Source organism: Streptomyces sp. BBFR102 (genome assembly GCF_051397025.1).
Classification (GTDB): Bacteria; Actinomycetota; Actinomycetes; order Streptomycetales; family Streptomycetaceae; genus Streptomyces.
This window is the reverse complement of the sequence record NZ_CP195757.1, coordinates 2,026,708-2,249,103: the sequence shown is the minus strand read 5'-3', so window position 1 is coordinate 2,249,103 and position 222,396 is coordinate 2,026,708. Positions and strand designations below refer to the sequence as shown.

The 222,396-nt window shown below is 72.1% G+C and carries 216 protein-coding genes, 4 tRNA genes, 5 pseudogenes and 1 riboswitch (2 of these 226 cut by a window edge); of the genes and pseudogenes, 142 read left to right on the top strand and 83 right to left on the bottom strand.

Annotated elements, in window-relative coordinates; genetic code table 11:
• From ACSLIC_RS10155 to recQ, 12 genes are all read left to right on the top strand, one after another.
• Window positions 1-1,283, top strand: the 3' portion of a protein-coding gene (locus ACSLIC_RS10155) for an NADH-quinone oxidoreductase subunit D (protein WP_436737354.1). It extends 97 nt beyond the left edge of the window; only the last 1,283 of its 1,380 coding nucleotides appear in the window; its start codon lies off the left edge, out of view; its stop codon occupies window positions 1,281-1,283.
• Window positions 1,284-1,318: 35 nt separating this feature from the next.
• Complete coding sequence (gene nuoE / locus ACSLIC_RS10150; RefSeq protein WP_436740327.1) at window positions 1,319-2,161, top strand: NADH-quinone oxidoreductase subunit NuoE; 843 nt, start codon at window positions 1,319-1,321, stop codon at window positions 2,159-2,161.
• Window positions 2,161-3,510, top strand: a complete 1,350-nt coding sequence (nuoF, locus tag ACSLIC_RS10145) for an NADH-quinone oxidoreductase subunit NuoF (RefSeq protein ID WP_436737353.1) — start codon at window positions 2,161-2,163, stop codon at window positions 3,508-3,510. The genes nuoE and nuoF overlap by 1 nt, the downstream gene beginning before the upstream one ends.
• Entirely contained in the window at window positions 3,507-6,035 is a 2,529-nt protein-coding gene (locus tag ACSLIC_RS10140; protein ID WP_436737352.1) for an NADH-quinone oxidoreductase subunit G, read from the top strand. Before nuoF ends, ACSLIC_RS10140 begins: the two co-directional genes overlap by 4 nt.
• 88 nt (window positions 6,036-6,123) lie before the next feature.
• A complete protein-coding gene (gene nuoH / locus ACSLIC_RS10135) occupies window positions 6,124-7,500 on the top strand; it encodes an NADH-quinone oxidoreductase subunit NuoH (RefSeq protein ID WP_436737351.1) in 1,377 nt (458 codons plus the stop codon).
• Window positions 7,493-8,191, top strand: a complete 699-nt coding sequence (gene nuoI / locus ACSLIC_RS10130; RefSeq protein WP_436737350.1) for an NADH-quinone oxidoreductase subunit NuoI — start codon at window positions 7,493-7,495, stop codon at window positions 8,189-8,191. The genes nuoH and nuoI overlap by 8 nt, the downstream gene beginning before the upstream one ends.
• A complete protein-coding gene (locus ACSLIC_RS10125) occupies window positions 8,188-9,003 on the top strand; it encodes an NADH-quinone oxidoreductase subunit J (RefSeq protein ID WP_436737349.1) in 816 nt (271 codons plus the stop codon). Before nuoI ends, ACSLIC_RS10125 begins: the two co-directional genes overlap by 4 nt.
• Window positions 9,000-9,299, top strand: coding sequence for an NADH-quinone oxidoreductase subunit NuoK (gene nuoK / locus ACSLIC_RS10120; RefSeq protein WP_436737348.1), 300 nt, complete (start codon window positions 9,000-9,002; stop codon window positions 9,297-9,299). Before ACSLIC_RS10125 ends, nuoK (ACSLIC_RS10120) begins: the two co-directional genes overlap by 4 nt.
• 14 nt (window positions 9,300-9,313) lie before the next feature.
• The gene (gene nuoL, locus ACSLIC_RS10115; RefSeq protein ID WP_436737347.1) at window positions 9,314-11,233 is read left to right on the top strand and encodes an NADH-quinone oxidoreductase subunit L; all 1,920 of its coding nucleotides are present in this window, start codon (window positions 9,314-9,316) and stop codon (window positions 11,231-11,233) included.
• A gap of 5 nt (window positions 11,234-11,238) precedes the next feature.
• Window positions 11,239-12,840 carry an NADH-quinone oxidoreductase subunit M gene (locus tag ACSLIC_RS10110; protein WP_436737346.1) on the top strand — a complete coding sequence of 534 codons (1,602 nt, stop codon included), beginning with the start codon at window positions 11,239-11,241 and terminating at the stop codon, window positions 12,838-12,840.
• Entirely contained in the window at window positions 12,837-14,486 is a 1,650-nt protein-coding gene (nuoN, locus tag ACSLIC_RS10105) for an NADH-quinone oxidoreductase subunit NuoN (RefSeq protein WP_436737345.1), read from the top strand. The genes ACSLIC_RS10110 and nuoN overlap by 4 nt, the downstream gene beginning before the upstream one ends.
• A gap of 325 nt (window positions 14,487-14,811) precedes the next feature.
• Window positions 14,812-16,893 carry a DNA helicase RecQ gene (gene recQ, locus ACSLIC_RS10100; RefSeq protein WP_436740326.1) on the top strand — a complete coding sequence of 694 codons (2,082 nt, stop codon included), beginning with the start codon at window positions 14,812-14,814 and terminating at the stop codon, window positions 16,891-16,893.
• 228 nt (window positions 16,894-17,121) lie between these two features.
• Here the strand turns inward: recQ and fahA are convergent, their stop codons facing one another.
• Complete coding sequence (gene fahA / locus ACSLIC_RS10095; RefSeq protein ID WP_436737344.1) at window positions 17,122-18,348, bottom strand: fumarylacetoacetase; 1,227 nt, start codon at window positions 18,346-18,348, stop codon at window positions 17,122-17,124.
• Between the two features lie 288 nt (window positions 18,349-18,636).
• Window positions 18,637-18,795, bottom strand: coding sequence for a hypothetical protein (locus ACSLIC_RS10090; RefSeq protein WP_436737343.1), 159 nt, complete (start codon window positions 18,793-18,795; stop codon window positions 18,637-18,639).
• A gap of 251 nt (window positions 18,796-19,046) precedes the next feature.
• Between ACSLIC_RS10090 and ACSLIC_RS10085 the strand changes: the two genes are divergently transcribed.
• Window positions 19,047-20,018, top strand: coding sequence for an HAD family hydrolase (locus ACSLIC_RS10085; RefSeq protein ID WP_436737342.1), 972 nt, complete (start codon window positions 19,047-19,049; stop codon window positions 20,016-20,018).
• Between the two features lie 26 nt (window positions 20,019-20,044).
• On the opposite strand, the gene ACSLIC_RS10080 is transcribed toward ACSLIC_RS10085, so the two are convergent.
• The 3 genes from ACSLIC_RS10080 to ACSLIC_RS10070 all read right to left on the bottom strand — a co-directional run bounded on the left by ACSLIC_RS10080 (window position 20,045) and on the right by ACSLIC_RS10070 (window position 23,198).
• Window positions 20,045-20,494, bottom strand: coding sequence for a hypothetical protein (locus tag ACSLIC_RS10080; RefSeq protein WP_436737341.1), 450 nt, complete (start codon window positions 20,492-20,494; stop codon window positions 20,045-20,047).
• Between the two features lie 427 nt (window positions 20,495-20,921).
• Window positions 20,922-22,964: a CocE/NonD family hydrolase gene (locus ACSLIC_RS10075; protein ID WP_436737340.1), complete on the bottom strand. Its 2,043-nt coding sequence runs from the start codon at window positions 22,962-22,964 to the stop codon at window positions 20,922-20,924.
• A 90-nt stretch (window positions 22,965-23,054) separates the two neighbouring features.
• Complete coding sequence (locus ACSLIC_RS10070) at window positions 23,055-23,198, bottom strand: hypothetical protein (protein WP_436737339.1); 144 nt, start codon at window positions 23,196-23,198, stop codon at window positions 23,055-23,057.
• A gap of 696 nt (window positions 23,199-23,894) precedes the next feature.
• Between ACSLIC_RS10070 and ACSLIC_RS10065 the strand changes: the two genes are divergently transcribed.
• The gene (locus tag ACSLIC_RS10065) at window positions 23,895-24,905 is read left to right on the top strand and encodes a polyprenyl synthetase family protein (RefSeq protein ID WP_436737338.1); all 1,011 of its coding nucleotides are present in this window, start codon (window positions 23,895-23,897) and stop codon (window positions 24,903-24,905) included.
• Between the two features lie 228 nt (window positions 24,906-25,133).
• Window positions 25,134-26,408 carry a LolA family protein gene (locus ACSLIC_RS10060; protein WP_436737337.1) on the top strand — a complete coding sequence of 425 codons (1,275 nt, stop codon included), beginning with the start codon at window positions 25,134-25,136 and terminating at the stop codon, window positions 26,406-26,408.
• A 219-nt stretch (window positions 26,409-26,627) separates the two neighbouring features.
• Here the strand turns inward: ACSLIC_RS10060 and ACSLIC_RS10055 are convergent, their stop codons facing one another.
• The 9 genes from ACSLIC_RS10055 to ACSLIC_RS10015 all read right to left on the bottom strand — a co-directional run bounded on the left by ACSLIC_RS10055 (window position 26,628) and on the right by ACSLIC_RS10015 (window position 38,797).
• Window positions 26,628-27,110, bottom strand: a complete 483-nt coding sequence (locus ACSLIC_RS10055; protein WP_436737336.1) for a VOC family protein — start codon at window positions 27,108-27,110, stop codon at window positions 26,628-26,630.
• Between the two features lie 81 nt (window positions 27,111-27,191).
• Window positions 27,192-28,880, bottom strand: coding sequence for a ribosomal protection-like ABC-F family protein (gene abc-f / locus ACSLIC_RS10050; RefSeq protein WP_436737335.1), 1,689 nt, complete (start codon window positions 28,878-28,880; stop codon window positions 27,192-27,194).
• A gap of 217 nt (window positions 28,881-29,097) precedes the next feature.
• Window positions 29,098-30,177 (bottom strand): EamA family transporter RarD, encoded by a 1,080-nt coding sequence (gene rarD / locus ACSLIC_RS10045; RefSeq protein WP_436737334.1) that lies wholly within the window; start codon window positions 30,175-30,177, stop codon window positions 29,098-29,100.
• Window positions 30,178-30,600: 423 nt separating this feature from the next.
• Window positions 30,601-30,846 carry a hypothetical protein gene (locus tag ACSLIC_RS10040; protein WP_436737333.1) on the bottom strand — a complete coding sequence of 82 codons (246 nt, stop codon included), beginning with the start codon at window positions 30,844-30,846 and terminating at the stop codon, window positions 30,601-30,603.
• 632 nt (window positions 30,847-31,478) lie between these two features.
• Window positions 31,479-32,564 (bottom strand): 2-oxoacid:ferredoxin oxidoreductase subunit beta, encoded by a 1,086-nt coding sequence (locus tag ACSLIC_RS10035; RefSeq protein ID WP_436737332.1) that lies wholly within the window; start codon window positions 32,562-32,564, stop codon window positions 31,479-31,481.
• Window positions 32,557-34,545: a 2-oxoacid:acceptor oxidoreductase subunit alpha gene (locus ACSLIC_RS10030; RefSeq protein ID WP_436737331.1), complete on the bottom strand. Its 1,989-nt coding sequence runs from the start codon at window positions 34,543-34,545 to the stop codon at window positions 32,557-32,559. The genes ACSLIC_RS10035 and ACSLIC_RS10030 overlap by 8 nt, the downstream gene beginning before the upstream one ends.
• A 323-nt stretch (window positions 34,546-34,868) precedes the next feature.
• The gene (locus tag ACSLIC_RS10025) at window positions 34,869-35,540 is read right to left on the bottom strand and encodes a LuxR C-terminal-related transcriptional regulator (protein ID WP_436740325.1); all 672 of its coding nucleotides are present in this window, start codon (window positions 35,538-35,540) and stop codon (window positions 34,869-34,871) included.
• A gap of 401 nt (window positions 35,541-35,941) precedes the next feature.
• A complete protein-coding gene (locus tag ACSLIC_RS10020; protein ID WP_436737330.1) occupies window positions 35,942-37,288 on the bottom strand; it encodes a sensor histidine kinase in 1,347 nt (448 codons plus the stop codon).
• Between the two features lie 306 nt (window positions 37,289-37,594).
• Window positions 37,595-38,797, bottom strand: coding sequence for a sensor histidine kinase (locus ACSLIC_RS10015; protein ID WP_436737329.1), 1,203 nt, complete (start codon window positions 38,795-38,797; stop codon window positions 37,595-37,597).
• Between the two features lie 220 nt (window positions 38,798-39,017).
• Here ACSLIC_RS10015 and ACSLIC_RS10010 point away from each other — a divergent pair, with 220 nt between their 5' ends.
• The 14 genes and pseudogenes from ACSLIC_RS10010 (at window position 39,018) to ACSLIC_RS09945 (ending at window position 50,991) form a co-directional block, all read left to right on the top strand.
• A complete protein-coding gene (locus ACSLIC_RS10010; protein WP_436737328.1) occupies window positions 39,018-39,401 on the top strand; it encodes an NADH-quinone oxidoreductase subunit A in 384 nt (127 codons plus the stop codon).
• Window positions 39,392-40,042 carry an NADH-quinone oxidoreductase subunit B gene (locus tag ACSLIC_RS10005; RefSeq protein ID WP_436737327.1) on the top strand — a complete coding sequence of 217 codons (651 nt, stop codon included), beginning with the start codon at window positions 39,392-39,394 and terminating at the stop codon, window positions 40,040-40,042. Before ACSLIC_RS10010 ends, ACSLIC_RS10005 begins: the two co-directional genes overlap by 10 nt.
• A complete protein-coding gene (locus tag ACSLIC_RS10000; RefSeq protein WP_436737326.1) occupies window positions 40,039-41,373 on the top strand; it encodes an NADH-quinone oxidoreductase subunit C in 1,335 nt (444 codons plus the stop codon). The genes ACSLIC_RS10005 and ACSLIC_RS10000 overlap by 4 nt, the downstream gene beginning before the upstream one ends.
• Complete coding sequence (locus ACSLIC_RS09995; RefSeq protein ID WP_436737325.1) at window positions 41,370-42,338, top strand: complex I subunit 1/NuoH family protein; 969 nt, start codon at window positions 41,370-41,372, stop codon at window positions 42,336-42,338. Before ACSLIC_RS10000 ends, ACSLIC_RS09995 begins: the two co-directional genes overlap by 4 nt.
• Window positions 42,339-42,962, top strand: a complete 624-nt coding sequence (locus ACSLIC_RS09990) for a NuoI/complex I 23 kDa subunit family protein (RefSeq protein ID WP_436737324.1) — start codon at window positions 42,339-42,341, stop codon at window positions 42,960-42,962. It begins immediately after the preceding gene.
• Window positions 42,959-43,600: an NADH-quinone oxidoreductase subunit J family protein gene (locus ACSLIC_RS09985; RefSeq protein ID WP_436737323.1), complete on the top strand. Its 642-nt coding sequence runs from the start codon at window positions 42,959-42,961 to the stop codon at window positions 43,598-43,600. The genes ACSLIC_RS09990 and ACSLIC_RS09985 overlap by 4 nt, the downstream gene beginning before the upstream one ends.
• Window positions 43,600-44,022, top strand: coding sequence for an NADH-quinone oxidoreductase subunit NuoK (gene nuoK, locus ACSLIC_RS09980; protein WP_436737322.1), 423 nt, complete (start codon window positions 43,600-43,602; stop codon window positions 44,020-44,022). The genes ACSLIC_RS09985 and nuoK (ACSLIC_RS09980) overlap by 1 nt, the downstream gene beginning before the upstream one ends.
• Window positions 44,019-45,594, top strand: a pseudogene (locus tag ACSLIC_RS09975) (NADH-quinone oxidoreductase subunit 5 family protein); the annotation flags it as partial. The gene nuoK (ACSLIC_RS09980) and the pseudogene ACSLIC_RS09975, both read left to right, overlap by 4 nt.
• A 71-nt stretch (window positions 45,595-45,665) precedes the next feature.
• Window positions 45,666-46,019: pseudogene (locus ACSLIC_RS09970) on the top strand (NADH-quinone oxidoreductase subunit L); the annotation flags it as partial.
• A gap of 5 nt (window positions 46,020-46,024) precedes the next feature.
• Window positions 46,025-47,599, top strand: coding sequence for a complex I subunit 4 family protein (locus tag ACSLIC_RS09965; protein ID WP_436737321.1), 1,575 nt, complete (start codon window positions 46,025-46,027; stop codon window positions 47,597-47,599).
• Window positions 47,596-49,134 carry an NADH-quinone oxidoreductase subunit N gene (locus ACSLIC_RS09960; RefSeq protein ID WP_436737320.1) on the top strand — a complete coding sequence of 513 codons (1,539 nt, stop codon included), beginning with the start codon at window positions 47,596-47,598 and terminating at the stop codon, window positions 49,132-49,134. Before ACSLIC_RS09965 ends, ACSLIC_RS09960 begins: the two co-directional genes overlap by 4 nt.
• Before the next feature lie 161 nt (window positions 49,135-49,295).
• Window positions 49,296-50,156: a zinc metalloprotease HtpX gene (gene htpX, locus ACSLIC_RS09955; protein WP_436737319.1), complete on the top strand. Its 861-nt coding sequence runs from the start codon at window positions 49,296-49,298 to the stop codon at window positions 50,154-50,156.
• Window positions 50,153-50,545, top strand: a complete 393-nt coding sequence (locus tag ACSLIC_RS09950; protein ID WP_436737318.1) for a YccF domain-containing protein — start codon at window positions 50,153-50,155, stop codon at window positions 50,543-50,545. Before htpX ends, ACSLIC_RS09950 begins: the two co-directional genes overlap by 4 nt.
• A 179-nt stretch (window positions 50,546-50,724) precedes the next feature.
• Entirely contained in the window at window positions 50,725-50,991 is a 267-nt protein-coding gene (locus tag ACSLIC_RS09945) for a GlsB/YeaQ/YmgE family stress response membrane protein (protein WP_436737317.1), read from the top strand.
• 66 nt (window positions 50,992-51,057) lie between these two features.
• On the opposite strand, the gene ACSLIC_RS09940 is transcribed toward ACSLIC_RS09945, so the two are convergent.
• Window positions 51,058-51,546, bottom strand: a complete 489-nt coding sequence (locus tag ACSLIC_RS09940) for a YajQ family cyclic di-GMP-binding protein (RefSeq protein ID WP_003948676.1) — start codon at window positions 51,544-51,546, stop codon at window positions 51,058-51,060.
• A gap of 211 nt (window positions 51,547-51,757) precedes the next feature.
• Here ACSLIC_RS09940 and ACSLIC_RS09935 point away from each other — a divergent pair.
• Window positions 51,758-51,839: transfer RNA gene (locus tag ACSLIC_RS09935), tRNA-Tyr, on the top strand.
• Window positions 51,840-51,992: 153 nt separating this feature from the next.
• On the opposite strand, the gene ACSLIC_RS09930 is transcribed toward ACSLIC_RS09935, so the two are convergent.
• From ACSLIC_RS09930 to ACSLIC_RS09900, 7 genes are all read right to left on the bottom strand, one after another.
• A complete protein-coding gene (locus ACSLIC_RS09930; RefSeq protein ID WP_436737316.1) occupies window positions 51,993-53,381 on the bottom strand; it encodes a tyrosine-type recombinase/integrase in 1,389 nt (462 codons plus the stop codon).
• Window positions 53,382-53,435: 54 nt separating this feature from the next.
• Window positions 53,436-53,630, bottom strand: coding sequence for a helix-turn-helix transcriptional regulator (locus ACSLIC_RS09925; RefSeq protein ID WP_129828726.1), 195 nt, complete (start codon window positions 53,628-53,630; stop codon window positions 53,436-53,438).
• Between the two features lie 203 nt (window positions 53,631-53,833).
• Complete coding sequence (locus ACSLIC_RS09920; protein ID WP_436737315.1) at window positions 53,834-55,009, bottom strand: DUF3631 domain-containing protein; 1,176 nt, start codon at window positions 55,007-55,009, stop codon at window positions 53,834-53,836.
• Window positions 55,006-55,356, bottom strand: coding sequence for a hypothetical protein (locus ACSLIC_RS09915; RefSeq protein ID WP_436737314.1), 351 nt, complete (start codon window positions 55,354-55,356; stop codon window positions 55,006-55,008). Before ACSLIC_RS09915 ends, ACSLIC_RS09920 begins: the two co-directional genes overlap by 4 nt.
• Window positions 55,353-56,240 (bottom strand): bifunctional DNA primase/polymerase, encoded by an 888-nt coding sequence (locus ACSLIC_RS09910; protein WP_436737313.1) that lies wholly within the window; start codon window positions 56,238-56,240, stop codon window positions 55,353-55,355. Before ACSLIC_RS09910 ends, ACSLIC_RS09915 begins: the two co-directional genes overlap by 4 nt.
• Entirely contained in the window at window positions 56,237-56,893 is a 657-nt protein-coding gene (locus ACSLIC_RS09905; protein ID WP_436737312.1) for a DNA cytosine methyltransferase, read from the bottom strand. The genes ACSLIC_RS09910 and ACSLIC_RS09905 overlap by 4 nt, the downstream gene beginning before the upstream one ends.
• On the bottom strand, window positions 56,890-57,582 hold the full coding sequence (locus ACSLIC_RS09900; protein ID WP_436737311.1) for an SAM-dependent methyltransferase: 693 nt from the start codon (window positions 57,580-57,582) through the stop codon (window positions 56,890-56,892). Before ACSLIC_RS09900 ends, ACSLIC_RS09905 begins: the two co-directional genes overlap by 4 nt.
• A 104-nt stretch (window positions 57,583-57,686) precedes the next feature.
• Between ACSLIC_RS09900 and ACSLIC_RS09895 the strand changes: the two genes are divergently transcribed.
• Window positions 57,687-58,718, top strand: a complete 1,032-nt coding sequence (locus tag ACSLIC_RS09895) for an HNH endonuclease (RefSeq protein WP_436737310.1) — start codon at window positions 57,687-57,689, stop codon at window positions 58,716-58,718.
• On the opposite strand, the gene ACSLIC_RS09890 is transcribed toward ACSLIC_RS09895, so the two are convergent.
• The 13 genes from ACSLIC_RS09890 to ACSLIC_RS09830 form a co-directional block, all read right to left on the bottom strand.
• Window positions 58,708-59,160, bottom strand: a complete 453-nt coding sequence (locus tag ACSLIC_RS09890) for a pRL2-23 (RefSeq protein ID WP_436737309.1) — start codon at window positions 59,158-59,160, stop codon at window positions 58,708-58,710. The genes ACSLIC_RS09895 and ACSLIC_RS09890 overlap by 11 nt on opposite strands.
• Window positions 59,161-59,173: 13 nt before the next feature.
• Complete coding sequence (locus ACSLIC_RS09885; RefSeq protein ID WP_436737308.1) at window positions 59,174-59,359, bottom strand: hypothetical protein; 186 nt, start codon at window positions 59,357-59,359, stop codon at window positions 59,174-59,176.
• A 16-nt stretch (window positions 59,360-59,375) separates the two neighbouring features.
• Window positions 59,376-59,873, bottom strand: a complete 498-nt coding sequence (locus ACSLIC_RS09880) for a hypothetical protein (RefSeq protein WP_436737307.1) — start codon at window positions 59,871-59,873, stop codon at window positions 59,376-59,378.
• Window positions 59,874-60,086: 213 nt separating this feature from the next.
• Window positions 60,087-62,198 (bottom strand): hypothetical protein, encoded by a 2,112-nt coding sequence (locus tag ACSLIC_RS09875; RefSeq protein ID WP_436737306.1) that lies wholly within the window; start codon window positions 62,196-62,198, stop codon window positions 60,087-60,089.
• Entirely contained in the window at window positions 62,198-63,775 is a 1,578-nt protein-coding gene (locus ACSLIC_RS09870; protein ID WP_436737305.1) for a hypothetical protein, read from the bottom strand. The genes ACSLIC_RS09875 and ACSLIC_RS09870 overlap by 1 nt, the downstream gene beginning before the upstream one ends.
• Window positions 63,776-63,865: 90 nt before the next feature.
• Window positions 63,866-64,081: a hypothetical protein gene (locus ACSLIC_RS09865; protein WP_365008324.1), complete on the bottom strand. Its 216-nt coding sequence runs from the start codon at window positions 64,079-64,081 to the stop codon at window positions 63,866-63,868.
• Window positions 64,082-64,190: 109 nt separating this feature from the next.
• Window positions 64,191-64,487, bottom strand: coding sequence for a hypothetical protein (locus tag ACSLIC_RS09860; RefSeq protein ID WP_436737304.1), 297 nt, complete (start codon window positions 64,485-64,487; stop codon window positions 64,191-64,193).
• The gene (locus ACSLIC_RS09855; protein ID WP_436737303.1) at window positions 64,484-64,822 is read right to left on the bottom strand and encodes an RRQRL motif-containing zinc-binding protein; all 339 of its coding nucleotides are present in this window, start codon (window positions 64,820-64,822) and stop codon (window positions 64,484-64,486) included. The genes ACSLIC_RS09860 and ACSLIC_RS09855 overlap by 4 nt, the downstream gene beginning before the upstream one ends.
• Window positions 64,819-65,850 (bottom strand): hypothetical protein, encoded by a 1,032-nt coding sequence (locus ACSLIC_RS09850; protein WP_436737302.1) that lies wholly within the window; start codon window positions 65,848-65,850, stop codon window positions 64,819-64,821. The genes ACSLIC_RS09855 and ACSLIC_RS09850 overlap by 4 nt, the downstream gene beginning before the upstream one ends.
• Window positions 65,847-66,344 (bottom strand): hypothetical protein, encoded by a 498-nt coding sequence (locus ACSLIC_RS09845; RefSeq protein WP_436737301.1) that lies wholly within the window; start codon window positions 66,342-66,344, stop codon window positions 65,847-65,849. Before ACSLIC_RS09845 ends, ACSLIC_RS09850 begins: the two co-directional genes overlap by 4 nt.
• Window positions 66,341-66,652, bottom strand: a complete 312-nt coding sequence (locus ACSLIC_RS09840) for a hypothetical protein (protein WP_436737300.1) — start codon at window positions 66,650-66,652, stop codon at window positions 66,341-66,343. Before ACSLIC_RS09840 ends, ACSLIC_RS09845 begins: the two co-directional genes overlap by 4 nt.
• Window positions 66,649-66,897: a DUF6284 family protein gene (locus ACSLIC_RS09835; protein ID WP_436737299.1), complete on the bottom strand. Its 249-nt coding sequence runs from the start codon at window positions 66,895-66,897 to the stop codon at window positions 66,649-66,651. Before ACSLIC_RS09835 ends, ACSLIC_RS09840 begins: the two co-directional genes overlap by 4 nt.
• Before the next feature lie 89 nt (window positions 66,898-66,986).
• The gene (locus ACSLIC_RS09830) at window positions 66,987-67,166 is read right to left on the bottom strand and encodes a hypothetical protein (protein ID WP_436737298.1); all 180 of its coding nucleotides are present in this window, start codon (window positions 67,164-67,166) and stop codon (window positions 66,987-66,989) included.
• A gap of 536 nt (window positions 67,167-67,702) precedes the next feature.
• On the opposite strand from ACSLIC_RS09830, the gene ACSLIC_RS09825 reads away from it, so the two are divergent.
• On the top strand, window positions 67,703-68,470 hold the full coding sequence (locus tag ACSLIC_RS09825; protein WP_129810772.1) for a helix-turn-helix domain-containing protein: 768 nt from the start codon (window positions 67,703-67,705) through the stop codon (window positions 68,468-68,470).
• On the top strand, window positions 68,467-68,937 hold the full coding sequence (locus tag ACSLIC_RS09820) for an NUDIX domain-containing protein (protein WP_436737297.1): 471 nt from the start codon (window positions 68,467-68,469) through the stop codon (window positions 68,935-68,937). The genes ACSLIC_RS09825 and ACSLIC_RS09820 overlap by 4 nt, the downstream gene beginning before the upstream one ends.
• Here the strand turns inward: ACSLIC_RS09820 and ACSLIC_RS09815 are convergent.
• From ACSLIC_RS09815 to ACSLIC_RS09795, 5 genes are all read right to left on the bottom strand, one after another.
• On the bottom strand, window positions 68,925-69,500 hold the full coding sequence (locus tag ACSLIC_RS09815) for an HD domain-containing protein (protein ID WP_191855776.1): 576 nt from the start codon (window positions 69,498-69,500) through the stop codon (window positions 68,925-68,927). The two genes, ACSLIC_RS09820 and ACSLIC_RS09815, sit on opposite strands and share 13 nt — an antisense overlap.
• A gap of 13 nt (window positions 69,501-69,513) precedes the next feature.
• The gene (locus tag ACSLIC_RS09810) at window positions 69,514-69,948 is read right to left on the bottom strand and encodes a GntR family transcriptional regulator (protein WP_191855777.1); all 435 of its coding nucleotides are present in this window, start codon (window positions 69,946-69,948) and stop codon (window positions 69,514-69,516) included.
• Between the two features lie 316 nt (window positions 69,949-70,264).
• Window positions 70,265-71,737, bottom strand: a complete 1,473-nt coding sequence (locus ACSLIC_RS09805; RefSeq protein ID WP_436737296.1) for a P-loop ATPase, Sll1717 family — start codon at window positions 71,735-71,737, stop codon at window positions 70,265-70,267.
• Window positions 71,738-72,151: 414 nt separating this feature from the next.
• Window positions 72,152-72,808, bottom strand: a complete 657-nt coding sequence (locus tag ACSLIC_RS09800; protein ID WP_436737295.1) for an SDR family oxidoreductase — start codon at window positions 72,806-72,808, stop codon at window positions 72,152-72,154.
• 61 nt (window positions 72,809-72,869) lie between these two features.
• Window positions 72,870-74,132 carry a hydrolase gene (locus ACSLIC_RS09795; RefSeq protein WP_436737294.1) on the bottom strand — a complete coding sequence of 421 codons (1,263 nt, stop codon included), beginning with the start codon at window positions 74,130-74,132 and terminating at the stop codon, window positions 72,870-72,872.
• A gap of 354 nt (window positions 74,133-74,486) precedes the next feature.
• Between ACSLIC_RS09795 and ACSLIC_RS09790 the strand changes: the two genes are divergently transcribed.
• From ACSLIC_RS09790 to ACSLIC_RS09765, 6 genes are all read left to right on the top strand, one after another.
• Window positions 74,487-74,559 (top strand) — tRNA-Thr (locus ACSLIC_RS09790).
• Window positions 74,560-74,609: 50 nt separating this feature from the next.
• A tRNA-Met gene (locus ACSLIC_RS09785) sits at window positions 74,610-74,682 on the top strand.
• Between the two features lie 90 nt (window positions 74,683-74,772).
• Window positions 74,773-74,937, top strand: a complete 165-nt coding sequence (gene rpmG, locus ACSLIC_RS09780) for a 50S ribosomal protein L33 (RefSeq protein WP_004571794.1) — start codon at window positions 74,773-74,775, stop codon at window positions 74,935-74,937.
• A gap of 158 nt (window positions 74,938-75,095) precedes the next feature.
• Complete coding sequence (locus ACSLIC_RS09775) at window positions 75,096-75,548, top strand: FAS1-like dehydratase domain-containing protein (RefSeq protein ID WP_436737293.1); 453 nt, start codon at window positions 75,096-75,098, stop codon at window positions 75,546-75,548.
• A gap of 5 nt (window positions 75,549-75,553) precedes the next feature.
• Window positions 75,554-75,982 (top strand): MaoC family dehydratase, encoded by a 429-nt coding sequence (locus ACSLIC_RS09770; RefSeq protein ID WP_436740324.1) that lies wholly within the window; start codon window positions 75,554-75,556, stop codon window positions 75,980-75,982.
• 58 nt (window positions 75,983-76,040) lie between these two features.
• Entirely contained in the window at window positions 76,041-77,096 is a 1,056-nt protein-coding gene (locus ACSLIC_RS09765) for a UDP-N-acetylmuramate dehydrogenase (RefSeq protein WP_436737292.1), read from the top strand.
• A 156-nt stretch (window positions 77,097-77,252) separates the two neighbouring features.
• Here ACSLIC_RS09765 and ACSLIC_RS09760 read toward each other — a convergent pair whose 3' ends face one another.
• From ACSLIC_RS09760 to ACSLIC_RS09750, 3 genes are all read right to left on the bottom strand, one after another.
• Window positions 77,253-77,399 (bottom strand): hypothetical protein, encoded by a 147-nt coding sequence (locus ACSLIC_RS09760; protein ID WP_436737291.1) that lies wholly within the window; start codon window positions 77,397-77,399, stop codon window positions 77,253-77,255.
• 346 nt (window positions 77,400-77,745) lie between these two features.
• Window positions 77,746-78,861 (bottom strand): adenosine deaminase, encoded by a 1,116-nt coding sequence (locus ACSLIC_RS09755; protein WP_436737290.1) that lies wholly within the window; start codon window positions 78,859-78,861, stop codon window positions 77,746-77,748.
• Between the two features lie 138 nt (window positions 78,862-78,999).
• Window positions 79,000-80,226 (bottom strand): pyridoxal phosphate-dependent aminotransferase, encoded by a 1,227-nt coding sequence (locus ACSLIC_RS09750; RefSeq protein ID WP_436737289.1) that lies wholly within the window; start codon window positions 80,224-80,226, stop codon window positions 79,000-79,002.
• Between the two features lie 203 nt (window positions 80,227-80,429).
• On the opposite strand from ACSLIC_RS09750, the gene ACSLIC_RS09745 reads away from it, so the two are divergent.
• From ACSLIC_RS09745 to ACSLIC_RS09700, 10 genes are all read left to right on the top strand, one after another.
• A tRNA-Trp gene (locus tag ACSLIC_RS09745) sits at window positions 80,430-80,502 on the top strand.
• Between the two features lie 109 nt (window positions 80,503-80,611).
• The gene (secE, locus tag ACSLIC_RS09740) at window positions 80,612-80,893 is read left to right on the top strand and encodes a preprotein translocase subunit SecE (RefSeq protein ID WP_436737288.1); all 282 of its coding nucleotides are present in this window, start codon (window positions 80,612-80,614) and stop codon (window positions 80,891-80,893) included.
• Window positions 80,894-80,969: 76 nt separating this feature from the next.
• Window positions 80,970-81,821, top strand: coding sequence for a transcription termination/antitermination protein NusG (gene nusG, locus ACSLIC_RS09735; protein ID WP_436737287.1), 852 nt, complete (start codon window positions 80,970-80,972; stop codon window positions 81,819-81,821).
• A gap of 190 nt (window positions 81,822-82,011) precedes the next feature.
• Window positions 82,012-82,446, top strand: a complete 435-nt coding sequence (rplK, locus tag ACSLIC_RS09730; protein ID WP_436737286.1) for a 50S ribosomal protein L11 — start codon at window positions 82,012-82,014, stop codon at window positions 82,444-82,446.
• A 100-nt stretch (window positions 82,447-82,546) separates the two neighbouring features.
• The gene (gene rplA, locus ACSLIC_RS09725; protein ID WP_436737285.1) at window positions 82,547-83,275 is read left to right on the top strand and encodes a 50S ribosomal protein L1; all 729 of its coding nucleotides are present in this window, start codon (window positions 82,547-82,549) and stop codon (window positions 83,273-83,275) included.
• 183 nt (window positions 83,276-83,458) lie between these two features.
• Entirely contained in the window at window positions 83,459-84,415 is a 957-nt protein-coding gene (locus tag ACSLIC_RS09720) for a hypothetical protein (protein ID WP_436737284.1), read from the top strand.
• 382 nt (window positions 84,416-84,797) lie between these two features.
• The gene (rplJ, locus tag ACSLIC_RS09715) at window positions 84,798-85,325 is read left to right on the top strand and encodes a 50S ribosomal protein L10 (protein WP_436737283.1); all 528 of its coding nucleotides are present in this window, start codon (window positions 84,798-84,800) and stop codon (window positions 85,323-85,325) included.
• A 111-nt stretch (window positions 85,326-85,436) separates the two neighbouring features.
• Window positions 85,437-85,820 (top strand): 50S ribosomal protein L7/L12, encoded by a 384-nt coding sequence (gene rplL / locus ACSLIC_RS09710; protein ID WP_436737282.1) that lies wholly within the window; start codon window positions 85,437-85,439, stop codon window positions 85,818-85,820.
• 616 nt (window positions 85,821-86,436) lie between these two features.
• Window positions 86,437-89,919: a DNA-directed RNA polymerase subunit beta gene (gene rpoB / locus ACSLIC_RS09705; protein ID WP_436737281.1), complete on the top strand. Its 3,483-nt coding sequence runs from the start codon at window positions 86,437-86,439 to the stop codon at window positions 89,917-89,919.
• Window positions 89,920-90,046: 127 nt separating this feature from the next.
• Window positions 90,047-93,946 (top strand): DNA-directed RNA polymerase subunit beta', encoded by a 3,900-nt coding sequence (locus ACSLIC_RS09700; protein ID WP_436737280.1) that lies wholly within the window; start codon window positions 90,047-90,049, stop codon window positions 93,944-93,946.
• Window positions 93,947-94,016: 70 nt separating this feature from the next.
• On the opposite strand, the gene ACSLIC_RS09695 is transcribed toward ACSLIC_RS09700, so the two are convergent.
• From ACSLIC_RS09695 to ACSLIC_RS09670, 6 genes are all read right to left on the bottom strand, one after another.
• Window positions 94,017-95,234: a M48 family metalloprotease gene (locus ACSLIC_RS09695; protein WP_436737279.1), complete on the bottom strand. Its 1,218-nt coding sequence runs from the start codon at window positions 95,232-95,234 to the stop codon at window positions 94,017-94,019.
• Between the two features lie 38 nt (window positions 95,235-95,272).
• Window positions 95,273-95,890 (bottom strand): Pycsar system effector family protein, encoded by a 618-nt coding sequence (locus tag ACSLIC_RS09690; RefSeq protein ID WP_436737278.1) that lies wholly within the window; start codon window positions 95,888-95,890, stop codon window positions 95,273-95,275.
• Complete coding sequence (locus tag ACSLIC_RS09685; protein ID WP_436737277.1) at window positions 95,887-97,380, bottom strand: hypothetical protein; 1,494 nt, start codon at window positions 97,378-97,380, stop codon at window positions 95,887-95,889. Before ACSLIC_RS09685 ends, ACSLIC_RS09690 begins: the two co-directional genes overlap by 4 nt.
• Before the next feature lie 32 nt (window positions 97,381-97,412).
• A complete protein-coding gene (locus ACSLIC_RS09680; protein ID WP_436737276.1) occupies window positions 97,413-99,794 on the bottom strand; it encodes a hypothetical protein in 2,382 nt (793 codons plus the stop codon).
• Complete coding sequence (locus ACSLIC_RS09675; RefSeq protein WP_436737275.1) at window positions 99,791-100,792, bottom strand: hypothetical protein; 1,002 nt, start codon at window positions 100,790-100,792, stop codon at window positions 99,791-99,793. The genes ACSLIC_RS09680 and ACSLIC_RS09675 overlap by 4 nt, the downstream gene beginning before the upstream one ends.
• Window positions 100,793-101,090: 298 nt before the next feature.
• Entirely contained in the window at window positions 101,091-101,786 is a 696-nt protein-coding gene (locus ACSLIC_RS09670) for a Crp/Fnr family transcriptional regulator (RefSeq protein ID WP_436737274.1), read from the bottom strand.
• Between the two features lie 693 nt (window positions 101,787-102,479).
• On the opposite strand from ACSLIC_RS09670, the gene rpsL reads away from it, so the two are divergent.
• From rpsL to panD, 6 genes are all read left to right on the top strand, one after another.
• Entirely contained in the window at window positions 102,480-102,851 is a 372-nt protein-coding gene (gene rpsL, locus ACSLIC_RS09665; protein ID WP_003948652.1) for a 30S ribosomal protein S12, read from the top strand.
• Between the two features lie 2 nt (window positions 102,852-102,853).
• Window positions 102,854-103,324 (top strand): 30S ribosomal protein S7, encoded by a 471-nt coding sequence (gene rpsG, locus ACSLIC_RS09660; protein ID WP_003948651.1) that lies wholly within the window; start codon window positions 102,854-102,856, stop codon window positions 103,322-103,324.
• Between the two features lie 39 nt (window positions 103,325-103,363).
• Window positions 103,364-105,490: an elongation factor G gene (gene fusA / locus ACSLIC_RS09655; RefSeq protein ID WP_436737273.1), complete on the top strand. Its 2,127-nt coding sequence runs from the start codon at window positions 103,364-103,366 to the stop codon at window positions 105,488-105,490.
• Window positions 105,491-105,643: 153 nt separating this feature from the next.
• A complete protein-coding gene (gene tuf / locus ACSLIC_RS09650) occupies window positions 105,644-106,837 on the top strand; it encodes an elongation factor Tu (protein WP_436737272.1) in 1,194 nt (397 codons plus the stop codon).
• 267 nt (window positions 106,838-107,104) lie between these two features.
• Window positions 107,105-109,426 carry a SpoIIE family protein phosphatase gene (locus tag ACSLIC_RS09645; RefSeq protein ID WP_436740323.1) on the top strand — a complete coding sequence of 774 codons (2,322 nt, stop codon included), beginning with the start codon at window positions 107,105-107,107 and terminating at the stop codon, window positions 109,424-109,426.
• A gap of 142 nt (window positions 109,427-109,568) precedes the next feature.
• Window positions 109,569-109,982 (top strand): aspartate 1-decarboxylase, encoded by a 414-nt coding sequence (gene panD, locus ACSLIC_RS09640; RefSeq protein WP_436737271.1) that lies wholly within the window; start codon window positions 109,569-109,571, stop codon window positions 109,980-109,982.
• A gap of 133 nt (window positions 109,983-110,115) precedes the next feature.
• On the opposite strand, the gene ACSLIC_RS09635 is transcribed toward panD, so the two are convergent.
• Window positions 110,116-110,274, bottom strand: a complete 159-nt coding sequence (locus ACSLIC_RS09635; RefSeq protein ID WP_436737270.1) for a hypothetical protein — start codon at window positions 110,272-110,274, stop codon at window positions 110,116-110,118.
• Window positions 110,275-110,339: 65 nt separating this feature from the next.
• Window positions 110,340-110,525, bottom strand: a complete 186-nt coding sequence (locus ACSLIC_RS09630) for a hypothetical protein (protein WP_436737269.1) — start codon at window positions 110,523-110,525, stop codon at window positions 110,340-110,342.
• A gap of 613 nt (window positions 110,526-111,138) precedes the next feature.
• On the opposite strand from ACSLIC_RS09630, the gene rpsJ reads away from it, so the two are divergent.
• From rpsJ to truA, 31 genes are all read left to right on the top strand, one after another.
• The gene (gene rpsJ / locus ACSLIC_RS09625; RefSeq protein WP_003948644.1) at window positions 111,139-111,447 is read left to right on the top strand and encodes a 30S ribosomal protein S10; all 309 of its coding nucleotides are present in this window, start codon (window positions 111,139-111,141) and stop codon (window positions 111,445-111,447) included.
• Between the two features lie 14 nt (window positions 111,448-111,461).
• On the top strand, window positions 111,462-112,106 hold the full coding sequence (gene rplC / locus ACSLIC_RS09620; protein ID WP_436737268.1) for a 50S ribosomal protein L3: 645 nt from the start codon (window positions 111,462-111,464) through the stop codon (window positions 112,104-112,106).
• A 7-nt stretch (window positions 112,107-112,113) separates the two neighbouring features.
• On the top strand, window positions 112,114-112,767 hold the full coding sequence (gene rplD / locus ACSLIC_RS09615; RefSeq protein ID WP_436737267.1) for a 50S ribosomal protein L4: 654 nt from the start codon (window positions 112,114-112,116) through the stop codon (window positions 112,765-112,767).
• Window positions 112,767-113,183, top strand: coding sequence for a 50S ribosomal protein L23 (rplW, locus tag ACSLIC_RS09610; RefSeq protein WP_436737266.1), 417 nt, complete (start codon window positions 112,767-112,769; stop codon window positions 113,181-113,183). Before rplD ends, rplW begins: the two co-directional genes overlap by 1 nt.
• Window positions 113,184-113,221: 38 nt before the next feature.
• Window positions 113,222-114,058 (top strand): 50S ribosomal protein L2, encoded by an 837-nt coding sequence (gene rplB / locus ACSLIC_RS09605; RefSeq protein ID WP_436737265.1) that lies wholly within the window; start codon window positions 113,222-113,224, stop codon window positions 114,056-114,058.
• A 12-nt stretch (window positions 114,059-114,070) separates the two neighbouring features.
• Complete coding sequence (gene rpsS / locus ACSLIC_RS09600; RefSeq protein WP_003948639.1) at window positions 114,071-114,352, top strand: 30S ribosomal protein S19; 282 nt, start codon at window positions 114,071-114,073, stop codon at window positions 114,350-114,352.
• Window positions 114,353-114,399: 47 nt separating this feature from the next.
• On the top strand, window positions 114,400-114,747 hold the full coding sequence (rplV, locus tag ACSLIC_RS09595; protein WP_004571827.1) for a 50S ribosomal protein L22: 348 nt from the start codon (window positions 114,400-114,402) through the stop codon (window positions 114,745-114,747).
• Window positions 114,747-115,577, top strand: a complete 831-nt coding sequence (gene rpsC / locus ACSLIC_RS09590; protein ID WP_003948637.1) for a 30S ribosomal protein S3 — start codon at window positions 114,747-114,749, stop codon at window positions 115,575-115,577. The genes rplV and rpsC overlap by 1 nt, the downstream gene beginning before the upstream one ends.
• Before the next feature lie 5 nt (window positions 115,578-115,582).
• On the top strand, window positions 115,583-116,002 hold the full coding sequence (rplP, locus tag ACSLIC_RS09585; RefSeq protein ID WP_003948636.1) for a 50S ribosomal protein L16: 420 nt from the start codon (window positions 115,583-115,585) through the stop codon (window positions 116,000-116,002).
• Window positions 116,002-116,226 carry a 50S ribosomal protein L29 gene (gene rpmC, locus ACSLIC_RS09580; RefSeq protein WP_003948635.1) on the top strand — a complete coding sequence of 75 codons (225 nt, stop codon included), beginning with the start codon at window positions 116,002-116,004 and terminating at the stop codon, window positions 116,224-116,226. The genes rplP and rpmC overlap by 1 nt, the downstream gene beginning before the upstream one ends.
• Complete coding sequence (rpsQ, locus tag ACSLIC_RS09575; RefSeq protein ID WP_003948634.1) at window positions 116,226-116,513, top strand: 30S ribosomal protein S17; 288 nt, start codon at window positions 116,226-116,228, stop codon at window positions 116,511-116,513. Before rpmC ends, rpsQ begins: the two co-directional genes overlap by 1 nt.
• Window positions 116,514-116,646: 133 nt before the next feature.
• Window positions 116,647-117,015, top strand: a complete 369-nt coding sequence (gene rplN / locus ACSLIC_RS09570; RefSeq protein WP_003948633.1) for a 50S ribosomal protein L14 — start codon at window positions 116,647-116,649, stop codon at window positions 117,013-117,015.
• Window positions 117,016-117,017: 2 nt separating this feature from the next.
• The gene (rplX, locus tag ACSLIC_RS09565; protein WP_003948632.1) at window positions 117,018-117,341 is read left to right on the top strand and encodes a 50S ribosomal protein L24; all 324 of its coding nucleotides are present in this window, start codon (window positions 117,018-117,020) and stop codon (window positions 117,339-117,341) included.
• Window positions 117,341-117,898 (top strand): 50S ribosomal protein L5, encoded by a 558-nt coding sequence (gene rplE, locus ACSLIC_RS09560; protein ID WP_436737264.1) that lies wholly within the window; start codon window positions 117,341-117,343, stop codon window positions 117,896-117,898. The genes rplX and rplE overlap by 1 nt, the downstream gene beginning before the upstream one ends.
• A 3-nt stretch (window positions 117,899-117,901) precedes the next feature.
• Window positions 117,902-118,087 (top strand): type Z 30S ribosomal protein S14, encoded by a 186-nt coding sequence (locus ACSLIC_RS09555; protein ID WP_003948630.1) that lies wholly within the window; start codon window positions 117,902-117,904, stop codon window positions 118,085-118,087.
• A 246-nt stretch (window positions 118,088-118,333) separates the two neighbouring features.
• Window positions 118,334-118,732 (top strand): 30S ribosomal protein S8, encoded by a 399-nt coding sequence (gene rpsH, locus ACSLIC_RS09550; RefSeq protein ID WP_003948629.1) that lies wholly within the window; start codon window positions 118,334-118,336, stop codon window positions 118,730-118,732.
• A 21-nt stretch (window positions 118,733-118,753) separates the two neighbouring features.
• On the top strand, window positions 118,754-119,293 hold the full coding sequence (rplF, locus tag ACSLIC_RS09545) for a 50S ribosomal protein L6 (RefSeq protein WP_436737263.1): 540 nt from the start codon (window positions 118,754-118,756) through the stop codon (window positions 119,291-119,293).
• A gap of 3 nt (window positions 119,294-119,296) precedes the next feature.
• The gene (gene rplR / locus ACSLIC_RS09540; RefSeq protein WP_003948627.1) at window positions 119,297-119,680 is read left to right on the top strand and encodes a 50S ribosomal protein L18; all 384 of its coding nucleotides are present in this window, start codon (window positions 119,297-119,299) and stop codon (window positions 119,678-119,680) included.
• A gap of 66 nt (window positions 119,681-119,746) precedes the next feature.
• Complete coding sequence (gene rpsE / locus ACSLIC_RS09535) at window positions 119,747-120,349, top strand: 30S ribosomal protein S5 (RefSeq protein ID WP_436737262.1); 603 nt, start codon at window positions 119,747-119,749, stop codon at window positions 120,347-120,349.
• Window positions 120,349-120,531, top strand: coding sequence for a 50S ribosomal protein L30 (gene rpmD, locus ACSLIC_RS09530; RefSeq protein WP_436737261.1), 183 nt, complete (start codon window positions 120,349-120,351; stop codon window positions 120,529-120,531). Before rpsE ends, rpmD begins: the two co-directional genes overlap by 1 nt.
• Window position 120,532: 1 nt before the next feature.
• A complete protein-coding gene (rplO, locus tag ACSLIC_RS09525) occupies window positions 120,533-120,988 on the top strand; it encodes a 50S ribosomal protein L15 (RefSeq protein WP_353773548.1) in 456 nt (151 codons plus the stop codon).
• Between the two features lie 234 nt (window positions 120,989-121,222).
• Window positions 121,223-122,536, top strand: coding sequence for a preprotein translocase subunit SecY (gene secY / locus ACSLIC_RS09520; protein ID WP_436737260.1), 1,314 nt, complete (start codon window positions 121,223-121,225; stop codon window positions 122,534-122,536).
• Entirely contained in the window at window positions 122,536-123,192 is a 657-nt protein-coding gene (locus ACSLIC_RS09515; protein WP_436737259.1) for an adenylate kinase, read from the top strand. The genes secY and ACSLIC_RS09515 overlap by 1 nt, the downstream gene beginning before the upstream one ends.
• 254 nt (window positions 123,193-123,446) lie before the next feature.
• Window positions 123,447-124,283, top strand: a complete 837-nt coding sequence (gene map / locus ACSLIC_RS09510; RefSeq protein WP_436737258.1) for a type I methionyl aminopeptidase — start codon at window positions 123,447-123,449, stop codon at window positions 124,281-124,283.
• Between the two features lie 246 nt (window positions 124,284-124,529).
• Window positions 124,530-124,751 carry a translation initiation factor IF-1 gene (gene infA / locus ACSLIC_RS09505; RefSeq protein WP_003948620.1) on the top strand — a complete coding sequence of 74 codons (222 nt, stop codon included), beginning with the start codon at window positions 124,530-124,532 and terminating at the stop codon, window positions 124,749-124,751.
• 64 nt (window positions 124,752-124,815) lie between these two features.
• Window positions 124,816-124,929, top strand: a complete 114-nt coding sequence (rpmJ, locus tag ACSLIC_RS09500) for a 50S ribosomal protein L36 (RefSeq protein WP_003948619.1) — start codon at window positions 124,816-124,818, stop codon at window positions 124,927-124,929.
• A 219-nt stretch (window positions 124,930-125,148) separates the two neighbouring features.
• Entirely contained in the window at window positions 125,149-125,529 is a 381-nt protein-coding gene (gene rpsM, locus ACSLIC_RS09495) for a 30S ribosomal protein S13 (RefSeq protein ID WP_436737257.1), read from the top strand.
• 65 nt (window positions 125,530-125,594) lie between these two features.
• Window positions 125,595-125,999: a 30S ribosomal protein S11 gene (gene rpsK, locus ACSLIC_RS09490; protein WP_003948617.1), complete on the top strand. Its 405-nt coding sequence runs from the start codon at window positions 125,595-125,597 to the stop codon at window positions 125,997-125,999.
• Window positions 126,000-126,159: 160 nt separating this feature from the next.
• Window positions 126,160-127,182: a DNA-directed RNA polymerase subunit alpha gene (locus ACSLIC_RS09485; RefSeq protein WP_100452315.1), complete on the top strand. Its 1,023-nt coding sequence runs from the start codon at window positions 126,160-126,162 to the stop codon at window positions 127,180-127,182.
• A 401-nt stretch (window positions 127,183-127,583) separates the two neighbouring features.
• Window positions 127,584-128,084, top strand: coding sequence for a 50S ribosomal protein L17 (gene rplQ / locus ACSLIC_RS09480; protein ID WP_436737256.1), 501 nt, complete (start codon window positions 127,584-127,586; stop codon window positions 128,082-128,084).
• A gap of 87 nt (window positions 128,085-128,171) precedes the next feature.
• Window positions 128,172-129,059 carry a tRNA pseudouridine(38-40) synthase TruA gene (truA, locus tag ACSLIC_RS09475; protein WP_436737255.1) on the top strand — a complete coding sequence of 296 codons (888 nt, stop codon included), beginning with the start codon at window positions 128,172-128,174 and terminating at the stop codon, window positions 129,057-129,059.
• A 19-nt stretch (window positions 129,060-129,078) separates the two neighbouring features.
• On the opposite strand, the gene ACSLIC_RS09470 is transcribed toward truA, so the two are convergent.
• On the bottom strand, window positions 129,079-129,957 hold the full coding sequence (locus tag ACSLIC_RS09470; protein ID WP_436737254.1) for a hypothetical protein: 879 nt from the start codon (window positions 129,955-129,957) through the stop codon (window positions 129,079-129,081).
• 310 nt (window positions 129,958-130,267) lie between these two features.
• On the opposite strand from ACSLIC_RS09470, the gene rplM reads away from it, so the two are divergent.
• From rplM to ACSLIC_RS09450, 4 genes are all read left to right on the top strand, one after another.
• On the top strand, window positions 130,268-130,711 hold the full coding sequence (gene rplM / locus ACSLIC_RS09465) for a 50S ribosomal protein L13 (protein ID WP_003948612.1): 444 nt from the start codon (window positions 130,268-130,270) through the stop codon (window positions 130,709-130,711).
• A gap of 43 nt (window positions 130,712-130,754) precedes the next feature.
• On the top strand, window positions 130,755-131,258 hold the full coding sequence (gene rpsI, locus ACSLIC_RS09460) for a 30S ribosomal protein S9 (protein WP_008407256.1): 504 nt from the start codon (window positions 130,755-130,757) through the stop codon (window positions 131,256-131,258).
• Between the two features lie 283 nt (window positions 131,259-131,541).
• Entirely contained in the window at window positions 131,542-132,903 is a 1,362-nt protein-coding gene (gene glmM / locus ACSLIC_RS09455) for a phosphoglucosamine mutase (protein ID WP_436737253.1), read from the top strand.
• A 257-nt stretch (window positions 132,904-133,160) separates the two neighbouring features.
• Window positions 133,161-133,868: a C39 family peptidase gene (locus tag ACSLIC_RS09450; RefSeq protein WP_436737252.1), complete on the top strand. Its 708-nt coding sequence runs from the start codon at window positions 133,161-133,163 to the stop codon at window positions 133,866-133,868.
• Between the two features lie 22 nt (window positions 133,869-133,890).
• Here the strand turns inward: ACSLIC_RS09450 and coaA are convergent, their stop codons facing one another.
• Window positions 133,891-134,868 carry a type I pantothenate kinase gene (gene coaA, locus ACSLIC_RS09445; protein ID WP_436737251.1) on the bottom strand — a complete coding sequence of 326 codons (978 nt, stop codon included), beginning with the start codon at window positions 134,866-134,868 and terminating at the stop codon, window positions 133,891-133,893.
• A gap of 86 nt (window positions 134,869-134,954) precedes the next feature.
• Here coaA and ACSLIC_RS09440 point away from each other — a divergent pair, with 86 nt between their 5' ends.
• From ACSLIC_RS09440 to ACSLIC_RS09415, 6 genes are all read left to right on the top strand, one after another.
• Window positions 134,955-135,290 carry a hypothetical protein gene (locus ACSLIC_RS09440; RefSeq protein ID WP_436737250.1) on the top strand — a complete coding sequence of 112 codons (336 nt, stop codon included), beginning with the start codon at window positions 134,955-134,957 and terminating at the stop codon, window positions 135,288-135,290.
• A gap of 284 nt (window positions 135,291-135,574) precedes the next feature.
• Window positions 135,575-137,476 (top strand): glutamine--fructose-6-phosphate transaminase (isomerizing), encoded by a 1,902-nt coding sequence (gene glmS, locus ACSLIC_RS09435; protein ID WP_436737249.1) that lies wholly within the window; start codon window positions 135,575-135,577, stop codon window positions 137,474-137,476.
• A gap of 65 nt (window positions 137,477-137,541) precedes the next feature.
• On the top strand, window positions 137,542-138,498 hold the full coding sequence (locus tag ACSLIC_RS09430; RefSeq protein WP_436737248.1) for a GlxA family transcriptional regulator: 957 nt from the start codon (window positions 137,542-137,544) through the stop codon (window positions 138,496-138,498).
• 117 nt (window positions 138,499-138,615) lie between these two features.
• A complete protein-coding gene (gap, locus tag ACSLIC_RS09425) occupies window positions 138,616-139,617 on the top strand; it encodes a type I glyceraldehyde-3-phosphate dehydrogenase (protein ID WP_436737247.1) in 1,002 nt (333 codons plus the stop codon).
• 634 nt (window positions 139,618-140,251) lie between these two features.
• On the top strand, window positions 140,252-140,620 hold the full coding sequence (locus tag ACSLIC_RS09420) for a holo-ACP synthase (RefSeq protein ID WP_436737246.1): 369 nt from the start codon (window positions 140,252-140,254) through the stop codon (window positions 140,618-140,620).
• Window positions 140,621-140,624: 4 nt separating this feature from the next.
• Window positions 140,625-142,154 carry an NAD(P)H-hydrate dehydratase gene (locus tag ACSLIC_RS09415; protein ID WP_436737245.1) on the top strand — a complete coding sequence of 510 codons (1,530 nt, stop codon included), beginning with the start codon at window positions 140,625-140,627 and terminating at the stop codon, window positions 142,152-142,154.
• A gap of 234 nt (window positions 142,155-142,388) precedes the next feature.
• On the opposite strand, the gene ACSLIC_RS09410 is transcribed toward ACSLIC_RS09415, so the two are convergent.
• Window positions 142,389-142,580 carry a hypothetical protein gene (locus ACSLIC_RS09410; RefSeq protein ID WP_436737244.1) on the bottom strand — a complete coding sequence of 64 codons (192 nt, stop codon included), beginning with the start codon at window positions 142,578-142,580 and terminating at the stop codon, window positions 142,389-142,391.
• A 197-nt stretch (window positions 142,581-142,777) separates the two neighbouring features.
• On the opposite strand from ACSLIC_RS09410, the gene ACSLIC_RS09405 reads away from it, so the two are divergent.
• Entirely contained in the window at window positions 142,778-143,542 is a 765-nt protein-coding gene (locus tag ACSLIC_RS09405; protein ID WP_436737243.1) for a DUF4097 family beta strand repeat-containing protein, read from the top strand.
• Here ACSLIC_RS09405 and ACSLIC_RS09400 read toward each other — a convergent pair.
• A complete protein-coding gene (locus tag ACSLIC_RS09400; protein WP_436737242.1) occupies window positions 143,523-143,732 on the bottom strand; it encodes a hypothetical protein in 210 nt (69 codons plus the stop codon). The genes ACSLIC_RS09405 and ACSLIC_RS09400 overlap by 20 nt on opposite strands.
• A gap of 55 nt (window positions 143,733-143,787) precedes the next feature.
• The gene (locus tag ACSLIC_RS09395) at window positions 143,788-144,159 is read right to left on the bottom strand and encodes a hypothetical protein (protein WP_436737241.1); all 372 of its coding nucleotides are present in this window, start codon (window positions 144,157-144,159) and stop codon (window positions 143,788-143,790) included.
• Window positions 144,160-144,279: 120 nt separating this feature from the next.
• On the opposite strand from ACSLIC_RS09395, the gene ACSLIC_RS09390 reads away from it, so the two are divergent.
• The 3 genes from ACSLIC_RS09390 (at window position 144,280) to ACSLIC_RS09380 (ending at window position 145,593) form a co-directional block, all read left to right on the top strand.
• Window positions 144,280-145,128 carry a Scr1 family TA system antitoxin-like transcriptional regulator gene (locus ACSLIC_RS09390; RefSeq protein ID WP_436737240.1) on the top strand — a complete coding sequence of 283 codons (849 nt, stop codon included), beginning with the start codon at window positions 144,280-144,282 and terminating at the stop codon, window positions 145,126-145,128.
• Window positions 145,125-145,319: a DUF397 domain-containing protein gene (locus ACSLIC_RS09385; protein WP_436737239.1), complete on the top strand. Its 195-nt coding sequence runs from the start codon at window positions 145,125-145,127 to the stop codon at window positions 145,317-145,319. The genes ACSLIC_RS09390 and ACSLIC_RS09385 overlap by 4 nt, the downstream gene beginning before the upstream one ends.
• A 64-nt stretch (window positions 145,320-145,383) precedes the next feature.
• Window positions 145,384-145,593 (top strand): DUF397 domain-containing protein, encoded by a 210-nt coding sequence (locus ACSLIC_RS09380; protein ID WP_436737238.1) that lies wholly within the window; start codon window positions 145,384-145,386, stop codon window positions 145,591-145,593.
• 42 nt (window positions 145,594-145,635) lie between these two features.
• Here the strand turns inward: ACSLIC_RS09380 and ACSLIC_RS09375 are convergent, their stop codons facing one another.
• Window positions 145,636-146,106 (bottom strand): hypothetical protein, encoded by a 471-nt coding sequence (locus tag ACSLIC_RS09375; RefSeq protein WP_436737237.1) that lies wholly within the window; start codon window positions 146,104-146,106, stop codon window positions 145,636-145,638.
• Window positions 146,107-146,232: 126 nt separating this feature from the next.
• Between ACSLIC_RS09375 and ACSLIC_RS09370 the strand changes: the two genes are divergently transcribed.
• From ACSLIC_RS09370 to ACSLIC_RS09360, 3 genes are all read left to right on the top strand, one after another.
• Window positions 146,233-147,054 (top strand): MerR family transcriptional regulator, encoded by an 822-nt coding sequence (locus tag ACSLIC_RS09370; protein WP_436737236.1) that lies wholly within the window; start codon window positions 146,233-146,235, stop codon window positions 147,052-147,054.
• A gap of 328 nt (window positions 147,055-147,382) precedes the next feature.
• Window positions 147,383-148,123, top strand: a complete 741-nt coding sequence (locus ACSLIC_RS09365) for an HAD family hydrolase (RefSeq protein ID WP_436737235.1) — start codon at window positions 147,383-147,385, stop codon at window positions 148,121-148,123.
• Window positions 148,120-150,498 (top strand): glycoside hydrolase family 65 protein, encoded by a 2,379-nt coding sequence (locus ACSLIC_RS09360; RefSeq protein WP_436737234.1) that lies wholly within the window; start codon window positions 148,120-148,122, stop codon window positions 150,496-150,498. Before ACSLIC_RS09365 ends, ACSLIC_RS09360 begins: the two co-directional genes overlap by 4 nt.
• A gap of 72 nt (window positions 150,499-150,570) precedes the next feature.
• On the opposite strand, the gene ACSLIC_RS09355 is transcribed toward ACSLIC_RS09360, so the two are convergent.
• Window positions 150,571-151,626 carry a M23 family metallopeptidase gene (locus ACSLIC_RS09355; RefSeq protein ID WP_436737233.1) on the bottom strand — a complete coding sequence of 352 codons (1,056 nt, stop codon included), beginning with the start codon at window positions 151,624-151,626 and terminating at the stop codon, window positions 150,571-150,573.
• A gap of 337 nt (window positions 151,627-151,963) precedes the next feature.
• On the opposite strand from ACSLIC_RS09355, the gene alr reads away from it, so the two are divergent.
• From alr to ACSLIC_RS09335, 4 genes are all read left to right on the top strand, one after another.
• Window positions 151,964-153,130, top strand: coding sequence for an alanine racemase (gene alr / locus ACSLIC_RS09350; RefSeq protein WP_436737232.1), 1,167 nt, complete (start codon window positions 151,964-151,966; stop codon window positions 153,128-153,130).
• 68 nt (window positions 153,131-153,198) lie between these two features.
• Entirely contained in the window at window positions 153,199-154,458 is a 1,260-nt protein-coding gene (locus ACSLIC_RS09345) for an alpha/beta fold hydrolase (RefSeq protein WP_436737231.1), read from the top strand.
• The gene (gene tsaE / locus ACSLIC_RS09340) at window positions 154,415-154,999 is read left to right on the top strand and encodes a tRNA (adenosine(37)-N6)-threonylcarbamoyltransferase complex ATPase subunit type 1 TsaE (protein WP_436737230.1); all 585 of its coding nucleotides are present in this window, start codon (window positions 154,415-154,417) and stop codon (window positions 154,997-154,999) included. Before ACSLIC_RS09345 ends, tsaE begins: the two co-directional genes overlap by 44 nt.
• 196 nt (window positions 155,000-155,195) lie before the next feature.
• The gene (locus tag ACSLIC_RS09335) at window positions 155,196-155,399 is read left to right on the top strand and encodes a hypothetical protein (protein ID WP_436737229.1); all 204 of its coding nucleotides are present in this window, start codon (window positions 155,196-155,198) and stop codon (window positions 155,397-155,399) included.
• Between the two features lie 82 nt (window positions 155,400-155,481).
• Here the strand turns inward: ACSLIC_RS09335 and ACSLIC_RS09330 are convergent, their stop codons facing one another.
• Window positions 155,482-156,039, bottom strand: a complete 558-nt coding sequence (locus tag ACSLIC_RS09330) for a hypothetical protein (protein WP_436737228.1) — start codon at window positions 156,037-156,039, stop codon at window positions 155,482-155,484.
• Window positions 156,040-156,166: 127 nt separating this feature from the next.
• Here ACSLIC_RS09330 and tsaB point away from each other — a divergent pair, with 127 nt between their 5' ends.
• The 5 genes from tsaB to ACSLIC_RS09305 all read left to right on the top strand — a co-directional run bounded on the left by tsaB (window position 156,167) and on the right by ACSLIC_RS09305 (window position 159,665).
• Window positions 156,167-156,829, top strand: a complete 663-nt coding sequence (gene tsaB / locus ACSLIC_RS09325; RefSeq protein ID WP_436737227.1) for a tRNA (adenosine(37)-N6)-threonylcarbamoyltransferase complex dimerization subunit type 1 TsaB — start codon at window positions 156,167-156,169, stop codon at window positions 156,827-156,829.
• Entirely contained in the window at window positions 156,826-157,395 is a 570-nt protein-coding gene (rimI, locus tag ACSLIC_RS09320; RefSeq protein WP_436737226.1) for a ribosomal protein S18-alanine N-acetyltransferase, read from the top strand. The genes tsaB and rimI overlap by 4 nt, the downstream gene beginning before the upstream one ends.
• Window positions 157,388-158,524, top strand: a complete 1,137-nt coding sequence (gene tsaD, locus ACSLIC_RS09315) for a tRNA (adenosine(37)-N6)-threonylcarbamoyltransferase complex transferase subunit TsaD (protein WP_436737225.1) — start codon at window positions 157,388-157,390, stop codon at window positions 158,522-158,524. Before rimI ends, tsaD begins: the two co-directional genes overlap by 8 nt.
• On the top strand, window positions 158,521-158,841 hold the full coding sequence (locus ACSLIC_RS09310) for a hypothetical protein (protein ID WP_436737224.1): 321 nt from the start codon (window positions 158,521-158,523) through the stop codon (window positions 158,839-158,841). The genes tsaD and ACSLIC_RS09310 overlap by 4 nt, the downstream gene beginning before the upstream one ends.
• 407 nt (window positions 158,842-159,248) lie before the next feature.
• Complete coding sequence (locus ACSLIC_RS09305; protein ID WP_436737223.1) at window positions 159,249-159,665, top strand: CBS domain-containing protein; 417 nt, start codon at window positions 159,249-159,251, stop codon at window positions 159,663-159,665.
• Window positions 159,666-159,736: 71 nt separating this feature from the next.
• Here ACSLIC_RS09305 and ACSLIC_RS09300 read toward each other — a convergent pair whose 3' ends face one another.
• The 4 genes from ACSLIC_RS09300 to ACSLIC_RS09285 all read right to left on the bottom strand — a co-directional run bounded on the left by ACSLIC_RS09300 (window position 159,737) and on the right by ACSLIC_RS09285 (window position 163,585).
• Complete coding sequence (locus tag ACSLIC_RS09300) at window positions 159,737-160,216, bottom strand: DUF5709 domain-containing protein (protein WP_436737222.1); 480 nt, start codon at window positions 160,214-160,216, stop codon at window positions 159,737-159,739.
• Between the two features lie 30 nt (window positions 160,217-160,246).
• Window positions 160,247-161,611 (bottom strand): MFS transporter, encoded by a 1,365-nt coding sequence (locus ACSLIC_RS09295; RefSeq protein WP_436737221.1) that lies wholly within the window; start codon window positions 161,609-161,611, stop codon window positions 160,247-160,249.
• Window positions 161,608-162,255, bottom strand: coding sequence for a helix-turn-helix domain-containing protein (locus ACSLIC_RS09290; protein ID WP_436737220.1), 648 nt, complete (start codon window positions 162,253-162,255; stop codon window positions 161,608-161,610). Before ACSLIC_RS09290 ends, ACSLIC_RS09295 begins: the two co-directional genes overlap by 4 nt.
• A 124-nt stretch (window positions 162,256-162,379) precedes the next feature.
• Entirely contained in the window at window positions 162,380-163,585 is a 1,206-nt protein-coding gene (locus tag ACSLIC_RS09285) for a class I SAM-dependent methyltransferase (protein WP_436737219.1), read from the bottom strand.
• 102 nt (window positions 163,586-163,687) lie between these two features.
• On the opposite strand from ACSLIC_RS09285, the gene ACSLIC_RS09280 reads away from it, so the two are divergent.
• The 3 genes from ACSLIC_RS09280 to groL all read left to right on the top strand — a co-directional run bounded on the left by ACSLIC_RS09280 (window position 163,688) and on the right by groL (window position 167,166).
• On the top strand, window positions 163,688-164,626 hold the full coding sequence (locus ACSLIC_RS09280) for a polysaccharide deacetylase family protein (protein WP_436737218.1): 939 nt from the start codon (window positions 163,688-163,690) through the stop codon (window positions 164,624-164,626).
• A gap of 451 nt (window positions 164,627-165,077) precedes the next feature.
• Window positions 165,078-165,386, top strand: a complete 309-nt coding sequence (gene groES, locus ACSLIC_RS09275) for a co-chaperone GroES (RefSeq protein ID WP_003948573.1) — start codon at window positions 165,078-165,080, stop codon at window positions 165,384-165,386.
• 157 nt (window positions 165,387-165,543) lie between these two features.
• On the top strand, window positions 165,544-167,166 hold the full coding sequence (groL, locus tag ACSLIC_RS09270; RefSeq protein ID WP_003948572.1) for a chaperonin GroEL: 1,623 nt from the start codon (window positions 165,544-165,546) through the stop codon (window positions 167,164-167,166).
• A gap of 79 nt (window positions 167,167-167,245) precedes the next feature.
• Here the strand turns inward: groL and ACSLIC_RS09265 are convergent, their stop codons facing one another.
• Complete coding sequence (locus ACSLIC_RS09265) at window positions 167,246-168,058, bottom strand: SDR family NAD(P)-dependent oxidoreductase (protein ID WP_436737217.1); 813 nt, start codon at window positions 168,056-168,058, stop codon at window positions 167,246-167,248.
• Between the two features lie 138 nt (window positions 168,059-168,196).
• Between ACSLIC_RS09265 and ACSLIC_RS09260 the strand changes: the two genes are divergently transcribed.
• Entirely contained in the window at window positions 168,197-169,093 is an 897-nt protein-coding gene (locus tag ACSLIC_RS09260; RefSeq protein WP_436737216.1) for a LysR family transcriptional regulator, read from the top strand.
• 670 nt (window positions 169,094-169,763) lie between these two features.
• Here the strand turns inward: ACSLIC_RS09260 and ACSLIC_RS09255 are convergent.
• Entirely contained in the window at window positions 169,764-170,108 is a 345-nt protein-coding gene (locus tag ACSLIC_RS09255) for a WhiB family transcriptional regulator (RefSeq protein ID WP_436737215.1), read from the bottom strand.
• A 443-nt stretch (window positions 170,109-170,551) separates the two neighbouring features.
• On the opposite strand from ACSLIC_RS09255, the gene ACSLIC_RS09250 reads away from it, so the two are divergent.
• The 4 genes from ACSLIC_RS09250 to ACSLIC_RS09235 all read left to right on the top strand — a co-directional run bounded on the left by ACSLIC_RS09250 (window position 170,552) and on the right by ACSLIC_RS09235 (window position 174,866).
• Complete coding sequence (locus tag ACSLIC_RS09250; RefSeq protein ID WP_003948568.1) at window positions 170,552-171,163, top strand: response regulator transcription factor; 612 nt, start codon at window positions 170,552-170,554, stop codon at window positions 171,161-171,163.
• 252 nt (window positions 171,164-171,415) lie between these two features.
• Complete coding sequence (locus ACSLIC_RS09245; RefSeq protein ID WP_436737214.1) at window positions 171,416-171,991, top strand: sigma-70 family RNA polymerase sigma factor; 576 nt, start codon at window positions 171,416-171,418, stop codon at window positions 171,989-171,991.
• 136 nt (window positions 171,992-172,127) lie between these two features.
• Window positions 172,128-173,636, top strand: a complete 1,509-nt coding sequence (gene guaB, locus ACSLIC_RS09240) for an IMP dehydrogenase (protein ID WP_436737213.1) — start codon at window positions 172,128-172,130, stop codon at window positions 173,634-173,636.
• 102 nt (window positions 173,637-173,738) lie between these two features.
• Entirely contained in the window at window positions 173,739-174,866 is a 1,128-nt protein-coding gene (locus ACSLIC_RS09235; protein WP_436737212.1) for a GuaB3 family IMP dehydrogenase-related protein, read from the top strand.
• Window positions 174,867-174,941: 75 nt separating this feature from the next.
• Here ACSLIC_RS09235 and ACSLIC_RS09230 read toward each other — a convergent pair whose 3' ends face one another.
• Window positions 174,942-176,207 (bottom strand): nucleotide sugar dehydrogenase, encoded by a 1,266-nt coding sequence (locus ACSLIC_RS09230; RefSeq protein WP_436737211.1) that lies wholly within the window; start codon window positions 176,205-176,207, stop codon window positions 174,942-174,944.
• A 403-nt stretch (window positions 176,208-176,610) separates the two neighbouring features.
• Between ACSLIC_RS09230 and ACSLIC_RS09225 the strand changes: the two genes are divergently transcribed.
• The 5 genes from ACSLIC_RS09225 to ACSLIC_RS09205 all read left to right on the top strand — a co-directional run bounded on the left by ACSLIC_RS09225 (window position 176,611) and on the right by ACSLIC_RS09205 (window position 187,095).
• Complete coding sequence (locus ACSLIC_RS09225) at window positions 176,611-178,317, top strand: glycerol-3-phosphate dehydrogenase/oxidase (RefSeq protein WP_436737210.1); 1,707 nt, start codon at window positions 176,611-176,613, stop codon at window positions 178,315-178,317.
• Window positions 178,318-178,552: 235 nt separating this feature from the next.
• A complete protein-coding gene (locus ACSLIC_RS09220) occupies window positions 178,553-180,487 on the top strand; it encodes a serine/threonine-protein kinase (protein WP_436737209.1) in 1,935 nt (644 codons plus the stop codon).
• Window positions 180,488-180,633: 146 nt separating this feature from the next.
• Window positions 180,634-183,231 carry a protein kinase gene (locus ACSLIC_RS09215; protein ID WP_436737208.1) on the top strand — a complete coding sequence of 866 codons (2,598 nt, stop codon included), beginning with the start codon at window positions 180,634-180,636 and terminating at the stop codon, window positions 183,229-183,231.
• A gap of 237 nt (window positions 183,232-183,468) precedes the next feature.
• Window positions 183,469-185,085 (top strand): succinic semialdehyde dehydrogenase, encoded by a 1,617-nt coding sequence (locus ACSLIC_RS09210; RefSeq protein ID WP_436737207.1) that lies wholly within the window; start codon window positions 183,469-183,471, stop codon window positions 185,083-185,085.
• Between the two features lie 135 nt (window positions 185,086-185,220).
• Window positions 185,221-187,095: a GMC oxidoreductase gene (locus tag ACSLIC_RS09205; protein ID WP_436737206.1), complete on the top strand. Its 1,875-nt coding sequence runs from the start codon at window positions 185,221-185,223 to the stop codon at window positions 187,093-187,095.
• A gap of 133 nt (window positions 187,096-187,228) precedes the next feature.
• Here ACSLIC_RS09205 and ACSLIC_RS09200 read toward each other — a convergent pair whose 3' ends face one another.
• Window positions 187,229-188,287, bottom strand: a complete 1,059-nt coding sequence (locus tag ACSLIC_RS09200) for a hypothetical protein (protein ID WP_436737205.1) — start codon at window positions 188,285-188,287, stop codon at window positions 187,229-187,231.
• 682 nt (window positions 188,288-188,969) lie between these two features.
• Window positions 188,970-189,284: a chorismate mutase gene (locus ACSLIC_RS09195; protein ID WP_436737204.1), complete on the bottom strand. Its 315-nt coding sequence runs from the start codon at window positions 189,282-189,284 to the stop codon at window positions 188,970-188,972.
• A gap of 458 nt (window positions 189,285-189,742) precedes the next feature.
• Here ACSLIC_RS09195 and guaA point away from each other — a divergent pair, with 458 nt between their 5' ends.
• A complete protein-coding gene (guaA, locus tag ACSLIC_RS09190) occupies window positions 189,743-191,335 on the top strand; it encodes a glutamine-hydrolyzing GMP synthase (RefSeq protein WP_436740322.1) in 1,593 nt (530 codons plus the stop codon).
• A 474-nt stretch (window positions 191,336-191,809) separates the two neighbouring features.
• Here the strand turns inward: guaA and ACSLIC_RS09185 are convergent, their stop codons facing one another.
• Window positions 191,810-192,313: a pyridoxamine 5'-phosphate oxidase family protein gene (locus ACSLIC_RS09185; protein WP_436737203.1), complete on the bottom strand. Its 504-nt coding sequence runs from the start codon at window positions 192,311-192,313 to the stop codon at window positions 191,810-191,812.
• A gap of 320 nt (window positions 192,314-192,633) precedes the next feature.
• Between ACSLIC_RS09185 and ACSLIC_RS09180 the strand changes: the two genes are divergently transcribed.
• The 3 genes from ACSLIC_RS09180 to ACSLIC_RS09170 all read left to right on the top strand — a co-directional run bounded on the left by ACSLIC_RS09180 (window position 192,634) and on the right by ACSLIC_RS09170 (window position 195,498).
• Window positions 192,634-194,043 (top strand): hypothetical protein, encoded by a 1,410-nt coding sequence (locus ACSLIC_RS09180; RefSeq protein ID WP_436737202.1) that lies wholly within the window; start codon window positions 192,634-192,636, stop codon window positions 194,041-194,043.
• A gap of 77 nt (window positions 194,044-194,120) precedes the next feature.
• Entirely contained in the window at window positions 194,121-194,870 is a 750-nt protein-coding gene (locus ACSLIC_RS09175; RefSeq protein ID WP_436737201.1) for an SDR family NAD(P)-dependent oxidoreductase, read from the top strand.
• 88 nt (window positions 194,871-194,958) lie between these two features.
• Window positions 194,959-195,498 (top strand): DoxX family membrane protein, encoded by a 540-nt coding sequence (locus tag ACSLIC_RS09170; RefSeq protein WP_436737200.1) that lies wholly within the window; start codon window positions 194,959-194,961, stop codon window positions 195,496-195,498.
• A gap of 46 nt (window positions 195,499-195,544) precedes the next feature.
• On the opposite strand, the pseudogene ACSLIC_RS09165 reads toward ACSLIC_RS09170, so the two are convergent.
• From ACSLIC_RS09165 to ACSLIC_RS09155, 3 genes and pseudogenes are all read right to left on the bottom strand, one after another.
• Window positions 195,545-195,778: pseudogene (locus tag ACSLIC_RS09165) on the bottom strand (NUDIX domain-containing protein); the annotation flags it as partial.
• A 7-nt stretch (window positions 195,779-195,785) separates the two neighbouring features.
• The gene (locus tag ACSLIC_RS09160; protein ID WP_436737199.1) at window positions 195,786-196,013 is read right to left on the bottom strand and encodes a hypothetical protein; all 228 of its coding nucleotides are present in this window, start codon (window positions 196,011-196,013) and stop codon (window positions 195,786-195,788) included.
• Window positions 196,000-197,289, bottom strand: a complete 1,290-nt coding sequence (locus ACSLIC_RS09155) for a PspC domain-containing protein (RefSeq protein WP_436737198.1) — start codon at window positions 197,287-197,289, stop codon at window positions 196,000-196,002. The genes ACSLIC_RS09160 and ACSLIC_RS09155 overlap by 14 nt, the downstream gene beginning before the upstream one ends.
• A 145-nt stretch (window positions 197,290-197,434) precedes the next feature.
• Here ACSLIC_RS09155 and ACSLIC_RS09150 point away from each other — a divergent pair, with 145 nt between their 5' ends.
• From ACSLIC_RS09150 to ACSLIC_RS09140, 3 genes and pseudogenes are all read left to right on the top strand, one after another.
• Window positions 197,435-198,679 carry a PspC domain-containing protein gene (locus tag ACSLIC_RS09150; protein ID WP_436737197.1) on the top strand — a complete coding sequence of 415 codons (1,245 nt, stop codon included), beginning with the start codon at window positions 197,435-197,437 and terminating at the stop codon, window positions 198,677-198,679.
• 58 nt (window positions 198,680-198,737) lie between these two features.
• Complete coding sequence (locus ACSLIC_RS09145; protein ID WP_436737196.1) at window positions 198,738-199,439, top strand: LuxR C-terminal-related transcriptional regulator; 702 nt, start codon at window positions 198,738-198,740, stop codon at window positions 199,437-199,439.
• 192 nt (window positions 199,440-199,631) lie between these two features.
• Window positions 199,632-200,176: pseudogene (locus tag ACSLIC_RS09140) on the top strand (AAA family ATPase).
• A 132-nt stretch (window positions 200,177-200,308) separates the two neighbouring features.
• On the opposite strand, the gene ACSLIC_RS09135 reads toward ACSLIC_RS09140, so the two are convergent.
• Both ACSLIC_RS09135 and ACSLIC_RS09130 read right to left on the bottom strand, forming a co-directional pair.
• Complete coding sequence (locus tag ACSLIC_RS09135) at window positions 200,309-201,541, bottom strand: outer membrane protein assembly factor BamB family protein (RefSeq protein WP_436737195.1); 1,233 nt, start codon at window positions 201,539-201,541, stop codon at window positions 200,309-200,311.
• A gap of 516 nt (window positions 201,542-202,057) precedes the next feature.
• A complete protein-coding gene (locus ACSLIC_RS09130) occupies window positions 202,058-202,990 on the bottom strand; it encodes a DUF3626 domain-containing protein (RefSeq protein WP_436737194.1) in 933 nt (310 codons plus the stop codon).
• A gap of 157 nt (window positions 202,991-203,147) precedes the next feature.
• Here ACSLIC_RS09130 and ACSLIC_RS09125 point away from each other — a divergent pair, with 157 nt between their 5' ends.
• Together ACSLIC_RS09125 and ACSLIC_RS09120 are read left to right on the top strand one after the other, a co-directional pair.
• The gene (locus ACSLIC_RS09125) at window positions 203,148-204,122 is read left to right on the top strand and encodes an alpha/beta hydrolase (protein ID WP_436737193.1); all 975 of its coding nucleotides are present in this window, start codon (window positions 203,148-203,150) and stop codon (window positions 204,120-204,122) included.
• Window positions 204,123-204,283: 161 nt separating this feature from the next.
• Window positions 204,284-204,922: a DUF4232 domain-containing protein gene (locus ACSLIC_RS09120; protein ID WP_436737192.1), complete on the top strand. Its 639-nt coding sequence runs from the start codon at window positions 204,284-204,286 to the stop codon at window positions 204,920-204,922.
• A gap of 78 nt (window positions 204,923-205,000) precedes the next feature.
• Here the strand turns inward: ACSLIC_RS09120 and ACSLIC_RS09115 are convergent, their stop codons facing one another.
• Window positions 205,001-205,264 carry a GlsB/YeaQ/YmgE family stress response membrane protein gene (locus ACSLIC_RS09115; RefSeq protein ID WP_436737191.1) on the bottom strand — a complete coding sequence of 88 codons (264 nt, stop codon included), beginning with the start codon at window positions 205,262-205,264 and terminating at the stop codon, window positions 205,001-205,003.
• Between the two features lie 303 nt (window positions 205,265-205,567).
• Window positions 205,568-206,941, bottom strand: coding sequence for an amidohydrolase family protein (locus ACSLIC_RS09110; protein WP_436737190.1), 1,374 nt, complete (start codon window positions 206,939-206,941; stop codon window positions 205,568-205,570).
• A 433-nt stretch (window positions 206,942-207,374) separates the two neighbouring features.
• On the opposite strand from ACSLIC_RS09110, the pseudogene ACSLIC_RS09105 reads away from it, so the two are divergent.
• Window positions 207,375-207,609, top strand: a pseudogene (locus ACSLIC_RS09105) (IS5/IS1182 family transposase); the annotation flags it as partial.
• Here ACSLIC_RS09105 and ACSLIC_RS09100 read toward each other — a convergent pair.
• Together ACSLIC_RS09100 and ACSLIC_RS09095 are read right to left on the bottom strand one after the other, a co-directional pair.
• A complete protein-coding gene (locus ACSLIC_RS09100; RefSeq protein ID WP_436737189.1) occupies window positions 207,609-208,973 on the bottom strand; it encodes an eCIS core domain-containing protein in 1,365 nt (454 codons plus the stop codon). The pseudogene ACSLIC_RS09105 and the gene ACSLIC_RS09100 sit on opposite strands and share 1 nt — an antisense overlap.
• A gap of 390 nt (window positions 208,974-209,363) precedes the next feature.
• Window positions 209,364-209,501, bottom strand: a complete 138-nt coding sequence (locus ACSLIC_RS09095; RefSeq protein WP_436737188.1) for a hypothetical protein — start codon at window positions 209,499-209,501, stop codon at window positions 209,364-209,366.
• 105 nt (window positions 209,502-209,606) lie between these two features.
• On the opposite strand from ACSLIC_RS09095, the gene ACSLIC_RS09090 reads away from it, so the two are divergent.
• Together ACSLIC_RS09090 and ACSLIC_RS09085 are read left to right on the top strand one after the other, a co-directional pair.
• A complete protein-coding gene (locus ACSLIC_RS09090; protein WP_436737187.1) occupies window positions 209,607-210,569 on the top strand; it encodes a PI-PLC domain-containing protein in 963 nt (320 codons plus the stop codon).
• A 92-nt stretch (window positions 210,570-210,661) separates the two neighbouring features.
• A complete protein-coding gene (locus ACSLIC_RS09085) occupies window positions 210,662-210,994 on the top strand; it encodes an SCO4225 family membrane protein (protein WP_436737186.1) in 333 nt (110 codons plus the stop codon).
• Between the two features lie 12 nt (window positions 210,995-211,006).
• Here ACSLIC_RS09085 and ACSLIC_RS09080 read toward each other — a convergent pair whose 3' ends face one another.
• Complete coding sequence (locus tag ACSLIC_RS09080) at window positions 211,007-212,101, bottom strand: NlpC/P60 family protein (protein WP_436737185.1); 1,095 nt, start codon at window positions 212,099-212,101, stop codon at window positions 211,007-211,009.
• A 270-nt stretch (window positions 212,102-212,371) separates the two neighbouring features.
• On the opposite strand from ACSLIC_RS09080, the gene ACSLIC_RS09075 reads away from it, so the two are divergent.
• Both ACSLIC_RS09075 and ACSLIC_RS09070 read left to right on the top strand, forming a co-directional pair.
• Window positions 212,372-212,506, top strand: coding sequence for a hypothetical protein (locus ACSLIC_RS09075; protein WP_436737184.1), 135 nt, complete (start codon window positions 212,372-212,374; stop codon window positions 212,504-212,506).
• Between the two features lie 47 nt (window positions 212,507-212,553).
• The gene (locus ACSLIC_RS09070) at window positions 212,554-212,907 is read left to right on the top strand and encodes a hypothetical protein (protein ID WP_436737183.1); all 354 of its coding nucleotides are present in this window, start codon (window positions 212,554-212,556) and stop codon (window positions 212,905-212,907) included.
• Between the two features lie 110 nt (window positions 212,908-213,017).
• Here ACSLIC_RS09070 and ACSLIC_RS09065 read toward each other — a convergent pair whose 3' ends face one another.
• Window positions 213,018-214,193, bottom strand: a complete 1,176-nt coding sequence (locus tag ACSLIC_RS09065; RefSeq protein ID WP_436737182.1) for an NlpC/P60 family protein — start codon at window positions 214,191-214,193, stop codon at window positions 213,018-213,020.
• Between the two features lie 8 nt (window positions 214,194-214,201).
• Window positions 214,202-214,381: riboswitch (cyclic di-AMP (ydaO/yuaA leader) on the bottom strand.
• A 294-nt stretch (window positions 214,382-214,675) separates the two neighbouring features.
• On the opposite strand from ACSLIC_RS09065, the gene pcrA reads away from it, so the two are divergent.
• Window positions 214,676-217,198 carry a DNA helicase PcrA gene (gene pcrA, locus ACSLIC_RS09060; protein WP_436737181.1) on the top strand — a complete coding sequence of 841 codons (2,523 nt, stop codon included), beginning with the start codon at window positions 214,676-214,678 and terminating at the stop codon, window positions 217,196-217,198.
• A gap of 25 nt (window positions 217,199-217,223) precedes the next feature.
• On the opposite strand, the gene ACSLIC_RS09055 is transcribed toward pcrA, so the two are convergent.
• A complete protein-coding gene (locus ACSLIC_RS09055) occupies window positions 217,224-217,820 on the bottom strand; it encodes a dihydrofolate reductase family protein (RefSeq protein ID WP_436737180.1) in 597 nt (198 codons plus the stop codon).
• A gap of 184 nt (window positions 217,821-218,004) precedes the next feature.
• Here ACSLIC_RS09055 and ACSLIC_RS09050 point away from each other — a divergent pair, with 184 nt between their 5' ends.
• Entirely contained in the window at window positions 218,005-219,297 is a 1,293-nt protein-coding gene (locus ACSLIC_RS09050) for a glutaminase (protein ID WP_436737179.1), read from the top strand.
• 17 nt (window positions 219,298-219,314) lie between these two features.
• Here ACSLIC_RS09050 and ACSLIC_RS09045 read toward each other — a convergent pair whose 3' ends face one another.
• Window positions 219,315-220,928, bottom strand: coding sequence for a peptidoglycan DD-metalloendopeptidase family protein (locus tag ACSLIC_RS09045; protein ID WP_436737178.1), 1,614 nt, complete (start codon window positions 220,926-220,928; stop codon window positions 219,315-219,317).
• A gap of 832 nt (window positions 220,929-221,760) precedes the next feature.
• Here ACSLIC_RS09045 and ACSLIC_RS09040 point away from each other — a divergent pair.
• Window positions 221,761-222,171 (top strand): cobalamin B12-binding domain-containing protein, encoded by a 411-nt coding sequence (locus ACSLIC_RS09040; RefSeq protein ID WP_436737177.1) that lies wholly within the window; start codon window positions 221,761-221,763, stop codon window positions 222,169-222,171.
• Window positions 222,172-222,258: 87 nt separating this feature from the next.
• On the opposite strand, the gene ACSLIC_RS09035 is transcribed toward ACSLIC_RS09040, so the two are convergent.
• On the bottom strand, window positions 222,259-222,396 hold the end of the coding sequence (locus ACSLIC_RS09035; RefSeq protein WP_436737176.1) for a DUF5691 domain-containing protein. Its footprint extends 1,632 nt past the window's final position; the window shows 138 of its 1,770 coding nt (coding positions 1,633-1,770); its start codon lies beyond the right edge, outside the window; the stop codon is at window positions 222,259-222,261.

Below are 222,396 nucleotides of genomic sequence, written 5' to 3'. Positions count from 1 at the left end.
CCGTCTACACGGTGACCGGCGGCGACTGGGACGAGATCGCCGAGGCCGCGGCCACGTCCGACGACGAGCGCATCATCGTCAACATGGGCCCCCAGCACCCGTCCACCCACGGCGTGCTGCGGCTGATCCTGGAGATCGACGGCGAGACCGTCACCGAGGCCCGCTGCGGAATCGGCTACCTGCACACCGGCATCGAGAAGAACCTCGAATACCGGACCTGGACGCAGGGCACCACCTTCGTCACCCGCATGGACTACCTGACCCCCTTCTACAACGAGGCCGCCTACTGCCTCGGCGTGGAGAAACTCCTAGGCATCGAGGACCAGGTACCCGACCGCGCCTCGGTGATCCGCGTCCTGCTGATGGAGCTGAACCGCCTCTCCTCGCACCTGGTGGCCATCGCCACCGGCGGCATGGAGCTGGGCGCCACCACCATCATGATCTACGGCTTCCGCGACCGCGAAGTGGTCCTGGACCTCTTCGAGTTGATCACCGGCCTGCGGATGAACCACGCGTTCATCCGCCCCGGCGGCCTCGCCCAGGACCTCCCGCCCGGCGCCCTCGACCAGGTCCGCGAGGGGGTGAAGACGCTCCGAGAGAACATCGACGAGTACGACAAACTCGCCACCGGGAACCCGCTGTTCCAGGGCCGCATGAAGGGCATCGGGTACCTGGACCTGGCCGGCTGCATGGCGCTCGGCATCACCGGGCCCGTCCTGCGCTCCACCGGGCTCCCGCACGACCTGCGCAAGACCGACCCGTACTGCGGCTACGAGACGTACGACTTCGAGGTGCCGACCGCCGACACCTGCGACTCCTACGGGCGGTTCCTCATCCGGCTCGCCGAGATGCGCGAGTCGCTGAAGATCGTCGAGCAGTGCCTCGACCGGCTCCGTGAGCCCGGCCAGGTGATGGTCTCCGACAAGAAGATCGCCTGGCCCGCACAGCTCGCGCTCGGTCCGGACGGCCTCGGCAACTCCCTCGACCACATCAAGAAGATCATGGGCACCTCGATGGAGTCCCTGATCCACCACTTCAAGCTGGTCACCGAGGGCTTCCGGGTCCCGCCGGGACAGGCGTACGCCGCCGTCGAGTCCCCCAAGGGCGAACTGGGCGCGCACGTCGTCTCCGACGGCACCACCCGCCCCTACCGGGTCCACTTCCGCGACCCGTCCTTCACCAACCTCCAGGCCGTGGCGGCCATGTGCGAAGGCGGCCAGGTCGCCGACGTCATCGTCGCCGTCGCGTCCATCGACCCCGTGATGGGAGGCGTCGACCGGTGACCGCCACACCGCCCAGCCCCTCGGTGGCCCTGGGCATGCCCCAGCTCCCCGCCCCCGCGTACCCGGCCGAGACCCGCGCCCGGCTCAAGGCCGACGCCGAGGCGATCATCGCCCGCTACCCGGACTCCCGCTCCGCGCTGCTGCCGATGCTCCACCTCGTGCAGTCCGAGGAGGGGTACGTCACCCGGACCGGCATGGCCTTCTGCGCCGAACTCCTCGGCCTGACCACCGCCGAGGTCACCGCCGTCGCCACCTTCTACACGATGTACCGGCGCAAGCCCTCGGGCGACTACCAGGTCGGGGTCTGCACCAACACGCTCTGCGCCGTCATGGGCGGCGACGCCATCTTCGACGAGCTGAAGGAGCACCTCGGCGTCGGCAACGACGAGACCACCGAGGACGGCAAGATCACCCTGGAGCACATCGAGTGCAACGCGGCGTGCGACTACGCCCCCGTGGTGATGGTGAACTGGGAGTTCTTCGACAACCAGACGCCCGACTCCGCCAAGCGCCTCGTCGACGACCTCCGCGAGGGCCGCACCGTCGAGCCCACCCGGGGCGCGCCGCTGTGCACCTACAAGGAGACCGCGCGCATCCTCGCCGGCTTCCCCGACGAGCGGCCCGGCGCGGTCGAGGCCACCGGCGGCGCCGGACCCGCCTCGCTGATCGGCCTCAAGCTCGCCAAGGGCGAACTGCCGCAGCAGCGCGTCGTCCACCCGCGCGGCCAGGACGGCGCCCCCGACGCCACCGGCCACGCCCCCTCGCCCGCCGAACACCCCAGCTCGCACGACGCGCCGCAGCAGACCGCGCCCGCCGACCCCGACAACCCGGCGGGTCCGGTCACCGGCGGCGGCGACGGCGCCGAGGAGGGGAAGTGATGACCGTGGCCGCCGAGATGAACCAGACCAGCCCCGACAAGCTGCTCGCACCGGTCCTGTCGGCCTTCTGGGACCAGCCCGAATCGTGGACCCTGGAGACCTACCGCCGCCACGAGGGGTACGAGGGCCTGCGCAAGGCCCTCGCGATGAGCCCCGACGACCTCATCGCGTACGTCAAGGACGCCGGACTGCGCGGACGCGGCGGCGCCGGCTTCCCCACCGGGATGAAGTGGCAGTTCATCCCGCAGGGCGACGGCAAGCCGCACTACCTCGTCGTCAACGCCGACGAGTCCGAGCCCGGCACCTGCAAGGACATCCCGCTCCTCTTCGCCAACCCGCACGCCCTCGTCGAAGGCATCGTGATCGCCTGCTACGCGATCCGCTCCAGCCATGCCTTCATCTACCTGCGCGGCGAGGTCGTCCCCGTCCTGCGCCGGCTCCACGAGGCGGTCCGCGAGGCGTACGAGGCCGGATACCTCGGCAAGGACGTCCTCGGCAGCGGCCTCGACCTCGACCTCACCGTGCACGCGGGCGCCGGCGCCTACATCTGCGGCGAGGAGACCGCCCTCCTCGACTCGCTCGAAGGCCGTCGCGGCCAGCCCCGCCTGCGGCCCCCCTTCCCTGCTGTGGCCGGCCTCTACGCCTGCCCCACCGTGGTGAACAACGTCGAGTCGATCGCCTCGGTTCCCGCCATCCTCCGGCAGGGCAAGGAGTGGTTCCGCTCGATGGGCAGCGAGAAGTCCCCGGGCTTCACGCTCTACTCGCTCAGCGGCCACGTCGCCGGCCCCGGCCAGTACGAGGCGCCGCTCGGCATCACCCTGCGCCAGCTCCTCGACATGAGCGGCGGCATGCGCCCCGGCCACCGCCTCAAGTTCTGGACGCCCGGCGGCTCCTCCACTCCGATGTTCACCGAGGAGCACCTCGACGTCCCCCTCGACTACGAGGGCGTCGGCGCCGCCGGGTCCATGCTCGGAACCAAGGCGCTCCAGTGCTTCGACGAGACGACCTGCGTGGTCCGCGCCGTCACCCGCTGGACGGAGTTCTACGCCCACGAGTCCTGCGGCAAGTGCACCCCCTGCCGCGAAGGCACGTACTGGCTCGTCCAGTTGCTCCGCGACATCGAGGCCGGCAAGGGCAGGATGTCCGACCTCGACAAGCTGAACGACATCGCCGACAACATCAACGGCAAGTCCTTCTGCGCGCTCGGCGACGGCGCGGCGTCCCCCATCTTCTCCTCGCTCAAGTACTTCCGCGACGAGTACGAACAGCACATCACCGGCAAGGGCTGCCCCTTCGACCCCGCCAGGTCGACGCTCTGGGCGGACCAGCACCTGGAGGCCAAGGCATGACCGTGACGACCGGCGCCGCGCCCGGCACCCCGGCCGGGGTGCCGCCCGAGGACCTGGTGACGCTCACCATCGACGGAGCCGAGATCTCCGTGCCCAAGGGCACCCTGGTGATCCGCGCCGCCGAACTCCTCGGCATCGAGATCCCGCGCTTCTGCGACCACCCGCTCCTCGACCCGGCCGGCGCCTGCCGCCAGTGCATCGTCGAGGTGGAGGGCCAGCGCAAGCCGATGGCCTCCTGCACCATCACCTGCACCGAGGGGATGGAGGTCCGCACCCAGCTCACCTCCCCGGTCGCCGAGAAGGCCCAGCGCGGCGTGATGGAGCTGCTGCTCATCAACCACCCGCTGGACTGCCCCGTCTGCGACAAGGGCGGCGAGTGCCCGCTCCAGAACCAGGCGATGCAGGTCGGCGACGCCGACTCCCGCTTCGAGGGCAGGAAGCGGACCTACGAGAAGCCCGTCCCGATCTCCACCCAGGTCCTGCTGGACCGGGAGCGGTGCGTGCTCTGCGCCCGCTGCACCCGCTTCTCGAACCAGATCGCCGGCGACCCGATGATCGAGCTGATCGAGCGCGGCGCGCTCCAGCAGGTCGGCACCGGCGACGGCGACCCCTTCGAGTCGTACTTCTCCGGCAACACCATCCAGATCTGCCCGGTCGGCGCGCTCACCTCGGCCGCCTACCGGTTCCGCTCGCGCCCTTTCGACCTGGTCTCCTCACCCAGCGTCTGCGAGCACTGCGCGGGTGGCTGCGCCACCCGCACCGACCACCGCCGGGGCAAGGTCATGCGGCGGCTCGCCGCCGACGACCCCGAGGTCAACGAGGAGTGGATGTGCGACAAGGGGCGGTTCGGCTTCCGCTACGCCCAGTCGCCCGAGCGCCTCACCCAGCCCCTGGTCCGCTCCGAGGGCGGGCGGCTGGAGCCGGCCAGCTGGCCGGAGGCGCTGCAGGCGGCGGCGCGCGGGCTCAACGCGGCGCGCGGTCGCGCCGGAGTGCTCACCGGTGGCCGCCTCACCGTCGAGGACGCCTACGCGTACAGCAAGTTCGCCCGGGTCGCGCTCGACACCAACGACATCGACTTCCGGGCCCGCCCGCACAGCGGTGAGGAGGCCGACTTCCTCGCCTCCCAGATCGCCGGACGCGGCCGTGACCTCGACGGCGGCGGCCTCACCTACGCCGACCTGGAGCAGGCACCCGCCGTGCTGCTCGCCGGGATCGAGGCCGAGGAGGAGGCACCCGGCGTCTTCCTCCGGCTCCGCAAGGCGTGGCGCAAGCACGGCCAGCGCACCTTCGCACTGGCCACCCACACCACCCGCGGCCTCACCAAGGCCGGCGGCACCCTGCTGCCGGCCGCCCCCGGCACCGAGACCGAGTGGCTCAAGGCGCTCGGCACCGGCTTCGGCCTGGAGGGCGTGGGCCAGGAGGCGGGCGAGGCGCTGCGCGCCGAGGGCTCCGTCATCGTCGTCGGCGAACGCCTCGCCACCGTCGAGGGCGGTCTGACCGCCGCCGTCCGCGCCGCCGCCGCACTCGGCGCCCGGCTAGTGTGGATTCCGCGCCGGGCCGGGGAGCGCGGCGCCGTCGAGGCCGGGGCGCTGCCCTCGCTGCTGCCCGGCGGCCGCCCGGCCACCGATCCGCGTGCCCGCGACGAGGTCGCCGCCGCCTGGGGCGTCGCCGAACTCCCGCCCCGGTACGGCCGCGACACCGGCCAGATCGTCGAGGCCGCCGCCTCCGGCGAGCTGACCGCGCTGCTGGTCGGCGGCGTCGAGGTGGCCGACCTGCCCGATCCCGCCCGCGCCCGGCAGGCTCTGGACCGGGCGCAGTTCGTGGTCTCGCTGGAGCAGCGGCCCTCGGAGGTGACCGAGCGCGCCGACGTGGTGCTGCCGGTCGCCGCCGTCGCCGAGAAGTCCGGCACCTTCCTCAACTGGGAAGGCCGAGCGCGGATGTTCGAGGCGGCGCTCAAGCCCGAGCAGATGACCCGCCGCCTCGCCCCCGGCGACCTGCGCGTCCTGCACATGCTGGCCGACGCGGTCGCCGAGGCGGACGAGGTGGGCCGCGGCGAGCTGGGGCTGCCCGACATCCGCGCCGCCCGCCGCGAACTGGACCGGCTCGGCGGCTGGGACGCCCGCCCCTCCCGCCCGGCCGTGCCGCCGGAGGCCCCGACCGCCAGCGCGCTGCCCAGGCCCGCCGTCGGCGAGGCCGTCCTCGCCGGGCACCGGATGCTGCTCGACCAGGGACTGCTCCAGCGCGGCGACGAGGCGCTGGCCGGGACCCGGCACGCCGCACCGGCCCGGCTCTCCGCCGCGACCGCCGCCGAGATCGGGGCCGCCGACGGCACCGTCCTCACCGTGACGGGCCCGGTCGGGAGCGTCGGACTGCCGCTGCTGGTCACCGACATGCCCGACCGGGTGGTCTGGCTGCCGCTCGACTCCACCGGTACCGGGGTGGCCTCGGACACCGGCGCCGTCCCCGGCCAGCTGGTGCGGATCGCGCCGGCCGCCGCGGCCCCGGCGGAAGTGGAGGAGCCGTGAACCCCGAGCGCACCGGAGGTGCCGCCGTGCCCGCAACCCCCGTCCACCGCGCCCGCCGCGCGAGCGCCCGAGCCCGGGGGGTGGCGGCGTGAGTCCGATCCTGCTGGCGGCCGAGGACCTCTCGATGTTCGGCCGCGACCCGTGGTGGCTGGTCCTGGTCAAGGCCGTCTTCTGCTTCGCCTTCCTGCTGCTGACGGTGCTCTTCGCGATCGTCTGGGAACGCAAGGTCGTCGCCTGGATGCAGCGTCGCATCGGCCCCAACCGGGCCGGGCCGTGGGGCATGCTCCAGTCGCTGGCCGACGGCGCCAAGCTGATGCTGAAGGAAGACGTCATCGTCAAGCGTGCCGACAAGGTCGTGTACGTGCTGGCGCCGGTCGTCGCCGCCATCCCCGCCTTCATGGCGTTCGCGGTGATCCCCTTCGGCCCCGCCGACAACCAGGTCTCGATCTTCGGCCAGCGCACCACGATGCAGCTGACCGACCTGCCGATCGCGCTCCTCTACATCCTCGCGGTCGCCTCGATCGGCATCTACGGCATCGTGCTGGCCGGCTGGTCCTCCGGCTCGACCTACCCGCTCCTGGGCGGCCTGCGCTCCTGCGCCCAGATGATCTCGTACGAGATCGCCATGGGCGCCGCCTTCGCCTCGGTCTTCCTCTACTCCGGCTCGATGTCGACCTCGACCATCGTGGAGGCGCAGGCCGACCGCTGGTACATCGTGCTGCTGCCGGTCTCCTTCCTCATCTACATCGTGACGATGGTCGGCGAGGTCAACCGCGCCCCCTTCGACATGCCGGAGTCCGAGGGCGACCTGGTCGGCGGCTTCAACACCGAGTACTCGTCGATCAAGTTCGCGATGTTCATGCTCGCCGAGTACATCAACATGGTGACCGTCTCGGCGGTGGCGGTGACGCTCTTCCTCGGCGGCTGGCGGGCCCCCTTCCCCGTCACCGCCTTCTGGGAAGGGGCCAACCAGGGCTGGTGGCCCATGCTCTGGTTCACCCTCAAGCTGCAACTGCTGCTCTTCCTCTTCATCTGGCTGCGCGGCACCCTGCCCCGGGTCCGCTACGACCAGCTGATGAAGCTCGGCTGGAAGGTGCTCATCCCGGTCTCCGTGGTCTGGCTGATGCTGGTCGCCACCGTGCGGACGCTGCGGAACGAGAACATGCCGTTCGCCGACATCGCCCTGTACGTCTTCGGCGGGCTGATCTTCCTGTTGCTGCTCTCCTTCGTCATCGACTTCTACCGCGACCGCCGCGATCAGGAGCGCGGCGCTGAACAGCGCGCGGAGGACACCGCGTTCGACCCGATGGCCGGGGGCTATCCGGTGCCCCCGCTGCCCGGCCAGGCTCTGCCACCGGTGCCCAGGCGGCCCGCGCGCGGCGAGCGGGAGCTGGTTGCCAGTGGGGCGCCGGACACTGTGAGTGACCGTGGTGACACGGAAGGAAAGGAGGCGTCCGATGACTGAGGGAGCCAATCAGTCGGACCAGGGGTTCCAGAACCCCGTCGCGGGCTTCGGCGTGACCTTCAAGGCCATGTTCAAGAAGCGGCTGACCGAGCAGTATCCGGAGCAGCCCAAGACGACGGCGCCCCGCTTCCACGGCCGTCACCAGCTCAACCGCCACCCGGACGGGCTGGAGAAGTGCGTCGGCTGCGAGCTGTGCGCCTGGGCCTGCCCGGCCGACGCCATCTACGTCGAGGGTGCGGACAACACCGACGAGGAGCGCTACTCGCCCGGCGAGCGGTACGGCCGCGTCTACCAGATCAACTACGCCCGCTGCATCCTCTGCGGCCTGTGCATCGAGGCGTGCCCCACCCGGGCGCTCACGATGACCAACGAGTTCGAACTGGCCGACTCCACGCGGGAGAACCTGATCTACACCAAGGACCAGCTCCTCGCCGGGCTGACCGAGGGCATGGTCGACTCCCCGCACGCGATCTTCCCCGGCACCGACGAGCAGGACTACTACCGGGGCCTGGTCACCGAGGCCGCCCCCGGCACGGTCCGCCAGCCGGCCCTCTCCCAGGGCGAGCCCGCGGTGGTCGACAGCGAGCCGGTCGCCCCGGCCGAGGGCGCTCCGGCCGCCCCGGCCCCGGCCTCCTCGCCCGCCGCCTCGGCCGGCTCGGCCGCCAAGTCCGGGCAGGGGGGACAGGGATGAGCCTGCTCGCCGCCTCCGTCACCTCCACCGGTGAGGCCGTCCAGTTCTGGATTCTCGGCACGGTCGCCGTCCTCGGCGCCCTGTCGACGGTCCTGATGAAGCGGGCCGTGCACAGCGCGCTGTGCCTTGCCGCCACCATGATCGTCCTGGCCGTCTTCTACCTGGCCAACGGCGCGTACTTCCTCGGCATCGTGCAGATCGTCGTCTACACCGGCGCGATCATGATGCTCTTCCTCTTCGTGGTCATGCTGGTCGGTGTCACGGCCGCCGACTCGCTGAAGGAGACCCTGAAGGGCCAGCGCTGGCTGGCCGCCTTCGCCGCCCTCGGCTTCGGCATCCTGCTGATCTCCGGGATCGGCCAGGTGGGCATCAGCCAGTTCAACGGCCTGGCCGCCGCCAACGCGGGAGGCAACGTCCAGGGCCTCGCCGCCCTGATCTTCACCAAGTACGTCTTCGCCTTCGAGATCACCGGCGCCCTGCTCATCACCGCCACGGTCGGCGCGATGCTGCTCACCCACCGCGAGCGCACCGAGCGCGCCTCCACCCAGCGCGAGCTGGCCGAGAAGCGCGTCCGGGAGAACACCCACGTGCCGCCGCTGCCGGCCCCCGGTGTCTACGCCCGGCACAACGCCGTGGACATCCCCGGCCTGCTCCCCGACGGCACCCCGTCCGAGCTGACCGTCAACCAGACGCTGCGCGAGCGCGGCCAGATCCGGGACGTCTCCCAGGAGGCCCTCGACGACCTCAAGGCGCTGGAGCAGCGCTCCGCGACGCGTCTGGGTCGTGACCGGGAGGAGGAGAACGCCCAGTGAGCCCCGTCAACTACCTCTATCTCGCGGCGCTGTTGTTCACCATCGGCGCCACCGGCGTGGTGATCCGCAAGAACGCCATCGTCGTCTTCATGTCCGTCGAGCTGATGCTCAACGCCTGCAATCTTTCGCTCGTCGCCTTCTCCCGTATGCACGGCAACCTCGACGGCCAGATCCTCGCGTTCTTCACGATGGTCGTCGCCGCCGCGGAGGTCGTGGTCGGGCTCGCGATCATCGTGTCGCTGTTCCGTGCCCGCCATTCGGCCTCGGTCGACGACGCCAGCCTGATGAAGCTGTAAGGGGTCGCTGAATCGTGGAGAACCTGATCGCGCTGCTCGTCGCGGCGCCCCTGCTCGGAGCCGCCGTGCTCCTCCTCGGCGGTCGGCGCCTGGACCGCGCCGGCCACCTGCTCGGCACCGTGATGGCGGGCGCCTCGTTCGGCCTCGCCGTGGTGCTGTTCACCGACATGCTGGGCCGCGCGGGCGACGACCGCGCGCTGCACCAGCACCTGTTCAGCTGGATTCCGGTGGGCGGCTTCCAGGCCGACATCGCCTTCCAGCTCGACCAGCTGTCGATGACCTTCGTCCTGCTGATCACCGGCGTCGGCACTCTGATCCACATCTACTCCATCGGCTACATGGAGCACGACGAAGCCCGCCGCCGCTTCTTCGCCTATCTGAACCTCTTCCTCGCGGCGATGCTCCTGCTGGTCCTCGCCGACAACTACCTCCTGCTGTACGTCGGCTGGGAGGGCGTCGGTGTCGCCTCGTACCTGCTGATCGGGTTCTGGCAGCACAAGCCGAGCGCGGCGACGGCGGCGAAGAAGGCGTTCCTGGTCAACCGCGTCGGCGACGTGGGCCTCTCCATCGCGATCATGCTGATGTTCACCACCTTCGGCACCTTCGCGTTCGGCCCGGTCCTCGCCTCCACCGGCGAGAGCGGCGAGGGCAAGCTCACCGCCATCGCCCTGATGCTGCTCCTGGCGGCCTGCGGCAAGTCGGCCCAGGTGCCGCTCCAGTCCTGGCTGGGCGACGCGATGGAGGGCCCGACCCCGGTCTCCGCCCTGATCCACGCGGCCACCATGGTCACCGCCGGCGTCTACCTCATCACCCGCTCCGGCGCGATCTTCAACGCCGCCCCCGACGCCCAGACGGCGGTCGTGGTGGTCGGCGCGGTGACGCTCCTCTTCGGTGCGATCGTCGGTTGCGCCAAGGACGACATCAAGAAGGCGCTCGCCGGATCGACCATGTCGCAGATCGGCTACATGGTCCTCGCGGCCGGGCTCGGCCCGATCGGGTACGTCTTCGCGATCATGCACCTGGTGACGCACGGCTTCTTCAAGGCCGGGCTCTTCCTCGGTGCCGGCTCGGTCATGCACGGCATGAACGACGAGGTCGACATGAGGAAGTACGGCGGCCTGCGGAAGCACATGCCGGTCACCTTCGTCACCTTCGGCCTCGGGTACCTGGCGATCATCGGCTTCCCCGGCCTCTCCGGCTTCTGGTCCAAGGACAAGATCATCGAGGCGGCCTTCGCCAAGGGCGGAGCCGAGGGCTGGATTCTCGGCGCGGTCACCCTGCTGGGCGCCGCCCTCACCGCGTACTACATGACGCGCGTGATGCTGATGACCTTCTTCGGCGAGAAGCGGTGGCAGTCGACAGGGTCCGACAGCGGCTCCGCCGCGGGCTCGGGCAACGAGCCGCACCCGCACGAGTCCCCGAAGTCCATGACGATCCCCATGATCGTGCTCGCCTTCGGCTCGGTCTTCGCGGGCGGACTCTTCAGCCTCGGTGATTCCTTCATCAAGTGGCTGGAGCCGGTCACCGCCTTCGAGCACGGCCACTCGCCGCTCAGCGCCGCCGTCGTCACCTCGGCCACCGTGGTGGTCCTGCTGATCGGCGTCGGGCTGGCCTGGCTCCAGTACGGCCGCAAGCCGGTTCCCGTGGTCGCGCCGCGCGGTTCGCTGCTCACCCGGGCGGCCCGCCGAGACCTCGGCCAGGACGACTTCAACCACGTCGTCCTCGTCCGCGGCGGCGAGCACCTGACCCGCTCCCTGGTCTACGTCGACCACACCCTGGTCGACGGCGTGGTCAACGGCACCGCCGCCTCGGTCGGCGGCCTCTCCGGCCGGCTGCGCAGACTCCAGACGGGTTACGCCCGTACGTACGCGGTCTCCATGTTCGGGGGTACGGCGGTGCTCATCGCCGCGACCCTGCTGATGAGGGCGGTCTGATACCGATGTCGTTTCCCCTGCTGACAGCGACGGCCGCGCTCCCGGCGATCGGCGCGATCGTGACGGCCGCCGTCCCGGCGGCCCGCAGCCGCCCCGGCGGCGACGGACCACGGGGCTCGGGCGCGGCCAAGGCCGTGGCGCTGCTCTTCTCCCTGGCCACCTTCGTCCTCGCGATGACGGTCCTGGTCCGCTTCGAGCCGGGCGGCGCCCGCTACCAGCTCACCGAGTCGTACGACTGGATTCCCGCCTTCGGCGTCCGCTACGAACTGGGCGTCGACGGCATCGGGGTGGCGCTGATCGCGCTGACCGCCCTGCTGATCCCGTTCGTCATCCTCGCGGGCTGGCACGACGCGGACGGCCTGGAGAACAGCTCCCGGCGGTGGCGCCCCACCCAGGGCTTCTTCGCGCTGATCCTCATGGTCGAGGCGATGGTGATCCTCTCCTTCGAGGCCACCGACGTCTTCCTCTTCTACCTCTTCTTCGAAGCCATGCTGATCCCGATGTACTTCCTCATCGGCGGCTTCGGGGACCGGGCGAGCGGCACCGACGAGGTGCAGGCCGCCACCCAGCGGTCGTACGCGGCGGTCAAGTTCCTCCTCTACAACCTGGCCGGCGGCCTGATCATGCTGGCCGCCGTCATCGGGCTCTACTCGGTGGCGGGCAGCTTCTCGCTCAGCGAGATCGCCCAGGCCCGGGCGGACGGCACGCTGGATATGGCCACCTCCACCGAGCGGTGGCTCTTCCTCGGCTTCTTCTTCGCCTTCGCGGTCAAGGCGCCGCTCTGGCCGCTGCACACCTGGCTGCCCAACGCCATGGGCGAGGCCACCGCCCCCGTCGCGGTCCTCATCACGGCCGTGGTCGACAAGGTCGGCACCTTCGCGATGCTCCGCTTCTGCCTCGGTCTCTTCCCCGAGGCCAGCAAGTGGGCGACGCCGGTGGTGCTGGTCCTCGCCCTGGTCTCGGTCCTCTACGGCGCGCTGCTCGCCGTCGGCCAGCGCGACATCAAGCGGCTGGTGGCGTACGCCTCGATCTCGCACTTCGGCTTCATCATCCTCGGCATCTTCGCCATGACCAGCCAGGGCCAGTCCGGCGCCACCCTCTACATGGTCAACCACGGCCTGTCGACGGCGGCCCTGATGCTGGTCGCGGGCTTCCTGATCTCGCGCCGCGGCTCGCGCCTCATCGCCGACTACGGCGGGGTCCAGAAGGTCGCCCCGGTCCTCGCCGGGACCTTCCTGGTCGGCTCGCTGGCGACGCTCTCGCTGCCCGGACTCGCCCCGTTCGTCAGCGAGTTCCTGGTCCTGGTCGGCACCTTCGCCCGGTATCCGGTGATCGGCGTCATCGCCACCGTCGGCATCGTGCTGGGCGCGCTCTACACCCTGGTGCTCTACCAGCGCACCATGACCGGCCCGGTCAAGCCGTCCGTCTCGAAGATGCCCGACCTCAAGGTGCGGGAACTGGCCGTGATCGGCCCGCTGATCGCGCTCCTGCTCTTCCTCGGCGTCTACCCGAAGCCGCTGACGGAGCTGGTCGACCCGGCGGTCGGCCACACCCTCTCCGACGTACAGCAGAAGGACCCGAAGCCCGACGTGGAGGCGGCCAAGTGAACGCAAACGCCGTCCACACCCTGTGGACAAGCGCGGCGGCCGACCCGATCTCCAAGATCCCGTCGCCGACCATCGAGTACGCCCAGCTCGCCCCCGTGATGATCGTCATCGGGGCGGCCGTCATCGGCGTCGTCGTGGAGGCGTTCGCCCCGCGCCGGGCCCGCTACCACATCCAGCTCTGGCTGACCGTGGCCGCGCTCGGCGCCGCCTTCGCCTCCGTCGTCGCCCTCGCGGTCGGCGGGTACGCCACCACCAAGCAGACCAGTATCGCCATGGGCGCCCTCGCGGTGGACGGGCCCGCCCTCTTCCTCCAGGGCGTCATCCTGCTCTCCGGGGTCCTGGCCGCCTTCACCTTCGCCGAGCGCCGCCTGGACCGGGCGCACGGCAAGCGGGTGGACTCCTTCGTCGCGCAGGCCGGGGCCGTCCCCGGCAGCGAGGCCGAACAGGCCGCCGTCAAGGCCGGGTTCGCCACCACCGAGGTCTTCCCGCTGATGCTCTTCGCGGTCGGCGGCATGATCGTCTTCCCGGCCGCCAACGACCTGCTGACCCTCTTCATCGCGCTGGAGGTCTTCTCCCTCCCGCTCTACCTGATGTGCGCCCTGGCCCGCCGCAGGCGGCTCATGTCGCAGGAGTCGGCGGTCAAGTACTTCCTCCTCGGCGCCTTCTCCTCCGCCTTCCTCCTCTTCGGCATCGCCCTGCTCTACGGCTACGCGGGCTCCGTCTCGTACGCTGCCATCGCCGACGTGGTCGACGGCACGCTGATCACCAACGACCCGGTCCTCGCCGAGACGATGGGCAACGACGCGCTGCTCCTCATCGGCATGGCCCTGGTCCTGATGGGGCTGCTGTTCAAGGTCGGCGCCGTGCCGTTCCACATGTGGACGCCCGACGTCTACCAGGGCGCCCCCACCCCGGTCACCGGCTTCATGGCCGCCGCCACCAAGGTCGCCGCCTTCGGCGCCCTGCTCCGCCTGCTCTACGTGGTGCTGCCCGGCATGCGCTGGGACTGGCGGCCGGTGATGTGGGGCGTCGCCATCGCCACCATGGTGGTCGGCGCGATCGTCGCCGTCACCCAGACCGACGTGAAGCGGCTCCTCGCGTACTCCTCGGTGGCGCACGCGGGCTTCCTCCTCGCCGGTGTGATCGCCGCCAGTCCGGCCGGCGTCTCCTCCGTCCTCTTCTACCTCGCCGCCTACTCCTTCGTGACCATCGGCGCCTTCGCCGTCGTCACCCTGGTGCGGGACGCCGGGGGAGAGGCCACCCACCTCTCCAAGTGGGCGGGGCTCGGCCGGCGCTCCCCGCTGGTCGCCGCGGTCTTCGCGGTCTTCCTCCTGGCCTTCGCCGGGATTCCGCTGACCAGCGGCTTCTCGGGGAAGTTCGCGGTCTTCTCGGCGGCGGCCGAGGGCGGCGCCGGGGCCCTGGTGATCATCGGTGTCCTCTCCTCCGCCGTCGCCGCGTTCTTCTACGTCCGGGTGATCGTCCTGATGTTCTTCAGCGAGCCGCGCGCCGACGGTCCGACCGTCACCGTGCCCTCGCCGCTGACCATGAGCGTGATCGGCGTGGGCGTCGTGGTCACGGTGGTACTGGGGGTCGCCCCCCAGTACTTCCTGGACCTGGCGGGCCAGGCGAGCGTCTTCGTCCGCTGACCGTCCGGCCACCGGCCCCCGCACCACCCCGCCGCCCGGCGCCCCTCCCCGGAGGGCGCCGGGCGGCGGTGTCCGCGCGTACCGGCCTCGCCCGAGGGCGCCGACCCGATTGTGGACAACTCCGTCACCCTCCCCGCCCGCCCGCGTTTGCGCAGCTCACCGCCGGTGTGACCGAGCGACCTGTGGACAACTTCCCGGGCTGACCCTCCGGCCCCCTACGCTGGAGGCAGTCTCAGGGACCACACGTGGCCCAGGGCACCGCAGGGAGCGGACGGGCACGCGAGCGAGGGGCACGGGGCACGGAGCGATGAACGGAACGAGCGGCATGGCGAGCGGCAGCACGGACAGCGGGACACCCGCGCACGAGGGGCCGGAGGGCTTCCCCGACGACCTCTTCGACGGCGAGCCCCCGCAGGAGGACCCGTTCGGCGACGCCTCCTTCCCGGACGAGGAGTTCCCCGAGGACGGCCTCCGCGAGGAGCTGTCCGGCGCCTTCCCCGAGGAGCGCGGCGAGGCCCCGGTCCACGACCGCCGGGACGCGCTCGCCACCCTGCGCTCCGTCTTCGGGTACGACGCGTTCCGCGGGGACCAGGAGGCCGTCATCGACCACCTGGTCGGCGGCGGGGACGCCGTCGTCCTCATGCCCACCGGCGGCGGCAAGTCCCTCTGCTACCAGATCCCGGCCATGGTGCGCCCGGGTACCGGTGTCGTCGTCTCCCCGCTCATCGCCCTCATGCAGGACCAGGTGGACGCCCTGCGCGCGGCCGGGGTCCGCGCCGGGTTCATCAACTCCACCCAGGACTTCGAGGAGCGCCGCCTCACCGAGGCCGAGTTCCTCTCCGGCGAGCTGGACCTGCTCTACCTCGCCCCCGAGCGGCTGCGCGTCGACGCCACCCTGGACCTGCTCTCCCGCGGCAGGATCTCGCTCTTCGCCATCGACGAGGCGCACTGCGTCGCCCAGTGGGGCCACGACTTCCGCCCCGACTACCTCACGCTCTCCGTCCTCGGCGAGCGCTGGCCGGACGTCCCGCGGGTCGCCCTCACCGCCACCGCCACCGACGCCACCCACCAGGAGATCACCCGCCGGCTCTCCCTCCCCGACGCCAAGCACTTCGTCGCCAGCTTCGACCGGCCCAACATCCAGTACCGGATCGTCCCCAAGAACGACCCGAAGAAGCAGCTCCTCACCTTCCTCAAGGAGGAGCACCCGGGCGACGCCGGCATCGTCTACTGCCTCTCGCGCAACTCCGTCGAGCGCACCGCCGACTTCCTCCGCGACCACGGCGTCGAGGCCGTGCCTTACCACGCCGGGCTCGACGCGCGGACCCGCGCCACCAACCAGTCCCGGTTCCTGCGCGAGGACGGCCTGGTCGTCGTCGCCACGATCGCCTTCGGCATGGGCATCGACAAGCCCGACGTCCGCTTCGTCGCCCACCTCGACCTGCCGAAGTCCGTCGAGGGGTACTACCAGGAGACCGGCCGCGCCGGCCGTGACGGCCGCCCCTCCACGGCCTGGATGGCATACGGCCTCCAGGACGTCGTGCAGCAGCGCAAGCTCATCCAGTCCGGCGAGGGCGACGAGGCGCACCGGCGCCGCGCCCAGTCGCACCTGGACGCGATGCTCGCCCTCTGCGAGACCGCCCAGTGCCGCCGCGCCCAGCTGCTGCGCTACTTCGGCCAGGAGCCCACCGGCGAGAACTGCGGCAACTGCGACACCTGCCTCACCCCGCCGGAGACCTGGGACGGCACGGTCGCCGCGCAGAAGGCCCTCTCCACCGTGGTGCGCCTCAAGCGCGAGCGGAACCAGAAGTTCGGCGCCGGCCAGATCATCGACATCCTGATGGGCCGCAAGACGGCCAAGGTCATCCAGTTCGACCACGACCAGCTCTCCGTCTTCGGCGTCGGCCAGGAGCTGACCGAGGGGGAGTGGCGCGGGGCCGTCCGGCAGCTGCTGGCCCAGGGGGTGCTGGCCGTCGAGGGGGAGTACGGCACGCTGGTCCTCACCGACGAGGCGGGCGAGGTGCTGGGGGGCCGCCGCGAGGTCCACTTCCGCAAGGAGCCCAAGAAGGCGCCGACCGCGCGCTCGGGCAGGTCGGGCTCGTCCTCCGGCGCGGGCGGCAGGCGGAGCAAGACCGTCATCGACCTCCCCGAGGAGTCCCTCCCGGTCTTCGAGGCCCTCCGCGCCTGGCGCGCCGCCCAGGCCAGGGAACAGGGCGTCCCGGCCTACGTGATCTTCCACGACGCCACCCTCCGCGAGATCACCGCCGCCCGCCCCACCACCCTCGACGCCCTCGGCCAGATCGGCGGCGTCGGCGACAAGAAGCTCCAGAACTACGGCCCGGGGGTACTGGAGACCCTGGCGGAACAGGGGATCGGCGAGGCCCCGGACAGCCCGGCCGACGCTTGAGGCCATCCTGTACGCGCGGCCGGGCTGCGGAGCCCAGCCACATCCCAGCCCGGCCGCGCGTACGAGGCGGGCCCAAACTCAGCCCGGCCGGCGTTTGAGGCCATCTGAACGCGCGCTCGGGCTGCGAAGCCCGGCCAGATCCAGCCCGGTCGGCGCTTGCGGCCACCGTGAACGTCCCGGGCGACCGGGCCGAGCCGAATCCGGCCCGGCCCGGCGCAAGCCGAACGATCAGGTGCGGGGTACGACAGTGCCCCGCACCTCGCCCAGCCCCACAGGCACTCCCTGAGCCCCGGGCGCCCAAGCCCGCAGCACCACCTCATCCCCGTCCTCCAGGAAGCCCCGCTTGCCGGAGCCAAGCTCCAAGGGCCGCTCCCCGTTCCAGGTCAGCTCCAGCAGCGACCCCCGCTGCCCCTCCGCGGCCCCGCTGACGGTCCCGGAGCCGTAGAGGTCGCCGGTGCGCAGCGACGCCCCGTTCACCGTGGTCTGCGCCAGCATCTGCGCGGCCGTCCAGTACATCGTGGTGAACGGCGGCTCGGAGACCGTCTCCCCGTTGATCTCCACGCTGATCCGCAGGTCGTACCCGCCGGGCTCGGACGAGGAGTCGTCCAGGTACGGCAGCAGGGCCTCGTCACGGGCGGGCGGCAGGACCCGCGCCGTCTCCAGCGCCTCCAGCGGCGTCACCCAGGCCGACACCGAGGTGGCGAAGGACTTGCCCAGGAACGGGCCGAGCGGCACGTACTCCCACGCCTGGATGTCCCGGGCCGACCAGTCGTTGAGCAGGCAGAGGCCGAAGACGTGGTCCCGGTACGCCTCCAGCGGCACCGCCCGCCCCTGCTCGGAGCCGACGCCGACGACGAAGCCGACCTCCGCCTCGATGTCCAGCTTCACCGAGGGCCCGAACACCGGCGCCGGGTCGGCGGGCGCCTTCCGCTGGCCGCTGGGCCGCACCACGTCCGTGCCGGAGACCACCACGGTGCCGGAGCGGCCGTGGTAACCGATGGGCAGGTGCTTCCAGTTGGGGGTGAGCGGGGTGGGGGAGTCGGGGCGGAAGATGCGGCCGACGTTGGAGGCGTGGTGCTCGCTGGCGTAGAAGTCGACGTAGTCGCCGACCTCGAAGGGCAGGTGCAGGGAGACCTCGGCGAGGGGGTGGGCGTGGCGTTCCACGGCCGCGTGGTGGGCGGGGTCGGTGACCCAGGCCGTCAGCGCGGTACGCACCTCGGACCAGACCGGGCGGCCCGCGGCCAGCAGGGGGTTCAGCGTCGGGCCGGTCAGCAGGGCGGTGTGCGGGGAGCCCAGTTCCGCGGCGAGGGCACCGGCGTCCAGGACGTGTTCGCCGAGGCGGACGCCGACGCGGCGGGGCGCCTCGCCGGGCGAGAAGACCCCGTACGGAAGGTTGTGCGGACCGAAGGGGTGGCCTTCGGGGAGGGCGAGCGGGAGCGGGGTGGGCTCGGGCATCTGGGTGCGGCCTCGCTTTCCGTGCGATCGGTCGGTGAGCCCGCGGGCGCCGACCCCCCCCCGGTGAGGGGGGTGGGGCCGTGGGCCGGGCCACACGTTACGTGCGCCGCCCCCGCCCGGGGGAGGGGGCCGGGCGGCGCGGGACAGAGGCCGTCGACCCGGCTTGGCGACTCGCCCGGCCGGAGGGCCATGGGGCCGCTGGGCCCGCAGCCCGTACGGGGACGCCCTCGGTCGCGGCCGGGCCGGAACCGGCCCGGTGGGAAGCGGCAGGGTGGGCGGTGGGACGGGCTACTCCTCGCGTTCGTAGTCGGCCTCGGCCTCCTCCTCGCCGAGATCGTTCTGCGCGGCGGTGTACAGGTCGTGCACGAAGGACCGCGCCCGGTCCTCCTCGATTCCCGGTGCGGTGTCGCGCAGCCGGTCGGTCCAGGTCTCCATCGGGTCACTCATACCTCCAGCAGACAACGCGGCCCCCGCCCTCGCCACCCGAACGGCCCCCTCCCGGCCGTTCACGGCCACGGGCGACTCCGGGGCCTGCCCCGCGCCCCGGGCCGCTCCCCCCGAACGGGGTGACCGCACCCCCCGTCACGCCCCTGGCATCCCAGTCCGCACAGCGGGCCCCCAACCCCCCGCCCCGCCAGGGAAATCCAGGCATGCCGGGGTGGCGCATGCCAGGGGCGTATCTCCGTATCGTGGGGATCATGGCCCTCCCCTCCGCACAGCCGTCCCCCGCGCCCGCCGAGGCGCCACCCCCACCTCCGGCACGCCCGCCGCAGGCGGACCCCCCGCCGGTGCTCGCGCAGCCGGGCCCGCCGGGCGCGGACTCCGTGGCCCGGCGGGCGCCGGCGCACGAGCGGCGGCGTCCGCCGGGCGGGCGGCGGACGTACGGGCTGGTCGCCACCGACCTGGACGGGACGCTGCTGCGGGCGGGGGACCGGGTCTCCGCCCGTACGCGCGCCGCGCTGGAGCTGGCGCGCGGTGCCGGGGCCCGGCACATCGTGGTGACGGGACGGCCCGTGCCGGGGGTGCGGGGGCTGCTGGAGGAGCTGGGGTACGAGGGGATCGCGGTCTGCGGCCAGGGCGCCCAGGTGTACGACGCGGCGAGCGGCCTGATGCTGAGCGCCCTGACCCTGGACCGGGAGACCGCCGCCATCGCACTCGGCAAGATCGAGGCGGAGACGGGCGCGCTCTTCGCCGCCGTCGACCAGGACGGCGCCGACGGGCACACCCTGATCGAGCCCGGCTACCGCATGGCCCACCCGACGCTGCCCGCCCGCCGGGTCCCGCACCGCGACGCCCTGTGGGAGCGCCCGATCGCCAAGGTCCTGGTCCGCCACCCGGAGCTGACCGACGACCAGCTGACCGCCACCGCCCGCTCGGTGGTGGACGGCCTGGCCACGGTCACGATGGCCGGCCCGGGCACCGTCGAGCTCCAGCCGCTCGGCGTCACCAAGGCCACTGGCCTGGCCCGCGCCGCCGACCTGCTCGGCCTCGGCCCGGCCGACACCCTCGCCTTCGGCGACATGCCGAACGACGTGCCGATGCTCCAGTGGGCCGCCCACGGCGTGGCCATGGCCAACTCGCACACCGAACTCCTCGCCGTCGCCGACGAGATCACCAGCAGCAACGAGGAGGACGGAGTGGCCCGGGTCCTGGAACGCGTCTACGGCTGACGGCCCCGGTACGGGGCTCCGGGCCGTCAGCCCAGTTCGCCGCTCTCGCCCACGGCCGCCTCGCAGCCGTCGCAGAGCGTGAGCCAGAGGCGGCGGGTGCGTCGCAGCCGGGCGGGGGCCGCGCACCGTTCGCAGAGGTTCTCGCTGCGGGCCGTGGTGGCGTCGAGTATCTCGTGCAGCCGGGCGTGCTCCTCGCTGGTCCAGTTCCGCTCGCCCGGCCGCCACGGCCGGGGGAACGCCTGGAAGGAGAGCCGCCCGTACTTCTGCTTCACCGCGAGGAGTTCGTACGCCGGGAACTCGGCGGACATCCGGTGGTGGCAGTCGAGGACCAGGCGCCGCCAGCCCGGCCCTATCGCGAACTGCTGGCCCGGCGAGCGCAGTCGGGGCCGGAGCACGTCCAGCGCCGAGGCCGGGGGAGGGACGGGCGGACCGGTCGCCTCGTCAGGACCGGGCGGCTGGTGTCCCAGTACCGTCATCCCTGCCTCCTCGGGCGTCGCACCACCGGCACACGCGGGCGGCATGTGCGGGACATCACTCGAAGACAGTGTGCACGGTGCTTGACGCCGGCGGAGGGCCGGGGCGCGATCCGGACCCCGGACGGCCGGGATCGGGCGGTATCGTCCCGGTCGGGGCGGCCTTCGGACGCCCCGGGGCAGTCGTCCCGGCGGGGAAAGCCGCCAGTTCGGCCGGACGGGAACGAGCCGGGCGGTGGCCCTCCCGCCCGAGAGGGGCCCGTGGTCCGAGGGGAGGGAACCAGCCGCTCCCGGCCCGAACCGGGCGGCCTGGACCGGCGGGCCGTCCCCCGGCCTCGGCGACGGCGAGGCGTACGTCCTCCCCCTGCGCGCCCTCGGCGAGGCGGCCGTGCTCAACGAGGGCTGTGCGCCCCGCCCGCGTACCGCCCCGCTACCCTGCCGTACGCGGAATCCGCCGCTCCCACGTCCGGTGGAAGATCACCTCGCCCCCTTCCGAGCAGGTCAGCTCGTTGCTGGTGAGGAAGTCCCCGGCGTCGCAGGTGATCTCCGAGCGGGTGCGGACCTCGGTGTCCCAGGCCAGTTCCGGGCGGCGCAGCCGTACCGTCCAGGAGGAGCGGGTGGCGGCGCTGAGCGGGTCGTTGTCGGTGATCGTGTACTGATCCAGGGCGTCCTCGTGGAACTCCAGGCCGTCGGGGTGGACCCGGGTGCCGCCGCACCGGGGGGCGACGTCCAGGCGCCAGGTCCCGGCGGCCACGTCGTGCACGACGAGGCGTTCGGGCCGCTGGTCGGCGGGGTTCCCGGGTGCCGGGCGGACGACGGCCAGCGGTTCGGCCTGCTCCGGTCCGGCGAAGGCGATGGTGGCGTCGAGCGCCCGGTCCCCGGCGCCGCGCACCGGCAGTTCGAGCCCGCTGCCGGCCGGGTCGAGGGTGAAGCCCTCCTCGGAGCCGGGCTGCGGCCAGATCCACGGCCAGTACGCGCCGGAGACGGCGAGCCGGATGCGGTGGCCGGGCGGGAAGGCGTGGCCGATGCCGTTCAGCTCGAAGGCGACGTCCTCGGTGACGCCCGGCTTCCACGGGGCGACCGTGTCCCGCCCGTACCGGGAGGAGAGGTTGAGGACGCCCCGGGTGACCAGGGTCGAGGAGCCGTCCGGGGCGACGTCGCAGAGCCGGGCGACGACCTGGCCGCGCGGGGTCGGGCAGGTGAGCCGGAGCCGGACGCGGGGGCGGCCGAGGATCTGGAGCCGCTCGTCCACGGCGAACTCGAAGGCGGCCGAGTCGGCGTCCTCCTCGCGCTGGTCGGGCGGCAGGTCGGCGTCGCCGCCCAGCGGGAGGAACCGGCCGGCGGCGACCCCGGTGTGCTGCGGGGAGCGGACCAGGACCGGCCCGCCCTGGAAGGCGTACTCGACCGGGGTGACGTACGGGGACGGCCAGGCGGGGTCGCCGACCCAGTGGCCCTCCAGCTCCGGGTGGACGGTGGCGGGCGGGTGGGACTCGCTGATCCAGGAGCGGAGCTTGGGCTCGTTCATGACGCCGCTGTCCTCGCCCTTGAGGTGCTGGTCCCACCAGCGCAGGGTCTCCTGGAGGAAGCCGATGGCGGGGCCCGGCGGCAGGCCCCGGTCCGGGTACTGGTGCGGCCAGGGGCCGATGAGGCCGCGTACCTGGTCGTCGGGGAGGTGGCGGACCAGGCGCAGCACGGTGTCGCGGTACGGGTCGTGCCAGCCGCCGACCGCCAGCACCTTCGCCGCGATCGCCGAGTAGTCCTCGCTGACGCTGCCGTGCTGCCAGTAGGCGTCGCGGGTCTGGTGGCCGAGCCAGGTGTCGGTGAACGGGTGGACCGCCTCCAGCCGCTTCCGCCACAACCCGCGCCACCCGGGGCCCACGAACCGGGGGTCCGGCGGGAGGGAGACGAGGGCCAGCAGGGCGGAGGCCCTGGCGTGCGTGCCGACGGCGAGGACGGAGCCGCCCATGTGGTGCGCGTCGTTGTCGTACCGGTCGTCGGCCGAGCAGACGGTGACGATCGCCTTGAGCGGCTCGGGGGCGAGTGCGGCGATCTGGAGCGCGTTGCAGCCGCCCCGGGAGATGCCGAACATGCCGACCTTGCCGTCGCACCAGGGCTGCTCGGCCAGCCAGTGGACCACCGCGACGCCGTCGGCCAGTTCGGTGGCGTCGTACGCGTCGCCGGGCAGTCCCTCGCTGTTGCCGTGGCCGCGCAGGTCGACGCGGACGGAGGCGTAGCCGTGGCCCGCGTACCAGGGGTGGCGCTGCTGGTCGCGCGGGGCGGTCCGGTCGGTGAGCCGGCAGGGCAGGTACTCCAGGAGCGCGGGAACCGGCTCGTCGGTGACCGGCCGCCAGATCCGGGCGTACAGATGAGTGATCTCGGAGCCGTCGGCTCCGGGGCGGCCGGTCGGCAGCGGGATGCGGACGTCCTCGCGGATCGTCCGGTACGGCAGGTCGGTGGCGATGTGCAGGGACATGACGGGGGACCTCGCAGTGGGGGGTGTTCGCGTGGGGCGCGGGTCAGGGGGCGGGGTGCACGGTGCGGCGGCGGTCACGGGGCGGGGCACTCACGCCGAGACCGGCGCCCCACGGCGCTGGCGCGCGCCGTCGGCACCGGAGCAGGCGGCGTGGGAGACCTCCCCGTGGAGCCGCACCCCCTGCGGCCGGACGCCGTGGGCGGCGGTCGGCGCCGGCCTGTCGGCGTCCGACATGCCCGAGGGCTCCAGGGGATGTCACCGAGCCCGGGCAGCGGGTACGAGCCGGCGGACACCGGGCCGCCACGGGGTGGGCGTCGTCGGTGTGACCGGCGGCAGGCACCGTCATCGGCAGGACGGCGACCCGCTCCCGGACCACCGGCCCCGAGAGGGCCGCGAGCCCTCTCGGTCGCCCGAGGGAGGCCGTGTCGTCCTGGGGCGGCGGCGTGACCGCAGGGGTCGGCCCGCCGTCCGCCACGGCCGGGGGCCGCTCGGCCGGTTCGCCGTCTGCTGGGTTGCTGCTGGGCACGTCGCCTGCTTCCGCTCGTACGGGTGGCCGGGCCGGGCGGGTGCGGCCCGGGCCGCGTACCGGGGTGACAAACGGGGTGATGGGCGGTGGGGGTGGAGGGTGAGGCGGGCAGGGGCATTTGCGAACATACCGGCCCCTGGTCGCCGACGCCCGGGGGGCGGCGCGGGCGCGTCCCGGGCACGCCCCCGTCCACCCGGGGGCGACGCGCGACCGGCGATTCGACGGGCAGGCGCTCACGGTGATCGAAAGCGGACCGGATACGCTGACGTGAGCGCCGACGGCGACACATCGACAAACACTGGTGTTCGATCGACAATCGCCAGCGGCGCCGGGAAGACCGGTGCCACCGGCGGACCGGGCCGACCGGGAGATCCGGGCACCATCAGCAGACAGGAGACCCCCTCGTGACCGTCGTCGGGCCGTTCGGGCTGAGCGTGCGGGACCAGGCACTCGAAGCCGATGTCCAGGCGGGAATGACGGCTGTCGAGGCCGGCCTCCTGGAGGCCACCAAGAGCGAGGTCTCCTTCATCACGGACGCCGCGCAGCACCTGGTGAAGGCCGGCGGCAAGCGCTTCCGCCCGCTCCTGGTGATGCTCGCCGCGCAGTTCGGAGACCCGGACGCGCCGGGCGTCGTCCCCTCCGGCGTGGTGGTCGAACTGACCCACCTCGCCACCCTCTACCACGACGACGTCATGGACGAGGCCGAGGTGCGCCGCGGGGTGCCCAGCGCCAACGCCCGCTGGGACAACTCGGTGGCCGTCCTCACCGGCGACTTCCTCTTCGCCCGCGCCTCCCACATCCTCGCCGATCTCGGCCCGGAGGCCGTCCGCGTCCAGGCGGAGGCGTTCGAACGCCTGGTCACCGGCCAGATCATGGAGACGGCGGGCCCGCGCGACGGCCGCGACCCGGTCGACCACTACCTCGACGTCATCGGCGGCAAGACCGGCTCGCTGGTCGCGGTCGCCGGGCGGTTCGGCGCGATGATGTCCGGCGCCGACGAGCGCGTCGTCGACGTCCTCACCCAGTACGGCGAGCGCCTCGGCGTCGCCTTCCAGCTCGCCGACGACGTCCTGGACATCGCCAGCGACGGCCACGAGTCGGGCAAGACCCCCGGTACCGACCTGCGGGAGGGCATCCCCACCCTCCCCGTCCTCCTGCTGCGCGACCGCGCCCGCCGCGAGGCGCGCCCCGAGGACCTGGCCCTGGTCGCCCTCCTCGACTCCGACCTCACCGACGACGCCCGGCACGCCGAGGCGCTGGCCGCGATGCGCGCCCACCCGGCGCTGGAGCAGGCCCGCCGCGAGACCGTCCGGTACGCCGAGGAGGCCCGCGCCGCCCTCACCCCGCTGCGCGAGTGCCCGGCCAAGACCGCCCTCACCGAACTCTGCGACGCCGTGGTGCACCGCGCGGGCTGACGCCGTGTCGGCACCCGGGGGCCGGGGCCCCTACGGGTCGTTCCCCTCTGGGCCGACCCGCCCTCATCCTCCAGCGGTACGCCAGGTTGGCCCCGGGGGCTGACGCTTGGCGTGCCCTGTTCTTGGTCAGATGGTGCAAGACCGCTCCTTGCCCCGACCGGGTGAGCGCGAGAGGCGCCGCAGGGCGCGAGCGGACCCGAGTACCACCGCGACCACGGAGGAAGCGCCATGGCACCGAACGATTCCGCTACGAGCACCCCGGCACCCGACGTCCAGCGCCGTCCCGGCCGGCTGGCCGCCCGGTACGGCGTCCCGGTCGCCGTCATCGGCGTGGCCGTCGCCACCATCGGCCTGGTCCCGGCGCTCGCCGCGGGCGGCGACCCGGACCTGCCCGAGATCACCGCCCAGGAGCTGGTCGAGAAGATCGCAGCCTCCGAGACCGACTGGTTCTCCGGCACCGTCAAGGTCTCCGTCGACCTGGGCCTGCCCTCCTTCGGCGGCCTCGACCTCTCCGAGCTGGCCGGCAGCCTCGGCGGCGAGGAGGGCACGGGCGGCTCCACCGCCACCCCCGAGGAGAAGCTGACCTCACTCGCCTCCGGCACCCACACCCTGCGCGTCGCCGCCGACGGCCCCGACCGCCAGAAGCTCACCTTCGTGGACGGCGCCGACGAGTACAGCCTCATCCGCGACGGCGGCCGGGCGTGGGCCTACGACGGCTCCACCGGCGAGGCCCTGCGCACCGAGGACACCGCGCCCAGGGGCGACCGCCCGGCCGACGACCACGTCTCCGGCATGTCCCCGAAGGAACTGGCCGCCAAGGCCCTCGACGCCGCCGACGAGACCACCCGCGTCACCGTCGACGGCACCACCAGCGTCGCCGACCGCGACGCCTACCAGCTCGCCCTCACCCCCCGGGACTCCGGCTCCACCGTCAAGGCCGTCCGCATCGCCGTGGACGCCGAGACCGGCACCCCGCTGAAGTTCACCGTGGCCCCGGCCGACGGCGGCAAGGCCCTCCTCGACGCCGGCTTCTCCGAGATCGACTTCACCCGCCCGGCCGCCGGCACCTTCGCCCCGCCGAAGGACGCCGAGATCACCGATGCGGACGCCCTGGACCCGGGCGCCCCGGGCAAGGCCACATCCGGCAAGGACACCGAGGACGGTGTTCACGCCGACGCCCCGAAGGACGCCGAGGCCGCCCTCAACTCCCTCCCCGGCCCCTTCGCCGACCTCGCCGCCGCCGAAGGCACCGAGGTCCACGGCAAGGGCTGGGCCTCGGTCGCCGAACTGACCTTCCCGAAGGGCGAGGGCCTCCCGACCGGCTCCGGCTCGGACGCCCCCGGCGGCTTCTCCCTCGACTCCCTCGGCAAGCAGGTCAAGGGGGACTTCGGCACGGGCACGCTCTTCTCCACCCGGGTGGTCAACGCCCTGGTCACGGAGGACGGGCGGGCCTTCGTGGGGGCGGTCACGGAGGAGCGGCTGGTGGAGGTGGCGGGCAAGTAGGCTCCCGCTCCAGCCGGCCGCCGCACAACCGCTCACCGCGAAGCCCCGCCGCTCTCCGGACCGACCGGAAAGGGGCGGGGCTCCGGCGTGCGTCTCCCGGCTCAGGCGACGGAGGAGCTGACGGCCACTGGGCCGGGGCCACGCGGACGGGGTGGGGCCTCTCGGTGTGAGGCGGCCCCCCGGACCTGACGGTCCGACCGGCCTGACCGCCCGCCTGTCCTACTGCACGCAGAACTCGTTCCCCTCCGGGTCCCGCATGAGCACCCACGTGCCGCCCGGTTCCGCCACTTCCCGCTCCACGGTCGCGCCCAGCCCGGTCAGCCGCCGCACCTCCGCCTCGCGGCGGCCCTTGCCCGGGTGGAGGTCGAGGTGGAGGCGGTTCTTGCCGGACTTGGGTTCGGGGACCCGCTGGAAGAGGATGCGGCGCCCCTCGCCGATGCCGGTCTCCTCGTCGACCGGGTCCTCGGGGTGGCGTACGGCGATCAGGTCGCGCCAGGCGCGGCGGCCCCGGAACTCGACGGTGGCCTCCTCGGGGGCGCCGCCGAAGCCGAGGACGCGGGCGATCAGGGCGTCGTTGTCCTCGACGGTGTAGCCGAGCGCGGCGGACCAGAAGACGGCCTGGGCGTGCGGGTCGTGGGCGTCGATGACGAGCTTCCAGTGCACGGGGGTGGCAGGGGTGGCGGGCGTGGTCTCGGAAGTCATGGGGTCATTCAAGCGCCGAGGGGGGTGAGACGAGGGGTGAACGAGGCGAACAGGCGTGCGCGGGACGCGCGGGCGGCAGGGTCAGCCGCGCCCGGTGACCCTGCCGTCCGCCAGTTCCAGCCGCTGCCCCGCGAACCGCTCCCGGAAGCGCCGGTCGTGCGAGACGACGACGACCGCGCCCGCGTACGCCTCCAGCGCCTCCTCCACCTCCTCGACCAGGGTGAGCGAGAGGTGGTTGGCCGGCTCGTCCAGGACCAGCAGGTCAGCGGGGCGGGAGACGAGCCGGGCCAGTGAGAGCCGCCGCCGCTGCCCCGCCGAGAGCGAGGGCACCGGCACGGCCAGGTCGTCCTCGCGGAAGAGCCCGAGCGCCAGCAACTCGGCCGCGTACTCGTCCGGGTGGCCGGGCCGCCCCGCCGCGTACGCCGTGAGCAGCGGCACCGGTGCCGGGGCGACGGCGAGTTCCTGCGCCAGGTGGGCGATCCGGGCGCCGGGGGCGCGTTCGACCGTGCCCGTGTCGGGTGTCAGGGCGCCGGAGACCACCCGCAGCAGGGTGGTCTTGCCCGCGCCGTTCGGGCCGGTGACCAGCAGGCGGTCACCCGGCCCGACCTGGAGCGCGTCGACGCGCAGGCGGTCGGCGACGCGTACGCCGGTGAGGGCCAGCAGGGGTGCGGACGCCTCCGGGGCCCGCTCGGCCGTCGTGGTGTGCGGAGTGAGGTCGGCGCGGAAGCGGAGCGGCTCGGGCGGGGGCGGGACGGGGGAGGCGTGGAGCCGGGCGAGGCGTTCGCGGGCGGCCCTGACCTGGCCGGACAGTGTGTTCTCGGAGGAGCGGCGGTGCTTGCCGAACCCCTGGCCGGGGTCGCGGCCGGTGGTGGCCAGACGGCGCCTGGCCGCTGCGACCAGCTCCTCGGCGCGGGCGACCTCGGCCACGTGCTCCTCGTACTCCTGGACCCGGCGGGCCCGAGCGGCGGCCTTGGCGCGGCGGTAGCCCGGCCAGCCGTCGCCGTAGCGGGTGACGGCGCGGGTGTCGCGGTCGACCTCCAGGATCGTCGTCGTCACCCGCTCCAGGAAGGCGCGGTCGTGGGTGACGGTGACCAGCGTGCCGCGATGGGCGCGGAGCCGGTCGGCGAGCCAGTCGGTGGAACGGTCGTCGAGGTGGTTGGTCGGCTCGTCGAGCAGGAGGAGTTCGGGGGCGGCCGCCAGCACGCAGGCGAGCGCCAGGCGCGACTGCTCCCCGCCGGAGAGCGAGCCGAGCGCCCGGTCGCGGCTGAGGTGGCCGAGGCCCAGGTGGTGCAGGGCGGTCTCGACGCGGGTGTCGGCCTGGTAGCCGTCGCGGGCCTCGAAGGCGGCGAGCAGTTCGCCGTACTCCGCCAGTTCGTGCGCGTCGGCCCCGCCGAGCCGCTCCCCGGCCGCCTGGAGCTGGGATTCCAGCTGCCGCAGGTCGGCGAGGGCGTCGTCCACGGCGTCCTGGACGGTGAGGTGCGGCGGCAGGTCGAGGGTCTGCCGGAGGTGACCGGTGCCGCCCGGCGCGACCACGGTGACCTCGCCGGAGTCGGGCGCCAGGGCCCCGGCGACCAGCTTGAGCAGCGTCGACTTGCCGGAGCCGTTCTCGCCGATGACCCCGGCCCGCTCACCTGGGCGGACGGTCAGCGAGACCTGGTCGAGGACGGCCCGCCCGCCGTACGCCTTGGAGACGTCCTTGAGGGTGAGCTGGGCGGAGCGGGCGGGGGCGTTCGGGGCGTGGGCGGGGGAGGTGTGGGTGCGCGAAGGCATGGATGTCCCTGGGATGCGTACGGCCGGTGGACGCGGAAGAGCGCGTTCCGGCAGGCCCGGGCGGGCCGACGGCCGTCCTCGCCTCAGGGGGCGCCGGACGTGCGGCTCGGCTCACGGGCGCGGAACGCGCTCGCGCTCAGCGGAAGAAGTAGTACGAGTACGTACGCATGCGGCCAGGCTAACGGGGCCGGGCGGGACGCCGCCAACGGTTTTCCGGTCAGGTGTGGGGAGCGGGGTCCTCGGTGGCGGCCACGGTTTCCGGGCCGGGCGCCTCCCCGGCGGAACCGGAGGCGGCCGACTGCTCCGGCTCCGGCGCCCCGGCCCGCGGGAGCCGGGCGGCAAGCTCGGCGGCGCGGGCCCGGTTGCCATGGGCGGTGCGCAGGGCGTCCCAGGTCAGCAGGGTCAGCGCCAGCCAGACCAGGCCGAAACCGGCCCAGCGCTCCGGCGGCATCTCCTCCTTGAAGTAGAGGACGCCCAGCGCGAACTGGAAGACCGGCGCCAGATACTGGAGCAGCCCCAGTGTGGAGAGCGGCACCCGGATCGCCGCCGCGCCGAAGCAGACCAGCGGCACCGCGGTCACCACGCCGGTCAGCGCCAGCAGCACCGCGTGCCCGCCGCCCTCGGAGCCGAAGGTGGACCTGCCGTGCGAGCCGAGCCAGAGCACGAAACCGAGCGCCGGCAGGAACTGGATCGCCGTCTCGGCGGCCAGCGACTCGACCCCGCCGAGGTTCACCTTCTTCTTGACCAGGCCGTAGGTCGCGAACGAGAAGGCCAGCACGAGGGAGATCCAGGGCGGCTGACCGTAGCCGAAGGCGAGGACCAGCACGGCGGCGAGGCCGGTGCCGACCGCCGCCCACTGGACGGGCCGCAGCCGCTCCTTCAGGAGCAGCACCCCCATGGCGATGGTCACCAACGGATTGATGAAGTAGCCGAGCGACGCCTCGACCACGCGGTGGTTGTTGACGGACCAGATGTACATGCCCCAGTTGACGGTGATCACGGCCGCCGCGACCGTCACCAACCCGAGCCGCGCCGGCTGGCGGATCAGCTCGCCCGCCCAGCTCCAGCGGCGCATCACCAACAGGACGACCCCGACCACGGCCAGCGACCAGACCATGCGGTGGGCCAGGATCTCCCCGGCTCCGGCGGGCTTCAGCAACGGCCAGAAGAGCGGCACCAGACCCCACATGCTGTACGCGGCGATGCCGTTGAACAGCCCCGCCCGGCCCGAGAGGGCGCCCTCGGCGGGCTCCCCGGGCGCGGCCGGCGCGGGTGCGGTGGATGACGACGGCTTCACGGGCCCTCCAGCGGCGACGCGGCCGACTGTCCAGCGCGGCCCTGAGCCGAATGTAGCCCCACCCGCCCGGACTGTCATGTCCGTATGGAAGAACGGTCCTGACGGTCCGGGGCGGGTGGGACCAGGGGGGGTGGAGCGGATCACCCCTTGAGGCCGGCCACGGTCTCCGCGACCGGGGTGGCCGGGCGGCCGACGAGACGGGCCAGGTCGCCAGAACCGGCGGCGATCAGGCCACGGAGCCGACGGTGGTGCGCACCCACGTACCGGGGGCACCAGCGTCGGCCTGGGTGTGTGCTGCGCCACGGGTCGACGCGTCCGGCGCGCCCCAGAGGTGACAGATCGACGTCGCGGGTGGTCAGACGGTGCCACACGAGAGCTTTCCGTGATCACCAGGTCCGTCGGCCCCCACCGAGGGAGGACCGCTCAGCGGAGCCAGAGCTCCCAAAGCTCGGTGCGCGGCTCCCAGCGGCACTGGAACTCGTTCCACTTCCCCTGAAGCTCGATGTTCCCCTGCTCCTGACACTCGTGGTGGGTCGTCATCCCGCCGACCACGACGAAGCCGTCGGGGTCGGTGGGGTAGGCAGAAGCAGAGCCCGCGGTCAGCGGAATGGTGAGGGCCGCGGCACCGACGACGGCGGCGGCGGCTATACGGGAACGCCAGGACTTCACAGAGATCTCCTTCACGGAAGACGCCAGCCCGCATGGGGCTGACCATTCAGTCCCACGCGGCTTACGTCCGGTAGGACGACGCCTTCACGATCACAGGTTCTGGGACCTGTGATCATCCGGTGAAGGTTGGATCGGCGGCCGGCTGGGGCCTTGGAGTGAGCGCGGCGCTGGCCGTTCACGGCTACGCGGAAGGGCGGCAGCCGTCTGCGAGTCGCTCTCGCGCTACTGGGGGCCGGGGGCGAGGCGTGCCGGTTCTGGGCTCGGCGTACGGTCCCCGCCCAACCGATGCGCCTCCTGGAGGACGGCCTCGGTGAGCGTCTGGGGGCCGTTTGCTCTTCGGGGATCGGGCCGGCGCGGCGTCGGGAGCCGGAGGCGACCGCGCGGGCGTGGCCGGTCGGACGGAGGGCGCTCTGCCCGCAACCAGGGTTCTACGGAGCTGGCCGCCGCCGTGTGGCGCGGTTCCGCCTACGGCGAGGCCGGGGTGCGCTGTTCGGCGCACCCCGGCCTCGCCGGGTGCCTGCGGGGCGGCGAGGGTGCCTCGCCCGCCGGGTGATCCCGGGCTCCGGCGGGCCCGCCGTGCGGGTCGGACCTCGGCCCAGGTCCTCCCGGGGCCCGGGCGCGTCCGGCAGAGGTCAGCCCGCGACCGTCCAGGTGTCGTTGCCCGTGAGCAGGGCGGACAGGTCGCCCTGGCCCTGCCGCTCGACGGCCTCGTCCAGCTGGTCGGACATGAGGGTGTCGTAGACCGGCCGGTCGGCGCTGCGGAAGACGCCGATCGGCGTGTGGTGCAGCGTGTCCGGGTCGGCCAGTCGGGAGAGGGCGAAGGCGGTCGTCGGCGAGGCGTTGTGCGCGTCGTGGACGAGGATGTCGGCCTCGTTCTCGGGCGTGACGTCGACGACCTTCAGGTCGCCGGTGGCCGGGTCGCGGACGACGCCCTTGGCCGCCTCGGCGCCGAAGCGGATCGGCTTGCCGTGCTCCAGGCGGATCACGGCCTCCTCCGCCTGCTGCTTGTCCTTGAGGACCTCGAAGGCGCCGTCGTTGAAGATGTTGCAGTTCTGGTAGATCTCCACCAGCGCCGTGCCCGGGTGGTCGGCGGCGGCGCGCAGCACCTCGGTGAGGTGCTTGCGGTCGGAGTCGACCGTGCGCGCGACGAACGACGCCTCGGCGCCGATCGCCAGCGACACCGGGTTGAACGGCGCGTCCAGCGAACCCATCGGCGACGACTTGGTCAGCTTGCCGACCTCGGAGGTGGGCGAGTACTGGCCCTTGGTCAGTCCGTAGATCCGGTTGTTGAAGAGCAGGATCTTGAGGTTGACGTTGCGGCGCAGGGCGTGGATCAGGTGGTTGCCGCCGATGGAGAGCGCGTCGCCGTCACCGGTGACCACCCAGACCGACAGGTCGCGGCGCGAGGTGGCCAGACCCGTGGCGATGGCCGGGGCGCGGCCGTGGATGGAGTGCATCCCGTACGTGTTCATGTAGTACGGGAAGCGCGAGGAGCAGCCGATGCCGGAGACGAAGACGATGTTCTCCTTCGCCAGACCCAGCTCCGGCATGAAGCCCTGGACGGCGGCGAGGACCGCGTAGTCACCGCAGCCCGGGCACCAGCGGACCTCCTGGTCGGACTTGAAGTCCTTCATGGACTGCTTGGCCTCGCTCTTGGGCACCAGCGAGAGCGACTGGAAGGAGCGAGGGGCGTCCGCGGCTGTGGTGGCGTCAGCCATCGAGGGCCTCCTTGAGCACGGTGGCGAGCTGCTCGGCCTTGAAGGGCAGGCCGGTCACCTGGGTGAAGGACTGGGCGTCGACGAGGTACTCGGCACGGATCAGCGAGGAGAGCTGGCCGAGGTTCATCTCGGGGATGACGACCTTGTCGTACCGCGCCAGGACCTCGCCGAGGTTCTTCGGGAACGGGTTGAGGTGGCGCAGGTGGGCCTGGGCGACGTACTCGCCGTCGGTCCGCATCCGGCGTACGGCCGCGGTGATCGGCCCGTACGTCGAGCCCCAGCCGAGGACCAGCAGGCGGGCGCCGCCCGACGGGTCGTCGACCTCGATGTCCGGGACCTCGATGCCGTCGACCTTGGCCTGCCGGGTGCGGACCATGAACTCGTGGTTGGCCGGGTCGTAGGAGATGTTGCCCGTGCCGTCCTGCTTCTCGATGCCGCCGATGCGGTGCTCCAGGCCGGGCGTGCCGGGCACGGCCCACGGGCGGGCCAGCGTCTTAGGGTCGCGCTTGTACGGCCAGAAGACCTCGGTGCCGTCCTCCTGCGTGTGGTTCGGCCCGGTCGCGAACGGGGTGCGCAGGTCCGGCAGGGTGTCGGTCTCCGGGACGCGCCACGGCTCGGAGCCGTTGGCCAGGTAGCCGTCGGAGAGCAGGAAGACCGGGGTGCGGTACTCCAGCGCGATCCGGGCCGCCTCGATCGCCGCGTCGAAGCAGTCGGCCGGGGTCTGCGGGGCGACCACCGGGACCGGGGCCTCGCCGTTGCGCCCGTACATCGCCTGGAGCAGGTCGGCCTGCTCGGTCTTGGTGGGCAGGCCGGTGGAGGGGCCGCCGCGCTGGATGTCGACGATGAGCAGCGGCAGCTCCAGGGAGACCGCCAGGCCGATCGTCTCGGACTTCAGCGCCACACCCGGGCCGGAGGTCGTCGTCACCGCGAGGGAACCGCCGAAGGCGGCACCCAGCGCGGCACCGATGCCCGCGATCTCGTCCTCGGCCTGGAAGGTCCGCACGCCGAAGTTCTTGTGCTTCGACAGCTCGTGCAGGATGTCGGAGGCCGGCGTGATCGGGTACGAGCCCAGGTACAGCGGCAGCCGGGCCTGCTGCCCGGCGGCGATCAGGCCGTAGGAGAGGGCCAGGTTGCCCGAGATGTTCCGGTAGGTGCCGGTCGGGAAGGCGGAGGTGGCCGGGGCGACCTCGTAGGAGACGGCGAAGTCCTCGGTCGTCTCGCCGAAGTTCCACCCCGCGCGGAACGCGGCGATGTTGGCCGCCATGATGTCCGGCTTCTTGGCGAACTTCGACTTCAGGAACTTCTCGGTGCCCTCGGTCGGGCGGTGGTACATCCACGACAGCAGCCCGAGCGCGAACATGTTCTTCGAACGCCCGGCGTCCTTGCGGGAGAGGTCGAACTCCTTCAGCGCCTCGACCGTCAGCGTGGTCAGCGGCACCGGGTGCACGCTGTACCCGTCGAGGGAGCCGTCCTCCAGCGGGGACTGGGCGTACCCGACCTTCTGCATGGCGCGCTTGGTGAACTCGTCGGTGTTGACGATGATCTCCGCGCCGCGCGGCACGTCGGCGAGGTTGGCCTTGAGCGCGGCCGGGTTCATCGCGACCAGGACGTTCGGGGCGTCGCCCGGGGTGAGGATGTCGTGGTCGGCGAAGTGCAGCTGGAAGGAGGAGACGCCCGGCAGCGTGCCTGCGGGGGCCCGGATCTCGGCCGGGAAGTTGGGCAGGGTCGAGAGGTCGTTGCCGAAGGAGGCCGTCTCCGAGGTGAAGCGGTCACCGGTCAGCTGCATGCCGTCGCCGGAATCGCCCGCGAAGCGGATGATCACCCGGTCCAGCTTGCGGACCTCCTTGGCCTCGGCCTGCTGCCCGGACTCCGGCGACGGACCGGACGCGCCGTCCTGACCGGCACCCGGCAGCGGCGGCCGTTGTTCGGCGACAACGGCGCCGTCGGCCTGCTCGGCTGTGCTACTGACCTGGCTGGTCACGGAACTGGTCCTCCCGTCGGGGCAGTCTGGTTTCCCCGCCGCGGGGCAGGGACAGCAAGGGAAGTGCCGGCCCGTCGGCTCTCCCATGGACCACCCTACGTCGGTAAGGGTGGCCTTCCTCGGGTCGCTCCCCTGATGGGTGGGCGGATGAGGCGGCTTCCCGAGGCACTTTGTATGGATATGTAAGCATCCGCGCTTCCGTTCACGCCTCCGCGCTCCGGCGCGCGACTCGTTCTTTCGTCCCGGGCCGCACCGGCCCGGGAGGCTAGGTCTTCCGCCCGTCCGGCCCCCTCCCGAACGCCTCTGCCGGGAGAGAGCGGCGGTCAGGAGTTCAGATACGTGAGCACGGCCAGCACTCTGCGGTGGTCGCCGTCGCTCGGGGAGAGGCCGAGCTTCTGGAAGATGTTGCTCACGTGCTTCTCGACCGCGCCGTCGCTCACCACCAGCCGGCGGGCGATGGCTGCGTTGGTCCGGCCCTCCGCCATCAGTTCCAGCACCTCCCGCTCCCTGGGGGTCAGGACCGCCAGCACGTCCTGCTTCCGGCTCCGGCCCAGCAACTGGGCCACCACCTCCGGGTCGAGGGCCGTGCCGCCCCGGGCCACCCGCGCGACCGCGTCCACGAACTCCCGGACCTCCGCCACCCGGTCCTTCAGCAGATAACCGACGCCACGCGTCTCACCGGCCAGCAGCTCCACCGCGTACTGCTCCTCCACGTACTGCGAGAGAACCAGAACCCCGACCTGCGGGTGGGTCTGCCGCAGCAGCACCGCCGCCCGCACTCCTTCGTCCGTATGGGTGGGCGGCATCCGCACGTCGGCGACGACCACGTCCGGCAGGCTCCCGTCCGCGCCCAGCTCGTCGATGGTCTTCAGCAGCGCCTGCGCGTCCCCCACACCCGCGACGACCTCGTGCCCCCGGTCCGTGAGGAGCCGGGTCAGGCCCTCCCGCAGTAGCACCGAATCCTCCGCGATGACCACCCGCACCTTGTCCTCCACCGCGTCCGCTCCCTGCACACCCACGTCCTGCGCCCCCCCGGTCGTCCCAGCCGTGCCCGACCGCCGCGGCCTCGTGCCCCGGCGACCCGTACAGCATCCCAGGGAACGCCGTCACGCGTCGGCACGCGGCCCGGAACGGTGGACGGCCGACCGATTGTGGATAACTTCCTCGCTCGCGCGGGTGAAGCCGTGGCCGATCGCGGCCGTCGGCGCGTGGATGACGAGAGACGAGGGGAGGAGCGCCACGAACGGCAGTACGAGTACGAGCGCGGGGGCGAGCGGTGACGAAGCGGGGGCGGGCCGTGGCGGGCATGGCGGTGAGGTGGTGGTCGAGGCGGACGTGGTGGCGGCGAGTGCGGGAGAGGCCGGTGGGTCGCGCGCGTCCCGGACGGGCCGCCCACTCAGGGGGTCCGCCAGGGGATCTCCGCGGTGACGGTCGTCCCGGTACCGGCCGGCGAGTCGACCACCAGGACGCCGTCGACCGCGTCCATCCGCCGCGCCAGGGCGGCCAGGCCCGTACCGGCCCCGGGATCGGCGCCGCCCCTCCCGTCGTCCGCGACCTGGAGCATCAGGCGGTGGCCGGAGCGCCAGACGTCGACCCGCGCCGACCGTGCCCCGCTGTGCCTGCCGACGTTCCGGAGCAGCTCGGAGACGGCGAAGTACGCGATGCCCTCCACAGCGGGCGCCGGGCGGTCCGGCAGATCCACCCCGACCCGCACCGGTACCGGGCACCGCGCCGCGAGCGCGGAGAGCGCCGGGCCCAGACCCCGGTCGGTGAGGATGGCGGGGTGGATGCCCCGGGCGAGTCCCCGCAGCTCCTGGAGGACCGACTTCACCTCGCCGTGCGCCGCCTCCACCAGCCGTGCCGCCGCCTGCGGGTCCTGCGCCAGCTTGTCCTTGGCCAGCCCCAGTTCGGCTTCCAGCCCCTCCAGCCGGGACTGCGCCCCGTCCCGGAGCTGCCGCTCGATCCGCCGCAGATCCGCCGAGGCGGTGTCGACCACGGCACCCCGGTCCGACTCCAGCTCGACCACGCGGTTCTCCAGCCGCGACGGCCCGAGCAGCCCCGCCACCAGCAGCCGGTCCACCGCGGTCAGCCCCCGGACCAGGTACGGCACCAGCAGCGTCAGCACCAGACCGATCATGCTCGCCAGGGCGACCTCCCCAGGCGTGTCGAGGTAGATCTCCCGGTGCCCGTCCCCGTAGAGCTGGATGCCCGGCACGTCCGCGTACCGGGGGAAGACCCACCGCCACAGCGGGTACGTGAGCATCGCCCAGCCGTACGCCCAGAGCGGCACGGCCAGGCAGAAGGCGAACACCGCCCAGGGGAAGTGCAGGAACGTGTAGAGGAGCTGGCGCCAGGACTCCCCGCTCTTGATCACCGAGGTCATCCAGCCGAGCACCCCGGGCTTGCGGCCCCGCACCGGACGGGGCTCCGCCACCCGGACCGCCAGCAGCGCCCGCGCCCTGGCCCGCTCCAGCACGCCGATGCCCCGGCACCCGGCCAGCCCGAGGGCCAGTACCGGCACACCGATGAAGGTCACCAGCAGCCCGGCGCCGAGGGCCAGCGTCGTCACCGCGTAGACGAAGGTGACGGTGGCGATCGGCAGGCTCAGCCAGATGTAGCCGAACGCACGCCAGGTCCGTGCCGCGAACGGCGCGCCCAGCACGGCCGGTACCGGAAGCCGTCCGGGCTCCGACCGCGCCGGACTCCCCGGGGCCTCGTGCTCGTGGCCGTACTCGCTGGTCATCCGTCCGCCCTCATTCCCTCGTTCCCGTCCGGCCGTCCGGCCGCACCGCCTTCCGCGGCGGCTCCACCAGACTCGCCGTTCGCGAAGGCCGAGGCCATGGAGCGTGTGGGGGTCTTCGTAGGGGGGTTTGCCCTACCGCCGGACAAGGGCGCACGGGTGCCCGCCCGCAGACGCGGCAGGCCGCCCGCGACGGGAGCACGCGCCGACGCCGGGGCGGCCGGCCCGTGTGGGCCCGCGCCCCGGCGGGGGAGTGGCGGGGTGCCCGAGGCGCCTGGCCGCGCACTCTGGGCGTGGAGTGGCGGTGGGTCAGCCCACCTCGGTGGCGGGGCGGGCGCGCCAGGGCAGTTCCGCCGCGGCCACCGTCGGTCCGCCCTCGGGGGAGGTCACGGTGAAGACGCCGTCCACGGCGTCCAGCCGTTCGGCGAGCCCGGCCAGGCCGCTGCCGCCGTCCAGCCGCGCGCCGCCGCGCCCGTCGTCCTCCACCCGCAGCAGGAGCCGGTCGCGGGTACGCCACACGTCGACGGAGGCCGAGCGGGCCCCACTGTGCTTGCTGATGTTCTGAAGGAGTTCGGAGACGGTGAAGTAGGCGATGCCCTCGATGGCCGCCGCCGGACGCTCCGGCAGGTCGACCGCCGTCTTCACCGGCACCGTGCACCGTCCGCCGAGCGAGGAGAGCGCGGCGCCCAGGCCCCGGTCGGTCAGCACCGCCGGATGGATGCCGCGCGCCAGGTCCCGCAGCTCCTGGAGGGCCAGCTTCACCTCGCCGTGCGCCTCGTCGACCATCGCGGCCACCGTCGCGTCGGCCGTCCCCTCGGCCAGCTTCTCCTTCGCCAGGCCCAGTCCCATCGCCAGGTTCACCAGCCGGGCCTGGGCCCCGTCGTGCAGATCCCGCTCGATCCGCCGCAGGTCCGCCGCGGCCGTGTCGACGACCACGCCCCGGTCCGACTCCAGCTCGGCGATCCGCCGCTCCAACTCGTCGGAGGGAGAGAGCAGCCCCCGCACCATCGCCCGGTCCGCGTCGGCCATCAGCCGGGCGAGGAACGGCAGCACCGGCCAGAGCACGAGCAGCGCGACCAGCGTCAGGGAGAAGGTGAGGACACCCCAGGGCAACCGCATCAGCGAGAACAGCATCGTCCGCCAGCCGACCGGGTCCCTCAACGCCTGCCACACCCCGGGCAGCCACCCTCCGCCCCGCCCGCGCGGCAGCGGACTGGGCTCCTCCACCCGCACCCCCAGCAACGACCGCGCGCGCCCCCGCTCGAACCGGCCCAGCAGCCGTGCGCCGCCGAGCGCCAGCGCCAGCAGCGGCAGGCCGATCACGGTGACGGCGAGGCCGCCGCCGAGGGCGAGCATCGTCACCGCATAGACGAAACCGATGATCGTGCACGGCAGGTTGGTCAGGAGATAGGCGATCTCCCGCCAGGTCTGGCCCCCCAGCGCGAGGCTCGGGCGGGGAGGCGTCGGCTCACCGGACGTGCCGGTGGCGCTCTCGGTGGTCGCTGTGCTCATGCCTGCCAGGGTCCCCCGTGGCCAGGGCGCCCCGCCATGAGGTGCGCCGGTCGCCGTGCCGGGGGTTAACCCCACCCTCCTTCGGCCCGTGGGCGCGCTCAGGCCCGCCCAGGAGCAGGACGGGCTGCTTACCGCATCTTTAGCAGGCCCTAGACTCCCGTGCGTACAGATCGTCGGACGCGGAGCGTCAGGGACACGGGCGCGGGAGAGAGGTCGTCGTATGACGGTGCTCGCCGGAGAGTACTTCCGGTCGTACGCGGTCGTCGGCCTGCTCGCCGTCGTCGGCGTGCTCTTCGTGGCCGTCGCCTTCGGCGCGGGCCGGCTGCTGCGGCCGGTCGTCCCCACGCCGGAGAAGCTGCTCACCTACGAATGCGGTGTGGACCCCGTCGGCGAGGGCTGGGCCCACACCCAGGTCCGCTACTACGTCTACGCGTTCCTGTACGTGATCTTCGCCGTCGACTCGATCTTCCTCTTCCCCTGGGCGACGGTCTTCGCCGAGTCCGGGTACGGGGCGGCGACGCTCGTGGAGATGTTCATCTTCCTGGGCTTCTTGACCATCGGCCTGCTGTACGCATGGAAGAAGGGCGTCCTCACATGGACGTGACACCCCCCGCGACCGGTCAGGGCGAGGCCCCCGCCTCCGCCCCCGTGGCCCTCCCCGCACCCCAGCGGCTCGGCGGGCTCGCCCGCCTGGCACCCGCCCCCATGAAGGTGGTCCTCAACTGGGGCCGCCGCTACAGCCTGTGGGTCTTCAACTTCGGGCTCGCCTGCTGCGCCATCGAGTTCATCGCCGCCTCGATGGCCCGCCACGACTTCATGCGCCTCGGGGTGATCCCCTTCGCACCCGGGCCGCGCCAGGCCGACCTGATGGTCGTCTCCGGCACCGTCACCGACAAGATGGCCCCGGCCGTCAGGCGGCTCTACGAGCAGATGCCCGAACCGAAGTACGTCATCTCCTTCGGCGCCTGCTCCAACTGCGGCGGCCCCTACTGGGACTCGTACTCCGTCACCAAGGGGGTCGACCAGATCATCCCCGTCGACGTGTACGTGCCCGGCTGCCCGCCCCGGCCCGAGGCACTGCTCCAGGGCATCATCAAGCTCCAGGAGAAGATCGCCCGCGAATCGCTCGGCGAACGGTACGGGAGCCGCGCCGAACGTCCCTCGACGGCCGCCCTGACCAGCGGACTCGTGACCCCGCCGCCCGCGCCGGGCGCCGCGGACGGCGCCGGAGGGGAGGGCCGGTGACCGGCTGGCTCCCGCACCCCGCCGACACGCTCTTCGGCCCCGACGCGCGCGCCGAGGAGTCGTACGAGGTCCTGACGGTGGACGTGCCCGCCGAGAGCTGGACCAGTGCGCTGCGCACCGCCCGCTCCGTCCTCGGCTGCACCTTCTTCGACTGGCTGAGCGCGGTCGACGAGCCCGGCACCGGGTTCCTGGTCTCCGCCCATCTGGCCGCCCTGGCGCCGCTGCGCCGGCTGCTGCTCCGCACCACCGTGCCGCACGAGGTGCCGGTGCTGGAGAGCGCCGTCGAGCTGTTCGCGGGCGCCGCCTGGCACGAGCGTGAGACGTACGAGATGTTCGGCGTCGCCTTCACCGGGCACCCCGGACTGGACCCGCTCCTGCTGCCCGAGAACTTCGAAGGGCACCCCCTCCGCAAGGACTTCGTCCTCGCCGCCCGCGTCGCCAAGGCGTGGCCCGGCGCCAAGGAGCCCGGCGAGGGCCCCGACCACGGCGGGCCCAAGCGCCGGCAGATGCTCCCGCCCGGCGTCCCCGACCCCAACGAGTGGGGCCCGCTCAAGGGCACCCTCCCCGCAGCCCCCGCCCGCCCGGCCCGCCGCACCGCCACCGCCGACGGGACCCGCCCACCTCGCCGCACCCGCACCACCACCGAGGGCTCCGTCTCCCAGGGCCCCGCCGCCCCGGCCACCGGCACCACCCCGGCGACCACCGGGGCGCCCCACGCGCCCGAGCCCTCGGAGCCGCCCGGCCGCCCGCGCCGGAATCGGTCGGCGTCGCAGGGCTCCGCTTCGCAGCAGCCGCCCCTGAATCCGCCGAGTTCAGAGTCCTCGGAAACGGTGAAGACTCCGCCGCCGTCCGAGGCTCCGAAGCCGAGTCAGGTCCCGGACCCGGCGGACAGCAACACCTCCGAGCCGCCCGAGGCCCCGGCGCCCGAGCCGCCCGCCGCCCAGGCGTCCGAAAGCCCCGACGGCTCAGCCACCGCCCGTCCCCGTCGCAACCGCTCGGCGGCCGACGGCTCCGCCTCACAGCAGCAGCGACCGCCCGCTTCGAGTGGCCGCTCCCCGCGTGCGGGCAGCTCCGACGCCCCCTGGCACCACGCCCGCCCGGCCCACGGCCCGAACGGTGACACACCGGGCCGCGCCCCTCAGGCCCCGGGCCCCGACCGCGCTTCCGGCGACGCCGACAGCGAGCCCGGCCCCTCCACAGGCATGACCGGCCCCGACGCGGCGGAGGCCCCCGCCCCGGACGACCGACCCCCGGGCCCCGCGCGCCCGCCCCGGAGCCCTGAAGAGGGTGTCCCGGACGACGACACCCCCACAGGAGGCGACCCCGCATGAACGACGTAATCGGCGTCGCGCTGCGTCTGCTCGTCCTTCTCGTCGCCTTTCTGGTGCTGCCGCTCGTCGTCGGGCAGGCCGAGCACAAGACGATGGCGCACATGCAGGGGCGGCTCGGGCCCATGTACGCGGGCGGGTTCCACGGCTGGGCGCAGCTCATGGCCGACGGGGTCAAGTTCGTGCAGAAGGAGGACATCGTCCCGGCCGAGGCCGACCGGCGGGTCTTCCAGCTCGCCCCGGCCGTGGCTCTCCTGCCGTACCTGCTGGTCCTCGCCGTGTTGCCGGTCGGGCCGGGGGAGTCCGGCTCCGGTGTCCACGTCGACGCGGGGATCTTCTTCGTCCTCGCCGTGATGGGCGTCGGGGTGCTCGGCTCACTCATGGGCGGCTGGGCCTCCGCCAACAAGTACTCGCTCCTCGGCGGTCTGCGCACCGCCGCCCAGCTCCTCGCGTACGAGCTGCCGATGCTGCTGGCTGCCGCCTCGGTCGCCATGGCGGCCGGGACCGTCTCGCTGAGCGGGATTCTCGACGGCTTCCAGTGGTGGTGGCTGCCGTGGCAGATCGTGGGGGCGGTCGTCTTCTTCGTGGCGGGGCTCGCCGAGCTGCAGCGGCCGCCGTTCGACATGCCGGTGGCCGACTCGGAGATCATCTTCGGCGCGTACACCGAGTACACCGGATTGCGGTTCGCGTTCTTCCTGCTCGCCGAGTACGCGGGCATCGTGATCCTCTGCGGCCTCACCACCGTGCTGTTCCTCGGCGGCTGGCACGGGCCGGGGGGTGACGACGGGCTCGGCTGGCTGTGGACCCTGTTGAAGACCGCCGTACTGGCCTTCGTGGTGATCTGGCTGCGGGTCAGTTTCCCCCGGATGCGGGAGGACCAGCTGCAGAAGCTCGCCTGGACCGCCCTCGTCCCGCTCGCCCTCGCGCAGATCGCGCTCACCGGCATCGTGAAGGTGGCGATCCAGTAAATGACCGCGTCCCCGCAGCCCTCCGGCCGCCGAATCCCCGGCTCCGGCCTCGCCAAGGGCCTCGCCGTCACCCTGCGGACGATGACGAAGAAGACCGTCACCGCCCAGTACCCGGACGTGCAGCCCGACCTGCCGCCGCGCAGCCGCGGGGTCATCGGCCTGTTCGAGGAGAACTGCACGGTCTGCATGCTCTGTGCCCGTGAATGCCCCGACTGGTGCATCTACATCGACTCCCACAAGGAGACGGTGCCCCCGGCCGCCCCCGGCGGACGCGAGCGCAGCCGCAACGTCCTCGACCGCTTCGCCATCGACTTCTCCCTCTGCATGTACTGCGGTATCTGCATCGAGGTGTGCCCCTTCGACGCGCTGTTCTGGTCCCCGGAGTTCGAGTACGCCGAGACCGACATCCGTGACCTCACCCACGAGCGGGACAAGCTCCGCGCGTGGATGTGGACGGTGCCCGCACCGCCCGCCCTGGTCCCCGGCGCCGAAGAGCCCAAGGAGTACGTGGCCGCCCGCAAGTCCGCCGACCGCGCCGCCGCCCAGCAGGCGGCCGAAGCCGCCGCAGCCGCCGAAGCGGCGCGGACCGAGTCCGCCCAGCCCGAGGACGGCGACGCCCGATGACCGCCCTGACCACCTCAGTCCTCGCCTCGGCCGCCCGGAGTGCCGACGCCGTCCAGCACCGGGGATTCCTGTCGCCGACCGGCGTCGAGGTCGTCTTCCTCCTCGTCGGCCTGGTCACCGTGGGCGCGGCCGTCCTCACCGTCACCACCCGGCAACTGGTCCACGCCGCCCTCTGGCTGGTCGTCGCCCTCGGCGGCATCGCCGTCGAGTACCTGCTGCTGACCGCCGAGTTCATCGCCTGGGTCCAGGTCCTCATCTACGTCGGCTCCGTCGTCGTCCTCCTCCTCTTCGGCCTGATGCTGACCCGCGCGCCCGTCGGCCGCTCCCCGGACGCCGACTCCGGCAACCGGCCCGTCGCCCTCGCCGTCGCCCTGGCCACCGCCGCCACCCTGGTCTGGGTGGTGGCGGACGCCTTCCGCACCACCTGGATCGATCTCGACCAGGCCGTGCAGGGCTCCACGGAGGTCACCGGCGCGGCGCTGTTCAGCTCCTGGGTCCTGCCCTTCGAAGCGCTCTCGGTCCTCCTCCTCGCCGCTCTGGTCGGCGCGATCGTCCTCTCCCGCCGCCCGGGCCACGAGGACCCCGGCGCCCCCGCATCCGGCGACGGAGCAAACCCCGGCCCCGAGGGGACCCGCTGATGCACCTCGCCTACCCGGCCGTCCTGTCGGCCCTCCTCTTCGCCATCGGCGTCTACGGCCTCCTCGCCCGGCGCAACGCGATCCTCATCCTGATGTCGGTCGAGCTGATGCTCAACGCCGTCAACCTCAACCTCGTCGCCTTCGACGTCTGGCTGAGCACCACCCTGCGCGACACCCTGCACGGCGGGCAGGCCCTCACCCTCTTCACCATCGCCCTGGCCGCCGCCGAGATCGGCATCGGCCTCGCGATCGTCCTCCTCGTCCACCGCAACCGCGGTTCCTCCGACATCGACCGGCTCCGCGACACCGCCGAGACCGACGACGACGAGGCCGCTGCCGCCGAAGCCGCCCTCGCCGACGACGAGGCGGGCACCGCCATCCCGTACGACAGCCCGGCCAAGAAGGCGGAGGCCGCCCGGTGACCACCACGACCCTCGCCGTCCTCGTCCCCGTCCTGCCGCTGCTGGGCGCCCTCGCGGGACTCGCCCTGGGCCGCGTCGCCCCCGGCTTCGTCCGCCCCCTGGCCGTCCTGCCGCCGCTGGCCGCCACGGTGCTGGCCGCGCTGGTCGCCGCCCGCCAGCACGGCGGGCCCGTCCTCGACGCCGCCACCGAGCTGACCCCGACCGGCTCCGTCCCCGTCGAACTCGCCCTGCACCTGGACGGCTTCGCCGTGGTCGTCGCCGTGCTGGTCGCCGCCGTCGCCACCTGCGTGCAGATCTACTCGACCGGCTACCTGCGCGAGGACCCGCGCTACCCGTCGTACGCCGCGCTCGTCTCGCTCTTCACCTCCGCGATGCTGCTCGTCGTCTACTCCGGCGACCTGATCGTGCTCCTGGTCGGCTGGGAAGTCATGGGCATCTGCTCGTACTTCCTCGTCGGCCACTACTGGGAGACCCCCGAGGCCCGGTCCGCCTCGCTGAAGGCGTTCCTCGTCACCAAGCTCGGCGACGTCCCCTTCCTGATCGGCCTCTTCGCGCTCGCCGCCGACACCGGGTCCTTCCGGATCACCCGCATCCTCGACGCCGTCGGCAGCGACGGCCTCGATCACCCGACCCTCATCGCCCTGCTGCTCCTCGCCGGAGTCGCCGGCAAGTCGGCCCAGTTCCCCCTCCACATCTGGCTGCCCGACGCGATGGCCGGCCCCACGCCCGTCTCCGCGCTGATCCACGCCGCGACGATGGTCGCCGCCGGCGTCTACTTCGTCGCCCGCCTCCTCCCGGTCTTCGCGTCCTCCGCCGCCGCCCTCGTGGTCCTCGCGGTGATGGCCGCACTCACCATGGCCGGATCGGCGCTCGCCGCCCTGGCCCAGGACGACATCAAGCGCGTCCTCGCCTACTCGACCATCGGCCAGCTCGGCTACATGACGGCCGCCCTCGCCGTCGCCGACCGCTCCGCCGCCGTCTTCCACCTCCTCACCCACGGCGCCTTCAAGGCGCTCCTCTTCCTCGCCGCCGGTGCCCTCATCCACGCCGCCGGTACCAACTCGCTGACCGCCATGGCCCGCACCGGCGCCCTGCGGACCCGGGCCGCCGACGCGTACTGGACGATGACCGTCGCCCTGCTGGCCCTCGTCGCACTGCCTCCCTTCAGCGGCTTCTTCTCCAAGGAAGCCGTCCTCGGCGCCGCCGAACGCGCCGCCACCGGCCACACCGAGGCCGCCCCGGCCGTCGCCGGCTGGATCGTCCTCACCGCCGGACTCGCGACCGCCGTCCTCACCGCCGCCTACGCCACCCGGCTCTGGCTCCGCGCCTTCCACGGCCAGGGCGCCGAACGCCCCGTCCACGGCCCACAGCCCCTCGTCATGACCGCCGTCCTCTGGGTCCTCGCGGCCCCCTCCCTCGCCCTCGGCCTCGCCTACGGCGTCCTCGGGGACTGGTTCGGCGGCGCCTCCCTCGCTCCCACCCTCACCACCTCCGTCCTCGCCACCGGGCTCGCCCTGGTCGGCGGCCTCGTCACCTACGGCACCTGGCGCCACACCACCGCCATGGCCGCAGCCACCGGCGCCCGGCCGCGCGGACCGCTGGAGCCGCAGGCCGAGTCCGAGGCCGAGATGGCGACCGAAGTCCTCACCGGCCACGCCCCCGCCGGCACGGATCTCGCCGAACGCCCCGACCCGGCCGACCCCGGCCGCCTCCTGCTCGGCCCGCTCCACCGGCACGCCGCCGCCGGCTTCCACCTCGACGCGGTGGCGCGGACCCTCTTCGTCCGCCCGACCCTGGCCGCCGCCAGGCTCGCCGCCTTCCTCGACCGCGAGGTCGTCGACACGTACGTCCGCGCGAGCGCTGCCGTCCCCAAGCTGCTCGGCACCGCCGTCCGCAAGAGCCAGACCGGCAACGCGCAGACCTACCTCACCGTGCTCCTCGCCGGTGCTCTCGTCCTGGCGGTCGCCGCCGTCCTCGTCACCGCCGCCGGAGCGTGAGAGCCGTGCCCGATATCAGCGAACCCGTGCTCCAACTGCTCCTCGCCGCCACCGTCGCCGGCCCGCTCGTCGGCGCTGCCGCCGCCCTACTGCCCGCCCCGCCCGGCCTCAAGGGCAAGAGCCCCGACCAGGCCGTACTGCGCCACGGCGTCGTCGTCACCGGCGCGATCCTGCTGATCACCCTCGCCCTCGCCGCCGGGTTCGACCACAGCCGACCGTCGGTGATGCAGGCCGGCACCGACATCAGTTGGATTCCCGCCCTCGGTATCCGCCTCCACCTGGGCGTCGACGGGATCTCCCTCCCGCTGCTCGTCCTCACCGCGCTCCTCACCTTCCTCTGCGCGCTCTACAGCTACTTCCGGCCCCCCACCGGGGCCTCCCCGAAGGCGTTCGTCGCGCTGCTGCTCCTGCTGGAGACCGGCACGCTCGCCACCTTCGCCGTCCTCGACCTGATCCTGTTCTTCCTGGCCTTCGAGACGGTCCTCATCCCCATGTACTTCCTCATCGCCCGCTGGGGCGGTGCCGCCCGCGAGCAGGCGGCCGGGAAGTTCATCGTCTACACCCTCCTCGGCTCCGTGATCATGCTGCTCGGCCTGCTCCTCATCGGGCTGAAGGCAGGCACGTTCGACATGGTGGCGCTCGCCGCGGACGGCGGCTCGTCACTCTCCGTAACTGTACAGGTTCTCGCCGTCATCGCGGTAGGGCTCGGCCTCGCCGTGAAATCCCCGATGTGGCCGCTGCACAGCTGGCTCCCCGACGCGCACACCGCCGCGCCCACCGTCGGCTCGGTCCTCCTCGCCGGCGTCCTGCTGAAGATGGGTACTTACGGGTTCGTCCGCATCCTGCTGCCCGCCACCCCCGACGGCCTCCACACCCTCGCCCCCTACCTGGGCGCCTTCGCCGCCGTCGGCATCGTCTACGGCTCGCTGGTCTGTCTCTCCCTGGTCCGCGAGGGCGGCAAGGGCGACCTCAAGCGCCTCATCGCGTACTCCTCCGTCGGCCACATGGGCTTCGTCCTGCTCGGCATCGCCACCATGACGCCCACCGGCGTCAACGGCGCCCTCTTCGCCAACGTCGCCCACGGCCTCATCACCGGCCTGCTCTTCTTCCTCGTCGGCGCCGTCAAGGACCGCACCGGCTCGACCGACATCGACGCCCTCGCCGGAGTCGCCGGAGCCGCCCTCTACGGCCGCGCCCCGCGCCTGGGCGCCCTCCTCGCCTTCGCCGCCGTCGCCTCGCTCGGCCTGCCGGGACTCGCCGGGTTCTGGGGCGAGATGCTCGCCATGTTCGGCGCCTTCGAACCCGCCGCCGGACTCAGCCGCCCCGCCTTCCTCGTCTACCTGGCCCTCGCCGGACTCGGCACCCTGCTCACCGCCGCGTACCTGCTCCTCGTGGTCCGCCGGACCTGCATGGGCGCCGTCCCCGAAGGCGCCCCGCCGCTCACCGACGTCCGGGGGCACGAAGCCGCCACCTGGACCCCGCTCGTCGCCCTGACCGTCCTCGCCGGAGTCTGGCCCGCAGTCCTGCTCGGCCTGACCGACCCCGCCGTGCAGAAGCTTCTCGCAGGAGGCGCCTCATGACCGCGCCGGCCATGGCCGCCCTCGCCCACCCCGCGCTCGCCGCCCAGGCGCAGTCCGTGGACTGGCCGGCGATCACCCCGCCCACCCTGACGGCGGTGCTCGCCCTCGCCGTCCTCGTCGCCGACCTGTTCCTGCCCGAGCGCCGCAAACCACTCCTCGGAGTGATCACGCTCGTCGGACTCGCCGCCGCCCTGCTCACCCTGCTGCCCCTGATCGGCGAGGACCGCGCCACCTTCTGCGTCGCCGACGCGGCGGGCGGCGCGTGCAGCTACACCGCCGACGGCTTCACCCTCGTGGTCCAGCTCCTGGTCCTCGGCGGCGCGCTGCTCACCGCCGTGCTCTCGCTGGCCACCGTCCGCGACGACCGGCTCCCCGCCGGCGAGTACTGGTTCCTCCTGCTGGCCTCTGCCGCCGGAGCCGCCCTGCTGCCCGCCTCCCGCGACCTCGCCACCCTCGTCATCGCCCTTGAGGTGGCCTCCCTGCCCGCCTTCGCCCTGGTCGGTCTGCGCCGCGGAGAGCGCCGCTCCGCCGAGGCGGCCCTCAAGTTCTTCCTCTCCTCGGTCGCCGCCACGGCCGTCACCCTCCTCGGCGTCAGCTTCGTCTACGCCGTCACCGGCACGCTCCACCTCACCGAGATCGCCGGCCGCCTCCCCGACGCCGACCCGGAGCTCCACACGCTCGCCCAGGCCGGTGTCGCCCTCACCCTCGTCGGCTTCGCCTTCAAGACCGCCGCCGCCCCCTTCCACTTCTGGGTCCCCGACACCTACACCGGCGCCCCGGTCCCGGTGGCCGGATACCTCTCGGTGGTCGGCAAGACCGTCGGCCTGACCGGCATCGCCCTCGTCACCGTCCTCGCCTTCCCCTCCTACGGCGAGGTCTGGGGCCCGCTGCTAGCCGTCCTCGCCGCCGTCACCATGACCGCGGGCAACACCGCCGCCCTGCGCCAGCGCCCCGGCCGCCGCCACAGCGCGGTACGCCTGCTCGCCTGGTCCTCCGTCGGCCAGGCCGGCTACCTCCTGGTGCCGCTGGCCGCCGCCGCGTACACCGGCACCCCGGACGAGGCCGTCGGCGCCACCCTCGCGTACGCCCTCATGTACGCCGCCGTGAACCTCGGCGCCTTCGCCGTCGTCGCCCTCGTCGCCCGCGCCCGGCCGGCCGGCCGCCTCACCGACCACCGCGCGCTGTACGCCACCCATCCGGCGCACGCCCTCGCCCTCGGCTTCTTCCTGCTCTGCCTGGCCGGGCTGCCGCCGGGCGTGATCGGCCTCTTCGCCAAGGTCGCCGTCTTCTCGGCCGCCGTCGACGCCGGGCTCGGCTGGCTCGCCGTCGTGATGGCCCTCAACGTGGTCGTCGCCCTCGTCTACTACCTGCGCTGGACCGCCCTGCTCTTCCGGCCCGCCGCCGCCGGCGCCGGCCTGCCGCGCGCCGCACCCCGGCCGCTCACCGCCGCCGTGGCCCTCGCCGCCCTCATCGGCGTCGCCCTTTCCGGCGCCCCGCAGCTGATCCTCCGATTCACCGCCACCGGCCTCTTCTGACCGGCCCCCCGGGTACGGGCCGTCCGGCCCCTTGAGCCCGGACGGCCGGGAACTGGTGCCGCCCGGCTCGCGTTGACCAGGCAGGAAGGGTCCACTGGGTGGAGAAGGAACGCACCCGGTCCCCAAGGGCTCCCCTGTCGCACCATCCTGGAGGGCGTACCGTGCACCGCCGGCACAACGGGCTGAAGACCGCCGTACTCCTCGGGGGCCTGTCCGCGCTCATCCTCGTCATCGGCAGCTTCTTCGGCCGGACGGGGCTGGTCGTCGCGCTCCTGGTCGCGCTCGGCACCAACGCCTACGCGTACTGGAACAGCGACAAACTGGCCCTGCGCGCCATGCGGGCCCGGCCGGTCAGCGAGTTCGAGGCGCCCCAGCTCTACCGCATGGTCCGCGACCTGTCGACGCAGGCCCGCCAGCCCATGCCCCGCCTGTACATCTCCCCCACCGAGGCCCCCAACGCCTTCGCCACCGGCCGCAACCCGCGCAACGCCGCGGTCTGCTGCACCGACGGCATCCTCCGCATCCTCGACGAGCGCGAACTGCGCGGCGTCATCGGCCACGAGCTCAGCCACGTCTACAACCGCGACATCCTCATCTCCTCGGTTGCCGGAGCCCTCGCCTCCGTGATCATGTTCCTGGTCAACTTCGCCTGGCTGATCCCCTTCGGCCGCTCCGACAACGACGAGGGCCCCGGCCTCTTCGGCATGCTCCTGATCATGCTGCTCGGCCCGCTCGCCGCCTCCGTCATCCAACTCGCCATCAGCCGCTCCCGCGAGTACGAGGCCGACGCCTCCGGCGCGCAGCTGACCGGAGACCCCCTGGCGCTCGCCTCCGCCCTGCGTAAGCTGGACGCCGGCACGAAGCGGCTGCCGCTCCCTCCGGAACCCCGCATCGAGACGGCCAGTCACATGATGATCGCCAATCCCTTCCGCCCCGGGGAAAGTATGGCGAAGATGTTCTCGACGCATCCGCCGATGGCGGAGCGCATCGCCCGACTCGAACAGATGGCAGGCCGTCGTTGAAGACCCTTCTGAACATCATCTGGCTGCTCCTGAGCGGCTTCTGGCTCTTCCTCGGGTACCTGCTCGCCGGAGTGCTGCTCTGCATCACGATCATCGGCATCCCGTTCGGCATCGCCGCGTTCCGGATCGGCGTCTACGCCCTCTGGCCCTTCGGCTACTCCGCCGTCGAGCGGCGCGACGCGGGCGCCCCGTCCTGCGTGGGTAACGTGCTGTGGCTGCTCCTGGCCGGCTGGTGGCTGGCGCTCGGCCACATCGTCACCGGCATCGCCCTGTGCGTCTCGATCATCGGTATCCCGCTGGGCATCGCCAACTTCAAGCTGATCCCCGTCTCACTGACGCCGCTGGGCCGCGAGATCGTCCCCACCGACCAGCCCTTCGCCGCCCGCTGACGCCGCAGGGCAACCACGCGTCGCCCGGGCACGTCCTTCTCTGCGGACGGCGTCCGGGCGCATGGAGAACGACTACCCGCACGGGGGACCGCGGTGTGCCGCGGAGGGGCCTGCGGTGAAGATCCCCGACATGTACCCGCCCGACGCATGAACATGTTTGCGAGAGGCAGGATCACCGCATGGGCATCATCAGCTGGATCATTCTCGGCCTGCTGGCCGGAGCAATCGCGAAGATCATCCTTCCCGGGCGCGACCCGGGCGGCCTCATCGGCACCATCCTCATCGGCGTCGCCGGAGCCTTCATCGGTGGCTGGATATCAAGCCACTTCCTGGACCGCCCCATCGCCAACGAGTTCTTCGACGCCGCCACCTGGGTCTCCGCGATCGGCGGTTCCCTGGTGCTGCTCGTCGCCTACCGCCTGCTCTTCGGCCACTCCCGGCGCTGACCGCGGGCGGCCGCCCCTGACCCGGGGCGGCCGCCGAGGTGTCCGTACGCCGTTCCGCCCTGCGGGTCAGCGGTAGTTGACGTACTGCAGCGCGAAGTCGAAGTCCTGGTTCTTCAGCAGGGCCTGCACGGCCTGGAGGTCGTCCCGGCTCTTGGAGCTGACGCGCAGCTCGTCACCCTGCACCTGCGCCTTGACGCCCTTGGGCCCCTCGTCGCGGATGAGCTTGGCGACCTTCTTGGCGTTCTCCTGCGAGATGCCTTCCTGGATGGAGGCGAAGAGCTTGTACTCCTTGCCCGAGAGCTGCGGCTCCCCGGCGTCCAGGGCCTTCAGCGAGATCCCCCGCTTGATGAGCTTGGACTGGAAGACGTCGAGGATGGCGTTGACCCGCTCCTCGGAGTTGGCCTCCATCAGGATCTTCTCGCCGGACCAGGCGATCGACGCCCCGACGTTCCTGAAGTCGTAACGCTGCGAGATCTCCTTGGCGGCCTGGTTGAGGGCGTTGTCGACCTCCTGCCGCTCGACCTTCGAGACGATGTCGAAACTGGAGTCGGCCATGTCCTGTGGCTCCTTGAATCGGTGGTGTGCTGTCAGCGGTCGGGCAGAGAGGCGGCCGGGGTCCGCCCCGGCCGCACCCGCAAAGACTAGCCACCACCGCCACCCCCGGACCGCGAAGAACCGAGTGGCGGACCACCCCCGGGCATCAGGTATCGTTTACGTCGTTGCCACGGAGCGCCGCCGAAAAGCGGGGCTGCGAGGCGGCATCCCAGGCGGTGTGCCCGAGCGGCCAAAGGGAGCAGACTGTAAATCTGCCGGCTCAGCCTTCCCAGGTTCGAATCCTGGCGCCGCCACACTGGGTGGAGATCCCCTCCGACCTCGCTTAACAGCAGGTCGGAGGGGATCTTTCGTTTCTGGGGGCGCCCCTGCGGAGCGCTTGGCCTGTCTCACCGCGTACCGCTTCGATCCCAGCAGTGATCACCCCGTCTTCCCCAGGCGTTCCCCAGCTACTCGGGCTCGTTCCAGTCCCGCATGGCCTCCTCGATCCGCCGGTTGGCGCGCTCCTGCGTTCGGGCGAGAACCTTGGCGTAGACCCGGAGGAGCACCGCCACGGAGTGGCCGGCGCGACGCGCGCACTCCATCGGGTCTACACCGGAACTCAGCCAGAACGAGACGCCCGCGTGACGAAGGTCATAGGGGCGACGGGCGAGGAGCGACGCCGCCTCCGGCTCCGTGAGCGCGGACTGTCGGGCCGCCGCCCAGACCTCGCCGTAGCCGGTCTCCTGGAGCAGGCCGCCACGGTTCGTCCGGAAGAGGCGACCGTCCGGGGCCGTGCCGTGGACGGCGACGTGCTGGCGAAGCTGGCGGACGAAGTGCGGCGGGATCGGGACCGGCCGCGAGTCCTTCTCCGCCCGCGCCTTCAGGTGCCGGGCCTCGTGCGCCGAGCCGTCGTTCGTCCAGTCCCGGCCGGCGCGCACGGCGCCCTTCCGGAGGGTGAGGGTGCCCCAGCCGGACTCGGGCAGGTGGCACTGGGCGAGCGTGAGCGCCGTGGCCTCGGCCGGTCGCATGGCCGCGTAGTAAAGGCAGCCGAAGAACGCCTCCAGGTGAGCCCCGCGCAGCCCCTGCTCGCGGACCGCGCGGAGGAGGGCGCGGACCTGCCGGGGGTTGGCCACGCTGTCCGGGTCGACCTCTTCGACGGACTTCGGCGGCGTCCACTTCACCGTGGTGATGGGGTTCACCGGGACGGTGAAGTACTTCTCCTCCACCGCCAGGCCGAGCACCTCGCTGAGGCAGGCGCGCTTCCGGCGGGCCGTCCTCGGCGCGGCCGGCGTGCCGTCCAGCTTCAGGCTGAGGGCGTCGAGGGCGGCCCGGACGGTCTTGGCCTCCTCCAGCTCCGAGACGGGCAGGGAGTTCTTCTCCACCCAGGCCAGGGCCGCCGCGATCTCCTCCGGGGGCTTGAGCTCCCACCTGTTCCTGTTGTACGCCCAGCCGTAGAGCGCCGCCCGGAGGAGCGCGGCGTCGGGACGGCCCTTGGCGGGCTTCAGCAGGGCCGGGGTGATGGTGGCGAGGGCGTCGGCGTAGTTCTTGCGGGACTTGGCCGGGGCCGCCGCCCACTTGCGGTCGATGTACGCGCGGGTGTGCTGGTACCAGGTGACCGAACCCCGTTGGGCGCGCAGCTCGGAGACGGGCAGCCCGGTGTCCCTGTCGAACTGCTCGCCTTTACGGGCGGCGGTCATCAGCTCCGAGCGCCGCCCATCGGCCTGAGCGCGCAGGGTGTAACTCTTCGAGTGCTTCCGGTCCCCGACCAGCCAGTGCAGGCGGTACGGCTTCGGACGGTCCTTGCGCGTCTCGATCGAGTACACGCGTACGTCGTACGTGAGCACGGTTCTCCTCATGAGGCCGGGGCCCGCGAGCGGCGTGCTCGCGGGCCCCGGTGGGTGGTGGGTTGGTCAGGCGGCCTGGTCGATTTCGTTGCTCTCCAGCCAGGCGTCGAGGTCGGCTCGGCGGCAACGGAGCTGGCCGTTGGGGAGCTTGACGAGGCGGGGGGCGTGGCCCCGGGCGCGCATGCGGTAGAAGGCGGCGCGGCTCATGCCGAGTTCGGCGAGGACTTCGGGGAGCTTGAGGAGGGTGGGGCGGGCAGCCATGGGTTCCTCCGTGCTGGGTCTTCGGTCTCAGAAGTGCCGTTACATCGGTTACATCGGTTACACCGCAGGTCAGGGGCATGTTTTCTGTAACCGATAGCCGGGGTGTAACCGATAGGTTCGGTTACGCCCCGGCAGAGGGACGGGGCTTGTAACCGTTCGCGTTACGGTTACGTCGGGTTCTGCGGTTACGTTGTTTTGCCTGGTCAGAGGCCCGCGAGGGCGGGTGTAACCGATGTAACCGATGTTTCGGGGGTGGGGGGCTCCGGGGGCGCCGGGCAGTAGCGGTTCCAGGCGTCGGTGAGGTCGTCGCGGGTGTATCCCTTGACGGGCTGTCCGCTGATCCGCAGGGTGCGCGGGGAGATGGGCCGCCCGGCGGCGGTGACGTACTCCTTGAGCATCTTGGAGAGGGCGCGGGCGGTGAGCGGCCGGCCGTCGAGGTCGCCCCAGGGGGACTCCTCCAGGGCGTTGAGGATGCTGAGAATCTCGACGCTGGAGACGCTGTCCTGGGTGCCGAAGACGGCGTCGCGCAGGTCGGTGAGGAGCTTGACGCCGATGGAGGCGCGGTCGTCCAGGGTTACGGCGTTGACGAGTTCGACGCAGGCGTCGCGGGCGCGCTCGGGCCAGTGGCCGCCGGCGGCGTCGGCAACAGCGAGGAGGGGCTCCCACACGTCGGCGGGGCGGTCGGTGATGCCATCGGGCATGTCGGGCCAGGCGCCGTCGATCTGAGGGCGGACGATGTCGGCCCAGGTGGCGAGGCGCTTGCGCAGCTCGTTGCCCTGGGGCTCGTGGATGCGGGCCCGGAAGGGCTCGACGGTCTCGGTGCGGGCCCGGCGCCGCATGCGGATGATCACTGAGCGGGCGAGGATCGTGTCGGGGAGGGAGCCGAGTCCGCCCATGGCGACGGCGCAGTAGGAGGGGAAGGCGACGACGGTCTGCTGTCCGCCGTCACCGACGCAGCGGTAGGAGACGCCGCTGCGTCGGTGGCCGGCGTTGAGGAGGCCGCGCAGGTCTTCGTTGTCCTTGGCCTTGGGGCCGAAGACGGTGTCGATCTCATCGAAGAGGATCGTAGGTCGCCCGTTGTCGTCGGCGACGGCCCGGAAGAGGGCGGCGGGCGAGGCGTTGACCGCGTGCATGGGGTGGGGGACCAGGGTGGAGCAGGTCTCCAGGGCGCGGGTCTTGCCGGAGCCGGGCTCGGGGGAGAGGAAGGCGAGCCGCGGGGTGGAGTCGAAGGAGTCCAGCAGGTGGGTGTGGGCGTTCCACAGGACGACGGCGACGTACGCGGCCTCGCTGGGGAAGGCGCTGAAGCGGCGGATGAACGTCTCCACGTCGTCCAGCAGCGTGGCGCCGTCGGTGGGCGGGGGCTGGGTGGCGTCGGTCATGCTGCGGTCCTCCCGGTCGAGGGGGCGGCGGGGTTGATGAAGGGGCAGTCGGTGCGGTGCTGTTCGTGGTCGGCGATCAGCGCGAGGGCGCGCTGTTGTCCGGCGGCGAAGATGTCGCGTCCGCAGGCGCACTGGCTGCGGACGGTGGGGGTGGTGCGGTTGGGCGGGGCGGTGATGGTGAGCCAGGCGACGGGGTGACGCTGGTCTGCCGGGCGCGGGTCAGGGCGAGGAGCAGAACGGACGCCTTCGGCGGCGTCTTTCGCCGCTGCCCTCGCCGCGCTGGCCGGGCCCGGTTCGGCGGGGTGGGGGCCGGTGGGGGTGCTGAGGCTTTTCAGGTGGGGGGTCATGCGGCGCTCCGGGGGCGTGCGGTGCGGATGGACCAGTCCAGGGCGCTGCGGATCGTCGTGGTCACCTCGGTCGGAGGGAGGCCGGCGGCCTCACCCGCTGCCTGAAAAGCCGTTTCGACGTGGGTGCGGTCGAGGTCGCCCCAGGCCACGAACCGTCCGACCGCCCGCACGCAGGCGAGCAGGGTGGCGTTGCGCGAACCCTTGCCCGCCTGCCGGGCCTTGGCTGTCTCGCGGTCGAGGACGACCGTGGCCAGGCGGCCCCCGGCGCGGGGCAGGGGGACGACCGGGGCGAGCGTGTCCGGGCGGGGGTGGGGTGGGGCGAGTCGTTCGAGGAGCCAGCCGGGCAGGGGCCGGATCAGGGCCGGGCCCTGCACCCGGTAGGCGTGTCCGTTGATGACGGAGCCGGGGGCGAGGACGTAGCCGCCGTGGGCCCGGGTGTCGATGAGCGGCCCGAGGGCACCGGCGGTGTTCCGCAGGCGGGTGCCGTCGGGGGCGGAGAAGTACAGGTGCGTGCCCCCGGAGGCGGTCCGGACGGTGCGGGTGGTGGGGACGGGCTGTCCAGCGTGCTCGCAGAGCGCCAGGAGGTTGGCCGCGCCGTCAGGCGCGTCCGTCTCGCTCTTGGGCTTGTCCAGGTCGACCACGACCAGCCGGGCGGGCCCCGTGGCCAGGCCGATGTTCCAGTCGCCGGTCGTCCAGGCGGAGCGGATGCGGTCCGGGTCGGTGGTGGCCCGGTGCTCCCAGGTGACGTGACCGCTGGCGCAGGCGCCGGTGTGGGGGCAGCGGGTCTCGGGGTGGAGGGCGGGGCGCTTGCCGCCGGGGCGGAGGGGGAAGACGGGCCAGCCGCGTTCGGCCGTCGCCAGGGCGGCGGTCAGGAGAATGTTCATGCGGCGGTCTCCGTCCGGGTGTGGTGGGTGAGGTACTGGGTGGCGATCCAGTGGGTGTAGGCGGGTGGGACGGCCTGGCGGGCTTCGAGGTTGGTCATCCAGGTGCAGCCCATGGCGTCGGCGTAGGCGCGTTCGCCCTTGTGCGCGAAGGCGAGGAGGCGGGGGTGGTGCCAGCAGGGCGGCAGGAGGTCTCCGCCGCCGTGCCAGGAGGTCTCGAAGCTGCGGTGGCGGCGGACGTTGAGGCCGAACTGGGAGCCGCACAGCAGGTAGTCGGGGCGCAGTGGGGCTTCGGGGACGTTCTCGATGACCCAGGGCAGGCCGGTGGCGGTCAGGAGGTCGCGGCCGGGGGTGAGGAGGTCGGGGTGGTTCTCGCGGGTGCCGCGCCAGGCGGTGACGCGGGCGAAGTGCTGGCAGGGCCAGGAGGCGTGGACCAGGTCGAAGGTGTGGATGCGGCCGGTGGTGATGAGGTCGGCCAGGTAGGTGAGGGCGTCGGCCTGGTGGAAGGTGAAGGGGTAGTTCGGCTGGGGGTTGAGGTCGACGCCGGTGACGTCGAACCCGGCGAGGTGGTAGCCCATGGACAGGCCGCCGGCGCCGCAGCACAGGTCCAGCACCCGGGGAGCCCTGCGGTCCAGGGGGATGACGGTGGCGTTCACGCGGCCACCTCCGCCGGGGTGGTGAGGTGGGTGAGGGCGTGGTGGCCGATCCACTGGGTGTAGGCCGGGGGGATGCACTCGCGGATGCCGTCGCGGTTCATCCACGGCACACCCATCACGCGGCGGGCCAGGTCGACGCCGGAGAAGTTGCCGACGAACTGCCCGAAGTACCCGGGCGGGACCGGGCGGCCCATTTTCGCCTGCGGCACCACGTGCGCCGGGTGGTTGAGCTGGTGCAGGGTGAGGCCGCCGCCGGTCTCGAAGTACCGGTGCCGGTACGTCTGCACGCCGAACATCGGCCCGCACAGCATCACCGGCTGCTCCAGCTTCGGCACGGCGCCGCGCACGTTCTCCAGCACCCACGGCCGGCCGCTGGCCTGAAGGGCGGTGCGGGTGGGGGCGATGAGGTCGGGGTGGGTACGGCCCTGGATGCGCTGGCAGTCGCTGTCGTGCTGGCACGGCGGCGAGGCGTGGATGACGTCGAACTCCGCCCCGTGCGCCAGGACGAACGCGACCGCTTCTGCCTGGACGAACGTGTACGGGTAGCGGGGCTGCGGGCGGATGTCGACGCCGGTCACTTCGAACCCGGCATCCGCGTAGCCCTTCGCGGCGCCGCCCTGGCAGCAGAACAGGTCGAGCAGCCGCGGCTTAAGGCTGGTTCGCAGCAGGGTGTCAGTGGCGTGGTGCATGCTGATGTTCTCCAGTTCTGTTGAGTGGGGCTGGGGATGAGGGGCAGCCGCGTCTTTGGCGAGATGGGCGGCTGCCCCTGCTCTTTGGCTCAGAAGGGGGCGCGATGACGACGGCATGGCTGGTGCTGGCTGTGGGTGACGAGGACCGACAGCACGGAGGGAACGACGGGTACGACGACGACCCGTCGCAGCACTACAGCTGGGACGACACGGTGCCCAACCACGGCCGTATCGCCGTGGGAGACGTGATCGCGCTGTGGGACAAGAGGCAGCTGCTTGGCCTCGGAGTGATCGCCGAGATCGAGACCGGCAGCGAGACGAAGACGCTCTACTTCTGCCCGGAGTGCAAGAAGGCCGACTTCAAGCGCCGCAAGCGGCTGAAGCCCACGTGGCGGTGCAACAAGTGCCCCGCCCAGTTCGACGTCCCCGGCAGCAAGACCAGGCAGGTGGTCACCTACCGGTCCCGCCACGGCGACACGTGGATGGACGGGCGCGGACTGCTCAACGGCAAGCAGCTGAGGGCCCTGTGCGATTCGCCGGACTCTCAGCTGAGCCTGCGTCCCGCACGCTGGGAGAAGCTGCGGGACGCGCTCCTCGCGTTCGAAGGAGTCGACTTCAGCGACCTGGAATCGGCCGACGACGCGAACCAGGAGGGCCCGAGCGAGAGCCCGGCCGACGGCAGAGAGCGCAGGAAGATCGCGGGCGGCCACCGCATGGCGAACGTACGCACCCGCGTCGGGCAAGGGCCCTTCCGCCAGCAGCTGCTGGATGACTACGGCCAGGTGTGCGCGTTCACCGGTCCGACCCCAGCTGGGGCGCTCCAAGCAGCCCACCTGTACAGCTACGCGAAGGAGGACGTGCACCACGACTGGGGCGGTCTGCTCCTGCGTAACGACGTCCACAGCCTCTTCGACCGCGGCCAGATCGGCGTCAACCCGGATACCGGACGCATCGAAGTCGATGAAGAACTCCTGGGTTACCCGATCTACGCCCAACTGCACGGTAAGGAACCGCTGGTGCGCCTGCGCCCTGAGCACGAGGTGTGGCTAGCTGCCCACTGGCGCAAGTACCGGCCCACGTGCGCAACTGTGCCCGCGAGCCGGGTGTCGGTAGATCCGGGTGTGGTCACAGGGTGAGGTGACGGGCAGCTTCCTCCACGAGGTGGTCATGGGCCATGAGGGCGGCCTGCCGGAGGGTTTCGAGGCGGGTGAGGTCGGTGGCGTCGCGTATCGCGTAGGTGGCCGCGATGGCGGTGGTAGCGGCGTCACGGACGGCCTGGTCGGCGATGAGGAGCCGGATGCGGACGGCGGGCGCCGTGACTGCTGCCCGGGTGCGGTGGGATTCGTCGCGCAGCTCGGTGACGCGGCCGTCTTCAGCGCCGGTGAGGGTGGCGTCGAGGACGGCCCACATGGCGCGGCGGTGGGCGGAGAGGGCGTCGGCGAGGTCGGTGGCGGCGTCGAGCTGGGCGGTGCGGTGCTGGACGGCCCGGGCTTCGGCGCGGGCCAGGTGGTGCTGGAGCAGCCCGGAGACGAGGGCGCCGAGCAGGGTTCCTGCGACGGCGAGGAGAGTGGCGAGCACCTGTGGCCTTTCGTCAGAAGCTGGATATGGCGCCCAGCAGCGCGTCCACGAAGGCGTTGACGGGCCCGGCGGCGCCGGTGGAGGCGAGGAAGAAGCCGAAGGCGGCGGCGGTGAGCGCGCTGCCGAAGCCGACGTAGCGCAGGCGGACGAGGAGGAAGAGGGCGAGGCCGAGGAGTACGGCGAGGGAGACGGTGGCCATAGGTCGGGTCTCCGGTTCAGTGGTTGATGGTGTTGGAGGCGCGGCCAAAGAGGCCGTTGGCGGTGACGTGGGTGTGGTGGGTGATGTGGGGCGCGGCCCGGCGGCGGGCGCGCAGGAGGAGCGGGAGGGTGCCGGCGGCGATGAGGGCGACGGTGGCCCAGAGGGCGTGTGCCATGGCGATCAGTCCCGGGGCGGCGTAGTGGAGTCCGATGCCGGCGCCGGTGATGCCGAGGCCGACGGTCGGGGCGAGCAGGGCGGTGGTCTTGGCCCAGGCGGGGACCGGCTGTGAAGCGGACGCAACGGGTTCCGGTTCCGCGTGGGTGGGGTGGGTGTAGGCGAGGGTGATGCGGCCGTCGGGGAGGGTGACGTACTGGACGCCGGGCGGGATCTCGTGCGGCTCCAGCGGCACCCCCCGCAGCACGGCCGGCGACGCCTGCTCGGCGGCGAGGCGAACGCGGGCGAGCGGGGTGTGGGGGGTGAGGGAGGTGCTCGGGTGTGTGGGGTCATGGGGCACGGGTCCGGCCTTTCGACAGGGCGAGGGCGGCCCGCCGGGTGGCGGGCCGCCCTCGGGTGCGGCTTGTCGTCTCGCTTGTCGTCCGGGCTTGTAGCGCGCTTGTCGCTTGTCGCTTGTCGTCGCTTGTCGTCCGCAGGTCAGAAGGCTCCTACAAGCCCGCTACAGGGCCCGTGGGGCGTCTTCTCGGGAGGGGCGACAAGCGACGACAAGGGGTCAGCCGGGGGTGTGCTGGGAGCGGTGGACGTAGCGGGTCTTGGTGCCGCTGCCGACCTTGATCACGTCGCCGGACTGGACCCATTCCTGGAGCCACTCGTGGACCGTGCTCCGGGCGGTGCCGTAGTCCGGGTGGAGCTGGCGGGCCAGCGCGCTGGCCCCGGTCCCCGCCTTCCCGGCACGCTCGATGAGCACGAGGGCCGCGTCCTTGGCGCCCGCGTCGGTGTCGGCCGGCGGCTGCTGGTCGCGGTGGGCGGAGAGGTTGAGGCCGGATGCGGCGCGCGGTTCCGCTTTCGGCTCCGGGCGGGGCTCGGGGGCGGTGGCGAACTCGGCGTCGATCTGCTCGCGGAACAGCCTGGCGAGCGCTTCCTCGTCGGCCGTCCCGGCCCCCGCGCTGGGCTGCTGGTTGCGGTGGGCGGAGAGGTTCAGCCCACCGGCCGGGCCCGGCGGCGGCAGCGCGGGCGTCGTCGGCGGGGTGGGGGTGCTGGTGCCGATCCAGGCGATGCGGTGGGCGTTCCAGCGCTGCGCGTAGATGCGGCCGGCCGCCTTGGCGGAGGGGGCGTCCAGGGCGGGGTGGCGGTCGCTGGTGGCGCGGACGATGTCCGCGATCTGGTGCGGGGTGATCCGCCACGTCTTGAACAGCCCCGCCGGGGAGGTGGGGGTGGAGATGAACCCGGAGCCCTTGTACGGGGCTTGATCGACGCGCAGGCCACGGCTGCCGGGGAACATCTTGGACAGGTCCATGCCCTCGGTCTCGCCGCCGGTGAGCGCCACGCGGGTCTTGGCCTCGCGGCGGATCATGAGGTTGCCCAGAACCGTGCCGGTGGAGCCGAGCGCGGTCAGGACGGTGCGCACGCCCATGGCGCGGGCGATGCGGATGACCTCCAGGATCTTCTCGCCGAGCTTGCGCATCTCGCGGTCGGGGCTGGCGAGGATCTCGGCGCCCTCGTCGATGACCAGCATGACCTGCGGGATCTGCGAACTGATCGGCAGCAGGTCGGTGTTGGCGTCGGCCATGAGCTGCTGGTACTCGACCTTGCGGGCCTTGGCCACCTTGATGGCCGCCTCCAGCATCGCCATGGCCTCGGCCGGGTCGGCGGCGAGCCAGTCGACACCGGGGTTGAGGCCGTCGACGTCGAGGGCGGGGCGGACCCAGGGCAGGCCCGCGCTGCCGGCGTTGAGGTCGATGACCCAGGTGAGTACGTCGGTGCAGCGGGCGAACCCGGCGAGGATGTCGTGCACCATGTTGGTCTTGCCGGAGCCGGTGGGGCCGACGACCAGGGCGCACTGCTCGCGCAGGTGGACGAGGACCTCCTCGGCGTTGCTGCGGTAGCCCCAGGGGATGCCGGTCAGCAGCGAGAGCGGGCTGTAGTCGGCGGGGTAGGCCGTCTCGTCCGCCAGCACGTTCCTCGTGGTCACGTCGATGATGACGCGGCCCTGGTCGATGCCCGGGGTGGCGGTGGCGGTGCAGCCGTGGGGCAGGCGCGCGTCCCCGGACAGCGCGGGGGAGCACCGGGCGATGGCGTCCCACGTGGTCCCGCCGGGCGGGAGCTGGGCGTCGATGGAGTAGCCGGCGCCAGAAGCCCACTGCTCGACGCCGACGACGGTGATCGTCACGTTGCAGACGCGTTGGACGCGGTCGGTCCACTCGGCGGCGATGCTCGCGCGTTCGGCGCCGAGCTGACGGGCCATCTCCCGCTCGGCCGAGGCCGCGGCTTCCAGGTCGCGGGCCTCCTCGTGGAGGTGGGCGCTGGCGGTCGCGGCGCCGATCCCGCCGCCGAGGGTGGCCAGGGAGCCCAGCGCGGTCCAGGAGAGGGGGCCGGTGGCGACGGCCCAGGTGGTCCAGCCGCCGGCGACCAGCCAGGTGGAGGCGCGGGTGGCGATGGTGCGGCCGGGCAGGCGCCGCTTCACGGCGGCCAGGCCGTGGCCGAGGGCACCGGCGGCGCCGGCGGCGAGCGCCCAGGAGGGCGGCATGCCGGTGGCGGCGCCGGTGGTGGCCAGCGCGAGGGCGCCGGTGGTCGCGGACAGCGCACCGGTGACCGGCCCGTGCGGGGCCTGCCAGTCCAGCGGCGGCCCCACCCGGTCCTTCTTCTTGGTCTTGGCGGGGGCCATCAGATGTTCCAGCCCTTCTCGGCCTCGTAGCCGTTGCGGGGGTCCTCGAAGCGGGCGATGTCGGAGGCGTGCGCGGTGCGGAACACGTTCTCCATGTCGTCCGCGACGGCGACCGTGCCCATCAGGGAGCCGTGGAGGTCGGCGAACTGGTCGGCGACCTCCTTCTCCAGCGGGAACTCGCTGTCGGAGCGCTCGGCGAGGATCTTCATGACGTTGGAGATCGAGGTCAGCGCCTGCGGGAGGCCCTGGACCATGGCGAGGATCTCCATGCAGTCGTCGGGCTGGTACGCCTGCGCGGCGGCCTCCATCTCGGCGGCGGCCTCTTCGAACTTCCAGCCGGAGGTGCTGCTCACGGTGTCTCCTGTTCCGGCGGGCGCGGGGCCCGCCACGAGGGGTTCCGGGCGCTCGACCCGGTCGGCAATCTCGGAGCCGTCACGTTCGGCGGCCTCGTGCAGCGCGGCCTCGGCGATCCCGGCGGCCTCGCGGATCTCGGCATCCCGCAGCTCGCGGGCGGCGCGGGCGCGGCCCATCAGGCGGCGGTAGAGGCGGCGGCCGGGGTGCTGGAGCCAGGCCCAGCCCAGCCGCCGCCCGAGCGGCGTCGTCACCAGCCCGACCACACCCAGCGCCCCGGCCGCCAACGCGGCCCACAGCCGCCGGTGCTGGAAACGCAACGCCGACCGCAGCAGCGCCCAGCGGGCGGAGCGGCGGATACGGGCGGTGCGGACCTTGCGCCGCTCACGGCCCAGACGCTCCTTCGCCAGCCGGTCACGACGGGCCCGGGTCTTCTCCAACGCCCGGTCACGCAGGCGGGCGGCCCGGCCGACAGCGGCCGAGACGCCCCGACCGACCCGGCCTCGGTCGGCGGCGGAGGTGCTGCGGCGGGTGGCGGCCTGCGCGCGGCGGGCGTCGGCGGCCTGCCGTCGGGCCTGAGCTGTCTGGGCCCGCTGCTGCGAACGCGTCGACCCGCTACCCGAACTGGCGCCGGTGCTGCCGGGCTGCCGGAGAGCCCGGACCTGCTGTATCCGGCCCGCAGAACCACCCGGGCGGCCCGGCGACGTACCGGAGGCGGCGGGACCCTTGGAGAGGCTGGTGCGGGAGGGGGCCGGGCTTTTCAGGGGGGAGCGCCCCCGGCCCGTGCTGCCGTGACGACCGTTCGAGGAGCGGCCCGCGCGGGACCCGGCCCCGGAGCGGGTGCCGCCCCGGCTGAGGCCGGCGGAGCGGTGGAAGCCGCCGGAGCCACGACCGGTGCGCCCGGCCCCGTTGTTCTTCCGGGGCTTGTCCTTGCGGCGGCCGGCGAGCGCGGCGGCGCCCAGGACGGCCGCGCCGGTTGCCGCAGCAGCCAGGGCAACGACCGGCCCGGCGCCGACGAGGGCGGCGGAACTGGCGGCGGCCACGGTGGTGTTGGTGCCGGTCAGGGCGAGGGGGACGACCGGCCACCCTCCGGCCGTCTGCTGTACGTCCTCCGGCTTGTCGACCTTGGCGGCCGGGGTGCTGGGGGCGTTGGGGGTGGTGTCGGGGGGAGGGGGCGCGGGCGGCGCCTGGGCGGGCGCCTGCCGCTCAGCGGCGACTTCCGTCATGCTGGACCTTCCTTCTCGGAGGAGCAGCAGGGGCACCACGGCCGTGCCGGCAAGCGAGAGCCGTGGTGCCCCCGCCTGCTGAAAAGCGGGTCAGAGCTGGTTGGGCGCCAGGGAGAAGTGCGTGACGACGCACGCCTGGTCGGGGATGCCGAGGAGGGCGCAGACGTGCTGGCTGACGGCGAGGTACGCCTGCTGGCGGGTCAACCCGGGCGGCGCCGGCAGCAGGCCCTCACGGGTCGCGAGCTGCCGGCCGTTGTCGTACTGGAGGGTGAGCACCCAGTGGTACTCGCGGACGCCGGAGTTCATGGATCTCCTTCGGGAGCCGAGTCGGCCGGGCGGCCGTGGCACACCACCGGCCCACCACCCGGGGTGCGGGCAGCGGGCCGGTAGTGGCCATGGGCGCCGGGACGAGTCGTCAGGCCCGGGAGTCGCCGAGGTGGCGGGGGTGATCAGCGGTGATCTCCTGCCAGCGCCGCGTCTCACCCGCACTCGCGTGCTGGACCCGCACGGTGAAGGTGCAGTGGGAGCAGCGGAATGACGAGGTCGACACCTTGGCGGCCAGATGCAGGCCCGGGTTCAAGACCGCCGTGAACACGGCCGTGGAGCAGGCGAAGACGACGGCGAAACTCAGGTTGGTGCCCATGAGCTGGGCGGTGACGGAGTAGGTGACAGCGGAAGCGACCGCGACAGCGGCCACCTGGATCTTCTTCACGCACGGGTCCCTTCGAAGGCGCAACTCGCGCAGGCGCCGAGAGAGGTGGGGATGCAGTAGCCGCGGTCCTGCTGGCACTGCGGGCAGATCCGCCGAGCCTGCAGTGCGGCGGCCAGCGCCCGGGCCCGGCCGGGCGTCATGGGCCGGACCGGCTTGGCCTGGTCGACGCGGTAGAGGTACCCGACCAGCGGCGGCCGCCCGCGCCGGCGGGGGCGCTGGAGCTCCGCGACGACCGGCTGGCCGCCGGGCCGCAGCCCCATCGCGCGGAGCTGGCGGCGGGTGGCCAGGCCCTCGGGGGCCAGGCGCCAGGGGTAAACAGGCAGGGTGGCGCTCATGCGGCGACCGAAACGCTGTCGCGCAGGTCGTGGTAGCGGGCAGTGACCCAGCCGATGGACCAGCCGGTCAGGTCGGCGGCGGTGCGCACGGACTGGCCGGTCTCGAAGGCGGCCCGCACGACCCGGAGGGCCCGCTCCTCGCCGAGCTTGCCGTCCGGGGGCCCGGCGGCAAGGAGGGCGTCGCGTTCACGCTCCCACTCGCGCTGTTCACGAGCGGCCCGTTCCTGTTCACGGCGGGCCTGCTCCTGCGCCTGGCGGCGGGCCTGCTCGGCGGCCTGACGCTCACGCTGTTCACGCTCCCGTTCACGGCGTTCACGCTCGGCCTGCTGGCGTTCATGCTCACGCTGCTGCTGTTCACGAGCGGCCTGCTCGCGGTCGGCAGCCTCGCGGGCGAGGCGGGCCTCGTGCTCGCGCTGGGCCTCGCGCTCCAGGCGGGCCTGCTCGGCCTGTTCACGCTCCCACTCACGCTGTTCACGCTCGGCTTGGCGGGCTTCCTCGCGCCGGGCCTGCTCGGCTTCCTCGGCTGCCTGGCGGGCCCGGTCGCGCTCGGCCTGCTCCTCGGCCGTGGCGTCGGCCAGGGCGCCGCCCATGGCACGCCGCCAGGCGGGCCCGGCCTCGGCGACCAGCAGAAGAAGCAGGGGCGGGATGAGGTGGACGACGACGCCGACTAGATCCCCGGTCAGGGCCGCGTGGCCGATGTTGAGCCAGACCGTGGAGAGCCCGGTCACCCACCGGAACGCCGTTGCCCACGTCCCGGCCGCGACCCCGAACCGGGCCAGCGTCGAGTCGGACTGAAGGCCCAGGATGAAGCAGCCGTCGACCGCCAGCGCCAGCAGCGGCCCGGTGGCGTAGCCCTCGGAATGAGCGTCGATGAACGGCGCCGCCGTCGACATGCTCACCAGGACGACCGCACCCGTCAGAAGCCACGTCACCACCGTGATGACCCGACCCGTACGCGCGACCTCGCGCGCCGTCGGGGCGCCCGTGAACACCCGTGAACGCCCCCTGAACATGGTCTGCTGCGTCATCCCGCACCTCCCAGAGGAAGCGCCTGGATGCGCCAGGCCACCTCCGCAGCAGCGGGGAGGGCGGCGCCCGGGGTGTGGGCGGTCCAGCCGTGGCGGGGGGCGCCCTCGGCCTCGGCGGCGGCCTCGGCGAAGTCGGCCGAGGCGTGGAGGCTGTGGAGCCGTCCGTACCGGAAGAGGACGTAGACGCGGTCCAGGGCCCGGCTCTGCCTGCGGGCGGTACGCAGGAGCGCCCGCAGGGCCACGCGGTCCTCCGCGTCCAGGAGCACCTGGGCCCGCGCGGCCTCCAGCTCGGCGCGGGCCGCCTCCAGCTCGGAGGCGTACTCGGCCGCCAGCGTCGTCATGGTGTCGCGTGCGCCGTCCAGCTCGGCGCGCAAGGCGACACCGGCGGCCTCGGCGGTTTCAACCTGGGCGGTCAGTTCCAGGGCCGCCGCGCGGGCAGCGTCCCGGTCGGCCTCCAGGGCCCGCAGGTGACTGGTTGTGGTGAGGCGGATCATGCGGCACCGCCCGTCTCCGCCATGTCGAGGCGGGTGTAGGAGGTGAGCTTGAGCGTGATGCCGTCGACCTCGTACAGCGCGGTGAGCCAGGCGCTCGTGGCGCCCGCCCCGCCCTCGACCTTGTGAAGGGCGACGCCCAGCGCGGTGAGCCACTGGCGGAAGGCGCCCGGGCTCTCGTGGAACGCCATCGAGATCTGCTCGGTGAAGACCGAGCAGATCTCGACGTTCGGGGCGGGCAGCTCCGGGTGCTGGGCGACCAGGTCGGCCAGCACCGTCAGGCGCCGGTCGAGGGAGGCGAGAGTGTTCATGCGGCACCGCCGAGGGTCTCGCGGTTGGCCAGGCTGGTCCGGGCGTCCAGCAGACGCCGGCGGGCCCGGCGCAGACGCCGCTCGTCCACCTCGGTCGGGACGCGGCCCAGGACCGCGATCTGCGCGTCGAGCAGGTCGACCTCGGCGGTGATGACCGGCATCTCCGCCTCGATCGCCGCCAGCTCGGCGGCCGTCGGTTCACTGTCCTGCGTAACGGCCGCGTTCACGGCCACGATGAGCTTCATGGGTCTCGATGTCCTCTCGTAGGGAACGGCCCACGACGGCCCCGAGCTGCTACTCGGGGCCGTCACCGTTCGCGGGGTGTGCGGGTTGGTCAGCGCTTGAGCTGGTCGATGACGCGGCCGATCTCCTCGGTCGTCATCCCGTCCGCCAGGTCGCGCACGGCCTGCTCACCGCCGGTCGCGGCGGCGTGGATCGCGGCCTTGCTCTGCACGACCGCCTTGACGGTGTCGGTGATCTGCTGGGCGGCGTCGGCCGTCTGCTTGCGAAACATGCGGTCTCCCTCGATCCCGTGGAGCTGGCTCTCCGGCTCCCCTCAGCCCCGCCCGTACAGCGCCGCCACGAGGGCGAGCCGGACGGGCAGAGGAGGCAACCGGCCGCCGCGAGTGAGCGGCGGAGAGATTGGGAGTGCGCGGCCCTGGGCCGCGCGGTTCACCTTCTTGTCCTGAGGACAGGTGGGTTCCTCGTCCACTCTTCAGTTCTCAACAGACGTGCAGCTCAGGGCGCCTGGCGCGCGACTGGGGGTGAGCCAGCCGCCTTCCTGGGGCGCAATCCCGAACCGCTCTGGAGCAGCCCAAAGGCCGCTCTTCGAGGTCCGACCTCGTGAGGTACATGTAGTACCTGTTCCTCATCATGGGGTGAGGGGTACGCGGCGTCAAGTCCTTCAGTTCTTTCGGCCCGGCGACCTCGCCCTGCTGAGTGACTTCAGCCTGTCCTGAGGCGAGGAGACGCTGTACTCCGCTCCTGTACGACTGCGGGACGGCCTCGCTACGCTGAAGTCGTCCCAAGTCGTCCTACGGGGGAGTCGACGTGGCCAACGAGCGCTTACGGGGCGCGATCATTGACCGGGGAATGACGCTTGACCAGGTCGCAGAGCGGCTGGGTGTCGCCGCAAAGACCGTCGAGCGCTGGATCAATGAGCCCAACCGGCGGCCCTACCGCCGCTTCATGTACGCGACCGCATCTCTGCTGGGCTGCGAGATCTCCTACCTGTGGCCCGAGGAGCAGACTTCGGCGCAGGTTGCCGAGACGGGGGCCGCCGAGTTGGTGAAGCTCTACCCTCACCGCTCCGTGGTGCCGAACACCCTCTGGCCCCAGCTCTACGCCCGGGCCCGGCGGAGCTTCGACGTGCTGGTGTACTCCGGGTTCTGGCTCACCGAGGACGCCGCCTTCCACCAGGTGGTCAAGGAGAAGTCCGCTGACGGGGTCCCAGTGCGGTTCATGCTGGGCGATCCCCGCTCCTCCGCAGTCGCCACCCGGGGTGCCGATGAGGGGATCGGGGGCGCGATGGCCAGCAAGATTCGTAACGCGCTGGTCAACTACGCCCCGCTCTTCAACCTGCCGAACGTGGAGTTCCGGCTGCACTCCACAACCCTCTACAACTCCCTCTACCGCGCCGACGACGAGATGCTCGCCAACGGCCACCTGTACGGGGTGGGCGCCTACATGGCACCGGTCCTGCACATCCAGAGAATCCCAGGTGGGGAGCTATTCGACTCCTACGCTGAGAGCCTCGAACGGGTCTGGGACTCAGCCCGTCAGATCACCTCCCCCGTCGACTGGGAAGAGACTCCATGAGGATCGACCACTTCCGTAACCCGGAGGCACCGTCGGCCAACTCGGTCGTCCCCTCCGTGACTGCCGTGGTCCAGGACGATGCGGGACGCCTGCTGGTCATCCACAAGACCGACAACGACCTGTGGGCACTTCCGGGCGGCGGCCACGACATCGGCGAGAGGGTCGCCGACACGGTTGTACGGGAGGTTGAGGAAGAAACCGGCATCCAGGTACAGGTGGAGGGCCTGGTGGGGCTCTACACCGACCCAGATCACGTGCTGGAGTACGACGACGGCGAGGTCCGCCAGCAGTTCTCGATCTGCTTTCGCGCCCGTCCGGTCGGGGGACACCTTCGGACCAGCAGTGAGTCCAAGGAGGTGCGATGGGTGGATGCGTCGGACCTAGACGCCCTGACCATCCACCCATCCATGCGCCTGCGCATCGAGCATGGCCTCGACGCAGCCCGGACGGAGCCCTACATCGGCTGAGAGCTCCCGGCCGCCGCCATCCTTCGGTCCACGCGTGCGACTGCGGCGTGGATCTCCGGCGCGGCTCGCTGGATGAAGCGCCCCACCACGGTGTCCGGTCCGTACCGCTGCACGATCTCCGTCACCCGTGCCGTGGAGGTGGTGGGGCAGCCGTCCGGCGTGGTGGTCATGTCGGACAGGATCAGCGCGTCCACCAGTTCAGGCCGCTCCAGCTCGAACTCGGTCTCCAGATCATGGCGCAGCCCCCGCTCCTCAGCCTCCAGCAGGGCGCAGGAGTGATGAGCTACGAGCCGGGTGACCCGCTCGTCGGCGTCTTCCTGGTCCCGCAGGAAGCGGGCGCCGTCGAGCGGGTGGAAGCCGGTTGTCGCGATGGAGGGCGAGTAGCCGACATCGTGCAGGACGGCGGCGGCTTCGAGCAGATCGGCATCGCTGCCTAGCACGGGGCTCAGTGACTGAGCCCGCCGGGCGACACCGAGGGAGTGAGCCCATCTTCTCGGCAGGGGCTCGGCCAGCATTCTTTCGGCGAGGCCATAGGCCCATTGGGTGAGTCCGGTTGAGGCCATACGCGAGTTCCTCTCATGCTGGAGTAAGGGCCCGGACGGTCCGTCCCTTCCCATGAACGGTGGCCAGCAGCCCCATGCCCTCCATCTGTGCAAGGGCGCTGCGAACGGCAGTGCGCGAGGCGCCGAAGCGCGCGCACAAGTTCTGCTCCGAGGGGTATGGGTCGCCAACAGCCAGCCCGTCCTCGGTGATTACCTCGCGGAGCCGATCGACCAGGGGGCGGGGAGCGGTGCTGGACACCATCCAGCCTGCGCCTGGCACCGAGACCACGAGGGACTCGTCCGCCAGCACTTTGAGCGCCCGGCGAACCGTATTGCGGGCGACCTTGTGCCTCGCCATGAGGTCAGCCTCCGAGGGTAGGGCGCCATCCTGGATCTGGCCAGCGGCAATCTCCTTCCGGAGAGCGTCGGCGATGATCAGGTAGGTTCCGCGCGGGCTAGCCTCCGACACCAGGTCTCCTTTCATGAAATCTAGTTGCTCTCAGGGCCTCAAGGGTGCTGGATACGACTCTGAGTACTCATTTGGTCGCGCGCGTTCTCCTGGTAGCTACTGGAGAATGCCTTCACGGGACATACAAAGCGCGAGTAGGTTCACCATGAGTGGTGGTACTCATCCGAGATAGGTGAAGGCCGCTGTGGAGGCGGCGCCGGCGGGCTGGTGTCTACTCGCGCGGCACGTCGGCCCTCGGTCATAGGGATTACATCCTCCTGGCTGGGGGTTCGGCCAGCCAGGAGAAAAGCCCGAAAGTCGGAGTCTCGTCGATCGGCTACGCAGATTGACGGACAAGGTCCAGGGCTTCCTTGAAGCCAGGATGAACGCGGAAAACCTCTGAGGACGCATTGAAGCGGGCGCGTGGGTCTCGATAGCGCCACACGTACTCCGACCCTCCACCTCGCCCTCCAGGCTTCAGGTAGCCCACCACCGAAAATTCGAACAGATGGCCGAGTGCGGCGATCGGGTCAATTTCGGAGACGCTGGCGCGTCGACCCCAGGTCGACCGGAACTCCTCTAGAGAGAACTGGAGGGCGCCCATTTCTTTGACTACCTCCAGATATTCCTTGTACTGCGGTACATGCTTGGCGATCTCGTCATCAAGTTCATTCAGGAGGTAATCGGAGTACCCTGATCGAGCCTCGTGCACTACCTGATTATCAAACTGCCTACTGCCGGTGAAAACGGGCTGCTTGTACTGCTCCAGAACCTCGTTGCAGAACTTGATGACGTCACGCGGGCGCAGAAAGGTGCGATCGCAGATGTGCTTGTACTTCGTCTGCCTGCTTGGCATCTCGCGCGTTTCGTCGAATACCTGATCCCAAGGAATCAGTTCTTCGGAGGATTCTCCGAGCACGCGACTGAATCGGCTCTCCATCAGGCCCTTGAGGGTCAGGCCACCGATACTCTCGTGCCACTGGACCAATTCAGAGAAGTTTTCTGTGACCTTGTTCTTATCCTCGAATTGGAGATCCTGATAGATGTCGTCTCGCAGGAAAACGACTACGTTCAGTTTTTTGCCGCGATCCCGCGCTGCCAGAAATAGATCGCGTGCGGCAAGAATTAGTCCGATCAGTCGCTGGGAGTATGCCGGATCGGATTTAATGAAGCCAAGGTCGAGTTGGTCAAAGCAGATAAAGTAGGAGTTGTCTGGGTTAAGGGCTCGGAGAACGTGTTCCTGGATCGCGCGATTTACTTCCTGGATGTGTGGTGGGAGCTCTTTGACTCGCACCCTTTCCCCGCTAATGTCAACAAAGGGGAGCTTGAAGGCGCTCTTAAATCGCAACTCCTTGTCCGGGCTGAATAGCTGGCGCACGTCCGGGTCGCGCGATCCATAGGAGTCAACAACGAAGTCTTCCAGTGCTTGTACGGAATCGAAAGACTCGTCACTCCATGGCTGGCTCTGGTCGGCGTTCAGGAGGAGTTTCGCCAACCCCAGCAAGGTGAGGTATTTCCAACTGTGGAAATACCTGCGTTCCTCTGGAACTCCGGTTTGTGCTTGCAGGTCGTGATGGTGCCAAGGATAGTCGTCAAAGGAGTGGCCGTAGGAAAACTCCGAAGGTGAGCGTTCGGTGAGAATCCTTTTGAAGATTGCCGTTTTGCCTGAGCCTTTTCGTCCGAGGATCAGGAACTTCTTATTTCGCTTAGCAGCGATATAAGCGGGGTGATCCTGGAAGCATTCACGCAGCAACTCGTCGGCGTCTGCATCGACAGCCCCGAAGTTCTCGACGTCTGCAATATTGCGCACTGGTCACCCGTAGCCTTCTCTGCGAGCCATGGTCGTCAGATTCAGCCTATCGGCAGGTGTGTTGGTCGCGGGGAGCGTTGCTCTAGTCCGTGGGTCACCTTGGAACCCTGGCACCTGCGGTCGTCCCAGATGGCGCCTGCCGGACGCCGGTTGCTCCCAGGGTCTGTTGGCCGCTCCTCCCTCCCCACGCTTTGGGGTGCTGATCGGGCGCCCCCTTCCCCAGGCGCCCCCCAGAAGCGCAAGCCAGAGGAAGATCCGCAGGTCACGGCCACCCGAAGGAGCCCGCTGTAAATCTGCCGGCTCAGCCTTCCCAGGTTCGAATCCTGGCGCCGCCACACTGGGTGGAGATCCCCTCTTCCTGCTTCTCGAAGCAGGAAGAGGGGATCTTTCGTTGTGCCGTACGCACTCGCGAGGTCAGTTGCCCGCGACGTCCTTCACGGCGACCGCAGCCGGCGTCTCGCCGGAGATCAGCTCCAGGGTGAGGCCCGCCGTGGCCGGGGTGTCGATCAGTTCGAGCAGGACGCGGGCGACGTCGTCGCGGGGGATGCTGCCGCGGCCCGTGGAGGCTTCGAGGCGGACCTTGCCGGTGCCCGCGTCGTCGGTGAGGGAGCCGGGGCGCAGGACCGTCCAGCCCAGGTCGCGGTGGGCGCGGACCGCGTCGTCGGCGGCGCCCTTGGCGCGGAGGTAGACGTCGAAGACCTCGTCGCCGGGGTGATGGGCGTCGGCGCCCATCGAGGAGACGATCAGGAAGCGGCGTACCGAGGCGCGTTCGGCGGCGGTGGCGAAGAGTTCGGCGCCGTCGCGGTCCATGGTCTCCTTGCGGGCCGCGCCGCTGCCCGGGCCCGAGCCGGCCGCGAAGACCGCCGCGTCGGCGCCCCGCAGCGCCTCGGTGACCTCCTCCACGGTCGCCGACTCCAGGTCGCACAGGACGGCCTGGGCGCCCGCCTCGCGCAGGTCGTCGACCTGGGCGGGGTTACGGATCAGCCCCGTCACGTCGTCCCCGCGCGCGGCGAGCAGCCGCTCCAGCCGCAGCGCGATCTTCCCATGTCCACCAGCGATGACAATGCGCATGGTCCCGACCGTACGCCCGGCCGCGCCGTCCCGCCCGTCCAGCGCCGAACCGGGGCGCCGCTCAGGCCGGTTCGGTCCCCGTACGACCCTGTCGCGGCAGGGTCGAGACAGCCGCGGTGGCCGAGTCGCAGTACTCGCGGACCGCGCTGGTCCGGGCGACGAGCCGGCCCCGGTGGACCACGATCCGGCTGTACCCGAGCGAGAGCGCTTCACCGAGCCCCGTCCCGCGCACCGCCAGCAGCTCCGCGGGGAATCCCGCCTCGATCCGCACCGGGGCCAGGCCCAGCGCCTCGCGTGCGGCGCCGGCCACCGCCTCGTACGCCTCGTCGGGGCGCAGTCCGTGCCGGGAGGCGAGCAGGTGGGCGGCGAGGAGGGGGTCACCGCGGCCGACCGGGTTGGCGAGGTCGCGCAGGGCGCCGCCGCCGGCCGTGACGCGGACGCCGGCCGCCCGCAGCAGGTGGACGGGGGTGTCGTGGCCCCGGCGGCGCTCCAGGCCGCCGCAGGGGCCCTGAGGGAGGCAGACCACGGTGATCCCGGCGGCGGCCAGCGCCTCGGCGGTGCGGCCGACGACGTCGGCGGGCAGGCGGCCCAGCCCGTCGCAGGGGCCGATGGTGACGCCGGGGCGCAGGCCGCCCGCCATCGCGGCGAGACGGGTCAGGCGCACCGGGTCGGAGCCGTCGGTGTGCAGGTCGACCGGGCAGCCGTGCTGGGCGGCGGCGTCCAGGGCCGCCTCGGCGCAGCCCGTCGGGTCGGGGTCGAGGTCGGGGCAGGCGCCGACGGCCGAGGCGCCCATCTTGACCGCGTCGTGGAGCATGGCGAGCCCGTCGGCGCCGGCGACGCCGGTGAGCAGGCGGGGCATGGCGACGGCGGTCAGTTCGGTGAGGCCGCGGAGTGCCCGGCGGGCCTGGAGGACGGCCTCCATCGCGCCGAGGCCCTGCACGTCGCCGATGCGTACGTGCGAGCGGAGGGCGGTCGCGCCGTGGCCGAGCTGGAGCAGGGCGGCCTCGGTGGCGCGGCGCTGGACGTCGGCCGGTTCGGGGGAGACGGGGCCCGCCGCGTCGGCGGTGAGGGCGAGGTCGCTGTGGGCGTGCGGCTCGGCGGGGGCCGGAAGGAGCAGGTAGCCCCGCAGGTCGACGCGGAGGCCGAGCAGGGCGAGGCTGCCGGCGGTGCCGACGGCCTGGATGCGGCCGCGGCCGAGACGGACGTCGACGGTGCGGCCGTCGGTGAGGGTGGCCCCGGTGAGCAGGAGGTCGGCGCCGCCCGGGCCGCCCGGTGACCCGGGGGAGCCGGAGGACGGCGAAGGCTGCGGCTGGCTGTCGGACATCGCGCTCCTGGGGGCTCGGGCGGCGGGCGGGCGCGTTCTGACCCGCGGGCCGCACCCGTTCGGCCACCGCGGCACGGTCGCGGTGGGGCGGCGTCACGTTGCGTCGATCAAGATCACACCGTGTGTGGCCGAGCCTAGGCCGCCGCCGGAGCGCCATCGAGGAGGAGTGGATAAGTCGTACCGGCGCGGGCTGGTGGGGGCCGGCGAGGGCGGGTCCACCCGTCGGGACCTGCGAGGACGGTGGGGCGGGCGGGTGCGGCCGGGCCCGCCGGGGCGGGGTGCGGGCGGCTCGGGGCGGAGCGCCGAATCGGATTTGGGCGATCGGCGGGTGGGCGTGTAATGTCTTCCTCGCTCGCCCCAATAGCTCAGTCGGCAGAGCGTCTCCATGGTAAGGAGAAGGTCAACGGTTCGATTCCGTTTTGGGGCTCTGGTGTGAAAGGGGTCCCCGTCCTCGGACGGGGGTCCGGATCACATCGCAGCGGTGTAGCTCAGTCGGTAGAGCAAGCGGCTCATAATCGCTGTGTCACCGGTTCAAGTCCGGTCACCGCTACGAAAAGTAGCCGATTGTGGGGTCGGTCCTTCGATCGGCTACTCTTTTTGTGCAAGACCTTTCCATCCGTTCGTCATCAGGAGCACTCACGTGGCTGCCACCGACGTCCGCCCGAAGATCACGCTGGCCTGCGTGGAGTGCAAGGAGCGGAACTACATCACCAAGAAGAACCGGCGTAACGACCCGGACCGACTGGAGATGAAGAAGCACTGCCCGCGCTGCAACGCGCACACCGCGCACCGCGAGACGCGTTGATCAAGGGCTGATCACACAGGCTCGTTCATGAGGCCGTCCCCTTCCGAGGGGGCGGCCTCATGGCGTTTGTCCGGGGTACCGCCGCCCGCGCTGTCGGCGCGGGGTGCCAGGATGAGGCGTACGACACAAGTTCCGGTGAACCAGGAGGTATCGGGCCGATGGCGCTCGACCAGTCCTTCGTGGGGCGGACGTATCCGCCCACCGAGCCCTACGAAGTAGGCCGCGAGAAGATCCGTGAGTTCGCCCAGGCCGTGGGCGACGCCAACCCGGTGTACACCGACGCCGAGGCGGCCAAGGCGCTCGGGTACCCGGAGGTGATCGCCCCGCCGACCTTCGTGTTCTCCCTCACGTTCCGGGAGGCCGGGCAGGTGGTCGAGGACCCGCAGCTCGGCCTCGACTACAGCCGGGTGGTGCACGGCGACCAGAAGTTCGCCTACACGCGCCCCGTGCGGGCCGGTGACCGGCTGACGGTGACCTCGGTCATCGAGGCGATCAAGTCCCTGGCGGGCAACGACATCCTCGACATCCGCGGCGAGGTCCACGACGAGGCCGGCGAGCACGTGGTGACCGCCTGGACCAAGCTGGTGGCCCGCGCCGCCGAGGAGGGATGAGCGAGATGGCCGCGAAGATCTCCCACGCCGACGTCGAGGTCGGCACCGAACTGCCCGCGCAGAGCTTCCCGGTGACCCGCGCCACTCTGGTGCGGTACGCGGGCGCCTCCGGCGACTTCAACCCGATCCACTGGAACGAGCGGTTCGCCAAGCAGGTCGGCCTGCCCGACGTCATCGCGCACGGCATGTTCACCATGGCCGAGGCGATCCGGGTGGTCACCGACTGGGCAGGCGATCCGGGCGCCGTCGTCGACTACGGCGTCCGCTTCACCAAGCCCGTCGTCGTCCCCGACGACGACACCGGCGCGCTCATCGAGGTCTCCGGAAAGGTCGCCGCCAAGAACGACGACGGCACCGTCCGCGTCGACCTCACCGCGACGAGCGACGGCAAGAAGGTGCTCGGCATGAGCCGGGCCACCGTCCGGCTGGCCTGACCCCGCCCGGCCGCGGGGGTGCGCCGGACCGCACACCCCGCGGCCGTACGCTGGTGCCGTGCAGGAACTCCATGACGCTCCCCTCGCCCCGCTGACCACCTTCCGCCTGGGCGGGCCCGCGACCAGGCTGCTGACGGCCACCACCGACGACGAGGTGATCGCGGCCGTCCGTGAGGCCGACGCCTCCGGGACCCCGCTGCTGGTCATCGGCGGCGGCTCCAACCTCGTCATCGGCGACAAGGGCTTCGACGGCACGGCCCTGCACCTCGCCACCACCGGCTTCCGCCTCGACGGCACCGAGCTGGAGCTGGCCGCCGGAGAGGTCTGGACCGACGCCGTCGCCCGCACCGTCGAGGCCGGGCTCGCCGGGATCGAGTGCCTCGCCGGAATTCCCGGCTCCGCCGGCGCCGTCCCCGTACAGAACGTCGGGGCGTACGGCCAGGAGGTCGCCCAGACCATCACCGAGGTGGTCGCCTACGACCGCCGCGCCGAGGAGACCGTCACCCTCACCGCTGAGGAGTGCGCCTTCTCCTACCGGCACAGCCGGTTCAAGGCCGACCCCGAGCGGTACGTCGTCCTGCGCGTCCGCTTCGGCCTGGAGGACGCCGACGGGCTCTCCGCCCCGATCCGGTACGCCGAGACCGCCCGCGCCCTCGGTACCGAGCAGGGCGAGCGGGTCGCGCTCACCGAGGCCCGCGAGACGGTGCTGCGGCTGCGCGCCGGCAAGGGCATGGTGCTCGACCCGGAGGACCACGACACCTGGTCGGCCGGCTCCTTCTTCACCAACCCGATCCTCGACGACGAGCAGCTCGCCGCCTTCCTCGGCCGCGTCGCCGACCGCCTCGGCCCCGACGTCAACCCGCCGGCTTTCCCGGCCGGCGAGGGCCGCACCAAGACCTCGGCCGCCTGGCTGATCGACAAGGCGGGCTTCACCAAGGGGTACGGCGAGGGGCCCGCCCGCATCTCCACCAAGCACACCCTCGCCCTGACCAACCGGGGCTCCGCCACCACCGAGGACCTGCTGGCGCTCGCCCGCGAGGTGGTCGCCGGCGTCCAGGACGCCTTCGGGGTGACACTGGTCAACGAGCCGGTGACGGTCGGCGTCGAACTCTGAGCCGCACGGCCCGTGAGGGCCGGCTGGCCACGCCCACGCACCGGTCGGACCGCGGCCGGACACCGACGGTGCCCGGCACGGCGGGGGCGGCGTCCACGAGGGAGAGGCAGCGGACGGCGCGCGGGGCGCCGCCGGTGACGCGGCGGTAGGCGTCGGTCAGCGGGCCCTCGGCGAGGCGGAGCGGGCGTGCCCGCCGTCCACTCGGTGCCGGAGCGGGCCGAGCAGCGCGTCGGCGCCGGCGAGGTCGGCGCAGACCTCGCCGAAGATCCCGCGGACCACGCCGAGGACGATCCGGCCTGTCAACGGCTCGTCCGGGGTGGCTGCACCACCGCGGCCCGCGCTCACCCTGACCGGCCGGCGGGTGCCCGCGGCCTCCCTCACCGGGACCGCCGCACCGTCAGCCGTGTCACCGTGCCGTCCGTCGGCCGCCCGCGCCGAGGCTGGAGAGGCAGCGTGGCGGCCGGCCAGCAGGGGGCCGAGGGAGGCGGGACGGCACCCAGGCCGACCCGGGTGCCGCTCCCGACGACCCTCGGCGCGCCGGGGCGCGGAACCGCTGCCGGCTCGTAGCCCGCCTCCAGCGCCTGCGGACGGCCTCGCCGGGGGCACCGGACACCGTGACCCGCGTGGGTGCTCCGCCGGGAGGGGCGGATCAGGCCGGGCCCTTCAGGTCGGCCCGGTCGCGCGCCCCCGTCTCGTCGCGGGCGGTCGGCACCGACGTACCGGTCAGCCACGCGTCGATGTCCGCCAGCAGCCCGCGCCGCACGTCCGGTGGCGCCGCCGAGCCGCGCACCGACTGGCGGGCCAGTTCGGCCAGTTCCGCGTCGCTGAAGCCGTGCTCACGGCGGGCGATCTCGTACTGGGCGGCCAGCCGGGAGCCGAACAGCAACGGGTCGTCGGCGCCGAGGGCCAGCGGCACGCCCGCATCGAAGAGGGTGCGCAGCGGGACGTCGCCCAGCTTGTCGTAGACGCCGAGCGCCACGTTGGAGGCGGGGCAGACCTCGCAGGTGATCTGGCGGTCGGCCAGGCGGCTCAGCAGCCGGGGGTCCTCGGCGGCGCGTACGCCGTGGCCGATCCGGGAGGCTTCCAGGTCGTCGAGGCAGGAGCGGATGGAGGCGGGGCCGCTCAGCTCGCCGCCGTGCGGGGCCGCCAGCAGGCCACCTTCGCGGGCGATGGCGAAAGCCCGGTCGAAGTCGCGGGCCATGCCGCGCCGCTCGTCGTTGGAGAGGCCGAAACCGACGATGCCCCGGTCCGCGTACCGCACGGCGAGACGGGCCAGGGTCCGGGCGTCCAGCGGGTGCTTCATGCGGTTGGCGGCGACCACGACGCGCATCCCGAGTCCGGTCTCCTGCGACGCGCCGTCGACCGCGTCCAGGATGATCTCCAGCGCCGGGGTGAGCCCGCCGAGCAACGGGGCGTACGAGGTGGGGTCGACCTGGATCTCCAGCCACCGCGAGCCGTCCCGTACGTCCTCCTCGGCCGCCTCGCGCACCAGCCGCCGGATGTCCTCGGGCTCACGCAGGCAGGACCGGGCGGTGTCGTAGAGGCGCTGGAAGCGGAACCAGCCGCGCTCGTCGGTGGCACGGAGCTTCGGCGGGCGCCCCGAGGTCAGTGCTTCCGGCAGCCGCACCCCGTACTTGTCCGCCAGCTCCAGCAGCGTGCCGGGCCGCATCGAGCCGGTGAAGTGGAGATGGAGGTGGGCTTTGGGCAGCAGCCGCACGTCGCGGGCGGTCGGGGTGCGCAGGGGTCCTCCCGAAGAACTCAACATCCCAGGATCTTGCCGTACGCCTGCCCCCGTGCGGCAATGGGATTCCCCGTACGGGCGATTGCCCGAACGCAGAAACGGCGGCGGCGCGGGTCCCCGGCGCTCCGGGGACCCGCGCCGCCGCGCGTACGAGGGGCTCGCTCAGTCGCGGGCCTCGGCGAGCAGCTTCTGCATCCGCGAGACGCCCTCGACCAGGTCGTCGTCGCCGAGCGCGTAGGAGAGCCGCAGGTAGCCGGGGGTGCCGAACGCCTCGCCCGGGACCACCGCGACCTCGACTTCCTCAAGGATCAGCGCGGCCAGCTCGACGGAGGTCTGCGGGCGCCTGCCGCGGATCTCCTTGCCGAGCAGCCCCTTCACCGACGGGTACGCGTAGAAGGCGCCCTCCGGCTCCGGGCAGACGACCCCGTCGATCTCGCCGAGCATCCGCACGATGGTGCGACGGCGGCGGCCGAAGGCTTCGCGCATCCTCTCCACCGCCGACAGGTCGCCGGAGACGGCGGCGAGTGCGGCTGCCTGGGCGACGTTGGAGACGTTGGAGGTGGCGTGCGACTGGAGGTTGGTGGCCGCCTTCACGATGTCCTTGGGGCCGATGATCCACCCCACCCGCCAGCCGGTCATCGCGTACGTCTTGGCGACGCCGTTGACCACGACGCACTTGTCGCGCAGCTCGGGGACGACCGCCGGGAGCGAGGTGAACTCCGCGTCGCCGTAGACGAGGTGCTCGTAGATCTCGTCGGTCATCACCCACAGGCCGTGCTCGGCGGCCCAGCGGCCGACCGCCTCGGTCTGCGCGCGGTCGTAGACGGCGCCGGTCGGGTTGGAGGGGGAGACGAACAGGACGACCTTGGTCCGCTCGGTGCGGGCCGCCTCCAGCTGCTCCACCGAGACGCGGTAACCGGTGGTCTCGTCGGCGACGACCTCCACCGGGACACCCCCGGCCAGCCGGATCGACTCCGGATACGTCGTCCAGTACGGGGCCGGGACGATGACCTCGTCGCCCGGGTCGAGCAGGGCGGCGAACGCCTCGTAGATGGCCTGCTTGCCGCCGTTGGTCACCAGGATCTGGGCCGGATCGATCTCGTAGCCGGAGTCGCGGAGCGTCTTTGCGGCGATGGCGGCCTTCAGCTCGGGGAGCCCGCCGGCCGGCGTGTAGCGGTGGTTCCGGGGGTTCCTGCACGCCTCGACGGCGGCGTCGACGATGTAGTCGGGGGTCGGGAAGTCCGGTTCACCGGCGCCGAATCCGATGACGGGACGCCCGGCGGCCTTGAGGGCCTTGGCCTTCGCGTCGACGGCGAGAGTGGCGGACTCGGAGATCGCGCCGATGCGCGCGGAGACCCGGCGCTCGGTGGGAGGGGTTGCAGCGCTCATGGGGCCCATGGTTCCAGACCGGGAACACGGCGGGCACACGGGTTTCATCCCTCGGTCACCCGTCCCGGCGGGCCCGGCGGAGGATCGTGTTCGACGCCCGGCCCGAGAACACGTACACTCTCACCTCGTTGGCCCTCACCGGGCCGCACTGATCACCGGCACACAGTGCGCGTGAGCGGATGCGGTACGTTGGGGTACATCAAAGGGTCGTAGCTCAATTGGTAGAGCACTGGTCTCCAAAACCAGCGGTTGGGGGTTCAAGTCCCTCCGGCCCTGCTACACACTCCATCGCCAGGATGTGTGCGCATGTACGTACTGCAAATGCACCGCCGTGCGGCTCCACCGGGCGCGGCACGGCCACGACCCGGAAATCAGGTGAGGACGCGTGACGGACGCCGTGGGCTCCATCGACATGCCTGATGCCCAGGACGACGACGGCAAGAAGAAGGGCCGCAAGGGCGGCAAGCGCGGCAAGAAGGGCCCCTTCGGCCGCCTCGCCCTCTTCTACCGGCAGATCGTCGCGGAACTCCGCAAGGTTGTCTGGCCGACCCGCAGTCAGCTCACCACCTATACGACGGTGGTCATCATCTTCGTCGTGATCATGATCGGTCTGGTGACCGTGTTTGACTACGGCTTCTCCAACGCCGCCAAGTACATCTTCGGCTAGAGCCCAGAAGCGAAGGGCGCCCTTGGGCGCCCCTTTCGCGCGTTCCACCCTTTGCATCCAGGAAGAAGCAGCCACCGTGTCTGACCCGAACCCGAACGACGTGGTCGAGCCTCAGGGCGCTACCGAGTCCACTGCGGACGAGCTCGGCATTGTCGAGTCGGCGGACGCCGTGACGCCGGACCAGGCCGAAGCTGCCGACGCCGCCGCGGGCGAGCCCGCCGAGGAGATCACCGAGGACACCGCCGGTGAGCCCGAAGCCGTCTCCGCGGCCGAGGAGGTCGAGGAGGCGGAGGTCGAGAAGGCCGAGCCGGTCGACCCGGTCGCCGCCCTCCGCGAGGAGCTGCGGCTCCTGCCCGGCGAGTGGTACGTCATCCACACCTACGCCGGTTACGAGAACCGCGTGAGGACCAACCTCGAGCAGCGTGCCGTCTCGCTCAACGTCGAGGACTACATCTTCCAGGCCGAGGTGCCGCAGGAAGAGGTCGTCCAGATCAAGAACGGCGACCGCAAGACCATCCGGCAGAACAAGCTCCCCGGCTACGTGCTGGTGCGCATGGACCTGACCAACGAGTCGTGGGGCGTCGTCCGCAACACCCCCGGCGTCACCGGCTTCGTCGGCAACGCCTACGACCCGTACCCGCTGACCCTGGACGAGATCGTCAAGATGCTCGCCCCGGAGGCCGAGGAGAAGGCCGCCCGCGAGGCCGCCGAGGCCGAGGGCAAGCCGATGCCGCAGCGCAAGGTCGAGGTCCAGGTGCTGGACTTCGAGGTCGGCGACTCGGTCACCGTCACCGACGGCCCGTTCGCCACCCTCCAGGCGACCATCAACGAGATCAACGCCGACTCGAAGAAGGTCAAGGGCCTCGTCGAGATCTTCGGCCGCGAGACCCCGGTCGAGCTGAGCTTCGACCAGATCCAGAAGAACTGAGCCGCGCCGGTTCCGACCGGCCGCGCAGTCGCTGGACCACACACCTCCGACCAGGTCAGACCGGCTCAAGGGCCTGTCTGACCTGTCGGTTTTTGGTCGCGCCGCGATACCCGTTATCGTGGTGCGGTATGCCTCCATCCGGATGAACCGGATGAAGGCGGAAAACTCTCACTAGGACCCGGAGAGAGCAATGCCTCCCAAGAAGAAGAAGGTCACGGGGCTGATCAAGCTCCAGATCAAGGCCGGCGCGGCTAACCCGGCTCCGCCGGTCGGCCCCGCGCTCGGTCAGCACGGCGTCAACATCATGGAGTTCTGCAAGGCCTACAACGCGGCGACCGAGTCGCAGCGTGGCTGGGTCATCCCGGTGGAGATCACGGTCTACGAGGACCGCTCCTTCACCTTCGTGACCAAGACCCCGCCGGCCTCGCGGATGATCCTCAAGGCCGCCGGTGTGGAGAAGGGCTCGGGCGAGCCGCACAAGACCAAGGTCGCGAAGATCACCGACGCGCAGGTCCGCGAGATCGCCACCACCAAGATGCCCGACCTCAACGCGAACGACCTGGACCAGGCGGCCAAGATCATCGCCGGTACCGCTCGTTCCATGGGCATCACGGTCGAGGGCTGACCTCAACCCCGCCTGACCTCTCTGTGGCAGGGCCATGCGCCGGCCCGTACCACGACTCCACCCTGTCCGGCCCCGCCGGACGTAACTGCCAGGAGCAGAAGTGAAGCGCAGCAAGACTCTCCGCGCTGCGGACGCCAAGATCGACCGGGACAAGCTCTACGCCCCGCTCGAGGCGATCCGTCTCGCCAAGGAGACCTCCGCGACCAAGTTCGACGGGACCGTCGAGGTCGCCTTCCGCCTGGGTGTCGACCCGCGCAAGGCCGACCAGATGGTCCGCGGCACCGTGAACCTTCCGCACGGCACCGGCAAGACCGCCCGGGTCCTGGTCTTCGCGACCGGTGACCGTGCCGAGGCCGCGCGTGCCGCCGGCGCCGACATCGTCGGCTCCGACGAACTGATCGACGAGATCTCGAAGGGCAACCGCCTCAACGAGTTCGACGCCGTCGTCGCCACCCCGGACCTCATGGGCAAGGTCGGCCGCCTCGGCCGCGTCCTCGGCCCGCGTGGTCTGATGCCGAACCCGAAGACCGGCACCGTGACCCCGGACGTGGCCAAGGCCGTGAACGAGATCAAGGGCGGCAAGATCGAGTTCCGCGTCGACAAGCACTCCAACCTCCACTTCATCATCGGCAAGGTGTCCTTCGACGACACCCAGCTCGTGGAGAACTACGGCGCGGCCCTGGACGAGATCCTTCGTCTGAAGCCGTCCGCCGCCAAGGGTCGCTACATCAAGAAGGCCGGCATCGCCACCACCATGGGCCCCGGCATCCAGATCGACCCGAACCGCACCCGCAACCTCCTCACCGAGGAGGACCCGGCCGCCGTCTGATCCTCGTGATCACCGGTAGTCGCGGTCGCGTTCGCGCCTGAAAGGACCGGCCCCCGCAGCTTCGCGCTGCGGGGGCCGGTCCTTTTCCGTACGAGTCGTCGTACGTGTGCGGTACCGTGCAAAACGCAAGTAAAGCGTGCCCGGGGGGACCGGTCACCGAGAGAGCAAGCAGGGGTGGGGACAGTGGGTAAGAAGAACCTGGCGCGCCGTGTGGCGGTTCCGGCGGCGGCCGTGGCGATGGTGCTGGGCCTGGCGGCCTGTGAGGACGGCGGGACGGAGTCCAAGGGCGACGGCAACGCCGCGGGCAGCGCACCCAAGGCGATGTCGCGCGCGGACGCCGGCAAGGCGCTGAACGCCGCGTACAAGAGCACCAACGAGGCCAAGTCGGCCAAGGTGGAGATGACCATGTCGATGCCGGAGGGGACTCCCGGCGGCGGGGACATGAAGATGAGCGGCGTCATGGGCTGGGACCCGTCGATGCTCGACATGACGATGTCCGGCTCGGCGCTCGCGGCGGCCGACCCGGCCGCGCCGCAGGCCAGCCGAGTTCTCATGGACGGCTCGGTCATGTACGTCGACATGGGCGCCGAGGCCGCCAAGGAGATGGACGGCCGCCGCTGGATGAAGATGGACCTCGGTGAGCTGGCCGAGCAGATGGAGAAGTCCGGCGAGGCCGGCGGCGGCGAGATGGCCAAGGCCATGACCGGCGGCCTGGAGAACATGAACCAGGACCCGGCCCAGCAGATCGCCGTGCTGATGGAGTCGCCCAACCTCAAGCACGTCGGCCCGGCCAAGGTCGGCGGCGAGGAGACCCAGCACTACAAGGGCACGCTCACCCTGAAGGAGATGCTGGACGCCAACTCCTCCTTCGACGCTCTTCCCGAGAAGGACCGCAAGGAGCTCGTCGGGGCCATGGAGCAGTCCGGCCTGGAGGGGTACCAGACGCAGGTCTGGGTCAACGGCGACGACCTCCCGGTGAAGATGGACGTCACCATGGAGACGCCCGACGGCGACGTCCGCATCGTGCAGACCTTCTCCGACTACGGCGCCGCCGCCAAGGTCGACACTCCGGCTGAGAAGGACACCCTGGACTTCATGGACCTGCTCAACGAGCTGGAGGGTATGGGCGCCGGAGCCTGATCCGTACCTCCGGCCGGGGCCCGTGGACCCCGGCCGGAGGCCGCGCTTCCGGGCGATTTGCCTCGCGGCGCCCGGCTCCCGTATTCTTCCCCAGAAGCCAAAGACCGCTGGTCGTTACCGTCTGCTCCTCGGAGAGGGCGGTGGCCGAAGGATTCCGCTCACGCGGACGACCTGCGTAGGTGACTGTGGATGCGCTCCTGGACGTTTTACGCCCAGTCGAGCTCACGCCCCGTGCGCCTGCGCCGGGGCGTTTTTCGTCTTAAAGCAGACTTTCCTGCCCGACGTCCTTCCTCACGTGCCTGATCCAGACGGTCCCAGTGCTGTACGAGGCTGATCGCAAGGTCGGTCGAGGATCATTCACCCCGGAAGGAGGCCGAGGCTCATGGCGACGTCCGACAAGGTCGCAGCCGTCGAGGAGGTCACGGACAAGCTCCGTAACTCCAACGCCGCTGTCGTGACCGCGTACACCGGACTGACCGTGGCGCAGCTCAAGCAGCTGCGTCGTTCTCTCGGCGAGAACGCTCAGTACCGAGTGGTGAAGAACACGCTGACCAAGATCGCGGCCAAGGAGGCCGGGGTCGAGCTGGACGAGCACCTCAAGGGCTCGACGGCTGTCGCCTTCGTGACCGGTGACCCGGTCGAGGCGGCGAAGAGTCTTCGTGACTTCGCCAAGGAGAACCCCGCTCTCGTCATCAAGGGCGGTGTCCTTGATGGTAAGGCGCTGTCCGCCGACGAGATCAAGAAGCTTGCGGACCTCGAGTCCCGCGAGGTTCTGCTCGCCAAGCTGGCGGGCGCTCTGAAGGGCAACCAGGCCAAGGCCGCGGCTGTCTTCCAGGCGCTCCCGCAGAAGTTCGTCCGCACCGCGGACGCGCTGCGCGCCAAGCGCGACGAGCAGGGCGGTGCCGAGTAATTCGGCTCGCGTAATGGCCTGGGGCCTACCTGGCTCCCGGTCGCAGCGGGCCCACGTACGCCCGCCTTCATGTACATCCGGCACCTGCCGATTTAGTGGAAGGACGCCATCATGGCGAAGCTGTCCCAGGACGACCTGCTCGCGCAGTTCGAGGAAATGACCCTCATCGAGCTCTCCGAGTTCGTGAAGGCGTTCGAGGAGAAGTTCGACGTCGAGGCTGCCGCCCCGGTCGCCATCGCCGCCGCCGGTGCCCCGGGCGCCCCGGCCGCCGCCGAGGAGGAGAAGGACGAGTTCGACGTCATCCTCACCGGTGCCGGCGACAAGAAGATCCAGGTCATCAAGGTCGTGCGTGAGCTGACCTCGCTGGGTCTGAAGGAGGCCAAGGACCTCGTGGACGGCACCCCGAAGCCGGTCCTGGAGAAGGTCAACAAGGAGGCCGCCGAGAAGGCTGCCGAGTCCCTCAAGGGCGCCGGCGCGTCCGTCGAGGTCAAGTGACTCCTCTGAGTCTCTGACTCGTCCGCCCAGCGCCCCTCAGGGGGCCGGGCGACCTGTTCCGAAGGCGATCACCCATCCGGGTGGTCGCCTTCGGGCGTGGTCGGGGCGGGGTCCTTGCGCCCTGCTCACCTGCGGGTATGGTGATCATCGTTGTGCCGTCCGGTGACCGGCGGGCGCCCGCGTGAAGGGGCCCCGGGCCGAGGCCGACAGGCGGCGGACGAGGCGGTTCTGCCCCCGGTCCGAGGGACGGGGCCTTGACGAACAGCACGCCGCGCGCAATTCTCAGGACGCGTCGTCACACCGATCCGGGTACCGAGGCATGGATCGGTGGCGAACAGGGCAGTGTTGATATGCGCCCAACAGGGCGTGAGGGCATCGTGGAGTTGAGAACAGCGAGGGTCTTTGACCATCCAGGTCACCCGCATTGGACATCAGTGGGCCAAGTGGCTACACTGACCCTTTGCGCTGCCTGTTAGCTGCCTCCTGCCCGTCACCAGGGGCATGCCCGTGCTTGAGCACCGTGGAGTGAAACTGCCCTGACCTGGGATTTCTTCCGCTGTGTCGGCTCGGGACCGGTACGCGCGTAGTGAGTCCGAGCCCTCGGAAGGACCCCCTCTTGGCCGCCTCGCGCACTGCCTCCGCGAATTCGAACAATGGCGCCAGCACCGCCCCGCTGCGCATTTCCTTTGCAAAGATCAAGGAGCCCCTCGAGGTTCCGAACCTCCTTGCCCTCCAGACCGAGAGCTTCGACTGGCTGCTCGGCAACGACGCTTGGAAGGCCCGGGTCGAGGCGGCTCTGGACAGTGGACAGGACGTCCCCACCAAGTCCGGTCTGGAGGAGATCTTCGAGGAGATCTCCCCGATCGAGGACTTCTCCGGGTCGATGTCGCTGACCTTCCGCGACCACCGCTTCGAGCCCCCGAAGAACTCCATCGACGAGTGCAAGGAGCGCGACTTCACCTTCGCCGCGCCGCTCTTCGTCACCGCCGAGTTCACCAACAACGAGACCGGCGAGATCAAGTCCCAGACGGTCTTCATGGGCGACTTCCCGCTCATGACCAACAAGGGCACCTTCGTCATCAACGGCACCGAGCGTGTCGTCGTGTCGCAGCTGGTCCGCTCGCCGGGCGTCTACTTCGACTCCTCCATCGACAAGACGTCCGACAAGGACATCTTCTCCGCCAAGATCATCCCTTCCCGGGGTGCCTGGCTGGAGATGGAGATCGACAAGCGCGACATGGTCGGCGTCCGCATCGACCGCAAGCGCAAGCAGTCCGTCACCGTCCTCCTCAAGGCTCTCGGCTGGACGACCGAGCAGATCCTGGAGGAGTTCGGCGAGTACGAGTCGATGCGCGCCACCCTGGAGAAGGACCACACCCAGGGCCAGGACGACGCGCTGCTCGACATCTACCGCAAGCTGCGCCCGGGCGAGCCGCCCACCCGTGAGGCCGCCCAGACGCTGCTGGAGAACCTCTACTTCAACCCCAAGCGCTACGACCTCGCCAAGGTCGGCCGCTACAAGGTGAACAAGAAGCTCGGCGGCGACGCGCCCCTGGACGCCGGCGTGCTCACCACCGACGACGTCATCGCCACCATCAGGTACCTGGTCAAGCTGCACGCCGGCGAGACCGAGACGACCGGCGAGAACGGCACGCAGATCGTCGTCGAGACCGACGACATCGACCACTTCGGCAACCGCCGTCTGCGCAACGTCGGCGAGCTCATCCAGAACCAGGTCCGTACGGGTCTCGCCCGTATGGAGCGCGTCGTGCGTGAGCGCATGACCACCCAGGACGTCGAGGCGATCACGCCGCAGACCCTGATCAACATCCGGCCGGTCGTCGCCTCCATCAAGGAGTTCTTCGGCACCAGCCAGCTGTCGCAGTTCATGGACCAGAACAACCCGCTCTCGGGTCTCACCCACAAGCGCCGCCTCTCGGCGCTCGGCCCGGGTGGCCTCTCGCGTGAGCGGGCCGGCTTCGAGGTCCGTGACGTGCACCCCTCGCACTACGGCCGCATGTGCCCGATCGAGACCCCCGAAGGTCCGAACATCGGTCTGATCGGCTCGCTCGCCTCCTACGGCCGGGTCAACGCCTTCGGCTTCGTCGAGACGCCCTACCGCCGGGTCACCGACGGCATCGTCACCGACGAGGTCGACTACCTGACCGCCGACGAGGAGGACCGCTTCGTCATCGCTCAGGCCAACGCCCACCTGACCGAGGACCTCCACTTCGCCGAGGACCGCGTCCTGGTCCGCCGCCGCGGCGGCGAGGTGGACTTCGTCCCCGGCGACGACGTCGACTACATGGACGTCTCGCCGCGCCAGATGGTGTCGGTCGCGACCGCCATGATCCCCTTCCTGGAGCACGACGACGCCAACCGTGCCCTCATGGGCGCGAACATGATGCGTCAGGCCGTCCCGCTCATCAAGAGCGAGGCCCCGCTCGTCGGCACCGGCATGGAGTACCGCTGCGCCACCGACGCCGGCGACGTGCTGAAGGCGGAGAAGGGCGGTGTGGTCCAGGAGGTCTCCGCGGACTACATCACCACCACCAACGACGACGGCACGTACACCACGTACCGCCTCGCCAAGTTCTCCCGCTCCAACCAGGGCACCTCGGTCAACCAGAAGGTCGTCGTCGACGAGGGCGACCGGATCGTCGAGGGCCAGGTGCTCGCCGACGGTCCCGCGACCGAGCAGGGCGAGATGGCGCTCGGCAAGAACCTCCTCGTGGCGTTCATGTCCTGGGAGGGCCACAACTACGAGGACGCGATCATCCTGTCGCAGCGCCTCGTCCAGGACGACGTCCTCTCCTCGATCCACATCGAGGAGCACGAGGTCGACGCCCGTGACACCAAGCTCGGCCCCGAGGAGATCACCCGGGACATCCCGAACGTCTCCGAGGAGGTCCTCGCCGACCTCGACGAGCGCGGCATCATCCGCATCGGTGCCGAGGTCGACGCCGGCGACATCCTGGTCGGCAAGGTCACGCCCAAGGGCGAGACCGAGCTGACCCCGGAGGAGCGCCTGCTCCGCGCGATCTTCGGTGAGAAGGCGCGCGAGGTCCGCGACACCTCGCTGAAGGTGCCGCACGGTGAGACCGGCAAGGTCATCGGCGTGCGCGTCTTCGACCGCGAGGAGGGCGACGAGCTTCCCCCGGGCGTCAACCAGCTGGTCCGCGTCTACGTGGCCCAGAAGCGCAAGATCACCGACGGTGACAAGCTCGCCGGCCGTCACGGCAACAAGGGCGTCATCTCGAAGATCCTGCCGATCGAGGACATGCCGTTCCTGGAGGACGGCACCCCGGTCGACATCATCCTCAACCCGCTCGGCGTGCCGTCCCGAATGAACCCGGGACAGGTCATGGAGATCCACCTCGGCTGGCTCGCCAGCCAGGGCTGGGACATCTCCGGTGTCGACACCGAGTGGGCCCAGCGGCTCCAGTCGATCGGCATCGACCGGGTCGAGCCGGGTACCAACGTCGCCACCCCGGTGTTCGACGGCACCCGCGAGGACGAGCTGGCCGGTCTGATCGACCACACCATCCCCAACCGCGACGGTGAGCGGATGGTGCAGACCTCGGGCAAGGCGCGGCTCTTCGACGGCCGCTCCGGCGAGCCGTTCCCGGACCCGGTCTCGGTCGGGTACATGTACATCCTCAAGCTGCACCACCTGGTCGACGACAAGCTGCACGCGCGCTCGACCGGTCCGTACTCGATGATCACCCAGCAGCCGCTGGGTGGTAAGGCCCAGTTCGGTGGTCAGCGCTTCGGTGAGATGGAGGTGTGGGCGCTGGAGGCTTACGGCGCCGCGTACGCCCTCCAGGAGCTGCTGACGATCAAGTCCGACGACGTGACCGGCCGTGTGAAGGTCTACGAGGCCATCGTCAAGGGCGAGAACATCCCCGAGCCCGGTATCCCCGAGTCCTTCAAGGTCCTCATCAAGGAAATGCAGTCGCTCTGCCTCAACGTGGAGGTGCTGTCCTCGGACGGCATGTCCATCGAGATGCGCGACACCGACGAGGACGTCTTCCGCGCGGCGGAGGAGCTCGGTATCGACCTGTCCCGGCGCGAGCCGAGCAGCGTCGAAGAGGTCTGACGGGCCTGGCCGGGCCTCGCTCCTCCGTGAGGCCCGGCCGCCCCGGACCCGTACAGACCATGATGTGAGCCCCCGTTCCGCCTCCGGGTGGAGGGGCACGAACCCTGAAAGAGGGATTGACGACAAAGTGCTCGACGTCAACTTCTTCGACGAGCTGCGGATCGGCCTGGCGACCGCGGACGACATCCGACAGTGGTCCCACGGCGAGGTCAAGAAGCCGGAGACCATCAACTACCGCACCCTCAAGCCGGAAAAGGACGGGCTCTTCTGCGAGAAGATCTTCGGTCCGACCCGGGACTGGGAGTGCTACTGCGGCAAGTACAAGCGCGTCCGCTTCAAGGGCATCATCTGTGAGCGCTGCGGCGTCGAGGTGACCCGCGCCAAGGTGCGCCGCGAGCGGATGGGCCACATCGAGCTCGCCGCTCCCGTGACCCACATCTGGTACTTCAAGGGCGTCCCCTCGCGCCTTGGCTACCTGCTGGACCTCGCGCCGAAGGACCTGGAGAAGGTCATCTACTTCGCCGCGTACATGATCACGTTCGTGGACGAGGAGCGCCGCACCCGCGACCTGCCGTCGCTGGAGGCGCACGTCTCCGTCGAGCGCCAGCAGATCGAGAACCGGCGTGACGCCGACCTCGAGGCCCGCGCCAAGAAGCTCGAGACCGACCTGGCCGAGCTGGAGGCCGAGGGTGCCAAGGCCGACGTGCGCCGCAAGGTGCGCGAAGGCGCCGAGCGGGAGATGAAGCAGCTGCGCGACCGCGCGCAGCGCGAGATCGACCGTCTCGACGAGGTCTGGAACCGCTTCAAGAACCTCAAGGTCCAGGACCTGGAGGGCGACGAGCTCCTCTACCGCGAGCTGCGTGACCGCTTCGGCACGTACTTCGACGGCTCGATGGGCGCCGCCGCGCTGCAGAAGCGGCTGGAGACCTTCGACCTGGACGAGGAGGCCGAGCGCCTCCGCGAGATCATCCGGACCGGCAAGGGCCAGAAGAAGACCCGTGCGCTCAAGCGCCTCAAGGTCGTCTCCGCCTTCCTCCAGACCAGCAACAGCCCCAAGGGCATGGTCCTGGACTGCGTCCCGGTCATCCCGCCGGACCTGCGTCCGATGGTGCAGCTGGACGGTGGCCGCTTCGCGACCTCCGACCTGAACGACCTGTACCGCCGCGTCATCAACCGCAACAACCGCCTGAAGCGGCTTCTCGACCTCGGCGCGCCCGAGATCATCGTGAACAACGAGAAGCGCATGCTCCAGGAGGCCGTCGACGCGCTCTTCGACAACGGCCGCCGCGGCCGGCCCGTCACGGGCCCGGGCAACCGTCCGCTGAAGTCGCTCTCCGACATGCTCAAGGGCAAGCAGGGCCGCTTCCGCCAGAACCTCCTCGGCAAGCGTGTGGACTACTCCGCGCGTTCCGTGATCGTCGTCGGTCCGCAGCTCAAGCTGCACCAGTGCGGTCTGCCGAAGGCGATGGCGCTGGAGCTGTTCAAGCCGTTCGTGATGAAGCGCCTGGTCGACCTGAACCACGCGCAGAACATCAAGTCGGCCAAGCGCATGGTCGAGCGTGGCCGCACCGTGGTGTACGACGTCCTCGAAGAGGTCATCGCCGAGCACCCGGTGCTGCTGAACCGCGCGCCCACCCTGCACCGCCTCGGCATCCAGGCCTTCGAGCCGCAGCTGGTCGAGGGCAAGGCCATCCAGATCCACCCGCTCGTCTGCACCGCGTTCAACGCGGACTTCGACGGTGACCAGATGGCCGTCCACCTGCCGCTCTCCGCGGAGGCGCAGGCCGAGGCCCGCATCCTGATGCTGTCCTCGAACAACATCCTCAAGCCGGCCGACGGCCGTCCGGTCACCATGCCGACCCAGGACATGGTGCTGGGCCTCTTCTTCCTGACCACCGACGGCGAAGGCCGCGGTGTGAAGGGCGAGGGCCGTGCGTTCGGTTCGACCGCCGAGGCGATCATGGCGTTCGACGCGGGCGAGCTCTCGCTCCAGTCGCGCGTCGACATCCGCTTCCCGGTGGGCACCATCCCGCCGCGTGGCTGGACCCCGCCGGTCGCCGAGGAAGGGGAGCCGGAGTACCAGCTGGGCGACAGCTTCCGGCTGAACACCACCCTGGGCCGCGCGCTCTTCAACGAGCTGCTGCCCGAGGACTACCCCTTCGTCGACTACGAGGTCGGCAAGAAGCAGCTCTCCCAGATCGTCAACGACCTGGCCGAGCGGTACCCGAAGGTCGTCGTCGCGGCGACGCTCGACAACCTGAAGGCCTCCGGCTTCCACTGGGCCACCCGGTCCGGCGTCACCGTGGCCATCTCGGACGTCGTCGTCCCCGAGGTCAAGCGCTCCATCGTCACCTCGTACGAGGCGCAGGACGTCAAGGTCCAGAAGCAGTACGAGCGCGGTCTGATCACGAAGGACGAGCGGACCCAGGAGCTCATCGCGATCTGGACCAAGGCGACCAACGAGGTCGCCGAGGCGATGAACGACAACTTCCCGAAGACCAACCCGATCGCCATGATGGTGAACTCGGGCGCGCGCGGAAACATGATGCAGCTGCGTCAGATCGCCGGTATGCGTGGTCTCGTGTCGAACGCCAAGAACGAGACGATCCCCCGTCCCATCAAGGCGTCGTTCCGCGAGGGCCTCTCGGTCCTCGAGTACTTCATCGCCACCCACGGTGCCCGTAAGGGCCTCGCGGACACCGCCCTGCGTACCGCCGACTCGGGTTACCTCACCCGTCGTCTGGTGGACGTCTCGCAGGACGTCATCATCCGCGAGGAGGACTGCGGTACCGAGCGCGGTCTCAAGCTCAAGATCGCCGACCGCGGTATGGACGGTGTCCTGCGCAAGACCGAGGACGTCGAGACCAGCGTCTACGCCCGCATGCTGGCCGAGGACGTCGTCGTCGACGGCAAGGTCATCGCGCCGGCCAACGTCGACCTCGGTGACGTCCTCATCGACCAGCTGGTCCTGCACGGCGTCGAGGCGGTCAAGACCCGCTCGGTGCTGACCTGCGAGTCGGCCGTCGGCACCTGTGCCTACTGCTACGGCCGTTCGCTCGCCACCGGCAAGCTGGTCGACATCGGTGAGGCGGTCGGCATCATCGCCGCCCAGTCCATCGGTGAGCCCGGTACCCAGCTGACGATGCGTACCTTCCACACCGGTGGTGTGGCCGGTGACGACATCACCCAGGGTCTGCCCCGAGTCGTCGAGCTCTTCGAAGCCCGTACGCCGAAGGGTGTCGCCCCGATCTCCGAGTCCGCCGGACGCGTGCGGATCGAGGAGACCGAGAAGACCAAGAAGCTCGTCGTCACCCCGGACGACGGCAGCGACGAGACGGCCTTCCCGATCTCGAAGCGCGCCCGTCTGCTGGTGGGCGAGGGCGACCACGTCGAGGTGGGCCAGAAGCTCACCGTGGGTGCCACCAACCCGCACGACGTGCTGCGCATCCTCGGCCAGCGCGCGGTGCAGGTGCACCTCGTGGGCGAGGTCCAGAAGGTCTACAACTCGCAGGGTGTGTCGATCCACGACAAGCACATCGAGATCATCATCCGGCAGATGCTCCGCCGCGTGACGATCATCGAGTCCGGCGACGCCGAGCTGCTGCCCGGCGAGCTGGTCGAGCGGTCGAAGTTCGAGACCGAGAACCGTCGTGTGGTCACCGAGGGCGGTCACCCCGCCTCCGGCCGTCCGCAGCTGATGGGTATCACCAAGGCCTCGCTCGCCACCGAGTCGTGGCTGTCGGCGGCGTCCTTCCAGGAGACGACCAGGGTCCTGACCGACGCGGCGATCAACGCCAAGTCGGACTCCCTGATCGGCCTCAAGGAGAACGTCATCATCGGTAAGCTCATCCCGGCCGGTACGGGCCTGTCCCGCTACCGCAACATCCGGGTCGAGCCGACCGAGGAGGCCAAGGCCGCGATGTACTCGGCCGTCGGCTACGACGACATCGACTACTCGCCGTTCGGCACCGGCTCCGGCCAGGCCGTTCCGCTGGAGGACTACGACTACGGTCCGTACAACCAGTGAGCTGCTAGGCCGCTAAGGCTGTGAAGGGCGGTCACCCCCTCGGGGGTGGCCGCCCTTCGGCGTGTCCGGGTCAGCGCGGGGGCTGGGGCTGGAGCCAGGGCTGGAGGTGGTGCAGGCGGGTGTGGTGGTCGGGGTGGGTGGCGAGCAGCTTGGCGACCGCGGACTCCTTGGGGAGGCGGGTGCCGGCCGCGCGGGCGGCGAGGGCGGCCTGGTGCCGGGCCGCCTGGTCGGCCTCGTGCATCTGGTGGAGTACGGAGGCGAGCATCGGGGCGAAGCCGAGGGCGGCGGCGTGCTGGTCGGCGCGGAGTTCCGCGCGGCGGCCGACGGCGGCCAGTGCGTATGGGGCGGCGAGGATGAGCAGGGGGAGGCCGTAGAGGGTGGTGATCGTGGCGAAGGCGAAGATGCCGAGGAAGAGCGCGATCACCAGGAGGCCGAGAGACGAGAAGACCGCGGCTACACGCAGGGTGACGACGGCGAGGAACCGGATCACGCGGTAGGCGAGCCGGGCGGGCAGGGCGTACCAGTAGCCGAGCAGGGAGGCCCAGGCGTGGCCGCCGACGTGGTGGCCGAGTTCGTGGGCGAGGACAGCGGCGAGTTCGCCGTTGGGCAGGCGGTTGAGGGCGAAGGCGGTGACGCCGACGATGTGGCCGGCGGCGGCGACCGCGTTGAGGTCGGTGTCGTTCTCCTCGATCCACAGCTCGTAGTTCTGCGCGTCGACCCCGGCCCGCGCGGTCACCTCCTGCCAGACCGGCGCCAGCCGGGAGAACTCCTCCTGGGTCGGGTGGCGCAGCCCCAGCATGCGGCGGGCGAGGGTTCCCTCGGTCGGGCGGTGGAAGACCAGCAGCCCGCTCAGGAGCCAGGCCAGGATGCCGACGAAGGCCAGCCCGCCCAGGGCGAGCAGCGAGACCAGGCTCACCACGACCAGGCTGGAGAGGAAGTGCGGAAGGTAGATCAGGAGCGACCCGAGCGCGGTGGCGTCCGCGTGCCGCTGGTGCGCCTTGAGGTAGACGCGCCGCTGGTCGGTGCTGATGTGGTGGACGTGGAGCGGGGCCGGGGTGGCGGGCTGCGGCGGGACCGCCGGCTGGGCCGGGGGCTGGGGGTACGCCGGGGGCGGGGTCAGTGGGCCGGGGTCCGGGTACGCCGGGGGTGCGGACTGGGCCGGGTACGCCGGGGGTGCGGGTGGCTGGGCGGGACCGGTGGGGTGGGCAGGGGGCTGCTGGGGGTACTGCGGGGGCTGGGCTTCGGGGCGCTGGCCGGTGCTGTCCGGAAGGTGGGGAGTGGTGGGCATCGGATACCTCGCGGTGCGGTGGTGGCGTGAGCTGCGGGTCAGCCGGTGAGGACGGCCGCAGGGAGCAGGACGCTGCCGGCGCTGAAGGCGATCAGGCCGGTCCTGATCCAGCGGTGCTTGGCTGCGGCGATGCGGCTGGTTCCGGTGAGGGCACGGGCCAGCCCGTGCAGCGGATCGCGTTCGGTGGCGGCGAGGGCCCGGGTCAGCTCGGCCTCGCCGGCCGCGGCCGCCTGGCGGATGTCGGCGAAGTAGGAGAGCGGCTCGCCCGGGGCCCAGGCGTCGGTGCGGTAGCGGGGAAGGACCGCGAGGAGCAGGGCGAGCAGGGAGAGGGCGAGGGCGGCGGTCCCCGCCCACCACAGGACGAGGCCGGTAGCGCCCAGCGAGCCCGGGGCCCAGTCCTTGCCCGCCAGCAGGCCGGTGAAGAGGCCCGCCGTCATGCCGAGCGCCGCCACCAGCACGGCCGCCTTGCTGTCGGCCCGCCCGATCTCGGTGTGCAGGTCGGCGAGGAGGCGGGCGGCGACGGTGGCGCCGGGCGGGGGTGGGGACGGGGTCTGTGCGGAGGGGAGCGGGAGGCGGGCGGGGTGGGGCCGGGTGTGGTCGGAGTCCTGGTCCGGTGGCGGGGCGGGGTCCGGGGCGGCGAGGTCCAGGTCGGTCATGGGGTGCCGTCCCGGGTGGGGGTGGCGTCCTCGGGCGGGGTGCCGGGTCGGGGCTGAGCCTCCGGCTGGGCCTCGGTGGGCTGCGGGCCGGGCCGGGGCTCAGCCACCGGGGGAGCGGGTGGGGGCTGGGCCGTGCCGGGGGCGGTGGGGACCGTGCCGTAACCGGGCGGGGCCTGCCAGGGCTGGGGCGGGGGCGCGTACGGGTGGGGCTGGGCGTACGGGCCGGCCTGTGGCGGGGATGCGTACGGGTTGCCGGGTGGCGGGGTGGGCCCGGTCGCCTCCGGCGGGGTGGCCTCGGCCGGGGCCTGCTGCTGGGGGAGCTGCGGGGCGTCCGGGACCGTCTGGCCGGGGACGGTCCGGCCCGGGTGGGGCGAGGGCTGCGGGGGCGGCGGACCGATGACGGGGGGCTGATGGGGCACGCCGGGGAGGCGCTGGTTGAAGATCTCCGTCATGGTGCGCAGGGCGAGCTTCTTCGGCTCGTCCAGTTCGTACGCTTCGGCGTGGTCGCCCTTGAGGACCTGCTCGACCAGGTGCAGCTGGGACTGCATGAGCGCCAGCTGGTCCTGGCGCATGTTCTCCATCACCAGCCGGGTGTCGCCCGGGTGTTCGGCGAGATGTAGGGCGAGGGCGTGGATGCCGCCCTGCTCCAGGTGCCACTGGTAGAAGGCGACCTTCTCGGCGTTGACCCGCTGGAGTTCGAGCTGCTGGCGGCCGGCGAGCAGCGCCTGTTCGTGCTGCCACTGCTGCTGCTGGAGGGTGAGCTGCTGTGCCTGCTCGCCGTACTCCAGGGAGCGGCTGATCTGGAGCGCGTCCTGCTGGAGCTCCCGCTTGTGACGGACGAGGTCGGCTTGCATAGCGCCCTGGTCGGCACGGATCTGCTCGGCCGCCCTCTGGTCGATCTCGCGCAGCCGCCGCTGGTGGGCGATGTCGCCCTCGTCGCGGCGGACCCGCAGCGTCCAGGTGACCTGGAGCCCGGCCGTCGCCCCGAGCGGGCCGAGCCCGGCCATGGCCCGCAGCAGCTCCCGCTCCGCCTCGGCGCTGGCCGAGACCGGGAAACGCCGGGTGACCGGGCGCGCCGCCTGCTGCAACTCGCCGACGAGCAGCGCCGGTACGTCCCGGTGGCCGCCCGCGACGTACCGCACCGGGTCGACCACCTGCCAGGAGAAGTCGACCTCGGCACCGAACTCGAAGGCGTCGTTGTCGCTGGGCAGCGCCAGTTCCTCGCGCCACGGGTGGATGCCCATGTCCACCTCGTAGACCGAGGTGTACCGCCGGGCGGCCACCTCGCTGCGGCTGGGCCTGCGCGGCGGCAGGTAGACCTCGTGGCCGCCGCGCTGGGTGGTGAAGACCAGGGCGTGGTCGATGCGGGTGAGGGATTTGCGGTTGAACTCGAACCGCGAGATCTGCCGCACCGTCAGCACGGGGTCGCGCAGCTCCGTGTGGCGGTCGGCGTTCTGCTGCCACTCCGGCGGGTGGCGGTGGTCGGGCATGGTTCGCGTCTCCTCGGCGTGCGGTGCTCAGCTCAGCGGGGCTGGGGTACGGGACGACCGGCGGTGGGGACGACGGTCAGCAGGCGGGCGGCGACCGGCGGCGGGGGCGCGCCGTCCTCGCCGGGCATGGTGCGCAGCAGGTGGGCCAGGCGCAGGGCGTCCTGCTCCTTGGCGGCCAGTGCCGGGAGCAGGGCGGCCAGCGCCCACTCGACGTCCTGGCGGTGGGCGGCGGCCAGCACCCACATCCGCAGCACCTCCAGAGCGGTCCTGCTGTACAGGGAGTCCCCGAGGGCCGCGCGCCACAGCCGGGCCAGGCCGTCAGCGGCCCAGGCGGTGGCCGGGTCGGCGGCGGCCTCGCGATACCAGTCGAGGACCAGCGGCCGGCCCGGCGGGTGCTCCTCTTCCGGGTGCTCCTCGTCGGCCGGGCCCGGCCCGAGGCCGGTCTCCGGGTCGGTACGGAGTTCCGCGCCCCGTCCGCAGGCGCGCAGGAACCCGGTGAGGGTGAGGTCGCGGGCGGGCCGGTCCACCTCGTAGGTGGCCAGCAGCTCTCCGAGGACCGTCTCGCGGGCCTCGGAGAGGAGCAGCAGCTCCACCGCCCCGGCCAGCTCCTCGACCATCACCTCGTCCAGCGGCGACGGCGGATCGTCGCGCCGGGACTCCTCGTACTCCTTGCGGATCACCGTGCGCAGCACACGCAGGGTGTGGGCCGGGCGCTCGGGGCCGATCAGGGCGTGGGTGCGGATCGCCACCCAGCGCATCGGGCGGTCCTCGCCCTGGCTCCAGCCGTCCAGGACGCGGGGGACGTTGGGCGCTCCCACGAAGTGGGCCAGGGCCAGGGCGTTCGCGGCGACCATGCGGTGGCGGTAGCGCGGGGAGGCCGCCCACTCCTCGACGAGCAGCGCCATCGCCGAGGGCAGGTCCGCGTGGGCGAGGACGGCCGTGGTCGCAGCCGCCCGGGTCCGCACCAGGGGCCGCCCGTCCTCCGCGAGCGCGCGCAGCCAGCGGACCAGCGCGGGCCGCGCCGAGGGGTGACCGGTCCACAGCTCGCGCAGCAGGACCAGGGCGGCCCGGTCGTCGCGGAAGGCGGCCACCCACTGCCGCACCGGCCCCCACTCGGTCGCCTCCTCGGCCTGGCGCCGCTCGGCGCGGGCCAGCTGGAGCCGCTTGCCGATGTGGGTGCCGAAGACCGGCACGTCGGCGGGGGTGTGCGGGCGCTGGGTGCGCAGCAGTTCGACGTAGAGCCGGTCGCTGAGTTCGGCGGTCAGCGCGTACGGCCCGCCGTCGAAGGCGGCCAGCGAGATGAGGAATGCCTTGTCGCGCAGGGGCAGTTCCGCCTCGTCCTCCTCGAACCACTCCCGCACCTGGCTCTCCAGCGCCCCCAGCGAGAACGCGTCCAGCTCCTCCTCGGGCAGGCGCCCGGCCGCGTGCCGGGCCAGCGCCGAGGAGAAGGCGGCGGCCTCGCGGAGCTGGTGGTCGCGGGCGAGGAAGCCGGTGACGGCGGGGAGGGCGAGCAGCCGGGCCGACTCCCGCGCGGCGTACTCCTCGCATGGCGTGCGCGCCGGGGCGCCGACGCGCAGGCGCGCGGTGAGGTGCGCGGTGAGAACGTCGGCGACCGACGGCGGTTGCCAGCCGACCGGGTCGACCTCCTCCAGGACGGCGGTGGGGCCCACCGTCACCACCAGGTAGCCGTCGTGCGCGGCCAGCCGTTCGCGGACGGCCAGCAGGTGCGGCTCGCGCAGCGGGCGGATGCGGTCGGCCATCAGGTCGCACAGCACGTAGCCGACCGGGCCCGAGGCCGGCGCGTCCTCGGCCCTGTCCCGCTCGGCGCGCTGCTGCTCCGCGTCGAGCTGCGCGGCCAGCTCCGCGGGCGGGCGGTCGCGCAGCAGGGAACGGACGGAGGCCGCGCCGGCCCGGCGGAGCAGCATCAGTGCGGCGGTACGGCGGCCGGTGGAGGCGGCGCCCCGGACGACCAGGACACGTTCCTCCCGCAGCCGGTCGGCGAGCGCCTCGAACGGCTCCTCGTCCGTCACGAACGACTCGGCCAGCCGCTCCAGTCTCGCCGCCGGGACCTCGCCCGAGGCATGGGGCGCGGGCGGGCCGAGCTGCCAGATCTCGGTCTTGCTCCCCATGATCACGTCACCGGCGACCTGCCCCCCGGAGACACCGTGCTGGTCCCCGGTCACCAGGGCGCCGCCAAAGCCGGCGCCGGAGCCGATCCGCAGGGCCGGCGGGGCGTGGTGGGCCAGTTCCCGCCGGGACGACCAGGCGTCCTGCGGGCGGTCCTGCTCCTCGGCCGCCTCGTCCTGCTCCTCGGCCCGGGTCTGGCCTTGCTGGGGCGGGGCGTTCGGATCGGGCGCGGGCGCCCCGGCCGGGGCGGGGTTCGCCGTGGGCGCGGCGGCGTCCGGAGCGCTCATCGCGGGGCTCCCTCGCCCGCGTCCCCGCTCGTGCCCGGGGACTGCCGGGCACTTGGGCCGGCCGTGTCCGCCCCGGTGCCGTCCTGCTCCGGGGCGGGGCCACCAGAGGTGCGGGCCGGGCGCCGGAGCCCCCCGACGCCGCCCATCACCACGTCGCCGTCGACCCGGCCGCCGGAGACGCCGTGCTGGTCGCCCATGACGAAGCTGCCGCCGAAGACGGGGGCGCCGCCCGTGAAGTGGACGCCCGCCGGGGGCTGGGCGGCCGGCGCGGGCGCGGCGACGGGGGCGGGTGCGCAGGCCGGGCCGCCCCCCGACGGCCCGGCCTGCGTCCCTGCGGCCGGTCCCGGGCGCTCCCCCGAAGCGTCCGGAACCGGCGTTCGCGCGGCCCCCGCCGCCGCGCCCGGTACCGCCGCGGCCTGCCCCGAGGCGGGGACCGGGCCGAGCAGCCAGGCGGGCAGGGGCCCGTTCTTGGTGGCCAGGGTGGTCTCGTGGAACTCCTCGGCGGGGATGCCGGGGTGGTTGTGGCGGACGATCCCGGCGTAGACGCTCTGCGAGACGCAGAGCGCGACGTCGCCCGGCCGTTCGCGCAGGGCCGCCCGCAGGAGGTCGGCGTCGAGGAGGCGGCAGGCGTGGTTGAGGTCGCTGCCGACCCAGATGCCGCGTTCGTCCAGCGCGATGAACCCGCTGGCCACCACCGCCCGCAGCCGCATCTGGGCGGCGCTGGAGGCCATCCGGTTGACCGCCTTCAGCTGGGCGGGCAGCTCGGTGATGACCGACCGCAGCAACTGCGGCACGGAGACGTTCGGGTCGATGAACTCCATGACGCTGTCGCCCTGGTCGGCCCGCAGCCGCAGCGTCTCGTCGATCCCGGCCCGCTCCATGGTCCGGTCCACGACGTCGTACAACATCCGCCGCAGGAAGGCCTGTTCGACGTCGTCGCGGTCGCTGAACCTCTCGATGTCGACCAGCAGCATCGTCCGGTTGACGGGATCGTTCATCTGGTGCCCTGCCTCCCTCTCGAAACGGCCCTCGGGCCGGAGCGTGCGAACGGCGGTACTCGGTCGGCGCGGGCTGCTCCGGCCGGGGGATCTCAGCTTGGCGCCCCGGCGCCGACCCGCGTGAGGACGGATGCCGCCCTCGGACTGTGACGGTGTTTACAGACGGGTCAGGCCCGGCGTCCGGCTTCCGGGAGGCCGGTCCGGGCACTCCCGGCCCGGTCGGCGGTGGGCCACCCCGCCGGGCCCGGGGGATTCCCCCGCCGAAAGAGCGCCGAGCCCGGTCCCCGCCCCGGGCCCGTCAGGGCCCGGCCCCGGCGATCCGGCGCAGCAGGTCGGGCCGCCGCACGACCAGCGCCCGCCGCCCGGTGGCGACGGCGCCCCGGTCCCGCAACTCCTTCAGCAACCGCTGCACCATCTCCCGGGAGGCCCCGACCGAACCCGCCAACTCCTGCTTGCTGAGAGGTACTTGCAGTTCGATCCCCTCCTCGGTCCGGGTACCGAAGCCGCGGGCCAGATCGAGCAGCAGCGAGGCGAGCCGCTCCCGCACGGTCATGGAGGCGAACTCCAGCCGCCGCCGGTCCCCCGCCCGGGTCCGGTCCGACGCCAGCGCCAGCAGCGTCATCGACACCTGCGGCGCGCCGCGCAGGAACTCCGTGAACCGGGCCGACTCCACCGCGACCGCGCGCACCTCCTCCAGCGCCGTCACGTGCGCCGACCGGGGCTTGCTGGTCAGGGCCGCGAACTCGCCCACGATGTCGCCGGGCCCGCGCAGGGCGAGCAGCGCCTCGTACCCGTTGGGCGCCGCGGCCGTCACCTTGGTCCACCCGGTGAGCAGGAGCAGGACGTGCGACGACGGCTCGTGCTCGCGCAGCAGGGCCTGCCGGGGCGCGTAGGTCATCGGTGAGCCGAGGGCGAGGAGCGCCTGCCGCTCTCCGCCCTCCAGCCGGGCCAGGAACGGTACCCGGTCGTCCAGCCCGTCTCCCCCGGCCGTCATCGGCCCCTCCCCATCTCCGTATCGCGTCCGCCGCGCGGCCCGTCCGGCGAGGCGCGGGGCGCGGGACGGGCCAACGTACTGATCTCCCGGCCCAGGTAGCTCGCCCTTGAGCGGAATGAATCCTCCAGGCCCGCCACTCGACGGGAAAGTTTCGCTCTGTGGCCGAAAACACACTGGGCTCGAAGGGGGCGCGCCGGGGGCTGTCGATCGATTCAAGCCAGATGGGGAGGGAGGGGGAGGCCGGTGCGCGGCGGTCGCGGACGGGCGGCCGAAGGCGCCCGCCGCCGCCCTGCGCCGGCCCTGCCGGCCGCGTCACCCCGTCCGGCCCGAGGGCACCCCCTGGCAACGCCTCGCGGCCCGGTGTAGCGTCCCCTGCGGGAGCAGAAGTCGATCACGCAGCGGAGGGTGCCGGTCCGCCCCGGGGGTACGGGGTGTCTGACCAGCGCGTCCGCTGCGCGTGCATTTGTTTTGACCGAACTCCGTGCGATAGGTACGCTCAGACCTTGTGCCTGGGGTGTGTCTGGGCTCCCGTGCGTGTCCAGCCCGTGCGGTGAGCGATAGGCGTCAGCACCGCAATCTGCGCTTCTCCCGAGCTGCTAGCGGGGCTCCGCGGTATTCGACACGCCCGACCGCGTGGGTCGGGGGTGTTCCAGGTTAGCTTTACCTGTTCGGCACACAGAAACCGGAGAAGTAGTGCCTACGATCCAGCAGCTGGTCCGTAAGGGCCGGCAGGACAAGGTCGAAAAGAACAAGACGCCCGCACTCGAGGGTTCGCCCCAGCGCCGCGGCGTCTGCACGCGTGTGTTCACGACCACCCCGAAGAAGCCGAACTCGGCCCTCCGCAAGGTCGCGCGTGTGCGTCTGACCTCGGGTATCGAGGTTACGGCCTACATCCCGGGTGAGGGACACAACCTGCAGGAGCACTCCATCGTGCTCGTGCGTGGTGGCCGTGTGAAGGACCTGCCGGGTGTTCGCTACAAGATCATCCGCGGCTCCCTCGACACCCAGGGTGTCAAGAACCGCAAGCAGGCCCGCAGCCGCTACGGCGCCAAGAAGGAGAAGTAAGAATGCCTCGTAAGGGCCCCGCCCCGAAGCGCCCGGTCATCATCGACCCGGTCTACGGTTCTCCTCTGGTGACCTCCCTCATCAACAAGGTGCTGCTGAACGGCAAGCGCTCCACCGCCGAGCGCATCGTGTACGGCGCCATGGAGGGCCTGCGCGAGAAGACCGGCAACGACCCGATCATCACCCTGAAGCGTGCGCTTGAGAACATCAAGCCCACCCTCGAGGTCAAGTCCCGCCGTGTCGGTGGCGCGACCTACCAGGTCCCGATCGAGGTCAAGCCCGGCCGCGCCAACACGCTCGCGCTGCGCTGGCTGGTCGGCTACTCGCGCGCCCGCCGCGAGAAGACGATGACCGAGCGCCTCATGAACGAGCTTCTCGACGCCTCCAACGGCCTGGGTGCCGCTGTGAAGAAGCGCGAGGACACGCACAAGATGGCCGAGTCCAACAAGGCCTTCGCGCACTACCGCTGGTAGTCGCTACCCCCATCGAGACCGAGAGAAGACCGAAGCCTTATGGCTACTACTTCACTTGACCTGGCCAAGGTCCGCAACATCGGGATCATGGCCCACATCGACGCGGGCAAGACGACCACCACCGAGCGGATCTTGTTCTACACCGGCGTCAGCTACAAGATCGGTGAGACCCACGAGGGTTCCGCCACGATGGACTGGATGGAGCAGGAGCAGGAGCGCGGCATCACCATCACGTCCGCCGCGACGACCTGTCACTGGCCGCTCGAGGACGTCGACCACACCGTCAACATCATCGACACGCCGGGCCACGTGGACTTCACGGTCGAGGTGGAGCGTTCGCTCCGCGTCCTCGACGGTGCCGTCACCGTGTTCGACGGTGTCGCCGGTGTGGAGCCGCAGTCCGAGACGGTCTGGCGTCAGGCGGACCGTTACGGCGTCCCGCGCATCTGCTTCGTCAACAAGCTGGACCGCACCGGCGCCGAGTTCCTGCGCTGCGTCGACATGATCAAGGAGCGCCTCGGCGCCACCCCGATCGTGATGCAGCTGCCCATCGGTGCCGAGGCCGACTTCCAGGGCGTCGTCGACCTGGTGACGATGAAGGCGTACCTCTGGTCGGCGGAAGCCGCCAAGGGTGAGATGTACGACACCATCGACATCCCGGAGACCCACACCGAGCTGGCCGCCGAGTGGCGCGGCACGCTCCTGGAGACCGTCGCCGAGAACGACGAGGCGATGATGGAGCTGTACCTGGAGGGCGAGGAGCCCTCCGTGGAGCAGCTGTACGCGGCCATCCGCCGCATCACCATCGCCTCCGGCAAGTCCTCCGACACCACGGTCACCCCGGTGTTCTGCGGTACCGCGTTCAAGAACAAGGGCGTCCAGCCCCTGCTCGACGCGGTCGTGCGCTACCTCCCCTCGCCCCTCGACGTCGAGGCCATCGAAGGCCAGGACGTCAAGGACGCGGAGAAGGTCGTCACCCGCAAGCCGTCCGACGACGAGCCGCTGTCGGCGCTGGCGTTCAAGATCATGAGCGACCCGCACCTCGGCAAGCTCACCTTCGTGCGCGTCTACTCGGGCCGTCTCCAGTCCGGCACCGCGGTGCTGAACTCGGTGAAGGGCAAGAAGGAGCGCATCGGCAAGATCTACCGCATGCACGCCAACAAGCGTGAGGAGATCGAGTCGGTGGGCGCCGGTGACATCGTCGCCGTCATGGGTCTCAAGCAGACCACGACCGGTGAGACGCTGTCCGACGAGAAGGCCCCGGTGATCCTGGAGTCCATGGACTTCCCGGCTCCCGTCATCGAGGTCGCGATCGAGCCCAAGTCCAAGGGTGACCAGGAGAAGCTGGGTGTCGCCATCCAGCGTCTCGCGGAGGAGGACCCCTCCTTCCAGGTGCACACCAACGAGGAGACCGGCCAGACCGTCATCGGCGGTATGGGCGAGCTCCACCTTGAGGTCCTGGTCGACCGCATGAAGCGGGAGTTCCGGGTCGAGGCGAACGTTGGTAAGCCGCAGGTCGCTTACCGTGAGACGATCCGCAAGACCGTCGAGCGCGTGGACTTCACCCACAAGAAGCAGACCGGTGGCACGGGTCAGTTCGCCAAGGTTCAGATCATGATCGAGCCTCTGACGGACAGCGACGCGAGCTACGAGTTCGTCAACAAGGTCACCGGTGGCCGCATCCCGCGGGAGTACATCCCCTCGGTCGACGCGGGCGCCCAGGAAGCCATGCAGTTCGGCATCCTCGCCGGTTACGAGATGACCGGTGTGCGCGTGACCCTGCTCGACGGCGCCTACCACGAGGTCGACTCCTCCGAGCTCGCCTTCAAGATCGCCGGTTCGCAGGCGTTCAAGGAGGGTGCCCGCAAGGCCGGCCCCGTGCTGCTCGAGCCGATGATGGCCGTAGAGGTCACCACGCCCGAGGACTACATGGGCGACGTCATCGGCGACATCAACTCCCGCCGTGGCCAGATCCAGGCCATGGAGGAGCGGGCCGGTGCCCGGGTCGTCAAGGGCCTGGTGCCGCTCTCGGAGATGTTCGGCTACGTCGGCGACCTCCGCAGCAAGACCTCGGGTCGCGCAAGCTACTCGATGCAGTTCGACTCCTACGCCGAGGTTCCCCGGAACGTCGCCGAGGAGATCATCGCGAAGGCCAAGGGCGAGTAACTCTTCCGAGCACACGCTTTAGGCTTGTCACCGGAAGCCCGCGGACACCTCGTCCGCACCCCGGAAGGGGTGACCGCGGGCCCCGGCATCCCAGCAAAGATCACCTGGCGCCGATGAGTAAGGCGTACAGAACCACTCCACAGGAGGACCCCAGTGGCGAAGGCGAAGTTCGAGCGGACTAAGCCGCACGTCAACATCGGCACCATCGGTCACATCGACCACGGTAAGACGACCCTCACGGCCGCCATTACCAAGGTGCTGCACGACGCGTACCCGGACCTGAACGAGGCCTCGGCCTTCGACATGATCGACAAGGCGCCCGAGGAGCGTCAGCGCGGTATCACGATCTCGATCTCGCACGTCGAGTACCAGACGGATTCGCGTCACTACGCCCACGTCGACTGCCCCGGTCACGCGGACTACATCAAGAACATGATCACGGGTGCCGCGCAGATGGACGGCGCCATCCTCGTGGTCGCCGCCACCGACGGCCCGATGCCGCAGACCAAGGAGCACGTGCTCCTGGCCCGCCAGGTCGGCGTTCCGTACATCGTCGTCGCCCTGAACAAGGCCGACATGGTGGACGACGAGGAGATCCTGGAGCTCGTCGAGCTCGAGGTCCGTGAGCTCCTCTCCGAGTACGAGTTCCCGGGCGACGACCTGCCGGTCGTCAAGGTCTCGGCGCTCAAGGCCCTTGAGGGCGACAAGGAGTGGGGTGAGTCCGTCCTCAACCTGATGAAGGCTGTCGACGAGGCCATCCCGGAGCCCGAGCGTGACGTCGACAAGCCGTTCCTGATGCCGATCGAGGACGTCTTCACGATCACCGGTCGCGGTACGGTCGTCACCGGCCGCATCGAGCGTGGTGTCCTCAAGGTCAACGAGACCGTCGACATCATCGGCATCAAGCAGGACAAGACCACCACCACGGTCACCGGCATCGAGATGTTCCGCAAGCTGCTCGACGAGGGCCAGGCCGGCGAGAACGTCGGTCTGCTCCTCCGTGGCATCAAGCGCGAGGACGTCGAGCGCGGCCAGGTCATCATCAAGCCCGGTACGGTCACCCCGCACACCGAGTTCGAGGCCCAGGCCTACATCCTGGGGAAGGAAGAGGGTGGCCGTCACACCCCCTTCTTCAACAACTACCGCCCGCAGTTCTACTTCCGTACGACTGACGTGACCGGTGTGGTGAACCTCCCCGAGGGCACCGAGATGGTCATGCCGGGCGACAACACCGAGATGCGCGTCGAGCTGATCCAGCCCGTCGCCATGGAGGAGGGCCTGAAGTTCGCCATCCGTGAGGGTGGCCGGACCGTGGGCGCCGGCCAGGTCACCAAGATCATCAAGTAATTGATGGCCGCGCTGATCTGGTAGCTCTCCGAGCTGCTTGAGAAGGGCCCGTACGACTTCGGTCGTACGGGCCCTTCTGCGTGCGCGGCCCCGGCCCGAGCCCGCTTGCCGGCGTGCGTCCGGGGGGCCGGGTCACCCGGAGTCCGCTGCTGGAAGGCGGGGGTGCGGGCGGGGGGACATGATGGGGACACCGACCCGACGAGAGGCGGTGGTGACGGCACCATGGGCGCGAGCGAGGCGGATGGTGGTCCGCCGGAGGGTGCTGCGGTGGCGCTGGTCGACCACCGGGGGATCGTCGCGGGCTGGTCGCGGGCGGCCGAGGAACTGCTCGGGCGGCCCGCGGGCGAGGTGCTGGGCCGTTCCGCCCTGCGGCTGCTGGCCGAGGAGCGCCGCACCCGGTTGCCGGAGCGGGGCGAGGCCGTCCTGCGGCGCGGCGACGGCCGGACCCTGGACGTGCGGTACTGGGCCGAGAAGCTGCGGGGTTCCCCCTTCTCGCTGGTGATGGCGGTCGGCGCGGACCGGGTCGCCGACGCAGAGGAGGCCGACGCCGTCTTCCGGGCGCTGCTCTCGCAGGACCGGCTCGGCTTCGTGCTGCGGGACGCCGACCTCGCCGTCCTGCGGACCAACGTCCTGCCCGGGGAGTTCGGCGGGCCGCCCCAGAAGAGGGGCAGCCGACTGCACGAGGTGATGGACGACAAGGACGCCGAGGAGACCGAGCGCACCCTGCGGGAGGTTCTGGAGACCGGCAGGCCGCTGGCCGCGCAGGAGCAGCACGTCCGCTCCATCCGGCCGCCGTACCGGGAGTGGTCGCTCTCCTACTCCGCCGTACGGACCGAGGACCCCGCGGGGAAGCCGACCGGCGTCGCCGTCTTCCTCACCGACGCCACCGAGCACTGGCGCGCCGCCCAGCGGGCCGAGCTGCGCCACCGGGCGTCCTCGCGGGTCGGCAACTCCCTCGACATCGAGCGGACGGCGCAGGAGATCGCCGACACCCTGGTGCCCGACTTCGCCGACGTCGCCTGGGTCGACCTGGCCGACGCCGTCCTCACCGGCGAGGAGCCCTCGAAGACCTCCGGCGGGGGAGACCTGCTGCTGCGCCGGGTGGCGGTGCGCTCCGCCGACGGGCCCTGGCCCGAGGGCCTGCTGCCGGTCGGCGCGACCGTGCCACCCTTCCCCGACCGGCCGAAGGTCCGCGAGGTCCAGGAGGGCCGCACGATCCGGATGGACCGCCGCTCGGTGGAGGAGATGCTGGGAGACCCCGCGGACGTCCGGCTCGCGGCGCCCGAAGGCGCCCACTCCCTGATCATCGCCCCGCTCTTCGCACGCGCCCTGCTGCTCGGGGCCGTCGGCGTCTGGCGGATCGAGCGGCCCGAGCCCTTCGACGAGGACGACGTCGCCCTGCTCACCGAGATCGCCGCCCAGGCAGCGCTGAGCGTGGACAACGCCCGCCGGTACACCCGCGAGCACCGCGCGGTCGACAGCCTCCAGCGACGGCTGCTGCCCCAGGCGTCCACCTCCACCCGGGTCATGGAGACCACGGGCTCCTACGTCCCCGCAGAGGCCGGCGCGGAGATCGGCGGTGACTGGTTCGACGCCATCGCCCTGCCCTCGCTGCGTACCGCGCTGGTCGTCGGCGACGTCTTCGGCAGCGGGCTGCACGCCACCGCCACCATGGGCCGGCTGCGCACCGCCGTGCAGACCCTGGCCGACCTGGAACTGGCGCCCGACGAGGTGCTCACCCAGCTCGACACGCTGGTGGCGCGGCTGGCCGCCGAGGCGGGGCCCGCGCACCGCGACACGGTCGGCGCCACCTGCCTGGTGGCCCTGCACGACCCGGTCACCCGGCGCTGCGTGATGGCCTCGGCGGGCCATCCGCCGCCGATCCTCGCCCTCCCCGACGGGTCCGCCGAGCCGGTCGACCTCCAGCCGGGGCCGCCCCTGGGGGTGGGGGGCCTGCCGTTCGAGACGGCCACCGTGGACATGCCGCCGGGCAGCGTCCTGTGCCTGTACACCGACGGCCTGCTGCGGCGGTACGCGCCCGACCTCGACGTCGCCACCCGCGACCTGTCCGACCGGCTGGCCCGGCTCCAGCGGTCCGAGGAGAGCCTGCCCTCGCTGTCGAAGGGCCTGATGACCGGCGGGGACGGGTCCCCGTTCCTCGACGACGCGGCGCTGCTGCTGGCCCGCCCCTCCGCGCTCGACCCGGGGTCCGTCGCGAGCTGGGAGTTCCCGGCGGAGCCCGACGCGGTGGGGGCGGCCCGCAACGCGGCCACCGAGAAGCTCACCGAATGGGGACTGGAGGGCAACGCCTTCGTCACCGAGCTGATCGTCAGCGAACTCGTCACCAACGCGGTGCGCCACGCGGGCGGCCCCATCGGCCTGCGCCTGATCCGCGGCGAACTCCTCTACTGCGAGGTCACCGACCCCAGCAACACCCAGCCCCGCCTGCGCCGAGCCCGCACCACCGACGAGGGCGGGCGCGGCCTCTTCCTGGTGGCCCAGCTCAGCCGCCGCTGGGGGAGCCGGTACGGGCAGAACGGGAAGACCATCTGGGCGGAGCAGGAGCTGGTGGAGGACTTCCCGGAGTGAGGCCGGAGCCCCCTTCGGCCACGTCCGTACGCGGGGCCGGAAGGCGGCCACCGGCCCGTTCCCGCGCCCCGCTCTACCATGGGCTACGTAGGCGCGCACCTCACCGAGGGCGCGACCCCTCTGTCCCCAGGAGTGCACCCGCATGCTGCGCACCATGTTCAAGTCCAAGATCCACCGGGCCACCGTCACCCACGCCGACCTCCACTACGTCGGCTCCGTGACCGTCGACCGCGATGTGATGGACGCCGCCGACCTGCTCCCCGGCGAGCTGGTCCACATCGTCGACATCACCAACGGGGCACGGCTGGAGACCTACGTCATCGAGGGAGAACGAGGCTCCGGCGTCATCGGCGTCAACGGCGCCGCCGCCCACCTCGTCCACCCCGGCGACCTGGTCATCCTCATCAGCTACGCCCAGGTCGAGGACGCCGAGGCCCGAAGCCTCGTCCCGGCCGTCGTCCACGTCGACGCTCAGAACCGCCTCGTCACGCTGGGCGCGGACCCGGGGGAGCCGGTGCCGGGCAGCGACCAGGTGCGGAGCCCGCGGAGCGTCTAGCTTCCGCGCGTACGACGAGGGGCCCGCAGCGCGGTGGTCGCGCCGCGGGCCCCTCGCCGTACGGGGTCGGATCAGTCCTCGGGGAAGATCTCATCGAGGCTGTCAGCGGTCGCCGCGCGCGACAGCCACCGGTTCAGGGCCGCGAGTCCCGGCACTGCGAGACCTTCCGCTCCGTCGCGGCCGGCAGGTGGAACCCCCGGGCCTCAAGAACGACGGGCAACGCCCGTGCCGCCCCTTCCGCCCGGATCTCCTGACTGATCGGCGACTTGTAGAACGAGAGATCCACAGCCATCACGTTCCTCCACAGACCGGCGGCCGGAAGCTCCCTGGGCCTCCACGGTGAGGAGGAACGGCCCGTCACGCTCGGTGTCGAAGCGTGTCGGCCCGGCGTTCCAGCGGCTGGAGTTCGGTGAGATCGGTGGGCATGACGTCGAACGAGGTGTGCGGAGGGAAGTCGACCCCCAGCGCCGGGCCGACCCGGCTGAAGAGGCCGGGGTGGTCCTGGAAGACGCGGGGCCTCGCCTCGTGGGGCGAGCTGACCATGAACGCTGCTGACTCGGGGCCGGCGAGGAGGCGGCCGGTCTGATGATCGGGACAGGAACATATGGCTCCGGCACATGCCAGGCCCCTCGGAATGGGGGGATTCACCCTGATGAGGGGGCATGGGAACGTGCGCTCGGCGGGTCGCGGCGGAGGCGCCCGCCCTCGTGCGGGCGCGGCTGCGTTTGACCGACGGAAGGTCGGGGGTAAGCTTCTCGGCTCGATTGGCTCAAAGAGGGACCCGTGTGGCAGACTGACCGGGTTGCTCGGTTGAGTGCCGATGCCGCGCGCCTCCCGCCGGGAGGACTGGAAGCGAGTCCCACAGTACTCGTCGCCTCAACTGCCCCAGGTTCGCCGAAGGCAGCGCTGTGGCGGACGTACGGGAATCTTCCGGGAAGCGTGTGCGGGGTACCAGCCAGGCGCCCGGTGGTCACCACGCCGCAAGGTGTGGCTCACCGAATCGCGTGGCCACGGTGTGGAACGCAGCCCCCCAGATGGGATTCCGCGAGGAAATTTCGTACGGGCGGGAAGGCGACACACCCGACCGCGTGGGTCGGAGAGGGAGACCGGACCCCGGGTCCCAGAGCGTGACGAGAGACAGGACTACCAAGTAGCCATGGCGGGACAGAAGATCCGCATCCGGCTCAAGGCCTACGACCACGAGGTCATCGACTCTTCGGCGAAGAAGATCGTCGAGACGGTGACCCGCACTGGTGCGTCGGTCGCAGGCCCGGTGCCGCTGCCCACTGAGAAGAACGTGTACTGCGTCATCAAGTCGCCGCACAAGTACAAGGACTCTCGCGAGCACTTCGAGATGCGCACCCACAAGCGCCTCATCGACATCCTCGACCCGACGCCCAAGACCGTTGACTCTCTGATGCGACTCGACCTTCCGGCCGGCGTCGACATCGAGATCAAGCTCTGAGAGGCGCGCTAGAGATGGCTAAGCAGATTAAGGGCATCCTGGGCGAGAAGCTCGGCATGACCCAGGTCTGGGACGAGAACAACCGGGTTGTCCCGGTGACCGTCGTCAAGGCCGGGCCCAATGTCGTGACCCAGGTCCGCACGAATGACACCGACGGCTACGAGGCCGTGCAGATCGCCTTCGGCGAGATCGACCCGCGCAAGGTGAACAAGCCCCTCAAGGGCCACTTCGCCAAGGCCGACGTCACCCCTCGCCGTCACCTCGTCGAGATCCGTACCGCTGACGCCAGCGAGTACACCCTCGGCCAGGAGCTGAACGCCGACACCTTCGAGGCTGGCCTCAAGGTCGACGTGACCGGCAAGAGCAAGGGCAAGGGCTTCGCCGGTGTCATGAAGCGTCACAACTTCAAGGGCCTCGGCGCCGGCCACGGCACCCAGCGCAAGCACCGCTCGCCCGGTTCCATCGGTGGCTGCGCCACCCCGGGCCGTGTGTTCAAGGGCCTCCGCATGGCGGGCCGTATGGGCAACGAGCGGGTCACCACCCAGAACCTGACCGTCCACGCCGTTGACGCGGAGAAGGGGCTGCTCCTCATCAAGGGCGCCGTCCCCGGTCCGAACGGCGGCCTCGTCCTGGTCCGTACCGCGGCCAAGGGGGCCTGAGGTAACGATGAGCACCATTGACATCCTTTCGCCGGCTGGCGACAAGGCCGGGACCGTCGAGCTCCCCTCGGAGATCTTCGACGCCAAGACCAGCGTTCCGCTGATCCACCAGGTCGTCGTCGCCCAGCTGGCCGCTGCCCGACAGGGCACGCACAAGACCAAGTCGCGTGGCGAGGTGCGCGGCGGTGGCCGCAAGCCGTACCGCCAGAAGGGCACCGGTCGCGCCCGTCAGGGTTCGACCCGCGCTCCGCAGTTCGCCGGCGGTGGCGTCGTCCACGGCCCCGTGCCGCGTGACTACTCGCAGCGGACCCCGAAGAAGATGAAGGCCGCCGCCCTGCGCGGTGCCCTCTCGGACCGGGCCCGCCACGACCGCATCCACGTCGTCACCGGCGTGGTCGAGGGCGAGATCTCGACGAAGGCCGCGAAGGGTCTGCTCGGCAAGATCAGCGAGCGCAAGAACGTGCTCCTGGTCATCGAGCGCTCCGACGAGGCCGCGCTGCTCTCCGCCCGCAACCTGCCCCAGGTGCACATCCTGGAGCCGGGCCAGCTGAACACGTACGACGTGCTCGTCTCGGACGACGTGGTCTTCACCCAGGCCGCCTTCGAGTCCTTCGTGTCCGGCCCCAAGGTCGCCAACGAGACCGAAGGGAGCGACGCCTGATGGCCACGCGTCACCCGAGCATTGCCCCCAAGGCGGCCAAGGCCGCCAAGGCCGCGCGCGTCGCCAAGGCGAAGCGCCACGCCGCGGAGGGCAAGAACACCGTCGAGACCCCGCTGAGCAAGAGCTTCACGGACCCCCGTGACGTTCTCGTCAAGCCGGTCGTCTCGGAAAAGAGCTACGCGCTCCTCGACGAGAACAAGTACACGTTCATCGTCGCGCCCAACGCCAACAAGACCGAGATCAAGGAAGCCGTCCAGGCGGTCTTCGAGGTCAAGGTCACCGGGGTGAACACGATCAACCGCCAGGGGAAGCGCAAGCGGACCCGCACCGGTTTCGGCAAGCGTGCCGACACCAAGCGCGCGATCGTGACCCTCGCCGAGGGCGACCGTATCGACATCTTCGGCCAGGCCTCCTAACGGAGCGCCCTGGTCCGATATCGGACGAGGACTGAGAAATGGGTATCCGCAAGTACAAGCCGACGACTCCGGGCCGTCGTGGTTCCAGCGTCGCCGACTTCGTCGAGGTCACGCGGTCCACGCCGGAGAAGTCGCTGGTCCGCCCGCTGCACAGCAAGGGCGGCCGTAACAACACCGGTCGTGTGACCGTTCGCCACCAGGGTGGCGGACACAAGCGCGCCTACCGCGTGATCGACTTCCGTCGTCACGACAAGGACGGCGTGCCGGCGAAGGTCGCGCACATCGAGTACGACCCCAACCGCACCGCGCGTATCGCGCTGCTGCACTACGCGGACGGCGAGAAGCGCTACATCCTCGCCCCCCGCAACCTGTCGCAGGGCGACCGGATCGAGAACGGTCCCGGCGCGGACATCAAGCCCGGCAACAACCTGGCGCTCCGCAACATCCCGGTCGGTACGACCATCCACGCCATCGAGCTGCGGCCCGGCGGCGGCGCGAAGTTCGCCCGTTCCGCGGGTGCCTCCGTGCAGCTGCTCGCGAAGGAAGGGTCCATGGCCCACCTTCGTATGCCGTCCGGCGAGATCCGCCTGGTCGACGTCCGCTGCCGCGCCACCATCGGCGAGGTCGGCAACGCCGAGCAGTCGAACATCAACTGGGGCAAGGCCGGCCGCAAGCGCTGGCTGGGCGTCCGCCCGTCCGTTCGCGGTGTGGCGATGAACCCGGTTGACCACCCCCACGGTGGTGGTGAGGGCAAGACCAGTGGTGGTCGCCACCCGGTCTCCCCCTGGGGTCAGAAGGAGGGTCGTACGCGTTCTCCCAAGAAGGCGAGCAACAAGTACATCGTCCGCCGCCGCAAGACGAACAAGAAGCGCTAGGAGCGGGTTTAGATGCCGCGTAGTCTCAAGAAGGGGCCCTTCGTCGACGACCACCTGATCAAGAAGGTGGATGTCCAGAACGAAGCAGGCACCAAGAACGTCATCAAGACCTGGTCCCGTCGCTCGATGATCGTCCCGGCCATGCTCGGCCACACGATCGCGGTGCACAACGGCAAGACCCACATCCCGGTGTTCGTCACCGAGTCGATGGTCGGCCACAAGCTCGGCGAGTTCTCGCCGACTCGCACCTTCCGCGGCCACGTCAAGGACGACCGGAAGTCGAAGCGCCGCTAAAGGCGGGGTGGAAACGACGACTTATGACTAACACCGAAGGGACAACCATGGAAGCCAGGGCCCAGGCGCGGTACATCCGCGTCACGCCCATGAAGGCCCGCCGCGTGGTGGACCTCATCCGTGGCATGGATGCCACGGAGGCTCAGGCGGTCCTGCGTTTCGCCCCGCAGGCCGCGAGCGTGCCGGTCGGCAAGGTGCTTGACAGCGCCATCGCCAACGCCGCGCACAACTACGACCACACCGACGCCTCTTCGCTGGTCATCAGCGAGGCGTACGTGGACGAGGGTCCGACCCTGAAGCGGTTCCGGCCGCGCGCCCAGGGCCGGGCCTACCGGATCCGTAAGCGGACCAGCCACATCACCGTGGTCGTCAGCAGCAAGGAAGGAACCCGGTAATGGGCCAGAAGGTAAACCCGCACGGGTTCCGGCTCGGTGTCACGACCGACTTCAAGTCGCGTTGGTACGCCGACAAGCTGTACAAGGACTACGTCAAGGAAGACGTCGCCATTCGTCGCATGATGACGAAGGGCATGGAGCGGGCCGGCATCTCCAAGGTGGAGATCGAGCGCACCCGCGACCGCGTCCGCGTTGACATCCACACCGCTCGTCCGGGCATCGTCATCGGCCGCCGCGGCGCCGAGGCCGACCGCATCCGCGGCGAGCTGGAGAAGCTCACCGGCAAGCAGGTGCAGCTGAACATCCTCGAGGTCAAGAACCCCGAGACCGACGCTCAGCTGGTGGCCCAGGCCGTCGCCGAGCAGCTGTCCTCGCGTGTCTCCTTCCGTCGCGCCATGCGTAAGAGCATGCAGTCGTCGATGAAGGCCGGCGCCAAGGGCATCAAGATCCAGTGCGGCGGTCGTCTCGGCGGCGCCGAGATGTCCCGTTCGGAGTTCTACCGCGAGGGCCGCGTGCCCCTGCACACGCTCCGCGCCAACGTGGACTACGGCTTCTTCGAGGCCAAGACGACCTTCGGCCGCATCGGCGTGAAGGTCTGGATCTACAAGGGCGACGTCAAGAACATCGCCGAGGTTCGCGCCGAGAACGCCGCGGCCCGCGCCGGCAACCGCCCGGCCCGTGGTGGCGGCAACGACCGCCCGGCCCGTGGCCGTGGTGGCGAGCGTCGCGGTCGTAAGCCGCAGCAGCAGTCCGCGCCGGCTGCCGAGGCCCCCAAGGCCGAAGCGCCCGCCGCTGCCGCTCCGGCTGAGAGCACCGGAACGGAGGCCTGAGGGTCATGCTGATCCCCCGTAGGGTCAAGCACCGCAAGCAGCACCACCCGAAGCGGAACGGTATGGCCAAGGGCGGTACCGAGGTCGCGTTCGGCGAGTACGGCATTCAGGCGGTCACCCCCGCCTACGTGACGAACCGCCAGATCGAGGCCGCTCGTATCGCGATGACCCGCCACATCAAGCGTGGCGGCAAGGTCTGGATCAACATCTACCCGGACCGTCCGCTCACGAAGAAGCCCGCCGAGACCCGCATGGGTTCCGGTAAGGGTTCGCCCGAGTGGTGGATCGCGAACGTCAAGCCGGGTCGGGTGATGTTCGAGCTGTCCTACCCGAACGAGAAGATTGCGCGTGAGGCGCTTACCCGCGCAGCTCACAAGCTTCCGATGAAGTGCCGGATTGTTCGGCGCGAGGCAGGTGAGTCGTGATGTCGGCCGGTACCAAGGCGTCCGAGCTGCGCGAGCTGGGCAACGAGGAGCTTCTGGCGAAGCTCCGCGAGGCCAAGGACGAGCTGTTCAAGCTCCGCTTCCAGGCGGCGACGGGTCAGCTTGAGAACCACGGTCGGCTGAAGGCCGTCCGTAAGGACATCGCCCGGATCTACACCCTGATGCGCGAGCGCGAGCTGGGCATCGAGACGGTGGAGAGCGCCTGATGAGCGAGAGCAACGTGACTGAAGAGACCAAGGACGCCCGCGGCTTCCGCAAGACCCGCGAGGGTCTGGTGGTCAGCGACAAGATGGACAAGACCGTCGTCGTCGCCGTCGAGGACCGCGTCAAGCACGCCCTGTACGGCAAGGTCATCCGCCGTACGAACAAGCTCAAGGCACACGACGAGCAGAACGCTGCCGGCGTCGGTGACCGTGTCCTCCTGATGGAGACCCGGCCGCTGTCCGCCACCAAGCGCTGGCGCATCGTCGAGATCCTCGAGAAGGCCAAGTAATCCCTTCCGGGACTACAGGCAAGAGCATCCCTCCGAGGGGTAACCCTCGGACCAGTTCCGCCAGGCTCGGCAGGGGAGCGGCCCCACGGGGTTCCTCCCCTGCCGGGAACCGGCAGACGATCAGGAGATAGACGTGATCCAGCAGGAGTCGCGACTTCGCGTCGCCGACAACACGGGTGCGAAGGAGATCCTCACCATCCGCGTTCTCGGTGGCTCTGGCCGCCGCTACGCGGGCATCGGTGATGTCATCGTCGCCACCGTCAAGGACGCGATCCCGGGCGGCAATGTGAAGAAGGGTGACGTCGTCAAGGCCGTCATCGTTCGCACCGTCAAGGAGCGCCGTCGCGCGGATGGCTCGTACATCCGCTTCGACGAGAACGCCGCCGTCATTCTGAAGAACGACGGCGACCCCCGCGGCACCCGTATCTTCGGCCCGGTCGGCCGTGAGCTGCGCGAGAAGAAGTTCATGAAGATCATCTCGCTCGCGCCGGAGGTGCTGTAAGCATGAAGATCAAGAAGGGCGACCTGGTCCAGGTCATCACCGGTAAGGACAAGGGCAAGCAGGGCAAGGTCATTGCCGCTTTCCCGCGCGAGGAGCGCGTCCTGGTCGAGGGTGTCAACCGGGTCAAGAAGCACACCAAGGCGAACCAGCCGGGCCGCGCGTCGCAGGCCGGCGGGATCGTGACCACCGAAGCCCCGGTCCACGTGAGCAACGTGTCGCTCGTCGTGGAGAAGGACGGCAACAAGGTCGTCACCCGCGTCGGGTACCGCTTCGACGAGGACGGCAACAAGATCCGCGTTGCCAAGCGGACCGGTGAGGACATCTGATGACGACCACCACTGCACCCCGTCTGAAGCTGAGGTACCGCGAGGAGATCGCGGGCAAGCTGCGTGACGAGTTCAAGTACGAGAACGTCATGCAGGTCCCCGGTCTGACCAAGATCGTGGTCAACATGGGTGTGGGCGACGCCGCCCGCGACTCCAAGCTGATCGAGGGCGCCATCCGCGACCTCACCACGATCACCGGCCAGAAGCCGGCCGTCACCAAGGCCCGGAAGTCCATCGCGCAGTTCAAGCTGCGTGAGGGTCAGCCGATCGGTGCCCACGTGACCCTGCGCGGCGACCGCATGTGGGAGTTCCTGGACCGCACCCTGTCGCTGGCGCTCCCGCGCATCCGCGACTTCCGCGGCCTGTCCCCCAAGCAGTTCGACGGCCGTGGCAACTACACCTTCGGTCTCACGGAGCAGGTCATGTTCCACGAGATCGACCAGGACAAGATCGACCGCGTCCGGGGTATGGACATCACCGTGGTCACCACGGCGACCAACGACGCTGAGGGCCGCGCGCTCCTTCGTCACCTCGGCTTCCCGTTCAAGGAGGCGTGAGCCGTGGCGAAGAAGGCTCTCATCGCAAAGGCCGCTCGCAAGCCGAAGTTCGGCGTGCGCGGCTACACCCGCTGCCAGCGGTGCGGCCGTCCGCACTCTGTCTACCGCAAGTTCGGCCTGTGCCGCGTCTGCCTTCGTGAGATGGCTCACCGCGGCGAGCTGCCGGGCGTGACCAAGAGCTCCTGGTAGATCCCGCTTCAGGGATTCACCGGGCCTCTGGTAAGCAACCAGGCGGCGGACGATCTTCCTCCGATGGCTTAGGCTGAAGAGGTTGGCCGTCCGCCGTCCTGGACAGCCCGCGGACGCTCACCATGAGCAGTCCGCATATGACGCTTACTACGCCGCAGGTCCCCGCGCCGCACCCGTCCCGTCCCGGATCGGGGAGAGGGATGGCGCATACAGGAAACCCCGGCGAGAAAGGCCGAAGGCCGATTCATGACCATGACTGATCCGATCGCAGACATGCTTACGCGTCTGCGTAACGCCAACTCGGCGTACCACGACTCCGTCGTGATGCCGCACAGCAAGATCAAGTCGCACATCGCGGAGATCCTCCAGCAGGAGGGCTTCATCACGGGCTGGAAGACCGAGGACGCCGAGGTCGGCAAGAACCTCGTCCTCGAGCTGAAGTTCGGTCCGAACCGTGAGCGCTCCATCGCGGGCATCAAGCGGATCTCCAAGCCCGGTCTCCGGGTCTACGCGAAGTCCACCAACCTGCCGAAGGTCCTCGGCGGTCTCGGCGTGGCGATCATCTCCACGTCGCACGGCCTCCTGACCGGCCAGCAGGCGCAGAAGAAGGGCGTGGGTGGGGAAGTCCTCGCCTACGTCTGGTAGTCGGGAACGGAGGAAAAGCTCATGTCGCGTATTGGCAAGCTTCCCATCACGGTTCCCGCCGGCGTGGACGTCACCATCGATGGCCGCACGGTTGGCGTGAAGGGCCCCAAGGGCTCCCTCGCGCACACCATCGCCGCGCCGATCGAGATCGCTAAGGGCGAGGACGGCACCCTCTCGGTGACGCGCCCGAACGACGAGCGTCAGAACAGGGCCCTGCACGGCCTGTCCCGCACGCTGGTGGCGAACATGATCACCGGTGTGACCCAGGGATACGTCAAGAAGCTCGAAATCAACGGTGTCGGTTACCGCGTGGCCGCGAAGGGCTCCAACCTGGAGTTCTCTCTCGGCTACTCCCACCCGATCCTGATCGAGGCCCCTGAGGGCATCACCTTCAAGGTCGAGTCCCCCACCCGTTTCTCGGTCGAGGGCATCGACAAGCAGAAGGTCGGCGAGGTTGCGGCCAACATCCGCAAGCTGCGCAAGCCCGACCCGTACAAGGCCAAGGGCGTCAAGTACGAGGGCGAAGTCATCCGCCGCAAGGTCGGAAAGGCGGGTAAGTAAGCCATGGCATACGGTGTGAAGATCGCGAAGGGCAACGCCTACAAGGCTGCTGCCATCAAGCGCCGCCACATCCGCGTCCGCAAGAAGGTCTCGGGCACCGAAGTGCGCCCGCGCCTGGTCGTGACGCGTTCCAACCGCCACATGGTCGCCCAGGTGATCGACGACATCAAGGGTCACACCCTGGCGTCGGCGTCCACCCTGGACACGTCCATCCGCGGTGCCGAAGGCGACAAGTCCGCCCACGCCAAGCAGGTCGGCGCTCTCGTCGCCGAGCGTGCCAAGGCCGCGGGTGTCGAGGCTGTCGTGTTCGACCGTGGTGGCAACAAGTACGCCGGGCGCATCGCCGCCCTGGCGGACGCCGCCCGCGAAGCCGGGCTCAAGTTCTGAGCCTCCGTCGCGGACAGCGACTCAATGTCGCTGCGTAGCTAGCGGAAACAGAGAGAGGTAAATCCAATGGCTGGACCCCAGCGCCGCGGAAGCGGTGCCGGTGGCGGCGAGCGGCGGGACCGGAAGGGCCGTGACGGCGGCGCAGCTGCCGAGAAGACCGCGTATGTCGAGCGTGTCGTCGCGATCAACCGAGTCGCCAAGGTCGTGAAGGGTGGTCGTCGCTTCAGCTTCACCGCGCTGGTCGTGGTGGGCGACGCGGACGGCACCGTGGGTGTCGGTTACGGCAAGGCCAAGGAGGTGCCGGCCGCCATCGCCAAGGGTGTTGAGGAGGCCAAGAAGCACTTCTTCAAGGTCCCCCGTATCCAGGGCACCATCCCGCACCCCATCACCGGCGAGAAGGCCGCGGGCGTCGTCCTGCTCAAGCCTGCTTCCCCCGGTACCGGTGTGATCGCCGGTGGCCCCGTGCGCGCCGTCCTCGAGTGCGCCGGTGTGCACGACATCCTGTCGAAGTCCCTGGGCTCCGACAACCAGATCAACATCGTGCACGCCACCGTGGCGGCCCTCAAGGGCCTCCAGCGTCCCGAGGAGATCGCGGCCCGCCGCGGTCTGCCCCTCGAGGACGTGGCCCCCGCGGCCCTGCTGCGTGCGCGTGCGGGAGCGGGTGCGTAATGCCGCAGCTCAAGATCACGCAGAAGAAGTCGTTCATCGGCAGCAAGCAGAACCACCGCGACACCCTGCGCTCGCTCGGCCTCAAGAGGGTCAACGACGTGGTTGTCAAGGAGGACCGCCCCGAGTTCCGCGGCATGGTGCACACCGTCCGCCACCTCGTGACGGTCGAGGAGGTCGACTGACATGGCGGAGCAGAACCCGCTGAAGGTCCACAACCTCCGTCCTGCCCCGGGCGCCAAGACCGCCAAGACCCGTGTGGGTCGTGGCGAGGCGTCGAAGGGTAAGACCGCTGGTCGTGGCACCAAGGGCACCAAGGCCCGTTACCAGGTTCCGGAGCGCTTCGAGGGTGGGCAGATGCCCCTCCACATGCGTCTCCCGAAGCTCAAGGGCTTCAAGAACCCGTTCAAGACCGAGTTCCAGGTCGTGAACCTCGACAAGCTGGCCGAGCTGTACCCCGAGGGTGGCGAGGTCACCGTCGAGGGTCTGGTCGCCAAGGGTGCCGTTCGCAAGAACAGCCTTGTCAAGGTCCTCGGCCAGGGCGAGGTCTCCGTGGCGCTGCAGGTGACGGTCGACGCCGTCTCCGGCTCCGCCAAGGAGAAGATCGCCGCCGCCGGCGGCACCGTCACCGAGCTCGTCTGAGTTCGTTGACCGTTACGTAACCCACCGGGGATGCCTCATAAATGGGGCATCCCCGGTTGGTCGTTCCAAGGGGGGCGCTCTCGCCGGTAAGGTGGCGTCCGCTGTTGCTGTAACAGGGGACACCCCGTCCCCGGGGTCGAGTGGTCCGCCGCCCGGCTCATCCGCCGATCCCTATTCGTCGAACCTCAAGACCGTCACCTCTGACGCACGTGCGCGGGGGTCGCAGGAGGCACCGTGCTCACCGCGTTCGCCCGGGCGTTCAAGACGCCCGACCTGCGCAAGAAGCTGCTCTTCACGCTCGGCATCATCGTCCTCTACCGGATCGGCGCGCACGTACCGATCCCGGGCGTGAGCTACCAGAACGTCCAGATCTGCATGGACCAGGCGAACGCCACCCAGGGCCTGTTCGGCCTGGTGAACATGTTCTCCGGTGGTGCGCTGCTCCAGATCACGATCTTCGCCCTGGGCATCATGCCCTACATCACGGCGAGCATCATTCTCCAGCTGCTGACCGTGGTCATCCCGCGTCTGGAGGCCCTCAAGAAGGAGGGTTCCTCCGGCCAGGCGAAGATCACGCAGTACACCCGGTACCTGACGGTGGCGCTGGCCGTCCTGCAGGGCACCGGCCTGGTCGCGACCGCCCGCAGCGGCTCGCTCTTCCAGGGCTGCCCGGTCGCCGGGGAGATCGTGCCGGACCAGTCGATCTTCGTGACCGTCGTCATGATCCTCACGATGACCGCCGGTACCGCCCTCGTCATGTGGCTCGGTGAGCTCGTCACCGACCGCGGCATCGGCAACGGCATGTCGATCCTGATGTTCATCTCGATCGCCGCGAGCTTCCCCGCCTCCCTCTGGGCCATCAAGGAGCAGGGTGACCTGGCCGGTGGCTGGATCGAGTTCGGGACCGTGATCCTGGTGGGTCTCGCCATGGTCGGCCTGGTGGTCTTCGTCGAGCAGGCGCAGCGCCGCATCCCCGTCCAGTACGCGAAGCGGATGATCGGCCGCCGGTCCTACGGCGGTACGTCGACCTACATCCCGCTCAAGGTGAACCAGGCCGGTGTGATCCCGGTCATCTTCGCCTCGTCGCTGCTCTACATCCCCGCGCTGATCGTGCAGTTCTCCAACTCCCAGGCGGGTTGGGCGCAATGGATCAACAGCAATCTCGCGGACACGGGCGCGACGGCCCATGTGATCCTGTACTTCTTCCTGATCGTGTTCTTCGCGTTCTTCTACGTGGCCATCTCCTTCAACCCCGAAGAAGTGGCCGACAACATGAAGAAGTATGGTGGGTTCATCCCGGGCATCCGGGCTGGCCGACCGACCGCTGAGTATCTGAGTTACGTACTCAACCGGATCACCTGGCCGGGTTCGCTGTATCTGGGGCTGATCGCACTGGTGCCGACGATGGCGTTGGCAGGTTTCGGGGCCAACCAGAACTTCCCGTTCGGCGGGACGAGCATCCTGATCATCGTGGGTGTGGGTCTGGAGACCGTGAAGCAGATCGAGAGCCAGCTTCAGCAGCGCAATTACGAAGGGTTCCTCCGCTGATGCGAATCGTCCTCGTCGGACCGCCTGGTGCCGGCAAAGGAACGCAGGCCGCGTTCCTAGCCAAGAACCTGTCGATCCCGCACATTTCCACGGGTGACCTGTTCCGCGCCAATATCAGCCAAGGCACGGAACTGGGCAAGCAGGCCAAGTCCTACATGGATGCCGGCAATCTCGTCCCCGACGAGGTGACCATCGGCATGGCGGAGGACCGCATGGCCCAGTCGGACGCCGAGAACGGCTTCCTGCTCGACGGCTTCCCCCGGAACGTGTCGCAGGCGAAGGCGCTGGACGAGTCCCTCAAGGCCCAGGGAGTCGCGCTCGACGCGGTCCTGGACCTGGAGGTCCCCGAGGACGAGGTGGTCAAGCGCATCGCCGGCCGCCGCATCTGCCGCAAGGACTCCAGCCACGTCTTCCACGTGGAGTACAGCAAGCCGAAGACCGAGGGCGTCTGCGACGTCTGCGGCGGCGAGCTGTACCAGCGCCCGGACGACAAGGAGGAGACCGTCCGCAAGCGGCTGGAGGTCTACCACACCGAGACCGAGCCGATCATCGACCACTACAAGGCCCAGGGCCTCGTGGTGACGATCTCGGCGCTCGGCAAGGTCGAGGACGTCACCGCCCGTGCGATGGCGGCACTCGGCGCCGACCGGAAGTGACATAGGGCTTACGTGCCCAGCAGCGGCCGCGGTCCCCGTCAGGGGCCCGCGGCCGCGGTGTGTCCGGCCCGGGCCGGGCGAGCGGAACCGAGCGGCTCCCCGGTGCGGCAGACTGGACCCCGTGCGTCCCGGCCCACCCGTACCGAGACGGCCAGCGATCCGGGCCGAGGGGCGCGTCGGTGTCGGGCGTGTCGACACCGACCTGTCGCGCCCCGGCGGCGAAGGCCGCCAGAAAAAGAGGAGTGTGTAGTTCCGTGGTGCAGATCAAGAGTCCCGAGCAGATCGCCAAGATGCGCGAGGCCGGGTTGGTCGTGGCCGCCATCCACCGCGCCACCCGTGAGGCGGCGGTGCCGGGCGCCACCACCAGGGACCTGGACCAGGTGGCCCGCAAGGTGCTGGAGGAGCACGGGGCCCGCTCCAACTTCCTCGGCTACGGCGGCTTCCCCGCGACCATCTGCACCTCGGTCAACGAGGTCGTGGTGCACGGCATCCCGGACGACAAGACGGTGCTCGCCGACGGCGACATCATCTCCATCGACTGCGGCGCGATCGTCGACGGCTGGCACGGCGACGCCGCGTACACCGCCTTCGTCGGCTCCGGGCACGCTCCGGAGCTGGTCGAGCTGTCCCGGGTGACCGAGGGGTCGATGTGGGCCGGGATCGCCGCGATGAAGCAGGGCAACCGACTGGTCGACGTCTCCCGCGCGATCGAGACGTACATCCGCCGGCAGCCGAAGCCGGGCGGTGGCAAGTACGGGATCGTCGAGGACTACGGCGGCCACGGCATCGGCACCGAGATGCACATGGACCCGCACCTGCTGAACTACGTCGAGCGGCGCCGGGGCAAGGGCCCGAAGCTGGTCCCCGGGTTCTGCCTGGCGATCGAGCCGATGGTGAGCCTCGGCACTCCGAAGACCGAGGTGCTTGAGGACGACTGGACGGTGATCACTACCGACGGGACCTGGTCCTCGCACTGGGAGCACTCGGTGGCCCTCACCGAGCAGGGTCCGCTGGTGCTGACCGCCGAGGACGGCGGCAAGGCGAAGCTGGCCGAGTTCGGGATCACCACGGCGCCGGACCCGGCGGCCTGATCCAGAGATGTCCGGCGTACGCGGCCCTTGGGGCGCGTGGGCCGGGGGGCTCGCCCGTCCGGGCGTGTCCTGCGACGGTCTGCGGCAGGAACGCATAAGGATCAGCGGATCGGGGCATTCTTCCTCGATTCGCCTTTGCGGGGGGCCTGACGTAGACTGACGCGTCGGCTGTCGTGCACCCGCATGCCCGTATGGGTGTGCAGGGGACACGGAGCCGGTCAAGGTAGTCGATTCGAAGGGCGAAGCGTGGCCAAGAAGCAAGGTGCCATCGAGATCGAGGGCACTGTCGTCGAGTCTCTTCCGAACGCCATGTTCAAGGTTGAGCTCCAGAACGGCCACCAGGTCCTGGCACACATCAGCGGCAAGATGCGTATGCACTACATCCGCATCCTCCCTGACGACCGGGTCGTGGTGGAGCTGTCTCCGTACGACCTGACGCGTGGCCGGATCGTCTACCGGTACAAGTAGATCTTGCCCGCTCGCCGCCCCTTCCCCGGGGCGGTGGCCGGCACCTGACCCGGAGAACCTCACCATGAAGGTCAAGCCGAGCGTCAAGAAGATCTGCGACAAGTGCAGGGTGATCCGCCGTCACGGCCGGGTCATGATCATCTGCGACAACCCGCGCCACAAGCAGCGCCAGGGCTGACGCACACCTGCTCTCGCAGATCACGCGCGACGCACAGCAGTATCACCAAACGCAGTGCCCGCCTCTTCCCGTGTCCTGAACCTGAGAAGGGCGGTACCCCCGGTCGGAGGCCGGGGACCCGGTCCGTTCCATGCCCCTCGTCGGCCTCGCCCGCCTTGGTGGATCGGCGGTCGGGAGTGGCACTGCGGCAGACCTCCGACAGACAACTGGAGCCATGAGATGGCACGCGTTTCCGGTGTCGACATCCCGCGCGAAAAGCGCGTGGAGGTCGCCCTCACGTACGTGTTCGGCATCGGCCGGACCCTTTCGCAGCAGACGCTGGAGGCCACCGGCGTCGACCCCAACGCCCGCGTTCGCGACCTGTCCGAAGAGGACATGGTCAAGATCCGCGAGTACGTGGACAACAACATCAAGACCGAGGGTGACCTCCGTCGCGAGATCCAGGCCGACATCCGCCGCAAGGTCGAGATCGGCTGCTACCAGGGTCTGCGGCACCGCCGGGGCCTGCCCGTCCACGGGCAGCGCACCAGCACCAACGCCCGCACCCGCAAGGGCCCGCGTCGCGCCATCGCCGGTAAGAAGAAGCCGGGCAAGAAGTAGTCCGCAGCGGACGCCAGTCAGCGGTCTTCGCTGTAGGACCGACCACCTCCCACTGGAGATAAGACATGCCCCCCAAGGGACGTCAGGGCGCTGCCAAGAAGGTGCGCCGCAAGGAAAAGAAGAACGTCGCTCACGGCCACGCGCACATCAAGAGCACGTTCAACAACACGATCGTCTCGATCACCGACCCCACGGGCAACGTGATCTCCTGGGCCTCCGCCGGCCACGTCGGCTTCAAGGGCTCGCGCAAGTCCACCCCCTTCGCCGCGCAGATGGCCGCCGAGTCGGCCGCCCGCCGCGCGCAGGAGCACGGCATGCGCAAGGTCGACGTCTTCGTCAAGGGTCCCGGCTCCGGCCGTGAGACCGCGATCCGCTCGCTCCAGGCCACCGGCCTGGAGGTGGGTTCGATCCAGGACGTCACCCCCACTCCGCACAACGGCTGCCGTCCCCCCAAGCGCCGCCGCGTCTGATCGGACCGCCGGGGCTGAGTCCCGGCCGGCCATGGGTTTCCGGGCGGTACGGCCGATTCGGCTGTACCGCCCGTATCCTTGAGCAGTGTCGATGCCGGGCTCACCGCCCGGTAGGTCGGGCGTCAAATAGCGGGCGCCCCTGACTGAAGGAACAGAAAACATGCTGATCGCTCAGCGTCCCTCGTTGACCGAAGAGGTCGTCGACGAGTTCCGCTCCCGGTTCGTGATCGAGCCGCTGGAGCCGGGCTTCGGCTACACCCTCGGCAACTCCCTGCGGCGCACGCTGCTCTCCTCGATCCCGGGTGCGGCGGTCACGTCCATCCGCATCGACGGTGTCCTGCACGAGTTCACCACCGTGCCGGGCGTCAAGGAGGACGTCACCGACCTGATCCTCAACATCAAGCAGCTGGTCGTCTCCTCGGAGCACGACGAGCCGGTCGTGATGTACCTGCGCAAGCAGGGCCCGGGTCTGGTCACCGCCGCCGACATCGCGCCCCCGGCCGGTGTCGAGGTGCACAACCCCGACCTGGTGCTCGCCACGCTGAACGCCAAGGGCAAGCTGGAGATGGAGCTGACCGTCGAGCGCGGTCGCGGCTACGTCTCCGCCGTGCAGAACAAGCAGGCGGGCCAGGAGATCGGCCGGGTTCCGGTCGACTCGATCTACTCGCCCGTCCTCAAGGTCACCTACAAGGTCGAGGCGACCCGAGTCGAGCAGCGGACCGACTTCGACAAGCTCATCGTCGACGTCGAGACCAAGCAGGCGATGCGTCCGCGCGACGCCATGGCCTCCGCCGGCAAGACGCTGGTCGAGCTGTTCGGTCTGGCCCGTGAGCTGAACGTCGACGCCGAGGGCATCGACATGGGCCCCTCGCCGACGGACGCCGCGCTCGCGGCCGACCTGGCGCTGCCGATCGAGGAGCTGGAGCTCACGGTCCGCTCGTACAACTGCCTCAAGCGTGAGGGCATCCACTCCGTGGGTGAGCTGGTCGCCCGCTCCGAGGCCGACCTGCTCGACATCCGCAACTTCGGTGCGAAGTCGATCGACGAGGTCAAGGCGAAGCTGGCCGGGATGTCGCTGGCGCTCAAGGACAGCCCGCCCGGATTCGACCCGACCGCCGCGGCCGACGCCTTCGGCGCCGAGGACGACGCGGACGCCGGGTTCGTGGAGACCGAGCAGTACTGAGGTTCTGCTCGGCAGGGGTGAGCCTTCGGGCCTGCCCCTGCCGGGCGGGGTCCGTATGGCCCGCCCCTGCCGGGGCTCGGGTGTCCTCAAGCGCCGGACGGGCTGGACGTTGTCCTCAAGCGCCGGACGGGCTGGATATGCCGGGCTGGGCTTGAGGGGTTTCCTCGGTCCGGGCGGGTTGAGTTGTGGTCGGGCTTCCCGGGGGATTCCTCGGGTGCGTGGCCGGTTGAAAAGTTGTCCTCAATCGCCGGACGGGTTCTGATCGGCGGGCTTTACGCGGCCCGCCGGCAGGCTGAAGTCGGGCTGCTGCGGTTGAGGTGAGGACTCCGGCGGACACAAGTTCGTGCGGACACTGTCATCGGTACCTGATACGGCCGGTGCAGATCACAAGGAGAAAGACCATGCCGAAGCCCACCAAGGGTGCCCGTCTGGGCGGCAGCGCCGCGCACGAGCGGCTCATGCTCGCGAACCTCGCGCGCTCGCTGTTCGAGCACGGCCGGATCAAGACGACCGAGGCGAAGGCGCGCCGTCTGCGTCCGTACGCCGAGCGTCTGGTCACCAAGGCGAAGAAGGGCGACCTTCACAACCGCCGCCAGGTTCTCCAGGTCATCACGGACAAGAGCATCGTCCACACGCTCTTCACCGAGATCGGCCCCCGTTACGAGAACCGCCCGGGTGGCTACACCCGGATCACCAAGGTCGGTAACCGCCGTGGCGACAACGCTCCCATGGCCGTCATCGAGCTGGTGGAGGCCCTGACCGTGGCCCAGCAGGCCACCGGTGAGGCCGAGGCCGCGACCAAGCGCGCGGTCAAGGAAGACGCCCTGAGCAAGGACGAGGCCGCCACCGAGGCGCCCGAGGCCGCTGCCGAGGCCAAGGACGACGAGGCGAAGGACGCCTGAGCCGGTCCTACCGTGTGCGCGGGCCCGTATCCCTGTGGGGGTGCGGGCCCGCCGCCGTACCGGGCGGGTGGAGAAGAGGATGCGCGGGTGAGCGAGCAGGTGGAGTACACGGGGCGGCGGGACGGGCCCGCGGACGGGCACGTGCGGGTGCGGCTGGACCTCAGCTACGACGGCCGGGACTTCTCCGGCTGGGCCAAGCAGGCCCGGGGGCGGCGCACCGTGCAGGGGGAGATCGAGGACGCCCTGCGGACCGTGACGCGGTCGGGGGAGCGGAGTTACGAGCTGACGGTGGCCGGACGGACCGACTCGGGGGTGCACGCGCGCGGGCAGGTGGCCCACGTCGACCTGCCCGAGGAAGTGTGGGCGGAGCACCGGGAGAAGCTGCTGCGGCGGCTCGCGGGGCGGCTGCCGCACGATGTGCGGATCTGGCGGGTGGCCCAGGCCCCGGCGGGCTTCGACGCCCGGTTCTCGGCGGTCTGGCGGCGGTACGCGTACCGGGTCACCGACCATCCGGGCGGGGTCGACCCGCTGCTGCGCGGGCACGTGCTCTGGCATGACTGGACGCTCGACGTGGAGGCGATGAACGCGGCCTCGGCGGCGCTGCTGGGCGAGCACGACTTCGCCGCGTACTGCAAGCGGCGCGAGGGGGCGACGACCATCCGCACCCTCCAGGAGCTGAGCTGGGAGCGGGACGGGGACGGGATCATCACCGCGACCGTGCGGGCCGACGCGTTCTGTCACAACATGGTGCGCTCGCTGGTCGGCGCGCTGCTCTTCGTCGGCGACGGCCACCGGCCCGTGGAGTGGCCCGGGAAGGTGCTGGCGGCCGGGGTGCGGGACTCCGCGGTGCACGTGGTACGGCCGCACGGCCTGACCTTGGAGGAGGTCGGCTACCCGGCCGACGAGCTACTGGCGGCCCGCAGCCGGGAGGCCCGCAACAAGCGGACCCTGCCCAACGCGGCCTGCTGCGGCTGAACGGGCGGGGCCGGCCGGGTCACTGCGCCGCAGCCGCCCGGGACGCCTGGGCGAGGCCGCGGCGGTGGATCTGGCGCAGGGTGAACTCCGCCACATCGTCGCCGGTGGTGAAGACGGCCCGGTCCCGCTTGGTGACGTCGTCGCCGTCGGTGAAGCCGCCGACGGTGAAGTAGACGTACCGGCCGTAGGCGTTGGCGGTGGAGCGGCAGACCGTGGTGCGGCAGAAGGTGGGGACGCCCTCGCCGGCCAGCGAGGCGACGTTGCCGCTGGTCTCCTCCTTCACCTTGGCGGCGACGGCGGCCGTCTCGAAGGTGGCGACGCCCACGGTGACCGCGACGCCGTCGCGCCGGTAGGTGGCGCGGATCAGCTGCTCGCAGCCGTTCTCGGTGAGGACCTGGCCCAGGGCGCCCTGGGTGCCGCTCGCGCACTTCGTGGTGCGGTCGAGGGCGCCCTTGGCGTAGACGCGGTCGCCGACGGTGAGCTTCCTGCCCGGGTAGAGCGAGAGGGCCGTCAGCGGGGCCTTGTCCTTCTCGGCGCTGGAGACGAAGTCCTTCGGGTCCGGCGGGGGTGGCGGTGCCACCTCGGAGAAGGACGGGGCCGGGGCCGTGGTGTCCTCGGGCAGGGCCGAGGAGCTGGAGACCCCGCCGATCGGGTCGGCGGCCTTCGGGTCGTCGCTGTTGGCGCGCACCACCAGGGTCGCGACCAGCGCGGCGACCGCGACCGTGGCGAGGGCGCCGCCCCCGATCAGCGTCCAGCGCCGCTTGCGGCCACGCGCCTCGGAGGCCGAGGCGAGCGCCTCCCAGTCCGGCGTGGCCGGCTGCTGCTGCCCGTACGGCTGCCGCCCCTGCGGGCTTCTGTCCCCCGGGCCCCACGGAGGCCCCCCCTGCCCAAAGCTCATGGGCGGCATCCTACGGGCGGGGTTGGTTATGGTGGAGGGGCGGATACGCCTCGACTCGCGGTCCGGACCTTCGGGTCCGTATCGCGTGCGCTCGCGTTTTGACCCGTTCGGGGAAACGCGGGTATCGTGCGTGTTCGTTATGTGTATTGGCTTGCTCATTCTCACGTGAGGGGCCCTTACACCGGTCCCACCGGGCCGATGACCAGCGGCAGGCACTCGGATGCGTCACCGATGTGCGGCCAGGGCTGTCGTGATCGTCCGTGGTGGCCATGTCAGGACCCACTCACTGAAGAAGCGAAGGCTACGAACCGTGCGTACGTACAGCCCCAAGCCCGGCGATGTCACCCGCCAGTGGCACGTCATCGATGCCCGGGACGTTGTCCTGGGCCGTCTGGCGACCACTGCCGCCACGCTCCTGCGGGGCAAGCACAAGCCGATCTACGCCCCCCACGTCGACACCGGTGACTTCGTCGTCATCATCAACGCCGACAAGATCCACCTCTCGGGCAACAAGCGCACCCAGAAGATGGCGTACCGCCACTCCGGTTACCCGGGCGGTCTGCGCTCGGTGCGCTACGACGAGCTGATGGACAAGAACCCCGAGAAGGCCGTCGAGAAGGCCGTCAAGGGCATGCTCCCGAAGAACACCCTGGGCCGTCAGATGCTCTCGAAGCTGAAGGTCTACGCGGGCGAGCAGCACCCGCACGCTGCCCAGCAGCCGGTGCCGTTCGAGATCACCCAGGTCGCGCAGTAGTTCCGGCCACACCCCTAAGACTGAAACGAATCTGAGGAGAATCGTGGCCGAGACCACCGCCGAGCTCCCCCTCGACGACATCGAGCAGTACACCACCGAGTCCGAGACCCCCGAGGGCGACTACACCTCGGAGTCCCTCGCGTCCGGCTTCGGTGAGCCCCAGCCGGCCGCCGGCCTGGGCCGCCGCAAGAACGCCATCGCCCGCGTCCGGATCGTTCCGGGCACCGGCAAGTGGAAGATCAACGGCCGCACCCTTGAGGACTACTTCCCCAACAAGGTGCACCAGCAGGAAGTCAACGAGCCCTTCAAGGTGCTGGAGCTCGAAGGCCGTTACGACGTCATCGCCCGCATCTCGGGTGGCGGCGTCTCCGGTCAGGCCGGCGCCCTGCGCCTCGGCGTGGCCCGCGCGCTGAACGAGGCCGACGTGGACAACAACCGCGGCGCCCTCAAGAAGGCCGGCTTCCTCACGCGTGACGACCGCGCGGTCGAGCGCAAGAAGGCCGGTCTCAAGAAGGCCCGCAAGGCCCCGCAGTACAGCAAGCGCTAAGTCGCTCGCTGCTCTCGCGACGCTTCGCCCCGGCGGCACGTGCTGTGCCGCCGGGGCGTTCGTCTATCGGTGCCCGGTCCGTGCGCTCCGAGGGGCGCGGGGCCGGGAATCGAGGGCATACGGGGCTGTACGCGCCGTGGACTCACCGGTCGTGCAGCCGTATGCCGTACAACGGTATGAAGCATGAGCACGGGCCCCGGCATGCCCGCGTCGCGTTCGCGTTGTCGCGCGTCCGTCGTACGTGCGTCCGGCCGGTGGACCCTGAGGTTCGGAGGACACACCAGTGGGACGACTCTTCGGCACGGACGGGGTACGCGGCGTCGCCAACGCGGATCTGACGGCGGAGCTGGCGCTCGGCCTCTCCGTCGCGGCGGCGCACGTGCTCGCCGAGGCGGGCACGGCGAGCACCGGTCACCGGCAGGTGGCCGTGGTGGGGCGAGATCCCCGGGCGTCCGGTGAGTTCCTGGAGGCCGCGGTCGTCGCGGGCCTGGCCAGCGCCGGGGTGGACGTGCTGCGGGTCGGCGTGCTGCCGACGCCGGCGGTGGCGTACCTCACGGGCGCGCTCGGCGCGGACCTCGGTGTGATGCTCTCCGCCAGCCACAACGCGATGCCCGACAACGGCGTCAAGTTCTTCGCCCGCGGCGGGCACAAACTCGCCGACGAGCTGGAGGACCGGATCGAGGCCGTCTACGAGCAGCACGGTTCCGGTGCCCCCTGGGCGCGGCCGACCGGCGCCGGCGTCGGCCGGGTCCGCGACTACGACGAGGGCTTCGACCAGTACGTGGCGCACCTCATCGGGGTGCTGCCCAACCGTCTGGACGGCCTGAAGATCGTGCTGGACGAGGCGCACGGCGCCGCCGCCCGCGTCTCGCCGGAGGCGTTCGCCCGGGCCGGGGCCGAGGTCGTCACCATCGGCGCCGACCCCGACGGCCTCAACATCAACGACGGATGCGGCTCCACCCACCTCGGGCTGCTGCGCGAGGCCGTCGTCGAGCACGGCGCCGACCTGGGCATCGCCCACGACGGTGACGCCGACCGGTGCCTGGCGGTCGACGCCGAGGGCCGGGAGATCGACGGCGACCAGATCCTCGCGGTGCTGGCCCTGGCGATGCGCGAGCACGGCGGGCTGCGGTCCGACACCGTGGTGGCCACCGTCATGTCGAACCTGGGGTTCAAGCTGGCGCTGGAGCGCGAGGGCATCTCGCTGGTGCAGACGGCGGTCGGCGACCGCTACGTCCTGGAGGAGATGAAGGAGCACGGCTACGCGCTGGGCGGCGAGCAGTCCGGCCACGTCATCATCCTCGACCACGCCACCACCGGCGACGGCACGCTGACGGGCCTGATGCTGGCCGCGCGGGTCGCCGAGACCGGCCGCCCGCTCGCCGAGCTGGCCGGGATCATGGAGCGGCTGCCGCAGGTCCTGGTCAACGTCCCCGACGTGGACCGCAGCCGGGTCACCACCTCGGCGGAGCTGGCCTCGGCGGTGGCGCGGGCGGAGCAGGAGCTGGGCGCGAGCGGGCGGGTGCTGCTGCGCCCCTCGGGGACCGAGCCGCTGGTGCGGGTCATGGTCGAGGCCACCGACATCGAGCAGGCCGGCACCATCGCGGGACGGCTGGCCGATGTGGTGAAGTCGGCGCTGGGGTAAGGCCGTTGGGTCCCGGGTGGGGCCCTGGATCTTCTTCGTGGACGTCCCGTCGCCGGGTTCCGGCGGCGGGACGTTCCGCGTGTGCGGGGGAGGCCGGGTCTACGCGCGTCCTGGCAGGGGTGTTCTCAACGGCCACCCTGGGGCCTATCTTTGGCATGTCCTCGCCATTTGTGTGAGGTCGGCGCACCCCCCACACGCGTGCCGCGCCGACGCGCCGCGCGCACCGGTGCCCCCACAACCAGCACCAGGAGCCCCCCATGCGCAACAGATTCGCCGCGACCGCCGTCGCGCTCGCCGCCGCCGGCTGCCTGCTGGCGCCCGGCGTCGCCCAGGCCGGAGCCGGGCCGGCCCCCGTCGCCGTGCTGGAGCACGGGTCGGCCGCCGGGACCGCCGTCGTCAGCGGGATGAACGAGCCCGGGACCCGGCTGCACGCCGACGCCGTCCGCACCAGCACGGCACGCACCCTGGAGATCGACTACCAGGTGCAGGAGACCGGCTACTGGTGCGGCCCCGCCGCCACCCGTATCGCCCTCTCCGCCCGGCTCGCCCCGCCGAACCAGTCCGCCCTCGCCGCCGAACTCGGCACCCACACCGGCGGCACCGACCACATCAGCCAGGTCACCGGTGTCCTCAACGCCCATGTCGGCACCGGGTGGTACGAGACCAAGGAGATGCCGAACGACCCGCCGACCCAGGCGCAGAAGGACCTGCTCTGGCGGGACGTCGTCCTCGACATCGACAACAACTACCCGCTGGTCGCCAACATCGTCGCCCCGCCCGGCAACCAGCCGCCCGGCTACCCGCCCGGCGAGACGATCTACCACTACTTCACCGTCATCGGCTACGACGACGCCAACCGCACCGTCCTCATCGCCGACCCCGCCTCCTTCGGCGGCAACCAGATCTACTGGCTCTCCTTCGAACAGCTCGCCTCGCTGATCCCGCCCAAGGGGTACGCGGCCTGACGGTGCGCCGGACGGGTCCGGGCTACAGCTTCCGCAGGCTCAGCTTGCGGACCTTGTGGTCCGGGCCCTTCCTTATGACCAGGTTGGCGCGGCCCCGGGTGGGGGCGACGTTCTCCACCAGGTTGGGCAGGTTGATGGTGCGCCAGGTGGTGCGCGCGTAGTCGAGCGCCTCCTCCTCGCCGACCTGGGTGTAGCGGCGGAAGTACGAGGACGGGTCCTGGAAGGCGGTGGCGCGCAGCTTGCGGAAGCGGTTGAGGTACCAGCGCTCGATGTCCTCGGGGCGGGCGTCGACGTAGACGCTGAAGTCGAAGTGGTCGGCGAGGCCGACCCGGGTGCGGCCGTCCTTGCCGGGCAGGGCGGGCTGGAGGACGTTGAGCCCTTCGACGATGAGGATGTCGGGCCGGTTCACGGTGAGCCGGCGGTCCGGGACGATGTCGTAGACCAGGTGCGAGTAGACCGGCGCGGTCACTTTGTCCTTGCCGGCTTTGATGTCGGCGACGAAGCGGGTCAGCGCCCGCCGGTCGTACGACTCCGGGAAGCCTTTGCGGGCGGTCAGGCCCCGGGCGCGCAGCTCGGCCATGGGGAGCAGGAAGCCGTCGGTGGTGACCAGTTCCACCCGGGGGTGCTCGGGCCAGCGGGCCAGCAACGCCTGGAGCAGGCGGGCCACGGTGGACTTGCCGACCGCGACGCTGCCCGCGACGCCGATCACGAACGGGGTGCCGGACTGCTCGCCCTTCTCGCCGAGGAAGGTGTTGAGCGCGGCGCGCAGGCCGTCGGTGGCGCCCACGTAGAGGTTGAGCAGGCGGGAGAGCGGCAGGTAGATGTCCCGGACCTCGTCGAGGTCGATCACGTCCCCCAGGCCGCGCAACCTCTCGACCTCCTCGGCTGTCAGAGGCAGCGGAGTCTTCTCACGAAGAGCGCTCCACTGCTCGCGGGTCAGGTCCACGTAGGGAGTCGCCTCCGGCTTGCGGTGGGCGCTCCCGGACTCGGGGGTGATCACCCCCTCATTGTTGCGGCTGGGTGAACGCCGTGGGGGGTGGATTCGGTCACGTGGCCGAACGGACGGGACGACCGAAGGGGGACGGAATGGGGCACGCGCAACGCGTGGGAGCCGTCGGCGGGGCGTACGGGGCGGACGGTGTGGCGTGGTCCGCCCTGTCGCGCGCCGGGAGCGGGCGGGCCGGGCGGCGGGGACCGCTGGCGGTCTGGCGGCGGTGGCGGGACGGGGCGCGCCCGCGCCGGGACCGGGCGCTGCTGGCCCGCTCGGCGGTGGTCGCGGAGCTGGCGCGGGACCTGCCCGACGAGGACTTCGGGGAGTACCTGGAGGACTCGGTGGCGCTCTACCGGGACGGCAGCAAGCCCTGCGCGGAGGAGGCCGAGTACCTGGAACTGGTGGAGGACGCGCTGGACCGGGTGGGGTGAGCGGCGGACTCCTCGCCGGGCCGGCCGGCGCCGGGGCCCCGGAACCCGGGCGTCCACCGCGCCGGCGGCACCCCCGTCCGGGCGATCCGGCCGACGGGGAACCGCCCGCCGGCGAGCGCCGACCGCTCGAACGCGTCTGATCCGCAAGGAAGTTGCCCACGTGGGCGGAGACGGGCGCGCCGCGCGCGGAAGTGGTCGCTCATCGTGTAAGGGCGCTCACTCTGCGAACATGCGAACCGGTCGCCGTACGGGCGGCTCAGCGGCGTGGGCGAAGGGGTGCGCGAATGTGCGGGATCGTGGGCTATGTCGGGGCGCAGTCGGCGCTCGACGTCGTACTCGCCGGGCTGCGGCGGCTGGAGTACCGGGGGTACGACTCGGCGGGCGTCGCCGTCCTCGCCGGGGATGAGGTCGCCTGCGTCAAGAAGGCCGGCAAGCTCTCGCAGCTGGAGAAGGCCCTGGTCGACGACCCGCTGCCCGGCCAGGACGCCACCGGCGGCGGACACGGCGGCGCCACCGGCATCGGCCACACCCGGTGGGCCACCCACGGCGGGCCCACCGACACCAACGCCCACCCGCACCTCGACGCGAGCGGCCGCTGCGCCGTCGTCCACAACGGCATCATCGAGAACTTCGCCGCCCTCCGCGAGGGGCTGGTGGCCCGGGGCGCCGACGTCCGCTCACAGACCGACAGCGAGGTCGCCGCCCACCTGCTCGCCGAGGAGTACGCGGCGCTGGAGGGCACGGGCCAGGAGGGCGGGCCCCGCCTCGCGGGGGCGCTGCGCGCCGTCTGCCGCCGGCTGGAGGGCGCGTTCACGCTGGTCGCGCTGCACGCGGACGTGCCGGACGTGATCGTGGGGGCGCGCCGGAACTCGCCGCTGGTCGTCGGCTGCGGTGAGGGCGAGGCGTTCCTCGCCTCCGACGTCTCCGCCTTCATCGACCACACCCGCACCGCCATGGAACTGGGCCAGGACCAGGTGGTCGAGGTCCACCCGGACCGGGCCGTCGTCACCGGCTTCGACGGGGCGCCCGCCGACGCCCGCACCTACCGCGTCGACTGGGACGCCTCCGCCGCCGAGAAGGACGGCTACGACTCCTTCATGCTCAAGGAGATCGCCGAGCAGCCCAAAGCCGTCGCCGACACCCTCCTCGGACGTCTCGACCCGGCCCTCGGCACCCTCACCCTCGGCCCGGAACTCGGCCTGGACCCGGCCGTCCTGCGCGAGGCCGAGAAGGTCGTCGTCATCGCCTGCGGCACCGCCCACCACGCCGGCCTCGTCGCCCGCCTCGCCGTCGAACGCTGGGCCGGGCTGCCCTGCGAGGTCGAGCTGGCCAGCGAGTTCCGCTACCGGGACCCGATCGTCGGCCCGCGCACCCTGGTCGTCGCCGTCTCCCAGTCGGGGGAGACCGCCGACACCCTGATGGCCCTGCGCCACGCCCGCGAACAGGGCGCCACCGTCCTCGCCGTCTGCAACACCAACGGCTCCACGATCCCGCGCGAGGCCGACGCCGTCCTCTACACCCACGCCGGCCCCGAGGTCGCCGTCGCCTCCACCAAGGCGTTCCTCACCCAGCTCGTCGCCTGCCTCCTCCTCGCCCTCCACCTGGGCGAGGTGCGGCGCGGCCCCTCCGACGAACTCCGCGAGGCCGCCCGGGCACTGGGCCGCGCCCCCGAGGACGTCGCCGCCGTCCTCGCCACCATGGAGCCCGTACGCGAACTGGCCCGCGGCCTCGCCCACAAGGAGACGGTGCTCTTCCTCGGCCGCCACTCCGGACACCCGGTCGCCCTCGAAGGCGCCCTCAAGCTCAAGGAACTGGCCTACTTCCACGCCGAGGGGTTCGCCGCCGGGGAACTGAAACACGGCCCGATCGCCCTGATCGAGCCCGACCTGCCGGTCGTCGTGGTCGCCCCGTCCCCGGCCGCCTCGGGCGTCCTCCACGGCAAGATCGTCTCCAACATCCAGGAGATCCGGGCCCGGGGCGCCCGCACGATCGTGATCGCCGAGGAGGGCGACGAGGCGGTCGCCCCGTACGCCGACCACCTGATCCGGATTCCCGCCGTCCCGCCGCTGCTCCAGCCGCTGGTGGCGGCGGTGCCGCTCCAGGTGTTCGCCTGCGAGCTGGCGACGGCCCGGGGCAACGACGTGGACCAGCCGAGGAACCTGGCGAAGTCGGTGACGGTGGAGTGAGGGGGCCGCGGGGGCGGCGCCGGTACGTGAGGCCCCGGAGCCGACGCCCCACGTAACCTCGTCCCGTGTCTGCCTTCCCCCTCCACCGTGTCGCCGTGCTCGTGCTCGAAGGGGCCAAGCCGCTCGACGTCGGAATTCCCGCGCAGGTGTTCACGACGCGGGCGAGCATGCCGTACGAGGTGCGGGTGTGCGGGGCGGCGCCGGGGCTGGTGGCCGGGGGCGACGGGCTGGCGTACCACGTCGGGCACGGGCTCGACGCGCTGGCGTGGGGCGACATCGTGTTCGTGCCCGGGTACCGGCATCCGGACCGGGAGGACCCGCCGCCGGCCGTCGTGGAGGCGTTGATCGGGGCCCATGAGCGCGGCGCCCGGCTCGCCGCCATCTCGACCGGGGCCTTCGCCCTCGCCGCCACCGGGCTGCTCGACGGGCGGCGGGCGACGACGCACTGGCACTACACGCGGGCGCTCGCGGCCCGGCACCCGCTGGTCCGGGTGGACGAGAACGTGCTGTTCGTGGACGAGGGGAGTGTGCTCACCTCTGCCGGGGCCGCCTCCGGCCTCGACCTGTGCCTGCACATCCTGCGCGGGGACCTCGGCGTGGCCGCCTCCAACCACGCGGCCCGGCGGCTGGTCGCCGCGCCGTACCGCAGCGGCGGGCAGGCCCAGTACGTACCGCGCAGCGTGCCCGAGCCGCTGGGGGAGCGCTTCGCCGACACCCGGGAGTGGGCGCTGTACCGGCTCGGCGAGCCGCTGACCCTCGACCTGCTGGCGCGCCGGGCGGGGGTCTCGGCGCGTACGTTCTCCCGGCGGTTCGTCGAGGAGACCGGCTACACGCCGATGCAGTGGGTGATGCGCGCCCGCCTCGACCTCGCCCGCGAACTCCTCGAACGTTCCGAGCGCGGCGTCGAGCAGATCGCTGCCGACGTCGGGCTCGGCACCGGCGCCAACCTGCGCCTGCACTTCCAGCGCGTCCTCGGCACCACCCCGAGCGAGTACCGGCGGACCTTCACCCGGGGCGAGTAGACCGCCCTCGCCCGGCCGCTGGCGTGATCCTCGCGAACCATGGCGATCACGCCACTGGCGGTGACGCATCCGCAGAACGAGGCTGGTGGGAACGGGGCAGGGAAAGGGAGACACCTCATGACCACTCGCATCGCCATCAACGGATTCGGCCGCATCGGGCGCAACGTGCTGCGCGCACTGCTGGAGCGCGACACCACCCTGGAGGTCGTCGCCGTCAACGACCTCACCGAGCCCACCGCGCTCGCCCGGCTGCTCGCCTTCGACTCGACCTCCGGCCGCCTCGGCCGCCCGGTGAGCGCCGACGGCGACACGCTCGTGGTCGACGGCCACCGCATCAAGGTGCTGGCCGAACGCGACCCGGCGCGGCTGCCCTGGGCCGCCCTCGACGTCGACCTCGTCCTGGAGGCCACCGGCCGCTTCACCTCGGCAAAGGCCGCCCGCGCCCACCTCGACGCCGGTGCGCGCAAGGTCCTGGTCAGCGCCCCGTCCGACGGTGCCGACATCACCCTCGCGTACGGCGTCAACACCGAGGCGTACGACCCGGCCGCGCACACCATCGTCTCCAACGCCTCCTGCACCACCAACGCGCTGGCTCCGCTCGCCGCCGTCCTCGACGAACTCGCCGGTATCGAGCACGGGTTCATGACCACGGTGCACGCCTACACCCAGGAGCAGAACCTCCAGGACGGCCCGCACCGCGACCCCCGTCGCGCCCGCGCCGCCGGCGTCAACATCGTCCCCACCACCACCGGCGCCGCCAAGGCGATCGGCCTGGTCCTGCCCGGCCTCGACGGCAAGCTCTCAGGTGACTCGATCCGCGTCCCGGTCCCCGTCGGCTCGATCGTCGAACTGAACACGACGGTCGCCCGCGAGGTCACCCGCGAGGACGTGCTCGCCGCGTACCGCAAGGCCGCTCAGGGCCCGCTGGCCGGCGTCCTGGAGTACTCGGAGGACCCGCTCGTCTCCTCCGACATCACCGGCAACCCGGCCTCGTCCATCTTCGACTCGGCGCTGACCCGGGTGGACGGGCGGCACGTGAAGGTGGTCGCCTGGTACGACAACGAGTGGGGGTTCTCGAACCGGGTGATCGACTCGCTGGAGCTGCTGGCGCGGGGATGAGACGGGGCGCTGCCCACCGTCCGCGACCGGTGAGGTCCACGTACGCGGCCGCGTGCGGGTCGTCCCCGGCGCCGGCCCGTACCGCTCGGGCCGGCGCAGGAACGCCCGCTGCACGGACCCCCGGCCGCAGGGCGAGGGTGGTGCGGGAGTACGGACCTTCGCCACGATCCGCACTTCCCGCCTCGTGCGGTGCGTGTCCCCCGGTACCCCCTCTCGTGCGTCCGTTTGCCGTGCTTGTGGGGCGAAGTGGTTCCGGCCCTCCGCCGAATCTCCGTAGCGGGTGACGGTCCGGCGCCCCGCCGGGGGCCGTCGCCCGGCACTTCACGCGTACGTCGAACGCCAGGGGAATCGCCTGGGGCGAAGTCGCCGGCGCCAGAAGCCAGCGCCCGGATGGTCTTCTCCACGGGGCGCCCCTGGCACCGCGACCGTGCTGGTGAGCCGGTTCCGCTCCGCCGTCGCGCGATCGAGCCGGTGGCCGCGCGACCGTTGGCGTAAGGTCCCGGCCTAGCATGGTGCTCACGCGCCCCGTGCGGCGCGGACGGTTCGATCCGGCGCCAGGCTGGGACGGAAAGGTCGGCGGAAGTATGAGCGGCAGGCGTGCGGCGGTTGCCCGAGCCCTCCGCGAGGTCGCCCCATGATCATCGGTGTGGGCATCGACGTGGCCGGGATCGAGCGTTTCGCCGCCTCCCTCCAGCGCACCCCCGCCCTCCTCGACCGGCTCTTCGTCCCCGCCGAGCTGGTCACCACCGGCGGCGACCGGCGCGGCCCCGCCTCCCTCGCCGCCCGGTTCGCGGCCAAGGAAGCCGTGGCCAAGGCGCTCGGGGCGCCGGCCGGGCTGCTCTGGACGGACTGCGAGGTGTACGCCGAGGACACCGGGCGGCCCAGGCTGCGGGTGCGGGGGACGGTGGCGGCGCGGGCGGCGGAGCTGGGGGTGACCGGGTGGCACGTGTCGCTCAGTCACGACGCGGGAGTGGCGTCCGCCGTGGTGATCGCGGAAGGTTGACGCCATGCGACATGCCCACAGCGTGCAAGCCGTCCGTGCTGCCGAGAGTGAGTTGATGGCGCGGTTGCCCGAGGGGGCGCTCATGCAGCGCGCCGCCGCCGGGCTGGCCGCCGCCTGCGCCGCCCTGCTCCAGGGGCGCGGGCCCGTACCGGCCGTACGTCCCGGGCGCGGGCCCGGGGTGTACGGAGCCCGGGTCGTCCTGCTGGTCGGCGCCGGGGGGAACGGCGGTGACGCCCTGTACGCGGGCGCGCGCCTGGCGCGGCGCGGTGCCGGGGTGACCGCCCTGCTGCTCGCCCCGGCCAAGGCCCACCCGGGCGGCCTCACGGCGCTGGCCGCCGCCGGGGGCGAGATCATCGAGACGGCGGAGGAGACGGCGACCGATCCGGCGTACGCCGCCCACTGGCACCACGTCGAGCGGATGCTCACCCGCGCCGACCTGGTCGTGGACGGGATCACGGGGCTCGGCGGGCGCGGCGGGCTCAGGACCGGCGCGGCCCGGCTCGCGCACGCCGCCGAGGCCGACAAGGTGCCCGTCGTCGCCGTCGACCTGCCGAGCGGCGTGGACGCCGACACGGGGGAGGTGCACGGGCCGGCCGTCACCGCCGACCTCACCGTCACCTTCGGCACCCACAAGCCCGGCCTGTTCGTCGACCCGGCCCGCGAGCACGCGGGCACCGTCCGCCTCATCGACATCGGCCTCGACCTGCCGGGACCGGCGGCCGCCGAGGCGCTCCAGCACGTCGACGTGGCCGCGCTGCTGCCGCGTCCGGCGCCGGAGAGCGACAAGTACCGGCGGGGCGTGGTCGGGATCTGCGCCGGGTCGGCGCGCTACCCGGGGGCCGCCGTGCTGTGCGTGCACGGGGCGCTGCGGACCGGTGCGGGGGCCGTGCGGTACGCGGGCCCCGGTGACCGGACGGTCGTCGCGCGGTACCCCGAGACGCTGGTCAGCTCCGGGCTGCCGTCCGAGGCGGGCCGGGTGCAGGCGTGGGTGGTCGGGCCGGGGCTGGGGGAGGACGAGGACGCCGGGCAGCGCGTCGCCGACGTGCTGGCGCAGGACGTACCGGTCCTCGTCGACGCCGACGGTCTGCGCTTCCTGGACCGGGAGCGGGTGCGGGCCCGCAGCGCCCCCACCCTGCTCACCCCGCACGCGGGGGAGGCGGCCCGGCTGCTCGGCGTCGAGCGGGAGCACGTGGAGGCGGCCCGGCTGGCCTCGGTGCGGCGGCTCGCGCGGGAGTTCGGGGCGACCGTGCTGCTGAAGGGCTCGACCACGCTGGTGGCCGCGCCCGACGAGTCGATGCCGGTCCGCGTCAACGCCACCGGGACGCCGTGGCTGGCCACCGCCGGTTCCGGTGACGTCCTCTCCGGCGTCGTCGGCTCCCTGCTGGCCGCCGGCCTCTCCGCCCGTGACGCCGCCTCGGCCGGGGCGTACCTGCACGGCCTGGCCGCCCGCCACGCGGCCGACGGCGCTCCGGTCGACGCGCAGGACGTGGCCGGGGCGCTCCCGGCGGCCTGGCGGGACGTCAAGCGGGCGTGAACGGAGCGGGCGGAGGGCCCGCCGGTGACGGGCGTCCGCTCCGCCGTGCGGGCGGCGCCGGACAGCGCCGCCCGCACGATGGGCCGCGCCCCTGGACTCCGGTCAGCCGCAGACCACGTCGTGCAGCTCGATCGGGTCGGAGTCGAGCGCCACGTACGCGGTGAGCGTCTGACGGGCGCCGCCGGCCCAGGTGGTCGTCACTGCGGCAAGGGGCCCCGGGGCCGTCGGGTCCCGTCAGCTCTCCTCGCCCCGCGTCCGCCGGTGCAGCCACCCGAAGCGGACGGCGCCGACCGCGCCCAGCAGGGCCCCGGCCCAGCACAGCACGGTCATCCAGGCGGCCTGCGCGACGGTGAGCCACAGCAGGCTCACCACGATCAGGCCGAGGGAGATCAGGAACCGGTCCTTGTCGCTCGTCTCGTGACGCATGCGCGTTCCGCCTCTCGTCGCTGGGTCCCGAGGGTAGTGGCGGGGGCGGGCGTCTCCCGGGAGCACCGCTTCGAAGGCGCGGTCAACCCGCGCCCGAATCCGGGGGTTTACCCCTGGCGGCCCGGCCGCCCGGGCTCGTAACGTCGTCCTGTGCCGGGCGGTTGCCCGGAACCGAGGAATGATTCTGAGGGGTTCTCATGCGCCAGTCGCTCCGCACCCGCCGCCGTGGTCCCGCGGCCCTCGCGGTACCGGCCGTCACCGTCGCCCTCGCCGTCGGCTCGCTCACCTCGTGCGGTCTCGCGCGGGGCGAGAGGTACGAGGACGACAGCGCGCTCTCCGGCGCCGACCGGATCACCTCGGTGCGCCTGGAGAACGGCGCGGGCGGCGTCACGGTCAACGGCGTCGAGGACGGCACCGGCGAGCACAAGCTGCACCGCACCTTCGACTACCAGGGCGAGCGGCCCACGGGCGCCACCCACCGGATCGAGGACGGCGTCCTGGTCCTCGGCGGCTGCGGCGACCGCTGCGCGGTCGGCTACACCGTCGACCTGCCGGCCGGGCTGCCGGTCAGCGGTGAGGTCTCCAGCGGCGCGGTCCGGCTCTCCCGGGTCGGGGCGGTCGAGGTGACGACGGGCTCCGGCCACGTCGAGCTGGAGGGGGTCACCGGCTCCGTCCAGGTGCGGACCACCAACGGCCCGATCAGCGGCACCGGCATCCAGGCCGACCGCATCCAGGCCCGCACCTCCAACGGCCCGATCGACCTCACCCCCGCAGCCCCCGCCGACATCCGCGCCGAGACCGCCAACGGCCCCGTCACCCTCACCGTCCCCCGGGCCGGTTACCGGGTCACCACCGACTCGGCCAACGGCCACCGCACCGTCGACGTCCCCGACGACCCGAAGGGCGCGTACGCGCTCGACGTCCGCACCGGCAACGGGGCCATCACGGTACGGAACGGCTGAGCCGGGCGGGCCCCCGCTCCTGGTCCGGGTACTTCCGCCGCCAGTCGGGGACGCGGGCCCGCAGGTGCGGTTCCGGGACCTCGTAGACCGCGCTCAGGTGGTCGAGCGAGTGCCCGTCGCGGAGCTGGCCGAGGATCTGCTCGGCCTTCCACTCCAGGTGGTCGAGGAGGGCGGGGTTCACGGGGTTCACGGGTTTCCTTCCGAGGGGAGGGCGGCGGTGGACGTGGTGACGCGGAGCGGCGAGGTCAGAAGGTCCGCCCGCCTGCCGGTGGGCGCCGGTACGCGACGCGCGGCGCGGCGAGCACCCACTTCCCGTACCCCTCCAGCTCCAGCACCCTGCTCCCGGCCGAGTACGCCGCCTGCGCCCGCACCCGCCGGGCGCACCCCACAACGACCAGCCAGTCCCCTTCGCACACGGCCTGCGGGGTGTCCAGCAGCACGGCCACGAAGCCCGGGGGCGCGTGGGGGTCGGCGGCCCACGGGTAGTGCTGGAGTTCCCCGACGGGCACTTCGAAGGGGACCTCGCTGTGGACGAGGCGCACCTTCGCACCGGCTCCGGAACGGGTCAGGACGACCAGGGGGCGGCGGGTGCGGGGGTGCCAGGCGATGTAGGGCACGGTGGGCCTCTGGAGAGTGAGGGGATCTGCGACTGCCCCTCAATCTGGTGCATTCCTCGATAACTTGGCGACGGATACATGTGCCGATTCGGAAGTCGGCTCATGGCACATGGAGGGCATATGCCAGGTGGGCAAACACCCAAGGAGCTGACCCCGGATTCGGGCCGCAAGTTGTTCGGGCTGCAGCTGCGCAAGGCTCGCCAGCAACGTGGGCTGAGCATGGACGTGTTCATCGAAGAGTTCGTGGCGCGTACCCGCACACCGATCAGCAAAGCGAGCCTCGGGCGCATCGAGCGGGGGGAGTACTTGGCGCAGCCGGTGCTTCCGGCGCTGCTCGATCGCTTCTTCGAGACGGACAATGAGCTGTTCGTCGATATGTACGACTTGGCGTGTCTGGAGTCGGTTCCGCAGCAGTACAAGTTGCGCTCGAACCTGGAGCGTGACGCGGTAGCCATCAAGGCGTACAGCGGCACCGTGATACCGGGTTTGTTGCAGACCGAGGAGTATGCGCGCGAGCTGTTTCGTGCGTGGCGCCCCGGGGACGAAGGTTGGTCGGAGACTCAGGGCATCTTGCGTCGGAAACGACAGGCCCGTCTCTCTTCCGACGACCCTCCGTTGTTGTCCGTATTGGTGGACGAGACCGTGCTGACCCGACAGGTCGGGACGCCCGGCGTCATGCGAACCCAATTGGAGTTCGTGCTCAGCATGGTGGACACTCCGACGTGCGAGATCCACATGGTTCCGGCAGGTCTTGGAGCCCACGGACTTCTCGGCGGCACGCTGATTCTCATGACCACCCCGAAGGGGCAGACGTACGCGTACGAGGAAGCCATTTCCACGGGCACGCTCGTAGAGGCACCGGAGCGCGTGCAGCACCTTGAGCGTCACTGGGATCGACTATGGGGCCGTTCTCTGTCTCCCATGGAGACGGCCCGGTTCTTGAAGAACGCGTTGGAGGCGTTTCCATGATCGATCCTGAGTGGATCAAGTCCACCTACAGCAACGGGTCCGGCGGCGACTGTCTGGAGTGGGCCAGGGGGTACGCCGTAGCCACTGGCCTCGTCCCGGTCCGTGACAGCAAGGACACGAGCATCCCCAGCATCACCGTGAGCGGTTCCGCATGGTCCACCTTCGTGGGCTCGTTGAAGACGCGGGGCTGAACGCAACCTCTCAGGGGTAGGTCCTCCGCGCTGGAGTGTGGCCGAACCCCTGGGAGGAGCAGCCGTGTTCGACTCCGAGTGGACCAAGTCTTCGTACAGCAGCCAGGACGGCGGGAACTGCCTGGAGTGGGCGAAGGGGTACGCCCTCGCTCATGGCCGGGTCCCCCTCCGTGACAGCAAGGACACGAGTGTCCCGGGGTTTACGGTCTCCGGTCCGGCTTGGGCCGCTTTCGTTCGCTCGCCCGAGGTGCAGTACGGCACCGACCGTCGGTGAGCGTCCGCTGTAAGGGGCCGCTGTCGGGTCGGGCCCGCGGCGTCACGACCTCAGCGCTACCTGTTCCGGTGAGTGCAGCTCGCCGGTCGTTGCGTCGACGATCGCCCCGTAGTGTTCACGTTCGGTCTGCACGGAAAGTATCCAGTGCACTCGCCAGCTGCCGTCGCGCTCCTGAGCCAGCAGCACCGGTTCCGCGCGTTCGCCGCCTTGCACGCTGCCGCTGAAGTGGTTGTCGAATATCTCCCAAGCGCGACCGACGGTTGTGCGCATCGGTGGCAGGTCGGGATCGGCGATGTCTCGCGTGAATACGCTGGTGAGACTGCCGTTCTTCTCCATCCGAACGTCGAGTCGCATAGGCAGAAGGACATCGCCCTGCCATCTGCGCCAGCTTGCTTGCCAGCCGGCGTCCTCGCTCTCATCGAGAGGATCGACCGCGAGCTGTGTGCCCTCGGTCGCCCATGGCGCATACCTTTCGGCATAAGAGGACGTCTCACGTGGCGATGTCTCGTCCACGAACCGCTCGCTTGTGGGCACACCCAGGCAACTGAGCCGAGGTAGCCCCGAAGTTTTCACTGTCCCCCGGCCGCCAAGTAGCTTCTTGACCCTCACACCGTGTCAGGCGGTCAGCTCGGAGACATCATGTTCACCATCGGAGACTTCGCCCGGCATGGCCGTGTCTCGGTCCGGATGCTGCGTCACTACGACGTGACCGGACTGCTGCGCCCGGCTCACGTCGACCCCGCCAGCGGCTATCGCTACTACTCCGCTACCCAGCTCGCCCGCCTCAACCGGATCATCGCGCTCAAGGACCTCGGATTCACTCTCCAGCAGGTCCAGGACATCGTGGATGAGAAGGTCGGCATCGAGGAACTGCGTGGCATGCTGCGGCTTCGGCGGGCCGAACTGGAGACCGCAATGGCTGCCGCAGCAGCACGGCTGATCCAGGTCGAGGCGAGGCTCCGAGCGATCGAGAGCGAGGGGCACATGCCCACGAACGACGTTGTCATCAAGAGCGTCCCTTCCGTCCGGGTGGCGGAGCTGACCGCAACCGCCGCGAGTTTCGAGCCCGAGGACATCGGCCCGGTCATCGGGCCGCTCTACGACGAGCTGTTCCGGTGCCTGGGCTCGGCGGGTATCACCCCCACGGGCCCCGGCGTCGCGTACTACGAGGACGCCCCGGAGGGCGGAGGCAGGATCAGCGTCCACGCCGCCGTCCAGGTCTCCGCCCCTCTCCAGGACGGCACCTTCCGGATCCTCGACCTGCCGTCCCTCGACCAGGCGGCGACCATCGTGCACCGCGGTTCGATGGACACCGTGCTCCCCACCGCCCAGGCCCTGGCCCGCTGGATCGACGCCAACGACTACCAGTCGACCGGATACCCCCGCGAGATCAACCTGGAGTGCCCGGAAAACCGTGACGACTGGGTGACGGAACTGCAGGCACCGGTGACCCGGGCCTGATCAATCGCGCCCCAGCCTGGCCGCCCACGTCGAGGGCTGACCGCAACCATCGAGGCCCCGGCGCGGCGGTGAGCCGGGTGCCGGGCCCCGGCGGCGGGCGTCAGGTGCGCCGGGCGTAGATCACCGCGCCGGGGCAGGCCATGAGCCCCGCACCGCGAAAGAACACCGCTGACGAGCCGAGGCCGGCCGCTTCTCCCCCCGGCTCGCGCCGGAGAGCGGTGGCCGCCTTCGCCGCGTACCGGGTCGATGCCCGGCTGCCGGGTGGCGGCGGTGGACGGAGCGGTGTGTCAGCCGGGCGGACCCGGCCCGGTGGGGAACTGTGGGGAGCATGACGACGCACCTCGGACTTCCCGACGGCATCACGGCGTGCCTCTTCGACCTCGACGGGGTCGTCACCCGGACCGCGGTGGTGCACGCCGCCGCCTGGAAGGCGATGTTCGACGCCTTCCTGCGCGACCGGGACGGCACGGATTTCCAGCCCTTCACCGACTCCGACTACGAGAGGTACGTCGACGGGCGCCCCCGCGCCGACGGCGTCCGCTCCTTCCTCGCCTCCCGGGGCATCGAGCTGCCCGAGGGCACCCCCGACGACCCGCCGAACGCGCAGACCGTCAACGGCCTCGGCAACCGCAAGAACCAAGCCCTCCTGGAGAAGATCCGCACCGACGGCGTGGAGCCCTACGAGGGCACCCTGCACTACCTCCACGCCGTCCGCGCCGCCGGTCTCGCCACCGCGATCGTCTCCTCCAGCGCCAACACCCGGGAGGTGCTGCACTCCATCGACGCCGAGGGCCTGTTCGACGTACGGATCGACGGGGTGGTGGCCCGGGAGCGGGGGCTTCCGGGCAAGCCCCGCCCCGACACCTACCTGGCCGCGGCCCGCGATCTCGGCGTCGAACCGTCCGGCGCGGCCGTCTTCGAGGACGCGCTGGCCGGGATGGAGGCGGGCCGCGCGGGCCACTTCGGCTACGTGGTCGGCGTCGACCGCGTCGGCCAGACCGACGCCCTCTACGCCCACGGCGCCGACCGTGTCGTCAAGGACCTCGCCGAGCTGGGAGGAGACGCGTGATCACCAACCAGACGTACACGGTCGAGCCGTGGCGGGTCCGCGAAACCTCACTCGACCTGGACATCCTCGCGCAGAGCGAGTCCGTCTTCGCCCTGTCCAACGGGCACGTCGGCTGGCGCGGCAACCTCGACGAGGGCGAGCCGCACGGACTGCCCGGCACCTACCTCAACGGCGTCTACGAACTGCACCCCCTGCCCTACGCCGAAGCGGGTTACGGCTACCCGGAGTCGGGCCAGACCGTCATCAACGTCACCAACGGCAAGCTGCTGCGGCTCCTGGTCAACGACGAGCCCTTCGACCTGCGCTACGGGCGGCTCCGCGCCCACGAACGCACCCTGGACCTGCGGCGCGGCGTGCTGGAACGCACCTGCGAGTGGACCTCCCCGGCCGGTACGACCGTACGGGTGCGCTCCACCCGCCTGGTCTCCCTCACCCAGCGCGCCATCGCCGCCGTGGAGTACGAGGTCGAGCCCGTCGACGAGCGGACCCGGGTGGTCGTCCAGTCGGAGCTGGTCACCAACGAGAGCCTGCCCGGCTCGGGCGGCGACCCGAGGGCGGCCAAGGCGCTCCAGTCCCCGCTGGAGCCGGAGGAGGACCTGGCGCTCGGGACGCGGCTGCGGCTGGTCCACCGCACCCGGCGCAGCGGCCTGCGGGTCGCGGTCGCCGCCGACCACGACATCGACGCTCCCGGAGAGGTCACCACCACCGGCGAGAGCCACACGGACGTCGCCCGCCTGACCATCAGCACCGTCCTGGAACCGGGGCAACGGCTGCGGGTGCGCAAGACGGTCGCCCACGGCTGGTCGGGCGCCCGTTCCCGGCCCGCGATGAGCGACCAGGTCGAAGCCGCCCTGGCCGCCGCGGCGCACGGCGGCTGGGACGGGCTGGTGGCCGGGCAGCGTTCCTACCTGGACGACTTCTGGGACCGCGCGGACGTCGAGGTGCACGGCGACGCGAGAATCCAGCAGGCCGTGCGCTTCGCCCTCTTCCACGTGCTCCAGGCCGGCGCCCGCGCCGAGCAGCGCGCGATCCCGGCCAAGGGGCTGACGGGCTCGGGGTACGACGGGCACGCGTTCTGGGACACCGAGATGTTCGTCCTGCCGGTGCTGACCTACACCGCGCCCGAGGCCGTCGCCGAGGCCCTGCGCTGGCGCCGGGACACGCTGCCCGCCGCCCGGGACCGTGCCGCCCAACTCGGCCTGGGCGGAGCCGCGTTCCCCTGGCGGACCATCGACGGATCGGAGGGCTCCGCGTACTGGCCGGCCGGGACCGCCGCCTTCCACGTCGCCGCCGACATCGCGCACGCCGTGGTGCGCTACACGGCGGTGACCGGCGACACCGGCTTCGAACGCGACACGGCCGTGGAGATCCTCGTGGAGACCGCCCGGCTGTGGCGCTCCCTGGGCCACCACGACCCCCACGGGGTCTTCCACATCGACGGCATCACCGGGCCGGACGAGTACAGCGCCGTCGTCGACGACAACACGTACACGAACCTGATGGCGCGCTCCAACCTCCTGGCCGCGGCCGAGGTGTGCGCACGCCACCCCGAGGAGGCGGCCCGGTTCGGCGTCGGGGAGGAGGAGACCGCCGCCTGGCGGGACGCCGCCGAGGCGGTGCACATCCCCTACAACGACGAGATCGGCGTCCACGAGCAGCACACCGGCTTCACCCGCCACCAGCACTGGGACTTCGAGGGCACGAGCGCCGAGCAGTACCCGCTGCTGCTGCACTTCCCCTACTTCGACATCTACCGCAAGCAGGTCGTCAAACAGGCCGACCTCGTGCTGGCCATGTACACCTGCGGCAGCTGGTTCGACGCCCACTGCGACGAGGACCAGCTCGCCGCGAACTTCGCCTACTACGAGCCGCTGACGGTGCGGGACTCCTCCCTGTCCGCCTGCTGCCAGGCCGTCGTCGCGGCCCGGACGGGCCATCTGCGGCTGGCGTACGACTACGCCACCGAGGCCGCCCTGATGGACCTGGCCGACCTGGAGCACAACACCCGCGACGGGCTGCACATCGCCTCGCTGGCCGGGACCTGGGTCGCGCTGGTCGCCGGATTCGGCGGCACCCGCCGGCACGGCGACGGAATGCGCTTCGCCCCCCGGCTGCCGGAGAGGCTGAGCCGGCTCGCCTTCCGGCTCCAGTTCCGCGGGCGCGGTCTGCGGGTCGAGATCGCCCCCGACACCGCCACGTACGCGCTGCTGTCCGGCGATCCCCTGACGATCCACCACCACGGGAGCGAGGCGCACCTCAACGGGGACCAGCCCCTCACCCTCCCCATCCCCGCACCACAGCGGCGGCCCGCCCCCGAACAGCCGCCGCACCGCCGCCCCCGCTCCGCCGACCGGCCGGAGCAGAGCGAAGGCTGAGGCGCACGTGGCGGCGGGCCGCAGGGCCCCGCACCGGCGCCGAGGGCGGGTGCGGGGCCCTGCGGCGGCAGGTCAGGCGTGGCGGTTGTAGATCACCGTGCCCGGGCAGGCCGTGAGGCCCTGGCGGGTGGCGCAGCCGGAGTACTCGGCGTTGCCGTTGTACCAGGCCCAGCCACCGATGGTGCGGCCGTTCAGCCAGGTGTAGGCGCCGTTGAGGTTGGCGTCGTAGGTGCGCAGGCTCCAGTGGACGTGGGGGCCGGTCGCGTAGCCGCCGGCGCAGGTGTCGACGCCGATGGAGCCGAGGCGGGTGCTGCCGGAGACGGCCGTTCCGTTGAAGTAGGCCGTGTTGTGCATGTGGTAGTAGTCCGTCGAGTAGCCGCCGGGGTGGATGACCCGGGTCCAGCCGCCGCCGGAGCCGCACATCGAGGTGGCGGTGCCCTCCCGGGAGGGGCGGACCTCGCCGGTGCCGCCGGCGAAGTCGAGGGAGCTCCAGTTCCCGCTCCCGCCGTGGGTGTGGGGGCCGCCGGTGAGCGTCATGACGGTGTCGGGGGCCCAGGGCAGCAGCAGGCCGTTGACGTTGGCCCGGGTGCCGATCGGGCCGGGCTGGGCCTCGCGCTCGGCGTAGGCGGTCATCGTCTTCCGCTCGGCCTCGCCGACCAGCGGGGACGCGGCCACGTGGTCGGCGAACGCCTCGTCGCCCTCCAGGCCCGGGACCCACTTCCCGTTCTCGCGCTGGGCGAGGAAGAGCCAGCCCTCCGGGCCGCCGTGGTGGTCGCGGGGCGCCTCGACGTAGGCGACGCCGCGTGCCCAGTCGCCCTTGGCCGCGCGGACGTCGACGACGACCTCGCGGCCCTCCTCGGCGAGCCGGGCGACGGCGGTCCCCGGCGACAGCTCCCCGGCGTCGTGGGAGCGGGCGAGGACGTCCGCCGAGACGGCGTCCACCAGGGCCTGCCGGGCGGTGCCGAGGCGGTCGGCGGCGGTGTCCGCCATCTTCACGGTGACCCCGGCGGAGGGCGACGCGGCGGCCGGGCCCTCGGGGGCCGCCGCGGCGGCCGGCACGGCGGTGAGCAGGCCGGCCGTGGCGGCGAGGGCGGTGAGGGCGGCTCTGAGGGACCGTCTGGACAGCATGGGGGATTCCCTTTCCTGGGTGGGGAGGGCCTGCCGGGCGGCGGGGTGAGAGCGCAGCCTTCCGAGTCCACCGAAGGATTGTCAATGTTCAGTCAAAGACTGCCCGGGAACTGGCCTGGCCGGGCTGCCCGAAACGGACGCGGTGGCCGGTAACCGCCGTCTCCCGGCGCCTGCCCCGGCCTCCCGGAGGCTCCGGTTACGCTTACGGGCGAGCCGGGACCCGCGACGCGGCGGGCCCCAGCCCCGACAGCGGGGCGCAGCCCCCACCCCGTCTGCCCCGATGAGCATCGCGGTCTGCGCCCCGGGCGAAGACCGCCAGAACCACCGGAGGTAGCGGATGCGGGCGCGGGTCGAGATCGATCTCGGGGCTCTGCGGGCCAATGTGCGGGCACTGTGCGCGCGGACGGACGGTGCCGCCTACATGGCGGTGGTCAAGGCCGACGCGTACGGGCACGGCATGGTCCGCTGCGCCGAGGCGGCGCTCCAGGCGGGAGCCGGCTGGGTCGGCGTCGCCACACCGTACGAGGCGCTGGAACTGCGCGCCGCCGGCATCACCCCGGAGCGGGCCCGTGTCATGTGCTGGCTGTGGACGCCGGGCGGGCCCTGGCGCGAGGGGATCGAGGCCGACCTCGACATGTCGGTGAGCGACCCGTGGGCGCTGGCCGAGGTCACCGAGGCGGCCCGGGCCGCCGGCCGCACCGCCAAGATCCAGCTGAAGGCCGACACCGGCCTCGGCCGCAACGGCTGCCAGCCCGCCGACTGGGCCGGCCTGGTCGACAAGGCGCGGGCCGCCGAACGCGAGGGCCTGGTGACCGTCACCGGGCTCTGGTCCCACTTCGCCTGCGCCGACGAGCCCGGGCACCCCTCCATCGCCGCCCAGCTCGCCCGGTTCGACGAGATGAGCGCGCGGGCGTTCGCCGGGGGCCTGCGCCCCGAGGTGCGGCACATGGCCAACTCGCCCGCCGTGCTGACCCTCCCCGAGGCCCGCTTCGACCTGGTCCGCCCGGGTATCGCCATGTACGGCCTGTCGCCCGCCCCGGAGCTGGGCACCCCGGCCGACCACGGACTGCGCCCGGTGATGACGCTGGCCGCGCCGCTCGCCCTGGTCAAGCACGTCCCGGGCGGCCACGGCGTCAGCTACGGCCAGCACTACCTCACCCCCGGCCCCACCACCCTCGGCCTGGTCCCGCTCGGCTACGGCGACGGCGTACCGCGCCACGCCTCCGGCGCCGGGCCCGTCCTGGTCGACGGGAAGTGGCGCACGGTCGCCGGGCGGATCGCGATGGACCAGTTCGTGGTCGACCTCGGCGGCGAGACGCCCCCGGAGGGTACCGAGGCCGTGCTGTTCGGGCCGGGCGACCGGGGCGAGCCGAGTGCCGAGGACTGGGCGCGGGCGGCGGGCACGATCGCGTACGAGATCGTCACCCGGATCGGCGGACGGGTCCCGCGCGGGTACCTCGACGAGGACGGGGCGGGCGCTGACGCGGCGGGGGAGCGGGGCTGACCGCCGCCCGCGCCCCGGCGCGGGCAGGATGGCGGGACAGGCCCCGACGGCGGCGAAGGGAGCGGCGGGTGGACGAGGTCGAGGCACGGATCGCGGCGGCGGCTGCCGAGGCGCTGGCGCCGAAGGCCGTCGAGAGCGCCTCGGGCGGCTGGCGCCGGGCCGGGATCGCCGGGGCCGCCATAGGGGTCGTCGCGGCCGGGGCCGCCGCAGGGGTGGCCGTGGAGCGGCTGACCGTCGGGCGCGGCATGCGCAGGCGCGCGCGGCTGGCCCTGGACGCCGCCGGACCGTACGGCACGCTGCGCGGCACGCCGGGCACCGCGATCGCCGAGGACGGCACGGCGCTCCACTACGAGGTGGACGAGCCGGACGCGGCCCCCGCGGCGGCCCCGGCGCGCCCCGGGCGGCTCTCCGGGCGGAAGGCGCCCGCTCGCGCCACCGTCGTCTTCAGCCACGGCTACTGCCTCTCGCAGGACTCCTGGCACTTCCAGCGGGCCGCGCTCGCCGGGGCGGTCCGTACCGTCCACTGGGACCAGCGCAGCCACGGCAGGTCCGGGCGCGGCCGGGCCCAGGCCGAGGGCGTGCCGGTCACCATGGAGCAGCTGGGCCGGGACCTGAAGGCGGTCATCGACGCGGCCGCGCCCGAGGGTCCGCTGGTGCTGGTGGGCCACTCGATGGGCGGCATGACGGTGATGGCGCTGGCCGAGCAGTTCCCGGAGCTGGTGCGGGAGCGGGTGGCCGGCGTCGCGCTGGTCGGCTCGTCGGGCGGGAAGCTCTCCGAGGTGGACTTCGGACTTCCGGCCGTCGGGGTCAACGCCGTGCGACGCGTCCTGCCGGGCGTGCTGAAGGCGCTGGGTTCGCAGGTGGACCTGGTCGAGCGGGGGCGCCGGGCGACGGCCGACCTGTTCGCCGGGGTGGTCAAGCGGTACTCGTTCGGCTCCCGGGACGTCGACCCCGGGGTGGTCCGGTTCGCGGAGCGGCTCATCGAGTCGACCCCGGTCGACGTGGTCGCCGAGTTCTACCCGGCCTTCACCGAGCACGACAAGACCGGGGCGCTGCCGCTCCTGGCCGACGTGCCCGTGCTGGTGCTGGCCGGGGACCGGGACCTGATCACGCCGAGCGCGCACAGCGAGGCCATCGCCGCCGCCCTGCCCGACGCCGAACTGGTGCTGGTCCCCGGCGCCGGGCACCTGGTGATGCTGGAGCATCCGGAGGCGGTCACCGACCGGCTCGCCGACCTGCTGGTGCGCGCCGGAGCGGTGCCGGGGGCGACTACCGTTGGCGGGCATGGAAACACCGCACACCCGGACCGCCCCCGTGAGCGGCCCTGACGCCCTCCGCCTCACCGTCGACTCGCCCGAGGCCATGCGCCGGCTCGGGCTCCGCCTGGCGGGCGTCCTGCGCCCCGGTGACCTGGTCCTGCTCAGCGGCGAACTGGGCGCGGGCAAGACCACGCTGACCCGGGGGCTGGGCGAAGGGCTCGGCGTGCGGGGCGCCGTCACCTCCCCGACCTTCGTCATCGCGCGTGTCCACCCCTCGCTCACCGGCGGGCCCGCGCTGGTCCACGTCGACGCGTACCGGCTGGCCGGCGGGCTCGACGAGATGGAGGACCTGGACCTGGACGTCTCGCTGCCCGACTCCGTCGTGGTCGTGGAGTGGGGCGAGGGCAAGGTCGAGGAGCTGTCCGCCGACCGGCTGCACGTCCGCATCGACCGGGCCACCGGCGACGAGCTGCCCGCCGGGGTGGCCGACGCGGACGTGGACGATGTGCGGCTGGTCACGGTCGGCGGCGTCGGCGGGCGGTGGGCCGGCGGTGCGCTGGACACGCTGCGGGAGCGTACGGGCGAAGGGGCGTACGGGCTGGAGGGCTGAGCGGCGCCTGAGCCGATCAAGGTCGCAGGTGGGAGCGGGTGTTCGGGGCGGCGTCCCCCGCGCAGGTGTTTTCCGACGCGCTGTCGGGAAGATGTTGCGCCGGGGATGGCGGTCGTGGTCCCATGGGCGGGGAGTAGAGGTTAGGTCTGCCTTATCTGCTCCGTACGCCTTCCCCCTGATCGCAGGAGGCACCCTGATGACGACGCCCGAATCCGCCCCGCCCGCCGTCCAGGCCGTGCCCGAGGTGCCGTCGCACGGGGCACGCGCGGAACTCCCCGGTGACGCCGCACCCGGCCGGGTCGCGGAGGGCGCCGTCTCGATGAGCGCCCTGCTCCGGTCCTGCGCCGCCGCCTCCGCCGTCTCCACGCCCCCGGAACTGCCGACGTCCCGGGCGGCCTGAGCCCGTCCCGGGCCCGTCCCAGCACAGCGCCCCCGGCGGCCTCTCGGCCGCCGGGGGCGCTGTCGCGTGCGGGACGCGGTGGTCAGGGGACGACGACGACCTTGGTGCCGACGGTGGCGAAGACCCACATGGCCTTGCCGTCCTCGCGGCTCTCACGGACGCCGCCGGTGCGCTGGGCCGGGTCCAGCTCGGGCATCGTGCCGTTGACCGCGGCCGAGAAGCCGATGACGACGCCGTCGCGGCTGGCGAAGCGGACCACGTGCTCGATCGGCACGCCGTCCGAGCCGGTGATGGAGCCGGACCGCGAGGTCACCGCGTAGGTGCCCGGCTCCGGGTCGACCGTGCTCGGCGAGACCTCGTACGTCCGCTCGACCGTCTCCTTGCCGTCCACCAGCCAGACCCGGTCCTTGCCCAGCGCGTACACCACGCGGGTGCCGCTGCCGGACTCCTCGGGCAGGGCGTCCGGGCGGGGCTTCGCCGAGGGCTTCGCGGAGCCCGTCGGGCTCGGCCCGGAACCGGCGGCGGGGGCCTTGCCGAGGTTGTCGGGAACGCTGGCGGATGCCTGATAGGCGAGGAAACCGACCACGGCGATGGCCGCCGCGGTGAGCCCGGCGACGGCTCCCGAGCTGCTCCTGGACACCTGGTCCACCTCTCGTACGGCGCCGGGGTGCGGCGTCTGCGCATACGGATACCCGGTGACCGTAGCAGGATGCCCGGGCGGGCCCGGGCAGGCGGTGTTCGCAGCGTGGGCGCCGTAGGCTGTTTGCGTGCTCTTGCTCGCTCTGGATACCGCCACCCCCGCCGTCACGGTCGCCCTGCACGACGGCGAACGGGTCCTCGCCTCCGACACCCAGGTGGACGCCCGGCGCCACGGGGAGCTGCTGCTCCCGGCCGTCGACAAGCTGCTGACCGGCGCGGGGCTCGCCCTCGCCGACGTCACCGGCGTCGTCGTCGGCGTCGGCCCCGGCCCGTACACCGGGCTGCGGGTCGGCCTGACGACCGCCGACACCTTCGGCTTCGCCCTCGGCGTCCCCGTCCACGGGGTCTGCACCCTGGACGGCCTCGCCTACGCCAGCGACCTCGGCCCGGACGCCGGCCCCTTCGCGGTGGCCACCGACGCCCGCCGCAAAGAGGTCTACTGGGCCCTCTACGCCGACTCCCGCACCCCGCTGACCGGGCCCGCCGTCGACCGGCCCGCCGACATCGCCGACCGCGTCGCGGGCCTCCCGGCGGTCGGAGCGGGCGCCCTGCTCTACCCGGACACCTTCGCCGACGCCCGCGCCCCCGAGCACGTCTCGGCCGCCGCCCTCGCCTCGGTCGCCGCCGAACGCCTGGCGGCGGGCACGGAGCTGCTGCCGGCCCGGCCGCTCTACCTGCGCCGGCCCGACGCCCAGGTGCCCAAGAACTACAAGGTGGTCACCCCGAAGTGAGCAGCCAGGAGACCGCGCCGCCGAAGCGGCCCGTCCTGCGCGAGATGCGCTGGTGGGACATCGACCCGGTGCTCGCCCTGGAACGGGAGCTGTTCCCCGACGACGCCTGGTCGCGCGGCATGTTCTGGTCCGAGCTGGCCCACGCCCGAGGCCCCGGTGCCACCCACCGCTACGTCGTCGCCCACGCCGGGGACCGCCTCGTCGGCTACGCCGGACTCGCCTCCGCCGGCGGCACCGGCGACGTCCAGACCATCGCGGTCGCCCGCGACCAGTGGGGGAGCGGGCTCGGCGCGCGGCTCCTCACCGACCTCCTGGAACACGCCACCGCCTTCGAGTGCGCGGAGGTCATGCTGGAGGTGCGCGTCGACAACACCCGCGCCCAGGCGCTCTACGCCCGCTTCGGCTTCGAGCCCCTCGGCTTCAGGCGCGGCTACTACCAGCCGGGCAACGTCGACGCCCTCGTGATGCGCCTCAGCGACCCGTCGGTCAACCCGGCCGCCCCCGCCATCCCCGCCACGGACGACCCCGACTCCGTGCCCGCACAAGGAACCGAACACCATGGCTGACCACCGCGACGAACCCCTCGTCCTCGGCATCGAGACCTCCTGCGACGAGACCGGCGTCGGCATCGTGCACGGCACGACGCTCCTCGCCGACGCGGTCGCCTCCAGCGTCGACGAGCACGCCCGGTTCGGCGGAGTGGTCCCCGAGGTCGCCTCCCGCGCCCACCTGGAGGCGATGGTCGCCACCATCGGGCGCGCGCTGGACGACGCCGGGGTCAAGCCCCGTGACCTCGACGGCGTCGCGGTCACCGCGGGCCCCGGCCTCGCCGGCGCGCTCCTGGTCGGTGTCAGCGCCGCCAAGGCGTACGCCTACGCGCTCGGCAAGCCGCTCTACGGCGTCAACCACCTCGCCTCGCACATCTGCGTCGACCAGTTGGAGCACGGGCGGCTGCCCGAGCCGACGATGGCCCTGCTGGTCAGCGGCGGCCACTCCTCGCTGCTGCTCTCCAGCGACATCACCTCCGACGTGCGCCCGCTCGGCGCCACCATCGACGACGCGGCCGGCGAGGCGTTCGACAAGATCGCCCGGGTGCTCCAGCTGGGCTTCCCCGGCGGGCCCGTCATCGACCGGCTGGCCCGCGAGGGCGACCCGCGGGCCATCGCCTTCCCGCGCGGGCTGACCGGGCCGCGCGACGCCGCGTACGACTTCTCCTTCTCCGGGCTGAAGACGGCCGTGGCCCGCTGGATCGAGGCGAAGCGGGCCGCGGGCGAGGAGGTCCCGGTGCGCGACGTGGCCGCCTCGTTCCAGGAGGCCGTGGTCGACGTGCTGACCCGCAAGGCGGTGCGCGCCTGCAAGGACGAGGGCGTCGACCACCTGATGATCGGCGGCGGCGTGGCCGCCAACTCCCGGCTGCGCGCCCTCGCCGAGGAACGCTGCGAGCGGGCCGGCATCCGGCTCCGGGTCCCGCGCCCCGGCCTGTGCACCGACAACGGCGCGATGGTCGCCGCCCTCGGGGCCGAGATGGTCGCCCGCAACCGGGCCGCCTCCGACTGGCAGCTCTCCGCCGACTCCTCCCTGCCCGTCACCGAGACCCACGTCCCCGGCGACGCCCACCTCCACCCCCACCCGCACCGTCACGCCCACTCCCACGACCACGTCCACGAGACGGCCAAGGACAACCTGTACTCATGACCGGCGACGAGCGGCCCGCTCCCGTCCTGACCCTGATGTGGGAGGCGCGCGCCACCGAGGGCCGCGGCCCCGACCTCCTGGAATGGGCCCGCGCCCGCGCCGCCGAACTCCCGGACGGGCCGTCGGCCCCGCTCCGCGCGGAACTGTTCCAGGCCCCCCGGGACCGGGTCCTGTGCCTCACCTGGTGGCAGGCCGAACAGGGCGCGGACCTCCCGGAACTGCCCGAGCCCCCGGCCGAGCTGATCACCCGGGCCGTACACCGCTGGCGGTTCGCCTCGGTCGAGGTGTGGGGCGGGTACTCCGGCCGTAGATCCTGATCTTCATGGTGGTCGGTCGGTCTGCCGTTCGTCGTGGCAGGTCCGGGCTGTGGCTGGTGGCGCCGTCGCCGGAGGGCCGGCGTCGCCGGTGCGCGGCCGTGTGCGGCGAGGTTCTTCAGGGCGGGGAGGGCTCCTCGACGGTCCGCGGTGTCCGGCAACGTGGATGAGGTCCGTGACGACCCGCGCGGCCTCGTCGTCGACCACCTCGGGACGACGTAGACGGTGGTGCGGGCCCGTGGTCCCAGTCCGTGGTGCCGGATGCGGACTCCCCGTCCCGGCGGCCATGGGCCGGTCCTCGCCCGGCCCGCCGCGCGTCGCCCGATCGGCGGCTCCCGATCGCCGGAGGCGGCACCCCCGGTGACGCTGGACCGGGGCGGACAGCCCGCCCCGCCACCCAAGGAGCACCGATGGCTGACGCCCGCACCCTCATGTCCACCGACGTCCAGTGCATCCCGGCGGAGGAGACGGTCGACCGCGCCGCCCAGGTCATGCGGGAGCACGACGTCGGCGCCCTCCCGGTGAAGAGCGCCGACGGTGCCCTGATCGGCATCGTCACCGACCGCGACCTGGTCGTCCGCGCCATCGCCGCGGGCAAGGCCCCGGACCGCACCACGCTGGCCGACCTGATCGAGGGCACCCCGGTCGCGGTCGCCCCCGGCGCCCACAGCACCGAGGTCCTCCAGGCGATGGGCAACGCGCAGGTCCGCCGGGTCGTGGTCGTGGACGACGGCGACCTGCTCGGCATCATCAGCGAGGCCGACCTCGCCCGGCACCTCGCCGACGAGGACCTCGCGGCCTTCGTCCGCCGCGTCTACCAGGGCTGAACGCGCGAAGGCCGGGCGTCCCCGTGCGGGGAGCCCGGCCTTCGCGTACGGACGACCTGCCGGAAGGGGGGTCAGAGGTCGTCCGCGTCCTCCTCGACGAGGTGCACGGCGGCCTCCTCGGCGGAGGCGGCGGCGCCGTCGATCCCCACGTCCTCGGCGATTATGTCCTTCTCGGCGTCCTCGTGGGCGCCCTCGTCCGGTGCGACCAGGCGGCCCGCGCGGAGGTCGCCCACCTCGTCGTCGATCAGCTCCCCGTCGGTGTCGAGGGTGTCGCCGAGGCCGTCGCCGCGCGGCGGCTGGACGTCGGGGACCTCCTCGGTGAGGCGCTCGTCCAGGCTCTCGCCCTCGCGTTCCTCCGCGGCCGTGGTCCCGGTGTGCTCGACGGCGCGGGGCTTCTCCGGGGGCGAGTACCCCTCGTCCCGCAGGTCGTCGAGCCCGGTGTTCATGAGGTTGTCCTCCTCGTCGAAGATCCCGGAGTCGTCCGTGGTGTCCTCGCCCTGCGGCTGGTACACGTCGTCGCCGAAGGCGTCGAAGTCTTCGCTGTCGCTCATCTGGTGCCCTTCTCCCGGCCGGCCGACCGCTCAGCGACCAGGTTCGCCGCTGGCGGCGGGCGCCGCGAGTGCGTCGGCGCCATCCGGATGACCGGGTCGTGGTCCGTCCGGTACCGCGCGTACCCACATCAGGGCACCCGCACCCACCACGGCCGCCGTCAGCAGCAGGGGCAGCGGGCCCAGCGGCAGCAGACCCGCGCCCAGGCCGCCGAGGGAGGCCACGGCCTGGAGGGCGAGGGACTGCACGGAGAGGGCGGTGGCGCGGGCGGAGCTGGCCACACGGTGGTGGAGCAGAGCGTTCTCGTTGGGGCCGGCCGCGCCGAGGCAGAGGTAGACCAGGACGTAGCCGAGGACGCCGGTGACGACGGCCGGGGCGGAGGCGGACTGGTCCGCGCCCGGCGCCGAGATCCCGAGCAGGGCCAGGCCGCACGCCATCCCGCCGAGCGCGCAGAGGACGGCCCGGCCGCTGCCCCCGGCGAGGCGGGCGAGGAGCGGGGCGAGCCGGGCGCCCAGCGAGGAGCTGGCGAAACCGGCGGTGGCGAGCCCGGCGTAGACCACCGCGCCCGACTCCAAGGCGCCGGTGATCGCGGCGGCCCGGCCCGGCGTGAGGAGTTCGATGGCGCCGAGGGCCGCGCCGACGGCGGCGGTGGTGAGGACGACCTTGCGGACGACGCGCTCGCCGGTGGCGAGGCGGACGCCGGAGACGATGGTGCCCGGGACGCTCCCGAGGACCGAGCGCAGCGTGCTGGGGGCGCGCGGCGGCTCGGGGAGCCGGAGCAGGACGTAGGCGAGGTAGCAGAGCACCAGGGCGGCGCTGAGCAGGCCGGGCAGCGAGAGCGGCAGGACCGTGCCGCCGGTGGCCTCGGCGATCCCGGAGTCGGCGAAGAGCCACGGGAGCAGGCCGCCGAGCAGGGTGGCGACCGCCAGCGAGGCGCCCATCGCGGAGCTGCCCCACGACAGGCCGGTGCGCAGCTCGGCGTCCGGGCCCGAGTGGGCCTGCGCCATGTCGACGTACCAGGCTTCGGCCGGGCCCGAGGCGAGCGCCCGGGAGGCGCCCATGAGGACCACGCCGGCGATGAGCACCCAGGGGACGGTGCCGAGGGCGAGCAGGAGCAGTCCGACGAAGGAGAGGACGCCACCGGCGGCCAGCACCACCCTGCGGCCCAGCACGTCGGAGAGACCGCCGGTGGGCAGTTCGAGCAGGGCCACCGTCAGCCCCTGCGTACTGAGTACGGCGGCGACGGCGGCGAGCGCGAGGCCCCGCTCGCCGAGGATCAGCACCAGCGAGGGGACGTAGAGGCCGATGGGGAACCAGAAGAGGGCGCTGACGGTCGCGTAGCGGCGGCGGGCCGTCTCCGGGTCGAGGAGGTGCGGGGCGGGGGCCGGTGCGGTCACGGGGCTTCTTCTCCGTCCTGGACGGGGCCGGCCGCGGCGGGGTCCTCGGTACGGGTGGGGTTCGGGTCGTCGGCCACCGGGAGCGCGGCCGTGACCACGACGACCCGGACGGCCTCGGGGTGCTGGGCGTCGCGGGCGGCCAGTTCGGCTGAGCGGGCGGCGAACTCCCGGCACAGCGCGGCGGCCGAGGCCGGGGTCAGGCGCAGCCCGTAGTCGTCGAGGTGGGCGGCGGCCCGCCAGGCGGGGTCCAGCCGGCCGGCGGCGAGGTCGGCCTCGTGGCGGTCCAGGGTGCGGGACAGGTGGTCCACCTGCTGGCGGCGGGTGGTGGCGAGGAAGACCTCGGCGCCGGGCTGGTCGAGCAGCGCCTCGTTGTCCCAGGTGGTCAGCGCGTGGGCGGCCTGCCAGCGGCGTTCGCGGGCGTCGCGGGCCGGGGCCTCGGAGACGAAGCCGTGCCGGGCCAGGACCCGCAGGTGGTAGCTGGTGGAGGCGGAGTTCTCGCCGGTGGTGGCGGCCAGCTCGCTGGCGGTGGCCGGACCGTCGGCGCGCAGCAGGCCGAGCAGCCGGACCCGCAGGGGGTGGGTGAGGGCTTTGAGGGCGGCCGGGTTGTGGGTGAGGTCGATGCGGGAGGAGGACTGTTCGGGCATGGAGGGAGCGTAGGCCGGACCGGCGGGTTGGCAAAAGAACTTTTGCAGAATTTCTTTGGGAAAATGTGGAGGCTCTAAGTCTGGTTGTGTGGAGGGGAGTTGAAGTGGTCGGGCGGGAGTGGCGTCAGCTCTTCGCAGGGCCGCCGACCAGCATCGTCGGGGCCCCCGCCACCCGGGTCAGGAAGACCGTGGCCGCGTTCGGCCCCCGCAGTTTCATCCGGCGCCTGACCTCCTCCGGCTCCACCGCCGAACCCCGCTTCTTCACGGTCAGCACCCCGACCTCGCGCTCCCGCAGCAGCGCCTTCAGCCGTTTCAGGTTGAACGGCAGCACGTCGCTGATCTCGTACGCGGCGGCGAACGGTGTCGGGCGCAGGGTGTCCGAGGTGACGTAGGCGATCGTCTCGTCGATCAGGTGACCGCCGACCCGCTCGGCCACCTCCGCGACCTGGTGTGCGCGGATCACGGCCCCGTCCGGCTCGTAGAGGTAGCGGCCGACCGGACCCGCCGGAACGTCCGGCGGCGGCTTCGGGCTCCAGAGCCGGTCGCCGGCGGGCAGCAGGGTGGCGCGCACCGAGCCGGGTACGGGGCGTACGCCCTCGGGTGCGCGCGTGCCGCCGAACCACAGCACGGCCTCCTTCACGTCCCCGCCGTACGAGATCCACTCGGCCTCGGCCTGCGGCGGGATCGCCTCGCGCGGCACGCCCGGCGCGATCTTCAGGGCCGCCACCGGGGCGCGCGACGCCGCCTCGACGGCCCAGGAGAGCGGTGGGGAGTACGCCTCGGGGTCGAAGACCCGGCCGCCGCGCCCGCCCCGGCGCGCGGGGTCGACGAAGACCGCCTCGCAGCCCGACGTGTCCACCTCGGCGACCTCCCCCTCCCGGACCTCGATCAGCCCGTCCAGGCCCAGCGCCTCGGCGTTGGCCCGCGCCACGGCCACCGTCACCGGGTCCCGGTCCACCGCGAGCACCCGCACCCCGGCCCGCGCCAGCGCGATGGCGTCGCCGCCGATCCCGCAGCACAGGTCGGCGACGGTGCGGGCGCCGAGCGCCGCGATCCGGGCCGCGCGGTGTGCCGCGACCTCGGTACGGGTCGCCTGCTCCACTCCGTGCGGGGTGAAGAACATCCGGGCCGCGTCCGCGCCGAACTTGGCCGCCGCCCGCTGCCGCAGCCGGGCCTGGCCGAGCGCGGCCGAGACCAGCGGCGCGGGGTGGTCGCGGCGCAGCCGGGTCGCGGTGGCCAGTTCGTCGGCCGGATCGTGCCCGGCGACGGTGTCGAGCAGGGCGCGGCCCTCGGGGGTGAGCAGGGCGGTGAAGGAGTCCAGTTCGGTCACCCGGCCATTCTCCCGGCCCCTGTCGGCCACTCGGTGGACCGGGGGGCGCCCCTCGCGGTGTCGGGACGGCAGGGGTGGTCCGCGCTGCCAGGATGCGGATTCATGGAACAAGTACGACAAAATGAAAAATCGGGTGGACGGAGGCTCCGCCCCGGCGGCCGGCCGCGCCGCACCCGCACCGCCCGGCTCCTCGCCGCCGGACTCGCCGCCGCCGCACTGCTCTCCGGGTGCGCCCTGGGCCAGGAGAGCGGGTCCGACGGGCCCGTGGAGGCCGGCCGGCAGGGGCCCGCCCCCGAGACCAGGGTCGAGCGGCTCGCCAAGAAGCGGGCCGCCGTCGCCGCCGCCACCCGCAAGTGGGGTCTCGCGCAGATCCCGCTCGCCGCACCCGCCCCGCCCGAGGTCAAACCCGTCCTCAGCACGCGCGACGGCTTCGAGGTCGAGGGGCAGGAGAACCTGCCGCACGTCTTCACCACCGTCCCCGTCAAGGAGCGCGTCGTCTTCCTGACCATCGACGACGGCGCCGAGAAGGACCCCGAGTTCCTGCGCATGATGAAGGAACTCGACATCCCCTACTCGGCGTTCCTCAGCGACTACCTGGTCAGCGAGGACTACGGCTACTTCCGCGCCATGCGGAAGCAGGGCGCCGCCCTCCACAACCACACCCTCGACCACCCCTACCTGCCCGGCCTCTCCTACGAGGAGCAGCGCCATCAGATCTGCGGCATGCAGGACGTCGTCGAGAAGCAGTACGGCAAGCGGCCCCGCCTCTTCCGCCCTCCGTACGGCAACTACAACCAGGACACCCTCAAGGCGGCCAAGTCCTGCGGCATCGAGGCGGTCCCGCTGTGGAACGCCGAGGCGTTCGCCGACCGGGTCGACTACCGCGAATGGGATCGGGATCTGCACCCCGGGGACATCGTGCTCACGCACTTCCGGGGGGCCGGGGAGTGGGGCGGGTCCATGGTGGACATGGTTCGCCAGGCGATGGAGGTGATCACCTCCAAGGGGTATGCCGTGGCCCGGCTGGAGGATTACATCTGAGCCCGGCCAACCTCGGCCCGGCCGGCGCTTGAGGCCGCCCTTCAGCCCGGCCGGGCTGGGTTTTGGTGCGGACGCGTCCGACTGTGCCGGTCACCGATGGCCTCAAGCGCCGGCCGGGCTGGGTTTTGGTGCGGGCGCGTCCGACCGTGCCGGTCATCGATGGCCTCAAGTGCCGGGTGGGCTGGTTTTCGGCTGGGTCGGTGGGAGTTGGCCCGGGGTGGCAGGGGCTGGGCGGCAGCCCAGCGAGGAGTGCGGGAGAGCAGCGCGCGCCGCGCGCATTGGCACTCCGCTTGACCGAGTGCTAATTGCGGTCATAGTCTCAGCCCTGGCACTCCCCGCAGGAGAGTGCCAACACAGCGACGGGCAGGTCCGGCACCCGCGACGACGGATCGACCTGGTCGCCACACTCAGATCAGTTAACCCCGTGATCTCCGAAGGGGGAGGTCGGATCGTGACGACCGCCAGCTCCAAGGTTGCCATCAAGCCGCTTGAGGACCGCATTGTGGTCCAGCCGCTCGACGCCGAGCAGACCACGGCTTCGGGCCTGGTCATTCCGGACACCGCGAAGGAGAAGCCCCAGGAGGGCGTCGTCCTCGCGGTGGGCCCGGGCCGCTTCGAGAACGGCGAGCGCCTGCCGCTCGACGTCAAGACCGGCGACGTCGTTCTGTACAGCAAGTACGGCGGCACCGAGGTCAAGTACAACGGCGAGGAGTACCTCGTCCTCTCGGCCCGCGACGTTCTCGCCATCATCGAGAAGTAGCAGGCCGGAGGCGCCCGGGCGTGAGCCCGGACGGCAGACTCCACCTTTTTCCTGAAGCGCGCCCCTGGCCCCCGCGAGTGTTTGCCGGGTGGCGAGGGGCGCGTTTCATTTCGAGAGCGCGGCGGCAGGCCGCTCCGAGAGGATTCGAAAAGCTCCCATGGCGAAGATTCTGAAGTTCGACGAGGACGCCCGTCGCGCCCTTGAGCGCGGCGTGAACCAGCTGGCCGACACCGTCAAGGTGACCATCGGCCCCAAGGGCCGCAACGTCGTCATCGACAAGAAGTTCGGCGCCCCGACCATCACCAACGACGGTGTCACCATCGCCCGTGAGGTCGAGTGCGACGACCCGTACGAGAACCTCGGCGCCCAGCTCGTCAAGGAGGTGGCGACCAAGACCAACGACATCGCGGGTGACGGCACCACCACCGCGACCGTGCTGGCCCAGGCGCTGGTCCGCGAGGGCCTGCGCAACGTCGCCGCCGGCGCCTCCCCGGCCGCCCTGAAGAAGGGCATCGACGCCGCGGTCGCCGCCGTCTCCGCCGAGCTGCTCGACACCGCGCGCCCGATCGACGACAAGTCCGACATCGCCGCCGTCGCCGCGCTCTCCGCGCAGGACAAGCAGGTCGGCGAGCTCATCGCCGAGGCGATGGACAAGGTCGGCAAGGACGGTGTCATCACCGTCGAGGAGTCCAACACCTTCGGTGTCGACCTGGACTTCACCGAGGGCATGGCCTTCGACAAGGGCTACCTGTCCCCGTACATGGTGACCGACCAGGAGCGTATGGAGGCCGTCCTCGACGACCCGTACATCCTGATCCACCAGGGCAAGATCGGTTCCATCCAGGACCTGCTGCCGCTGCTGGAGAAGGTCATCCAGGCGGGTGGCTCCAAGCCGCTGCTGATCATCGCCGAGGACGTCGAGGGCGAGGCCCTGTCGACCCTGGTGGTCAACAAGATCCGCGGCACGTTCAACGCCGTCGCCGTCAAGGCGCCCGGCTTCGGTGACCGCCGCAAGGCGATGCTCGGCGACATGGCCACCCTCACCGGTGCCACCGTCATCGCCGAGGAGGTCGGCCTCAAGCTCGACCAGGCCGGTCTGGACGTGCTGGGCACCGCCCGCCGCGTCACCGTCACCAAGGACGACACGACCATCGTGGACGGCGGCGGCAACGCCGAGGACGTCCAGGGCCGCGTCGCCCAGATCAAGGCCGAGATCGAGTCGACCGACTCGGACTGGGACCGCGAGAAGCTCCAGGAGCGCCTCGCCAAGCTGGCCGGCGGCGTCTGCGTGATCCGTGTCGGCGCGGCCACCGAGGTCGAGCTGAAGGAGCGCAAGCACCGTCTGGAGGACGCCATCTCCGCGACCCGCGCCGCGGTCGAGGAGGGCATCGTCTCCGGTGGCGGCTCCGCGCTGGTCCACGCCGTCAAGGTCCTGGACGACAACCTCGGCCGCACCGGCGACGAGGCCACCGGTGTCGCGGTCGTCCGCCGCGCCGCCGTCGAGCCGCTGCGCTGGATCGCCGAGAACGCCGGCCTTGAGGGCTACGTCATCACCACCAAGGTGGCGGAGCTGGACAAGGGCCAGGGCTTCAACGCGGCCACCGGCGAGTACGGCGACCTGGTCAAGGCCGGCGTCATCGACCCGGTCAAGGTCACCCGCTCCGCCCTGGAGAACGCGGCCTCCATCGCCTCCCTGCTCCTGACGACCGAGACCCTGGTCGTCGAGAAGCCGGCCGAGGAGGAGCCCGAGGCCGGTCACGGCCACGGGCACAGCCACTGAGGCTGACCCCTTCCGCAGCCGAGGCCCGGCTCCCCGTCGCGGGGAGCCGGGCCTCCGGCGTGCGCGGGGCGGGCGGCGCCTACTGCGGCCCGTACTTGCGGCCGGTACGCGAGGTCATCCCGGTCAGCAGGGCGCGCGGGCTCAGCTTCACCAGACCCATCAGCGCCTTGTAGCGCGGGTCCGGGACGGAGACCGTACGGCCCCGGGCCAGGTCGGTGAGGGCGGCGGCCACCAGCCTGTCCGCGTCGAGCCACATCCACCCCGGGATGTTGTCGGTGCCCATCTCGGCCCGCTGGTGGAACTCGGTCCGCACGAACCCCGGGCAGAGCGCCATCAGCCGCACCCCCGAACCGGCCAGGTCGTGCGCGGCGCCCTGGGTGAACTGCACCACCCACGCCTTGGACGCGCCGTAGGTGCCGCGCGGCACGAAGGCGGCGACCGAGGCGACGTTGACGACGCCGCCCCGCCCCCGCTCGCGCATCGAGGAGGTGGCGGCGGTGGTGAGCCGCAGCACCGCCTCGCAGTGCACCTTCAGCATCCTGAGCTCGTCGGCGAGCGGTACTTCCAGGTACTCGCCCTTGTTGCCGAACCCCGCGTTGTTGACGAGCAGGTCGACGGGGTGGGTGCGGTCGGCCAGGCGGGTCTCGACGGCGCCGATCCCCTCGTCGGTGGAGAGGTCCGCCGGCAGCACCTCCACCTCCACGCCGTGCCGGTCGTGGAGCTCGGTCGCCTGCCGCCGCAGCCGCTCCCGGTCCCGGGCCACCAGGACGAGGTGGTGCCCGGCGCCGTGGCCCCGGTCCGCCCCGCTCCCGTCGGTGCCGGAGGCGGCGAGCCGCCGGGCGAAGGCGGCGCCGATGCCCGCGGTCGATCCCGTAATCAGAGCCGTAGTCATGGGGCCAGGCTACGAGTTGGTGATCAGTGCCGTGCAGGGGTGGGGTGCGGGCCACCCGCGCGGACGGCCCGGGCACCCCGGGTCAAAGCCCGGCGCATATATCTCCGGTCGCCCCCAAGCCTCGCTTATGCTCGACCCATGATCGAGGCACGCCACCTGCGCGTCCTGCGCGCCGTCGCCGCCACCGGCTCCTTCTCGGCCGCCGCCCGCGAACTGGGCTGTACCCAGCCCGCCGTCAGCCAGCAGATGAAGGCCCTGGAGAGTTCCGCCGGGACCCCGCTGCTCATCCGCACCGGCCGCGAGATGCGCCTCACCCAGGCGGGTGAGGCGCTGACCCGGCACGCCGCGGGCATCCTCGCCGGACTCACCGCCGCCGAGGAGGAGGTGGCCGCCATCGCCGGGCTGCGGGCCGGCCGGGTCCGCCTGGTCTCCTTCCCGAGCGGCAGCTCCACCCTGGTTCCGGCCGCCCTCGCCGCCCTGCGCGCGGCCCACCCCGGCACCCGCGTCTCGCTGGAGGAGGCCGAGCCGCCGCGCTCCGCCGAACTGCTGCGGGCCGGCGACTGCGACATCGCCCTCGCCTTCCGGTACGCGGGCGCCGCCGCCCCCGACGAGTGGGACGACCTGGTGGTCCGCCCGCTCCTCGCCGACCGCCTGGTCGGCCTGGTCCCGGAGGGCCACCGCCTCGCCGACGCCGAATCGGCCGGCATCGGCGAACTGGCCGCCGACCCGTGGATCGCCGGCTGCCCCCGCTGCCGCAGGCAACTGGTCGAGGTCTGCGAGACCGAGGGCTTCACCCCCCGGATCGACTTCGCCACCGACGACTACCCGGCGGTCCTCGGCCTCGTCGCGGCCGGCCTCGGCGTAGCCGTGCTCCCCGCCCTGGCCCTGGAGTCCCTGCGCCCCAAGGGCGTCCGCAGCATCACCGTCGAGCCCGCCGTGGAACGCGAGATCGTCGCCCTGACCCTCCCCGACCTCGCCCAGGTCCCGGCGGTGGCGGCGACTCTGGACCACCTGGCGGCGACCGCGGGGCGGTGAGGAGCGAGTCGCCGAGCCGCGCCGGGGCCTTTGTCCCGGCGCGGCCGACGAAAGTCCCGGCGCGCGGCGGGGAACAGCCCACGCCCGGCGCTTCCCTCCCGGCACCGCCGCCCTCGACACCTCTGCCGGGACCGGCGGACAGCGCTGACGGCGTCAGCGTCCGGGCGACCCGGACACGCCCCCGAGCGGTCCGGCCCCGGTACCGGTGCGCCCCATAGGGCGAAGGGGGCGCGGCGTCCCCATCCGCCGGCATCGAGCCTGGTCAGCGACCGACCCGGCCGGTACTCCGGGCGCCGATGAAGCGGGGCGGCCGGGGACGCCGCCGGTCAGCCGAGCGGGGCTGGGGCGGGAGGCGGCGGCCCGGCGTGCGACCGGCCCTCGGCAGGCAACGGGCCCCGGCGCCCCGGCCGGGGCGCGCACCGCCGTCGGCACGGCCCGAAGCCCGGCCCCGCACCGCCCGCCCGTCTCGTACGGCGACGGGCCCGCACCCCGGACGCCCGGTGGCCGACCAGCGTGCCGACCCGGCGCCCACCGGTCCCCTTCCGGGGCGCGCCGAGCCCACCCCGCACCCCCGGCAGGCCACCGCGCCGTCCCGCGCCCCGGTCGGAGCCCTGTCACAGGGCATGGCACGGGTGCGGATCACCGCATGGGGAAACGTTCCTTCGAGAGATCACGGCAGGCCGGGCTCGGGCGGGGCGGAAACGGCGGCCGGCGCCGCGCCCGCCGGGGTCAGACGGGTCCGGGCACGCCCCATCAGTTCCTCGCGTTCGTCCTCGGTGAGGCCGCCCCAGACGCCGTAGGGCTCGCGGACGGCGAGTGCGTGGGCCGCGCACTCCGCGCGGACGGGGCAGCGCATGCAGACCTCCTTGGCGGAGGTCTCGCGGGCGCTGCGGGCCGCTCCCCGTTCGCCTTCGGGGTGGAAGAAGAGGGAGCTGTCGACGCCTCGGCAGGCGGCTAGCAGCTGCCAGTCCCACAGGTCGGCGTTCGGTCCGGGAAGGCGGGAGAAATCAGCCATTACTGGTCCCGTCGTAGCAGTGTCGGCCGTGCTGACGTGGACGGCCCTGGGTCGAGGGGCGGGCGCCGGGCGGGTGCGTCCGGGGTGCTCACTCTCGAAGACCGACATCTATGGTCCTAGAAGATGAAAATATGACTCATTGCGAATCTAGCCGCAGACACTGCCAAAAGGGAAGAAGAGGCGCTAAATGGGGCATAGCAGAGTTCATGGAGTACGGCTCACCGTGGCGGCCGTGCCACCGCCGGCCCGTGTTCGGCTCCTCACGTAGAGTGCCGAATGCGGTCGGTGACCCCGTAACTCTTTCGGGTGACCATCGTTGAGAGGGCTAGGCGATTGAAGGAAAAAGCGGTCGGGCAGATGTCCGACGGCGTCGATCGCGCAGGTGACGATTACGTACCAGCCTGGAGGCTCAAAGTGACGCGCATCAGCTCGGGAGGGCGGGTATGACATCCGTCCTCGTCTGCGACGACTCCCCGCTTGCCCGAGAGGCACTCCGCCGGGCGGTCGCGACCGTGCCCGGCGTCGAGCGTGTGACGACTGCGGCCAACGGCGAGGAAGTCCTCCGCCGCTGGGGCGCCGACCGCTCCGACCTGATTCTCATGGACGTCCGGATGCCCGGACTCGGCGGTGTGGAGACCGTCCGGCGGCTGCTCTCGGCCGACCCGGGTGCCCGCATCATCATGCTCACCGTCGCCGAGGACCTCGACGGGGTCGCTCTCGCGGTGGCGGCCGGCGCCCGCGGCTACCTCCACAAGGACGCCTCCCGGGCCGAGCTGCGGGCCACGGTCACCCAGGCGCTCGCCGACCCGACCTGGCGCCTGGCCCCGCGCCGTCTGCGCTCCGCCGAGATGGGCGCCGCGCCCACGCTCACGGCGCGCGAGATCCAGGTGCTGGAGGGGATGAGCCACGGCCGTTCCAACGCCGAGATCGGCCGCGAGCTGTTCCTCTCCGAGGACACCGTGAAGACACACGCCCGGCGCCTGTTCAAGAAGCTCGGCGCCTCCGACCGCGCGCACGCCGTGGCCCTCGGGTTCCGCTGGGGCCTGGTCCGCTGACCTGCCCGTCCTCCCCGTCCGCCACCCGGCGGACGGGGCGCACACCCCCGTTTCTCCGCCTCGCCAGGAGGGCTCGCGCCGGTTCGCGCGCCGATGCCGCATCCTTGAGGGGTGGAGTTCCTCGGGAACGAGTCGGTCGAGCGGCAGGGGAGGGCGCAGTCGATGAGGTCCGGCGCACCTGCTCATAACGCTTCGGTGCACAACGAGGGACGCGATGTCCCGGATCGTTCGGCGCCAAGGCACCATGGACCGATGCGTGGCGATGAGACGACGGCGATCGGCGGCCTCGTCCATCGTGCGGTGGAGGGTGACGAGCAAGCCACCCACGATCTGCTCGCGCACGTCCACCCGTTGGCGCTGCGGTACTGCCGTACCCGCCTCTCCCGGCTGCCGGGGGACGCCCGCCACTTCGTGGAGGACCTCGCGCAGGAGGTCTGCGTCGCCGTCCTCCTCGCCCTGCCGCGCTACAAGGACACCGGGCGCCCCTTCGAGGCGTTCGTCTTCGCCATCGCCGGACACAAGGTCGCCGACCTCCAGCGCGCCGCGATGCGCCACCCCGGCTCGACCGCCGTCCCCTCCGACGAGATGCCCGAGCGGCCGGACGACTCGCTCGGCCCCGAGGAGCGCGCCCTGCTCAGCAGCGACGCCGCCTGGGCCAAGCAGCTCCTCGCCAACCTCCCGCAGAACCAGCGCGAGCTGCTGCTCCTGCGCATCGCCGTCGGCCTCACCGCCGAGGAGACCGGCCAGATGCTGGGGATGTCCCCGGGCGCGGTCCGGGTCGCCCAGCACCGGGCGCTGAGTCGGCTGCGGGCGCTGGCGGAGCAGTAGCCGGGCGGCAGGCGGGGAGACGTCGGACACATGTGTCCGGAGGCATCCCGCTCATCTCTCCGGAGTGGAATGGGAGTGGGCGGAATCCCGTTACCATGGACATCCGCACCGATCAAGGCCATTTGGGGAAGGTGTCATGACTGCAAACGTCGACGGAGTGCCCGAGAAATTCGCGACACTCGGGCTGACCTACGACGACGTGCTGCTGCTGCCGGGCGCGTCGGACATGGCACCCGACCAGATCGACACCACTTCACGCCTGTCCAAGAACGTCAAGGTGAACGTCCCGCTGCTCTCCGCCGCGATGGACAAGGTCACCGAGGCGCGGATGGCCATCGCCATGGCCCGCCAGGGCGGCGCCGGTGTCCTGCACCGCAACCTCTCCATCGAGGACCAGGCCAACCAGGTCGACCTCGTCAAGCGCTCCGAGTCGGGCATGGTCACCGACCCGATCACGGTGCACCCCGACGCCACCCTCGGCGAGGCCGACGCGATCTGCGCCAAGTTCCGCATCAGCGGCGTGCCGGTCGTCGACGGCTCCGGCCGCCTGCTCGGCATCGTCACCAACCGCGACATGGCCTTCGAGTCGGACCGCACGCGCCAGGTGCGCGAGGTCATGACGCCGATGCCGCTGGTCACCGGCAAGGTCGGCATCTCCGGCGTGGACGCCATGGGGCTGCTGCGCCGCCACAAGATCGAGAAGCTGCCGCTCGTCGACGACGAGGGCGTCCTCAAGGGCCTCATCACCGTCAAGGACTTCGTCAAGGCGGAGAAGTACCCGAACGCCGCGAAGGACTCCGAGGGCCGCCTGCTGGTCGGCGCCGCCGTCGGCGTGGCGGGCGACGCCTTCGAGCGCGCCCAGGCGCTGATCGGCGCCGGCGTCGACTTCATCGTGGTCGACACCGCGCACGGCCACTCCCGCCTGGTCGGCGACATGGTCGCCAAGATCAAGTCCAACAGCTCCGGCGTCGACGTCATCGGCGGCAACATCGCCACCCGCGACGGCGCCCAGATGCTCATCGACTCCGGCGCCGACGGCGTCAAGGTCGGGGTCGGCCCGGGCTCCATCTGCACCACCCGCGTCGTCGCCGGCATCGGCGTCCCGCAGGTCACCGCGATCTACGAGGCGTCCCTCGCCGCCCAGGCGGCCGGCGTCCCGGTCATCGGCGACGGCGGGCTCCAGTACTCCGGCGACATCGCCAAGGCCCTGGTCGCCGGCGCCGACACGGTGATGCTCGGCTCGCTGCTGGCCGGCTGCGAGGAGTCGCCCGGCGAGCTGCTCTTCATCAACGGCAAGCAGTTCAAGTCGTACCGCGGCATGGGCTCGCTCGGCGCGATGCAGACCCGGGGCGACCGCAAGTCGTTCTCCAAGGACCGGTACTTCCAGGAGGGCGTCGCCTCCGACGAGAAGCTGGTCCCCGAGGGCATCGAGGGCCAGGTGCCCTACCGCGGCCCGCTCGCGCAGGTCGTGCACCAGCTCGTCGGCGGTCTGCGCCAGTCGATGTTCTACGTCGGCGGTCCCACCGTCCCCGAGTTGCAGCAGCGCGGCCGGTTCGTCCGGATCACCTCGGCGGGGCTCAAGGAGAGCCACCCGCACGACATCCAGATGACGGTCGAGGCGCCGAACTACGCCGCCAAGCGCTGACCCGCCGCAAGGTCGAAGGGGCGGCCCGGTACACCGGGCCGCCCCTTCGGCGTGCGGGCGGGGGATACTGATGGACTTGAGACCCACAGGAAAGGCCACCCAGTGACTGAGATCGAGATCGGGCGCGGCAAGCGCGGCCGGAGGGCGTACGCATTCGACGACATCGCCGTCGTCCCGAGTCGCCGCACCCGCGACCCGAAGGAGGTCTCGATCGCCTGGCAGATCGACGCCTACCGCTTCGAGCTTCCCTTCCTCGCCGCCCCCATGGACTCCATCGTCTCCCCCGAGACGGCGATCCGCGTCGGGCAGCTCGGCGGCCTCGGCGTGCTCAACCTCGAAGGGCTCTGGACCCGCTACGAGGACCCGCAGCCGCTGCTCGACGAGATCGCCGAGGAGCTGGACGAGGAGCGGGCCACCCGCCGCCTCCAGGAGATCTACGAGGCGCCGATCCAGGAGGAGCTGATCGGCCGCCGGATCAAGGAGGTCCGCGACGCGGGCGTCGTCACCGCCGCCGCGCTCTCCCCGCAGCGCACCGCCCAGTTCTCCAAGGCCGTCGTGGACGCCGGGGTCGACATCTTCGTCATCCGCGGCACCACCGTCTCCGCCGAGCACGTCTCCGGGGCCGCCGAGCCGCTCAACCTCAAGCAGTTCATCTACGAGCTGGACGTCCCGGTCATCGTCGGCGGCTGCGCCACGTACACCGCCGCGCTGCACCTGATGCGCACCGGTGCCGCCGGTGTACTGGTCGGCTTCGGTGGCGGCGCCGCCCACACCACCCGCAACGTGCTGGGCATCCAGGTCCCGATGGCCACCGCCGTCGCCGACGTGGCCGCCGCCCGCCGCGACTACCTCGACGAGTCCGGCGGCCGGTACGTGCACGTCATCGCCGACGGCGGCGTCGGCTGGTCCGGCGACCTGCCGAAGGCCATCGCCTGCGGCGCCGACGCCGTGATGATGGGCTCCCCGCTGGCCCGCGCCACCGACGCGCCCGGCAAGGGGCACCACTGGGGCATGGAGGCCGTCCACGAGGACGTGCCGCGCGGCAAGCTGGTCGACCTCGGCATGGTCGGCACCACCGAGGAGATCCTCACCGGGCCGTCCCACAACCCCGACGGCTCGATGAACATGTTCGGCGCGCTCCGCCGGTCGATGGCGACCACCGGCTACAGCGAACTGAAGGAGTTCCAGCGCGTCGAGGTCACCGTCGGGGACTCGCACCACAAGCGCTGACCCGCACGGTCCTCGCGCGTGCCGCTGCCCGGCACTCCCTTCGCGGAGTGCCGGGCAGCGGTGTGTCCGGGCAGGTCACAGGCGGTGGGCGGCGCCCGCCGGGGTGGTGCCCCGGGTGTCGAGGAGCAGCTGCGCCTTCACGGCGAGGCCCTGGAGGTCGTACGTGCGGTGGTTCTGGAGCAGGATCGTCAGGTCCGCTTCGGCCGCCGCCTCGTACAGGGAGTCGGCGCGCGGCACCGGGCGGCCGGCCGGGGACCAGTGCGGGACGTACGGGTCGTGGTAGCTGACCGAGGCGCCGCGCTCGGTCAGGCGCAGGGCGATCTCCTGGGCGGGGGCGCCCTGTTGGTCGGCGACGTCCGGCTTGTAGGTGACGCCGAGCAGCAGCACGCGGGCGGCGCGGGCGGACTTGCCGTGCTCGTTGAGGAGCTGGGTGGCGCGCTGGATGACGTACTGCGGCATGCGGGCGTTGATGTCGCGGGCGAGGGAGACCATGCGCAGGCCGTTGCCGGGGGTGGCGTCGGCGTGCGGCAGGCAGCTGGGGTCCAGCGGCAGGCCGTGGCCGCCGACGCCGGGGCCGGGGCGGAACGCCTGGAAGCCGTACGGTTTGGTCTCGGCGCAGCGGATGACGTCCCACAGGTCGACGCCGAGGTCGTGGCAGAGCACCGCCATCTCGTTGACCAGGGCGAGGTTGACGTGCCGGTAGTTGGTCTCCAGGACGTGCACGGTCTCGGCCTCGCGGGGGCCGCGGGCGCGGACCACCTTGTCGGTGAGGCGGCCGTAGAAGGCGGCGGCCGACTCGGTGCAGGCCGGGGTGAGGCCGCCGATGACCTTGGGGGTGGCGGCGTAGCCGTGGGTGCGGTTGCCGGGGTCGGTGCGGCCGGGGGAGTACGCGAGGTGGAAGTCGCGGCCGGCCCTGAGACCCGAGCCGGACTCCAGCAGGGGGCGCAGGAACTCCTCGGTGGTGCCGGGCCCCGCCGGGGACTCCAGGATGACCGTGGTGTGCGGGCGCAGCCGGGCCGCCAGCGCCCGGGCGGCCTCGGCGAGCGGCGCCAGGTCGACGCCGCCGGAGGGGCCGGGGGGCGCCGGGGCGCAGATGACGGCGGTACGCACCCGGCCCAGCTCGCGCGGGTCGGCGGTGGGGCGGAAGCCGCCGGAGAGCATCCGGCGGACGTCGGCGGCGGTGAGGGCGCCCTCGGCGCCGGTGTGGGGGAGGCGGCCCGAGGCCAGGTCGCGGGCGCGGTCCGGATCGTAGCCGACGGTGTCGACGCCCGCGCCGACGGCGGCCTGGGCGAGGGGCAGGCCGTGCGAGCCGAGTCCGATGACGGCGAGGTCTGCGGGCATGGCGGTGGACCGTCCTTCCCAGGGCCGGGGCGTCGGGGGAGCGCGGAGCGCGCCGGTCCGGGCTCCCCGAGGTGCGCGGGACCGGCGCGGACCTGCGTGAATGTCACACTAGGCATACATATGACCGAGATGCGGTATTGATGTCCGACGCGCACGCATGTCGGCGCGCAGGGGTGGTACGCCTGCCGCCGTCCAGGTGGCCCTTCCGCACCCGGGCGGTGGCAGATACGGGACAAGCGGGTCAGAATTCGGGCAGAGCGGGCGGGTTTCCGGGAGGCGGCGCGTGGGCCGCCCGGGGAACGGGCACACGAACGCCGTGGGCCCGCCCCGGGCGCGAGCATCCGCCCGTCCCGCCGCGGCACCAGACCAGGCCGGACCACGCAGACGTCACGGGAGGTTACGGGTGAGGACAGGCACACTGGGACCGGACGAGCGGGCCGAGGCGCTCGCCGCGATGGCCGAACGGGAACTGGACATCCTCGTGGTGGGCGGCGGAGTGGTCGGCGCGGGAACGGCGCTGGACGCCGTCACCCGGGGCCTGTCCACCGGCCTCGTCGAGGCCCGCGACTGGGCGTCCGGCACCTCCAGCCGCTCCAGCAAGCTCATCCACGGCGGCCTGCGCTACCTGGAGATGCTCGACTTCGCCCTGGTCAGGGAGGCGTTGAAGGAACGCGGCCTGCTCCTGGAGCGGCTCGCCCCGCACCTGGTCAAGCCGGTGCCCTTCCTCTACCCGCTCCAGCACCCCGCCTGGGAGCGCGTCTACGCCGGAGCCGGCGTCGCCCTCTACGACGGCATGGCGATGGCCCGCGGCCACGGCCGGGGCCTGCCCACCCACCGCCATCTCAGCCGCCGGCACGCCCTGCGCGTCGCCCCCTGCCTGCGCAAGGACGCCCTGGTCGGCGCCCTCCAGTACTACGACGCCCAGATGGACGACGCCCGCTACGTCCTCAACCTGGCGCGCACCGCCGCCTCGTACGGCGCCAAGGTCGCCAACGGGGCGCGCGTCACCGGGTTCGTCCGCGAAGGCGAACGCGTGGTCGGCGCCCTGATCACCGACGTCGAGAACGGCGGCGAGTACGAGGTCCGCGCCAAGCAGGTCGTCAACGCCACCGGCGTCTGGACCGACGACACCCAGGCCATGGTCGGCGAGCGCGGCCAGTTCCACGTCCGCGCCTCCAAGGGCGTCCACCTGGTCGTCCCCAAGGACCGCATCAACTCCTCCACCGGCCTCATCCTGCGCACCGAGAAGTCGGTCCTCTTCGTCATCCCCTGGGGCCGGCACTGGATCGTCGGCACCACCGACACCGAGTGGGACCTCGACAAGGCCCACCCGGCCGCCTCCAGCGCCGACATCGACTACGTCCTCGAACACGTCAACTCCGTGCTCGCCGTGCCCCTCTCGCGCGACGACGTCGAGGGCGTCTACGCCGGGCTCCGCCCGCTGCTCGCCGGCGAGTCCGACGCCACCAGCAAGCTCTCCCGCGAGCACACCGTGGCGCACCCGGTGCCCGGGCTGGTGGTCGTCGCCGGCGGCAAGTACACGACGTACCGGATCATGGCCAAGGACGCCGTGGACGAGGCGGTGCGCGGCCTCAACCAGCGCGTCGCCGACTGCGTCACCGAGGAGGTGCCCCTGCTCGGCGCCGAGGGCTACCAGGCCCTGTGGAACGCCCGCGCCCGCACCGCCGCCCGCACCGGCCTGCACGTGGTCCGCATCGAGCACCTGCTCAACCGCTACGGCACCCTCACCGACGAACTCCTCGGCCTCATCGCCGGGGACCCCTCCCTCGGCGCGCCGCTGCGCCACGCCGACGACTACCTCCGCGCCGAGATCGTCTACGCCGCCACCCACGAGAGCGCCCACCACCTCGACGACATCCTCACCCGCCGCACCCGCATCTCCATCGAGACCTTCGACCGGGGAACGCGCAGCGCCCGCGAGTGCGCCGAACTGGTCGCCCCCGTCCTCGGCTGGGACCGGGAGCGGATCGACAACGAGGTCGCCCACTACGAGATGCGCGTCGAGGCCGAGCGCGAGTCCCAGCGCCAGCCGGACGACCTGACGGCGGACGCGGCACGGCTGGGGGCGCCGGACATCGTGCGGGGGTAGCCCCGCACGACGTCCGGACGGGCCCCGGGACGAGACGGCCCCGCCGGCCGCGTCCGGAACACCCCGGCTCAGGGTGATCTGTCGTCATATCGAGGGCACCCCGGCCGATCTGAGCCGTTCCCGGCTTGATGAAGGCGGCCCCCGCCCCCCAGAGTGGCCCCATCCCCCAGGCGCAGTCTGCTCCCCGCGTGAGGGACAATGAAGGCTCTGTCGGGGCGGGTTGCAGAGGGGACGCATGACGGACGCGGAGCAGTCGCAGAAGGGCCGTCCGGACGACGCGGCCAAGGACGGCGGCCGGCTGCTCGCCGGGCGGTACCGGCTGGGTGGCGTGCTGGGCCGGGGCGGTATGGGCACCGTGTGGCGTGCCGAGGACGAGACGCTGGGGCGGACCGTCGCGGTCAAGGAGTTGCGGTTCCCCTCGTCCATCGACGAGGAGGAGAAGCGGCGGCTCATCACGCGGACCCTGCGCGAGGCGAAGGCCATCGCCCGCATCCGCAGCAGCGGCGCGGTCACCGTCTACGACGTCGTGGACGAGGACGACCGGCCGTGGATCGTGATGGAGCTGATCGAGGGCAAGTCCCTCGCCGAGGTGATCCGGGAGGACGGCACGCTCACGCCGAAGCGTGCCGCCGAGGTCGGGCTCGCCATCCTCGGGGTGCTCCGCGCCGCCCACCGCGAGGGCATCCTGCACCGGGACGTGAAGCCGTCGAACGTGCTCATCGAGGGTGACGACGGCCGGGTGGTGCTCACCGACTTCGGTATCGCGCAGGTGGAGGGCGACCCCTCGATCACCTCGACCGGCATGCTGGTCGGCGCCCCCTCGTACATCTCGCCGGAGCGGGCCCGCGGCCACAAGCCGGGCCCGGCCGCCGACCTGTGGTCGCTGGGCGGGCTGCTGTACGCCTCGGTGGAGGGCATCCCGCCGTACGACAAGGGTTCGGCCATCGCGACGCTGACCGCGGTGATGACGGAGTCGCTCGACCCGCCGAAGAACGCCGGGCCGCTGAGCGAGGTCATCTACGGGCTGCTCGCCAAGGACCCCGAGCAGCGGCTCGACGAGGCGGGAGCCCGCGCCCTGCTGCGGGACGTGCTCGCGAGCGAGGAGGCGGGTGCGGGCCAGGCGGCCGACGCGACCAAGGTCGTACCGCTGCCGAAGCCCGCCGACGGCGCCGCTCGGGAGAGCCGGCCGAAGCTGGAGAAGACGCCGAAGAGGGCCACGGCCTCGAAGGCGGCCGGCACCGCGGGCGCCGCCAAGTCCCCGGCGCTCTGGCCGAAGATGCAGGCGTCCGACGACGCGCCGGCCGTCCCCCCGGCCGTGTCCCCCGCCGCCGCGCCCGCCTCGGCCACCGCCGGGGGCGGGCGGCCGCCGACGGCGCGGGCCTCGCTCACCGACGTCGTGTCGCGCCGCTCGTTGCTGGTGGCGCTGGGCGTCGCCGTGCTGCTGGTCGCGGCCGTGCTCGGCTTCGTCCTCACCCGGGGCGGCGACTCCGGTGACGTGGCCAAGGGCGGCGACAAGAACGCCGCGGCCGGGGCCACCGGCGCCGCCGGCCGCGACCAGGCCGACGGAGGCAACGGCCCCGCGCAGGACGGCGGGAAGGAAGGCGAGGCAGCGGACGGCGGGAAGGGCGACGCGGACTCCGGCGACGGGGGCGCGGACAAGGGCGAGGGCGGCAAGGGCAAGGACGGCGACGCGGGCGAGGGCAGCGGCCACGACCCGGGCGAGCCGGGTGGGGACACCCTCGAACACACCACGTACCGCCACTCCCAGGGGTTCAGGATCGGGCTGCCCGAGGGGTGGAAGTACACCACCACCGGTGCCGCCGGAGCCCGGTTCACCGGGCCCGACGGGCAGAAGCTGCTGGTCGGGTGGACGGGGACGCCCAAGGACGACCCGGTCGCCGACTGGAAGGCGCAGGAGAAGTACATGCGCCGGGCGCAGTACGAGCGCATCCGGATCGAGGCGGTCGACTACCGGGGCTGGAACACCGCCGACTGGGAGTTCACCTACGTCGACGGCGGCGTGAAGTACCGCTCGATCGACCGAGGGCTGGTCGTCGGCAAGAGCCTCGGGTACGGCCTGATGTACACCGCCAAGGACGCGGAATGGCACTCCGAGCCGCGTGAGGGCACCTGGCGGACCTTCACGGAGACCTTCCAGCCGAAGAAGTGAGGCGCCGCCTCCCGGGCAGATGTTCCCCGGATCGCCCATCGCCCCCTCTCCGCCCGCCTCGCCACGTATCGTGAGGGGCGGCACGTCCAGGTGGGGGTAACGGGCGTGTGTGCGAAAGGATGTGGCCGCCTGGGGAGGGGGACGTGATGGACGAGTACGCGGGACGGGTCCTCGCCGACCGGTATCGCCTGCCGCTTCCTCCGGCGGGCGCCTACGAGCTGTCCGAGACCCGGGCGTTCGACTCCTACAGCGGCCAGGAGGTCCTGGTCCGCCAGGTGCTGCTGCCCGAGGTGGTCGACGCCGAGGTCCTCGACGGGCAGGGCGGTACGCACGACTACGCGCAGGCCGCGCCGCCCGGCGCCCGCGCCACCCGCCGGCCCGCCGACCCGGCCGTCCGCCGGGCCATGGAGGCCGCCCAGGCCGCCGCCGGCATCCCCGACCACCCCCGGCTCGACCAGGTCTTCGACGTCTTCGCCGAGGACGGCTCGCTGTGGGTCGTCAGCGAGGCCGTGCCCGCCCGGCCGCTGGCGGCCCTGCTCGCCGAGCGGCCACTGACGCCGTACCGCGCCGCCGAGGTCGCCGCCGACGTGCTGGCCGCGCTCAGGGTGCTGCACGCCCACGGCTGGGTCCACCGCAACATCACCGCCCGCACCGTGCTGGTCTGCGACGACGGCCGCGTCATGCTCACCGGGCTGGCCGCCGGCGCCGCCGAGGAGGCCCTCTGCGGCTACGACCCGGTCCCGGCAGCCGAGACCGAGGAGGAGCCCGGCCCCGCGCCGCAGGCCGCGCCGGACCCCGCCCCCGTACCGCGGCCCGAACTCCCCGCCTCCGCGGCGCCGGACGCCGCCACCGACGCCCGCGCCGCCCGGGCCGGGGCCATCGCCGCGTACCGCGCCGGGACCTCGCGGGCCGCCGCCCAGCTCAGCGAGGAGCAACGGCGCCGGCTGGGCGAGCAGCCCGCCGGGGCCGAGCCCGAGCCCGCCGCCGAGGAGCCCGAGGAGCGGGTGCCGGGGCGGATAGCCGACCCGTACGGGGTCGGCGGCGGCGAGCGGGCCCCCTCCTGGCACGGCGCCGCCCCGCGCCCCCGCGACCCGGCCGCCGGTGAGCAGGACGCCGACGAGGACCGCCCGCGCCTGCCCTACCAGGACCACCCCGAGCCCTACGGCACCCCGCGCGACCCGTACGCCCCGCCGCCCGGCCTGGAGCCCGAGGCGCTCGCCCCCGGCGACGCGGCGCCCTCGCCCTACGCCGACCACGTCGTCCTGCCCAGCCCGGACAGCCTCCCCGTCGCCGCCGTCCCGTACGTCCCCGAGCAGGCTGCGGTGGAGCTGGAGAAGCCCGCGCCGGCCAGCTGGGACGAGGTCATGGCCGCGCCCCGCGCCCCGGGCGGCGGCCCGGACACCCCGCTGGAGGCCGAGCGGGCGCGGCAGGCCCGGATGACCGTGGTCGGCGCCGTCACCGAGCGGTGGGCGCCCGAGCAGGCCGGGCCCGTGCACGACCGGTGGCAGCTCGCGGCGCCGGTCGGGCCCGCCGCCGACCTGTGGGCGCTGGGCGCGCTGCTCTTCCGCACCGTGCAGGGCCACGCGCCCTACCCGGAGGAGAGCGTCGCCGAACTGGTCCAGATGGTCTGCGCCGAGCCGCCCGCCTTCGCCGAGGAGTGCGGCCCGCTGCGGCCCGTCGTGGAGTCGCTGCTGCGCCAGGACCCCACCGAGCGGCCCGACTTCGAGGAGCTGAGCGGCTGGCTGCGCTCCCTGGTCCGCTCGGCGCCCGAGCCCGACGCCGGACGCGACATCGTCGCCGCCCCGCCCTACGAGCCCCGCAAGCTCCCCGAGAAGCGCCGCCGGGGCGAACTCGTCCGCCGCCGCAAGCGCCGCCGGGCCGAAGCCGGGCCGAAGCCGCCCGTCCACGAGGAGCGGCCCGCGCCCTGGGACCGGGCGGAGTTCGGCGACGGTGCCGACCTCGACCGCGCGTACAGCGCGCCCCGCGCTCCGCGTGCGACCCGGCAGGGGCGGGCGCCCAAGGAGCGGGGCGAGCCCAAGTCGCTCGGCCGGACCCTGCTGCTGAGCATCCTGGGCGGCGTGGTCGTGGTGGTCGGGGCCGCCGTGCTGTTCCTGCCCAAGGAGGGCGAGGGCGAGGGCCCCGCCGCGCCGCCCGCCCCCAGCGCCACCGGGGAGGCGCCGCCCGCCGAGTCCGCGCCCCCCGAGGGGGGCACCTCGCCCGACGGGGGAAAGACCGGGCCCACCGAGGAGGAGAAGAGCGAGGAGCCGCCCGCCGACGGCGACGCCCCCGGGGCAGCCGAGGGCTTCACCCTGCGCAAGGACGCCGAGGGCTTCCGGGTCGCGGTGGCCAAGGGCTGGCAGCGGCAGCCGAAGAACGGCCGGGGCCAGGTCGTCTACACCGACGGCACCTTCCAGCTGCTCGTCGTCCCGGGCCGGGACACCACGAGCCGGTACGGCCACGACCTCCTCGACTACCAGCTGGAGCACGAGCGGGAGCTCGACGCGTACCACGCCTCCTCCTGGGCGACAGCGCAGAACTTGCGGATGACCGACGTCGGCGGCCGGGCCATGGCCCAGGGCACCTTCACGTGGGACGCCGACGACGGCACCGAGCTGTACGTCCGCAACCTCGCGATGCTGGCCGGCGACCGCTACCACGTCGTCCAGGTGCGCGGACCGGATGCCGAACGGGACCAGGTGGACCGTCTGTTCGAGCAGGCGTCGGAAAGCTACACCCCGAACTGACATCCGCCCCGGCGGCCGCTCACCGCCGTCCGGAAGGCGGCCCTCGGGGCCGCCTTCCGGACGCGTGCGCCGTCGCGTCCCTCACACGCCCGTGATCGAGTTCGATTCGGCTTCCGGTGAAGCCGAGCCCCTGATCAGGGCATATGTGCCAGTGAGTGCTGGCGCGGTGTGGGGGTGGGGTGAAACGTACTTACCGGCGGGTACCAAAAAGCGCTGGGTGGCCGTACGCTCACGCTCATGACGGAGACGCAGGCCACCGGTGCGCGCACCGGCACCAACCCCCTCGCCCCGGCCCCCCAGGGGACCCGCACCGCGGCCGACGTGGTGACTCCCCAGGTGGTCGCGCAGCTCACCCGTGACGTGGTCGGTTCCGGGCGGACCGCCAACCACGCGCCGTTCACCGGCGAGAAGCTGGCCGACCTGCCCGCCTCGACGCCCGAGGAGGTCGCCGAGGCGTTCGCGCGGGCCCGCGCCGCGCAGGAGGCGTGGGGCCGCACCCCGCTCGCCCGCCGCGCCGCCGTGCTGCTGCGCTTCCACGACCTGGTGCTGGCCCGCCAGGCCGAGGTGCTCGACCTCATCCAGGTCGAGACCGGCAAGGCCCGGCTGCACGCCCACGAGGAGGTCCAGGCCGTCGCGCTGGCCGCCCGCCACTACGGCCGCAAGGCCCCCTCCTACCTGCGTCCCAAGCGGCACACCGGCGCCGTCCCCGTGCTGACGAAGATCACCGAACTGCGCCAGCCGCGTGGCGTCGTCGGCCAGATCGTGCCGTGGAACTACCCCTTCGAACTCTCCGTCGGCGACGCGCTGCCCGCCTTCGTCTCCGGCAACGCCGTCGTGATGAAGCCCGACACCGAGACCGCGCTGACCGCCCTGTGGGGCCGCGACCTGCTCATCGAGGCGGGGCTGCCGGCCGAGGTGTTCCAGGTGGTCATCGGCGAGGGCCAGGTGGTCGGCACCGAGATCGTGCGGCACGCCGACTACGTCTCGTTCACCGGCTCCACCGCCACCGGCAAGATCGTCGCGCAAGCCGCCGCCGCCCGGCTGATCGGCTGCTCGCTGGAGCTGGGCGGGAAGAACGCCATGCTGGTCCTGGAGGACGCGGACATCGAGAAGGCCGCCGCCGGGGCCGTCCGCGCCTGCTTCTCCTCCGCCGGGCAGCTCTGCATCTCCATCGAGCGGCTGCTGGTCCACGAGTCCGTCGCCGACGCCTTCCTGGAGCGGTTCACCGCCCTCACCAAGGCGATGCGGCTCGGCAACTCCCTCGCCTACGGCGCCGACATGGGCTCGCTCGCCGGTGAGCGCCAGTTCGAGGCGGTCCGCTCCCACGTCGAGGAGGCCGTCGCCAAGGGCGCCAAGCTCCTCGCGGGCGGGCAGCCCCGGCCGGACATCGGCCCGTACTTCTTCGAGCCGACCATCCTGGACGGCGTCGAGGAGGCCATGGCGGTCTGCAACGACGAGACCTTCGGCCCGGTCGTCTCCGTCTACCGCTTCCGCGACGAGGAGGAGGCGATCACCCGCGCCAACGCCACCTCCTTCGGCCTCAACTCCAGCGTCTGGACCAAGGACGGCCGCCGCGGCCGGGCCCTCGCGGCCCGCCTGCGCACCGGCACCGTCAACGTCAACGAGGCGTACGCCTCCGCCTACGGCTCGGTGCAGGCGCCGATGGGCGGCATGAAGGAGTCCGGGATCGGCCGCCGGCACGGTGCCGAGGGCATCCACAAGTACACCGAGCCGCAGACCGTCGCCCACCAGCGGCTGCTGCCGATGGCCCCGTCCCTCGGCATGGACGACGCCAAGTACGCCGAGTTCATGACCCGCAGCCTGCGTGCCATGAAGCTCTTCCGCCTGCGCTGATCCACCCGGCGCAGGGCCGGCCCACCCCGCCCGGCGCCTCCACCCCGCCGCGCGCGGGGGCCCGGCACCCGGCACGGGACGGCCGGCCGGGCCCGCGCGCCGGCTGGCCGCGCCCGTACGAACCGAGGAGTGCCCATGTCACAGGAGAGCTCTGCCCAGAGCCGGGACGTCACCCCCGAGCCCGCCGGGGCGGCGCCCCCGACGGCCCAGGACGGGTACGACTACGACGTGCTGGTCGTCGGCTCCGGCTTCGGCGGGGCGGTCTCCGCGCTGCGGCTGACCGAGAAGGGGTACCGCGTCGGCGTCCTGGAGGCCGGACGCCGCTTCACCCGCGAGAGCCTGCCGCGCAACTCCTGGGACCTGAGGAACTACCTGTGGGCCCCGGCGCTGGGCCTCTTCGGCATCCAGCGCATCCACCTGCTCGGCAACGTCATGGTGCTGGCCGGCGCGGGCGTCGGCGGCGGCTCCCTCAACTACGCCAACACCCTGTACGTCCCGCCGAAGCCCTTCTTCACCGACCCCCAGTGGGGCGCCGTCACCGACTGGCAGGACGAGCTGAGGCCGTACTACGACCAGGCGCGGAAGATGCTCGGCGTGCGGCTCAACCCGACCACCACCCCCTCCGACGTCCACCTCAAGGCGGCCGCCGAGAAGATGGGCTTCGGCGACACCTTCCACATGGCGCCGGTCGGGGTCTTCTTCGGGGACGGCCGGGACGCGACGGGCGCGAGCCGCGCCAAGCCCGGCGAGGAGGTCCCCGACCCGTACTTCGGCGGGGCCGGGCCCTCGCGGCGGGCGTGCAACGAGTGCGGCGAGTGCATGACCGGCTGCCGCCACGGCGCCAAGAACACCCTCAACGAGAACTACCTGTACCTCGCCGAGAAGGCCGGCGCCACCATCCACCCGATGACCTCCGTCGTCGCCGTCACCGAGGACTCGCGCGGCGGCTTCGCGGTCCGCACCCTGCCCACCAACGCCAAACGCAAGGGCCGCGGCCGCACCTTCACCGCCCGCCGCGTCGTCCTGGCCGCCGGGACCTACGGCACCCAGACCCTGCTGCACCGGATGAAGGACACCGGGCTGCTCCCGCGCCTCTCCGACAAGCTCGGCACGCTGACCCGCACCAACTCCGAGGGCCTGGTCGGCGCGCAGACCACCGACCGCCGCTACCGCAAGGCGCACGGCGTCCGGAAGGCCGACTTCACCAAGGGCGTCGCCATCACCTCCTCGGTGCACCCCAACGACTCCACCCACATCGAGCCGGTCCGCTACGGAAGGAAGTCCAACGCCATGGGCGGCCTCACCGTCCTCCAGGTGCCGTACGCGGAGGACTCCTCGCGTGTCGCGGGCTTCCTCGCCAACTGCGCCAGGCACCCGCTGCTCGTGCTCCGTTCGCTCTCCAACCGCCGCTGGTCGGAGCGGACCATCATCGGCCTGGTCATGCAGTCCCTGGACAACTCGCTGACCACGTACCGCAAGCCGAAGGGGCTCGGCAAGGGCCTGCTCACCGCCCGGCAGGGCCACGGCGCGCCCAACCCGACGCAGATCAAGGAGGCCGGGGAGGCCGCCACCGCCATCGCCGCGGAGATCAACGGCTTCGCCGGCTCCAACATCGGCGAACTGGTGGGCACCCCGCTCACCGCGCACTTCCTCGGCGGCTGCCCCATCGGCGCCACTGCCGACGAGGGCGTCATCGACCCGTACCACCGGCTCTACGGCCACCCCGGCATCACCGTGGTCGACGGCTCCGCGGTCTCCGCCAACCTCGGCGTCAACCCCTCGCTGACCATCACCGCCCAGGCCGAACGCGCCGCCTCGCTCTGGCCCAACAGGGGCGAGGCCGACCCGCGCCCCGCCCAGGGCCTGCCGTACGAGCGGATCGCGCCCGTCGCGCCGGTCCGCCCGGCGGTCCCGGCCGAGGCGTTCGCCGCGCTCGACCTGCCCTTCCTCGGGATGCCCGCGCTGCCGCCGAAGCGGCAGGACGGGGCCGGGGCGGCCGAGGACGCGTAACTCCCCTCCCCGCCCGGCCTGTTCCGGGAACGGCGAAAGGACCTGCACCCCCCTCCGAGTGCAGGTCCTTCCGCCTTGTCCACGCCTTCCCCCGCGCGGCCCCGGCACGTCGGCCGGGAGCGCGCGAGGCGGGTCAGGCGGCGGTGCCGACGCCGCCGCGACGGCGGACGGCGAAGACGACGCCGGTGCCGGCGAGGACGGTCACGCCGCCGACGAGGCCGAGGAGCGGCAGCATCGAACCGGCGCCGGTCTCGGCGAGCTGGCCGGTCGGCTCCAGGGACTTCTTCTCCTCGACGGGCTTGAAGCCGCCCTGCGGCTTCTTGCCCTCGTTCTCCTCGGCGTCACCCGGCTTCGGGGTGGCGCCGGCGCCGATCACGGTGAAGTCGTACTCGGCGTAGGCGTTGGCGAAGCAGTCGGCGTCCTCGTCCAGGTAGCCGCCGAAGCCGATGGCGTAGCCCGCGCCGAGCGGAGCGTCCTCGGAGAGGGCCATCCGCAGCTTGATGTCGATGGTCTGACCGGCCTTGAGGGTGGTCTCACCGAAGGCGACGCCCATGCCGGCGTCCTTGTAGAAGGAGATCCACCGCTTCGACGCGGGGTCGTAGAACGCCAGGTCGACGTGGCTGAGGAGGCCGTCCTCCATCCAGACGTCGTCCTCGTTCATGATCGCGGCGCCCCACTCGACCGACTCCAACGTGTTCTCACCGGAGTTGGCGGCGCTCAGCGTGAACTCGTGGGTGGAGCCGGCGCGGACCTGACCGGGCAGGCCGGAGACGGCGAGGGTCAGGTCGGAGGCCAGGTCGTTCCCGTCCTCGTCGACGCAGTCCCAGGGGCCCTCCTCGTCGTCCTCGTCCTCGTCCTCGGACTCCGACGGCGACGGCTCGGGCTCCTCGCCGGGCTCCTCGGTGCCCTCGGTCGGCTCGACGCCGGGCTCCTCGGTGCCGGGGTTCCCCTCCTCGGGCGCCGACGCGCTGGCGGTCGGGGCCGGCTCGGTCTCCTCCGGGGCGGTGGGAGCCGGGTCGGTCGCCTCCGGCTCGGTCGTCTCGCTCTGGGACGCGGAGGGCGCCGGGGTGGTCTCGCTGGTCCCGCCGTCCTGCTGTCCGTCCGTGGCGAAGGCGGCGGGGGCCGCGAGCAGCGCGACGGGGCTGATGACGGCGGTCGCGGCGGCGACGGCCATGGCACGGCGAAGCTTCATTCAGACCTCGGGTGTAGGCGTGCGGCCCTCGGGTCGCACGGAGGTGAAGGCGGCCGCCCGCCGCAGGGAACACGGAAGTGGCCGGTGTTTCGCATGGATGACCGCGCGTTCGCTCGAATGGTTGTACGGAGCTTCACGGAATTCTTACGCCGCCGGGCGCATGCCCCCGGAGATGTCCTGATTGCCGGGCCTTGCTCCCGTAATGCCCGCAGGGCGGGTGAAGTCGCGGCCTGCCGGGCGCGCGAAGGCCCCGCGGCGTCGTCGTCCCTGGACGCGGCGGGGCCTTCGGCGCGGCACGGCGTCGGCGGACGCCAGGGTGCCGGGCGGCGGCGCCGGGGGAGTGGGCGGCACCGGAATGTCGTACGGGGGGCCGGGGTGGGGCCGGCCGGTGGTGCGGGGCCCGCGCGGGGAGACGGGGGCCCGAGACGACCGGTTCCGGGCGTCCCCGGAGCCGGCCGTTCAGAGGGTGACCGGACTGCTGTCCCCTGCCGTCCGGTCACGCTGGAGCGAGGTCCCACGACGTGCGGACAGGCGCCGCACGTCTCATCGCTCCAGTGAAAGCCACGCGTGGTTCTTGCTGGCCCGCCCCTGGCTGGCACGGACACCGGGAACAACGAGGCCCGGCGCGCGCCGGTCACGCTCCGTACGGGTGAGAAGCGATGCGAACTCAGGTGCGGGGCGCTCAGACCCGGCCCCGGGACAGCTCCAGGAGCGTCATGGCCAGCGAGGTGCCCGGCGCGCCGAGGGCGTCCCGGTAGTGGCTGAGGATCTCCATCTCGCGGGAGAGGTTGACCCGGCGGCCACCCGAGGAGATCCGCGCCTCCTGGATGACGGCGGAGACCGCGATCCGCTCCTGGACCAGGCCGATGATCCGGTCGTCCAGCGCGTCGATCCGCTCCCGCGCCCCGCCGATCAGCTCGGCCGCCTCGGGGGTGCGGGCGCCGGTGCGTTCGGAGGGGTGAGCGGCGGGGCTCGTGGCGGTCGTGGTGGTGGTCATGGGGAGGGCTCCTGCTCCGTCGTGGCCGGTCCGGGCGGGCCGGCGGTGGGGCGGGCGGGGAGCCCCGGGGGCGAGAGGTCCGGGAAACGGAAGGCGCCCCGGGCCGTTCGGCCCGGGGCGCCTTCGCACGCTTGTCAGTGGATCAAGCAGCACGACCATGGCAGCCGGCGGGCCGGGTGCCATAGGTAAAGAGGAAGCTGAGGTGCTGGATCACGGGGCCAGTATGCACCCGCCGCCCGCCCCCGGGGCAAGCCGGGCCGGATGGTGAGACGGCCCACACCCCCGGGGCGGCCCTCGCCCGAACTGGCCAGCCCGGCCGCGGGACCGGGCGCGGAGCGGGTTCCTCCACGGGGACGAGACGGAATGAAGCGGACCGGGGCCCCGTTAGAATCAGTGGACATCCACCCCCCTGTGATCAGCCCATGAATCACCCGATCACCCGCCGGAAGGCCGCCGCAGTGCCCTCAGCGTCCCCCGCGTCGCCCGCCGCAGCCGAGACCGTCCTGGTCGTCGACTTCGGCGCGCAGTACGCCCAGCTCATCGCCCGCCGCGTCCGCGAGGCCCGTGTCTACAGCGAGATCGTGCCCAGCACGATGCCCGTCTCGGAGATGCTCGCCAAGAACCCGGCGGCCATCATCCTCTCCGGCGGCCCGTCCTCGGTGTACGCGGAGCACGCCCCCACCCTGGACCGGTCGCTCTTCGAGGCCGGTGTCCCGGTCTTCGGCATGTGCTACGGCTTCCAGCTGATGGCGCGGACGCTCGGCGGCACCGTCGACAACAGCGGCGCCCGCGAGTACGGCCGTACCGAGCTGACCGTCTCCAAGTCCGGCTCGACGCTCTTCGAGGGCACCCCCGGCGAGCAGTCGGTGTGGATGTCGCACGGCGACGCCTGCTCGGCCGCGCCCGAGGGCTTCACCGTGACCGCCTCCACCGCCGTGGTGCCGGTCGCCGCCTTCGAGAACGACGAGAAGAAGCTCTACGGCGTGCAGTACCACCCCGAGGTGATGCACTCCACCCACGGCCAGCAGGTGCTGGAGCACTTCCTGTACCGGGGCGCGGGGCTCTCCCCGAACTGGACCATGGGCAACGTCATCGAGGAGCAGGTCGCCGAGATCCGCGCCCGGGTCGGCGCCAAGCGCGCCATCTGCGGCCTCTCCGGCGGCGTGGACTCCGCGGTCGCCGCGGCCCTCGTCCAGAGGGCCATTGGCACCCAGCTGACCTGCGTCTACGTCGACCACGGCCTGATGCGCAAGGGCGAGACCGAGCAGGTCGAGAAGGACTTCGTCGCCGCCACCGGCGTGCAGCTCAAGGTGGTCGACGCCGAGGAGCGCTTCCTGGCCGCGCTCGCCGGGGTCAGCGACCCCGAGCAGAAGCGCAAGATCATCGGCCGGGAGTTCATCCGCGTCTTCGAGCAGGCGCAGGCCGAGATCGTCGCCGAGGCGGCCGGTGAGGGCGAGGACGTCGCCTTCCTGGTCCAGGGCACCCTCTACCCGGACGTGGTCGAGTCCGGCGGCGGCACCGGCACCGCCAACATCAAGTCCCACCACAACGTGGGCGGCCTCCCCGACGACATCGAGTTCGAGCTCGTCGAGCCGCTGCGCATGCTGTTCAAGGACGAGGTCCGGATGGTCGGCCAGGAACTGGGCCTGCCCGAGGAGATCGTCCAGCGCCAGCCCTTCCCCGGTCCCGGCCTCGGCATCCGCATCGTCGGCGAGGTCACCAAGGACCGCCTCGACCTGCTCCGCGAGGCCGACGCCATCGCCCGCGAGGAGCTGACCGCGGCCGGGCTCGACCGCGACATCTGGCAGTGCCCCGTGGTGCTCCTCGCCGACGTGCGGTCGGTCGGCGTGCAGGGCGACGGGCGGACCTACGGGCACCCGATCGTGCTCCGGCCCGTCTCGTCCGAGGACGCGATGACCGCCGACTGGACGCGGATGCCGTACGACGTGCTGGCGCGGATCTCGACGCGGATCACCAACGAGGTGGCCGAGGTCAACCGGGTGGTGCTCGATGTGACGAGCAAGCCGCCGGGGACCATCGAATGGGAGTGAGCCTTTCGGCTCAGGTGTGACGTCGGGTGCCGTTGTGTCCCCTTGCCGGGGGTGCGGCGGCATTTGGCGTTTTCTGGGGCGCCCCCCCGGGGGTGGTCTGCCTGTGCGGCGGCGGGGCGCGTGTCACCGATGGCCTCAAGCGCCGGCCGGGCTGGGGTTTGGCCTCAAGCGCCGGCCGGGCTGAGTTTTCGGCTGGGGTGGTGCCTGCGGTGCGGCTACGGGATGGCCTCAAGCGCCGGCCGGGCTGGGGTTTGGCCTCAAGCGCCGGCCGGGCTGAGTTTTCGGCTGGGGTGGTGCCTGCGGTGCGGCTACGGGATGGCCTCAAGCGCCGGCCGGGCTGGGGGTGGCCGGCCGGGCTGGAGGTGGCCGGCCGGGGGGTGTTGGTCGGGCTGGGGGTGGCTGGTCGGGGACGGGGACGGGACGGGGCCGGGGTGGGGGGCGTCGGGTGGCGGGGCCGGGTGGGTTTTGGGTGGGTCAGTGCCTTCGGGATTCGTGGAGGGGGTGGCCGGGGCGCCAGAGGGTGATGACCATTTCCTCTTCCTCTGCGTTCAGGCCGGACCAGACGATCTCGGTCAGTTCGGTGCGGAAGAGGTGGAAGGGGCCCGGGGGCGGGTTCTCGGTGTGGCGGAAGGCGGTGATGACGGCCGGGTCGGTGACCTCGATGGCGCGGCCGGCCACGCGGACGTCGCCGTCGGCGATCTCGGCGCCGGCGCCCGGGTTGGCCTGGAGGGCGAAGCGGGGGTCGCGGTGGAGGTCGTGGGCCTTGCGGGAGGCGGGCATCATGCCGAGCCACAGCTCGCCCTGACTGAAGCTGACCTCCAGGCCCGAGGTGCGGGGGGAGCCGTCCTTGCGGAGGGTGGCGAGGACCTGGTGCCGGTACAGGCGGAAGCGGGCGGCCACGCGGTCGGCGAAGGCGGGTTCGGCGGTGGCGAAGGCGGACCAGGAGACGCCTGCGGGCAAGGGGTACGCGGATTCCATACCGGGAGTCTTGCCGGGATACCCGTCAGCCACTGTCGGGTTTACGGGGCGGTGTGGAGCCGTTTCCCGGTGCGCCGGGGACGCCGGGCGCACGCCCCCCGGGGTCGCTTCTCCGCTGGTCAGCGCCGTGCCCGTAGCCGCACGCGCCCCTACGTGGCATCAGCACGCCCCTGATGTGCCCCGGACCCTGCCCATACGGCACAATTTGCAGTCACCGCGCGGCAGTTGGCGGGCCCTTGACCGGGCCCGGGACCGGCGCGCGCGAGGGTGCCGTGCGGCACCGGGACCAGCGTGGACGACGGGGAAGGCGGGCATGGACCGTGGCGGGGCGAGAGGCCGGTAACACGGCGGACGACACCAACGGGGCCGGCGGCGTGCCGGTCGCCCCCGGCCACCGCACGGGCGAGGCCCCGCCGCCCGTACCGCACCAGGCCGGCGCCCCCGACGACCGGCCCGCGCCCGGGGACGGCGAGGCGGAGCGGGCCGACGCCCCGCACCCGCACACCTGCGCCTGCCCGCGGTGCCCGCGCGGCGCCCGCGCCGCCCACCGTGAGGCGCAGGCCGCCTTCCGCGCCCGGCGGGACGCGCTGGCGGCGGGCGAAGGGCTGCCGGCCGCCGTCTCGTACTCGGCCGGGGCCTCCCGGCAGTGGATCTCCGACGAGCTGACACAGGCGGCCCGCGAGGTCGGCGCCCGGGCCCGGGCCGAGGCCCATGGCTGGTACGTGCTGCTGTGGCGGCGCACCCTGTACGTCGTCTGGGGCGCCGTCGCCGTGCTCCTCCTCGGACAGGTGGCCACCGCCTTCGCCGCCGGGTGGACCGCCGCCCGCACGGCCGGCCTGCTCGCCGCCCTGCTCGGCGCCGGGCTGCTCACCGGCGCGGCCCGGCTGCACGGGCGGCGCGGCGGCGTCCTCGCCCCCGTCATCGGCGAGGACAACCGGCTCTCCACCTCCCGCGCGGTCGCCGCCCTGTGGGTGCTGCTCACCGTGTACGCCGTCCTCGTGCTGGCCGGGCGGCTCGCCTTCGCCTCCGGCGACGGGGAGCGCGACACGCTCATCGCCGGGCTGGACCTCGCCCGGGGCGCGGGTCTGGTCACCGTGCTCGCCGTGACCTGCGCGGTGGCCGTCGTGGTCCGCCGCGTGGTCGCCGTACGCGTCCAGGGGCAGCGGCTCCAGAAGGCGCGGGCACCCCGGCCGCGCGCCGCCGACCTGCTCACCGACGACAGTGGCCGCGCCCACTTCGCCGACACCCAGTACGTCCTGGTCAGCGCCGTCGCCACGGTCTACGCGCTGGTCCGCCTGGCCCGCCGCCCCGACCAGCTGCCCGACCTGCCGTGGGGCCTGGCCCTGCTCGTCCTCGTCTCCGCCGCGACCTACCTGGCCAGCAAGTACGCCGAGGGGTCCCGGCCCGTCATCCACGCCGTGGTGCGCGCCCGCGAGGCCGGCGACCTGGACGGGCCGATCCGCACCGGCGACGACATCGAGATCCGCGGTGCCGGATTCCTGCCGCCCAGCGCCCGCACCCCGGACCGGCTCGCGCGGATGGTCGTGCGGATAGGAGCCGTCCACGTGCACGTCCCGCTGGTGCCCGTGCCCGGTGGCTTCACCAACCCCTCCGACACCGCGCTGATCGTCCCGGTGCCGGTCGAGGTCGAACCCGGCAAGGCCGAGGTCCAGCTGGTCTCCGCGGCGGGCGTCGAGACCAACAAGGTGACCATCGAGGTCGGCGACTGACCGCCGTCCGGCGTCGATACGGTGAAGGCGGCCCCCGCGCCCCGGCGGGGGAGTGCGTGACACGGAGGTCTCCCACGATGACGACGGCGGGTACGACAGGACCGAGGCCCCTGACCGTGGTGACCGGCGGCAGCCGGGGCATCGGCGCCGCCGTCTGCGCCCGGCTCGCCGCAGACGGCCACGACCTCGTCGTCGGCTACCGCTTTGACCGGGCCTCGGCCGAAGCCGTCGCCGAGCGGGTCCGCGCCGCCGGGCGGCGCGCGCTGGCGGTCGCCGTCGACACCGCCGACGCCGACTCGGTCGACGCGCTCTTCGACGAGGCCGCCGCCTTCGGCACCGTCACCGGCCTGGTCAACAACGCCGGGACCAGCGGCCCCGTCGGCCGCCTCGCCGACGCCGACCCCACCGGGCTCTCCCGCGCCCTGGACGTCAACGTCCTCGGCTACCTGCTCTGTGCCCGCCGCGCCGTCCGCGACCTGGCCGCCTCCGGCGGCGGCGCCCTCGTCAACGTCTCGTCCGCCGCCGCCACCCTCGGCAGCCCCGGAGAGTACGTCCACTACGCCGCTGCCAAGGCCGCCGTCGACACCCTCACCGTCGGCCTCGCCAAGGAAGTCGCGGACGACGGCATCCGCGTCAACTGCGTGGCCCCCGGCGTCATCTGGACCGACTTCCACGCCGACCCCGAGCGGCCCGCCAAGCAGGCGGCCGGTATCCCGCTGGGCCGCGCCGGGCAGCCGGAGGAGATCGCGGCGGCCGTCTCCTGGCTCCTCTCCGCCGACGCCTCGTACACCACGGGCGCCGTCCTGCGCGTCGCCGGAGGCCGCTGACCCGCTCTCCGCTCCGCATGGCCGAAGCCCGGAACGGGCAGGAGCGCCGACGTCCCCCCCACCCCCAACCCGAGAGGCGGCAGCCCCCATGGCACATGGGACCCTGCTGCAACAACCGGGCGGCCTCGGCCCCCGGCGCGGCATCCGCGCCAGCCTGCGCCGGTACGCCCTGTTGCCGCTCCGCGTCTTCCTCGGCGTCACCTTCGTCCATGCCGGCCTCGGCAAACTCACCGACCCCGCCTTCCTCTCCGCCTCCGGCCCCGGCTCCCTCGGCGAACTCCTCGACGCCGTCCACTCCACAGCGGGCGCCCCCTTCCTCGTCGATCTGGCCCAGCACAGCCCCACCGCCTCCGGCACCGCCCTGGCGACCGGCGAACTCCTCGTCGGCCTCGGCACCTTGCTGGGCCTGTGGGCCCGCGTGGCCGCAGCGGGCGGTGCCCTCATCTCCCTGGTCCTGTGGCTCACCGTCAGCTGGCCCACGACTCCGTACTACTACGGCAACGACCTGGCCTACCTGCTGGCCTGGCTGCCCCTGGTCCTGGCGGGCGCGGAGCACTTCTCGGCGGACAACGCGCTGCGGCTGCGGCGGAGGAGGGGACTGGACATGGGGCTGGGGGCGGGGGACTGAGGAAAGGCTCCGGCGGACGCACTCAAGGAGGCGAAGCGTGTTCGTCTACCCCTCCGTCCGCGTACGCGAGGACGTGACGCGGATCGGTGTACGTGCCGACGAGGCCGGTGATCTCCACGTCGAGGCCGGTCTCCTCCCCGACCTCGCGAACGGCGGCGCCAGGGAGGGTGTCGAACGACTCGGCGTATCCCTTGGACGTGGTTCCGCTCTCCGGGCGGAGGCGTCGGAGACAGGGGACCGGAAGAAGGCGTACGAGGTGGGCCGGGAGGTCCGGAGCCACCGGCGCGTCAGTGGCCGCCGACTCGGTCCCCCGTCCTCCGGCGGCGCCGCCTGCGCACCAGGTGCCCGAAGACCCCCACCGCCGCCGCCACCCACAACCCGCCGCAGACCAGCGGGAACAGCACCCACCACGGGACGGACCAGGCGGAGGCGGCGTCGCCGGTGTACAGGACGGCGGCGGCGACGAGGACGGTGCCGGCGAGGAGGCGGCCGGGCTGGGGTTCATGGCGTAGCACGGATGACCTCCGTCAGGCCGAAGCCCGTTTCGACGTGGACGGTGAGGAGGCCGCCTTCCTTCGCGGGATAGGTGGCCTTGCGTGAGACGTCGTTGCCGATCCTCACGCCGTCGTTCCGGTCGCCGGGGAGCTGGACGGTGCCGAGGCCGGAGGCGGCGCGCAGGTCGACCGAGGTGGTGCGGGGGAGGAGGACGCGCAGGTGGCCGGTGGCGACGCGGGCGCTGACCGAGGCGCGTTCCCCCTTCGGGACGGTGACCTCGCTGAGGTCGAGGGTGGCGTCGCCGGTGCCGATGCGGTACTCGGGGCGGAGCGCCGCGGTGTCGGCGGGGCGCCAGGTCGGGGAGGACCAGTCGGTGGTGGCGTCGGCGGGGAGGTTGGCGGCGCCGGCCAGGGCGACGGCGGTGAGGACGGCGAGGAAGATCGTGCCGATGCCGGTCCGGCCGAGGAAGGCGCTCACCGCGACCCCGAGGCCGAGGACGCCGAGCGCGACCGCCAGCCCGGTCTGGAGCGTGGGCCCCAGCGGCTGGGAGTCCCAGTCGGCGAACGCGGCCAGGGTGCCCGCCGCCCCGGCCAGCAGGAAGGTGAGGAAGCCCAGGGAGCGGGGGCGGCGCGGCCGTTCGGTGAACCGGCCGCCGGGACGCGGGCCCGAGGAGCGGGCGCGGGTGCTGGTGGCGCCGCCGGTGTCGTCGGCCAGGGCGGCCGGGCCCCAGAGGTAGCCGGTGGTGCCGTCGTGGCTGCCGTCCTTGACGATCGGGCCCTGCCACCAGGACCCGGGCCCGTCGGGCACCGGCGGCGCCTTCGGCTCGGGCGGCATTCCCTCCTGGGACCGCTCGTCCTGTTCCGGCCTGGTCCTCGACCAGTGGGCGGCCCCGGCGAGGAGCAGCCCCAACAGCACGGCGAACCACAGGAGCTGGCCGTTGTTGATGACCGAGAGCAGCAGCCCGCAGCCGACCATGGCGAAGAGGACGGCGGTGAGCGCGGGCCCGTCGACCCGCCCGGAGAGCAGCCGGCGCGCCTCGTTCTCCTCCTCACCCTCGTACGGCACCAGCAGCCAGGCGAAGCCGTAGAAGAGGAGTCCGACGCCGCCGGTCGCGGAGAGCACGGCCAGGCAGATGCGGAAGATCAGCGGGTCCAGGCCGTAGTGCAGGCCGATCCCCGCGCAGACGCCGCCGATCTTGCGGTGGCGCCGGTCGCGGCGGAAGCCGGGGGGCCGCTCCTCGACGGGCGGTTCGGGGGTGGGCGGGGCACCGGTGGCTCCGGTGGGCGGCGGGGTCATGGCTCCATGGTGACGGCGCACGTGCCGTCCGGGCAGCCGGTACGACCCTGGGCGGACCCTGAAATCGACCCCGAGTCCCGGACCGGGGCCGTCCTGGGGGAGAACCCTGATGCCTCCCGCCGTGCCGCCGTGTGACGATCGCTCCATGCCGGACGCCGCAGCAGGGACCATCGAGCAGGAGCGGGAACCGCGCAAGCTCTACCGCAGCAGCGACGGCCGCTGGCTGGGCGGGGTCGCGCGCGGTCTCGCCGGCCACCTCGGCCTGCCCGTCTTCTGGGTCCGGCTCGCCTTCGTCGCCCTCTTCGTCGCCAACGGCCTGGGCGCGCTGCTCTACGCCGCGTTCTGGTCGTTCGTACCGCTGGGCGTCGGCGGTCTCGCCCCGCAGCCGCCGACCGCCCCCGCCAAGACGGACCGGGGGCAGCTCGTCGCCCTGCTGGCGCTGCTCGTCGCCTCCATGGTCTTCGTCGCCTCGGTCGACCTGAACGGCACCGCCCGTACCTACCTCTTCCCCGCCCTGCTGGTCGGCGCCGGTGTCGCCGTGGTCTGGCGGCAGGCCGACAACGCCCGCCGGGCCCGCTGGGCCGAGGTCGGGCTCAGGCGCCGCAACCTGACGCTGGCCCGGTCGGCGGCGGGTGTGCTGCTGGTCGGCGCCGGGGTGTCGGGGATGTTCGTGCTCCAGGGGTCGGCCGAGCACCTCGGGGCGATCCTCCAGGCGTCGCTCGCCGTGCTGGTCGGGGTGGCGCTGCTGGCCGGACCGTGGCTGGTGCGGATGGCGCAGGACCTCGGGCAGGAGCGGCTGATGCGCATCCGCGCCCAGGAGCGGGCCGAGGTCGCCGCCCATGTCCACGACTCGGTGCTGCACACCCTCACGCTGATCCAGCGCAACGCCGACCGGCCCGCCGAGGTCCGCCGCCTCGCCCGTTCCCAGGAACGCGAACTGCGCAACTGGCTGCACCGGCCGGAAGGTTCGGGCCGCGCCGCCGAGGACGAGCCCGCGACGCTGGCCGAGGCGGTCAAGCGCGCCGCCGCCGAGGTCGAGGACAAGCACGGCGTACCGCTGGAGGTCGTCCTGGTCGGCGACTGCCCGCTGGACGAGCCGCTGCCCGCGCTGATCCAGGCCGCGCGGGAAGCCATGGTGAACGCCGCCAAGTACGGTGGCGAGGGCGGGCCCGTGCAGGTCTTCGCGGAGGTCGCCGGGGAGGACGTCTTCGTCTCCGTACGGGACCGGGGCCCCGGTTTCGACCTGGACGAGGTGCCCGCCGACCGGATGGGCGTCCGCGAGTCGGTCATCGGCCGCATGGAGCGCCACGGCGGCACCGCGCGGCTGCGCTCCGCGCCCGACGGCGGGACCGAGGTGGAGCTGGAGATGAAGCGGGCGACGGCGCGATGATGGGTACGGGCGGCGAGGCGGGCGCAGAGGGCGGCCGGCCGAGAGAGAGGGCGACGACATGAGCGAGACCACGGCCGGCGGCGGCGCGGGCGGGGGCGAGCGGCGCGTACGGGTCGTCCTCGTCGACGACCACCGGATGTTCCGCACCGGCGTCCAGGCGGAGATCGGGCAGACCGAGGAGACCGGCGTCGAGGTGGTCGGCGAGGCCGACGACGTGGACCAGGCGGTCACCGTCATCACCGCGACCCGCCCCGAGGTCGTCCTGCTCGACGTGCACCTGCCCGGCGGCGGCGGTGTCGAGGTGCTGCGCCGCTGCGCCGGGCTGATGGGCGCCGCCGAGCGGCCGGTGCGCTTCCTCGCGCTCTCCGTCTCCGACGCCGCCGAGGACGTCATCGGTGTCATCCGGGGCGGCGCCCGCGGCTACGTCACCAAGAACATCACCGGCGCCGACCTGGTCGGCTCCGTCTTCCGGGTGCAGGAGGGCGACGCGGTCTTCTCGCCCCGGCTGGCCGGGTTCGTGCTGGACGCCTTCGCCTCCACCGACGCTCCGCCGGTCGACGAGGACCTGGACCGGCTCACCCAGCGCGAGCGCGAGGTGCTGCGGCTGATCGCCCGGGGCTACGCCTACAAGGAGGTCGCCAAGCAGCTGTACATCTCGGTGAAGACGGTCGAGTCGCACGTCTCGGCGGTGCTGCGCAAGCTCCAGCTCTCCAACCGCCACGAGCTGACCCGCTGGGCGACCGCCCGCCGCCTGGTCTGACCCCGGAGGGGGTGGGCGCGGCGGCCGGGGCCCCGCCGCCGCCTCGTCCGGCCGCGCCACGGCGTGGTAGGTCCCCAGGGCGACAGCGGACAGGCGGGGGGTCCGGAGGGGAACCCGGGCCCCCGGCCTCGACGAGAAGGAGTAGGCCGGGCCCGCCGGACGACGGGGCGTCCGGCCGGAAGGGACCACGCCATGCCGCGCCACATCCTCACGGGCACCCCCGGAGCGGGCAAGACCACCGTCCTGCGGGCCCTGGCCGCCCGTGGTCACCGGACCGTCGGCGAGGCCGCCACCTCCGTCATCGCCCGCGCACAGGCGCGCGGCGTCCCCGAACCCTGGACCGACCCCGGCTTCGTCGCCCAGGTCACCGCCGAGCAGCGGGCCCGGCAGGAAGCGGCCGACGCGTCCGGCCCCTGCTTCTTCGACCGCTCCCCGGTCTGCACCCATGCCCTCGCACCTACCTCGGCCACCCCGTCCCGCCCGCCCTCACCGCCGAGTTGACCCGCCTCACCACCCCGCCCGGCGTCTACGAGCCGTACGTCTTCCTCCTCCGCCCCCTCGGCTTCCTGGAGCCCACCGACGCGCGGCGCATCAGCTACGAGGAGTCGCTCGCCTTCGAGAAGGTGCACGAGGAGAGCTACCGGCGGTTCGGGTTCCGGCTGGTGGAGGTGGCGGCGGGGACGGTGGAGGAGCGGGTGGAGCGGATTCTTGACGTGGTGGGGGCCTCGGAGGTTTGACCGGGGGCCGGGAATGAAGGCGGAACCGCCATGGTCTGGTCCGGTCCGGAGGAAGGGAGTCGGTGCCCGCTGCACGGGATGAGGGGGTGGATCGGCGGGGGCGGCCGAGTCGGCCGCCCCCGCCGACCCCCGTCAGGCGGGCAGCGCGTACAGCTTCTTGCCGTGCAGGGCGAAGACCCGCTTGCCGTCGGTGGCCACCAGCCACGCGTGGTGGTCGCCCGAGCCGTCGTTGAAGGTCCAGCGAAGCCTGCCCGACGCGGCGTCGAGCGCGGCCACGCCGCCGTCCTTGTCGAGGTCGGTCGCGACGTAGAGGACCCCGCCGGCCGCGACGTACTGCCGGGGCACCTGGAACCCGGCCGCGGCGAGGTCCTTGGACTGCCAGCGTTCCTTTCCGGTGGCGGGGTCCAGGGCGCGGACCGTGCGGCCGCTGTCGGCGACGTACAGCACGCCGTCCACCACGGCCGGCTCCTTGAAGACGGTGAGGTGCGTCGACTTCACCGACCACTTCCGGGCGCCGTCGGCCAGGGCGAACGCCTGGAGCCGGTCGCCCTGCGGGACGATCACCAGGTCCTCGTGGACGGTGAAGAAGCCGTAGTTGGTCTTGTCCGTCTTCTGCGTCCACACCTGCCGACCGGAGCTGGTGTCGCGCACGGTCAGGTTCTTCTTGAAATCGGTGTAGACGAGGTGGCGGCCCCGGACGGAGGCGTGGATGCCGTTCTGCTCGGTTCCGAGGTCGCGCTGCTCACTCCAGACGACCTTGCCCGTGCCGGCGTCGAGGCCGGCGATCACGTTGGTGTGCGAGGAGTTGTCCTCCTCCAGGACCTCGGCGACGACGTACACCTGCCGCTCGTCGACCGCGATCGGCCTGGGCTGGCGGTACTTCTTGCCGAGGCGGCCCTGCCAGGTCTCCTTGCCGCTCGCCGGGTCGTAACCGGACACCGTGCCGTCGTACGTGCCGCTGGCCAGGTAGAGGGTGCCGTCGCCGACCAGCAGCGGGGCACCGGGGGCCGCACCGTCCGGCAGCGACCAGCGCTCCTCGCCGGTGGCGGCGTCCCGGGCGGAGAGCGGGGAGCCGCTGGCGATCACCAGGCCCGCCACGGCGACGAGTTCGTCGTTGTCCCCGTAGGTCTCGGCCGGCACCGACCGCGTCCACAGCGCCTTCGGCGCCTTCCCGTCCTCGCCGCCGCCCCCGCCCGCCGAGGGCTCCCCGCTCCCGCCCGGCCTGTCGCCCCCGGTACCCCCCGACCCCGCGTCGCCCTCGCGGCAGCCCGCCGCCCCGGCCCCCAGGACCGCCAGGGTCAGGCCGCCCCCGGCCAGCCGCAGTATCCGCCGTCTGGAAGCCCCGCCCACCGTCGTGCTCGTCATCGTGCCGTCCCCCTGGGGTGATGTCTCTCCGAAATCCCGCTCGCGCCGAGGAACGTAGGCCGCCGCCGCCCGGTCGCGGAAGGCGGTGCGGCCCAACCGGGACGACATCGTGAACAGGCCGGTACATAGGCCGAGGGCCACCTGGCCGATCCGGCCGTCCCGCCCTTCGTCGCGGTCACCTTGGCGACGCGCCGCCCCGGCGCCTGGTCCTGCTGATCCATGGCCGCCGGGCCAGGTCGGCGGCAGAGCGGGTACCCGGCTTCCCATGGCCGTATCCACAGCGGGTCACGCCGGACGGCGGCGACAAGGAGCGGGGAGGCGCGGTCCCTCGCTCCACGATCTGGCGGGAGGCGCACCGCTGAAATCCGTTCGCGCGCCGTCAGCACGCGGGTCGCCGTCGGGTGACACCTCACGAAGGCGGAGAGGATGACCTCGCAGACCCCCTGCTACCGCGGGGCGGGCGGGGCGCGGACCTGGTGCGGCGGGCGTACGCGGCCACCTTCGGGTTGGGGGGGACTACGTCTGACGGGGGGCCCGTCGCGCCGGGCGGGGCGCCGGGGGCCGGGCGTGGGCGCCGGAAGCCAGAGGCGGCTCGTACACCCCGCCCGAGAAGCGTGCCACGTAGTGCCAGACCTTTTTCAGGTCCTGATCGGGCGCCACTTCGTGCCGCACCGCCGCGCCGATGAGGCCGGGGTCCAGCCATCCGTCGGCACCGGCCAGTTCCCGGGCCAGCTGTACGTACTCAGGTCCCCGGAAGTCCGGGTGGCGGGCCAGGTCGGCGACGAGGACGCGGAAGCCGGGGTGCCATTCGACCGGGCAGCCCAGGGCGCGGGCCTGGTCCTCTACCGGGGTGGAGCGGTAGCAGGGGTCCAGGACCAGGGCTTCGACGTCGCGGGAGAAGAGGACCGGGCCGTGGACCTGGGCCTCGACGTAGTCATCCAGGAGGTCGGGGCGGGAGGGGTCGTTCGCGGCGAGGGCCAGCAGCGGCATCCGGTCGGCGGTGGCGACGGAGCCGGGGCCGGTGGAGCTGTCCGGGTAGCAGTAGGTCGCGCGGGCCGACACCTGTCGGCGCAGGCGGAAGTGGGACGAGCCGAAGCGCGGGGCGGCGCCGACCGGGCGGTGGCGGAAGTTCAAGGCGCCGTAGACAGGGCGCTCCTGGGGCGGGCAGTCGTCGTACGCCCCGCCGAACAGACGGCTTTCCCAGTGCCACCGCTCCCCGCCGGGGCGGGCGGTCAGGCCGCCGTTGCTGGTGCCGGTGGCGAACTGGGAGCGGTAGGCGCCGTCCACGGCCATCGCCTGGAGGACGGGCACGCCCCGGCAGAAGCGGTCGGGGTGGAAGTTCAGGGTGAGGCGGTGGCCGTGAGGGAGGGGCGGGCCGAACGGGGCGCGGGCCGCCGTCAGCCGCAGGGCTCGCTCCCGCCGTGCCCGTGCCGTGCGTGACTCCCTCATGCGGGCAGTGTGGCGGGGGAGGGCGTCGGGCGCCCGCGATTTTTGCCCGGTGGTGCGCGGGGCGGCCTCTTCGGGTCCTCCGATTGCGTTCCGATCCCGTACGTCCAAAACTGGACAAGGCACCCCCTCGCGCCCACGCCCACGCCCGGAGGCTCGCATGGCGTTCCAGCTCCCCCCGCCCCCCGACCCGTACCTGGAAACGGCCGCCAGGGAACTGGCCGAGGCGACCGGTCCGCACCCCCGGATCTACGAGGTGCCGCCCGAGCGGGGGCGGGAGATCCTCGCCGGGTTGCAGAGCGGGGAGGGGGTGGAGCGGCCCGCGGTCGACGAGGAGTGGGTGAGCGTCGACGCGGGGCAGTGGGGGCGGGTCCGCACCCGGATCATCCGGCCGAGGGGCGCCTCCGGGCCGCTTCCCGTCGTCTTCTTCATCCACGGCGCGGGCTGGGTCTTCGGCGACGAGAACACCCACGACCGCCTCTTCCGCGAGTTGGCCGTCGGCGCGGGCGCGGCGGGCGTCTTCCCCGTCTACGAGCGGGCGCCCGAGGCCCGGTACCCGACGCAGGTCGAGCAGAACTACGCGGTCGGCCAGTGGGTCCTGGAGCACGGCGCGGAGCACGGCCTGGACGTCTCGCGGGTCGCGGTCGCCGGTGATTCCGCCGGCGGCGCCATGGCGGCCGTCTTCGCGATCATGAACAAGGAGCGCGGCGGTATCGACCTCATGGCGCAGGTGCTGCTGTACCCGGTGGCCGACGCGGACTTCGACACCCCCTCGTACCTCCAGTTCGCCGAGGGGTACTACCTCACCCGGGACGCCATGACCTGGTTCTGGGACCACTACGCGCCCAATCCCGCCCAGCGGACCGAGGTCTACGCCGCGCCGCTCCAGGCCACCACGGAGCAGCTGCGCGGACTGCCCCCGGCGCTGGTCGTCACCGGCGAGGCCGACGTCCTGCGCGACGAGGGCGAGGCGTACGCGGCGCGGTTGCGGGAGGCCGGGGTGGCCGTGACGGCCGTCCGCGTCACCGGCACGGTCCACGACTTCCTGCTGCTGGACAGCCTGCGGGACACCAGCGCCGCCCGCGTCGCCCGCCACCTCGCGGTCGACGCCCTCGGCAAGGCCCTGCACGACTGAGACCCGTACGCCCCCTCGTGCGCCGTCGCCCACCGGCCGGGCGGCGGCGTGTGGTGCAGCGGCCCCTTCGGGCGGGTAACCGCATCAGCATGAGCCATACACACGGGCGCGACGGGCGGAGCCGGCGGCGGAGCGGGCGGGGAGCGGCGTGGGGCGGGGCGATGGCACTCGCCTGCGTGGCCGCGCTGACGGCGTGCGGGCCCGGCGGTGGTGACGCGGACGCCGCCGGCGCGCAGGGCGGCGACCGGGCCTCGCCGGCGGTCACCCCGTCCGACGCGGCCACCCCGGCGGAGACCGGGGCCCCGCCGGAGAGCGCGGCCCCCTCCGCCGGTTCCGGAGCCCGGGAGAGCAGCCCGCCCGCCGCCCCGCACCCCGGCACGGTCGGCCGGTGCGAGGCGAGCGGGCTGGCGCTGTCGCTTGTGGCGCACGGGCAGGAGATGAACAGCGAGTACTTCGACCTGCGCCTGACCAACACCGGCACCGAGCCCTGCGACCTCCTCGGCCACCCCGGGGTCTCCCTGCTGGACGCCGGCGGCAACCGCGTCGGCGAGCCCGCCACCCGCAGCCGGGACGGCGCGGGCGACGGCGGCCCCGTGCGGCTGGGGCCGGGCCAGGCGGCCCACGCGACGGTCAAGACGGCGGGTGAGGGCGTCACCGACGGCCGGTGCTGGCCCGACGCGGCGGCCCTGCTGGTCTATCCGCCCGGCTCGAAGCAGACGGTGACGACGCGTGAGCTGGACGGCCTGCGGGTCTGCGGGGACAGCTTCCAGGTCGGGCCGGTGGGCGACCGGGCACCGTGACGGGCCGGCCCCGCACACGGCCGCGGGCGGCCACGAGGATCGTCCTCGTGGCCGCCCGCGGCCGTCCCGGAGGGTGCGTCAGCGCCGGTTGCCCGTGAACAGCCGGTAGAGCATCAGCACGATCACCGAGCCGACGATGGCAGCGATCCAGGTCGACAGGTGGAAGAACCCGTTGATCGAGTGGACGCCGAAGATGACCTTGCCGAGCCAGCCGCCCAGCAGACCACCCACGATGCCGATCACCATCGTGATCAGGCAGCCCCCGGGGTCCTTTCCGGGCATCAGTGCTTTGGCGATGGCTCCGGCGATGAGGCCGATCAGAATCCAGGCGATGATGCCCATGAACGTGTCCTTTGCTTTCTCGGTCTGTCCAACAGCCGCTACTACAAGTGTGTCGTACCGCAGACGCATGCCCAGACCGCGCCGACCCATGTCTTTCGGGAACGGGCGATGGCCGACCCGTCCGGTGGACACCGGCCGCCCGCCACGAGTGCCCGGCCCACGGCGGCCGGGGGCCGCGGCCCGACGGCTGGCCCGACCTCACCTCCGACCGCGCGGGGCGGGAAGTGCACCACGTCCAGCGGGCGGACTTCCACCCCGATCCCCTCGCCGCCCCCGCCGATCGGCACGGCCTCGCCGCCGAGTTCACGGCGGACCGGGAGGCGCTGCCGCGCGTCCGGCCGAAGCCCCGCGTCCGCCCCCGCACACCCCGGCCGACTCTCCCGCCGACCGGCGCGACGCGTCCGATGCCGGCGAGGACGTCGGCTCACCGGCCGCCCAGGCGGGCTGCGGCTGACGGTGGATCACCCCGCCCTTCATGACGAAGTCGACCCGGCCGGTCACCTCGATGTCGGTGAACGGGTCCCCGGGCATGGCGACGAGGTCGGCGGTCCTCCCCTCGGCGATCACTCCGAGATCGTCGAGCCGGAGCAGTTCGGCGGCGACACTGGTGGCCGCCTTCAGGGCCCGCAGCGGCGAGACCCCGGCCGAGACCAGCGCCGGGAACTCCCGCCAGTTCTCCGCGTGCGGGAACATCCCCGCGTCCGTGCCGAAGGCGATCCTGACCTCACTGGCCGCCAGGTGCTCGGCGGCGGCCAGCAGTGCGTCGTGGAACTGCCGGAACTTGCGCCGTTTGTAGGGCGGCCGGGTGCTCCAGTACGCGTCGTCGTCCACCCGCCGGGCGTCCGCGAGGATCGTGTACAGCGTCGGTACGAGGAAGACCCCGGCGTCCTCGACCATCGCCAGGGTCGCGGCCGAGGCGAGGTTGCCGTGCTCGACGCTGCGGACACCGGCCCGCACCGCGCGCCGGACCCCCTCGTCGCTGTAGACGTGCGGGGTCGCCGGGACACCGAGGTCGGCGGCGGTGGCGACCAGGGTGTCCATCTCCTCCTGGCTGTAGGTCGGGCGGCTGGGATCGTCCGAGGGGGAGCTGAAGCCCCCGGACGCGGCGAACTTGATCCAGTCGGCACCGGCCCGGATCTCCTGGCGCACCCGGGTGCGGATCTCGTCGGGACCGTCGGCCGCGGCCATCTCCAGCACCCGTTCGCGGCCCTGCCGCTGGTCGTCGAGGACCCCGCTGAAGTCGCCGTGGCCGCCGCGCGCCGAGATGAGGTGCGGGGCGACCAGCATGCGCGGCCCCTCGATCAGTCCCGCCGCCACCGCGTCCCGCAGGTCCAGCGTGGTGTACGCGACGTCGGCGCAGGTCAGGTCGCGGATCGTGGTGAAGCCCTGGGCCAGCAGACTCCGCAGGACCGGGGCAGCGCGCAGCGCCGCACCCGCCGAGGAGCCGAGCAGCGACCGTGTGATGTCGGGCTGGATGGCGACGTGGGTGTGGCAGTCCATGAACCCGGGCGTGAGGGTGTGTCCCGTCAGGTCGACGGTCCGGGCCCCCGGCGGCGGGGTGAGTCCCGCGCCGACCGCCCGCACCCGGCCGTCCTCGACCCAGACGTCCAGCGGCCCCGCCGGAACGTCGGCGAGCCCGTCCCACACGGACGCCCCGCTGATCAGAATCGCGGTCATGCCGACCACACCTCCCGCACGGGGCCGACATGGGGCGCACGGCGCGGCCCAGGTCCCACGGCCAGGCTAGGCGCGCCCCGGCCGACCCGCATCCGGGGCCCGCGTCCGGGGCCCGGAGCCGGATCAGACCGGGCGGACCCGGGCCCGCAACAGGCGGAACTCGTTGCCCTCGGGGTCTCCAGGCATACGGAACCAGTGGTTCTGGAGTGTCGTCACGGGTGCGTCGGACCTGGTCAAGCCCGGTACGGAGTCGAACGGCGAGCCCCCGCTCCCTACGGCGGGCATGACGACTGCCTGCACCCCGAAACCCCCTCGCGCGTGAGTCCGCCGAGGAATTCGGCGAAGAGGCGCGAACCGCGCGAGACGTTTCTGTTTCCCCCGAGTAGTGCCCGTTCCCTCTCCTGCGGGCGCCCAGGGAACGCCCCTTCCGGGCCGTCAGGCCCTGTTGGCCCGGACCCACCTGCGCTGCGGCTCCCTACGCCCAGCCCGCCACCGGGTCCGGCATCGGGATCGCTGCGGCCTTCCGCTACGTCCATCAGGCGATAGAGGTCCTGGCCGCGCTCCCGCCGACCCTGGCCGAGGTCACGCGGACCGCGCGTCGGCCGGCCTTCGTGATCCTCGACGGGACGCTCCTGCCGATCGACCGGATAGCCGCGGACACCCCGTACTAGGACAGGTCGACATCCCAGGTTCGGTCACCCGCGGCTCGGTGGCGGATCGGTGCCGTGGGGTTCGCCGGGTCGAGGTCCGAGGTCAGGGTGTGGGTGACTACGTCGCTGGTCCACGCGGGCGCGTTGCTGTCGAAGCGTTGCCCGGTGTTCCGCGCGACCTTCCAGCGGAACCTGACGGTGTAGGACTTCAGCCAGTAGCCGTCGCTCATGCGCCCCGTGGTGGAGAATCCGGGATCGTCGTTGAACGTGATGCTGTTCTGGCTGTCGGTGATGACCGCGTTGGTGTAGTTCGGCCGGTACGGGCCGTCCTGCTGCCAGTCCCGGTGGCTCGGCGTCCCGTCGGGGTCGGAGGGGGTGATCTGCACGTTCTCGTCCTGGACCTGCTGCCAGAACACGTAGTTCGTGGAGACCCGCTGCGGGGCGCCGTCGGGGTTGTGCAGTGTGGCTGCCTGGCTGAAGCCGATGCTCTGGTCCCCGTGGAGATCCTGGGTCTTCGGGCCGTCGTAGGCGGAGGTGAACCTCAACTTCGGTTTGTCCAGGTCGAACGTCTTCGAGGAGCCCCGGGTGACGCGACCCCGCTTGGGCGCTCCCTCGGGCCCGTCGTTGGCCTCGGCCTCGGCGGCGTTGCGCTTGGGCGGCATCCGCTGGATCGCCTGCTGCTGCTCGGGCGCGCGGTGGGCCGGGCCGTGGGCGGCGGTGCCGCTGGCGGCCGTGGCGCGCTGGGTGTCCAGCGGCGCCGCCAGTGCGCGGGTCGCGTTCGCTTCCGCCGCGCGTTCGAAGCGGTCCGACGGGTCCGAGACGCGGAGCCCGGAGCCGTTGTCGGTACCAGCCACTGGTCCTTGGCGCTGTTGAATGACGTGGGTCAACTCGTGCGCCAGGGTGTGCCGGTCGTTGCCGCCGTCGCCCAGGACGACGTGACTGCCGGAGGTGTAGGCGCGGGCGCCGATCTCGGCGGCGGACGCCTTGGCGGCGCCGTCGTCGTGGACACGCACATCGGAGAAGTCCGCGCCGAGGCGGCCCTCCATGTCGGTGCGGGTGTCCTCGTCCAGCGGCCGACCACCGGAGCGCAGTACCTCGGGCACGGCGGAGCGCTGCACCGGAGCAGCAGCATCGGCCTGCCGGTGGCCGCAGCCGCCATCATGCTGGTGCTGCTGCTCCGGGGCCTGCGCCCCGAGTTGTCCGGACTGGCGCAGCATCTGGACGACCGCGCCGTTGCCGACGCTGCGCTGTAGGGCCAGCACCTCCGCCGAGGAGAGGTGGGCGGCTGCAGGCGTACGGGCGCTCGTGACCCGCCGCGCGGTACGTGCCGGGCGGCCGGGTCGTCTCTCGTCGGGGGTCTTGCCGGACTCTTGCATTCGCATCGCGCGGATGCCTCCCAGGGGCGAATCGGCTGTGCGTTCCCCGCCAGTGTGGCTCAGGCAGTGCGGTGAAAGTGCGACAAGCGCATGATCGGCGGCTTCAGGGTGGCCCGTCGCCGTCAGGCTTGCCCAGGGTCGTTTCCCGACAGCTGACGGAGAGTCAACTCGGCGGCGGGTGCGGAGTGGAGCGGGCCTCCCTCGGGCTACGCCCGCGACAGCGCCGGCGAGCACGTCACCTGCTACAGCACTCGGGGGCACTACTTCTCTCTGCGGAACGGGGGCGAGGCGGTCGACTTCATCCGCGGTGCGAGCGTGGGACCGTTCATCGCGCTTGTTCAGGGCGAACTCTTGGCGGGTGCCGCCAAGCTCGCCCGGGGGGGGGCCTGGACGGCGCTATCGGGCGGGGCCGGTCTCGGTGCTCCCCTCGCCCTCCCGGCCGACCTCGGCGTAGCCGGGCGCCTCGGTCCGGAAGCGGGCGAGCCGTTCGGCGCCGGCGGCGTCGATGACCAGCTCACTGATGCGGCATGCCACGGCGGGCAGTGTAGGCCCCGGCGGCACCCTGGCCCGATGCCGCGTTCTGTGCCAGGCTCCCAACAAGCTTACTGATGCGCGGAGTTCGGTCGAAGGGGGCTTGGGGTGCGGACGTCCCGTACGTTGACGGGCCGGTGCGCGGTCGGTGCCGCGGCCCTCGTCCTGGCGCTCGCCGGGCTCGCCGGCCAGGCGTCCGCCGCCGGACGCGAGCCCCTGCCCGCCGATCCCACCCTCGCCGACCTGACCTTCCTCACCGCGCACAACGCCATGCACAACACCGAGGACCAGGGGAGGTCCGCCCTCGCCGCCCCCAACCAGCCTCATCGCATCGCCCGTCAACTGGACGACGGGGTACGGGCCCTGATGCTGGACGCGCACCACGCGAACGGCCGCGTCCGGATGTGCCACGCCATCCCCGTCCTCAACCCCTGCGGCTCCAACGCCGACGCGGCCACCGTCTTCGGCGCGGTCGCCGACTTCCTGGAACGCGACCAGGAGGCCGTGGTCACCGTCTTCCTGGAGGACTACACCACCGCCGACCAGCTCACCGCCGAACTCGGCACGCTCCTCGCGCCCGACGGCCGCCTCGGTGGCAAGGTCTTCCGCCCCGACGCCGCCGGGGTGCGCGAGAGCGGCTGGCCGACCGTCGGCTCCCTGCGCGCGTCCGGCCGCCGCCTGCTCCTCTTCACCGACGACACCGCCGCCTCCAGCCGGGACCACGGCAAGAACCGCCTCGGCTTCATGGCGCAGAAGGACTGGACGGTGGAGAACCACTGGTCGATGGGGGGCGGCATCGGCGACGCCGACTGGTCCTGCCGCAGCCGCTGGGACGACGTCCCGCTCACCCGCGAGGAGCCCGGTTTCCGCCGCCTCTTCGTGATGAACCACTTCCGCGACGTCCCCATGTACCCGACCTACGCCAACGACAACGCGAAGCTCCAGGACCGCGCCGAGAACCACTGCCTCCCCGCCGCCGCGAAGAAGCCCAACTTCCTCGCGGTCGACCAGTACGGCGACGGCTCCCCCCTGTCCGCCGTCGACGCCCTGAACACCTACACGTACCGATGACGCGCGTGAGTACCTCTACTCAGGCTGTCCCGCCCCGCCCCTGACACCGTGGGACCCGACACCACCCACCACGGTATTCAGGAGACCCACACATGGCTGCCGCCCAGCGCTCCGCCGGTACGACCGTCCGCCGCGCCCTGCTCAACCCGGTCGCCCTCGCCTACCTGGCCGTCGTGGCCGCCGTCTGGATCTGGATCACCGTGGACACGCTCCTGGTACCCCACGCCGACGCGAGCCTGGCCGCCGTCTGGGGCTTCTTCGTCACCGCCCCGACCTCTTTCCTCTTCGTCTCCCTCCCTGGCCCGCTCCCCTTCGTCGGCGTCGGCGTCGGCGCCCTGGCCCAGGCGCTCGCGCTCGGCGCGGGGTACCGCAGGCTGACCGACCCGCCGCGTGGAAGCGGCCGGCCGGGCGCGAGCCACGCCTGAGCCGGTGCTGCCTCACCCCACCCGGGTGGCCCCCGCGAACGGCATCTCGCTGATCGGGGCGACGCGGACCGGGGCGCTCGGGTTGGGGGCGTGGATCATCTGGCCGTTGCCGATGTAGAGGCCGACGTGGCTGATCGATGAGTGGAAGAAGACCAGGTCGCCGGGGGCGAGTTGGTCACGGGAGACGCGCTGGCCGGCGTTGATCTGGGTGTAGGTGGTGCGGGGGAGCGAGACGCCGGCGGCGCGCCAGGCGGCCTGGGTCAGGCCCGAGCAGTCGAAGGCGTTCGGGCCGGTGGCGCCCCAGACGTACGGTTTGCCGATGGCGGTACGGGCGAAGGCGATGGCCTGGGCGGCGCGGGAGTCGGGGGCCTTGACCGCGCCGGTGGCCGGGGCGGTGGCGGGGCGGGCCTGGTCGCGGGAGGCGCGCGGGTCCTCGCCGGTGACCTCGGCGCGTTCGGCGGCGGTCAGGCGGGCGAGCAGGGCACGGGCCTCGGCCAGCTTGCCGGTGACGGTCTTCTTGTGCGTCCGCAGTTCGCCGCGGCGCTTCTCCAGCCCGGCCAGGACGGTGTCGGCCTCGGCGCGCAACCGGTCGACGGCGCGCATCTTCTGGCGCACCCCGGCGATCTGGGCGTTCTGGCGTCCGGCGGCGCGGTCGGCGCGGGCGGCCCGGTCGAGGTAGCCGTCCGGGTCCGAGGTGAGGAAGAGTTCGACGGACGGGTCGACCGCGCCCGCGCGGTACTGCGCGGCGGCGGTGGTGCCGAGTGCGGTACGGGCCTGGTCGAGCTGGGCGGTACGCCGGGCGGCCTCGTCCTGGAGCCGGTCGAGGCGGCGTTCGCCCTTGTCCGCCTCCTCCTTCGCCCCGTTGTACTTCTCGGTGGCGATCTCGGCCTCCCGGTGCAGCCGGTCCACCTCGGCCTTGACCTGCACCGGGGTCGGGTCGGGCGCGGCCTGCGCCACGGGCGACCCGGCGACCACCGACCCCGCAGCCCCGGCGAGGGCCAGCGCGGTGGCGGTGGCGGTACGCAGCGAGGCTCCCGGGGTGAGGCGCCCGGGGGCGGGGAGATTCACCGCCAGCTTGCGGAATCGAGGCTTCCGGTGCGAGGCCACAGCCGCGCGTCCTTCCAATCGGGGTCGGGGGGGGGTGAGCCGGGCCCTGGCGGAGCCCGCACAGGGGGAGCGGGTTTCGCCGGGCCGTCTCGGTGGCGCGGCCGGTGCCTGTGGACTATGCCGACTGCCGGACGCGCCAGGGAGGAGCTAATCCCGGATGTCACGGCCCGGTGCCGGATTGTCCGCAAACATCCGCCCGGAACCGCTCCCCGACCGCTTGCGACCACTTCCCCGCCACCTCTGCGCCATCTGCCGGGAGCCCGTGACCGAATGGCCCGCCTCCCGCTCCCGCCCTACGAGCAGGTGCTGCTCGACGAGATCCTCGCCATCGGTCCCGTCCGCGACGTCCGCACGGTGCTCAGCCGTGGGCCCCTGCCCGTGGACCACCGCCGTCTCGGCGGGTAGGACCCTGGTGCGCCGGGGGTGCCGGGGGCCTCGTTAGGGTGCGAGCCATGGACGTTCTCATCAATGTGTTCGTCGGCCTGCACATCATCGGCATCGCCGCACTCCTGGGTGGCTTCCTCACCCAGATGAAGGCGATCGGTGCGGGTACGGCCCGCTTCATCCCCGCCATGCTCCACGGCGCCCTCACCATGCTCGTGACCGGCATCATCCTGGTCGGTCTGCGCGAGATGGACGGCGGCACCCTCAACCACATGAAGATCGGCATCAAGCTGCTGGTCCTCATCGTGATCCTCGCCCTGGTCTACGTGAAACGCGACGACGAGAAGGTCGGCAAGGGCGTCTTCGCCGCCGTCGGCGGCCTGACCGTCCTCAACATCTTCATCGCCACCGTCTGGACCTGACCCCGCCGCCCACCGGGCACCGCGCGGGCCGCTGCACACACGGCGAAGGCCGGGTTCCCCCACCGTCGAGCGACGGGGAGGAGCCCGGCCTTCGCCGTCGCGCGGGCCGGTCAGGCCGGCCGCACCACGCTGTGGATCGGCATGTAGTAGATCGACTCGACCCGGACATCGGCGCCGGGCTTCGGGGCGTGGATCATCTCGCCGCCGCCGATGTAGATGCCGACGTGGCTGATGTCGTCGTAGAAGAAGACCAGGTCACCGGGTTGGGCGGCGTCCACGGAGACCTTCTGGCCGACGCCGACCTGGTCCCAGGTGGTGCGCGGCAGCGAGATGCCGGCGGTCTTCCAGGCGGCCTGGGTGAGGCCGGAGCAGTCGAAGGAGTCGGGGCCGGCCGCGCCCCACACGTACGGCTTGCCCATCTGGGCGCGGGCGAAGGCGATGACCTTCCCGGCCTTGGCCGCGTACGAGGAGTCGGGTGCCGTGGAGCCGCCGCCGGAGCCGGTGCCCGTGCCGGAACCCGACCCGGAGCCCGAGCCGGACTCCTCGCGCTCCTTCTCCTCGGCCGCCTCCCGGGCCTCGCGCTCGGCCGCCTCCTCCGCGGCGCGCTCCTTCGCCTTGCGCTCCGCCGCGGCCTGCTTCCTCCGCTCGATCTCGGCGAGCCGGGCCTTCTCCTCGGCGGTCAGCTCGGAGAGCAGGGTGCGGGCCTCGGTGAGCTTGCCCTGCACCTCGCGCTTGCTGTCCTTGAGGGCGCGCTGCGACTCGGTGAGGCTCTCCAGCTGGCGTGCGGCCTTGGCGCGTTCGCGGCCCGCCTCGGCCTGCTGGGCCTGGTAGTCGTCGATGACCACCTTCTGGCGCTGGGTGAGGCGGTTCATCAGCTGGCTCTGGTCGAACCAGCTCTGCGGGTCGTCGGCGAGCAGCAGGGTGGCGGTCTCGGAGAGGCCGCCGCTGCGGTACTGGGCGGCGGCGAAGGCACCCAGCTCGCCACGGGCAGCGTTCAGCTTGTCGGCCCGCTCGGCGACGCCGTCCAGCAGCTTGTCGACCTCGGCGCGCTGGGTCCGGGTCCGCTCCTGGGCCGCGTTGTACTTCTGGGTCGCCGTGCCGGCCTCGCGGTAGAGCCGGTCCACCTTGTTCTGCACCTCCTCCAGGGAGGGCTTGGCCGCCGGCCGTTGCGGGGCCGCCTGCGCGGTCTGCGACAGCAGGGCCACCGAGGTGAGGGCGGCGGTGGTGAGGCCGAGGGCACCGGCGGTGCGGTTGCGCGGGGCACGAGGCTTGCGATGCGACGCCAAGACGTGCGACTCCTTCCGTGGACCGCCTGCCGGGTCAGCTGTCGGGTTCGGGCGGACGGAAGGCTGCCCTACGGTTCCGGACGGGCGGGCCCCGAATACGGGCCTGGTCCGTGGCGGGTACCGATTCACCCCGGTGGTGCGCGGTGGGTCCCCGGCTCCGGGGCCCGTGGGGGGGGCGTACCGGATTCGGCAGGGGGCGGTGCGCTCCGGCGCGAGTCGCCGGTGGGGGACGAACCGACCCGGCCAGCACGCTAGCCAACTCGTGTGGTGCCTGTGAAGGTTGATGTGCGATATGCCCGATACGTTTTCGTTATCTTGTCGGTGAACGGTCGAAAGGCGGGCTCGGACGGTCACCGCGGTGACCTGGCGCACATCGTCTGGAGCCGCACCCGTGTCCGGTACGTCACGTTCTCCGCGGCCAGGGCTCCGGTCCCAGGAAGGCCGGCCCGGTTGTCGGCGGGGCGGCCTAGACTCGGTAGGCGATGAGCAGCCTCTTTGACGACAGCTTCCTGGCCGACCTCCAGTCCTCGGCGCCCTCCGCCCGGCTCGGGGACGAGCCGCCGCCCCCGCCCGAGGAGGAGGCGCCGGAGGAGATCCCCGCCGACCTGTTCGGCGGGAAGTTCGACGCGCCCGCGGACCGGGACGCCTACTACCGGGACGGCGCCCCCCGTCCCGCAGTCGACCCGGCCGCCCTGCTCGACGGACTCAACGACGAGCAGCGTGCCGCCGTCGTCCACAGCGGGTCGCCGCTGCTCATCGTGGCCGGAGCCGGTTCCGGCAAGACCCGGGTCCTCACCCACCGCATCGCCCACCTGCTCGGCGAGCGCGGCGTGCACCCCGGCCAGATCCTCGCGATCACCTTCACCAACAAGGCCGCGGGCGAGATGAAGGAGCGCGTCGAGGAACTGGTCGGCCCGCGCGCGGGCGCCATGTGGGTCTCCACCTTCCACAGCGCCTGCGTGCGCATCCTGCGCCGCGAGTCGAAGCACCTCGGCTTCACCTCGTCGTTCTCGATCTACGACGCGGCCGACTCCAAGCGGCTGATGGCCCTGGTCTGCCGCGACCTCGACCTCGACCCGAAGCGCTTCCCGCCGAAGGCGTTCACGGCCAAGGTCTCGAACCTGAAGAACGAGCTGGTCGACCCGGAGGACTTCGCGGCCCGGGCGGCCGACGGGTTCGAGAAGACGCTGGCGCAGGCGTACACGATGTACCAGTCGCGGCTGCGCGAGGCCAACGCGCTGGACTTCGACGACATCATCATGACGACGGTCCACCTGCTCCAGGCGTTCCCGGAGGTCGCCGACCACTACCGGCGCCGCTTCCGGCACGTCCTGGTCGACGAGTACCAGGACACCAACCACGCCCAGTACTCCCTGATCAGGGAGTTGGTCGGCACCCCGGCCGACCGCCCGGCGGACGTCCCCGAGGGGGCCGAGTCCGACCACGACCCGCTCCACCCGGCCCCCGAACCGGCCGAGCTGTGCGTGGTGGGCGACGCCGACCAGTCGATCTACGCCTTCCGCGGCGCCACCATCCGCAACATCCTCCAGTTCGAGGAGGACTACCCGAACGCCACCACGATCCTGCTGGAGCGGAACTACCGCTCCACCCAGACCATCCTCACCGCGGCCAACGCCGTCATCGAGCGGAACGAGAACCGCCGCCCGAAGAACCTCTGGACCGACGCCGGGGCCGGCGCCGGGATCACGGGGTACGTCGCGGACACCGAGCACGACGAGGCCCAGTTCGTCGCCGAGGAGATCGACCGGCTGACCGACGCGGGCGACGCCAAGGCGGGCGACATCGCGGTCTTCTACCGCACCAACGCCCAGTCCCGGGTCTTCGAGGAGATCTTCATCCGGGTCGGCCTGCCCTACAAGGTCGTCGGCGGCGTCCGCTTCTACGAGCGCAAGGAGGTCCGCGACGTCCTCGCCTACCTGCGCGTCCTCGCCAACCCGGAGGACAGCGTCTCCCTGCGCCGCATCCTCAACACCCCCAAGCGCGGCATCGGCGACCGCGCCGAGGCGATGATCGACGCCCTCGCGCAGCGCGAGCGGATCAGCTTCCCGCAGGCCCTGCGCCGGGTCGACGAGGCGTACGGCATGGCGGCCCGCTCCGCCAACGCCGTCAAGCGGTTCAACGCGCTGATGGAAGAGCTGCGCACGGTGGTCGAGTCCGGCGCCGGGCCCGCCACCGTCCTGGAGGCGGTCATGGAGCGCACCGGTTACCTCGCCGAACTCCAGGCCAGTACCGACCCGCAGGACGAGACCCGCATCGAGAACCTCCAGGAGCTGGCCGCCGTCGCCCTGGAGTTCGAGCAGGACCGCGGCGAGGAGGAGGGCGCCGGGACGCTCCCCGAGTTCCTGGAGCAGGTCGCCCTGGTCGCCGACTCCGACCAGATCCCCGACGAGGACGAGGACGGCTCCGGCGTCATCACCCTGATGACCCTGCACACCGCCAAGGGCCTGGAGTTCCCCGTCGTCTTCCTCACCGGCATGGAGGACGGCGTCTTCCCGCACATGCGCGCCCTCGGCCAGACCAAGGAGCTGGAGGAGGAGCGCCGCCTCGCCTACGTGGGCATCACCCGCGCCCGCGAGCGGCTCTACCTCACCCGCGCCGCCATGCGCAGCGCCTGGGGCCAGCCCTCGTACAACCCGCCCTCCCGCTTCCTGGAGGAGATCCCCGAGCAGCACCTGCACTGGAAGCGGACCGGGGCCATGGGCGCGCCGGCCGCCGTGAGCCCGCGCGGCCCGGCCGGTTCGGTCGCCTCCTCGCTCTCCTCCTCCGCCCGCGCCAAGGGCGCCCCGGCCTTCGCCACCCGGCGCGCCGCCGAGCAGCCGGTGGTCTCGCTGGCCGTGGGTGACCGCGTCACCCACGACCAGTTCGGCCTCGGCACGGTCGTCGGCGTCAAGGGAGCGGGCTCGGCCGCCGAGGCCACCGTCGACTTCGGCGGCGAGAAGCCCAAGCGGCTGCTGCTGCGGTACGCGCCGGTCGAGAAGCTGTAGGGGAGCGGCCCCGGGCCGTACCGGGTCAGCCTTCGCGCAGGACCCGGTACGTGCAGACGTTGACGCCGGCCGGGCTGGTCGTGGTGGAGACCAGCTCCAGCGGCCGCTTGCCGCCGTCCGTCGGGTAGAGCGACTTGCCGCCCCCGAGCAGTACCGGCATGACGATCAGCCGCAGCTCGTCGACCAGGCCCTCGGCGAGGAGCGTCCGGGCCAGCGAGGCGCTGCCCAGCAGGACGAGGTCGCGCCCCCCGCCGGCGCGCAGCCCGCGGATCACCTCCAGCGCCTCGCCCCCGGCGATCAGCTGGCTGTTGTTCCAGGTCAGGTCGGCCTCGCCGAGCGTGCCGGAGACCACGTACTTGCGGATCGCGTTCATCCGCCCGGCGAACGGGTCGTCCTCGGCCTGCGGCCAGGCCGCCGCCATCACCTGCCAGGTGCGGCGGCCGTAGAGCAGGGCGTCGGCCCGCTCCAGCACCGAGTCCCAGGTGCCGCCGACGACCTCCGGGTCGAAGTAGGCGTTCGACCAGCCGCCGTGGGCGAAGCCGCCGTCGGTGTCCTCCCCGGCTCCGCCGGGTGCCTGGACGATGCCGTCGAGGCTGGTGAACTCGATGATGACGATGCGCATGGCGATGCTCCCAGGGTCGGTGTGTACAGCGGCTTGTTCCACGGTGCGCCAGGACAGACCCGTGGTGCGGGAGGAACTCGTCGCGTCGCGTCCTCTTTTCCTGCCGGGTGTCGCCCAGACTGGACGGGTGCGGTCCTGGGGCGGCCGGAGGGGCACGTCGGCGGGCCGCCGGGAGGAGCGAGGCGTGCGGTCACCGATCCCCGAGTACTTGGACGAGGTCCTCCGCAACTGCGGGGGCGACCGCGCGGGGGCCGTCGCCGACTACGTACCGGAGCTGGCCGCCGCCGACCCCGAGCAGCTGGCCGTGGCGGTCTCGGCGGTCGACGGCACGGTCTACGAGGCGGGCGACAGCCGCGCCCCCTTCACCATCCAGTCGATCTCCAAGCCCTTCACCTACGCCCTCGCCCTCGCCGACCGGGGATACGAGGCGGTCCTCGCCAGGATCGGAGTGGAGCCCTCCGGCGAGGCGTTCAACGAGCTGTCGCTGGAGCAGGGCTCGGCCCGCCCCCGCAACCCGATGATCAACGTCGGCGCCCTGACCGCCCACACCCTCGCCGGGCCGCCCGGTGCCCCGCGCGAGGAGCGGTTCGAGCGGATCGTCTCCGGCATCTCCGCCTTCGCGGGGCGGCGGCTGGAGGTGGACGAGGCGGTCTGCCGCTCCGAGCGGGAGACCGCCCACCGCAACCTCGCCATCGCCCACATGCTGCGCGGCTACGACATCATCGAGGAGGACGCCCCGCGCGTCGTGGAGGACTACGTCCGCCAGTGCTCCCTGCTGGTCACCACCCGCGACCTGGCCCTGATGGCCGCGACCCTGGCCAACGGCGGGGTGCAGCCCGTCACCGGTGAACAGGTGGTGAGCCGCGAGGTGGTCCGCCAGGTCCTCAGTGTCATGACCACCTGCGGGATGTACGACGCGGCCGGCGACTGGGTCACCACCGTCGGCATCCCGGCCAAGAGCGGCGTCGCCGGCGGCATCCTGGGCGCGCTCGCCGGACAGGTCGGTATCGGCGCCTTCTCCCCGCGCCTGGACCGGCACGGCAACAGTGTGCGCGGCGTCCGCGTCTGCGAACGGCTCTCCGCCGACATGGGCCTGCACATGATGGAGGCGCCCGCCCCGGCCCGCTCCGTCCTGCGCGGCGGCCGCGTCCTGCACGGCCCGGCCAGCAGGACGGCCCTCGTCTACGAACTCCAGGGCACGATCCAGTTCGCGGGCGCCGAACGCCTGGTACACGGCATCGCCCACACCCCGCCCGGCCACAACGAGGTCGGCCTCGACCTCAGCCGGGTCTACTCCGTCAACAGGGTCGCCCGCCGCATGATCCTGGAGACGGTCCGCCGCCTCACCCTCGACGGCCACGCCGTCACCCTGATCGACCCGGACGGCGTCCTGCCCGACCCCGACGCGGGCGAAGGAATCCGGCCACGTGTCGTCAGCATCTGGGAGTGGGGCGAAGCACCCGGCTCCGGCGGCTGACCGGTGCGCGGCCCCGGCTACTGCGGGTCGAGACCGTGGCTGCGGAACCAGGCGAGCGGGTCGATCGAGGCGCCACCGCCGGGGCGGACCTCGAAGTGCAGGTGCGGGCCGGTCGACTTGCCGGAGGTGCCGGCGTGGCCGATGGTCTGCCCCGCCTTGACCTCGCCGCTCTGCATGGTGGTGCTGGAGAGGTGGCAGTACCAGGTCTCCGTGCCGTCCTTCGCGGTGACGATGACCATGTTGCCGTAGGCGTCGTTCCACTGCGTGCGGACCGTGCCGTCGGTCGCCGCCAGCACGGGGGTGCCGTGGGAGACGGGGAAGTCGATGCCGGTGTGCACGGAGAGCCAGTTGATACCGGCCTGGCCGTAGTAGGCGCTCAGGCCGTGCTGTGCCACCGGGAGGGCGAATTTCGGCCGCAGTCGCTCGGCGCGGGCGGCCGCCTCGGCGGCGTTCCGCCGGGCGGTCTCCTGGCGCTCCCGCAGGTCGATGCGCTCCTGGGTCCGGCTGGCCCGGTCGGCGAAACTGCTCACGTCCGCCTGGAGGTTGGTCAGCTGGGTGTCGAGCGTGCGGTTGGCGACCGCGGGCTTCACCGCGACGGCGTCCGGTGCCGCCTGCGTCGTCATCTTGTCCTGGTCGTCGCCGCCGAGGTCGCCGACGGAGGCTGCCGCGATCCCGGCCACGCCCATCACGCAGACCGAGGGCACCGCCACGGTCAGCAGCGCCGAGCGCTTGGCCGGCTGCCGCCGCCGCGAGGAGCGTCCGCCCCGGGAAACCTGCCGTCCGACAGCCGCCGCGCGGCCGTCGCCGTCGCCGTCCCCGTAGGGGTCGTAGTAGTCGGCGGGCGCCTCGTCCTTCGCGCCGTCGGCCGGGTACGCGTGCGGCGCGTCGTCCTCGTCGACGTGGCCGGCCGGGGAGAGGTCACCGGCGTCGGGCTCGTCCGCGGGGTGGGCCGCCGCCTGCCACGCGCCGGTGTCGAACTGACCGGTGTCGAACTGGCCGGTGGCGTAGCCGGTGGTGTCCAGGAGGGTCTCGAACTGGCCGGTGTCGAACGCGGCAGCTTCGAACCCGTGCTGATCCGGCTCGGGCGTCGTGACGGACGTGTCGGCGGGCTGATCCCACTGGCCGGTGTCGAACTGGCCGGTCGCGTCGTGGGTGCCGGGCGGGGCCCACGCGCCGGAGAGGCCCGTCTGCTCGTAGCCGGGGGTCGCCCACATGGTGCTCGTGTCGTACGTACCGGTGCCGTACGCGATGCCGCCGCCCGAGGTGTCGTACGCGCCCGTGTCGTACGGCGACCGCTGAGCCTGCTGGACCGTGTACGGGTCGAAAGTCCGGGTGTGCGGCTCGGCCGGCGTGGCCGCCTGGCCGGCGTCCGTCCACTGGGTGGCGTCGTACTGGCCGGTGTCGTACGCCCCGGTCGCGTAACCCGCGTTGCCGTAGAGCCCGCTCATCCCGGAACCGTAGGTGGGGTCGCCCGCGTAGGTTCCCGGGTCCTGGGCGGACGCGCCGTAGCTCTCGTACCCGGGGTAGCCGAACTGCGCGTTCTGCTGGTCGTACGCGGCGTACTGCGTGTAGTCGGCGTCTGGAGCCGGGTCGGGGGTGTGCGTGCTCCCCGACGGGTGACGGTCGTTCACCAACTTCTCTTTCGCCTCGACAGCAGGGCTGGGGGTCTGGCGTGGGACACCCCCAGAGGCAGAGCAGTGCGGCGACTGTACCCGCCGGTTCGCGGACCCGACAATCTTCGGCAGGTTTCCGGGCGTTGGGAAAGGGGCATTCGGTCGCCTTTCGGGGGACGGCGGGCGCAGGCTTGGCCGGAGATTCGATTCCTGTTCGAATGCGATGGAGCCTTGCGGGGGCTGGTGAAACGGCCGGATGGTTGCGGCCGTTGCCGTTTCGAGGCCGGCCCGACGCGGGAGCGAGATGGCGAAGTGGGGTGAACGGGGCCAATCGGGCGTGGCGGGGCGACTCCCCCTGAAAGGTGAAGGCCAAGGCGTTACGGGGTGTGGGCGGCACGCCGCCGGGGCCGGGAGGCGTGCTCAGGGGGCCGGGGCGGGTTCCTGGGGCTCAGGCGACCGGCCCCGCTCGGCCGCTCGTCCGTCGATCCGGCCGGGTGGAGCGCGAGATGGGCCACCAGCGCGGTCAACTCCAGCTCCACCGCGCGAAGTAACGCCCTCGGGACGGGCGGGGCGGTCGGTGCTCCGGGGGAGGCGGACCGGTGAGGTGACGCGGAAAGGGGAGGGTGCGAGGAGGAAGAGGGTGCGAGAAGGCGGAGGGGAGAAGGAAGGGGGTGCGGGGTACGGGATGGCGGGCGGGCGGGCGGCCGGGCGGAGGAACGGACGTGTCCCCCGTGTGATTTCCCCCTCCAGCTTCACCCCGTAACTGCCGGTTGGGCGAAGCTGGGGATAACGTTCGTTCACATTCCCGGCCCGTGAGGGTGCGCGAACATCTCGCTACATGGAGGCAGTGATGGGTGTGGCAGCCGGACCGATCCGCGTCGTGGTGGCCAAGCCGGGGCTCGACGGCCATGACCGGGGCGCCAAGGTCATCGCCAGGGCCCTGCGTGACGCGGGCATGGAGGTCATCTACACCGGGCTGCACCAGACGCCCGAACAGATCGTGGACACCGCCATCCAGGAGGACGCGGACGCCATCGGCCTCTCCGTGCTCTCCGGCGCCCACAACACGCTCTTCGCCAAGGTCGTCGAACTCCTCGCCGAGCGCGACGCCTCCGACATCCGCCTCTTCGGCGGCGGGATCATCCCCGAGGAGGACATCCCGCCGCTCAAGGAGATGGGCGTGGCCGAGATCTTCACGCCCGGAGCCACCACGGGGGCGATCGTGGAGTGGGTCCGGGCCAACATCGGCGTGGCGAAGTAGGGCGCGCGAGGAGAACGGCGGGGGCGAGGGGAGCCGGGCGACGGCCCGGTTCCCCGGCCTCGGAGCGCCCCGTCCCGAGTCCGGCCCTCATGCCGGGGGCCGGGTGAGTTCGGCGTGCATGGCTTCGCGCAGGCGGAGGGTGCCGACGAGGCGTTCGAAGGCGTCCGTCCAGTAGGCGGTGGTGGAGTTGGCCGGCGGGTCGGCCACGGGTGGGCCGGGGTGCGT

Bases quoted from the DNA above. Each gene is read 5' to 3' on its own strand.
- ACSLIC_RS09245 (WP_436737214.1), top strand. From the start codon at position 171,416: ATGCGTGGCGATGAGACGACGGCGATCGGCGGCCTCGTCCATCGTGCG.
- ACSLIC_RS09205 (WP_436737206.1), top strand. From the start codon at position 185,221: ATGTCACAGGAGAGCTCTGCCCAGAGCCGGGACGTCACCCCCGAGCCC.
- ACSLIC_RS09070 (WP_436737183.1), top strand. From the start codon at position 212,554: ATGGACGTTCTCATCAATGTGTTCGTCGGCCTGCACATCATCGGCATC.
- guaB (WP_436737213.1), top strand. From the start codon at position 172,128: ATGACTGCAAACGTCGACGGAGTGCCCGAGAAATTCGCGACACTCGGG.
- ACSLIC_RS09900 (WP_436737311.1), bottom strand. From the start codon at position 57,582: ATGCACCACGCCACTGACACCCTGCTGCGAACCAGCCTTAAGCCGCGG.
- ACSLIC_RS09135 (WP_436737195.1), bottom strand. From the start codon at position 201,541: ATGACGAGCACGACGGTGGGCGGGGCTTCCAGACGGCGGATACTGCGG.
- ACSLIC_RS10085 (WP_436737342.1), top strand. From the start codon at position 19,047: ATGGCCCTCCCCTCCGCACAGCCGTCCCCCGCGCCCGCCGAGGCGCCA.
- ACSLIC_RS09690 (WP_436737278.1), bottom strand. From the start codon at position 95,890: ATGACCGACCTGGACCTCGCCGCCCCGGACCCCGCCCCGCCACCGGAC.
- ACSLIC_RS09815 (WP_191855776.1), bottom strand. From the start codon at position 69,500: ATGGCCTCAACCGGACTCACCCAATGGGCCTATGGCCTCGCCGAAAGA.
- rplK (WP_436737286.1), top strand. From the start codon at position 82,012: ATGCCTCCCAAGAAGAAGAAGGTCACGGGGCTGATCAAGCTCCAGATC.
- ACSLIC_RS10090 (WP_436737343.1), bottom strand. From the start codon at position 18,795: ATGAGTGACCCGATGGAGACCTGGACCGACCGGCTGCGCGACACCGCA.
- ACSLIC_RS10010 (WP_436737328.1), top strand. From the start codon at position 39,018: ATGACGGTGCTCGCCGGAGAGTACTTCCGGTCGTACGCGGTCGTCGGC.
- ACSLIC_RS10035 (WP_436737332.1), bottom strand. From the start codon at position 32,564: ATGGCTGACGCCACCACAGCCGCGGACGCCCCTCGCTCCTTCCAGTCG.
- groL (WP_003948572.1), top strand. From the start codon at position 165,544: ATGGCGAAGATTCTGAAGTTCGACGAGGACGCCCGTCGCGCCCTTGAG.
- rpmC (WP_003948635.1), top strand. From the start codon at position 116,002: ATGTCGGCCGGTACCAAGGCGTCCGAGCTGCGCGAGCTGGGCAACGAG.
- ACSLIC_RS10060 (WP_436737337.1), top strand. From the start codon at position 25,134: ATGGCACCGAACGATTCCGCTACGAGCACCCCGGCACCCGACGTCCAG.
- ACSLIC_RS10005 (WP_436737327.1), top strand. From the start codon at position 39,392: ATGGACGTGACACCCCCCGCGACCGGTCAGGGCGAGGCCCCCGCCTCC.
- ACSLIC_RS09385 (WP_436737239.1), top strand. From the start codon at position 145,125: ATGATCGATCCTGAGTGGATCAAGTCCACCTACAGCAACGGGTCCGGC.
- rpsG (WP_003948651.1), top strand. From the start codon at position 102,854: ATGCCTCGTAAGGGCCCCGCCCCGAAGCGCCCGGTCATCATCGACCCG.
- ACSLIC_RS09130 (WP_436737194.1), bottom strand. From the start codon at position 202,990: ATGAGGGAGTCACGCACGGCACGGGCACGGCGGGAGCGAGCCCTGCGG.
- ACSLIC_RS09875 (WP_436737306.1), bottom strand. From the start codon at position 62,198: ATGGCCCCCGCCAAGACCAAGAAGAAGGACCGGGTGGGGCCGCCGCTG.
- ACSLIC_RS09990 (WP_436737324.1), top strand. From the start codon at position 42,339: ATGACCGCGTCCCCGCAGCCCTCCGGCCGCCGAATCCCCGGCTCCGGC.
- ACSLIC_RS09335 (WP_436737229.1), top strand. From the start codon at position 155,196: ATGACGACGCCCGAATCCGCCCCGCCCGCCGTCCAGGCCGTGCCCGAG.
- ACSLIC_RS09265 (WP_436737217.1), bottom strand. From the start codon at position 168,058: ATGACTACGGCTCTGATTACGGGATCGACCGCGGGCATCGGCGCCGCC.
- ACSLIC_RS09795 (WP_436737294.1), bottom strand. From the start codon at position 74,132: ATGTCCGACAGCCAGCCGCAGCCTTCGCCGTCCTCCGGCTCCCCCGGG.
- ACSLIC_RS09420 (WP_436737246.1), top strand. From the start codon at position 140,252: ATGATCATCGGTGTGGGCATCGACGTGGCCGGGATCGAGCGTTTCGCC.
- ACSLIC_RS09220 (WP_436737209.1), top strand. From the start codon at position 178,553: ATGACGGACGCGGAGCAGTCGCAGAAGGGCCGTCCGGACGACGCGGCC.
- rpsH (WP_003948629.1), top strand. From the start codon at position 118,334: ATGACCATGACTGATCCGATCGCAGACATGCTTACGCGTCTGCGTAAC.
- rplQ (WP_436737256.1), top strand. From the start codon at position 127,584: ATGCCGAAGCCCACCAAGGGTGCCCGTCTGGGCGGCAGCGCCGCGCAC.
- ACSLIC_RS09680 (WP_436737276.1), bottom strand. From the start codon at position 99,794: ATGAGCGCTCCGGACGCCGCCGCGCCCACGGCGAACCCCGCCCCGGCC.
- ACSLIC_RS09945 (WP_436737317.1), top strand. From the start codon at position 50,725: ATGGGCATCATCAGCTGGATCATTCTCGGCCTGCTGGCCGGAGCAATC.
- rpsJ (WP_003948644.1), top strand. From the start codon at position 111,139: ATGGCGGGACAGAAGATCCGCATCCGGCTCAAGGCCTACGACCACGAG.
- rpsS (WP_003948639.1), top strand. From the start codon at position 114,071: ATGCCGCGTAGTCTCAAGAAGGGGCCCTTCGTCGACGACCACCTGATC.
- ACSLIC_RS09635 (WP_436737270.1), bottom strand. From the start codon at position 110,274: ATGGCTGTGGATCTCTCGTTCTACAAGTCGCCGATCAGTCAGGAGATC.
- ACSLIC_RS09450 (WP_436737252.1), top strand. From the start codon at position 133,161: ATGCGCAACAGATTCGCCGCGACCGCCGTCGCGCTCGCCGCCGCCGGC.
- ACSLIC_RS09870 (WP_436737305.1), bottom strand. From the start codon at position 63,775: ATGACGGAAGTCGCCGCTGAGCGGCAGGCGCCCGCCCAGGCGCCGCCC.
- ACSLIC_RS09845 (WP_436737301.1), bottom strand. From the start codon at position 66,344: ATGATCCGCCTCACCACAACCAGTCACCTGCGGGCCCTGGAGGCCGAC.
- ACSLIC_RS09305 (WP_436737223.1), top strand. From the start codon at position 159,249: ATGGCTGACGCCCGCACCCTCATGTCCACCGACGTCCAGTGCATCCCG.
- ACSLIC_RS09365 (WP_436737235.1), top strand. From the start codon at position 147,383: ATGACGACGCACCTCGGACTTCCCGACGGCATCACGGCGTGCCTCTTC.
- ACSLIC_RS09110 (WP_436737190.1), bottom strand. From the start codon at position 206,941: ATGACCGCGATTCTGATCAGCGGGGCGTCCGTGTGGGACGGGCTCGCC.
- ACSLIC_RS10020 (WP_436737330.1), bottom strand. From the start codon at position 37,288: ATGACCAGCGAGTACGGCCACGAGCACGAGGCCCCGGGGAGTCCGGCG.
- ACSLIC_RS09775 (WP_436737293.1), top strand. From the start codon at position 75,096: ATGGCGCTCGACCAGTCCTTCGTGGGGCGGACGTATCCGCCCACCGAG.
- rplW (WP_436737266.1), top strand. From the start codon at position 112,767: ATGGCCACGCGTCACCCGAGCATTGCCCCCAAGGCGGCCAAGGCCGCC.
- ACSLIC_RS09830 (WP_436737298.1), bottom strand. From the start codon at position 67,166: ATGTTTCGCAAGCAGACGGCCGACGCCGCCCAGCAGATCACCGACACC.
- ACSLIC_RS09895 (WP_436737310.1), top strand. From the start codon at position 57,687: ATGACGACGGCATGGCTGGTGCTGGCTGTGGGTGACGAGGACCGACAG.
- ACSLIC_RS09255 (WP_436737215.1), bottom strand. From the start codon at position 170,108: ATGGCTGATTTCTCCCGCCTTCCCGGACCGAACGCCGACCTGTGGGAC.
- gap (WP_436737247.1), top strand. From the start codon at position 138,616: ATGACCACTCGCATCGCCATCAACGGATTCGGCCGCATCGGGCGCAAC.
- ACSLIC_RS09515 (WP_436737259.1), top strand. From the start codon at position 122,536: ATGCGAATCGTCCTCGTCGGACCGCCTGGTGCCGGCAAAGGAACGCAG.
- ACSLIC_RS10055 (WP_436737336.1), bottom strand. From the start codon at position 27,110: ATGACTTCCGAGACCACGCCCGCCACCCCTGCCACCCCCGTGCACTGG.
- ACSLIC_RS09670 (WP_436737274.1), bottom strand. From the start codon at position 101,786: ATGACGGCCGGGGGAGACGGGCTGGACGACCGGGTACCGTTCCTGGCC.
- ACSLIC_RS09960 (WP_436737320.1), top strand. From the start codon at position 47,596: ATGACCGCGCCGGCCATGGCCGCCCTCGCCCACCCCGCGCTCGCCGCC.
- ACSLIC_RS09230 (WP_436737211.1), bottom strand. From the start codon at position 176,207: ATGCCCGCAGACCTCGCCGTCATCGGACTCGGCTCGCACGGCCTGCCC.
- rpmJ (WP_003948619.1), top strand. From the start codon at position 124,816: ATGAAGGTCAAGCCGAGCGTCAAGAAGATCTGCGACAAGTGCAGGGTG.
- rpsQ (WP_003948634.1), top strand. From the start codon at position 116,226: ATGAGCGAGAGCAACGTGACTGAAGAGACCAAGGACGCCCGCGGCTTC.
- ACSLIC_RS09115 (WP_436737191.1), bottom strand. From the start codon at position 205,264: ATGGGCATCATCGCCTGGATTCTGATCGGCCTCATCGCCGGAGCCATC.
- ACSLIC_RS09885 (WP_436737308.1), bottom strand. From the start codon at position 59,359: ATGGCCACCGTCTCCCTCGCCGTACTCCTCGGCCTCGCCCTCTTCCTC.
- ACSLIC_RS09250 (WP_003948568.1), top strand. From the start codon at position 170,552: ATGACATCCGTCCTCGTCTGCGACGACTCCCCGCTTGCCCGAGAGGCA.
- ACSLIC_RS09930 (WP_436737316.1), bottom strand. From the start codon at position 53,381: ATGAGGAGAACCGTGCTCACGTACGACGTACGCGTGTACTCGATCGAG.
- ACSLIC_RS09175 (WP_436737201.1), top strand. From the start codon at position 194,121: ATGACGACGGCGGGTACGACAGGACCGAGGCCCCTGACCGTGGTGACC.
- nuoE (WP_436740327.1), top strand. From the start codon at position 1,319: ATGCCCCAGCTCCCCGCCCCCGCGTACCCGGCCGAGACCCGCGCCCGG.
- ACSLIC_RS09770 (WP_436740324.1), top strand. From the start codon at position 75,554: ATGGCCGCGAAGATCTCCCACGCCGACGTCGAGGTCGGCACCGAACTG.
- ACSLIC_RS10075 (WP_436737340.1), bottom strand. From the start codon at position 22,964: ATGTCCCTGCACATCGCCACCGACCTGCCGTACCGGACGATCCGCGAG.
- ACSLIC_RS09850 (WP_436737302.1), bottom strand. From the start codon at position 65,850: ATGACGCAGCAGACCATGTTCAGGGGGCGTTCACGGGTGTTCACGGGC.
- ACSLIC_RS09855 (WP_436737303.1), bottom strand. From the start codon at position 64,822: ATGAGCGCCACCCTGCCTGTTTACCCCTGGCGCCTGGCCCCCGAGGGC.
- ACSLIC_RS09755 (WP_436737290.1), bottom strand. From the start codon at position 78,861: ATGTTGAGTTCTTCGGGAGGACCCCTGCGCACCCCGACCGCCCGCGAC.
- ACSLIC_RS09985 (WP_436737323.1), top strand. From the start codon at position 42,959: ATGACCGCCCTGACCACCTCAGTCCTCGCCTCGGCCGCCCGGAGTGCC.
- rplF (WP_436737263.1), top strand. From the start codon at position 118,754: ATGTCGCGTATTGGCAAGCTTCCCATCACGGTTCCCGCCGGCGTGGAC.
- ACSLIC_RS09920 (WP_436737315.1), bottom strand. From the start codon at position 55,009: ATGACCGACGCCACCCAGCCCCCGCCCACCGACGGCGCCACGCTGCTG.
- rpsK (WP_003948617.1), top strand. From the start codon at position 125,595: ATGCCCCCCAAGGGACGTCAGGGCGCTGCCAAGAAGGTGCGCCGCAAG.
- ACSLIC_RS09390 (WP_436737240.1), top strand. From the start codon at position 144,280: ATGCCAGGTGGGCAAACACCCAAGGAGCTGACCCCGGATTCGGGCCGC.
- ACSLIC_RS09440 (WP_436737250.1), top strand. From the start codon at position 134,955: ATGGGGCACGCGCAACGCGTGGGAGCCGTCGGCGGGGCGTACGGGGCG.
- ACSLIC_RS09840 (WP_436737300.1), bottom strand. From the start codon at position 66,652: ATGAACACTCTCGCCTCCCTCGACCGGCGCCTGACGGTGCTGGCCGAC.
- ACSLIC_RS10140 (WP_436737352.1), top strand. From the start codon at position 3,507: ATGACCGTGACGACCGGCGCCGCGCCCGGCACCCCGGCCGGGGTGCCG.
- ACSLIC_RS09170 (WP_436737200.1), top strand. From the start codon at position 194,959: ATGGCACATGGGACCCTGCTGCAACAACCGGGCGGCCTCGGCCCCCGG.
- ACSLIC_RS09125 (WP_436737193.1), top strand. From the start codon at position 203,148: ATGGCGTTCCAGCTCCCCCCGCCCCCCGACCCGTACCTGGAAACGGCC.
- ACSLIC_RS09370 (WP_436737236.1), top strand. From the start codon at position 146,233: ATGTTCACCATCGGAGACTTCGCCCGGCATGGCCGTGTCTCGGTCCGG.
- ACSLIC_RS09280 (WP_436737218.1), top strand. From the start codon at position 163,688: ATGGAACAAGTACGACAAAATGAAAAATCGGGTGGACGGAGGCTCCGC.
- tsaE (WP_436737230.1), top strand. From the start codon at position 154,415: ATGGAAACACCGCACACCCGGACCGCCCCCGTGAGCGGCCCTGACGCC.
- ACSLIC_RS09085 (WP_436737186.1), top strand. From the start codon at position 210,662: ATGGCTGCCGCCCAGCGCTCCGCCGGTACGACCGTCCGCCGCGCCCTG.
- rplD (WP_436737267.1), top strand. From the start codon at position 112,114: ATGAGCACCATTGACATCCTTTCGCCGGCTGGCGACAAGGCCGGGACC.
- ACSLIC_RS09470 (WP_436737254.1), bottom strand. From the start codon at position 129,957: ATGAGCTTTGGGCAGGGGGGGCCTCCGTGGGGCCCGGGGGACAGAAGC.
- ACSLIC_RS09185 (WP_436737203.1), bottom strand. From the start codon at position 192,313: ATGGAATCCGCGTACCCCTTGCCCGCAGGCGTCTCCTGGTCCGCCTTC.
- ACSLIC_RS09215 (WP_436737208.1), top strand. From the start codon at position 180,634: ATGGACGAGTACGCGGGACGGGTCCTCGCCGACCGGTATCGCCTGCCG.
- ACSLIC_RS10125 (WP_436737349.1), top strand. From the start codon at position 8,188: ATGAGCCTGCTCGCCGCCTCCGTCACCTCCACCGGTGAGGCCGTCCAG.
- ACSLIC_RS09915 (WP_436737314.1), bottom strand. From the start codon at position 55,356: ATGACCCCCCACCTGAAAAGCCTCAGCACCCCCACCGGCCCCCACCCC.
- rplX (WP_003948632.1), top strand. From the start codon at position 117,018: ATGAAGATCAAGAAGGGCGACCTGGTCCAGGTCATCACCGGTAAGGAC.
- nuoF (WP_436737353.1), top strand. From the start codon at position 2,161: ATGACCGTGGCCGCCGAGATGAACCAGACCAGCCCCGACAAGCTGCTC.
- ACSLIC_RS10110 (WP_436737346.1), top strand. From the start codon at position 11,239: ATGTCGTTTCCCCTGCTGACAGCGACGGCCGCGCTCCCGGCGATCGGC.
- ACSLIC_RS09485 (WP_100452315.1), top strand. From the start codon at position 126,160: ATGCTGATCGCTCAGCGTCCCTCGTTGACCGAAGAGGTCGTCGACGAG.
- ACSLIC_RS09685 (WP_436737277.1), bottom strand. From the start codon at position 97,380: ATGCCCGACCACCGCCACCCGCCGGAGTGGCAGCAGAACGCCGACCGC.
- recQ (WP_436740326.1), top strand. From the start codon at position 14,812: ATGGCGAGCGGCAGCACGGACAGCGGGACACCCGCGCACGAGGGGCCG.
- ACSLIC_RS09695 (WP_436737279.1), bottom strand. From the start codon at position 95,234: ATGCCCACCACTCCCCACCTTCCGGACAGCACCGGCCAGCGCCCCGAA.
- ACSLIC_RS10080 (WP_436737341.1), bottom strand. From the start codon at position 20,494: ATGACGGTACTGGGACACCAGCCGCCCGGTCCTGACGAGGCGACCGGT.
- rplL (WP_436737282.1), top strand. From the start codon at position 85,437: ATGGCGAAGCTGTCCCAGGACGACCTGCTCGCGCAGTTCGAGGAAATG.
- ACSLIC_RS09750 (WP_436737289.1), bottom strand. From the start codon at position 80,226: ATGAGCGCTGCAACCCCTCCCACCGAGCGCCGGGTCTCCGCGCGCATC.
- rplB (WP_436737265.1), top strand. From the start codon at position 113,222: ATGGGTATCCGCAAGTACAAGCCGACGACTCCGGGCCGTCGTGGTTCC.
- rplC (WP_436737268.1), top strand. From the start codon at position 111,462: ATGGCTAAGCAGATTAAGGGCATCCTGGGCGAGAAGCTCGGCATGACC.
- ACSLIC_RS09800 (WP_436737295.1), bottom strand. From the start codon at position 72,808: ATGCGCATTGTCATCGCTGGTGGACATGGGAAGATCGCGCTGCGGCTG.
- alr (WP_436737232.1), top strand. From the start codon at position 151,964: ATGCGGGCGCGGGTCGAGATCGATCTCGGGGCTCTGCGGGCCAATGTG.
- ACSLIC_RS09865 (WP_365008324.1), bottom strand. From the start codon at position 64,081: ATGAACTCCGGCGTCCGCGAGTACCACTGGGTGCTCACCCTCCAGTAC.
- ACSLIC_RS09835 (WP_436737299.1), bottom strand. From the start codon at position 66,897: ATGAAGCTCATCGTGGCCGTGAACGCGGCCGTTACGCAGGACAGTGAA.
- nuoI (WP_436737350.1), top strand. From the start codon at position 7,493: ATGACTGAGGGAGCCAATCAGTCGGACCAGGGGTTCCAGAACCCCGTC.
- ACSLIC_RS09925 (WP_129828726.1), bottom strand. From the start codon at position 53,630: ATGGCTGCCCGCCCCACCCTCCTCAAGCTCCCCGAAGTCCTCGCCGAA.
- pcrA (WP_436737181.1), top strand. From the start codon at position 214,676: ATGAGCAGCCTCTTTGACGACAGCTTCCTGGCCGACCTCCAGTCCTCG.
- ACSLIC_RS09145 (WP_436737196.1), top strand. From the start codon at position 198,738: ATGAGCGAGACCACGGCCGGCGGCGGCGCGGGCGGGGGCGAGCGGCGC.
- rplJ (WP_436737283.1), top strand. From the start codon at position 84,798: ATGGCGACGTCCGACAAGGTCGCAGCCGTCGAGGAGGTCACGGACAAG.
- ACSLIC_RS09210 (WP_436737207.1), top strand. From the start codon at position 183,469: ATGACGGAGACGCAGGCCACCGGTGCGCGCACCGGCACCAACCCCCTC.
- ACSLIC_RS10015 (WP_436737329.1), bottom strand. From the start codon at position 38,797: ATGAGCACAGCGACCACCGAGAGCGCCACCGGCACGTCCGGTGAGCCG.
- ACSLIC_RS09150 (WP_436737197.1), top strand. From the start codon at position 197,435: ATGCCGGACGCCGCAGCAGGGACCATCGAGCAGGAGCGGGAACCGCGC.
- rpmD (WP_436737261.1), top strand. From the start codon at position 120,349: ATGCCGCAGCTCAAGATCACGCAGAAGAAGTCGTTCATCGGCAGCAAG.
- fusA (WP_436737273.1), top strand. From the start codon at position 103,364: ATGGCTACTACTTCACTTGACCTGGCCAAGGTCCGCAACATCGGGATC.
- panD (WP_436737271.1), top strand. From the start codon at position 109,569: ATGCTGCGCACCATGTTCAAGTCCAAGATCCACCGGGCCACCGTCACC.
- ACSLIC_RS09300 (WP_436737222.1), bottom strand. From the start codon at position 160,216: ATGAGCGACAGCGAAGACTTCGACGCCTTCGGCGACGACGTGTACCAG.
- tsaD (WP_436737225.1), top strand. From the start codon at position 157,388: ATGGCTGACCACCGCGACGAACCCCTCGTCCTCGGCATCGAGACCTCC.
- ACSLIC_RS09405 (WP_436737243.1), top strand. From the start codon at position 142,778: ATGCGCCAGTCGCTCCGCACCCGCCGCCGTGGTCCCGCGGCCCTCGCG.
- rplP (WP_003948636.1), top strand. From the start codon at position 115,583: ATGCTGATCCCCCGTAGGGTCAAGCACCGCAAGCAGCACCACCCGAAG.
- rplE (WP_436737264.1), top strand. From the start codon at position 117,341: ATGACGACCACCACTGCACCCCGTCTGAAGCTGAGGTACCGCGAGGAG.
- nuoK (WP_436737322.1), top strand. From the start codon at position 43,600: ATGCACCTCGCCTACCCGGCCGTCCTGTCGGCCCTCCTCTTCGCCATC.
- ACSLIC_RS09415 (WP_436737245.1), top strand. From the start codon at position 140,625: ATGCGACATGCCCACAGCGTGCAAGCCGTCCGTGCTGCCGAGAGTGAG.
- ACSLIC_RS09195 (WP_436737204.1), bottom strand. From the start codon at position 189,284: ATGACCACCACCACGACCGCCACGAGCCCCGCCGCTCACCCCTCCGAA.
- rpsM (WP_436737257.1), top strand. From the start codon at position 125,149: ATGGCACGCGTTTCCGGTGTCGACATCCCGCGCGAAAAGCGCGTGGAG.
- ACSLIC_RS09910 (WP_436737313.1), bottom strand. From the start codon at position 56,240: ATGAACATTCTCCTGACCGCCGCCCTGGCGACGGCCGAACGCGGCTGG.
- ACSLIC_RS09040 (WP_436737177.1), top strand. From the start codon at position 221,761: ATGGGTGTGGCAGCCGGACCGATCCGCGTCGTGGTGGCCAAGCCGGGG.
- ACSLIC_RS09940 (WP_003948676.1), bottom strand. From the start codon at position 51,546: ATGGCCGACTCCAGTTTCGACATCGTCTCGAAGGTCGAGCGGCAGGAG.
- rplR (WP_003948627.1), top strand. From the start codon at position 119,297: ATGGCATACGGTGTGAAGATCGCGAAGGGCAACGCCTACAAGGCTGCT.
- ACSLIC_RS09260 (WP_436737216.1), top strand. From the start codon at position 168,197: ATGATCGAGGCACGCCACCTGCGCGTCCTGCGCGCCGTCGCCGCCACC.
- ACSLIC_RS09200 (WP_436737205.1), bottom strand. From the start codon at position 188,287: ATGAAGCTTCGCCGTGCCATGGCCGTCGCCGCCGCGACCGCCGTCATC.
- ACSLIC_RS09630 (WP_436737269.1), bottom strand. From the start codon at position 110,525: ATGGTCAGCTCGCCCCACGAGGCGAGGCCCCGCGTCTTCCAGGACCAC.
- ACSLIC_RS09290 (WP_436737220.1), bottom strand. From the start codon at position 162,255: ATGCCCGAACAGTCCTCCTCCCGCATCGACCTCACCCACAACCCGGCC.
- rplO (WP_353773548.1), top strand. From the start codon at position 120,533: ATGGCGGAGCAGAACCCGCTGAAGGTCCACAACCTCCGTCCTGCCCCG.
- rpsE (WP_436737262.1), top strand. From the start codon at position 119,747: ATGGCTGGACCCCAGCGCCGCGGAAGCGGTGCCGGTGGCGGCGAGCGG.
- ACSLIC_RS09155 (WP_436737198.1), bottom strand. From the start codon at position 197,289: ATGACCCCGCCGCCCACCGGAGCCACCGGTGCCCCGCCCACCCCCGAA.
- abc-f (WP_436737335.1), bottom strand. From the start codon at position 28,880: ATGCCTTCGCGCACCCACACCTCCCCCGCCCACGCCCCGAACGCCCCC.
- ACSLIC_RS10070 (WP_436737339.1), bottom strand. From the start codon at position 23,198: ATGTCGGACGCCGACAGGCCGGCGCCGACCGCCGCCCACGGCGTCCGG.
- ACSLIC_RS09355 (WP_436737233.1), bottom strand. From the start codon at position 151,626: ATGCTGTCCAGACGGTCCCTCAGAGCCGCCCTCACCGCCCTCGCCGCC.
- ACSLIC_RS09995 (WP_436737325.1), top strand. From the start codon at position 41,370: ATGAACGACGTAATCGGCGTCGCGCTGCGTCTGCTCGTCCTTCTCGTC.
- ACSLIC_RS09120 (WP_436737192.1), top strand. From the start codon at position 204,284: ATGGCACTCGCCTGCGTGGCCGCGCTGACGGCGTGCGGGCCCGGCGGT.
- ACSLIC_RS09310 (WP_436737224.1), top strand. From the start codon at position 158,521: ATGACCGGCGACGAGCGGCCCGCTCCCGTCCTGACCCTGATGTGGGAG.
- ACSLIC_RS09055 (WP_436737180.1), bottom strand. From the start codon at position 217,820: ATGCGCATCGTCATCATCGAGTTCACCAGCCTCGACGGCATCGTCCAG.
- rplV (WP_004571827.1), top strand. From the start codon at position 114,400: ATGGAAGCCAGGGCCCAGGCGCGGTACATCCGCGTCACGCCCATGAAG.
- ACSLIC_RS09100 (WP_436737189.1), bottom strand. From the start codon at position 208,973: ATGCGAATGCAAGAGTCCGGCAAGACCCCCGACGAGAGACGACCCGGC.
- ACSLIC_RS09410 (WP_436737244.1), bottom strand. From the start codon at position 142,580: ATGCGTCACGAGACGAGCGACAAGGACCGGTTCCTGATCTCCCTCGGC.
- ACSLIC_RS09075 (WP_436737184.1), top strand. From the start codon at position 212,372: ATGGCCCGCCTCCCGCTCCCGCCCTACGAGCAGGTGCTGCTCGACGAG.
- ACSLIC_RS09820 (WP_436737297.1), top strand. From the start codon at position 68,467: ATGAGGATCGACCACTTCCGTAACCCGGAGGCACCGTCGGCCAACTCG.
- glmS (WP_436737249.1), top strand. From the start codon at position 135,575: ATGTGCGGGATCGTGGGCTATGTCGGGGCGCAGTCGGCGCTCGACGTC.
- ACSLIC_RS09675 (WP_436737275.1), bottom strand. From the start codon at position 100,792: ATGAACGATCCCGTCAACCGGACGATGCTGCTGGTCGACATCGAGAGG.
- fahA (WP_436737344.1), bottom strand. From the start codon at position 18,348: ATGCCCGAGCCCACCCCGCTCCCGCTCGCCCTCCCCGAAGGCCACCCC.
- rpsC (WP_003948637.1), top strand. From the start codon at position 114,747: ATGGGCCAGAAGGTAAACCCGCACGGGTTCCGGCTCGGTGTCACGACC.